Source organism: Burkholderia multivorans ATCC BAA-247, assembly GCF_000959525.1.
Classification (GTDB): Bacteria; Pseudomonadota; Gammaproteobacteria; order Burkholderiales; family Burkholderiaceae; genus Burkholderia; species Burkholderia multivorans.
On the sequence record NZ_CP009831.1, the window covers coordinates 455,806 to 683,923 of the forward strand.

Annotated in this window: 207 protein-coding genes, 4 pseudogenes and 1 riboswitch (2 of these 212 running past the window's edge); of the genes and pseudogenes, 118 read left to right on the plus strand and 93 right to left on the minus strand. The window is 68.5% G+C overall.

Translation table 11 applies throughout. The annotated features are described in order from the left end of the window. Positions 1-1,615 carry the 3' end of a hydantoinase B/oxoprolinase family protein gene (locus tag NP80_RS04325; RefSeq protein WP_006411057.1) on the plus strand. Its footprint begins 2,024 nt before the window's first position, so the window shows 1,615 of its 3,639 coding nt (coding positions 2,025-3,639); its start codon lies beyond the left edge, outside the window; it ends in the stop codon at positions 1,613-1,615. A gap of 589 nt (positions 1,616-2,204) precedes the next feature. Further along, on the plus strand, positions 2,205-4,208 hold the full coding sequence (gene pdeR, locus NP80_RS04330) for a cyclic di-GMP phosphodiesterase (RefSeq protein WP_035947579.1): 2,004 nt from the start codon (positions 2,205-2,207) through the stop codon (positions 4,206-4,208). 43 nt (positions 4,209-4,251) lie between these two features. Here pdeR and NP80_RS04335 read toward each other — a convergent pair whose 3' ends face one another. Next, a complete protein-coding gene (locus tag NP80_RS04335; RefSeq protein WP_006397815.1) occupies positions 4,252-5,115 on the minus strand; it encodes a crotonase/enoyl-CoA hydratase family protein in 864 nt (287 codons plus the stop codon). Between the two features lie 632 nt (positions 5,116-5,747). Here NP80_RS04335 and NP80_RS04340 point away from each other — a divergent pair. Beyond that, the gene (locus NP80_RS04340) at positions 5,748-6,068 is read left to right on the plus strand and encodes a DUF1840 domain-containing protein (protein ID WP_035947577.1); all 321 of its coding nucleotides are present in this window, start codon (positions 5,748-5,750) and stop codon (positions 6,066-6,068) included. A gap of 103 nt (positions 6,069-6,171) precedes the next feature. Here the strand turns inward: NP80_RS04340 and NP80_RS31365 are convergent, their stop codons facing one another. The 3 genes from NP80_RS31365 to NP80_RS04350 form a co-directional block, all read right to left on the minus strand. Next, entirely contained in the window at positions 6,172-6,321 is a 150-nt protein-coding gene (locus NP80_RS31365; protein ID WP_006397819.1) for a hypothetical protein, read from the minus strand. 44 nt (positions 6,322-6,365) lie between these two features. Then, positions 6,366-6,641: a hypothetical protein gene (locus tag NP80_RS04345; protein WP_006404394.1), complete on the minus strand. Its 276-nt coding sequence runs from the start codon at positions 6,639-6,641 to the stop codon at positions 6,366-6,368. 105 nt (positions 6,642-6,746) lie between these two features. Next, a complete protein-coding gene (locus tag NP80_RS04350; protein ID WP_006397821.1) occupies positions 6,747-6,932 on the minus strand; it encodes a hypothetical protein in 186 nt (61 codons plus the stop codon). A gap of 249 nt (positions 6,933-7,181) precedes the next feature. Between NP80_RS04350 and NP80_RS04355 the strand changes: the two genes are divergently transcribed. Together NP80_RS04355 and NP80_RS31370 are read left to right on the plus strand one after the other, a co-directional pair. Beyond that, positions 7,182-9,107 (plus strand): DUF3857 domain-containing transglutaminase family protein, encoded by a 1,926-nt coding sequence (locus tag NP80_RS04355; protein ID WP_045593110.1) that lies wholly within the window; start codon positions 7,182-7,184, stop codon positions 9,105-9,107. Positions 9,108-9,189: 82 nt separating this feature from the next. Then, a complete protein-coding gene (locus NP80_RS31370; RefSeq protein WP_006404391.1) occupies positions 9,190-9,366 on the plus strand; it encodes a hypothetical protein in 177 nt (58 codons plus the stop codon). 125 nt (positions 9,367-9,491) lie between these two features. Here NP80_RS31370 and NP80_RS04360 read toward each other — a convergent pair whose 3' ends face one another. Beyond that, a complete protein-coding gene (locus tag NP80_RS04360; protein WP_035947575.1) occupies positions 9,492-10,487 on the minus strand; it encodes an AraC family transcriptional regulator in 996 nt (331 codons plus the stop codon). A gap of 108 nt (positions 10,488-10,595) precedes the next feature. Here NP80_RS04360 and NP80_RS04365 point away from each other — a divergent pair, with 108 nt between their 5' ends. Continuing rightward, positions 10,596-11,795, plus strand: a complete 1,200-nt coding sequence (locus NP80_RS04365; RefSeq protein WP_035947573.1) for an MFS transporter — start codon at positions 10,596-10,598, stop codon at positions 11,793-11,795. A 185-nt stretch (positions 11,796-11,980) separates the two neighbouring features. On the opposite strand, the gene NP80_RS04370 is transcribed toward NP80_RS04365, so the two are convergent. Next, positions 11,981-12,742, minus strand: coding sequence for an isocitrate lyase/PEP mutase family protein (locus NP80_RS04370; RefSeq protein WP_006411070.1), 762 nt, complete (start codon positions 12,740-12,742; stop codon positions 11,981-11,983). A gap of 85 nt (positions 12,743-12,827) precedes the next feature. Then, positions 12,828-13,295 carry a MarR family winged helix-turn-helix transcriptional regulator gene (locus NP80_RS04375; protein ID WP_006411061.1) on the minus strand — a complete coding sequence of 156 codons (468 nt, stop codon included), beginning with the start codon at positions 13,293-13,295 and terminating at the stop codon, positions 12,828-12,830. 82 nt (positions 13,296-13,377) lie between these two features. On the opposite strand from NP80_RS04375, the gene NP80_RS04380 reads away from it, so the two are divergent. The 5 genes from NP80_RS04380 to NP80_RS04400 all read left to right on the plus strand — a co-directional run bounded on the left by NP80_RS04380 (position 13,378) and on the right by NP80_RS04400 (position 20,210). Beyond that, entirely contained in the window at positions 13,378-13,746 is a 369-nt protein-coding gene (locus NP80_RS04380) for a YciI family protein (RefSeq protein WP_006411044.1), read from the plus strand. A 97-nt stretch (positions 13,747-13,843) separates the two neighbouring features. Beyond that, positions 13,844-14,461, plus strand: coding sequence for a glutathione S-transferase family protein (locus tag NP80_RS04385; protein WP_006404385.1), 618 nt, complete (start codon positions 13,844-13,846; stop codon positions 14,459-14,461). A 546-nt stretch (positions 14,462-15,007) separates the two neighbouring features. Then, positions 15,008-15,610 (plus strand): DUF2760 domain-containing protein, encoded by a 603-nt coding sequence (locus tag NP80_RS04390; RefSeq protein ID WP_045593113.1) that lies wholly within the window; start codon positions 15,008-15,010, stop codon positions 15,608-15,610. Then, entirely contained in the window at positions 15,607-17,448 is a 1,842-nt protein-coding gene (locus tag NP80_RS04395; RefSeq protein ID WP_006397832.1) for an Hsp70 family protein, read from the plus strand. The genes NP80_RS04390 and NP80_RS04395 overlap by 4 nt, the downstream gene beginning before the upstream one ends. Before the next feature lie 5 nt (positions 17,449-17,453). Then, positions 17,454-20,210, plus strand: a complete 2,757-nt coding sequence (locus NP80_RS04400; protein WP_045593115.1) for an Hsp70 family protein — start codon at positions 17,454-17,456, stop codon at positions 20,208-20,210. A gap of 157 nt (positions 20,211-20,367) precedes the next feature. On the opposite strand, the gene NP80_RS04405 is transcribed toward NP80_RS04400, so the two are convergent. Beyond that, a complete protein-coding gene (locus NP80_RS04405) occupies positions 20,368-21,327 on the minus strand; it encodes an AraC family transcriptional regulator (RefSeq protein WP_226823173.1) in 960 nt (319 codons plus the stop codon). Positions 21,328-21,569: 242 nt separating this feature from the next. Between NP80_RS04405 and NP80_RS04410 the strand changes: the two genes are divergently transcribed. The 4 genes from NP80_RS04410 to NP80_RS04425 all read left to right on the plus strand — a co-directional run bounded on the left by NP80_RS04410 (position 21,570) and on the right by NP80_RS04425 (position 28,835). Further along, entirely contained in the window at positions 21,570-23,300 is a 1,731-nt protein-coding gene (locus NP80_RS04410; RefSeq protein ID WP_006408813.1) for an ABC transporter ATP-binding protein/permease, read from the plus strand. Continuing rightward, on the plus strand, positions 23,297-25,096 hold the full coding sequence (locus NP80_RS04415; protein ID WP_006408809.1) for an ABC transporter ATP-binding protein: 1,800 nt from the start codon (positions 23,297-23,299) through the stop codon (positions 25,094-25,096). Before NP80_RS04410 ends, NP80_RS04415 begins: the two co-directional genes overlap by 4 nt. A 224-nt stretch (positions 25,097-25,320) precedes the next feature. Next, positions 25,321-27,552 carry a TonB-dependent receptor gene (locus tag NP80_RS04420; RefSeq protein WP_006408810.1) on the plus strand — a complete coding sequence of 744 codons (2,232 nt, stop codon included), beginning with the start codon at positions 25,321-25,323 and terminating at the stop codon, positions 27,550-27,552. Positions 27,553-27,563: 11 nt separating this feature from the next. Beyond that, entirely contained in the window at positions 27,564-28,835 is a 1,272-nt protein-coding gene (locus tag NP80_RS04425) for an MFS transporter (RefSeq protein ID WP_006408814.1), read from the plus strand. A gap of 62 nt (positions 28,836-28,897) precedes the next feature. On the opposite strand, the gene NP80_RS04430 is transcribed toward NP80_RS04425, so the two are convergent. From NP80_RS04430 to NP80_RS04445, 4 genes are read right to left on the minus strand one after another with little or no spacing between them, the layout of a single operon-like run. Beyond that, entirely contained in the window at positions 28,898-29,488 is a 591-nt protein-coding gene (locus NP80_RS04430; protein ID WP_006408828.1) for a peroxidase-related enzyme, read from the minus strand. Beyond that, the gene (locus tag NP80_RS04435) at positions 29,485-30,015 is read right to left on the minus strand and encodes a CMD domain-containing protein (RefSeq protein ID WP_035945745.1); all 531 of its coding nucleotides are present in this window, start codon (positions 30,013-30,015) and stop codon (positions 29,485-29,487) included. The genes NP80_RS04430 and NP80_RS04435 overlap by 4 nt, the downstream gene beginning before the upstream one ends. A gap of 36 nt (positions 30,016-30,051) precedes the next feature. Beyond that, the gene (locus NP80_RS04440; protein WP_006408816.1) at positions 30,052-31,476 is read right to left on the minus strand and encodes an NAD(P)-binding domain-containing protein; all 1,425 of its coding nucleotides are present in this window, start codon (positions 31,474-31,476) and stop codon (positions 30,052-30,054) included. Between the two features lie 49 nt (positions 31,477-31,525). Then, positions 31,526-32,518, minus strand: a complete 993-nt coding sequence (locus NP80_RS04445; protein ID WP_006408825.1) for a LysR family transcriptional regulator — start codon at positions 32,516-32,518, stop codon at positions 31,526-31,528. Positions 32,519-32,873: 355 nt separating this feature from the next. Between NP80_RS04445 and NP80_RS04455 the strand changes: the two genes are divergently transcribed. Genes NP80_RS04455 through NP80_RS04470 form a run of 4 tightly spaced genes read left to right on the plus strand, consistent with a single transcriptional unit; the run spans position 32,874 to position 37,532 of the window. After that, positions 32,874-34,067, plus strand: a complete 1,194-nt coding sequence (locus tag NP80_RS04455; protein ID WP_006408818.1) for an ABC transporter substrate-binding protein — start codon at positions 32,874-32,876, stop codon at positions 34,065-34,067. A 20-nt stretch (positions 34,068-34,087) separates the two neighbouring features. Then, complete coding sequence (locus NP80_RS04460; RefSeq protein ID WP_006408811.1) at positions 34,088-35,899, plus strand: ABC transporter permease; 1,812 nt, start codon at positions 34,088-34,090, stop codon at positions 35,897-35,899. An 11-nt stretch (positions 35,900-35,910) separates the two neighbouring features. Then, positions 35,911-36,771 carry an ABC transporter ATP-binding protein gene (locus NP80_RS04465; protein WP_035945743.1) on the plus strand — a complete coding sequence of 287 codons (861 nt, stop codon included), beginning with the start codon at positions 35,911-35,913 and terminating at the stop codon, positions 36,769-36,771. Continuing rightward, positions 36,768-37,532, plus strand: a complete 765-nt coding sequence (locus NP80_RS04470; protein ID WP_006404373.1) for an ABC transporter ATP-binding protein — start codon at positions 36,768-36,770, stop codon at positions 37,530-37,532. The genes NP80_RS04465 and NP80_RS04470 overlap by 4 nt, the downstream gene beginning before the upstream one ends. Positions 37,533-37,656: 124 nt before the next feature. Here the strand turns inward: NP80_RS04470 and NP80_RS04475 are convergent, their stop codons facing one another. Next, positions 37,657-39,066, minus strand: coding sequence for a sensor histidine kinase (locus tag NP80_RS04475; RefSeq protein WP_006408820.1), 1,410 nt, complete (start codon positions 39,064-39,066; stop codon positions 37,657-37,659). Next, on the minus strand, positions 39,053-39,718 hold the full coding sequence (locus NP80_RS04480; protein WP_006404370.1) for a response regulator transcription factor: 666 nt from the start codon (positions 39,716-39,718) through the stop codon (positions 39,053-39,055). The genes NP80_RS04475 and NP80_RS04480 overlap by 14 nt, the downstream gene beginning before the upstream one ends. Before the next feature lie 205 nt (positions 39,719-39,923). Between NP80_RS04480 and NP80_RS04485 the strand changes: the two genes are divergently transcribed. The 6 genes from NP80_RS04485 to NP80_RS04510 all read left to right on the plus strand — a co-directional run bounded on the left by NP80_RS04485 (position 39,924) and on the right by NP80_RS04510 (position 47,342). After that, on the plus strand, positions 39,924-40,949 hold the full coding sequence (locus NP80_RS04485) for an ABC transporter substrate-binding protein (protein WP_006408824.1): 1,026 nt from the start codon (positions 39,924-39,926) through the stop codon (positions 40,947-40,949). 147 nt (positions 40,950-41,096) lie between these two features. Then, positions 41,097-42,356: an MFS transporter gene (locus NP80_RS04490; RefSeq protein ID WP_105774493.1), complete on the plus strand. Its 1,260-nt coding sequence runs from the start codon at positions 41,097-41,099 to the stop codon at positions 42,354-42,356. A 312-nt stretch (positions 42,357-42,668) separates the two neighbouring features. Further along, positions 42,669-43,121 (plus strand): hypothetical protein, encoded by a 453-nt coding sequence (locus NP80_RS04495; protein WP_006408819.1) that lies wholly within the window; start codon positions 42,669-42,671, stop codon positions 43,119-43,121. A gap of 111 nt (positions 43,122-43,232) precedes the next feature. Then, on the plus strand, positions 43,233-45,251 hold the full coding sequence (locus tag NP80_RS04500) for an LssY C-terminal domain-containing protein (protein ID WP_035947271.1): 2,019 nt from the start codon (positions 43,233-43,235) through the stop codon (positions 45,249-45,251). 316 nt (positions 45,252-45,567) lie between these two features. Continuing rightward, positions 45,568-46,071, plus strand: coding sequence for a GNAT family N-acetyltransferase (locus tag NP80_RS04505; protein WP_006404363.1), 504 nt, complete (start codon positions 45,568-45,570; stop codon positions 46,069-46,071). Further along, positions 46,068-47,342: a YbfB/YjiJ family MFS transporter gene (locus tag NP80_RS04510; RefSeq protein WP_006410564.1), complete on the plus strand. Its 1,275-nt coding sequence runs from the start codon at positions 46,068-46,070 to the stop codon at positions 47,340-47,342. The genes NP80_RS04505 and NP80_RS04510 overlap by 4 nt, the downstream gene beginning before the upstream one ends. Before the next feature lie 18 nt (positions 47,343-47,360). Here the strand turns inward: NP80_RS04510 and hpaC are convergent, their stop codons facing one another. After that, the gene (gene hpaC, locus NP80_RS04515) at positions 47,361-47,915 is read right to left on the minus strand and encodes a 4-hydroxyphenylacetate 3-monooxygenase, reductase component (protein ID WP_006410567.1); all 555 of its coding nucleotides are present in this window, start codon (positions 47,913-47,915) and stop codon (positions 47,361-47,363) included. 312 nt (positions 47,916-48,227) lie between these two features. Between hpaC and NP80_RS04520 the strand changes: the two genes are divergently transcribed. Beyond that, positions 48,228-48,860 (plus strand): response regulator transcription factor, encoded by a 633-nt coding sequence (locus tag NP80_RS04520; protein ID WP_006410569.1) that lies wholly within the window; start codon positions 48,228-48,230, stop codon positions 48,858-48,860. A gap of 51 nt (positions 48,861-48,911) precedes the next feature. Here NP80_RS04520 and NP80_RS04525 read toward each other — a convergent pair whose 3' ends face one another. The 5 genes from NP80_RS04525 to NP80_RS04545 are packed head-to-tail and all read right to left on the minus strand — an operon-like array spanning position 48,912 to position 53,023. Beyond that, positions 48,912-49,655: an SDR family NAD(P)-dependent oxidoreductase gene (locus NP80_RS04525; RefSeq protein ID WP_006410560.1), complete on the minus strand. Its 744-nt coding sequence runs from the start codon at positions 49,653-49,655 to the stop codon at positions 48,912-48,914. A 48-nt stretch (positions 49,656-49,703) separates the two neighbouring features. Beyond that, positions 49,704-50,828 (minus strand): amidase, encoded by a 1,125-nt coding sequence (locus tag NP80_RS04530; RefSeq protein ID WP_006410562.1) that lies wholly within the window; start codon positions 50,826-50,828, stop codon positions 49,704-49,706. 31 nt (positions 50,829-50,859) lie between these two features. Then, positions 50,860-51,393: a nuclear transport factor 2 family protein gene (locus tag NP80_RS04535; protein ID WP_006410571.1), complete on the minus strand. Its 534-nt coding sequence runs from the start codon at positions 51,391-51,393 to the stop codon at positions 50,860-50,862. Next, a complete protein-coding gene (locus NP80_RS04540) occupies positions 51,390-51,782 on the minus strand; it encodes a hypothetical protein (RefSeq protein WP_006404355.1) in 393 nt (130 codons plus the stop codon). The genes NP80_RS04535 and NP80_RS04540 overlap by 4 nt, the downstream gene beginning before the upstream one ends. A 47-nt stretch (positions 51,783-51,829) precedes the next feature. Further along, positions 51,830-53,023 (minus strand): acyl-CoA dehydrogenase family protein, encoded by a 1,194-nt coding sequence (locus NP80_RS04545; protein ID WP_006410572.1) that lies wholly within the window; start codon positions 53,021-53,023, stop codon positions 51,830-51,832. Positions 53,024-53,153: 130 nt separating this feature from the next. Between NP80_RS04545 and NP80_RS04550 the strand changes: the two genes are divergently transcribed. Continuing rightward, positions 53,154-54,707 (plus strand): sensor histidine kinase, encoded by a 1,554-nt coding sequence (locus NP80_RS04550; RefSeq protein WP_080596227.1) that lies wholly within the window; start codon positions 53,154-53,156, stop codon positions 54,705-54,707. A 44-nt stretch (positions 54,708-54,751) separates the two neighbouring features. Here NP80_RS04550 and NP80_RS04555 read toward each other — a convergent pair whose 3' ends face one another. The 3 genes from NP80_RS04555 to NP80_RS04565 all read right to left on the minus strand — a co-directional run bounded on the left by NP80_RS04555 (position 54,752) and on the right by NP80_RS04565 (position 57,027). Next, positions 54,752-55,138, minus strand: coding sequence for a tautomerase family protein (locus NP80_RS04555; RefSeq protein WP_006404352.1), 387 nt, complete (start codon positions 55,136-55,138; stop codon positions 54,752-54,754). Positions 55,139-55,243: 105 nt separating this feature from the next. Next, a complete protein-coding gene (locus tag NP80_RS04560) occupies positions 55,244-55,747 on the minus strand; it encodes an aromatic-ring-hydroxylating dioxygenase subunit beta (protein WP_006410559.1) in 504 nt (167 codons plus the stop codon). Then, entirely contained in the window at positions 55,744-57,027 is a 1,284-nt protein-coding gene (locus tag NP80_RS04565) for an aromatic ring-hydroxylating oxygenase subunit alpha (RefSeq protein ID WP_006404350.1), read from the minus strand. Before NP80_RS04565 ends, NP80_RS04560 begins: the two co-directional genes overlap by 4 nt. 322 nt (positions 57,028-57,349) lie before the next feature. Between NP80_RS04565 and NP80_RS04570 the strand changes: the two genes are divergently transcribed. From NP80_RS04570 to NP80_RS04595, 6 genes are all read left to right on the plus strand, one after another. Then, positions 57,350-58,675: an MFS transporter gene (locus NP80_RS04570; protein WP_006410568.1), complete on the plus strand. Its 1,326-nt coding sequence runs from the start codon at positions 57,350-57,352 to the stop codon at positions 58,673-58,675. A gap of 53 nt (positions 58,676-58,728) precedes the next feature. Beyond that, positions 58,729-59,931 (plus strand): acyl-CoA dehydrogenase family protein, encoded by a 1,203-nt coding sequence (locus NP80_RS04575; protein ID WP_080939074.1) that lies wholly within the window; start codon positions 58,729-58,731, stop codon positions 59,929-59,931. 38 nt (positions 59,932-59,969) lie between these two features. After that, positions 59,970-60,497: a flavin reductase gene (locus NP80_RS04580; RefSeq protein ID WP_006409639.1), complete on the plus strand. Its 528-nt coding sequence runs from the start codon at positions 59,970-59,972 to the stop codon at positions 60,495-60,497. A 3-nt stretch (positions 60,498-60,500) separates the two neighbouring features. Next, entirely contained in the window at positions 60,501-61,202 is a 702-nt protein-coding gene (locus tag NP80_RS04585; RefSeq protein WP_006409640.1) for a hypothetical protein, read from the plus strand. A 98-nt stretch (positions 61,203-61,300) separates the two neighbouring features. Beyond that, positions 61,301-62,221, plus strand: a complete 921-nt coding sequence (locus tag NP80_RS04590; protein ID WP_006409635.1) for a LysR family transcriptional regulator — start codon at positions 61,301-61,303, stop codon at positions 62,219-62,221. A gap of 99 nt (positions 62,222-62,320) precedes the next feature. Next, a complete protein-coding gene (locus NP80_RS04595) occupies positions 62,321-63,241 on the plus strand; it encodes a LysR family transcriptional regulator (RefSeq protein WP_035946375.1) in 921 nt (306 codons plus the stop codon). A gap of 22 nt (positions 63,242-63,263) precedes the next feature. On the opposite strand, the gene NP80_RS04600 is transcribed toward NP80_RS04595, so the two are convergent. Together NP80_RS04600 and NP80_RS04605 are read right to left on the minus strand one after the other, a co-directional pair. Then, complete coding sequence (locus NP80_RS04600; RefSeq protein ID WP_006409632.1) at positions 63,264-64,244, minus strand: PDR/VanB family oxidoreductase; 981 nt, start codon at positions 64,242-64,244, stop codon at positions 63,264-63,266. Positions 64,245-64,393: 149 nt separating this feature from the next. Beyond that, positions 64,394-65,806, minus strand: coding sequence for a spinster family MFS transporter (locus NP80_RS04605; RefSeq protein WP_006409642.1), 1,413 nt, complete (start codon positions 65,804-65,806; stop codon positions 64,394-64,396). Positions 65,807-66,234: 428 nt separating this feature from the next. Here NP80_RS04605 and NP80_RS04610 point away from each other — a divergent pair, with 428 nt between their 5' ends. Further along, positions 66,235-67,353: a porin gene (locus NP80_RS04610; protein WP_035946378.1), complete on the plus strand. Its 1,119-nt coding sequence runs from the start codon at positions 66,235-66,237 to the stop codon at positions 67,351-67,353. A 38-nt stretch (positions 67,354-67,391) separates the two neighbouring features. Here the strand turns inward: NP80_RS04610 and NP80_RS04615 are convergent, their stop codons facing one another. Both NP80_RS04615 and NP80_RS04620 read right to left on the minus strand, forming a co-directional pair. Continuing rightward, positions 67,392-68,405, minus strand: coding sequence for a LysR family transcriptional regulator (locus NP80_RS04615; RefSeq protein WP_006409633.1), 1,014 nt, complete (start codon positions 68,403-68,405; stop codon positions 67,392-67,394). Further along, positions 68,402-69,376, minus strand: a complete 975-nt coding sequence (locus NP80_RS04620) for an AraC family transcriptional regulator (RefSeq protein WP_006409636.1) — start codon at positions 69,374-69,376, stop codon at positions 68,402-68,404. The genes NP80_RS04615 and NP80_RS04620 overlap by 4 nt, the downstream gene beginning before the upstream one ends. Positions 69,377-69,528: 152 nt before the next feature. Between NP80_RS04620 and NP80_RS04625 the strand changes: the two genes are divergently transcribed. After that, positions 69,529-70,635, plus strand: a complete 1,107-nt coding sequence (locus tag NP80_RS04625; RefSeq protein WP_045593123.1) for an NAD/NADP-dependent octopine/nopaline dehydrogenase family protein — start codon at positions 69,529-69,531, stop codon at positions 70,633-70,635. Beyond that, on the plus strand, positions 70,632-71,648 hold the full coding sequence (locus NP80_RS04630; protein ID WP_006408993.1) for a 3-hydroxybutyryl-CoA dehydrogenase: 1,017 nt from the start codon (positions 70,632-70,634) through the stop codon (positions 71,646-71,648). Before NP80_RS04625 ends, NP80_RS04630 begins: the two co-directional genes overlap by 4 nt. 65 nt (positions 71,649-71,713) lie before the next feature. On the opposite strand, the gene NP80_RS04635 is transcribed toward NP80_RS04630, so the two are convergent. From NP80_RS04635 to NP80_RS04670, 8 genes are all read right to left on the minus strand, one after another. Further along, positions 71,714-73,051, minus strand: coding sequence for an MFS transporter (locus tag NP80_RS04635; RefSeq protein ID WP_006408994.1), 1,338 nt, complete (start codon positions 73,049-73,051; stop codon positions 71,714-71,716). A 173-nt stretch (positions 73,052-73,224) separates the two neighbouring features. Next, positions 73,225-74,277 carry an ABC transporter substrate-binding protein gene (locus tag NP80_RS04640; protein ID WP_006408991.1) on the minus strand — a complete coding sequence of 351 codons (1,053 nt, stop codon included), beginning with the start codon at positions 74,275-74,277 and terminating at the stop codon, positions 73,225-73,227. Further along, the gene (locus tag NP80_RS04645; RefSeq protein ID WP_006404333.1) at positions 74,274-75,425 is read right to left on the minus strand and encodes an NAD(P)/FAD-dependent oxidoreductase; all 1,152 of its coding nucleotides are present in this window, start codon (positions 75,423-75,425) and stop codon (positions 74,274-74,276) included. The genes NP80_RS04640 and NP80_RS04645 overlap by 4 nt, the downstream gene beginning before the upstream one ends. Beyond that, on the minus strand, positions 75,418-76,854 hold the full coding sequence (locus NP80_RS04650) for an FAD/NAD(P)-dependent oxidoreductase (RefSeq protein WP_006408989.1): 1,437 nt from the start codon (positions 76,852-76,854) through the stop codon (positions 75,418-75,420). The genes NP80_RS04645 and NP80_RS04650 overlap by 8 nt, the downstream gene beginning before the upstream one ends. Then, entirely contained in the window at positions 76,851-77,198 is a 348-nt protein-coding gene (locus NP80_RS04655; RefSeq protein WP_006408995.1) for a (2Fe-2S)-binding protein, read from the minus strand. Before NP80_RS04655 ends, NP80_RS04650 begins: the two co-directional genes overlap by 4 nt. Further along, positions 77,198-77,992 carry an ABC transporter permease gene (locus NP80_RS04660; RefSeq protein WP_006408990.1) on the minus strand — a complete coding sequence of 265 codons (795 nt, stop codon included), beginning with the start codon at positions 77,990-77,992 and terminating at the stop codon, positions 77,198-77,200. Before NP80_RS04660 ends, NP80_RS04655 begins: the two co-directional genes overlap by 1 nt. Beyond that, positions 77,989-78,966, minus strand: coding sequence for an ABC transporter permease (locus NP80_RS04665; RefSeq protein ID WP_006404329.1), 978 nt, complete (start codon positions 78,964-78,966; stop codon positions 77,989-77,991). Before NP80_RS04665 ends, NP80_RS04660 begins: the two co-directional genes overlap by 4 nt. Next, positions 78,967-80,049, minus strand: coding sequence for an ABC transporter ATP-binding protein (locus tag NP80_RS04670; protein WP_006411207.1), 1,083 nt, complete (start codon positions 80,047-80,049; stop codon positions 78,967-78,969). A 292-nt stretch (positions 80,050-80,341) separates the two neighbouring features. On the opposite strand from NP80_RS04670, the gene NP80_RS04675 reads away from it, so the two are divergent. Continuing rightward, positions 80,342-81,220 (plus strand): IclR family transcriptional regulator, encoded by an 879-nt coding sequence (locus NP80_RS04675; RefSeq protein ID WP_006404326.1) that lies wholly within the window; start codon positions 80,342-80,344, stop codon positions 81,218-81,220. Positions 81,221-81,372: 152 nt separating this feature from the next. Here the strand turns inward: NP80_RS04675 and NP80_RS04680 are convergent, their stop codons facing one another. Both NP80_RS04680 and NP80_RS04685 read right to left on the minus strand, forming a co-directional pair. After that, positions 81,373-82,752: an FAD-containing oxidoreductase gene (locus NP80_RS04680; protein WP_006411206.1), complete on the minus strand. Its 1,380-nt coding sequence runs from the start codon at positions 82,750-82,752 to the stop codon at positions 81,373-81,375. A gap of 105 nt (positions 82,753-82,857) precedes the next feature. Then, positions 82,858-83,427, minus strand: a complete 570-nt coding sequence (locus NP80_RS04685) for a hypothetical protein (protein ID WP_006411210.1) — start codon at positions 83,425-83,427, stop codon at positions 82,858-82,860. A 226-nt stretch (positions 83,428-83,653) separates the two neighbouring features. Between NP80_RS04685 and NP80_RS04690 the strand changes: the two genes are divergently transcribed. The 5 genes from NP80_RS04690 (at position 83,654) to NP80_RS04710 (ending at position 89,901) form a co-directional block, all read left to right on the plus strand. After that, complete coding sequence (locus tag NP80_RS04690) at positions 83,654-84,292, plus strand: LysE family translocator (protein ID WP_006404323.1); 639 nt, start codon at positions 83,654-83,656, stop codon at positions 84,290-84,292. Between the two features lie 504 nt (positions 84,293-84,796). Further along, positions 84,797-85,555, plus strand: a complete 759-nt coding sequence (locus NP80_RS04695) for a DUF3348 domain-containing protein (RefSeq protein WP_006397892.1) — start codon at positions 84,797-84,799, stop codon at positions 85,553-85,555. A gap of 12 nt (positions 85,556-85,567) precedes the next feature. Beyond that, a complete protein-coding gene (locus tag NP80_RS04700) occupies positions 85,568-88,615 on the plus strand; it encodes a DUF802 domain-containing protein (protein WP_045593127.1) in 3,048 nt (1,015 codons plus the stop codon). A 3-nt stretch (positions 88,616-88,618) separates the two neighbouring features. After that, positions 88,619-89,263 carry an OmpA family protein gene (locus NP80_RS04705; protein WP_006404320.1) on the plus strand — a complete coding sequence of 215 codons (645 nt, stop codon included), beginning with the start codon at positions 88,619-88,621 and terminating at the stop codon, positions 89,261-89,263. Beyond that, the gene (locus NP80_RS04710; RefSeq protein WP_045593130.1) at positions 89,260-89,901 is read left to right on the plus strand and encodes a DUF2894 domain-containing protein; all 642 of its coding nucleotides are present in this window, start codon (positions 89,260-89,262) and stop codon (positions 89,899-89,901) included. The genes NP80_RS04705 and NP80_RS04710 overlap by 4 nt, the downstream gene beginning before the upstream one ends. Here the strand turns inward: NP80_RS04710 and NP80_RS04715 are convergent. The 3 genes from NP80_RS04715 to NP80_RS28810 all read right to left on the minus strand — a co-directional run bounded on the left by NP80_RS04715 (position 89,898) and on the right by NP80_RS28810 (position 95,083). Next, on the minus strand, positions 89,898-90,527 hold the full coding sequence (locus tag NP80_RS04715) for a hypothetical protein (RefSeq protein ID WP_006408944.1): 630 nt from the start codon (positions 90,525-90,527) through the stop codon (positions 89,898-89,900). The genes NP80_RS04710 and NP80_RS04715 overlap by 4 nt on opposite strands. A 509-nt stretch (positions 90,528-91,036) precedes the next feature. Continuing rightward, a complete protein-coding gene (locus tag NP80_RS04720) occupies positions 91,037-92,320 on the minus strand; it encodes an isoprenylcysteine carboxylmethyltransferase family protein (protein WP_006404315.1) in 1,284 nt (427 codons plus the stop codon). A gap of 120 nt (positions 92,321-92,440) precedes the next feature. Next, positions 92,441-95,083: a collagen-like triple helix repeat-containing protein gene (locus NP80_RS28810; protein ID WP_080939075.1), complete on the minus strand. Its 2,643-nt coding sequence runs from the start codon at positions 95,081-95,083 to the stop codon at positions 92,441-92,443. Positions 95,084-95,435: 352 nt separating this feature from the next. On the opposite strand from NP80_RS28810, the gene NP80_RS04735 reads away from it, so the two are divergent. After that, positions 95,436-95,834, plus strand: a complete 399-nt coding sequence (locus tag NP80_RS04735) for a carboxymuconolactone decarboxylase family protein (RefSeq protein WP_006409719.1) — start codon at positions 95,436-95,438, stop codon at positions 95,832-95,834. 283 nt (positions 95,835-96,117) lie between these two features. Here NP80_RS04735 and NP80_RS04740 read toward each other — a convergent pair whose 3' ends face one another. Genes NP80_RS04740 through NP80_RS04750 form a run of 3 tightly spaced genes read right to left on the minus strand, consistent with a single transcriptional unit; the run spans position 96,118 to position 99,564 of the window. Then, on the minus strand, positions 96,118-97,095 hold the full coding sequence (locus NP80_RS04740) for an alpha/beta fold hydrolase (protein ID WP_006409715.1): 978 nt from the start codon (positions 97,093-97,095) through the stop codon (positions 96,118-96,120). Positions 97,096-97,102: 7 nt separating this feature from the next. Beyond that, positions 97,103-98,665 (minus strand): flavin-containing monooxygenase, encoded by a 1,563-nt coding sequence (locus NP80_RS04745; RefSeq protein WP_006409714.1) that lies wholly within the window; start codon positions 98,663-98,665, stop codon positions 97,103-97,105. Further along, positions 98,662-99,564 (minus strand): SDR family NAD(P)-dependent oxidoreductase, encoded by a 903-nt coding sequence (locus tag NP80_RS04750; RefSeq protein ID WP_006409717.1) that lies wholly within the window; start codon positions 99,562-99,564, stop codon positions 98,662-98,664. Before NP80_RS04750 ends, NP80_RS04745 begins: the two co-directional genes overlap by 4 nt. Positions 99,565-99,651: 87 nt before the next feature. Here NP80_RS04750 and NP80_RS04755 point away from each other — a divergent pair, with 87 nt between their 5' ends. Next, positions 99,652-100,329, plus strand: a complete 678-nt coding sequence (locus tag NP80_RS04755; RefSeq protein ID WP_035946452.1) for a TetR/AcrR family transcriptional regulator — start codon at positions 99,652-99,654, stop codon at positions 100,327-100,329. A 27-nt stretch (positions 100,330-100,356) separates the two neighbouring features. Here NP80_RS04755 and NP80_RS04760 read toward each other — a convergent pair whose 3' ends face one another. Continuing rightward, positions 100,357-101,310, minus strand: a complete 954-nt coding sequence (locus tag NP80_RS04760; protein WP_006404304.1) for a LysR family transcriptional regulator — start codon at positions 101,308-101,310, stop codon at positions 100,357-100,359. Between the two features lie 125 nt (positions 101,311-101,435). Between NP80_RS04760 and NP80_RS04765 the strand changes: the two genes are divergently transcribed. From NP80_RS04765 to NP80_RS04790, 6 genes and pseudogenes are all read left to right on the plus strand, one after another. Then, complete coding sequence (locus tag NP80_RS04765; protein ID WP_006404303.1) at positions 101,436-102,101, plus strand: glutathione S-transferase family protein; 666 nt, start codon at positions 101,436-101,438, stop codon at positions 102,099-102,101. Continuing rightward, a pseudogene (locus tag NP80_RS04770) lies at positions 102,098-103,054 on the plus strand (pyridoxamine 5'-phosphate oxidase family protein); the annotation flags it as partial. The gene NP80_RS04765 and the pseudogene NP80_RS04770, both read left to right, overlap by 4 nt. 133 nt (positions 103,055-103,187) lie before the next feature. Continuing rightward, a complete protein-coding gene (locus tag NP80_RS04775) occupies positions 103,188-103,391 on the plus strand; it encodes a DUF2970 domain-containing protein (RefSeq protein ID WP_006404301.1) in 204 nt (67 codons plus the stop codon). Between the two features lie 466 nt (positions 103,392-103,857). Then, positions 103,858-106,113 (plus strand): TonB-dependent siderophore receptor, encoded by a 2,256-nt coding sequence (locus tag NP80_RS04780; RefSeq protein WP_035948199.1) that lies wholly within the window; start codon positions 103,858-103,860, stop codon positions 106,111-106,113. A 33-nt stretch (positions 106,114-106,146) separates the two neighbouring features. After that, on the plus strand, positions 106,147-106,758 hold the full coding sequence (pnuC, locus tag NP80_RS04785) for a nicotinamide riboside transporter PnuC (protein ID WP_006411800.1): 612 nt from the start codon (positions 106,147-106,149) through the stop codon (positions 106,756-106,758). Between the two features lie 33 nt (positions 106,759-106,791). After that, positions 106,792-107,967: a phosphotransferase enzyme family protein gene (locus NP80_RS04790; protein ID WP_006404297.1), complete on the plus strand. Its 1,176-nt coding sequence runs from the start codon at positions 106,792-106,794 to the stop codon at positions 107,965-107,967. 55 nt (positions 107,968-108,022) lie between these two features. Here NP80_RS04790 and NP80_RS04795 read toward each other — a convergent pair whose 3' ends face one another. Continuing rightward, positions 108,023-109,318, minus strand: a complete 1,296-nt coding sequence (locus NP80_RS04795) for an O-acetylhomoserine aminocarboxypropyltransferase/cysteine synthase family protein (protein WP_006411803.1) — start codon at positions 109,316-109,318, stop codon at positions 108,023-108,025. Between the two features lie 133 nt (positions 109,319-109,451). Between NP80_RS04795 and NP80_RS04800 the strand changes: the two genes are divergently transcribed. After that, positions 109,452-110,120 (plus strand): O-methyltransferase, encoded by a 669-nt coding sequence (locus NP80_RS04800; protein WP_006411799.1) that lies wholly within the window; start codon positions 109,452-109,454, stop codon positions 110,118-110,120. A gap of 42 nt (positions 110,121-110,162) precedes the next feature. Here the strand turns inward: NP80_RS04800 and NP80_RS04805 are convergent, their stop codons facing one another. The 3 genes from NP80_RS04805 to NP80_RS04815 all read right to left on the minus strand — a co-directional run bounded on the left by NP80_RS04805 (position 110,163) and on the right by NP80_RS04815 (position 112,596). Continuing rightward, positions 110,163-110,930, minus strand: a complete 768-nt coding sequence (locus NP80_RS04805) for a class I SAM-dependent methyltransferase (RefSeq protein WP_006411798.1) — start codon at positions 110,928-110,930, stop codon at positions 110,163-110,165. Continuing rightward, positions 110,927-111,553, minus strand: a complete 627-nt coding sequence (locus NP80_RS04810; protein ID WP_006411794.1) for a LysE family translocator — start codon at positions 111,551-111,553, stop codon at positions 110,927-110,929. Before NP80_RS04810 ends, NP80_RS04805 begins: the two co-directional genes overlap by 4 nt. A gap of 134 nt (positions 111,554-111,687) precedes the next feature. Further along, complete coding sequence (locus tag NP80_RS04815; protein ID WP_006411795.1) at positions 111,688-112,596, minus strand: LysR family transcriptional regulator; 909 nt, start codon at positions 112,594-112,596, stop codon at positions 111,688-111,690. A 108-nt stretch (positions 112,597-112,704) separates the two neighbouring features. Here NP80_RS04815 and NP80_RS04820 point away from each other — a divergent pair, with 108 nt between their 5' ends. Further along, positions 112,705-113,787 carry a tartrate dehydrogenase gene (locus tag NP80_RS04820; RefSeq protein WP_006411801.1) on the plus strand — a complete coding sequence of 361 codons (1,083 nt, stop codon included), beginning with the start codon at positions 112,705-112,707 and terminating at the stop codon, positions 113,785-113,787. A gap of 153 nt (positions 113,788-113,940) precedes the next feature. Next, on the plus strand, positions 113,941-115,251 hold the full coding sequence (locus tag NP80_RS04825; protein WP_006404288.1) for an MFS transporter: 1,311 nt from the start codon (positions 113,941-113,943) through the stop codon (positions 115,249-115,251). Here NP80_RS04825 and NP80_RS04830 read toward each other — a convergent pair. Then, positions 115,245-115,436 (minus strand): annotated as a pseudogene (locus tag NP80_RS04830) (shikimate kinase); the annotation flags it as partial. The gene NP80_RS04825 and the pseudogene NP80_RS04830 overlap by 7 nt on opposite strands. Before the next feature lie 306 nt (positions 115,437-115,742). Between NP80_RS04830 and NP80_RS31575 the strand changes: the two are divergent. The 8 genes from NP80_RS31575 (at position 115,743) to NP80_RS04855 (ending at position 122,037) form a co-directional block, all read left to right on the plus strand. Further along, positions 115,743-115,805, plus strand: coding sequence for a hypothetical protein (locus NP80_RS31575; RefSeq protein ID WP_230938014.1), 63 nt, complete (start codon positions 115,743-115,745; stop codon positions 115,803-115,805). Between the two features lie 6 nt (positions 115,806-115,811). Continuing rightward, the gene (locus NP80_RS28820; RefSeq protein ID WP_080596270.1) at positions 115,812-116,141 is read left to right on the plus strand and encodes a colicin immunity protein; all 330 of its coding nucleotides are present in this window, start codon (positions 115,812-115,814) and stop codon (positions 116,139-116,141) included. Between the two features lie 328 nt (positions 116,142-116,469). After that, the gene (locus NP80_RS04835; RefSeq protein ID WP_226823171.1) at positions 116,470-117,624 is read left to right on the plus strand and encodes a DUF637 domain-containing protein; all 1,155 of its coding nucleotides are present in this window, start codon (positions 116,470-116,472) and stop codon (positions 117,622-117,624) included. After that, positions 117,621-117,824 (plus strand): DUF4926 domain-containing protein, encoded by a 204-nt coding sequence (locus NP80_RS28825; RefSeq protein ID WP_080559045.1) that lies wholly within the window; start codon positions 117,621-117,623, stop codon positions 117,822-117,824. Before NP80_RS04835 ends, NP80_RS28825 begins: the two co-directional genes overlap by 4 nt. A 199-nt stretch (positions 117,825-118,023) precedes the next feature. After that, positions 118,024-119,283 carry an IS256-like element IS1356 family transposase gene (locus NP80_RS04840; protein ID WP_006401211.1) on the plus strand — a complete coding sequence of 420 codons (1,260 nt, stop codon included), beginning with the start codon at positions 118,024-118,026 and terminating at the stop codon, positions 119,281-119,283. Between the two features lie 165 nt (positions 119,284-119,448). Continuing rightward, complete coding sequence (locus NP80_RS04845) at positions 119,449-119,703, plus strand: recombinase (protein ID WP_226823170.1); 255 nt, start codon at positions 119,449-119,451, stop codon at positions 119,701-119,703. Between the two features lie 528 nt (positions 119,704-120,231). Next, entirely contained in the window at positions 120,232-121,143 is a 912-nt protein-coding gene (locus NP80_RS04850; protein WP_006411530.1) for a hypothetical protein, read from the plus strand. Between the two features lie 90 nt (positions 121,144-121,233). Beyond that, positions 121,234-122,037, plus strand: a complete 804-nt coding sequence (locus tag NP80_RS04855; RefSeq protein WP_006411531.1) for a hypothetical protein — start codon at positions 121,234-121,236, stop codon at positions 122,035-122,037. Positions 122,038-122,207: 170 nt separating this feature from the next. Here the strand turns inward: NP80_RS04855 and argG are convergent, their stop codons facing one another. The 3 genes from argG to NP80_RS04870 form a co-directional block, all read right to left on the minus strand. Beyond that, positions 122,208-123,545 (minus strand): argininosuccinate synthase, encoded by a 1,338-nt coding sequence (argG, locus tag NP80_RS04860; RefSeq protein WP_006411539.1) that lies wholly within the window; start codon positions 123,543-123,545, stop codon positions 122,208-122,210. Between the two features lie 253 nt (positions 123,546-123,798). Continuing rightward, positions 123,799-124,869 carry an FUSC family protein gene (locus NP80_RS04865; protein WP_006411537.1) on the minus strand — a complete coding sequence of 357 codons (1,071 nt, stop codon included), beginning with the start codon at positions 124,867-124,869 and terminating at the stop codon, positions 123,799-123,801. Between the two features lie 107 nt (positions 124,870-124,976). After that, entirely contained in the window at positions 124,977-126,509 is a 1,533-nt protein-coding gene (locus tag NP80_RS04870; protein ID WP_006411536.1) for a GGDEF domain-containing protein, read from the minus strand. A 508-nt stretch (positions 126,510-127,017) separates the two neighbouring features. Between NP80_RS04870 and NP80_RS04875 the strand changes: the two genes are divergently transcribed. From NP80_RS04875 to NP80_RS04885, 3 genes are all read left to right on the plus strand, one after another. Then, positions 127,018-128,562: an amino acid permease gene (locus NP80_RS04875; RefSeq protein ID WP_035947990.1), complete on the plus strand. Its 1,545-nt coding sequence runs from the start codon at positions 127,018-127,020 to the stop codon at positions 128,560-128,562. Between the two features lie 203 nt (positions 128,563-128,765). Next, the gene (locus NP80_RS04880) at positions 128,766-129,011 is read left to right on the plus strand and encodes a DUF3717 domain-containing protein (RefSeq protein ID WP_006404271.1); all 246 of its coding nucleotides are present in this window, start codon (positions 128,766-128,768) and stop codon (positions 129,009-129,011) included. 184 nt (positions 129,012-129,195) lie between these two features. Next, positions 129,196-130,062: an alpha/beta fold hydrolase gene (locus tag NP80_RS04885; RefSeq protein ID WP_035947994.1), complete on the plus strand. Its 867-nt coding sequence runs from the start codon at positions 129,196-129,198 to the stop codon at positions 130,060-130,062. A gap of 28 nt (positions 130,063-130,090) precedes the next feature. Here the strand turns inward: NP80_RS04885 and NP80_RS04890 are convergent, their stop codons facing one another. Next, positions 130,091-130,444, minus strand: coding sequence for a hypothetical protein (locus tag NP80_RS04890; protein WP_006397952.1), 354 nt, complete (start codon positions 130,442-130,444; stop codon positions 130,091-130,093). Between the two features lie 182 nt (positions 130,445-130,626). Further along, positions 130,627-131,274: a TetR/AcrR family transcriptional regulator gene (locus NP80_RS04895; RefSeq protein ID WP_006404269.1), complete on the minus strand. Its 648-nt coding sequence runs from the start codon at positions 131,272-131,274 to the stop codon at positions 130,627-130,629. A 91-nt stretch (positions 131,275-131,365) separates the two neighbouring features. Between NP80_RS04895 and NP80_RS04900 the strand changes: the two genes are divergently transcribed. Continuing rightward, complete coding sequence (locus tag NP80_RS04900; RefSeq protein ID WP_006411533.1) at positions 131,366-132,589, plus strand: glycosyltransferase; 1,224 nt, start codon at positions 131,366-131,368, stop codon at positions 132,587-132,589. A gap of 25 nt (positions 132,590-132,614) precedes the next feature. Here NP80_RS04900 and hutC read toward each other — a convergent pair whose 3' ends face one another. Continuing rightward, positions 132,615-133,310 (minus strand): histidine utilization transcriptional repressor HutC, encoded by a 696-nt coding sequence (hutC, locus tag NP80_RS04905; protein ID WP_006397955.1) that lies wholly within the window; start codon positions 133,308-133,310, stop codon positions 132,615-132,617. A gap of 386 nt (positions 133,311-133,696) precedes the next feature. Between hutC and NP80_RS04910 the strand changes: the two genes are divergently transcribed. The 9 genes from NP80_RS04910 (at position 133,697) to NP80_RS04945 (ending at position 142,016) form a co-directional block, all read left to right on the plus strand. After that, entirely contained in the window at positions 133,697-134,470 is a 774-nt protein-coding gene (locus tag NP80_RS04910; protein WP_006397956.1) for an ABC transporter substrate-binding protein, read from the plus strand. A gap of 63 nt (positions 134,471-134,533) precedes the next feature. Next, the gene (locus NP80_RS04915; RefSeq protein WP_006397957.1) at positions 134,534-135,223 is read left to right on the plus strand and encodes an ABC transporter permease; all 690 of its coding nucleotides are present in this window, start codon (positions 134,534-134,536) and stop codon (positions 135,221-135,223) included. Next, the gene (locus NP80_RS04920) at positions 135,220-135,933 is read left to right on the plus strand and encodes an ABC transporter permease (RefSeq protein ID WP_006411528.1); all 714 of its coding nucleotides are present in this window, start codon (positions 135,220-135,222) and stop codon (positions 135,931-135,933) included. Before NP80_RS04915 ends, NP80_RS04920 begins: the two co-directional genes overlap by 4 nt. Before the next feature lie 31 nt (positions 135,934-135,964). Further along, positions 135,965-136,732 carry an ABC transporter ATP-binding protein gene (locus NP80_RS04925; protein WP_006397959.1) on the plus strand — a complete coding sequence of 256 codons (768 nt, stop codon included), beginning with the start codon at positions 135,965-135,967 and terminating at the stop codon, positions 136,730-136,732. A 132-nt stretch (positions 136,733-136,864) separates the two neighbouring features. Continuing rightward, on the plus strand, positions 136,865-137,005 hold the full coding sequence (locus tag NP80_RS31375) for an HHHH-motif protein (protein WP_012467807.1): 141 nt from the start codon (positions 136,865-136,867) through the stop codon (positions 137,003-137,005). 289 nt (positions 137,006-137,294) lie between these two features. After that, positions 137,295-138,536: a cyclic nucleotide-binding domain-containing protein gene (locus tag NP80_RS04930; protein ID WP_006411526.1), complete on the plus strand. Its 1,242-nt coding sequence runs from the start codon at positions 137,295-137,297 to the stop codon at positions 138,534-138,536. A gap of 26 nt (positions 138,537-138,562) precedes the next feature. Beyond that, the gene (locus NP80_RS04935) at positions 138,563-139,327 is read left to right on the plus strand and encodes a flagellar motor protein (RefSeq protein ID WP_006397961.1); all 765 of its coding nucleotides are present in this window, start codon (positions 138,563-138,565) and stop codon (positions 139,325-139,327) included. A 40-nt stretch (positions 139,328-139,367) separates the two neighbouring features. After that, positions 139,368-140,024 carry an OmpA/MotB family protein gene (locus NP80_RS04940; protein WP_035947998.1) on the plus strand — a complete coding sequence of 219 codons (657 nt, stop codon included), beginning with the start codon at positions 139,368-139,370 and terminating at the stop codon, positions 140,022-140,024. Between the two features lie 129 nt (positions 140,025-140,153). Next, positions 140,154-142,016, plus strand: a complete 1,863-nt coding sequence (locus NP80_RS04945) for a methyl-accepting chemotaxis protein (protein ID WP_006411525.1) — start codon at positions 140,154-140,156, stop codon at positions 142,014-142,016. 124 nt (positions 142,017-142,140) lie between these two features. Here the strand turns inward: NP80_RS04945 and NP80_RS31660 are convergent. From NP80_RS31660 to NP80_RS05000, 10 genes and pseudogenes are all read right to left on the minus strand, one after another. Continuing rightward, positions 142,141-142,245 (minus strand): annotated as a pseudogene (locus NP80_RS31660) (LysR family transcriptional regulator); the annotation flags it as partial. A gap of 169 nt (positions 142,246-142,414) precedes the next feature. Continuing rightward, positions 142,415-143,656: a metal-dependent hydrolase family protein gene (locus tag NP80_RS04955; protein WP_045593144.1), complete on the minus strand. Its 1,242-nt coding sequence runs from the start codon at positions 143,654-143,656 to the stop codon at positions 142,415-142,417. Positions 143,657-143,668: 12 nt separating this feature from the next. Next, positions 143,669-144,985 carry an MFS transporter gene (locus NP80_RS04960; protein ID WP_006411365.1) on the minus strand — a complete coding sequence of 439 codons (1,317 nt, stop codon included), beginning with the start codon at positions 144,983-144,985 and terminating at the stop codon, positions 143,669-143,671. A gap of 133 nt (positions 144,986-145,118) precedes the next feature. Beyond that, positions 145,119-146,030, minus strand: coding sequence for a LysR substrate-binding domain-containing protein (locus NP80_RS04965; protein WP_006404261.1), 912 nt, complete (start codon positions 146,028-146,030; stop codon positions 145,119-145,121). Positions 146,031-146,190: 160 nt separating this feature from the next. After that, entirely contained in the window at positions 146,191-147,189 is a 999-nt protein-coding gene (locus NP80_RS04970; protein WP_035947847.1) for a transketolase family protein, read from the minus strand. Then, positions 147,186-148,031, minus strand: a complete 846-nt coding sequence (locus NP80_RS04975; protein ID WP_006411360.1) for a transketolase — start codon at positions 148,029-148,031, stop codon at positions 147,186-147,188. The genes NP80_RS04970 and NP80_RS04975 overlap by 4 nt, the downstream gene beginning before the upstream one ends. Positions 148,032-148,067: 36 nt before the next feature. Beyond that, complete coding sequence (locus NP80_RS04980; protein WP_035947854.1) at positions 148,068-149,396, minus strand: MFS transporter; 1,329 nt, start codon at positions 149,394-149,396, stop codon at positions 148,068-148,070. 65 nt (positions 149,397-149,461) lie between these two features. Continuing rightward, on the minus strand, positions 149,462-150,211 hold the full coding sequence (locus tag NP80_RS04985; protein ID WP_006411368.1) for an SDR family NAD(P)-dependent oxidoreductase: 750 nt from the start codon (positions 150,209-150,211) through the stop codon (positions 149,462-149,464). A gap of 93 nt (positions 150,212-150,304) precedes the next feature. Continuing rightward, a complete protein-coding gene (locus tag NP80_RS04990) occupies positions 150,305-151,192 on the minus strand; it encodes a LysR substrate-binding domain-containing protein (protein WP_006404256.1) in 888 nt (295 codons plus the stop codon). Positions 151,193-151,351: 159 nt separating this feature from the next. Then, a complete protein-coding gene (locus tag NP80_RS05000) occupies positions 151,352-152,266 on the minus strand; it encodes a LysR family transcriptional regulator (protein WP_006404254.1) in 915 nt (304 codons plus the stop codon). 140 nt (positions 152,267-152,406) lie between these two features. On the opposite strand from NP80_RS05000, the gene NP80_RS05005 reads away from it, so the two are divergent. From NP80_RS05005 to NP80_RS05015, 3 genes are all read left to right on the plus strand, one after another. Next, entirely contained in the window at positions 152,407-153,297 is an 891-nt protein-coding gene (locus NP80_RS05005) for an NAD(P)-dependent oxidoreductase (protein ID WP_230847203.1), read from the plus strand. A gap of 29 nt (positions 153,298-153,326) precedes the next feature. Next, on the plus strand, positions 153,327-154,838 hold the full coding sequence (locus tag NP80_RS05010) for an aldehyde dehydrogenase family protein (RefSeq protein WP_006411357.1): 1,512 nt from the start codon (positions 153,327-153,329) through the stop codon (positions 154,836-154,838). A gap of 125 nt (positions 154,839-154,963) precedes the next feature. Next, positions 154,964-156,310 carry a DUF3100 domain-containing protein gene (locus tag NP80_RS05015; protein WP_006411372.1) on the plus strand — a complete coding sequence of 449 codons (1,347 nt, stop codon included), beginning with the start codon at positions 154,964-154,966 and terminating at the stop codon, positions 156,308-156,310. A 149-nt stretch (positions 156,311-156,459) separates the two neighbouring features. Here NP80_RS05015 and NP80_RS05020 read toward each other — a convergent pair whose 3' ends face one another. Beyond that, positions 156,460-156,933, minus strand: a complete 474-nt coding sequence (locus NP80_RS05020) for an RES family NAD+ phosphorylase (RefSeq protein WP_035947844.1) — start codon at positions 156,931-156,933, stop codon at positions 156,460-156,462. Beyond that, positions 156,930-157,424, minus strand: a complete 495-nt coding sequence (gene parS / locus NP80_RS05025; protein WP_226823168.1) for a type II RES/Xre toxin-antitoxin system antitoxin — start codon at positions 157,422-157,424, stop codon at positions 156,930-156,932. Before parS ends, NP80_RS05020 begins: the two co-directional genes overlap by 4 nt. A gap of 304 nt (positions 157,425-157,728) precedes the next feature. Between parS and NP80_RS05030 the strand changes: the two genes are divergently transcribed. Then, complete coding sequence (locus NP80_RS05030) at positions 157,729-158,652, plus strand: LysR family transcriptional regulator (RefSeq protein ID WP_006404245.1); 924 nt, start codon at positions 157,729-157,731, stop codon at positions 158,650-158,652. Positions 158,653-158,725: 73 nt separating this feature from the next. Here the strand turns inward: NP80_RS05030 and NP80_RS05035 are convergent, their stop codons facing one another. Together NP80_RS05035 and tcuC are read right to left on the minus strand one after the other, a co-directional pair. Then, positions 158,726-159,508 (minus strand): substrate-binding domain-containing protein, encoded by a 783-nt coding sequence (locus NP80_RS05035; protein WP_012217515.1) that lies wholly within the window; start codon positions 159,506-159,508, stop codon positions 158,726-158,728. A gap of 54 nt (positions 159,509-159,562) precedes the next feature. Further along, on the minus strand, positions 159,563-160,858 hold the full coding sequence (gene tcuC, locus NP80_RS05040; RefSeq protein ID WP_006404243.1) for an MFS transporter: 1,296 nt from the start codon (positions 160,856-160,858) through the stop codon (positions 159,563-159,565). Positions 160,859-161,081: 223 nt separating this feature from the next. Here tcuC and NP80_RS05045 point away from each other — a divergent pair, with 223 nt between their 5' ends. Both NP80_RS05045 and NP80_RS05050 read left to right on the plus strand, forming a co-directional pair. Continuing rightward, positions 161,082-161,543 (plus strand): NlpC/P60 family protein, encoded by a 462-nt coding sequence (locus NP80_RS05045; protein WP_006411376.1) that lies wholly within the window; start codon positions 161,082-161,084, stop codon positions 161,541-161,543. Positions 161,544-161,655: 112 nt separating this feature from the next. Continuing rightward, positions 161,656-162,279, plus strand: coding sequence for a LysE family transporter (locus NP80_RS05050; protein WP_006411382.1), 624 nt, complete (start codon positions 161,656-161,658; stop codon positions 162,277-162,279). A 103-nt stretch (positions 162,280-162,382) separates the two neighbouring features. Here NP80_RS05050 and NP80_RS05055 read toward each other — a convergent pair whose 3' ends face one another. From NP80_RS05055 to NP80_RS05075, 5 genes are all read right to left on the minus strand, one after another. Next, the gene (locus NP80_RS05055) at positions 162,383-163,813 is read right to left on the minus strand and encodes an efflux transporter outer membrane subunit (protein WP_006411354.1); all 1,431 of its coding nucleotides are present in this window, start codon (positions 163,811-163,813) and stop codon (positions 162,383-162,385) included. Positions 163,814-163,823: 10 nt separating this feature from the next. Next, positions 163,824-165,398 (minus strand): DHA2 family efflux MFS transporter permease subunit, encoded by a 1,575-nt coding sequence (locus NP80_RS05060; RefSeq protein WP_006404238.1) that lies wholly within the window; start codon positions 165,396-165,398, stop codon positions 163,824-163,826. Between the two features lie 13 nt (positions 165,399-165,411). After that, positions 165,412-166,503 carry an HlyD family secretion protein gene (locus NP80_RS05065; protein ID WP_006411352.1) on the minus strand — a complete coding sequence of 364 codons (1,092 nt, stop codon included), beginning with the start codon at positions 166,501-166,503 and terminating at the stop codon, positions 165,412-165,414. Between the two features lie 89 nt (positions 166,504-166,592). Continuing rightward, entirely contained in the window at positions 166,593-167,024 is a 432-nt protein-coding gene (locus NP80_RS05070; protein ID WP_006404236.1) for a MarR family winged helix-turn-helix transcriptional regulator, read from the minus strand. Positions 167,025-167,130: 106 nt separating this feature from the next. Next, a complete protein-coding gene (locus NP80_RS05075; protein ID WP_006411363.1) occupies positions 167,131-168,051 on the minus strand; it encodes a LysR family transcriptional regulator in 921 nt (306 codons plus the stop codon). Between the two features lie 104 nt (positions 168,052-168,155). Between NP80_RS05075 and NP80_RS05080 the strand changes: the two genes are divergently transcribed. From NP80_RS05080 to NP80_RS05095, 4 genes are all read left to right on the plus strand, one after another. Next, complete coding sequence (locus NP80_RS05080) at positions 168,156-168,584, plus strand: MarR family winged helix-turn-helix transcriptional regulator (RefSeq protein WP_006411373.1); 429 nt, start codon at positions 168,156-168,158, stop codon at positions 168,582-168,584. 341 nt (positions 168,585-168,925) lie between these two features. Next, on the plus strand, positions 168,926-170,173 hold the full coding sequence (locus NP80_RS05085) for an aconitase X (RefSeq protein ID WP_006404233.1): 1,248 nt from the start codon (positions 168,926-168,928) through the stop codon (positions 170,171-170,173). Then, positions 170,166-170,624 (plus strand): aconitase X swivel domain-containing protein, encoded by a 459-nt coding sequence (locus NP80_RS05090; RefSeq protein ID WP_006411362.1) that lies wholly within the window; start codon positions 170,166-170,168, stop codon positions 170,622-170,624. The genes NP80_RS05085 and NP80_RS05090 overlap by 8 nt, the downstream gene beginning before the upstream one ends. Before the next feature lie 215 nt (positions 170,625-170,839). Continuing rightward, the gene (locus tag NP80_RS05095) at positions 170,840-171,955 is read left to right on the plus strand and encodes a branched-chain amino acid ABC transporter substrate-binding protein (protein WP_006404231.1); all 1,116 of its coding nucleotides are present in this window, start codon (positions 170,840-170,842) and stop codon (positions 171,953-171,955) included. Positions 171,956-172,000: 45 nt separating this feature from the next. On the opposite strand, the gene NP80_RS05100 is transcribed toward NP80_RS05095, so the two are convergent. Both NP80_RS05100 and NP80_RS05105 read right to left on the minus strand, forming a co-directional pair. After that, positions 172,001-172,309: a hypothetical protein gene (locus NP80_RS05100; RefSeq protein WP_226823166.1), complete on the minus strand. Its 309-nt coding sequence runs from the start codon at positions 172,307-172,309 to the stop codon at positions 172,001-172,003. Between the two features lie 29 nt (positions 172,310-172,338). Continuing rightward, a complete protein-coding gene (locus NP80_RS05105; protein WP_035947841.1) occupies positions 172,339-173,421 on the minus strand; it encodes an AraC family transcriptional regulator in 1,083 nt (360 codons plus the stop codon). 75 nt (positions 173,422-173,496) lie between these two features. Between NP80_RS05105 and NP80_RS05110 the strand changes: the two genes are divergently transcribed. After that, positions 173,497-175,530: an NADPH-dependent 2,4-dienoyl-CoA reductase gene (locus NP80_RS05110; RefSeq protein WP_006411380.1), complete on the plus strand. Its 2,034-nt coding sequence runs from the start codon at positions 173,497-173,499 to the stop codon at positions 175,528-175,530. A 22-nt stretch (positions 175,531-175,552) separates the two neighbouring features. Here the strand turns inward: NP80_RS05110 and NP80_RS05115 are convergent, their stop codons facing one another. Both NP80_RS05115 and NP80_RS05120 read right to left on the minus strand, forming a co-directional pair. Next, positions 175,553-175,957 (minus strand): DUF2471 family protein, encoded by a 405-nt coding sequence (locus NP80_RS05115; protein WP_006404227.1) that lies wholly within the window; start codon positions 175,955-175,957, stop codon positions 175,553-175,555. A gap of 120 nt (positions 175,958-176,077) precedes the next feature. Further along, the gene (locus tag NP80_RS05120; RefSeq protein WP_006404226.1) at positions 176,078-176,971 is read right to left on the minus strand and encodes a LysR family transcriptional regulator; all 894 of its coding nucleotides are present in this window, start codon (positions 176,969-176,971) and stop codon (positions 176,078-176,080) included. An 87-nt stretch (positions 176,972-177,058) separates the two neighbouring features. On the opposite strand from NP80_RS05120, the gene NP80_RS05125 reads away from it, so the two are divergent. Then, entirely contained in the window at positions 177,059-177,838 is a 780-nt protein-coding gene (locus tag NP80_RS05125; RefSeq protein ID WP_006404225.1) for an NAD(P)H-dependent oxidoreductase, read from the plus strand. A 177-nt stretch (positions 177,839-178,015) separates the two neighbouring features. Here the strand turns inward: NP80_RS05125 and catC are convergent, their stop codons facing one another. Genes catC through NP80_RS05140 form a run of 3 tightly spaced genes read right to left on the minus strand, consistent with a single transcriptional unit; the run spans position 178,016 to position 180,411 of the window. Further along, on the minus strand, positions 178,016-178,306 hold the full coding sequence (catC, locus tag NP80_RS05130; protein WP_006398002.1) for a muconolactone Delta-isomerase: 291 nt from the start codon (positions 178,304-178,306) through the stop codon (positions 178,016-178,018). 37 nt (positions 178,307-178,343) lie between these two features. Then, on the minus strand, positions 178,344-179,246 hold the full coding sequence (catA, locus tag NP80_RS05135; RefSeq protein WP_006404224.1) for a catechol 1,2-dioxygenase: 903 nt from the start codon (positions 179,244-179,246) through the stop codon (positions 178,344-178,346). 31 nt (positions 179,247-179,277) lie between these two features. Further along, positions 179,278-180,411, minus strand: coding sequence for a muconate/chloromuconate family cycloisomerase (locus tag NP80_RS05140; RefSeq protein WP_006411367.1), 1,134 nt, complete (start codon positions 180,409-180,411; stop codon positions 179,278-179,280). 91 nt (positions 180,412-180,502) lie between these two features. On the opposite strand from NP80_RS05140, the gene NP80_RS05145 reads away from it, so the two are divergent. Then, positions 180,503-181,399 (plus strand): LysR family transcriptional regulator, encoded by an 897-nt coding sequence (locus NP80_RS05145; protein ID WP_006411359.1) that lies wholly within the window; start codon positions 180,503-180,505, stop codon positions 181,397-181,399. A 146-nt stretch (positions 181,400-181,545) separates the two neighbouring features. Here the strand turns inward: NP80_RS05145 and andR are convergent, their stop codons facing one another. Continuing rightward, entirely contained in the window at positions 181,546-182,505 is a 960-nt protein-coding gene (gene andR, locus NP80_RS05150; RefSeq protein ID WP_006404221.1) for an anthranilate 1,2-dioxygenase regulatory protein AndR, read from the minus strand. Positions 182,506-182,713: 208 nt separating this feature from the next. Here andR and andAc point away from each other — a divergent pair, with 208 nt between their 5' ends. The 5 genes from andAc (at position 182,714) to NP80_RS05175 (ending at position 187,443) form a co-directional block, all read left to right on the plus strand. Further along, on the plus strand, positions 182,714-183,985 hold the full coding sequence (gene andAc, locus NP80_RS05155; RefSeq protein ID WP_006411366.1) for an anthranilate 1,2-dioxygenase large subunit AndAc: 1,272 nt from the start codon (positions 182,714-182,716) through the stop codon (positions 183,983-183,985). Between the two features lie 14 nt (positions 183,986-183,999). After that, positions 184,000-184,488, plus strand: coding sequence for an anthranilate 1,2-dioxygenase small subunit AndAd (gene andAd, locus NP80_RS05160; protein WP_006398008.1), 489 nt, complete (start codon positions 184,000-184,002; stop codon positions 184,486-184,488). 17 nt (positions 184,489-184,505) lie between these two features. Continuing rightward, on the plus strand, positions 184,506-184,832 hold the full coding sequence (gene andAb / locus NP80_RS05165) for an anthranilate 1,2-dioxygenase ferredoxin subunit AndAb (protein WP_006404219.1): 327 nt from the start codon (positions 184,506-184,508) through the stop codon (positions 184,830-184,832). Continuing rightward, the gene (gene andAa, locus NP80_RS05170) at positions 184,822-186,042 is read left to right on the plus strand and encodes an anthranilate 1,2-dioxygenase system ferredoxin--NAD(+) reductase (protein WP_006411378.1); all 1,221 of its coding nucleotides are present in this window, start codon (positions 184,822-184,824) and stop codon (positions 186,040-186,042) included. The genes andAb and andAa overlap by 11 nt, the downstream gene beginning before the upstream one ends. Before the next feature lie 114 nt (positions 186,043-186,156). Further along, positions 186,157-187,443: a DUF445 domain-containing protein gene (locus NP80_RS05175; protein WP_035487943.1), complete on the plus strand. Its 1,287-nt coding sequence runs from the start codon at positions 186,157-186,159 to the stop codon at positions 187,441-187,443. A 32-nt stretch (positions 187,444-187,475) separates the two neighbouring features. On the opposite strand, the gene NP80_RS05180 is transcribed toward NP80_RS05175, so the two are convergent. Both NP80_RS05180 and NP80_RS05185 read right to left on the minus strand, forming a co-directional pair. Continuing rightward, a complete protein-coding gene (locus NP80_RS05180; protein WP_006398012.1) occupies positions 187,476-187,775 on the minus strand; it encodes an addiction module antidote protein in 300 nt (99 codons plus the stop codon). 3 nt (positions 187,776-187,778) lie between these two features. Beyond that, the gene (locus NP80_RS05185; RefSeq protein WP_012217495.1) at positions 187,779-188,096 is read right to left on the minus strand and encodes a type II toxin-antitoxin system RelE/ParE family toxin; all 318 of its coding nucleotides are present in this window, start codon (positions 188,094-188,096) and stop codon (positions 187,779-187,781) included. Positions 188,097-188,458: 362 nt separating this feature from the next. Here NP80_RS05185 and NP80_RS05190 point away from each other — a divergent pair, with 362 nt between their 5' ends. From NP80_RS05190 to NP80_RS05240, 11 genes are all read left to right on the plus strand, one after another. After that, a complete protein-coding gene (locus tag NP80_RS05190) occupies positions 188,459-190,099 on the plus strand; it encodes an acetolactate synthase large subunit (protein WP_006398015.1) in 1,641 nt (546 codons plus the stop codon). 28 nt (positions 190,100-190,127) lie between these two features. Then, entirely contained in the window at positions 190,128-191,561 is a 1,434-nt protein-coding gene (locus NP80_RS05195; RefSeq protein WP_006404214.1) for an aldehyde dehydrogenase family protein, read from the plus strand. A 200-nt stretch (positions 191,562-191,761) separates the two neighbouring features. Beyond that, on the plus strand, positions 191,762-193,345 hold the full coding sequence (locus NP80_RS05200; protein WP_006404213.1) for a Na+/H+ antiporter: 1,584 nt from the start codon (positions 191,762-191,764) through the stop codon (positions 193,343-193,345). Positions 193,346-193,765: 420 nt separating this feature from the next. Beyond that, positions 193,766-194,899, plus strand: a complete 1,134-nt coding sequence (locus NP80_RS05205) for a hybrid sensor histidine kinase/response regulator (RefSeq protein ID WP_006404211.1) — start codon at positions 193,766-193,768, stop codon at positions 194,897-194,899. A 117-nt stretch (positions 194,900-195,016) separates the two neighbouring features. Continuing rightward, on the plus strand, positions 195,017-196,693 hold the full coding sequence (locus NP80_RS05210; protein ID WP_006404210.1) for a methyl-accepting chemotaxis protein: 1,677 nt from the start codon (positions 195,017-195,019) through the stop codon (positions 196,691-196,693). Next, on the plus strand, positions 196,690-197,202 hold the full coding sequence (locus NP80_RS05215) for a chemotaxis protein CheW (RefSeq protein WP_006411379.1): 513 nt from the start codon (positions 196,690-196,692) through the stop codon (positions 197,200-197,202). The genes NP80_RS05210 and NP80_RS05215 overlap by 4 nt, the downstream gene beginning before the upstream one ends. Beyond that, the gene (locus NP80_RS05220) at positions 197,199-198,638 is read left to right on the plus strand and encodes a CheR family methyltransferase (protein ID WP_045593154.1); all 1,440 of its coding nucleotides are present in this window, start codon (positions 197,199-197,201) and stop codon (positions 198,636-198,638) included. The genes NP80_RS05215 and NP80_RS05220 overlap by 4 nt, the downstream gene beginning before the upstream one ends. A gap of 46 nt (positions 198,639-198,684) precedes the next feature. Beyond that, entirely contained in the window at positions 198,685-199,428 is a 744-nt protein-coding gene (locus tag NP80_RS05225; RefSeq protein ID WP_006411564.1) for a chemotaxis protein CheW, read from the plus strand. Beyond that, positions 199,425-201,725, plus strand: coding sequence for a hybrid sensor histidine kinase/response regulator (locus NP80_RS05230; RefSeq protein ID WP_045593157.1), 2,301 nt, complete (start codon positions 199,425-199,427; stop codon positions 201,723-201,725). Before NP80_RS05225 ends, NP80_RS05230 begins: the two co-directional genes overlap by 4 nt. After that, positions 201,722-202,747: a chemotaxis response regulator protein-glutamate methylesterase gene (cheB, locus tag NP80_RS05235; protein ID WP_045593160.1), complete on the plus strand. Its 1,026-nt coding sequence runs from the start codon at positions 201,722-201,724 to the stop codon at positions 202,745-202,747. The genes NP80_RS05230 and cheB overlap by 4 nt, the downstream gene beginning before the upstream one ends. A gap of 70 nt (positions 202,748-202,817) precedes the next feature. After that, positions 202,818-202,924, plus strand: a riboswitch (Fluoride riboswitch). 77 nt (positions 202,925-203,001) lie between these two features. Further along, positions 203,002-204,243 carry a voltage-gated chloride channel family protein gene (locus NP80_RS05240; protein WP_045593163.1) on the plus strand — a complete coding sequence of 414 codons (1,242 nt, stop codon included), beginning with the start codon at positions 203,002-203,004 and terminating at the stop codon, positions 204,241-204,243. A 119-nt stretch (positions 204,244-204,362) separates the two neighbouring features. On the opposite strand, the gene NP80_RS05245 is transcribed toward NP80_RS05240, so the two are convergent. Continuing rightward, complete coding sequence (locus NP80_RS05245; RefSeq protein WP_045593508.1) at positions 204,363-206,225, minus strand: ABC transporter ATP-binding protein; 1,863 nt, start codon at positions 206,223-206,225, stop codon at positions 204,363-204,365. Positions 206,226-206,669: 444 nt separating this feature from the next. Between NP80_RS05245 and NP80_RS05250 the strand changes: the two genes are divergently transcribed. Then, a complete protein-coding gene (locus tag NP80_RS05250) occupies positions 206,670-207,551 on the plus strand; it encodes a Dyp-type peroxidase (protein ID WP_006409224.1) in 882 nt (293 codons plus the stop codon). A gap of 93 nt (positions 207,552-207,644) precedes the next feature. Here the strand turns inward: NP80_RS05250 and NP80_RS05255 are convergent, their stop codons facing one another. After that, on the minus strand, positions 207,645-208,046 hold the full coding sequence (locus NP80_RS05255; protein ID WP_006404199.1) for an OsmC family protein: 402 nt from the start codon (positions 208,044-208,046) through the stop codon (positions 207,645-207,647). Between the two features lie 415 nt (positions 208,047-208,461). Here NP80_RS05255 and NP80_RS05260 point away from each other — a divergent pair, with 415 nt between their 5' ends. From NP80_RS05260 to NP80_RS05280, 5 genes are all read left to right on the plus strand, one after another. Further along, a complete protein-coding gene (locus tag NP80_RS05260) occupies positions 208,462-209,523 on the plus strand; it encodes a helix-turn-helix domain-containing protein (protein ID WP_006409228.1) in 1,062 nt (353 codons plus the stop codon). Then, a complete protein-coding gene (locus tag NP80_RS05265) occupies positions 209,472-210,788 on the plus strand; it encodes an Nramp family divalent metal transporter (RefSeq protein ID WP_035946025.1) in 1,317 nt (438 codons plus the stop codon). The genes NP80_RS05260 and NP80_RS05265 overlap by 52 nt, the downstream gene beginning before the upstream one ends. A gap of 80 nt (positions 210,789-210,868) precedes the next feature. Beyond that, positions 210,869-211,459, plus strand: a complete 591-nt coding sequence (locus NP80_RS05270; protein WP_006409223.1) for a phosphatase PAP2 family protein — start codon at positions 210,869-210,871, stop codon at positions 211,457-211,459. A 112-nt stretch (positions 211,460-211,571) separates the two neighbouring features. Continuing rightward, on the plus strand, positions 211,572-212,360 hold the full coding sequence (locus tag NP80_RS05275) for an SDR family oxidoreductase (protein WP_006404193.1): 789 nt from the start codon (positions 211,572-211,574) through the stop codon (positions 212,358-212,360). Positions 212,361-212,605: 245 nt separating this feature from the next. After that, a complete protein-coding gene (locus tag NP80_RS05280) occupies positions 212,606-213,037 on the plus strand; it encodes a hypothetical protein (RefSeq protein WP_006409222.1) in 432 nt (143 codons plus the stop codon). Between the two features lie 21 nt (positions 213,038-213,058). Here the strand turns inward: NP80_RS05280 and NP80_RS05285 are convergent, their stop codons facing one another. The 3 genes from NP80_RS05285 to NP80_RS05295 form a co-directional block, all read right to left on the minus strand. After that, complete coding sequence (locus tag NP80_RS05285) at positions 213,059-214,111, minus strand: AI-2E family transporter (RefSeq protein WP_006404191.1); 1,053 nt, start codon at positions 214,109-214,111, stop codon at positions 213,059-213,061. A 235-nt stretch (positions 214,112-214,346) separates the two neighbouring features. Next, positions 214,347-214,931 (minus strand): BPSL1445 family SYLF domain-containing lipoprotein, encoded by a 585-nt coding sequence (locus NP80_RS05290; protein ID WP_006398036.1) that lies wholly within the window; start codon positions 214,929-214,931, stop codon positions 214,347-214,349. Between the two features lie 52 nt (positions 214,932-214,983). After that, complete coding sequence (locus NP80_RS05295; RefSeq protein ID WP_006398038.1) at positions 214,984-215,370, minus strand: ElaB/YgaM/YqjD family protein; 387 nt, start codon at positions 215,368-215,370, stop codon at positions 214,984-214,986. Positions 215,371-215,972: 602 nt separating this feature from the next. Here NP80_RS05295 and NP80_RS05300 point away from each other — a divergent pair. The 8 genes from NP80_RS05300 (at position 215,973) to NP80_RS05335 (ending at position 222,793) form a co-directional block, all read left to right on the plus strand. Beyond that, the gene (locus tag NP80_RS05300) at positions 215,973-216,326 is read left to right on the plus strand and encodes a YciI family protein (RefSeq protein WP_006404189.1); all 354 of its coding nucleotides are present in this window, start codon (positions 215,973-215,975) and stop codon (positions 216,324-216,326) included. A 150-nt stretch (positions 216,327-216,476) separates the two neighbouring features. Next, a complete protein-coding gene (locus tag NP80_RS05305) occupies positions 216,477-216,899 on the plus strand; it encodes a YciI family protein (RefSeq protein WP_035488200.1) in 423 nt (140 codons plus the stop codon). A 24-nt stretch (positions 216,900-216,923) separates the two neighbouring features. Continuing rightward, positions 216,924-217,340: a VOC family protein gene (locus NP80_RS05310; protein WP_006409226.1), complete on the plus strand. Its 417-nt coding sequence runs from the start codon at positions 216,924-216,926 to the stop codon at positions 217,338-217,340. Further along, positions 217,337-218,605 carry an RNA polymerase sigma factor gene (locus NP80_RS05315; RefSeq protein ID WP_045593170.1) on the plus strand — a complete coding sequence of 423 codons (1,269 nt, stop codon included), beginning with the start codon at positions 217,337-217,339 and terminating at the stop codon, positions 218,603-218,605. Before NP80_RS05310 ends, NP80_RS05315 begins: the two co-directional genes overlap by 4 nt. Positions 218,606-218,792: 187 nt before the next feature. Beyond that, positions 218,793-219,215: a rubrerythrin family protein gene (locus tag NP80_RS05320; protein ID WP_006399380.1), complete on the plus strand. Its 423-nt coding sequence runs from the start codon at positions 218,793-218,795 to the stop codon at positions 219,213-219,215. 89 nt (positions 219,216-219,304) lie between these two features. Continuing rightward, a complete protein-coding gene (locus tag NP80_RS05325) occupies positions 219,305-220,642 on the plus strand; it encodes a heterodisulfide reductase-related iron-sulfur binding cluster (RefSeq protein ID WP_006399382.1) in 1,338 nt (445 codons plus the stop codon). Between the two features lie 24 nt (positions 220,643-220,666). Beyond that, entirely contained in the window at positions 220,667-221,248 is a 582-nt protein-coding gene (locus tag NP80_RS05330) for a DUF3501 family protein (protein WP_035946745.1), read from the plus strand. A 612-nt stretch (positions 221,249-221,860) separates the two neighbouring features. Continuing rightward, positions 221,861-222,793 (plus strand): transposase, encoded by a 933-nt coding sequence (locus NP80_RS05335; protein ID WP_006404182.1) that lies wholly within the window; start codon positions 221,861-221,863, stop codon positions 222,791-222,793. 100 nt (positions 222,794-222,893) lie between these two features. On the opposite strand, the gene NP80_RS31500 is transcribed toward NP80_RS05335, so the two are convergent. The 3 genes and pseudogenes from NP80_RS31500 to NP80_RS05345 form a co-directional block, all read right to left on the minus strand. After that, complete coding sequence (locus NP80_RS31500; protein WP_106918438.1) at positions 222,894-223,565, minus strand: cupin domain-containing protein; 672 nt, start codon at positions 223,563-223,565, stop codon at positions 222,894-222,896. A gap of 24 nt (positions 223,566-223,589) precedes the next feature. Next, a pseudogene (locus NP80_RS31505) lies at positions 223,590-224,804 on the minus strand (ISL3 family transposase); the annotation flags it as partial. Between the two features lie 112 nt (positions 224,805-224,916). Then, positions 224,917-226,146, minus strand: coding sequence for an MFS transporter (locus NP80_RS05345; protein ID WP_006404170.1), 1,230 nt, complete (start codon positions 226,144-226,146; stop codon positions 224,917-224,919). 154 nt (positions 226,147-226,300) lie between these two features. Between NP80_RS05345 and NP80_RS05350 the strand changes: the two genes are divergently transcribed. Continuing rightward, on the plus strand, positions 226,301-226,771 hold the full coding sequence (locus NP80_RS05350) for a winged helix-turn-helix transcriptional regulator (protein ID WP_006410397.1): 471 nt from the start codon (positions 226,301-226,303) through the stop codon (positions 226,769-226,771). A gap of 57 nt (positions 226,772-226,828) precedes the next feature. On the opposite strand, the gene NP80_RS05355 is transcribed toward NP80_RS05350, so the two are convergent. Continuing rightward, a protein-coding gene (locus NP80_RS05355; protein ID WP_035947079.1) for an MFS transporter crosses the window boundary here: on the minus strand, positions 226,829-228,118 show its 3' portion. The gene runs 144 nt beyond the window's last position; only the last 1,290 of its 1,434 coding nucleotides appear in the window; its start codon lies off the right edge, out of view; its stop codon occupies positions 226,829-226,831.

Sequence of the window (228,118 nt, forward strand, 5' to 3'; positions counted from 1 at the left end):
GCGCGCGCAGATGACGGCGCAGGGCAATCTCGTGCTGACGCGCACGACGCCGCTGCCGACGCGTCGATCGCTCGGCACAGACGCGGACCCGGTGCGGCTCGAGATCTTCAACAACCTGTTCATGTCGATAGCGGAACAGATGGGCCTGCGGCTGCAGAACACCGCGTACTCGGTCAACATCAAGGAGCGGCTCGACTTCTCGTGCGCGATCTTCGACTGCGACGGCAATCTGATCGCGAACGCGCCGCACATGCCCGTGCATCTCGGCTCGATGGGCGAAAGCATCCGCACGGTGATCGAGCGCAACCGCGGCCGCATGCGCGACGGCGACGTGTTCATGCTGAACGATCCGTATCACGGCGGCACGCACCTGCCGGACGTGACCGTCATCACGCCGGTATTCGCGGACGGCGCCGACGAACCGCTGTTCTACGTCGGCTCGCGCGGCCACCATGCGGACATCGGCGGCACGACGCCGGGTTCGATGCCGCCCGATTCGACGCATATCGAAGAGGAAGGCGTGCTGATCGACAACTGGCTGCTCGTGTCGGCCGGCACGCTGCGCGATGCCGAAACGCGCGCGCTGCTGGCGTCCGGGCGCTATCCGGCGCGCAACGTCGACCAGAACATGGCCGACTTGCGTGCGCAGATCGCGGCGAACCAGAAGGGCGTCGACGAACTGCGCCGGATGGTCGCGCAGTTCGGCCGCGAGGTCGTGCTCGCGTTCATGCAGCACGTGCAGGACAACGCCGAGGAAGCCGTGCGGCGCGTGATCGGCGCGCTGCAGGACGGCGCATACCGCTATGCGCTCGACAACGGCGCCGAGATTCGCGTCGCGATTCGCGTGAACCGTGCGGCGCGCTGCGCGCAGATCGATTTCACCGGCACGTCGGCGCAGCTCGACAACAACTTCAACGCGCCGAAGGCGGTGTGCATGGCGGCGGTGCTGTACGTGTTCCGCACGCTCGTCGGCGACGACATTCCGCTGAACGCCGGCTGCCTGAAGCCGCTGACCGTGATCGTGCCCGCGCATTCGATGCTGAATCCCGACTATCCGGCCGCGGTCGTGTCGGGCAACGTCGAGACGTCGTCGGCGATCACGAACGCGCTCTATGGCGCGCTCGGCTGCGTCGCGTCGAGCCAGGGGACGATGAACAACTTCACGTTCGGCAACGCGCAATACCAGTACTACGAGACGATCGCGGGCGGCAGCGGCGCGGGCCCCGGCTTCGCGGGCGTCGGCGCCGTGCAGACGCACATGACGAACTCGCGGCTGACCGACCCCGAAGTGCTCGAATGGCGCTATCCGGTGCGCGTCGATTCGCACCGGATCCGCACCGGCTCGGGCGGACGCGGGCGCTGGCACGGCGGCGATGGTGCGGTGCGGCGAATCCGCTTCCTCGAGCCGATGACCGCGTCGATCCTGTCGAACAACCGGATCCACGCGCCGTTCGGCGCGGCCGGCGGCGAACCGGGTGCGCTCGGCCGCAATACGATCGAGCGCGCGGACGGCGCGATCGAGACGCTCGACCACATCGCCCGCGCGCAGATGGCGCCCGGCGACGTGTTCGTCGTCGAGACGCCGGGCGGCGGCGGCTACGGCGCGGCCGGCTGAGGCCGGCGAAGGCGGGCGGCGCGATGAACGCGCGCGTCCGCCCGATAAAAAAGAAAAAATCCAAAGCGTTATTGCGCGCCGATTGAAAAAGCCGCTTAATGAAAAGCGGTTATTCGACGGAATTCGCAATGAAATCGCGCCTTACGCGACAAATCGAGCCGATTCGATGCGTGCGCACCGGTTTCATGAGCATTCCGTCCCCAAAACGCCCGGGCCTGCCGCAAACGCCCGCCGGACGGGGCGATGCACCGTTTTAGTCCACGCCGATTCTTGCCGTCGCAACCACTTCCCGAGGCCTTGCGCGAGCGAAAAAGCGCATTCCCCAATCGAGTGCCGGTTCCTTGACACCCCATTTGAAATGTGAGTGCCAATCGTCATCGTCATTTGATAAGATGGGTCCGTCATTCGCGCGGCGTGGCCGCCCGCATGATCGCGAATGCCGGGTCGCATCAGCAGGAACAAGTACCGGACGAGGATCGCTGTCACGACATCACGGCCGCCCGGCCCGCACGCGTCGCGCGTGCGCGCCCGGCGGGCGGCGTGCTCGTCTCCGTCTACACTGTGCGTTTTTTTTGGGTCGGGGCGTGTCATGGATGACGAAAACGATAGCGCAGTGCTCGAGGCGCATGTCGGAACGCGCAGCCCGTGCTGGCGGCTCGGCAGCGACAGCAATGCACTCGAACTCGCCGCCGTGCGCGGGATGACCAACGTCAGCATCGCGCTCACCGGCGAGCAGGCCGCGCGCATTCGCGCGCTGACCGGCGTCACGTCGCACCTCGTGCTCGACATCGTGCTGTTCGGCGAGCGCGTGCCGCTTCACCTCGTCGGCAGGAAGGTCAACACGACCGATTGGGCCGGCACCGCGTCGGCGTACACCGATACCGCCTCCGTGGCCGGCGATCTCGCGCACGGGCTCGCGTTTGCCGAGCAGGTCGTGTCCGAAGTGAATTCGCTCGTCGTGATCCTCGATCGCAACGGCATGGTGCAGCGCTTCAACCGGCTCTGCGAGGAAGTGACGGGCAAGCGCGAGGTCGACGTGATCGGCCGCAGCGCGTTCGAGCTGTTCATGAGCCCCGAGCAGGGCGCGCAGTCGCGCAGCAACATCACGGGCTTCTTTGCGAGCAACCGCGCGTTCTCGGTCGAGCGCTACATCAACACCGTGAACGGGCCGCGGCTGTTCCAGTTCCGCAACAAGTTCGTGCAGAGCGGCAGCGGCGCGGACGAGCAGTATCTGATCTGCTCCGGCATCGACATCACCGAGGAGCGCAACGCGCAGCAGCGGCTCACCGAGCTCGCGAACACCGACGTGCTGACGGGGCTGCCGAACCGCCATGCGATCAGCGAGCGCATCCGCACGGTGATCGCCCAGCAGACCGGCGACACGCCGGGCCAGGTCGGCATCCTGTTCCTCGATCTCGACAACTTCAAGCGCGTCAACGATCACTACGGCCATATCACCGGCGACCGGCTGCTGCAGGACGTCTCGGCGATCATCAACGGCTGCCTTCCGTCCGGCGCGACGCTCGCGCGGCTCGGCGGCGACGAGTTCCTCGTGCTGTTCGAGCAGGGCACGCGCGCGCTGCTCGAAGCGACCGCGCAGATCATTCTCGAACGGCTGCGCACGCCGATCCATCTCGGGCTGATGGAGGTCTACACGAGCTGTTCGATCGGCATCGCGATGCATCCGCAGCACGGCGATTCGCTCGAAACGCTGATCCGCAATGCCGATACGGCGATGTATGTCGCGAAGGAAGCGGGCAAGCATACGTATCGCGTGTTCTCGCTCGAGATGAACCAGCGCGTCGCGAAGTACATGTGGCTCGACACGAACCTGCGCAAGGCGCTCGAGGAAGAGCAGTTCGTGCTGCACTACCAGCCGGTCGTCGATATCGCCACCGGCGACGTGCATGCGGTCGAAGCGCTGATCCGCTGGCAGTCGCCCGATCGCGGGCTCGTCGCGCCGGTCGAGTTCATTCGTTTCGCGGAGGAGTCGGGGCTGATCGCGCCGCTCGGGCGCTGGGTGATGCGCACGGCCGCCGCGCAGGCCGCCGCGTGGAAGGCGAAGGGGCTCGGCGTGCGGATCGCGGTGAACGTGTCGGCGCGTCAGCTGCAGGACATGAACATCGTTCATCAGTTCGCATCGATCGTCGATGCGGCGGGCCTGAAGCCGGGTCTGCTCGACATCGAGCTGACCGAGAGCTGCTTCATCGACGACGAGCATGGCGCGCACGGGCTGATGAAGCAGTTTCGCCAGCTCGGCGCGAAGATTCATCTCGACGATTTCGGTACCGGCTATTCGTCGCTGTCGCAACTGTCGCGGCTGCCGCTCGATGCGATCAAGCTCGACCGCAGCTTCATCACCGGCATCGATCGCAATCCGCGTTCGCAGGCGCTCGTGCGCTCGGTCGTGCCGCTCGCGAATGCGCTGAACTTCTCCGTGATCGCGGAAGGCGTCGAGACGCACGCGGAAGCCGAGTTCCTGAAGCAGATCGATGTCGGCCACGCGCAGGGCTACTACTTCGCGCGGCCGATGCCCGCCCACGCGTTCGAGGCGTGGCTCGCGGAGACGAGAAAGCTCAGGCTGATCGCCTGAGCTTTCCCGAACCGGCTGTCGCCGAACGGCGACAGCCGTTCCATCACACCGTGCGCAGCTTCGACACGCGGCGGTTCTGCAGCATCACGAGGCGTTCCATGTAGGCGAGATCCTTCGGCTCGATCGTGAACGCCGAATGCACCCAGTCCTCGGTGATGTCCATCAGCTCGGAACGCGTGAGCTGGAACACGCGCTCGCGCGCGCGCAGCATCGCGCGGATCCCGTTCAGCTTCGGCTTCATCACGTCGATGAACGTGCGCGTCGCGAGATACGCGTCGCCGGGCTCGAACGTGTGATCGATCAGCCCGCGATCCTCGTACCACTCGGCCGCGTGTGCTTCGCCGGTCGCGATCAGCGCTTCGGCGAGACTGCGGTCCGCCTTGCGCGCGACGAGCGAATAGCCGCCCATCCCCGGAAAGAGGTTGAACGCGATTTCCGGGAAGCCGAGCTTCACGCCCTTCTGCGCGAGCACGTAGTGATGGGCGAGTGCGGCCTCGAAACCGCCGCCGAGCGCGCTGCCTTCGACCATCGCGATCGAGATCGCGCCCGTGCCGAAGCCGGTGTAGATCTCGTACACGCCGTCGATGCACGAGCGCGCGTACGCCATCAGCAGATCGCGCCGGCCGCTGCGGATCGCGTCGACGAAGAAGCTCAGATCGCCGCCGACGTTGAACAGCTCGGGCACGAGCGAGCCGGTAACCCAGAAGTCGAATCGCAGGCCCGAGTCGCGGGCGACGCGTGCGAGATGGATGATGTCGGTGACGAGTTGCTGGTTGAAGCACGGCCGCGGTTCGGATCGGAGCATCATCCACATGATGTTTCTGCCTTCCTCATAAAAAGCGGTGAGCTGCGTGAGTTCGCCGGCTTCATAGAACGGGCGGCAGGCGGGATGTGATTGGAGCTGCATGGCAATCCTCGTTGAATGTGGTTTTTGAAAGACCACGCGTGCGGCGCCGTGCGTGGCGGAGCGGCCGCGCCGGGCGCCGCACGCGAGGCATCGCCATTGTTGCGCGCGCACAAAAGTCGAAATGCGGGGAATAACGCACGAATCGGACGTCGATCGCGATTCGGCGGTCGCGGTTGTAAGGAATGACGGCGGCCGGCGTCGCGGGTGAGTGCCGGACCGCGAAAACGGGCGTCCGCTTACGCGGCGAAAGCGGTGTCGGGCCGGCAGACGGCGATGACGCGGTGCGCTTCGTGCGGTGCGTCGCTGCGGTGCGGCATGTGTGTGGGCGAGGTGACATAGGGATACGTCAGCCGGCGTATCCGCTGTTCCTTCTCTTATAAGAAAACGTTTCAACCGGCGACCGCAGGCTTGAATACATCACATCGTGATATAAAATCGAAACAGGCTTCGCGCCATCGGCACGGATGCCGCGGACCGAACCCGACCGCGTGTGGCGCGCGTTCTCGCCGGATGACCGCCCGGTTGACGAGAACCGGGCGGCGATCACGCGCGTGCGACAGGGCGAGTGGAGCCGCGCGCAAACGTATGCGCGCGCGCCGGGCCGGCTTGCGGCGGCGTAAGGGGAAACGACGATGCTGGTGACTTTTCGATCATCCGCGGCGCCCGACATCGTGATGCTGCGCGATCTGGCGCAGTATCTGCTGGGGCTCATCGGCAAGGGGCTCGACGTGCGCGGCGTGATCTCGACGGACGAATTGCCGGGCGCGATTGCGCGGCTCGAGCAGGCGATCGGTGACGATGCGGCGCAGGCGCGCGCACACGCGCATTCGACGCCGGCGCTGCACGCGGAGGCATCGCCGCACGCCGGCGGGCTCGCGCAGCGCGCCTGGCCGCTGCTCGACATGATGCGCGCGGCGCGCGATCAGGGGCGACATGTGATGTGGGGCGTGTAGACGCGCGGCGCGCGTCTTCCGCCGCAGGGCCGGACCTCCGCTGCAAGGCCGACGGTCGCGCGTCGAACGACGCGGCGGCCGTCGGCCGATTTTTGCATGCGCGTTACGGGTGGCGATGCCGCGATGTGCGTCGCGACGATCGGTGCAGCAGCCTGTCGCGCGTGCGGTCGCGGCTGCGCCGTTCGGCAAAGAACAGCACCGCGAACACGAGGATTGCGAGCAGGATGACGATCCTGACGATACCGTGGTCCATATCGCCTCCGGCAGTGAGTGGGCCGATGCGCGTGGCGGCGAACCTCAGCCTGCCGGCATGAAGGTGCCGACGAGCTTCGTGTCGATGAAGCGTTTGGCCAGCGCAATCGAGATCCTGAGCGCGTCCGTGTCGTCGCGGAACACGTGATGCTTCGGATCGAGCAGGTGGGCTTCGTGGCGCCCTTGCGCATCGCGCCAGCACACGACCGCGAGCGGTCGATACAGCGCGCCGAGTTCGAGGCCTTCTCCGGCCGCCGCGTCGACGAGCGCGCACGCGCGGATCTCACATTGACGATAGCGCAGGCAGAGCGGGGATTCCATCGTGTTCTCCTCGGACGGCGCACGTTCCGGCCCCGCGCTCACCCGCACGCGCGGAGAGGCATTTGATCGGACGAATCCGTGGCGTGGCGCGTGTGCCGGCCGCGATCACGTCAACATCGGCATCGCTTCGATCAGCGCGATGCCGATCAACGCGCCGATCGCTGCGCCGACCAGCTTCGGATGACACCGTTCGAGATGCAGGGCCGTCAGCAATGCGCCGACCAGGATCACGCCCAGCAGCGCAAATGCGACGACGAGGTAACCGATTTCGAAATCGTTGTTGATCACCATGATGCCTCCTTCTCCATGTGCGGCGCGTCGCCTCCGGCGAGGCGGCGCACGCGTACCCGCACGACTGCGCGTTTGGCGGGATGTCTGAATTATATATCACAACGTGATATATATGGCATGCTGCGCGCGGTCCGAAGCGGCAACGGCGCGATCGTGCGCGCGGCCGCGCATCGACGTGCCGCACGCCGTTCGCGCTCGGCTTGACGCTCGCGAACGCGGCGCCCACACTGGGCCGCATCACGGTCACGGATGATGCGCAAAGTGTTCGATGTGCTGCTTTTTTCTTCCCGATTCGCCGGCTGCGCGGCGCTCGCCGCCTGCGCGGTTTCGCTCGGCATCGGCGCCGCGGCGCACGCGCAGCCGGCCGACGCCGCGAGCGGCAACGAAGCGCCGGTGACGCTCGAACGCGACGTGCACGAGTTCGTGCTGCAGCACGACGGCGCGCTCGTCGAGTACGACGATTCGACGTTGCGCGCGAACGATGCGAACGGCATCGACGCGATCGCGCAGCGCTACGTGTGGTTCGACAAGCAGCTGGAGAAGGTCGAGCTGCTCGCGGCGGAGACGATCGATCGCGACGGCGTCGCGCATCCGGTCGGCCCGGACGGCATCCGCGACGTGCAGGAGCCGCGCTCCGCCGGCGCGCCGACGTTTCAGGACGGCGTGCTGCGCACCGTCGTGTTCCCGGCGGTCGCAGCCGGTACGCGCACGCGCATCGTGTTTCGCAAGACGCGCACGAAACCGGTCAACCCGGGCTACTTCGGCTACACCGTCGAGCCGTCGCGCGAGCCGGTCGACGAGCAGCGGCTGATCTTCGACGTGCCGGCCGACATGCCGCTCGTCGCCGATGCGCGCGGCTACGTCGCGCTGCCGCCCGTCACCGAGAACGGCCGCACGCGCTACACGTTTACGTATCGTCACGGGCCATACGCGCGCATCGAAAAGGGTTCGGTCGGCTATCCCGACTACGGCGACCACCTCGTCGTGTCGACGCTGCCCGACTACGCGGCGTTCGCCGCGCGTTACCGGAACGCTGCCGCCGATCCGGGCGCGAACGATCCGGCCGTCGTGCAGTTCGCACGGTCGTTGACGGCCGACGCACCCGACCCGCGCGAGAAGGCGCGCATTCTCTACGACTGGGTGCAGACGAACGTGCGCTACGTCGCGCTGTTTCTCGGCGAAACGGCGGCCGCGCCGCATCGCGTGACCGACATCCTGCGCAACCGCTACGGCGACTGCAAGGACCACGTCGCGCTGTTCGGCGCGCTGCTCGGCGCGGTCGGCATCCGCAGCGAACCGGTGCTGCTGAACCTCGGCGCGGTCTATACGCTGCCGTCCGTGCCCGGCTATGGCGCCGGCGCGATCAATCATGCGATCACGTGGCTGCCCGACTTAGGGTTGTACGCGGACACGACGACCACCGGCATCGCGTTCGGCTATCTGCCCCCGATCGTGATGGATCGCCCCGCGCTGCTCGTCGATTCGGGCGTGCTGTCGCGTACGCCTGCCACGCAGCCGCGGCGGCGCACCGCGCGGCTCGACATCGATGCCGCCGTGCGCGGCGACGCGCGTTTTCATGCGTACGTCGAGGACGACGGCTGGACCGCCGAGCTCGAGCGCTCGGTGTTCCGTCGTGCGACGCCCGATCGCATCGGGCAGCTCGCGAACGAGCGTCTGATGCAGACCGGCCTGCGCGGGCGCGCGCAGTTGACGACGAGCGATCGGCGCACGCACGCGGGGCCGTTCGACGTGACGATGTCCGGCACGCTCGATCATCCGGTCTGGCCAGACGGCACGACCGCGGTGCCTGCGCTGTCGAGCGTCGCGGGCGGCATCGCGACGCAGGTCCAGGCGTGGTTGCAGGAGCCGGTGCGCACGCAGCCGTGGGTCTGCATCGGCGGCACGTTCGACGAGACCGCGCAAATCGCGCTGCCGCCCGACGTCGCGGTGATCGATGTGCCGGCCGACAAGGCGGTGCGCGACCGCTTCGTCGATTTCACGTCGCACTACGTATTCGATCCGGTCGCGCGCGTCGTGCAGATCACGCGACGGCTGAATGCGACCTTCGATAGCCAGGTGTGTTCGCCCGAAACGTTCGCGACGCTGCGCGCATCGCTCGAGCGGATCGAGCGCGACACGCAGGCACAGATCGTCGTGCGCGCACGGCCACGTTGAGCGCCGCGCGCGATCCGCGAACGCGGACGCGGCGGCAACCGCAATCGCGTGCGCCGGCGGGCACACGCACAGGAGAGAGACGATGACGGAACGAGACTACGAAATCGCCGATCTGTCGAAGGAACTGCTCGTCAGGATCGTGCAGGGTACTGTGACGAACGGTGCGACGGTGGATCCGCAGCAGTGCGCGACGCTCGCGGTGCAGTGCGCGACCGTGCTGATCGACACGCTGGAGGCGCGCACCGGCGCGGGCGGCTGAACGGCAGCGCGCGTTCACGCAGCCGCGCGAGCCGCGCCGCGTGAAGACGGTCGACGTGCCGCACGACCGCGACTCGATCGCCGACGACGACGTGATCCGGCGGCGACCGCGGCCTGCCGACCCGGTCATGCCGCGGCGTCTGCGTCGGCGCGCACCGCGCCCGGCGGCCGCCCGACGACGCGCTTGAACGCGCGGCTGAACGCGGCGAGCGACCCGTAGCCGAGCCGATACGCGACCGTCTCGATCGCCTCGCGATCGCGCGCGATCCAGCGTGCGGCGAGCCGCATCCGCAGTTCGGTCAGGTAGCGCACGGGCGTCATCCCGGTCGCGGCAAGAAAACGTTCGGCGAACACCGAACGCGACACGCCGGCCTCGGCGGCGAGTTCGGCAACGCTCCAGTTGCGGCCGGGATCGCGATGCAGCGCGACGATCGCGCGGCCGAGCTTCGGCTCGCGCAGCGCCTGCACCCAGCCCGACGCGTCGCCGCATCCGCATTCGACCCAGCCGCGCACGATGAACGCGGCGACGACGTCCGCGAGCCGCGCGAGAATGCCCGCGAAGCCCGCGCGCTCGGCGCAGGATTCGCGCTCCATCGCGTCGAGCATCGGCCGGATCTCCGGATAGCGCGCGAGCAGCGTGCCGACGTGCATGAACTCGGGCATCGTGCCGACGAGCGGCTGCATCCCGCCGAGATCGAGTTCCATGCACGCGCTGAAGATCAGCGCATCGCCGCCAGCGGAATCGGCCGCGGCGCCGTCGGCCGCCGCGCCCGCCGATGCGACCGACGCGACCGAATCGCAAATGCGTGCGACTTCGAAGCCGCCGATCTCGCGGCACGGCACGTCGGGGTCGGACATGAGCGTATGCATGTTGCCGTGCGGCAGCAGGATCGCATCGCCGGCCTCGAGCTGCATCGTCGCGCCGGCCGCGTCGCGCAGCAGCACGGGCCCGCGCCCGACGAAATGAAACTGCGCGCGGCCGGGCACCTGCCCGAAGCTCAGGCCGAACGGCCGCGCGACCTGGATGCGGCGGTACTGGACGCCGCTCAGGCGCATCCCGAGCAGCAGCTCGCTGACGAGATCGTGCGCATCGGGCATGACGGGAGGCAGCGTGTCGGGCATCGCATTCTCGGACGTTTGATCAACAAAGGCGGATTGTATGTCATAGACCGTCCTGCCGTCGCTCCTTACGATACGCCGTCATCGACCTTTTACGATACGGAACGACGGATGAATCCCGGAATTTCCTCCACCGCCTCGCAGGCGGCTCCCCGCGAACCGGCCTGGGGCGCGGTGTTCGCGATGGCGCTCGGCGTGTTCGGCCTCGTCACGGCCGAATTCCTGCCCGCGAGCCTGCTCACGCCGATGGCCGACAGTCTCGGCGTCACCGAAGGCGTCGCCGGTCAGGCGGTCACCGCGACCGCGACGGTCGCGCTCGTGACGAGCCTGCTGATCGCCGCCGCGACGCGCACGATCGACCGCCGACGCGTGCTGCTCGCGTTCTCGCTGCTGCTGATCGCGTCGAATCTCGCGGTCGCGTTCGCGACGAACCTGACGACGGTGCTGATCGGCCGCGTCGTGCTCGGCATCGCGCTCGGCGGCTTCTGGACGATGGCGACCGCGACCGCGATGCGGCTCGTGCCGGCCGCGATGGTGCCGCGCGCGCTATCGATCATCTTCAGCGGCGTCGCCGTCGCGACGATCGCGGCCGCGCCGCTCGGCAGCTACTTCGGTCACCTGATCGGCTGGCGCAACGTGTTCCTGATCGCGGCCGCGCTCGGCGGCGTCGCGTTCCTGTCGCAGGTCGCGACGCTGCCCTCGATGCCGCCGAGCGGCACGACGCGGCTGCGCACGCTGATCGACGTCCTGCGCCGGCCGGGCGTCGGCCTCGGGATGTTCGCGACGACGCTCGTCTTCACGGGTCACTTCGCCTTCTTCACGTATCTGCGGCCGTTCCTCGAGCAGGTCGCGGGCGTCGGCGTGAACGGGCTGTCGGCGATCCTGCTCGGCTACGGCGTCGCGAACTTCGTCGGCACGTCGCTCGCGGGCCGCGTGCTCGAACACCGGCTGCGGCCGATGCTGATCGCGATGCCCGCGCTGATGGTCGTGCTCGGCGTGCTGCTGGTCGTGCTCGGCCGCGCACCGGCGATCGATGCGATCCTCGTCGCGTTGTGGGGGATGGCGTTCGGCGGCGTGCCGGTCGCATGGTCGACGTGGGTCACGCGCACGGTGCCGGACGAAGCCGAGAGCGCGGGCGGCCTCATCGTCGCGGCCGTGCAGCTCGCGATCGCGACGGGCGCGGCGGCGGGCGGCGTCGTGTTCGATGCGACCGGCGCCGGCGGCGTGTTCGTCGGCGCGGCGGTGGTGCTGGCCGTCGCGGTCGCGACGATCGTCACCGCGGTGCCGAAGCGCGTCGAAGCGGTGTCGTAACGGGTGCGGTGTGCGGTGCCGGTTCGGGCACCGCGCCGATTCGTCGACGAGTATGTCTCGTTGCGCGCGCGCCGGCCGGCGCAACGGTGGCGGTGCGCAGCAACACGCGCGCGCCGCGCGGCTGCGCTTCGATGCGATCGCGCCGACGCGCGGCGCCGGCGTCAACCTTAGCCTCAGCCTCAGCCTCAGCCGCGTGGCGGCACGAGCGCCGCAAGCGCCTTCATCGCCTGAATGTACGGATACGGCCCGTGGCTGATGCGCGACACGCCGCATGCGGCGAGTTCCGCGATCGTCGGCGTTTCGGCCACGCGCATCACGTTCACCGGCAGCGGCGATGCCGCCGTCAGCTTGCGGATCAGCGCGGGCGACTTCAGGCCCGGCACGAACAGCCCGTCCGCACCCGCTTCCGCGTAGGCGCGTGCGCGTGCGAGCACCGCGTCGATCAGCGCCTCGTCGTGCGTGTCGGCGGGGACGACGAAACAGACGTCCGTGCGCGCATTGATGAAATATCCGCTGCCGCTCTTGTCGGCCGCGCGGCGCGCTGCGGCGATGCGCGCAACCGCTTCGTCGACGCTGCGCACTTCGCCGGTCGCGGGAACGCTGTCCTCGAGATTGCAGCCGATCGCGCCGGCCTCGATGCTGAGCGCGATCGTATCGGCGACGTCGTCGGGCCGCTCGCCGTAGCCGCTTTCGAGATCGGCGCTGACCGGCAGATCGGTCGCGGCGACGATGCGGGCAAGCAGCTCGATGGCCAGCGCGCGCGGCATGTCTTCGCCGTCGGCGTAACCGTTGGCCTTCGCGATCGACCAGCTTCCGGTCGCGAGGGCGGGCGCGCCGGTGTCGGCGACGGCGCGCGCGCTGCCCGCATCCCAGACGTTGAACAGCACCAGCGGATCGCCGGCGCGATGCAGTGCGCGAAAGCGGGCATGCTTGTCAGCAGTTGTCATATGCGTGTCTCCTGGTTGGCGGATCGAGTGCCGCGATGAAGGATACGCTTTCGCGCCGCGCGCGCACGGAAAATCTCGCGACGGCTCAGTCGCGCGCGGGCGGTGCCTCGGACAGCATGCGCAACTGGCCGCGCAACGCGTCCATATCGCCCTGCGCGAACGGCTTTTCGATTTCCGCATGCGTCTGTTGCCACAGCGGAAATGCCTCGGCGAGCAGGCGCTCGCCGGCCGGCGTGAGCGCGAGCAGGCGAGTGCGCTTGTCGTGCGGATCCTGCTCGATCGCGACGAGGCCGCGTCGCTCGAGCGGCTTCAGCGCGGCCGTCAGCGTCGTGCGATCCATCGCGAGCAGCGACGCGACCGCTTTCATCGGCGCCGGCTCCGGCCGGTTCAGCGACATCAGCAGCGAGAACTGCCCGTTCGTCAGATCGAGCGGACGCAGCGCGTCGTCGAACACGCGCGCGAGATGACGCGCCGCGCGCTGCATGTGCAGGCACAGGCAGCAGTCGCGCACCATCAGCGTCGTCTCGAAAGGAAGCTTTTCTTTTCGTGCCATGTTGCAATTGTGTTGATACCAACCTATTGTGTCAAGGGCGATCAGCGGCACGGTGCCGCGCGCGCACTCGGACGGAGGACACATGAGCAGTCGACAGCAGTTGTATCTCGCGGTTTTCCTCGGCAGCAAGGATAGCCCGCGCATGCAGGCGTGGATCGCGCAGCCGGAACAGGCGCGGCGCGCGAAGGAGCAGGAAGGGATCGCCGCGTGGCGTGCGTGGGCCGACCGGCATCGCGACGCGATCGTCGAGATGGGCGGCCCGCTCGGCAAGACGAAGACCGTCAGCGCGCGCGGCATCGACGATACGTCGAACGCGCTCGGCGGCTTCACCATCGTGCGCGCCGCGTCTCACGACGACGCCGCGCGGATGTTCGAAGGCCATCCGCATTTCACGATCTTTCCGGGCGAGACGATCGACGTGATGCCCGTACTGGAGATTCCGCGCGGATGATCGCCGTCGCGGCGGCGGGCGGGCGTCGCGACGGCGCTGCGTCGCCGTCCGCGCTCGGCGGTTGTTTACGCGTTTCCGAACCGAAAGGAGCGTAACGATGAAGCTTTACGGATTTGCCGGCACGCGAACGCAGCGCGCGCTGTGGGGACTCAAGGAACTCGGCGTGGATTTCGAATTCGTGCCCGTCAACCTGCTCGAGGGCGAGCACCGCCGCCCCGATTTTCTGCGCATCAATCCGGCCGGCAAGGTGCCGGTGCTGATCGACGGCGACCTCGTGATTCCGGAGTCGGCGGCGATCGTGCTGTATCTGGCGGACAAGTATCCCGACAAGCACCTGCTGCCCGTCGATCTCGCGCAGCGTGCGCACGCGTATCGCTGGATCATGTTCGCGGTGACCGAGCTCGAGCAGCCGTTGTGGCGCATCGCGCGCCACACGATGCTGTATCCGCCCGACAAGCGGCTGCCGGCCGACATCGCGCTCGCGCGCGACGATTTCGCGTCGATGGCCGTCATTCTCGAGCGGCATCTCGACGGGCGCGCGTTCATCGTCGGCGATACGCTGACGGTGGCCGATTGCGTGACGGCCTATCTGATCGACTGGGCGGGCGAGTACGGGTTGATCGACACGTTCCCGAATCTGCGCGCGTATCTCGAGAGGATGTATGCGCGGCCGACCGCGCCGCAACGGATCGCGGAGGCGATGAAGGCCGCGTGATCGGCCGATCGCGCGAGCGTTCGGACGCCGGGTAGCCGGCCGTGTGTGCGGTCATCGCGGTCATCGCGGTCATCGCGAGCGGCGCGATCGGCGCGATCGGCGCATGGCGCGGCGAGGGCGCCCCGTCATCGGCGGCGCGGTCGCGCTCGGTTGTCGGGCGCGACATGCCGATCGCCGATCTGCGTGCCGACGCTCGATGCTGTCTCGAGGTCGCGAGTACGCGGCCGACGCGGCGCGGCGCCGCGTCGCGCTGCGGGCGCGAGTGCGCATCGCGCGCGCATGCACGGCCTGTCCGCGAATCCACCCCGGCGCGCCGTCGCCCGAGCCGTACCGCCTGTTCCCGAGACGACCGCCGCGCCCGGCATGGTCTGTCCCTCGACTTCTGTCCCGGTTCGCCCGCCACAGGGCAAAATACGGGTTTTCCGCACCCCGCGAGGGGGCCAGAATCGCGCTCCGGGCGACGGGCGCGCGCGTCGTGACGCGCGCCGCCGGCCGGGGCCAGGCAAGACGCTCGCCGTGCGGCGAGCCCACAGGAGTCCAGACCCCATGCCCGAATCCAACCTGTCCTTCTTCGGCCGGCTGTCGCTCGCCGTCGGGACCTTCTTCTCCGTGCTCGGCAATCGCGAGTTCGCCGCGAACGTGCTGCGCCTGCGCGACGGCGCCGCGGCACCGCTCGCGCCGACGCCCGCCGCAGCGCCCGCTCCGGCGGCTGCGCCGGCACCCGCGCCCGCGTCCGCGGCGAAGGCCCCCGCGCCCGAGCTGCGCGAAGCGAGCCCGCAGGCCGCCCTGCAACTGCTCGGCCTGCTGCAGCGCGATGCGCGCTTCATCGATTTCGTCGAGGAAGACATCGCCGGCTACTCGGACGCCGACATCGGCGCGGCTGCACGCCTCGTGCACGACGGCTGCCGCGCTGCGCTGCGCGAACATTTCACGATCGTGCCGGTGCGCGACGAGGCGGAAGGCAGCCGCGTGACGCTGCCGGCCGGCTTCGATGCGACGGCCGTGCGCGTGACTGGCAACGTCGTCGGGTCGGCGCCGTTTACGGGCACCGTCAGCCATCGCGGCTGGCGCGTCGCGGACGTGCGTCTGCCGAAGCTGACGGGCAGCCACGACGCGTCGGTGATTGCGCCGGCGGAGGTGGAACTGTGAGCGATCCGCGCTATTCGATCGGTATCGATCTCGGTACCACGCACTGTGCGCTGTCGTATGTCGACAGCGCGGCCAGCGACGGCGAAAAAATCGCACAGCACGTGCTGCCGATCACGCAGCTCACGGCGCCCGGCGCGCTCGAGTCGCGCGACCTGCTGCCGTCGTTTCTCTATCTGCCGCATCCGAGCGAACTCACGCAGGGCGACCTGACGCTGCCGTGGACCGCGTCGCGCGACTTCGCGGTCGGCGAGATGGCGCGCAGCCGCGGCGCCGGCACGCCGATCCGGCTCGTGTCGAGCGCGAAGAGCTGGCTGTGCCATCCCGGCGTCGATCGCCGCGCGGCGATCCTGCCGAGCGATGCGCCGCCCGAGGTCACGCGCGTGTCGCCGCTCGAAAGCTCGATCCGCTATCTGACGCATCTGCGCGAAGCGTGGGATCACGCGCATCCCGACGCGCCGTTCGTCGAGCAGGACGTGACCGTCACGATTCCCGCCTCGTTCGACCCGGCGGCGCGCGAACTGACGGCCGAGGCCGCGCGCGCGGCCGGCTATACGCGGATGACGCTGCTCGAGGAGCCGCAGGCTGCGCTCTACAGCTGGATCCAGAAGAGCGAAGGCGGCTGGCGCAAGCAGGTGAAGGTCGGCGATCTAATTCTCTGCGTCGACGTCGGCGGCGGCACGACCGACCTGTCGCTGATCGCGGTCGTCGAGCGCGACGGCAATCTCGAGCTGCATCGCGTCGCGGTCGGCGAACACATCCTGCTCGGCGGCGACAACATGGATCTCGCGCTGGCGCACGTCGTCGCGCGCAAGCTCGCGCAGCAGGGCACGCAGGCCGATCCGTGGCAACTGCGCGCGCTCACGTACGCGTGCCGCAGCGCGAAGGAAACGCTGTTGTCCGACCCGACGACCGACGCGGTGCCGCTCGTCGTGCCGAGCCGCGGCTCGAAGCTGATCGGCGGCTCGATCCGCACCGAGCTGACGCGCGCGGAACTGACGCAGACGATACTCGAAGGCTTCTTCCCGCAGGTCGATGCGGCCGCGCGCCCGATGACGCGCGCGCGCGTCGGCCTCACGCAGCTCGGCCTGCCGTATGCGCAGGACGCGGGCATCACGCGCCATCTCGCGGCGTTCCTCGGGCGGCAGGTCGCGGCGCTCGACGCGCTCGAAGGCGTGCAGCATACGCTGCCGGCCGGCGCGACGTTCCTGCATCCGACCGCCGTGCTGTTCAACGGCGGCGTATTCAAGTCGTCGCTGCTGACGCAACGCGTGCTCGACACGCTGAACGGCTGGCTCGCCGCCGAAGGCGCGCCGCCCGCACGGCTGCTCGAAGGCGCGGATCTCGATCTCGCCGTCGCGCGCGGCGCCGCGTACTACGGCTACGTGAAGCGCGGCCGCGGCGTGCGCATTCGCGGCGGTACGGCGCGTGCGTACTACGTCGCGATCGAATCGGCGATGCCGGCCGTGCCGGGGCTCGAACCGCCGGTGCAGGCGCTCTGCGTCGCGCCGTTCGGGATGGAGGAAGGCACGAGCGCCGCGCTGCCGCCGCAGGAATTCGGCCTCGTCGTCGGCGAGCCCGTGCATTTCCGCTTCTTCGGCTCGTCGGTGCGTCGTCAGGACGAAGTCGGCACGCTGCTCGATTTCTGGTCGCCCGACGAACTGCAGGAACTCGAGGAAATTCAGGCGACGCTGCCGGCCGAAGGGCGCACGGTCGGCGAGATCGTGCCCGTGAGGCTGCACGCGCGCGTGACCGAGGCCGGTACGCTGGAGCTCGAAGCGATCCCGAGCGGCACCGACGAGCGCTGGAAGGTCGAGTTCGACGTGCGCGGCACGGCCTGAGTGCGATGAAGCGCTATACGGTCGGCATCGACCTCGGCACCAGCAATACGGTCGTCGCCTACGTCGAGCCCGGCTCGGACGCGATTCGCGTGTTCGACGTCGAGCAGCTCGTCGGCGCCGGTGCGGTCGCCGCGCAGCCGCTGCTGCCGTCGGTGCGCTATCACCCGGCGCCCGGCGAACTGGCGGCGGACGCGTTGTGGCTGCCGTGGCAGGCCGCCGGCGCGCCCGCGCAGCCGGGCCGCGACGATGCGCCGGCGCCCGTGATCGGACGGTATGCGCGCACGCTCGGCGCGCAGGTGCCCGGCCGCCTCGTGACGAGCGCGAAGAGCTGGCTGTCGCACGCGTCGGTCGATCGCCTCGCGCCGATTCTGCCGTGGGGCGCTGCCGAGGGTGTCGACAAGGTGTCGCCCGTCGATGCGAGCGCGAGCTATCTCGCGCACGTGCGTGCAGCATGGGATGCGCACTTTCCCGACGCGCCGCTCGCGCAACAGCACGTCATCCTGACCGTCCCTGCGTCGTTCGACGACGGCGCCCGCGCGCTGACCGTCGAGGCCGCGCGACGCGCGGGGCTGCCTGCGCTGCGGCTGCTCGAGGAGCCGCAGGCCGCGTTCTACGACTGGCTGTACGGTCAGCGTGCGACGTTGCGCGACACGTTCGCCGCGCCGCGGCGCGTGCTGATCTGCGACGTCGGCGGCGGCACGACCGATGTCACGCTCGTCGACGTCGCGCCCGGCGACGACGGCGAGCCGATGTTTACGCGCGTCGGCGTCGGCAATCATCTGATGCTCGGCGGCGACAACATGGACCTCGCGCTCGCGCGCCTCGTCGAGACGCGCTTGACCGAGCCCGGCACGCGGCTGTCGGCCGCGAGCCTGTCGCAGCTCGTCGAACGTTGCCGCGCGGCGAAGGAGCGCCTGCTCGGCGACGACGCGCCCGAATCGGTGACCGTCACGCTGCTCGGCGCGGGCAGCCGCCTCGTCGGCGGCGCGCGTTCGGCCGAGCTGACGCGCCGCGAGGTCGAGCAGATCGTCGTCGATGGCTTTTTTCCGCAGGTCGCGGCCGACGAGCTGCCGCAGCGTGCGCGTGCGGCGATCGTCGAATTCGGCTTGCCGTACGCGAGCGATCCGGCCGTCACGCGGCACGTCGCCGCGTTCCTGAACCGTCACGCGGAAGGTCCGCTGCCCGACACGCTGCTGCTCAACGGCGGCGTGTTTCGTGCGCACGCGCTGGCGGGCCGCCTCGCTCAGACGCTCGGTGCGTGGCGCGGCGCGCCGCTCGACGTGCTGCACAACGCGCATCCGGACGTCGCGGTCGCGCGCGGTGCGGTCGCATACGGTCTCGCCCGCGCCGGGCATGCGCCGCGCATCGGCGGCGGCTCGGCGCGCAGCTATTTCCTCGTGCTCGACGACGGCGCGGCCGACGGGCGGCCGCGCGGCGTGTGCCTGCTGCCGCGCGGTGCGGAAGAGGGCCGCGAGATCCGGCTCGAGGATCGCACGTTTGCGTTGCAGCTCGGGCAGCCGGTGCGCTTTCACCTGATGTCGACAGTTGCCGATACCGCGTACCGGCCGGGCGATCTCGTCGATCTCGACGGCGGCGACTTCGTGCGGCTGCCGCCGATCGCGACCGTCGTCGACGGGCAGGCCGACGGCGGCGCGCGCGAGACGCCGGTGAAGCTGACCGCGTCGCTGACCGAAGTCGGCACGCTTGAAATGCACTGCATCGCGACCGACGATGCCGCGCGCCGCTGGCGCCTCGAATTCCAGCTGCGCGGCGACGCGCAGGCACAGCAGGACGGCGCCGCACCTGCGCGGCATCCGCGTATCGATCAGGCGCTCGAACTGATCGACCGCTCGTTCGGCAGCCGCGCGGCGAACGTGACGCCGAAGGATACGAGACGGTTGCGTGCGCAACTTGAGCAGGTGCTGGGCCCGCGCGAAGAATGGGACGTCGCGCTCGCGCGCGAGCTGTTCGACGCACTGCTCGCGCGCGCGCGCCGACGCCGGCGCTCGGCCGATCACGAACGGGCATGGCTCAATCTCGCCGGCTATTGCGTGCGGCCGGGCTTCGGTCATCCGCTCGATGCGTGGCGCATCGAACAGCTGTGGCCGCTGTTCGACGACGGCATCCAGTACGTGAACGACGCGCAGGTATGGTCCGAATGGTGGACGCTGTGGCGGCGTGCGGCCGGCGGCCTCGACGACGACGCGCAGATGCAGGTGCGCGACGCGATCGCATTTCTCGAGCCGTCGCCCGACGACAAGCGACGCAAGCTGCCGTTCGATCCCGACAAGGTGGGGCCCGCCGACATGATGCGGTTGTCTGCGTCGCTCGAACGGCTACCGATCGAACGCAAGATCGAGCTCGGCGAACGGCTGATCGCGCCTGTGCAGAAGCCGGCCGAGCGCGCGCTGCGCGCCTGGGCGCTCGGGCGCGTCGGCGCGCGGCGTCCGTTCTACGGCAGCGCACACAACGTCGTGCCGGCCGACGTCGCCTGCCGGTGGCTCGACGCGCTGTTCGCGCTCGACTGGAAACAGGTCGAGCCTGCCGCGTTCGCCGCCGCGCAGATCGCGCAGCTGACGGGCGACCGCGAACGCGATCTGCCGGACGATACGCGCGACGCGGTGATCCGGCGGCTGTCGGCCGCGAACGTGTCGCGGACGTGGATCGATCGTGTACGCGAGGTCGTCGCGTTCGATGAGGCCGATACGGTGCGGGTGTTCGGTGAGACGTTGCCGGCGGGGTTGAAGTTGTTGGGGGATTGAGGGGGCCAGGTCGCTCCGTCGCACGAGTCGCACATCGTGATCTCGTCGCACGCTCGCGGCCAGGCGTCTCGTGCTGCGCCGCGCATCAAGGGCCGGGACATCATGAAATCGGCGGGAATCTGCTCGGCGTCGATGCGCGACGATGATTCATCCTCGTCTACGTCCGGTTCGATTCGGATACCGATATATTCGCCCGAGGGGATCGGTTGCCGAGCACGGATTTCGGCGTGCGCCCGAAGAAGCGCGTGAACGCGGCGCTCAGATTGCTCGGGTGCTGATAGCCGACGCGGTAGGCTGTTTCGGCGACTTGGTGGCCGGCTTCGAGCAACTCCTGCGCACGATACATCCGCAGTTCCAGCAAGTATCGCGCGGGGCTCGTGCCGTACGCCTGCCGGAAGCACTCTTTCAGCTTGTATTCGCTGATGCCGAGCGTGGCCGACAGGTACGCGTTGTTGAGCGGCTTGTCGAGATGCGCACGCATGAACGCCTCGACGTGCGCAAGCCTGTCGAGATCGCGCGCGCCGAGCCGGCCGCAGCGCGCAGGTTCGGGCGCGATCATGCTCAGTTGATCGGCCAAGAGGCTTAGCGCGTGGATGCGCAGGCTGAGGCCGTCCTGTTGCAGCAGATCGGGGCTGCAGAAGAAGCGCAGATGAGGGTTCCCGCTGTTCGCGGTGAACGCGAGCTGTCGGAAGCCTTCGAAGTGCCCGAGCGCCGGCCCGAGCAGTTCGCGGCTGCGCGCTTCGCCGACGAAGTTTGTCAGCGCGCTTTCCGAGACGACGAGCCGCAGTTGGCGTACCAGCCGGTTTGCCCCATGGCGACGCTCGCCCCCGCCGCTGCGGAAGACCGACACCGTCGTGTGGCCGGCCGAGAACGGCAGGCGTTCGCCGCGCCGGTCACGGAATTCCGAATCGCCGTCGAGCGCGATCGCGACGATGAGCTGCCGCTCGACACCATCGTGGCTGCACGCCTCGGCCAACGTGCGCTCGGAGAGCACGCTGGAGCGCACGACTGAGAAGCCGGACTCGCAATTCAGGCGTTCGATCGCGTAGCTGCTCCCCTCTGCGCTTCCGCGTGCGACGGTCCATGTATGACTCGTGGCGACGCCCGTCGCGGACACGCCGGGTACTGTCAATGGATGCATACGCACAACTCCTGTCATCTACTTCACGGCAGTTGCGGCGATTCGGACGTGACCCACGCTCCTCGATGGCCGCAAGACTAATCGCAAATTTTTCGGGATAGAGGTGATTTCACCGGACCCGCATATGGAATTCGCCGACATTCATACGAAATGAGAATGAGTCGCATTCCCAATAAAAATATCATTGCGGATGTTGGCGGATCAAGGAGGTGAACCCTATGCAACGTCATTTATGGCGGCTCGCGGGAGTCGTCTATGCCGATATCGCGATCAGCGTCGCGATCGGCCTCGCGGTGACCGCATGTTACGCGGGACAGGCGTTATGTCTTGCGCTCGGGATCGCGGCCATATGGTCCGGCGCGTCGCTGCGCGGTCTATCCGGATGGGCGTTCGGCTTCGCTGCGTTCGCACTGGCGCGCATCGCGCTGATGTGGGCCGGCGAAGTCGCCGCGCTGCGCACCGCGAGCCGCACCAAGGCGCGGCTGCGCGCGCGGTTGCTCCCTCAGGCACTTGCACTCGGCGCGCATGGCGGTGCAGGACGCACCGCCGAATTGCAGCACGCGATCGTCGGCGGTGTCGAAGCGCTCGAGACGTACTACGGACGCTACATTCCGGCCGTGTGCGTCGCGCTTGTCGGCTGCGCTGCCGTGATCGGCGCGGTCGCGTGGATCGATCCGCTGTCGGCGAGCGTGCTGGCGGCCTGCGTGCTCGCGGTGCCCGTCATCGATCGCGTCTGGCTGCGCCTATGCCGGCCGCGGGCCTCGGGGCTGATGGCGTCGATCGGGCGTTTCGGCGCGACGATGCTCGACAGCCTGCAGGGCATCGCGACGCTGAAGGCGTTCGATGCGGCCGGCTCGCGCCGAGCGTCGCTCGTCGCGGCGGCAGCAGGGTTGCGGCGCGAGGCGATGGGCATCCTGTACGCAACACTGATGCGCAACGGCGTGACGGGCCTGTTCGGGCTCGGCTGCGTCGCGGCCGTCGCGGCGCTCAATGCTTCGCGCGCCGCCTCCGGTGTGCTGCCCGCGACGACGGCGCTGATCACGCTGTTTCTCGCACGCGAGGCATTCCGGCCGGTTGACCGGCTCGACAAGACGTTCCATATCGCGTGGGGCGCCGCGAGCGCCGCCGGGCCGATCGCCGCACTGCTCGACGCAGAACCGCCAGTGCGCGAACCCGTGTCGCCGCGCGCGCCCGGAGAGCACGCCGATGTCGTATTCGACGACGTGACCTTCACGTGGCCGGGCAGCGACCGGCCCGCGCTAAAGCACGTGTCGCTCACGATCGGGCAGCGCGAGTTCGTCGGGATCGTTGGCCCGTCCGGCGCGGGCAAGTCGACGCTCGGCGCGCTGCTGATTCGGATGGCTGACCCGCAGCACGGTTCGGTGCGGATCGGCGGCGTCGATCTGCGCGACCTGCCGCTCGCGGCGATGCGCGAGAAGGTGGGCGCCGTGTTCCAGGACATCGTGCTGTTCGACGGCAGCATCGAGGACAACCTGCGGTTCGCTCGGCCCGACGCCGATGCAGACGCGATTCGCGACGCCGCGCGCGTCGCGCATGTCCACGACTTCATCGAAGGTTTGCCGCAGGGGTATGCGACGCCCGTCGGCGAGCGTGCCGCGCAGCTGTCGGGCGGCCAGCGCCAGCGGCTCGCGATCGCCCGCGCATGGCTCAAGGGCGCGCCGATCCTTCTGCTCGACGAAGCGACCTCGAACGTCGACCCGTCGAGCGAGCAGGCGATTCAGGCGTCGATCGAGGCGTGTGCCGGACAACGTGCGCTCGTCGTGATCGCGCATCGTCTGGCGACGGTGCGACACGCGGACCGGATCGTCGTCGTCGACGACGGGCGGATCGTCGAGGAGGGCGATCACGACACGCTGAAGGCGCGCGGCGGACTATATGCGCGCCTGCTGGCCGCGCAGGCCGGCGAAACAGGGGAGGAAAGCGTATGAGCACGACGACGACTACGACGACGGCCGCGCATGGCCGAGACGGTGCGACGCACGCGCGCGACGCGGCGCTAGCCGGGCGCAGCGGCTGGGCGGACCTGCTGCAGCTCGCGCGCGGCCAGGAGCGGCTGATGCTGTTGACCATCGTCGCGACCGTGCTCGCGCAGGGCGGAATGGTTGCGACGCTCGCGATCTGCGCTTGGCTCATCGGCATCGCGATCGCTGGCGCGGCGGCCGACGCATGGCTGCCGGGCACATGGGCGCTTGTCGTGGCCGTGGCCGCCGGCGCGGGCGGGCGCTGGTGGCAGGCGCACGTCTCGCACGAATTCGCGTTCTCGCTGATCGAGACGATGCAGATTGGCATTTACGACGGCCTCGAACGCGCGGCGCCTGGCTACGTGGCCGGGCGTCGCACCGGCGAGCTCGCGGCCGTCGCGACGCGCGACGCCAACGAAATGGAGCACTTTTTTGCGCATACGCTCGCCGATGCGATCGCCGCCGGCATCGTCCCGTTGCTGGCACTCGTCGCGCTCGCGTTCGTGCAGCCGTGGCTGACGCTCGCGCTGCTGCCATTCCTGCCGCTGCTCGCTTCGGTGCCGTTCTGGCTGGGCGATCGCGCGCATCGGCAGGGGCGCGCGCTGGCTCAGGCCGCTGCGAAGCTCGACGCGGACGTGATCGAAGGCATTCAGGGAAGAAAAGAGATCGCGTCTTTCGGTCAGGCGCAGGCGTGGCTCGACCGCGTTGCTGCGCGCGTGCGCACGATGGAGCACGAGCAGCGCCGCTACGGCACGCGCGCCGGGCTCGAGCAGGCGGCCATCGAATTGCTGCAGGCCGGTGCGCTGCTTGCGGCCCTGGTGACGGGGGCCGTGCTCGTGCAGCACGGCTTGCTGGCCGTCGCATGGTTGCCGTGCGCGGTCGTGCTCGTCGGCGCCGCGCTGATTCCCCTCGCAGAAGTCGCGCAGGCCGCGCGCAAGCTGGGCGAACTGAAGGCGGGCGCCGAGCGAATTCTTGCGATTCAGCGGCAGCCCGCGCAGGTCGTCGACCGCGGCACCGCGGAGCCGGCCGATGCGACGGTGCGTTTCGAGCAGGTCGGGTTCGCCTACGACGACACGCGCGTGCCTGCATTGCGCGGCGTCGATTTCGACGTGAAGCCGGCCGAGACCGTCGCGCTCGTGGGCGCGTCGGGTGCGGGCAAGAGCACGTGCGTGAGCCTGCTGCTGCGCTTCAGGGACGTACAGGCAGGCCGCGTGATCGTCGGCAGCGTCGACGTGCGCGACATGCCGCTTGCGCGGCTGCGGCAATACGTGTCGGTGGTGCCGCAGGACGTCTATCTGTTCGACGACACCATCGCGAACAACATCCGGCTCGGCCGGCCCGAGGCGGACGACGCAGCGGTCGAGCAGGCCGCCCGCGACGCACAGGCACACGACTTCATCGTCGCGCTGCCGGACGGCTACGGCACGCGCTGCGGCGAGCGCGGCGCGCGTCTGTCGGGCGGCCAGCGCCAGCGGATCGCGATCGCGCGCGCGTTGTTGCGCGACAGCCCGGTGCTGGTGCTCGACGAGGCGTCGTCGAGTCTCGACACCGAAAGCGAGCGCGCGTTTCACGACGCGCTCGCGCGGCTGCGTCGGCACCGCACGGTGCTGATGATCGCGCACCGTCCGTCGACGATTCGGCAGGCCGACCGCATCGTCGTGCTCGACGACGGGCGCGCGGTCGAGCAGGGCACGCATGCCGAGCTCGTCGCGCGCGGCGGACGCTACGCGCGCCTGCTCGCACGTGATGCCGGGCACGCGTGAGCGCGGCCGTTCGATTTCATCGCAGTCACCATTACCACGCTTCACGAGGTTCGCGACGAGGCCGCCTGCGGCCCGCTGCGAACGGGGCACCAGCAGAGGAAGGCTTCATGAGTCGTCGTTACTGTCGTACCGCCAACGCGAACCGGGCGGCATCGCGTGCTGCGCGATCGGATCGGTCCGCCCATCAATCCGCCCTTCAAGTCGTTGTCTCATCGCGCGACGCCGTGCATGGGCGCGCCCGTCGGCCGGGGCGGCCGCTCGCGCCGCTGTCGCTCGCGCTGGCCGCGGCGCTGGCGTGGCCGCCGCTTGCCGAGGCGGCTGGCGATGACGCGTCGGCGCCGGTTCCGGCATCGACGCCGACGGCGCCTGCCGAGCCGCTCGTCGGCACGCAACTCGAAGCCGTGACCGTTACCGCACGCCGTCACAGCGAATCGCAGCAGAAGGTGCCGGTCAGCGTGACGGCCGTGAGCGGCGCCGATCTCGCAGTCGATGCCGCGCCGTCGGCCGGAAACGCGGGTCTCGCGCGCGCAGTGCCGAACCTCGCGTTCGCCGATATCGGTGCGACCTACGCGAACGTGTTCAGCATTCGCGGCGTGGGCTCGTTCATGCCGTTGGCGGCCGACGACGCATCGGTCGTGATGTACGTCAACGACGTACCGCGCGCGACCACCGGCGCGCCGCCGACCTTCATGGACATCGATCGCGTCGAGGTGCTGCGTGGCCCGCAGGGCACGCTGTTCGGCCGCAACACGCAGGGCGGCGCGATCAACGTGATCACGAAGCAGCCGACCTTCAAACGCGAGTTCACGGCGACAGCGGAAGCCGGCACGCATGGCCGCTGGCTCGGCGAAATGATCGGCAACGGCCCCGTGTCCGACGATGTGGCCGCGCGGGTCGCGGTGCGCATGTCGAACCTCGACGGTACCGTGCCGAACCTTGCGACCGGCGGCAGCGACGGGCGCGTGAAGGTGGGCGCCGCGCGCGGCACCGTGCTGTGGGTCCCGGACGATCGCACATCGGTCACCGTGTCGGGCTTCGTCGACCAGACCGAAACGACCGCGCCGCGCTTTGTCCTGATGCAGAACGGCGATTTCCCGCAGATTCGGTTGAACCCGCCCACGTACGGCCGCTGGCGCGACGCGGGCAGCAGCGTGCGGGTCGACCGCGATTTCGACCGCTTCAGACTGACGTCGCTGACGAGCTATCAGGATTCGCGCAACGTGCAACGGTTCGACCTGACCGACGGGCTCATCTATTCGGCGCTGTCGAAGCGGCCGGCGAGCCTGTTCGACGTGCCGGGCGCGGACCAGACGGAGATGCGCTTCGGCGAATCGACGTTCCAGCAGGAAGTGCGGCTGAATTCGCGCGACAACAGCCCGGTGATGTGGACGGCCGGGATCAACTATTTCCATGCGCATTTCACGAACGACACGAACGCCGTTGCATCACCGGCCGCGTTCAACTTCGTGACGACGCAGAACGGCCAGCAGCACAACCGCATCAACACGGACAGCGTGTCATGGTTCGGCGAGGCGAGCTGGCCGCTGACGACGCGGCTGAAGGCGATCACGGGGCTGCGCGCGACCTACGAACGCAAGGACGCACGCTACGCATTCGACGGCAACGGCAACCCGAAGGTCGTCACCCGGTTCCGCCAGGACGACAGTCTGAGGGACACGTTCGTCACCGGGCGCACGGGTCTGACATTCGACTGGACCGACACGCTGATGACCTATGCGACGGTGTCACGTGGCGAAGCGTCGGCCGGCTATCCGGCCGTCACCGTGAACGGACCGCAGGGCCGGCGCGAGTCGTCGTTTCCGGCGTCGACGAGCTGGACCTACGAACTCGGCTTCAAGTCGCTGTGGCTCGACCGGCGGCTCAGCGTCGACGGCTCGGTGTTCTACAACGACGTGAAGAACGGCCACCTCGTCGCATTCTTCCCGTCGAGCGGACTGTTCATGCCTGCATCGCTCGACTACCGAACCTTCGGCGCGGAACTCGAACTCGGCGCGAAGGTGTCCCGCTATCTGCGGCTGACCGCAGGGCTCGGCTATACGCAGGGCGAACTGCGGTCCGTGCCGGTCGGCGACGTGACGGGCGCGCAGTCGGGCAACCGCCTGCCGAACGTGCCGCGCATGACCGGCAATCTCGGCGCGCACGGCGAGCTGCCGGGGACGGTAGTCGGCCTGCCGGGACGCTTCAATGCGGATGCGTCGTGGCAGTACGTCGGCTCGCGCGCGGTCGACGTGCGCAACAGCTTCGATCTCGCCGCCTACAGCGTGGTCAACCTGCGCTTCGGCTGGACGTATCGGAACTGGACGCTGTACGGGTTCGCGGAGAACCTGTTCGACCGCCGCTACGTCGTTGCGGGGCAGGGCTGGGCGCCGGGCGTCGGCTCGGTGCGCGTCGGCCAGCCGCGCGTCGTCGGCATCGGTCTCACCACGCAGCTTTGAAGGAGGCGACGATGAGCGAACCGCTTCGTGTTGCCGGCGATCGAACGCCGACCGTCGCCCCGGCGCACGGCGTCGCGCGCGTGCTGACGGTTGTCGCGATCCTCTACGTGGCGATCGGCAGCGTGCTGGGCTTCGTGCAGGGCGGCCTCGCGCCGATCCTGCGCGCGCAGGGCGTGACGCTCGCGTCGCTGCAGTGGGTCTATGCGCTGTATCTGCCGTTCGGCGTCGCGTTCCTGTGGGCACCATGGCTCGATGCACGGAGGCTGCACTGGCTCGGGCATCGCACCGGCTGGATCGTCGCAGCGCAGCTCGTCGCGGTCGCGGCGACGCTTTGCATCGCGGCGCGACCGAGTGCGCCCTTTGCATGGCTGTTCGCGCTCGGCATCGTCGCCACGACGGCCGTTGCGACGATGGACCTGTCGCTCGACGCGCTGAGCGTCGAACAGACGCCGCCGTCGGGCCGCACGTTGGTTGCCGCCGCGAAGATGGGCGGGATGGCGGTCGGTTTGCTGCTCGGCGGCGGCATGCTCGTATGGGGGTATCCGTGGCTCGGCTGGCGACTTGTGTTCGTGGCGTTGGCAGCGATCCTCGCGGTCTCGGTACTCTCCGTTGCGCTGCTGGTCGAGGCCGACCGCGCGACGCCGCGCGGCGCGGGCCGGTCGCTGTCGGGCTGGCGTGAGGCGTGGAGTGACCGTGCGATGCGCGCGCGGCTGATCGCGACGATCGCGCTGACCGTCATGCTGATGATGCTCTTCAACTTCAACCGGCTGCTGCTCGTCGATCTGGGCATGACGTTGCAGCAGATCGGCGCGTTGCTCGGCACGCTCGTGCCGGCCGCGAACCTTGCGGCGTCGGTGGCGGCCGGCTGGGCTGCGCGCCGCTGGCGGCCGCCGGCGATCTGCGCGACGGGCGCGCTCGCGTGCATCGCGAGCGTCGCCGTGCTGGCGGTCGCAGCGTCGCGCGGGGATGGAACGCTGGCCGCGACGGGCGCGGTGCTGGTCGGTGCGGCCAGCGCGTGGACCTTCATCGGCATGGGCGGCGCGATTCTCGGCTGGGCAGCCGGCAGGCAGCCGGCGACCGTGTATGCGCTGTTCTACAGCAGTGGGCGTCTCGTCGGAACGTTCGGCCTGCTCGGCGTGCCGGGCCTGATTGCGGCGACGGGATGGCCGGCGTTCTATGCGGGCGCCGGCACCCTGTTCGCGGTGGCGGCGGCCGTGTTCGTCGCGATGCTGCCGAGAGGCGGTGCGGTGCCGGTGGAGTGCGGACGGCAGGGCACCGCATGAGCGTGTTCCACAGGGGCCGACGGCAAAGACAGACGACACATCCACCCGCCACATCGCCCCTGCTACCGTCCTCCCGCCTCCGCAAACACCGGTTCCCCCAGCGTCAGCATCAACCGGTTCGCCCATGCGAAGATCGCGACCGCATGCGACAGGTCGAGAATTTCCTCGTGCGTGAGCCCCTCGGCTTCCAGCGCCGCGATATCGTCCGCGCCGACCGCATCCGGCCGCTCGGTCAGCGCGATCGCATAGCGCACGATCGCGCGTTCGCGCGCGGTCGTGCCGGCCGTCGCCGGATCGTCGAACACCTGCTCGATCGCATCGGTGCGTTTCGCGAGTTGCGCGAAGCGCTGCGCATGCACGGACGCGCAGTACACGCAGCCGTTCACGCGCGACACGGCCGTGCTCGCCAGTTCGCGCTCCGCACGCGGCAGTCCGCCGGGCCCGTACATGATCGCGTTGAACACGCCCGAGCGCTGCCGCAGGATTTCGGGCAGGTGTACGAGCAGCAGATAGTAGTCGGACGTCTTGGCCTGCGGATGGCTCGCTTCGAGCACCGCGAGCTGTTCGGGCGTCGCCGTGTCGAGCGGCACGGTGTCGAGCCACGCACGCCAGCCCAGCGTGTCGAACGTGAAGCCGTGAGCATGCGTCGTCATGCGGCCTCCTTCGCGACGCGCGCCTGCACTGCCCGTGCGGCCGCAGCGACGCGCAGTTGATAGGCAACGAACGCGACGAGCTGCGACAGCGCGACGATCGCGGGCGTCGTGAGGCCGGCCGCTTTCAATGCATCGAGATCGGCTCGCTGCGCAGCGGCGGGAGACGCCGTCAGAAGCCGTGCATGCGCGAGGATTGCGGCGAGCCGCGCGGGCAGCGCGTCGAACGCATCGGCGTCCGCCCGCGCGATGTCGGCGTCGTTGCCGCCGGCGTCGATCAGTCGCGCGCGATAAAGCGACGCAAGGGCCGGCGCGTTCGACCGCTGTGCGACATATCGCGCCGCATGCAGACGCTCGACCGGCGACAGGCCGGGCAGCGCGGGATCGAACAGCGCCGCTTCGCCGAGCTGCGTATGCAGCCGTACCTTGTCGCGTGAGCGACGCAGTACGGCCGTGGCATCGTCGTCGCGCAGGCCGGCCACGCGGTCGATCGTATCCGGCGCAGCGGCCGGCGTGAGGGTATCGGTCATCGTTTCGGTATCCGTCATCGTCAATGGAACAGGCGCTTACGCATCGGCGTCGCGCCATTCGTCGCCTTGCAGCTCGGCGTTGGAGAACGCGACGAGCGCGTCGTAGTGGCGATCGCGGTCCGCGTCGAACAGCCGGCTCGCGATGCCGCGCGCCAGCCGCTCGGCGCCGGCGCTGATCGCGGGAATGTCGCCGGACAGCTTGCCGTGGCTCAGGCTCGCCGCATGGTTGAAGCAGTGGATGCGCGTCACGGCCGGGCACGCACCGGGCTCGCGCTCCTGGAACGCGAATGCGGGGCCCAGATCGGGCGACTCGGCCAGCTCGTCGAGCCAGGTGCCGGGCGCGGGACGATAGCGATCCTTCCAGCGCCGCACGTGCGCAGCGAACGCCGCGAATTCCGTGCGCGTCGTCCAGTCGGAATGGAAACCGGTCGCGAAAATCAGGAAGTCGACGACGTAGCGGCCGCGCGGCGTCGTGACTTCGAGCCCGTCCGCATGCTCGGCAAGCGTCTCGATCGGGCTGCCCGCATGAAAGAAGGCATGCGCGTGGCGCGACACGCGCAGCACGCTGTCGCGCGGCGGCGGCGTCTGGGACGTCAGCGCGTAATGCATGAAGCGCCACTTGCTGGCGTCGTCGAGGTCGGCATAGCCGTGTACGAGGCCCGGGCTGCCGATGCCGGTCAGCTTGTTGATGCGCGGAATGTCCGTGCGGCGGAAAAACAGGTCGACGCGCGCGGCACCGGCCTCGAGCGCGGTGCCCGCGTTGTCGAACGCGGACGCGCCGGCGCCGACGACGCCCACGCGCTTGCCGGCCAGCGCCGCGAAGTCGATCGGCTCCGACGAGTGCGCCCAGCGCGTGCGCGGCGCGCGTTGCGCCACGGGCGGCACGTACGGGCCGCCGAGCCCGTCGCGGCCGGTGGCGAGCACGACGTGGCGCGCGAGCAGCGTCTGCGCCTGACCGCGCGTGTCGAGATCGAGCGCGAGCAGGCCGCCGTCGCGCGGGCGCAGCGCGACGAGCATCGTGTCGTTGCGCACGTTGAGGTCGAGCACGCGCCGATACCAGCGCAGATAGTCCATCCATTGTGTGCGCGGAATCTTGTAGAGCGCGTCCCACGCGTCGCGGCCGTATTGCGCTTCGAACCAGGCGCGGAACGTCAGCGCGGGCAGCCCGAGCGCGGGGCCGGCAAGCTGCTTCGGCGAGCGCAGCGTATCCATGCGCGCGAACGTGACCCACGGGCCTTCGTAGCCGGCCGGCGCGCGATCGATCACGCACTGATTGTCGATGCCGAGCAGCCGCAGTTCGGCGCTGGCCGCGAGCCCCGCCATCCCGCCGCCGACGATCGCGACGTCGAGCACGCGCATGCCGTCGACGTCGCGCGGCGGCACCCACGACGGCGCGGGCAGGTCGAGCCAGCGCAGATCCTCGGCGAGCCGCAATTCGAGTGCGTCGAGTGAGGTCGTCATGCGAATTGCTCGTCCATCGTTTCGTTAGTCGAAAGGCTGCGGAAAGCCGTCATGCGACAACCTCCCGGCGCGTACCGCGCGCCCGCGCCCGTGTGCGCGGGCGGTCGCTGCGAAGCAGCGCATCGTGTGCGGACGCGTCGTGAAAGACCGCATCGTCGAACAACGCGCGCGTCGTGCGATGCAACGCGTTAAGCAGCGCATCGACGGCCGCCGTGCGTGTCTTGCCGGCCGGCGTCGCGACGCCGAACGCGAACGGAATGTCGACGTCGAGCGGCCGCGCGACGACGCCGTCCACCGGCAGCGCGACACCCGTCGCCGGATCGACGATGCCGATCCCGACGCCGGCGCGCGCGGCCATCACCGCGTTGAGCGACGCATTGGTCTCGATGAAGACGCGCGGCTCGACGCGCGCGGCGGCGAATGCCGCGTCGATCCGCTGGCGCAATCGATGGCGGTTCGCGACGGTCACGATGCGGCGGCGCGCGAGATCGCGCAGCGCGATGCGCGGCTTGGCCGCGAGCGCATCGCCGGCGGCCAGTACCGCAACGCAGGGCGTCTGCGCGATCCAATGCACGTCGAGCCCCGCATGCGCCATCGGCAGTGTGACGACGCCGACGTCCGCGGTGCCGGCCAGCACTTCGTGCACGACGTGCTCGGCCGATTCGCTGCGCAACTGGTAGTGCGGTGCGTGCGCGTCGTCGGGCAGCGCCGCGAGCGCGGCCGGCACGATCGTGGCCGCGAGCGCGGGCGTCGCGGCGATGCGTACGGGTTGAGCGATTTCGCTGCCGATTGCGCGGGCGCGCGCGTCGATCGCGCGCAGGCCGATCAGCGAACGCTCGACTTCCTCGTAAAGCAGGAACGCGCGCCGCGTCGGCGTGACACGCGGGCCGTGACGATCGAACAGCGCATAGCCGAGGTCGGCCTCGAGCTCCTGGATCTGCCGCGTGACGGCCGGTTGCGAGCGGCCGAGCAATTCGCCCGCGCCGGTCACGCTGCCGGCCGACATGACGGCGGAAAAAGCCTCGAGTTGATGCAGCTCCATGACGCGTTCCGATGATGCGATTTGCGCATTGTAGGAGCGTGAGCATGCGCAATTCTTATAATGATTTTTGCTATCGACAGCGCGAAAAATGCGAAGGGCACGCGCGTCGTCATCGCCGGCTATGCGCGGATGCGCGTCTCTCGTGCGCACTGCCGCACCGGAAACGGCAGTCGAATCAACACGATGCGTGCGCCTCGTCGCGGCCGCGCGATGCCGCATGCGAAGGCCGGCTTCGAAGCGCACGATGCGCTACGCGTGCGCCGCGATATCGATATGCACAAAACTTCGTTGGATCGTCCGGACCCCGATGGTTTCATGCCCTCACTCTTTTCGAATGACTGACGTTGGGGGATCCATGAAGGTTTCGGGGAACGACGCGCGCGGCGCATGGCGGCGCGTGCTGGGCACGTTGGTGGCGCTTGCGGCGGCCTGGGGCTTGTCGACGGGCGCCGCGCTCGCGGCAGGCGTCTCGGGCGAGCCGGTCGTCGTCGGCGTGAGCGGGCCGCTCACGGGGCAGGACGCGCAATACGGCGAGCAGTGGAAGCGCGGCTTCGACCTCGCACTCGACGAGATCAACGGCAGCGGCGGCATACACGGCCGGCCGCTCGCGATCGACTTCCAGGACAGCCGCAGCGATCCGCGCCAGGCGGTGGCGATCGCGCAGAAGTTCGTCGCCGATCCGCGCGTCGTGATCGAGCTCGGCGATTTTTCGAGCGCGACATCGATGGCCGCGTCGCCGATTTATCAGCGCGCGCAACTGATCCAGTTCGGCTTCACGAATTCGCACCCGGACTTCACGAAGGGCGGCGACTATCTGTGGAGCACCGCGCTGAGCCAGGCCGAGGAACAGCCGCTGCTCGCGCGCTACGCCGTGAAGGAACTCGGCTTCAAACGGATCGCGGTGCTGTATCTGAACACCGACTGGGGCCGCACGAGCAAGGACATCTTTGCGAAGGCCGCGTCGGCACTCGGCGCGCAGGTCGTCGCGGCCGAAGGCTATCAGCCGGCCGAAAAGGATTTCCGTTCGACGCTCGTGCGGATCGGCGAGTCGAAGCCCGATTCGATCGTACTGATCTCGTATTACGCGGACGGCGCGCAGATCGTGCGGCAGGCACGCACGTCGGGCATTGCGCTGCCGATCGCGGCGGTCGGCTCGGTGTATTCGCCGAAGTTCCTCGAACTGGGCGGCACGGCCGTCGACGGCGTCTACACCGAATCGAACTTCTTCCCGGCCGAACCGCGCCCCGAGGTGCAGGCGTTCGTGCAGCGCTATCGCGCGAAATTCCACGCCGATCCCGACTCGTTCGTCGCGCGCGCCTACGACGCATTGATCCTGTCGGCCGAGGTGCTGCGCCGCTACGGCACGACGCGCCAGGCGGCGCACGACGGCTTCGCGAAGATCAGCGACGTGCCGAGCGTGATCTTCGGCAAGGTGCGCTTCGATCCGCAGACGCGCCGCGTCGCGGGCGCGCGCACCGTGTATCTCGTCGTGAAGCAGGGCCGGTGGGCGCTGTGGGACGGCGCCAAGCCGCAGCTCGCGGCGCGCTGAACCGTACCGGACGCATCGCGATGGCATCCTGGCTCGACTACACGCTCAACGGCCTCATCGTCGGCAATATCTACGCGCTGCTCGCCGTCGGGCTCGCGCTGATCTTCGGCGTGTCGCATCTGATCAACTTCGCGCACGGCTCGGTCTATATGGTCGGCGCCTTCATCGGTTGGCTGTGCCTCACGCGCTTCGGGCTGCCGCTGCCGGTCGCGCTCGCGGCGGTCGTCGTCGGCTGCGGCGCGCTGGGCGTCGCGATCGAACGGATCGGACTGCGGCCGTTGCGTCATGCGACGCGCATCGCGCCGCTGCTCGCGACGATCGGCATCAGCTTCATCCTCGACCAGCTCGCGCAGCTCGCGTTCGGCGCGGACCCGCGCGCGGTGCCGACGCCGCTGCCCGACTGGCATCTGCGGCTCGGCGGCGCCACGCTCGGGTCGCTCGATCTGCTGATCGCCGGCATCGGCATCGCGGCGGCCGCACTGCTGTACGGCTTCCTGCGCTTCACGCGGCTCGGCTGGGCCGTGCGCGCGACGGCGCAGGATCGCGACGCGGCGCTGCAGATGGGCGTCGACGTCGACCGCGTGAATCAGACGGTGTTTGCGATCGCATGTGCGCTCGGCGGCGTGAGCGGGCTGCTGGTCGGCATGTACTACAACAGCATCGATCCGGCGATGGGCTTCCAGGCGACGCTGAAGGGCGTCGTCGCGCTGATGATCGGCGGCCTCGGCAACGTGCCGGGCGCGATCGCGGGGAGCCTGCTGCTCGGGCTCGTCGAAAGCTACGGCGTCGCGCTGTTCGGCACGAGCTATCGCGACCTGTTCGCGTTCGGGCTGCTGATCGTGTTCCTCGTCTGGCGGCCGAACGGCTTGTTCAGCGCGAACCGCGCGCTGCCGCCCGAGCCGATGACGGGCACCTTCCTCGCAGCCGCGAAGGCGCTGCGCGTGCCGCGCCCGGCGATCGTCGCGCTGATCGCGCTCGCGGCCGTGCTGCCCTGGCTCGGCGCATCGCCTTATGTCCTGCAGACGCTGACCAACGCGTGGCTCTACGGCCTGCTCGCGCTGAGCCTCACGCTCGTCGCCGGCACGGTCGGGCAGATCTCGCTCGGCCATGCGGCGCTGCTCGTGATCGGCGCGTATGCGTCGGCGTTGCTGTCGTCGGATCTCGGCTGGTCGCCGGCCGTGACGATTCCGTGCGCGGGCGCGATCACGGCCGTGCTCGGGACGCTGCTCGTCTATCCGGCGTTCCGGCTGCGCGGTCACTACGTGTCGATCGCGACGCTCGGCATCGGCGAAGTGGTGAGCCTCGTGATCCTGAACTGGGACGGTCTCACGCGAGGGCCGCTCGGCATCACGGGCATCGCGCCGCTACCGTGGGCATCGACCGCACAGGCCGCGTACTGGTTCACGTTGACCGTGCTGGTCGCGTTCGCACTCGTGCAGGTGCGGCTGCTGCGTTCGCACCTGGGCCGCACGCTGCGCGCGGTGCGCGAGGACGACGTCGCCGCGCGCGCGCACGGGATCGCACCGAACCGCTACAAGGCGATCGCGTTCGCGGTCGGCGGTGTCGCGGCGGGCGTGAGCGGCGGTATTGCGGCACACCTGTACAGCTACATCAATCACCAGACCTTCGATTCGCAGGTGTCGATCCTCGCGCTGACGATGGTGATCCTCGGCGGGCTCGGCAACGTGCTCGGCGGCATCGTGGGCGCGCTCGCGCTGATCGGTCTGCCCGAAATGTTCCGCTGGGCGGCCGACTACCGGATGCTGATCTATGGTCTCGTGCTGCTGCTGCTCGTCCGGTTCCGGCCGCAGGGCTTGCTCGGCACGGTGTGAGGAGGAATGCGATGACCACCACGCAACCGCCCTTGCTCGACGTGCAGGGGTTGACGCGCCGCTTCGACGGCGTCACGGCGCTCGACGGCGCGAGCCTGACGCTTGCCGAAGGCGAGCTGCTGAGCGTGATCGGACCGAACGGCGCGGGCAAGTCGACGCTGTTCAATCTGATCGCGGGCGCGGACCGGCCCGATGCCGGGAGCGTGACGTTCGACGGCCGCGACGTCACGGGCGCGGCGCCCGAACGGCTCGCCGCGCTCGGGCTCGCGCGCACGTTCCAGCATGGCCGCGTGTTCGGCAACCTCAGCGTGCTCGACAACGTCCTGATCGGCGCGCATGCACGACTGCGCGCGGCACGGCCAGGCTGGCCCGTGCTCGGCGCGGCGGCCGAGGTTGTACGCGCGCTGCTGCGCCCGGCGTCGGTGCGGCGCGAGGAAGCGGCGCTGCGCGACGAGGCGCGCGAGATCGTCGCCGGGTTCGGCGAGCGGCTCACGCCGCGCATCGATCATCCCGCGCACAGCCTGTCGTATGCGAACCGGCGGCGCGTCGAGATCGGCCGCGCGCTCGCGCTGCATCCGCGCCTGCTGCTGCTCGACGAACCGACGGCCGGAATGAACGAGACCGAGACCGCGGAGATGCTCGAGCTGATCCGCTCGCTAAAGGCGCGCGGCCTGACGATCCTGCTGATCGAGCACAAGCTCGAACTCGTGATGCGCGTGTCCGATCGCGTGATGGTGCTCGACAACGGCGTGAAGATCGCCGAAGGCGCACCGCGCGACGTGCGCCACGATCCGCGCGTGATCGAAGCCTATCTCGGCCGCCGCCACGCGGGCGGTGCACCGGCGGTTCGAGCGGCGCAGGCGGCCGCATGAGCGCGCTTTCTTCGGGATCCGATACGACCATGACCGACGCCTTGCTGAAACTCGAACATCTCGACACGTTCTATGGACCGGTGCAGGTGCATTTCGACGTGAACGTTGCGGTCGGCCGCGGGCAGATCGTCAGCCTGCTCGGCGGCAACGCGAGCGGCAAGTCGACGACGATGAAGCTGATTCTCGGACTGATGCGGCCGCGCCGCGGCGTCGTGCGCTTCGACGGCGACGACGTGACGGGCCTCGCGACGCCGCAGCGCGTGCGACGCGGCATCGCCGCGGTGCCGGAGGCGCGGCGGCTGTTCGGCGACATGAGCGTGCGCGAGAACCTGCTGATGGGCGCGTACACGCGCGGCGATCGCGCGGCGGTGGCCGACGACTACGAACGCGTGCTCGACCTGTTTCCGCGCGTGCGCGAACGGCTCGCGCAGCGCGCCGGCACGCTGTCGGGCGGCGAGCAGCAGATGCTCGCGATGGCGCGCGCGCTGATGGCGCGGCCGAAGCTGATCTGCATGGACGAGCCGACGATGGGGCTGTCGCCGCTCTACGTCGACAAGGTGCTCGAACTGATCGATACGATCAACCGGCAGGGCGTGACGGTGTTCATGGTCGAACAGAACGCGAGCCTCGCGCTGGAAATCGCGCACTACGGCTACGTGCTGCAGACCGGGCGCGTCGTACTCGAAGGCGCGGCCAGGACGCTGCTCGACGACGAGCGTGTGCGCGATGCCTATCTGGGCGGCGAGGCAGTGACGGCGTGAGCGCGGTGCGCGCCGGCGTCGACACATCGTGCCGCGTGTTCAGCGCGTTCAATGCCCGGACGTATGACGAATGGAATCGACCGGCGATGCACAACCGCGACGATCGTCGATTCGCGAGTAGACGCTAGCCCGTTCGCGCCGCCTTCGGAAACGTCAGCACGACCGCAAACCCGCCCGCATCCGGAAACGCGAACCCGACGCGCCCGCCGTGCGCCTTCATCACTTCCTGCACGATCGCGAGACCGAGCCCCGAGCCCGTGCGGCGCTCCGTCCCATCCGGCGCGATCCGCACGAACGGCTGCAATGCCGCATCCCAATGCTCGCGCGGAATGCCGCGCCCGTTGTCGGTGACGGTCAGCGTCACCGCATCGTCGGCATGGCCGGACGTCGCGACCGACACGACGATGTCGTCCGCATGGCCGTGCAGCAGCGCGTTGTGCAGCACGTTCGACAGCGCTTCCTGCAGGCTGATCGCATCGCCGTCGATCCAGGCGTGCGGCGCGTCGCTCGCGAATGCGACGGCGACGTCGCGCGCGTCGGCGAGCGGAATCGCGCGGCCGAGCACGTCCTTCGCGAGCGCGACGAGATCGACCGGCTGCAGCGGCACGGCCTCGGTGCGATGGATCACCATCGCGTGATTGAGCAGCTGCCCGGTGAGCCGGCCGACATCGGCGCAGGTCGCGCGCAACGCATCGAGCCGTGCCGCATGACGCGCGGGATCGTCGTCGCCGTCTAGCAGTTCGATCTGCGCATCGAGCCGCGCGAGCGGCGTGCGCATCTGGTGCGCGGCGTCGGCGATGAAGCGCTGCATCGCGTTGATGCGCTCGGCGAGCCGGCGCATCAGCCCGTTGATCGCGCCGATGATCGCGTCGATCTCGCTCGGCGTATCGACGGCCACCGGCCGCAAATCCGCCGGATCGCGCGCCGCGATGATCGCGCCGATCTGCGCGAGCGGGCGCAGCCCGCGTCGGATCGCCAGCCCGCTTGCGCCGATCGCGAGCACGCTCATCAGCAGGATCAGCGTCCACACCTTGATGCTCATCTCGTTCGTGAGCTGCTGCCGTGCATTGGTTGTCTGCGCAACGGTCACGAGCGCCCAGCCCGGCGTGCTTTCTTCCGGCATGTAGCGCGCGATGGTCGCCGTGCGGATCCGGTGCCCGTGATAGACGGCGTTCGTGAACGCCGGCCCCTGTTTCGCGGCCGCGAGCGTCGCGGAGCTCGCCAGATCGTTGTAGCCGGCCACGACGACGCCGCGCGAATCGACGACCTTGTAGTAGACGAGGTCGTAGCGCGACAGCGTCGACAGCGCGGCGACCGGCGGATTCAGCGCGAGCACGCCGCCCTGCACGTAAAGATTCTCCGCGACCTGGATCGACGCGCCGGCGAGCAGCTGATCGTAGGCACGCTCGGCCGCGACGCCCGCGTAGTAGCGCGCGATGGCGGCGAGCGCGAGTGCGCCGGTCGCGACGACGAGCGCGATGAACAGCAGCGTGCGCCCGAACAGCGTCTTCGGGAACCAGTCAGTGCGCGGCAATCTGATACCCCATCCCGCGCGCGGTGCGGATCTCGACCGAGCTGCCGTGCAGCTTTTTGCGCACGCGCGTCACATACTGCTCGACCGCGTTCGCGCTCGGCTCGTTGCCGAAACTGAACAGCTGATTCAGCAGTTCGTCCTTCGAGAAGATCCGCTGCGGGCGGCTCGCGAGAATCTCGAGCAGCGCGAACTCCTGGCGCGACAGCGAGAGCGGCTTGCCGTCGAGTTCCGCGAGGCGGCTGCTGCGGTCGATCACGAGGCCGCCGAGCGTCAGCACGTCGCTCGCATGGCCGCTGTTGCGGCGTAGCAGTGCCTGCACGCGCGCGTCGAGCTCGCGGTAGTCGAACGGCTTCACCAGATAGTCGTCGGCGCCGAGGCCGAGACCGCTGACGCGATCGTCGATCGCCGAACGCGCGGTGACGAGCAGCACCGGCGTCGTGCTGCCCGCCGCGCGCAGGTTGCGCAGCACCGCGAAGCCGTCGAGGCCGGGCAGGTTGGCGTCGAGTACGACGAGGTCGAAGCGCTCGACGCGCAGCAGGCTGTTCGCGGTCGAGCCGTCGGTTTCGAGATCGACGGCATGGCCGAGCCGCGCGAGGCGGCTGCGGATCGCCGCGCCGATCTCCGCATCGTCCTCCACGACGAGAATGCGCATGGTGCCGTTTGCAGGTAGGGGTTACGGGTTTTCCCGAGGCCGGGATGTCAGCATTTTCTCAGACTCGCTCGATAACCTGTGTCGAGCCGTAGCATGAAGACGGCATTAATACCAGAGGAGACGCCAACATGCAGCAGGTCACGAGCACGACGAACGCACGGCGCGGCACGCCGCCGCCTGCGGATCGCCGCGCGAGGGTGTGCGCATGACGTCGCGCCCGCGCCGCCGCGCGTTGATCGCGGCCGGCCTCGGCATGCTGGGCGCGCTCGGCGCGCCGTCGCTCGTGCGCGCGAAGCCGCGCACGGTGCGGATCTCGAAAGGCTATGGCGTGCTGTATCTGCCGCTGCTCGTGATGGAGAAGCAGCGGCTGTTCGAGCGGCACGCGGCGCGGCACGGAATGCGCGACGTCGCGGTCGACTGGGTGCTGCTCGACGGCGGCAACTCGGTCAACGACGCGATGATGGCCGGCACGCTCGATTTCGCGGGCGCCGGCGCGCCGGGTTTCATCGAGCTGTGGGCGCGCGCCCGCGGGATTCCGAACGTCGAAGTGATCGGCATCAGCGGGTTGTCGACGACGTCCCTGTCGCTGAACGCAAACCGCCCGGGCCTCACGTCGCTGCGCGACTTCACGCGGTCCGACCGGATCGCGGTGCCGGGCATCCGCACGTCGCTGTCGGCGGTCGTGCTGCAGATGGTCGCGAGCCGCCAGCTCGGCGCCGCGCATTTCGCGCAGCTCGATTCGATCACGGTGAACCTGCCGCATCCGCAGGCGATGCAGGCGCTGATCCGCCGCGAGAACGGCGTGACCGCGCACTTCACGTCGCCGCCGTTCTCGACGCTCGAGCTGCTGCAGCCGGGCATTCATCGCGTCGTGAATTCGGTCGACGTCCTGGGCCCGATGACGCTCGACGTCGTGTTCGCGCCGAAGCGGCTCGTCGACGCGGAACCGGCGCTCGCCACGGCGTTTCTCGGCGCGCTCGACGAAGCGAACCGGCTGATCGCACGGGACCCGCGTGCGGCGGCGGCGCTCTATGCGGCGGCGTCGGGCGTCGGCGTGTCGCACGACGACGTGATGCAGATGCTCGCCGCGCCGGAGACGCGCTTCTCGGTCCGCCCGAATCAGCTGATGGACTACGTCGACTTCCTCTACCTCGCCGGCACGATCAAGGCGAAGCCGCGCGCGTGGCACGAGATGTTCGCGCCGATGCTCGACGACTACCGGTCCGGCTGAGCGAAGCCGGCCATTCCCGTCATGCCGCGATCGCGCCCGTCGCGCGCGGCGCACCGCATTTCAACGATACGCAACCGTTTCACGGAGGTACCTGCAGTGAATTCCACCGCCTATCCGGACGCCGCGTCCGCTGACGAACAGCGCATCATGTCGAAGATGGCGCGGCGCCTGCTGCCCATACTCGTCGTGATGTTCCTGATCGCGTTCATCGACCGGCAGAACGTCGGTTTCGCGAAACTGCAGATGGTGCACAGCCTCGGGCTGACGGAGGCCGCGTTCGGGCTCGCGTCGTCGCTGTTCTTCATCGGCTATCTGCTGTTCGAAGTGCCGAGCACGCTCGCGCTGCATCGCTACGGCGCGCGCGTCTGGCTCGCGCGCATCATGCTGACGTGGGGGCTCATCACGGTGCTGATGGGCTTCACGACCTCGATGCCCGCGTTCTGCGCGCTGCGCTTTCTGCTCGGCATCGCCGAGGCCGGGTTCTATCCGGGCGTCATCTACTATCTGACGCTGTGGTTTCCGCAGAGCTATCGCGCGAAGGTGCTCGGCATCTTCACGCTCGGCAGCGCGCTCGCGAACATGCTCGGGTCGCTGGTCGGCGGCGTGCTGCTGAGCCTGAACGGCGTGTGGGGCCTCGCCGGCTGGCAATGGGTGTTCGTCGCGACCGGTATTCCGGCCGTGCTCGTCGCGATCGTCGTGTTCCGCGTGCTGCCGGCGTCGTTCCGCGAGGCGCGTTTCCTCGACGAACGCGAAAAGCAGATCGTCGCGGCCGCGCTCGAGCGCGAAAAACCCGCGCAGGCCGAGCATGCGCAGCCGTGGAAGGCGCTGCTCGATCCGCGCGTGATGCTGTTCGCGGCGACCTACATGCTGATGTCGACGTCGCTCTACGGCGTCACGTACTGGCTGCCGACGCTCGTGAAGTCGTTCGGCGTGTCGAGCAGCACGAACGGCTTGCTGAGCATGCTGCCGTGGGCGCTCGCGGTGCTGCTGCTGTTGTGGCTGCCGGCGAAGCTGCGCCGCGCGAAGAGCATTCTGCGCACGATCTCGATCGTCGCGGCGCTCGGCGCGCTCGGCTTCCTGCTGAGTCTCGTGCTGCCGTCGACGCCGCTGCGCTTCGTCGCGCTCGTGCTCGGCGGCGCCTGCATTCCGCTGCTGTATCCGTGCTTCTGGTCGATGCCGCCGCGCTACTTCACCGGCGCGCGCGCAGCGGCGAGCGTCGCGGCGATCAATTCGATCGGCAACCTCGGCGGTTTCTTCAGCCAGAACCTGATGCCGTTCGCCGGCAAGGTGACGGGCACCGCATTCGGCCCGATGATCGTGCCGATCGTGTGCCTCGCCGTGCTCGGCATCGGCGCGCTCGTCGCGTGGACGCGTAGCGAGCGCGCGATGGTCGCGGCCGGCGCATGAGTGCATCGCCGCACCGCCGGGCGCGATGCCTGAGCCGGTGTGCGCCGGCGCGCAAGCGGTGCGCGCAACGATCGACGCGCGTGACGGCGATGCGCTGACGAACGGCGCCGCGCGCGATGCGCAGGCTTGCCGCGCTGCGCTGCGCTGCGACACGCCGCGCGGCCGTGCCGCAGGCATTCCCCGCACATGCGCGATTGCTGCGATGCAGCGGCTTGTGCGCCGCCCTACGCATCGCGCCTGGCGCCTCGCGAACGCCCCCGATTCGGGACTACACTGGTGCAGGATACGGCCGCGCCACCAGGAGAGTTCGCGATGATCGATCTTGCCGACGTACTGTCGTCCGCGCTGCCTGACGCAATCGCATGGGCCGAAGCGCAGGCCGCGCGCGGCCTCGTGGACGGCGCGGCGCTGACGCGGCCGCAGCTCGACGATGCGCGCGCGGTGGGCGTCGCGCGGCCCGAACGGATCCGCATCGCGACGGTCGAGCGCATGCCGTTTCCCGACACGCCGGCGCTCGCGGCGCTCGCACGCGACACGGGGTTGCTGCCGCCCGGCACGATCGGCCTGACGCTCGGCCACGCGGTGTTCGTGCTGCGCGGGCACGGCACGCGGCGGCTGCTCACGCACGAGTTCCGGCACGTCCATCAGTACGAGGCGGCCGGATCGATCGGTGCGTTTCTCGCGCGCTATCTGCACGAGATCGCGACGGTCGGCTACGGCGACGCGCCGCTCGAGGCCGATGCGCGCCGGCATGAGCGCGACTGACGCGCGCGGCCCGACCGGCGGCGCGCGGGCGCGGATCCGGTTCTCCTTTCCCTTTGCCCGGCGCTGCGCGTGCGAACGGCGGCACGCCGCGTCGCGGTGCGGGAGCGCGCGATGAGCGCCGCCATTCACGCCTGGCTTGCCGAGATCGGTGCGCATCCGGCCCTCGCGCTCGCGATCGTGTTCGCAACCGCATGCGCGGAGGCGATCGCGCTGATCGGCACGGTCGTGCCGGCCGGCGCCGTGATGTTTGCGGCCGGCGCGCTCGCGGGCGCGGGCGCGCTCGATCCGTGGACGACGATCGGTGTGGCGGCCGTCGGCGCGATCGTCGGCGACGGGATCAGCTACGAACTCGGGCGGCACTACGGCGGAATGATCCGCAACGGCTGGGCGCGCTTCGGGCATGCGGCCGTCTACGCGCGCGGCGAGCAGTTCGTGCTGCGTCACGGGACGAAGAGCATCGTGCTCGCGCGTTTTCTCGCGCCGGTGCGCGCGGTCGTGCCGGTCGTGGTCGGCTGCGCGACGCTGCCGCGCCGGTCGTTCTATCCGGTCAACATCGTGTCGGCGCTGATATGGGCGCCCGTGCATATCGCGCCGGGGATGCTGTTTGGTGCGTCGGCCGCGCTTGCCGCCGCGCTCAGCGTGCGCATCGCGGCGATCCTGCTCGTCGTCGCCGCGCTCGTGCTCGGCGTCTGGTACGGCGTGCGCCTGCTGCTGCGGCGCGGCTGGCCGCTGCTGCACGCGGCGTTCGCCGCTGCGCTGCATGCGTGCGTGCGTCACTGGCCGCGGTTCGGCGCGCGGTTGCACGACAGCCTCGTGCATCTGCGCCGGCTGCCGGGCGCCGTGCCGGTGCTCGCGCTGCTGTTCGTCGCGAGCGTATGGCTGTTCGGCCGGATCGTGCAGGACGTCGTCGCGAACGCGCCGCTGATGCATGCCGACGTCGCGCTGTATGCGTTCCTGCAGAACCTGCGCACGCCGCCGGTCGACGCCGCGATGCGCGCGCTCGTCGTGCTGCACGGCCGCGACGCGGGACTCATCGTGTCGGCCGCGTTTCTCGCGTGGCTCGCGATTCACCGCTGCTGGGCGAGCGCGGCATGGTGGCTCGCGACGGTCGGTATCGCGGTCGTGCTCGTGCCCGCGTTCGGCGTCGTGCCGCCGGGGGCGACGCCGGCGGCGCTGCCGCCCGGTGCGGCGCACATGCCGCTGCCCGATGCCGACGCGGCGTTCGCGATCCTCGCGAGCAGCGGGATCGGCTGGCTGCTCGCGCGCGACCGGCCCGCGCGCTGGCGCACGCCGGTCGTGACGGCGGTCGTGCTGTGGATCGTGCTCGGCGGCTTCGCGCGGCTCTACGTCGGCGATACGTGGCTGTCGGGGCTGGTCGGCGGCTGGAGCCTCGGGCTTGCGTGGTTCGCGCTGCTGGCCGGCGCGCATGCGTACTGGCGCGTGCGCGAGCACGTGCAGCCGGTCGGCGCGACCGTCGCGCTCGCGGTCGTGCTCGCGACGGTCGGCGTGTGGCTGGTTCCGGCGCAATGGGACGCCGATCGCGCCGCGCGTCCGCATGCGGGCGACGTCGTCGCGATGACGGTCGACCAGTGGATGCGCGGCGGCTGGCAGCGCGTGCCGACGCGCCGCACCGAGATCGGGGGCGATCGCGAGGAATACTTGCCGCTGCAGTGGTGCGCGACGTCCGACATGCTGGACCGCCATCTCGCGCAGGCCGGCTGGCAGCGCGCGACGCCGTGGACGCTGCAGACGGCGCTGCGCTGGCTCATGCCGCAGGGGCCGGCCGAGTCGCTGCCGGTGCTGCCACGCTACACGCACGGCGAGAGCACGCGGCGCGTGTTCGTGCGCGCGGATCCGGCGCACGCGGATAGCCGTCTCGTGCTGCGGCTGTGGCGCTATCCGTACGCGCTGTCGGATGCGCGCGGCACGCGCGCGCTGTGGTACGGCGCGCTCTATCGCGAGGCGCTGCATCGGCCTGCCCGGCTGATGACGGTCGTGCGCTCGACGCCGATCGACGATGCGCGGACGCTCGCGCAAACGCTCGCGATCGATCCGACGATCGTGCATGCGCCGCGCGGGCTGGCGGCCGCGCCGGGCGGTGTGCTGCTCGTGTGGTCGGCCGTGCCTTGAACGTGCCTGATGGCCCGGCGGATGACGGGGCGCTCAGGTTGATGTGTGCACGGTGTCGATGGGATGCATTGTGCGGCGCGCGCGCCGTGCAAATAAAAACGAGCGGCGGCTTTTCGATGCGCGGCGATGCTGCCGCAAGCAGGCAAGCAGGCAAGCAAGCGCCCAAGGGCGTCGCCATCCGTGGCCTGCAGTCCCGAACACGGCGCACCGGCACGCGCGTGCCGCGCGCGTTTCTGGCACCATCCGGTGATGTCGGCGGCGGCGCGTAACGCGGCGTCGCCCGTTCGCCGTCCGATCCCTTCTCTCGAGGACCCGCATGATCACGCTTCGCCCGATGACCGAAGACGACTTCGCGCGTTTCTGGCCGACCTACCGCGCGGTGGTCGCCGCGCAGGAAACGTACGCGCTCGATCCCGCGCCGACGTTCGACGCCGCGCGCGCGCTCTGGCTCGACGCGCCGCTTTGCACGTGGGTCGCCGAAGAGGACGGCGTGCTGCTCGGTTCGTATTACCTGAAGGCGAACGCGGCGGGGCCCGGCAATCACGTGTGCAACTGCGGATATATGGTCGGCGAGGCCGCGCGCGGACGCGGCGTCGCGCGCCTGATGTGCGAGCACTCGCAGCAGGTCGCACGCGAGCGCGGCTTTCTCGCGATGCAGTTCAATTCGGTCGTCGCGACGAACGAAGTCGCGGTTGCGCTGTGGCAGAAGCTCGGCTTCGAAATCGTCGGGCGGCTGCCGCGCGCGTACCGCCATGCGCGGTTCGGCTTCGTCGACTGCCTCGTGATGTTCAAGTGGCTCGGCGGCGACGCGCAGGCATGAAGCCGCCGCGCCGTTCGACCACGCACGGCGACGCGCCCACGCACGCCGCTGCGCCGGCGCCCGATGCATCGGCACACGCGGCGGACCGCAGCCGCATCGCCGCGTGGCGGCTCGCGATCGGCCTGTCGCTCGGCAGCGCGATCGCGCTCGGTCTCGCGCGCTTCTCGTATGCGCTGCTGCTGCCGCCGATGAAGGCCGATCTCGGCTGGAGCTTCGCGCAGGCCGGCGCGCTGAACACCGCGAACGCGGCCGGCTATCTGTTCGGCGCGCTCGCGTTTCCGTGGCTGTCGCGCCGCTGGCGCGCCGGCACGCTGCTCGCGGCGGGGTGCGTGCTGACCGCGTGTCTGATGGCCGCGTGCGGCGTCACGGTCGGCATGCAGGCACTGCTCGTGCAGCGGCTCGCGACCGGCATCGGCAGTGCGCTGATCTTCGTCAGCGGCGGCGTGCTGGCCGCGCGTCTCGCGTCGGCGTCGCCGCGCGATGCGGGGCTGCTGCTCGGCCTCTATTACGGCGGAACGGGCTGGGGCATCGTCGCATCGTCGCTGCTCGTGCCGGCGACGCTCGCGCATCGCGTGCACGGCTGGCAGCCGGCGTGGTTCGCGCTGGCGCTCGCGTGCGTGCTCTGCGCAGCGATCGCGGTGTCGGCCGCGCGCCGCATCGAGCGCGGACATCGTCCGCCGCCCGCGCGCGTCGACGATGCAGCGGCCGCCCAGGCGAGCCCCGCGCGCTTCGCGTTGGCGCTCGGCGGCTACGGGCTGTTCGGCGTCGGCTACATCGGCTACATGACGTTCATCGTCGCGCTGCTGCGCGATGCGGGGATGAGCGGCACGGTCGTGTCCGCGTTCTACGTGATGCTCGGCGTCGCGACGATCGTCTCGGCGCGGCTGTGGTCGGGGCTGCTCGACCGCATGCGGGGCGGGCAGGCGCTCGCGGTGCTCAACGCACTGCTCGGCATCGCGACGCTGATGCCGGCGCTGATCGTGCATCCGGCCGCGGCGTTCGTGTCGGGCGTACTGTTCGGCGCGACGTTCCTGTCGGCGGTCGCGTCGACGACCGCCTTCGTGCGGCACAACCTGCCGCCGGACGGCTGGCCGAAAGGCATCAGCGCATTTACGACGATCTTCGCGTTCGGGCAGATCGCGGGTCCGGTCGCGATCGGCTGGGTGTCGGACAGCGCGGGGCTCGCGCGCGGGCTCGTGTATTCGGCGCTGACGCTGTTCGCCGGCGCGGCGCTGGCGGCGGGGCAGCGCGCGCTGCGGCGCGCCGCGTAACAAGCGCACGCGGCGCCGTCAGCGCACGCAGGCGCCGCGCGACACGCGGTGAAACGCGCGGCCGAAGTAGATGAGGCTGTCGCCGTCGTCGCGCACGCGGATCGACGTCGCCTCGATGAACATCACCGAATGCGAGCCGACCGTCTGCATCCCGGCGATCGTTCCTTGCAGGCTCGCCAGCGCGTCGCGCAGCACCGGCACGTCGTGCGCGCCGCGGTCCCAGACGGGCAGCGCGAAGCGCCGCTCCATCGGCAGCTCGGTGAGGCCCGCGAAATGCCGGGCGAGCATTTCGTGTTCGGCCGGCAGCACGTTGATGCACACATGGCGATTGCGTTCGAAGATCGCGTGCATCGCGCTCGCACGGTTCAGGCAGACGAGCACGGTCGGCGGCGTATCCGTGACCGAACAGACGGCGCTCGCGGTGATGCCGCAGCGGCCGTGCGGGCCGGCGGTCGTGATCACGTTGACGGCCGCGCCGAGATGGGCCATCGCGTGCCGGAACGCCTTCTGCGCGTCGGAAGGCTCGGCGTGCACCGCGGGGGCGGAACCGATGGTCGGGGACGTGGCGGACATGAGTGCTCCTCATCGAATGAAGTCGGCGATTCGCCGGACAGGATCGAGCGTACGTCGAGAAAAGGCGGACGGACATTCGCACGATTGACGCACGACATGGCGTTCCCGCCAACCGCGCTAAAGGTTCTACCTAGTCGCGCCGCGCAGCGTTCGAAAAAAGGTGCGACACGGCACGCACGCGCGGCACGCAGGGGTTTTCAGCGTATTTTCGGCTCGCTATGATGTGCCGCACGTGTGCTGCGCCCGACGTGCGCACGTGCGCCATCGCCGATGTACGGCGCGCAATTATCCCCAATCTTGCGAGACACCCCGATGACGTCACCCGCTCCGATCGTATATATCGTCGACGACGACGGCGGCATGCGGACCTCGCTCGCATGGCTGCTCGAATCGGTCGGCATCGCGTCGGAAGGATTCGCGAACGCGGCGGATTTTCTCGCGCGCTTCGATCCGAACCTGCCCGCGTGCCTCGTGCTCGACGTGCGGATGCCGGAAAAGAGCGGGTTCGACGTGCAGGCCGAGCTGAACGCACGCGGTGCGACGCTGCCGGTGATCTTCGTCAGCGGGCACGGCGACATTCCGATGTCGGTGCGCGCGCTGCAGAACGGCGCGATCGATTTCGTCGAGAAGCCGTACAACTCGCAGCAGATGCTCGAACGCGTGCAGCGCGCGCTGCGCCTCGCGCAGCAGCGGCATGCGGCCGACCAGCGCCACCGCGAACTGCGCGAGCGGCTCGCGGCGCTGACCGCGCGCGAGAAGGAAGTGCTGCGGGGCGTCGTCGACGGCAAGGGTAGCAAGCAGATCGCGTCGGATCTGTCGATCAGCGTGAAGACCGTCGACGTGCATCGCGCGAGCATCAAGGAGAAGCTCGGCGCGACCTCGATCGCCGCACTCGTGCGCGACGTGATGGTCGTCTGGGGCGACGAACGCGAGCGGCCGCGATAGCGGCCGACGAAACGGCTGCGGCCCGCGGCGCGGGACGCGCACCTCGTGCGCTCAGCGCATGTACAGGCCGCCGTTGATGTCCCAGCACGCGCCGTTCGCGAAATATGCGTCGCCCGACGCGAGCAGCACGGCCGCGTCGGCGACGAAGCCGGCCGAGCCAAGCCGGCCGCCCGGCAAGCCCGCGAGCACCTGACGCAGTTTTTCGGGCGCGACGCTTTCATGGACGATCGGCAGGTCGAGCGGGCCGGGCGAGATCGCATTCACGGTCACGCCGTGCGCGCCGAGGTCGCGCGCGAACACCTTGGTCAGCGTCAGCGTGCCGCCTTTCGCGGCCGCGTAGTGCGCGCCCGTCGCGGAGCCGCCGTTCTGGCCGGCGAGCGACGCGATGTTGACGATGCGGCCGGCACCGCGCGTCGCGAAATACTGACCGAATACCTGACACCCGAACAGCACGCTGCGCAGGTTCACGTCGATCACCTGATCGAACTGTTCGGCGGTGATCTCCATCGCGGGCACGACCTTCGATGCGCCCGCATTGTTGACGAGCACGTCGACCGCGCCCCAGCGCGCGACGAGCGCATCGCGCGCCGCTTCGAAGTCGCGTTTCGACGTGACGTCGAGCGGTATCGCGATCGCGCGCGTGCCTTCCGGATCGAGGTCGCGTGCGTGTGCGCGGATCGCGTCGGCCGCGATGTCGGCCAGCGCGACGCGATAGCCGGCCGCATGAAAGCGTTCGGCAATGACGGCGCCAAGCCCGCGGGCGGCGCCGGTGACGAGTACGACTCGGTCTGACATGGTGCGTGATTCCGTGGTTCGCATGCGCGTGCGCGCACGCATCGTGGTTCAGGCGGCGAGCGCCGCGGCGACATGCGCGGCGAGCGCGCACACCTGTTCGTCCGCGCCCTTGCGTCCGACGATCTGCAAGCCGGCCTTGAGCGGCGAGCCGTCGAGCGGCAGCGGCACGCTGAGCGCCGGATGGCCGCTCAGGTTGAACGGCCGGATCAGCGACGACATCGCGATCACCGACACGCCGTTGCGCGCCTCATCGAGCGTGATCGGCAGCGCGGGCAGCGTCGGCAGCACGAGTGCGTCGGCGTGTTCGAGCGCCGCGTCGATCTGCGCGGTGAAACGCACGCGCACGGCCTCGGCCGCGTCGAGCGCGGCGGCGGTCGTGGTCGCCGCCGCGCGCAGCCGCGCATCGAGATCCGCGCCGAGCCGGCCGGTCGCGACCAGATGGCCGAACGCGCGTGACGTTTCGGCGTTGATGACGACGAGCCCCGCGTCGAATGCCGCGCGCAGATCGTCGAGCACGAGCGTGTGCGTGCGCAGGCCGGCCGCATCGAGCGCCGTACGCAACGCGCGGGCGATGGCCGGCTCCGCGTCGACGACGACCTGCGCGACCGTGCATCCGGCGGCCGACGCCGCCGCGCGCACGCGGTCGAAGCCCGGCGCGATCGCGGCCATCGTGGCGCTCAGCGTATCCATGTCGCGCGCGAACGGCCCGACGCAGTCGAGCGTCGTCTCGGCAGGCGCGACGCCGCGCCGCGACACGCGGCCGAACGTCGGTTTCAGCCCGAACACGCCGCAACATGCGGCCGGCCCGCGAATCGAGCCGCCGGTGTCGGTGCCGAGCGCCGCATCGACGGCGCCGAGCCCGACAAGCGACGCGGAGCCGCTCGACGAACCGCCGGGAATGCGCGACGCATCCTGCGGATTGAGCGGCGTGCCGGTGTAGTCGTTGATGCCCGTCATGCCGAACGCGAGCTCGTGCATGTTGGCCTTGCCGGCGATCTGCCAGCCGGCGTCGAGCAGCAGACGCACGACGTCGGCGTGCTGCGTGGCGGGCGGTGCGTCGGCGAGCGCGCGGCTCGCCGCGCGGGTCGGATAGCCCGCGATGTCGATCGTGTCCTTGATGGCGATCGTCGGCCCCGGGCCGCCGAGCGTGAAGGTGTCGATGAAGCCTGTCATATGCGATGTCGCGCGAGCGCGGTGGAGAAGTTCAGGGCCGTTGCGCGGCAGCGAGCGGCCACGGGCCGTCGAGCACGCGCTCGGTGCGGAAATGCCGGATCAGCCATACGCGGCCGTTCTGCGCCGGCGCGAAATCGACGGTCAGCCGCGCGCCGATCAGCTCCGCGGCGCCGTCTGCGTAGCGCGACGCCTGCAGCATGATCCAGCGGCCGCGCGCAGCGGTGCTGTCAACCGCGACGTCGATCGTCTCCGAGGTCAGAAAGTGCAGGTTCGCGCCGAAGTGAGGATCGGGCGGCAGATAGCGGCGCAGCATCGCCACGATCTCGGCCGGCCCTTCCAGGCGGCCGAACTTCTGCGCGTACTGCGGGCCGATGCCTTCCCATACGGCGTCCGGCGTAAACAGCGCGTCGAGCGCCGGACCGTCGCCGGCCGCTTCCGGTACGTCGCACAGTGCCATGTAGCGCGCGATTGTCGCGCGCACCGCGCGCTCTGCTTCGAGCGCGGCCACGCGGCGCGCGAGCGCGTCGAGCGTATGTGCCGCAGCGCGTTCGATCGTTTCGCTCATCGTCGCGCTCCTGACGATGCCGGCCGTGCGGCAGGCGGCACGGTCAGCGCGCGACCGACGCGCGCCTCGATCTTCCCGTAGCGCCACAGGTTGTATTCGCCGACGGGCGTCGTCCGATACAGGTTGCAGACGGCGACCGCCGTATCGAAATCGGCGACGTCGGCCATGATGTAGAACGTCCACGGCGCACCGTCCGCGTGGCCGACGACGAGCCGGTCGTCATCCATGACGCCGAGCACGCGCACGCCGGGCATCGCTTCGACGGCCGCGAGCATCGCGCCGTAGGCCTGCCACACTTCGCCGATTTGTTCGCGCGGCAGGTCGAAGAAGTTTTGCGATACGCCGCAGCAGAACAGCACGCGCAGCGGCAGCGGATTCGAATCGGACATGTGAGGGTCTCCAGAAGAGTCGGTCGGGCGCCGCGACGCGGCGCGCTTTACAGATAGCCGGGAAACGGTGCGACGCCGGTGAACACGGCGCCCGCGCCGTCGAAGTTGCCTTCGGCGAGAAACGCGTGCTGCGTGACGACCATCGCATCGCGCAGCAGCCGCTGCAGCGGATGCGTGCGGTAGATCGCCGGCGTGCCGCCGAGCCGGTACGCACGTTCGACGACGCTCGCGCCTTCGCGTGAGATATGCGTGGCCGCGAGGCGCAGCAGGCTGACCTGATCGGGCGTTACCGCGTTGCCGGCGAGAATCGACTGCCATACCGTATCGGTCGCGTCGTAGAAGAACGCACGCGCCGAACGCAGCTGCGCCTCGGCTTTCGCGAGCTCGATGCGGAAGTACGCGCGGTCGGCAAGGCGCGGCGCGCCCGTCGTCGTTTGCCGGCCGCCCGACATGCGGTTCACGACGTCGAGCGCCGCGCGCGCGAGGCCGAGGTTCACGACGGCCAGCACCTGCGCCGCATAGGCGATCGTCGGATACCGGTAGAGCGGCTCGTCGACGGTCGGCTCGCCGCCGCGCACGAACGTCCACGCTTCGGCGACGAAGCGGTCGTTCACGCGCAAATCGTGGCTGCCGGTGCCCTGCATGCCGACCACGTTCCAGTTCTCGACGATCTCGACGTCGGCCGCGCGAAACACGGCCGTGCGCGGCTTGTTCGGCGCAGCGTCCTGTGCGCCGGGCACCGCGATGCCGACGCCGAGCCAGTCGGCGCCCTTGCAGCCGCTCGCGAATTTCCACGTGCCGTTGACGCGCCAGCCGCCCGTTGCGGGCTGTGCGGGCTGCACCGGAAACAGGCCGCCGGCGAACACCTGATCGGGGCCGCTCGCGTACAGCTCGGCCTGCGTGTCGAGCGGCAAGGCGGCGAGGTAGACGTTCGCGGAACCGAAGCTCGCGACCCACGCGGCCGAGCCGTCGGCCGTCGCGATCCGCTCGATCGTCTCGAGGAAGGCGCCGGGTGCGAGCGCATCGCCGCCGAAGCGGCGCGGCGTGCCCGCGCGATAGATGCCGGCCTGCTTGAACAGCGCGATCACGTCGCGCGGCACGTGCGACAACCGGTCGAATTCGTCGCGTCGCGCGGCGACGGTTTCGATCACGGCGTCGAGTGCCGAGAGCCGCGCGTCCGGCACGCAGGCGGGCGGCGCCGGGCGAGGGGCGGTGTCGATGGCAGCGGCGGCGTGTTGCATGATCGTCTCCTGGGCGGATAGCGGTTCGAAAAGGGCAGGCCTCAGTCTAGGAATGCCGAAAACACGCAGCAATTGGTGCGCTAGGCCGCGCGACTGGTGACGCTCCGTGCCGTCCTAAAGAAATCTTCAGATGCGATCGATGCGGGCCGGTGCTATGTTGAGCGTCCGCCCGTGCGATGCCGCGCGGCTCGTTCCGGACCCGACCATGCGCTTTCCCGACGAAGACGATTTCCACCGGCTGCTCGACGCGCTGACGACCTGCGTGCTGCTGCACGACGCACAGACGAAGGCGATCGTCTGGGCCAACCGTGCGGCCTGCATCGCGCTCGGCTTTTCCGTCGAGGAGCTGCTGCCGCTGAAGGCGCCGGACATGACGCGGCCGGAGCCGAAATACCGTCGCGAGATCGGCGTGGGCGCGATGGACCGCGCGATCGTCGAAGGCCCGCAGGTGTACGAGTGGTGCTACCGGTCGCGTACGGGCGTCGACATGCTGTCCGAGGCGATCGCGACCTACGTGCCGCTGCGCGGGCGCGACGTCGTGATGGTGCAGTTTCGCGACATCAGCGCCGAAGAGGCGATCCGTCAGCAACTGCGCCGCTACGAGGCGCGGCTGCGCGAGTTCATGCAGGACCTCGACGAAGGGATCGCGGTCGTGACGCCGCATGGCGGCGTGCAGTTCATCAGCGAGTCGGGGCGCCGCGTGCTCGGCCTCGCGGCCGACGAGGGGGTCGGCGACGTGCTCGACTACTGCAGCGCGGACGATCGCGCGCGGCTCGTCGCGCAGTTGCGCGATGCGCCGTCGACGTGTCCGTCGGAACCGCAACGCTACCGGTTCGTGCGGCGCGACGGCTCGACCTGCTGCCTGCGCGTCGCGTGCCGGCAGGTCGAGATCGAAGACGATCTCGACGGGCTGCTCGTGCATTTTCGCGACGTGAGCGACGAAGTCGCGATCGAGGAGGCGCGGCGTGCGGAAGCGCGGATGCTCGAGTACGCGGGCCGCTACAACGCGATGGGCGAGATGGCGACCGTGATCGCGCACGAGCTGAGCCAGCCGCTCGCGGCCGTGCGCAACTTCATCGAGGGTGCGGTGCAGCGGCTCGGCGCGCGCGGCAACGTCGACGACGCGATCTGGGGGCTGCGCAGCGCCGACCGGCAGGCCGAGCATGCGGCGCTGATCATCAAGAGCGTGCGCGAATTCATCGTGAAGCGCGAACCGGTCGTCATGCTTGCCGATCTGCGCGACATCCTCGCCGACGTCGCCTACTTCATCGAGCTGCGCGCGCGCGAAGCGGGCGTGACGGTGTCGATCGTGCAGGCGGACGTGCCGCTGCCGGTCCGCTGCGAACGCGTGCTGATCGGACAGGTGATCCTGAATCTCGCATTCAACGCGATCGAGGCCTTCGCCGGCTGCGAGCGCGCGACACCCATGCTGACGCTCGGCACCGCGCAGGTCGGCGCGCTCGCGGAGCTGCGCGCGATCGATAACGGGCCCGGTGTGGCCGACGATGCTCACGATCGGCTGTTCGACGGTTTTTCGTCGTCGAAGGCCGGCGGCAACGGCATCGGACTGTCGCTGTGCAAGAGCATCGTGACGCGTCACGGTGGCCGCATCGCCGCGCGTCGCGCCGAGGGAGGCGGCCTCGACTGCCGCGTGACGCTGCCGCTCGCCGACGCGCGCGCGTAGCGCAGGGCGCGTGTTGCAGGCGGCCGGCGGCATGCGTGGCACGATCAGCGCCCCAACGCGCGTGCGGTCTGGCCGCCGATCCCGAAGTCGGTGTTCGGGATGTCCTTGATGATCACGCGCGTCGCCTGCAGCGGTGCGTCGAGCACGTTTGCGCCGGCATCGGACAGCGCCGCGATCAGCGCGCGCTTTTGCGTGTCGGTGCGGCCGGCGATCAGGATCGCGACGATCACCGGTAGCGCGGGCGGCGCGCCGTCGGCCGCGCTGCGGCCGCCGAGGCCGATGTGCGTCGCGGGCAGTTCGGTCAGCAGCACGCGTACCGATTCGGCCGGTGCGCCGATCGCGTCGACAGTCGCGTGCGTGAGGCGCGCAATCAGTTCGGCCTTGCGTGCATCGTCGTGGCCGGCCGGCAGAAAGACTTCGAGTGTGGGCATGGTGGTTCGCGGAATCGAGGCGGGTAATTGAGGCGTGTAAGCGGATGCGCGCATTCGCGCACGGCCGGTGCACGGCGCGACTGCAGCCGCGCACCGGCATCCGCGTTACAGCAGGAAGCCGATCGCGCTCAGCGCTTCCGTCGAATCGATCAGCCGCACGACCTTTTCGGCGATCCGCAATTCGCCTTCCGCATCGACGTGCAGGCGGTGCGTGACGTCGGCCGCGAACAACGTCGTCGTGCCGCGCTTGTACGCGACGACGACCTGCGCGGACTTCAGCTCGACGGTATCGGCGCTGCTGCTTTCGAGCGTGAAGCGCGACACGGTGCGCACGGTGCGCGCCGCATCGGACGCGGACGCCGAGTAGCCCGACAGCATGCGCTGCACGCGCTTCTCGCGCATGTCGCGATCGTCGAACACGTAGTTCAGCGTCGCGGCGAAGTCGGTCGTCTGCGGATCGATCGGCACCACGTAGTGGCCGGCCGGATCCCACAGGTCGAGCCATGCGCGATAGTCGCGGCGGTCGAGCATCTCCGCTTCGCGCCATACGAACTCGACCGCGCGCGCGAAGGTCTGCTGCGAAAAAAGTGCGTTGCGGTCGTCCATCATGCTTGCTCCATCATCGTGCGCCATTGCCGATACGCTTCGCGCATGCCCGTTTCGTCGGTCGCGTGCGCGGTCTTTTCCCCGTTTGCGGCGGTGGTCTCGCGGTTCAGCCCGCGGTTCACGAGGATCGGCACGTCGGGGCCCGCGTACGCGCCGCGCTGCACGCGCTCCCACGCTTCCGCGTCGTCCGGGCTGCCGAAGCCGAACGGACCCTGAAAGTGCTCGTGGATCCGCAGCCGCTCGCGGTTCGCTTCTTCGGGGCCGCCGTCCATCGCGAGCGCGACGTGACGGATCTCGGTTTCGGTCGCAGAGATCGGCCGCAGCACGCGGAAGAACGCCATCGACAGCGCGAGATTCGGAAACAGATTCAGGTTGAAGCCGACGCCCATCAGCGAACGTACGATGCGCCGCACTTCGTCCGGCGTGTGCCGCTCGGCGAGCTTCGCGGCGAGCGGCGCAAAGCGCTCGGGCAACGGTGCGCCGTCGTCGTCGTCGAGATCGACGAGCTCCGGCATCAGTACCGCGAGGCTGTGGCCGTTGCCGAGCGAACGGCAGAACGCGGCGTCGCTCGTCATGAAGCTCGTGATCGTGGCGGCCGTCTCGTCGTCGATCGACTTCATCCACGACTTGTGCACGACCGGGAAGTGATAGAGATCGGTCGTGTTCTCGAGCTGGATCTTCCAGTTGCCCTTGAAGCGGAACTTGTGTTCGCCGTTGGCCTTGATCGGATAGCCGGCGCCCTGCTTCATGAACAGGTCGATCCACGGCTTTGCGCCGCCGAGAAAGTCCTCGAGCGGCTCGATCCCGTCGTTGAAGCTCGCGAAGATCAGCCCCTGATACACGCCGACGCGCAGCTTCACGAGCGGCAGATCGCCCTTGTCGCACACGCCTTCGTAGCCGTCGCCGTACGGCAGCGCGCGCAGCGTGCCGTCGAGTGCGTACGACCAGCTGTGATACGGGCACGTGAAGCCTTTCGCGTTGCCCTTGTGCGCTTCGCAGACGGTCGCGCCGCGATGGCGGCAGCGGTTCTGCAGCACGTTCACTTCGCCGGTCTTGTCACGCACGACGATTACCGGCTGGCGGCCGATCGTCGTCGTGATGAAGTCGCCGGGGCGCGGCAATTCGCTATCGTGCGCGACCCAGATCCAGGTGCGGTAGAAGATGCGGTCGAGCTCGGCTTCGAACAGTGCCGGGTCGTGATAGAGCGCGGGTGCGATGCGGTCGGGTTGCGCGAGACCATGCAGCGCACGCGTGTCGATCGTCTGATACGGAATGTCGTTCATCGTCGTCGTGGGGAAAGAGTGCGAGGGACCGAGACGTCGGCATACGTGCCTCGGGCGGATCACGAAGCCAGTTTCGTCGCCGCCTGCGCATCGGTCAAATCGATCTAAAAACGGCAGTCGGATAAATCCCGTGGATAACGCGATGGCGGCGTTCGCCGCGCGGCGACCATGCACGCGATTCATGACGGGCATTTTTGGCGGTAATTTGACCGCGATCGGGGGCCGCTCTTATCGTGGGTCGCACGCAGCATCGATTCGATCGCATGGCTGCCGCCGACTGCCGGTTCAGCAGGATCCCTGACATTCTTTTCGGAAACCTCCGATGAACTCATCCGCACCCACCTCGACGGTCACGCTATCCGTCTCCCGCCAAGCCGGTTCGGTTCGCCGTGCGGTCACGACCGCGGTGGTCGGACAAGCGCTCGAATGGTATGACTTCTTTCTGTACGGCACGGCCGCCGCATTGCTGTTCGGCAAGCTGTTCTTTCCGGTCGGCACCGATCCGCTGACCGGCACGATCGCCGCGTTCGGCGGCTTCACGGTCGGCTTCGTCGCGCGACCGATCGGCGGCCTGCTGTGCGGCCACATCGGCGACCGGTACGGCCGCAAGACCGTGATGATGCTGACGATGGGCGTCGCGACTGCCGGGATGGGGTTATTGCCGACCTATCGCGAGATCGGGATCGCCGCGCCGATCGCGCTCGTGCTGCTGCGCGTGCTGCAGGGGCTCGCCGCGGGCGGCGAATGGAGCGGCAGCATCCTGTTGATCCACGAGAACGCGCCCGCCGAGCGGCGCGGTGCGCTCGCCGCGTGGAGCCCGTGCGGCGCCGCGTTCGGCTTCGTGTTGTCGACCGCCGCGTTTCTGCTCGTGCAGCGCTTGCCCGTTGCCGACATCGAAAGCTGGGGCTGGCGCATCCCGTTTCTCGCGAGCATCGTGCTGGTCGGCTTCGGCCTGTGGATGCGCCGCTCGGTCGGCGAAAGTGCGGCGTTCGAGCACGTGCGTTCCGAGCAGCACGCGAGCGCGGCACCGCTCGTCGACGTGCTGCGCGAGTGCCCGCGCGCGGTCGCGACCGTGTTCGGCTTGCGCTTCGGCGAAGGCGCGGTGTCGTACCTGCTCTTCTCGTTTTCGCTCGCCTACGGCAAGTTCATCGGTCTCGACGCGTCGTGGCTGCTGAGCGGGCTCGTGATCTCGATGCTGCTGATGATTCCGGTGACGCTCGCGGCCGGGCGGCTCACCGACCGGATCGGCCGCAAGCCGGTGTACCTGTTCGGCGCAATCGCCGTCGTGCTGATCGCTTACCCGTATTTCGTGCTGCTGCAGTCGGGCCGGTTCGAGTATGTGCTCGCCGCGCTGATCCTCGCGAACAGCGTCGCGATCGGGATTCTCGAAGGCGCGCAGCCCGCGTTCATCAGCGAGCTGCTGCCGGTGCGGCTGCGGTTCTCGGGGCTCGGCATCGGACGCGAGATCGCGTCGGTGCTCGGCGGCGGCCTGTCGCCGATGATCGCGACCGCACTGCTTGCGCACTACCGCAGCGCGGCGCCGATCGTCATCTATCTGATCGTGCTCGGCGCGATCACCATCGTCGCGACCTGTATCGCGCCGGAAACCTATCCGAAGGCGGCGCGCGACGCGCACCGCGTGCGCTGAACGCCGCTTGCCTCTTCGCTTTCCCTTCGTCAATTCAGGATCAGGACATCGCCATGCAAACTTCAACCGTCGTTCGCCCATTCGAGCAGGCCGCGCCTTCCGGGCTGGCGCCGCAAACCGACGACACGTCGCCGCTGCCGCTCGATGCGGTGATTGCCGAAGTCGAGCGGCGGCGCGACGAGTTCGACCGGCTGTCGCATGTGCCGCGCGACGTGATCGCGCTGATGAAGCGCGCGGGCATCTTCCGCGCCGGCACGCCGAAGCAGTTCGGCGGCGATGCGCTGCCCCCGCATGAGTTCGTCGCGATGCTCGAGCGGATCGCCGTCGCGGACGGCTCGGCCGCGTGGGTCGCCGCGTTCGGCTCCGCGAACACGTATCTCGCGGCGCTGCCGCTCGACACGCAGCGTACGATCTATGCGAGCGGGCCGGACCAGGTGTTCGCGGGCGGCCTCTATCCGCTGCAGCCCGCGCAACGCGTGCCGGGCGGCTATCGTGTGTCGGGGCGCTGGCGTTTCGCGAGCGGCTGCAAAGGGGCCGACTGGATCGGCGTCGGCATCGGCGGTGCCGCGGGCGAAGGCGGAGGCGCGCCGGGCAAGCCGTTCACCGCGGTGTTTCCGGCCGCCGAAGTCGAGATCGTCGAGAACTGGCGCGTGGTCGGCATGCAGGGCACCGGCAGCCACGACCTCGCGCTCGACGACACGTTCGTCGCCGATGCATGGACCTTCGTGCGCGGCGGCGAGCCGACCGTCGACGAACCGTTGTACCGCTATCCGGCCGTCGCGTATCAGGCGCAGGTTCATGCGGCCGTCAACGTCGGCCTCGCGCGCGCGGCGCTCGATCTGCTGACCGCGATGTCCGGCGCGACGAAGACCACGACGGGCGCGCCGCGCCTCGGCGACCGGCCGTACTACCGCGCAGGCCTCGCGAAGGCCGAGGCCGACTGGCGCAGTGCGCGCGCCTTTTTCTACGAGACTGCGGAACAGGTGTGGGCGTCGCTCGTCGCGGGTCGGCCCGTTTCGCCGTCGCAGGCGAATCTGCTGCGCCTGAGCGCGACGCATGCGGCACAGGTCTGCGCGAAGGTCGTGATGCAGGCCTATCAGCTCGCGGGAACGGCGGCGATCTACCGCGAAAACCGCCTGCAGCAGCTGGTGCGCGATTCGATCGTCGTCACGCAGCACGCGTTTCTCGGCGAAGCGACCTACGACGGCTCGGGCGCGCTGTTCGCCGGCGTCGATCCCGTCACGCCGTATCCGTGAACGCCACCGCTATGCGTTTTGACGAACAGGAGCCATCCATGAATCATTCGACTCCCCTCGACGACGTCCGGCGAAACTTTCGCGAGGCGATGTCGCGCCTGCCGGCCGGCGTGAACGTCATCACGACCGACGGCGCGCGCGGCCGCTGGGGCATCACCGCGAGCGCGGTCTGCTCGGTGACCGATGCGCCGCCGACGATGCTCGTCTGCATCAACCGCGGCAGCCGCGCGCACGACATCATGCGCGGCAACGGGCGCGTCGCGATCAATCTGCTGCCGTCCGGGTGCGAGTCGATCGCGCAGGCGTTTGCCGGCATGACGCAAACGCCCGGCGACGCGCGCTTCGACGATACGCGCTGGGTCGACGGCGCGACCGGCGTGCCCGTGCTCGCCGACGCGAACGTCAGCCTGGAAGGGCACATCATCGACAGCAAGGCGGTCGGCTCGCATTCGGTGATGTTCGTCGAGATCGACCATATCGCGCTGCGCTCGCCCGGCGACGGACTGATCTATTTCGGCCGCGCGTTTCATCGGCTCGCGCATCCGCTTGCCGTGCACGCGGGGTGACGCATGGAGGTGTGCCTGTTCCTGATTGCCGAGCACGGCGACGACGACGCGCACGCGGCGTCGCCCGACGTCGCGCCGGCACCGGACGCGTTGCGCGGCATGCGCGGGCTCGCGCGATGGATCGTGCACCGGCCGGTCGCATTCGCGGCCGATCGCGCCGATCCGGTGCCGCGTCCGCGTTCGCCCGCATGCGTGCTGCAATGCTATTTCGACGATCTCGACGCACTCGAAGCGATGCTCGCGCCGGCCGGCGCGGCGCGCGCGTTCGTCGAACGCTGCGCCGCCGCCGGGCTGCGCGTCGCGCAGCAGGCGATGGCGGTGCGCCGCGTGCCGCTGGCCGGCACAGGCGCGGGCGCGCAATGCTGCACGTACCTCGTCAGCTACGAGGGCGAGGCCGCGGACGCCAACGCGTGGCTGTCGCACTATCTCGACCATCATCCGCCGCTGATGGCGCAACTGCCCGGCATTCGCGAGATCGAGATCTATACGCGCATCGACTATCGAAGCGCGCTGCCGGTCCCGCGCGCGCGGGCCATGCAGCGCAACAAGGTCGTGTTCGACGATGCAGGCGCGCTGGCCGACGCGCTCGCATCGCCAGTGCGCATGCTGATGCGCCGCGACTTCGAGGCCTTGCCGCCGTTTACCGGTGCGACGCCGCACTTCCCGATGGCGAGCCGCGTTTGTGAGATAACATGCGCCGAATAGCCCGCGCGCTGCGCGGCGCCGGCCGTCCGCGGTGACCTGCACGCGACACGGCGCCCGGCGCGCGGCGTCGCGCATCCTACCGGCGGTTCACGAGCGCCATGAACAAGTCCCATCCGGTCGTCACCGATCTCAATCTGCTGCGCGTGTTCCTCGCGATCTCGGAACTGCGCAGCCTGACCGCGGCCGGCGAACGGCTCGGGCTGACGCAGCCGGCCGTCAGTCACGCGCTGCGGCGGCTGCGCAATCTGTTCGACGATCCGCTGTTCGTGCGTACGCCGGCCGGCATGGCGCCGACCGATGCCGCGCGCCAGTTGCACGGGCCGCTGACGCGCGCGTTCGACATCATCGACCTCGCCGTGCAGCAGGTCGCGCATTTCGATCCGGCCACCGCGAGCCGCGTGTTCCGCATTTCGATGTCGGACATGTCGGAGTTCTACTTCCTGCCGCCGCTGCTCGCGAGGCTCGCGGAAGTCGCACCGGGCGTGCGCGTCGAGATCGCGAGCGCCGCTGTGGAAGCGGTCGGTGCCGCGATGCGCAGCGGCGAGATCGATCTCGCGCTCGGCTATGTGCCGGATCCGGGCCCAGGATGCGTGAGCGAGCCGCTCTTTACGGACGAGCACGTGTGCATGGTGCGTGCCGGGCATCCGCTGCGCAAGCGCACGCCGACGCAGGCCGACCTGGCCGCGCTGCGCTATATCTATGCGAGCAGCGACGCGACCGGGCACCGGATGGTCGAAACCTGGCTCGACGAGCTGCAGGTCGAACGCACCATCGTGCTGCGCCTGCCGCATTTCATCGTCGCGCCGGAGATCGTCCAGCATACCGATCTCGCGATCATCTTTCCGCGCAGCGTCGCGGAGCGCTTCAACCGCGGCCGCGCATTCCGGATCCTGCCGTTGCCGTTCGTGCTGCCGCCGATCGAAATCGACCTGCATACGCACGCGCAGTTTTCGGCGGATCCCGGTATCGCGTGGCTACGCGCGCTGATCGTCGACATGTTCCGCCGCCCGGTCGCGTAACCGCGCGCCGTGCGCCGGCCGCGCAGCCGTCGGTCGTCGCATCCGCTTCACTGATTTAGAATGCGTTCACGCATCAATTTGACGAATAGCGGAGGCTGCATGACGTCGGTCGATCATCTCGATCTGAACCTGCTGCGGGTGTTCCAGGCGATCGTCGAGGAACGCAACCTGACGAAGGCCGGCGAGCGGCTTGCGCTGTCGCAGCCGGCCGTCAGCTATTCGCTCGGACGGCTACGCACGCTGTTCGACGATCCGCTGTTCGTGCGCACGCGCGCGGGCATGCAGCCGACACCCGTCGCACTCGAACTCGCGGGCATCGTCGGCAAGGCGCTCGACATGGTGCGCGTCGCGCTGCGCTATGCGGAGCGCTTCGATCCGGCGACGAGCACGCGCACGTTCCGGCTGTCGCTGTCGGATGCCGGCGAGATGGCGTATCTGCCCGCGATCTGCCGCGCACTGCGCGAGCGCGCGCCGCGCGTGACGCTCAGTGTGCAGCCGATGCCGGTCGAGGCGATCGAGGAAGCGCTGCGCGCGAGCCGGCTCGATTTCGCGATCGGCAATCTGCCGGAGCTGATGCCGCGCACGCGCCATCAGCTGCTGTTCGAGGAAACCTACGTCTGCATGACGGGCCGCCGGCGCGGATTGCCGAGCGGCGCAGCACTGACGCTCGAGCAGTTCGTGCGGGCCGCGCACGTCAACGTGAAGTCGGTCGAGCACAGCCATCACGCGCTCGACGACGCGCTGCGCGCGCAGAGCGTCGGCCGCAACGTCGCGCTCGAAGTGCCGCACTTCGTCGCACTGCCGGGCGTGCTGCAGGTAACGGACCTGTATGCCACGCTGCCGAAGCGGCTCGCGCAGATCCTGAACCGCGGCAACGCGTTCCGGCTTTACGCGCTGCCGGTGCCGCTGCCGCCCGCCCCGGTGACGATGCACTGGCATGAGCATTTCCACGAGGACGAAGGCATTACGTGGATGCGTGCACTGCTTGCGGAGATCGTCGAACGCTTCGACGGCGCGTGACGCGCTCGCGGCCGCGCGCCGTTTATAGATCGAGCACGAGCACCGGCGAGCGCGCGCGCGACACGCAACAGCAGATCACCGAATTGCTCGCGCGTTCGGCCTTGCTGAGGCAGTGATCGCGGTGGTCGGGCTCGCCGTCGACGACCGGCACCATGCAGGTGCCGCACACGCCTTCGCCGCACGACGTGTCGACTTCGATGCCGATACGCGCGAGCGCGTCGACGATCGACGTGTCGGGCGCGACGCGCACGGACTGACCGCTGCGTTGTAGCCGCACCTCGAAGCCTTCGGATGCGCTTGCGCTGGCGGCGTCGCTGGCGACAACCGATTCGGCCGCGAAGCGCTCGAGATGGATCGCGTCGTCCGGCACGCGCGTCGCGGCGGCGGCAATCACCGCGTCCATGAACGGCGCAGGGCCGCAGGTGTACACGTGTGCCTGCGCGTCGACCGATTCGACGCAGCGACCGAGTTCGCGCGCAAGCGCGTCGCGCTCGACGCCGTAATGGAACGTCACGTGCGATGCGAACGGTTCGGCCGACAGTTCGTCGACGAACGCCGCATGGTCGCGGCTGCGCGCGAAATAGTGGAGCCGGTAGCGGGCGCCGCGCTGCGCGAGCGCATACGCCATCGACAGCAGCGGCGTGATGCCGATGCCGGCTGCGATCAGCACGTGTTCGCTCGCGTCGTCGGCGAGCCGGAACAGGTTGCGCGGCGTGCCGATTGACAGCTCGGTGCCGACGCGGACGTCGTCGTGCAGCGAACGCGACCCGCCGCGCGACTGCGTTTCCTTCTTCACGGCGAACAGATAACTGCCGCGCTCGTCGGGGCGGCCGCACAGCGAGTATTGGCGCGTGATGCCGGACGGCGCGGTGACGTCGATATGGGCGCCCGGTTCGTATGCGTCGAGCGGCTGGCCGTCGACGCGCGACACGCGGAAACAGCGGATGTCCTGCGCCGCGTCGATCAGCGCGTCGATCCGGACCTGGTGGCGATTGGCTTGCATGAGTCGATTCCGTGGGGATCGGGAAAGCCGGCGCGACACCCGTCGCGCCGTGATGCGATCGAGAATAGGGAGCGGCATCGCATAAATCAAATCGATTAAAAAACGATGCCCTAATCAGTTGGATGGATAACTCGTGGGTGTGAACGGGCTCAGTGCGCAGCCGAGCCGGGCGCGGCGATCGCGCCGGCCGCGCTATCCGCGGCGGGTGCGGCCGCCTGCACGTGGCCGCGCTCGCGCTCGAGGCTGCGGCGATAGTGGCGGCAGCCGGCGCCGAGCAGCAGCGCAGCGAGCGCGGCCGCCGCGACGTTGACGATCGACATCGAGTGACCGACCGCCGCCGGTGTGCCGAACACGCGGTCGGTGAACAGCGCGACGACGGTCGTGCCGATGCCGAGCGCGATCAGGTTCGAGACGAGCAGGAACAGCGCGGAGATTTGCGCGCGCATCTGGTTCGGTGCGAGCGTTTGCATCGCGGCGGTCGACGTCGGCATCGGAAACGACGCAAAGAACATCGCGATCACGAGCATGGCGAGCGACGCCGGCAGCGCATCGAGCTGCGTGAACAGCGTGGCGGGCACGATCATGCATGCGGCGCCGATCGCGCCGGCGCGCATCGGCGCATCGACGCGGCCGCGCCGCAGCAGCCAGTCGTTGAGCCAGCCGCCGCAGAATACGCCGGCCGTGTTCGCGACGAGCAACACGATGCCGAGCGTATAGCCGGCTTCGACGGCCGTCATCCCGAAACGGCGGATATAGAACGCGGGCGTCCAGCTGAGCAGGCAGTACAGCGCCATCGCATAGAACGAGAAGCCGAGATAGTGGCACGCGAACGTCGCGCGATGCGTGCCGACGAAACGCAGCGAATCGCGCATCGATACGCGCCGCACGGCGCCGGAACGATCCTGCGCGAGCCCCTTGCGCTGCGGGTCGCGCACGGTCGCGACGAACAGCAGCGCGACGAGCAGGCCGGGCAGCCCGACGATCAGGAACGTGACCTGCCACGCATGCACCTGCCCGACGATCGGCAGCGTGAACGCGCTCGCATGCTTGAGCAGCGCGATCACGTAGCCGCCGATCAGGAACGCGACGCCGCCGCCGATGAACGAGCCGAGCGAATACACGGCGATCGCGCGGCCGAGCTTCTCCTTCGGAAAGTAGTCGGCGAGCATCGAATAGGCGCCGGGCGACAGCGCGGCTTCGCCGACGCCGACGCCCATGCGCGCGACGAACATGTGCACGAAGTGCTGGCTGAGCCCGCACAGCGCGGTCGCGATGCTCCACAGCGCGATGCCGAGCGAGATGATGCGCGGGCGCGCATAGCGATCGGCGAGATAGGCGACGGGCAGCCCCATCACGGCGTAGAACAGCGAGAACGCGAAGCCGTTCAGCAGACTGAACTGCGTATCGGTCAGATGCAGGTCGCGCTTGATCGGTTCGATCATCAGCACGAGCACCTGGCGATCGACGAACGAAAAGACGTACGCAAGCATGCAGATGACGACGACGTACCACTCGTACGTATAGCGCTTGCCGTCGGCAGCGCGGGGCAGGGATGCGGACATGCGGATTCTCCAGCAGCGGGCGAGGGGAATGCGCGGCGCCGGTCCCGCTGGCGGCCGCCGTCGCGGTGCGAAAAGGTCGAAACGGTCGAAAAGGTCGGGGATCGCACAATCGGACACGCAGCGTAGTCGGCCAATTTCGGTTGCCATAGCCGGAGTGACAGCGGCGCGACACGTACATTCACCGACGCCGATAAAGAAAACACCAGGGTCGCGCGCGCGGTGCATCGCGCGCGGCACGTCGGGCGGGGCGCACGCGCATCATGCGGCGCATCTATAAGCGTTATAGAGCGCGTTGCGTCGACGTCCGAAATTGTCGTTCCTAGACTCGGGCCGGTTTTGACCGATGCCGTTCGCCAGCGACTGCGAACGCGTTTCACACGATGCGTCGCATGGCATGCGTGCGCCGCACTTTCTACGGGACGACGAAGATGACTGATTCGAACGGGCGCGCCGGCAGGCTCGCCGTACTGCTGGCCGCGCTCCTCGCCAGCGCGGCGCTGCCGGCGGCTGCGCAATCGAGCGTGACGCTGTACGGGCGCATCGACACCGCGATCGAATACGCGAATGCGGGGCCGAACCATGTGACCCGGATGGGCAGCGGCAATCTGTGGGCGTCGCAGTGGGGATTGAAGGGCGTCGAGGATCTCGGCGGCGGCTACGCCACGATCTTCAAGCTCGAAGACGGCTTCAACGCCGCCAGCGGCGCGCTGTCGAACCCGAACGCGCTGTTCGGTCGCGAAGCCTGGGTCGGCATCACGGGCCCGTTCGGCGGCGTGCAGTTCGGCGAGCTCTATACGATCCTGCACACGACGCTCGTCACGTACAGCCTGCCCGGCCTCGGCGCGGGGCTCGCATGGGGCAACGCGACGAACAACTTCGTCGGCCCGGCGTTTTTGCGCGTGCGCAACTCGCTGCGCTATACGTCGCCGCGCTACGCGGGCTTCATGCTGCGCGCGATGGCCGCACGCGGCGCGAACGGCGCGGCCGGGCAGCCGTCGACGCTTGGCGATACCTATGGCGCGGGCATCAACTACGTACGCGGCGGCCTGTCGATCGACGTCGACTACATGCAGCAGAAGTTCAGTCCGGTCGCCGCGTCGACGCTCGGTGCGACGAGTCGCGCCGCGAACGGCAACTACACGCTCGGCGCGATCTCGTACGACTTCCGCGTCGTGAAGATCGCCGCGCTCTATCTGCGGCATCGCGGCGGGTCGGACGTCGCGGCCGCGATCGATGCGCAGAGCGCGTATCCGCACAGCGACATCGTCGAACTCAGCGCGACGGTGCCGATCGGGCGCGCGTCGCTGCTGCTGAGCGCGGGCCATTACCGGAAGGTCGCGGACAGCGACGGCAATGCCGACTCGTACGGCATCCGCCTCGACTATCCGCTGTCGAAACGTACGGTGCTGTACACGGGCGCGGCGATGGTGCGCAATGGCGCGCATGCGCGCTTCGTCGTGAACGGCGCGGCGGGCGGCGGCGTCGCGGTCGCCGCAGCGGGCGCGACCGCGAGCTCGCTCGTCGCCGGCATCGTCACGTCGTTCTGAACGCATGGCGGCGCGCACGGGGGCGCAGTCCCGCGCGCTCACGCGCACGCGGGCGGCTGTGGCGCGAGCCATGCGTCGAACGGTGCGAGCGTGCCGATGCTGAACAGTTCGAGCAGCAGCGCACGCAGCCAGCGATGACCGGGATCGGCATCGAAGCGCCGGTGCCAGTACGCATTGACCGCCCATTCGCCGGCGCCGGCGACAGCGTGGAGCGTGCACGGCTGCTGCGCGGCGAACGTGAGCGCGATCGTCTCCGGCAGGATCAGCGCGTAGTCGCCGCGCTGCAGCAGCGCGGGCACCACCATGAAATCGGGCAGCGCCACGCGCACGCGCGGCATCAGACCGTGCCGGTCGAGCAGCTGCATCGATTGCGGATGCGAGGTGACGGCGACGAAGCGCAGCGTGTCGGGTGCATCGCCGTCGAGCACGAAATCGTCGGGCAGCGCGACGCGCCGCGCGGTGCGACGCGGCATCAGCAGTACGCAGCGTTCGTGCAACAGCGCGGTGCGCTGGAAATGGCTCGACGCGTCGGCGAAGTGACCGAGCGCGAAATCGATGCGGCCCGATTCGAGCGCGACGTTCAGCTGGCATTCATCGACGTGCAGCGTCTCGATCACCGCGCCCGGCGCGCGGCGCTCGAATTCGGCGAGCAGCGTCGGCAGGAAGGCGCTCGCCGCGAAGTCGCTCATGTGCAGCCGGAACACGCGCTGCGTCGTGTCGGGCGCGAAACGGCACCCTTCGTCGAGCACGTGCTGCAGGATCGCGAGCGCCTGATCGACCGATACGGCGAGCCGCTGGGCGCGCGGCGTCGGTTCGACACCGGTGCCGGTGCGCACGAACAGCGCGTCGCGGAACATCAGCCGCAGCCGGCCGAGCGCATGGCTCACGGACGGCTGCGTGACGCCGAGCTGCAGCGCCGCGCGGCCGACGTGCCGCTCCGCGTAGACGGCGCGAAACGTCTTCAGCAGATTCAGATCGAGGTCCTGCACGCGCAATCCGTCGCACGCGTCGGCATCGGTCGGCGGCGGGCGGCCGGGAACGGAAGGCGTCATCGCGGTTGCCTCGCAGTGACGGAAGGCGGATGGCCGTAACGCCGCGCATACGCCTTCGCGAAATGACCGAAACCGTGAATGCCGTGCGCGAGCAGCACGTCGGTCACGCTGCGCGCGTCGCCGCGTTGCAGCGCCGCGTGCACGGCGGCGAGCCGGCGTTCGCGTACGTACGCGGCCGGCGTGGTGTTCAGGAAGGTGCGAAACGCGTGCTGCAGCGTGCGCGGCGCGACGCCCGCGACGCGCGCCAGGGCGGCGAGCGCGAGCGGCTCGCCGAGATGCGCATCGACGTGCGCGCATGCGCGGCGCACCGGCGCGGGCAGCGGAGGCGTGCCGCGCACGAGCGCGTCGCTGTACGAATGCGGCAGATGCGTGAGCAGCAGCGACATCAGCCACGCGCTGAGATCCGCGCGGAACGTCGCCGCGGCCGCGCCGAGTGCGGGCTGCGTACCGAGCCGGCACAGATAGTCGAAGGTCGGTAGCACGAGCGCGGCGCCGGCGCGGTGGCGGCCCGCATCGACTTCGAACTGGAGCGGCCGCGCGAGCGTCGTGCCGAGCATGTCCTGCAGCTTGCGTTCGAGCGCGCGGCGTTCGAGCCGCAGCACGAGGTTGCGGCAATCGCGGCTCGTGCGCAGCCGGCTCGCGCGCGCCGGCGACGACACGGTCAGTTCGCCGGGCCCCGCGTGCACGATCGCTTGTCCCGCCTGCAGTTCGCACCTGCCCGACAACGTCAGCCGGAACAGGAAGTGGTCGGCATCGTCGCCGAAGTCGATACGCGTCTCGCGGCCGTAGCAGAGCTCGAGCAGCGCGCCATGGTGCAGCGGCACCTCGTACAGCTCCGCGTGAAATGGATCGCGGCCCTGTGCGGCCATCCGGTGCGGGCCGAGCCGGTGCGCGACCGCGCGTTCGACTTCGTCGGGTGCATGCAGCGTGCCGAGCCGGTTCGGTGCGTGTCGGGAAAGGGCGATGTCCATACGCGGGCCTCGTGTCGGGTAGGGCTGCGCAGCGGCCGGCTGCACACGTACGCGATTGCGTTGCGCGATCGGGCGCGCCGTTGCGCGTTTTGAAGCGACGCGGCACGGGCGGCCGCGTAGTCTCGGAACCACTCATTCACCGGGAGACGACGATGAAGGTTTGTGTACTGGGCGGCGGCCACGGGTGCCATGCGGCCGCGATCGATTTGTTCGAGAAGGGGCACGATGTCGCGTGGTGGCGGCGCGATCGCGCGCCGCACGCGCGACTGCGCGCGCTCGGCGCGCTGACGGTGACGGACGCGCGCGGCACGCGCACCGTGCCGGTCGACGACGCGCGCGGCGCGATTCGCGCAACCGACGATCTCGGCGCCGCGCTGCGCGGCGCACAGCTCGTCGTCGTGCCGTTGCCCGCGACATCGCACGACGCGCTGGCCGCCGACGTCGCGCCGCTGCTCGAGGACGGCCAGGTCGTGTTCCTGCCGCCCGGCACGTTCGGCAGCTTCGTCTTCGCGCGTGCGGCGGCGCGCGCGGGCAACCGTGCACGCTTCGCCTTCGCGGAGACGGGCACGCTGCCGTATCTGGTGCGCAAGCATGGCGACGGCAACGTCGTGATCAGCGCGTATGCGACGCGCCTGCCGACGGGCGTGTTTCCCGCGCGCGAGGCAAGCTGGGCGTTCGACGTGCTGCGCGCCGGCTATCCGTCGGTCGAGCCGCTCGACGACGCGCTGTCCGGCGCGCTCATGAATGCCGGGCCGGTGATCCATCCGCCGCTGATCCTGATGAACGCGGGGCCGCTCGAACACTTCGACGCATGGGACATCCACAACGAAGGCACGCAGCCGTCGATCCGCGCGGTGACGAACGCGCTCGACGCGGAGCGAATCGCGGTGCGCGAGGCGCTCGGCTATCGCGCGCCGCACTTTCCGCTCGCGGATCACTACGCGGCCGACGGCGACGAATGGATGTACGGACGCGGCGCGCACGGCAAGCTGACCGACAGCGGCGACTGGCGCGAGAAGATCGATCTGCGCGCGCATCGCTACATGCTCGAGGACACGCGGCTCGGCCTGTCCTTCCTCGTGTCGTGCGGACGCTGGGCCGGCGTGCCGACGCCCGTCGCACAGGGGCTGCTCGCGATCGCGGGCGCCGTGGCCGCGCGCGACCTGTATGCGGAGGGCCGCACGCTGGAGCGGCTCGGGCTCGCGGCGCTGTCGCGCGACGCGATGCGCACGCTGCTCGAGACGGGAGACGCCGCATGATGCCGGCCGCCGAACTGACGCGCGTGCATGTGCTCGGTGCGGGCCGCATGGGGCAGGGCATCGCGCTCGCCTTCGCGTTCGCGGGGCTCGAGGTGACGCTGATCGACTTCAAGGCGCGCGATGCGGCGGGCCGGCTTGCATTCGACCGGCGTACGCGCGACGAACTCGCACGGCCGCTGCACGCGCAGGTCGCGCTCGGCCGCATCGATGCCGCGCAGGCCGACGCCGCGCTCGCGCGGATCGCGCACGTCGCGCGCGACGGCGCGGCCGACGCGATCCGCGATGCGCAGGTCGTGTTCGAGGCGCTGCCCGAAGTGCTCGATGCGAAGGCCGACGCGTTGCGCTGGCTCGAAGCGCATGTCGATGCCGATGCGACGATTGCGTCGACGACGTCGACGTTCGTCGTCACCGAACTGCAGCGCGACGTCGCGTGGCCGGCGCGTGTGCTGAACGCGCACTGGCTGAACCCGGCGCTGCTGATGCCGCTCGTCGAGATCAGTCGCAGCGACGCGACCGCGCAGCACGTGGTCGACGAACTCGCCGCGCTGCTGGTGCGGATCGGCAAGAAGCCGGTGATCTGCGGGCCGGCGCCCGGCTATATCGTGCCGCGCATCCAGGCGCTCGCGATGAACGAAGCCGCGCGGATGGTCGAGGAAGGCGTGGCGAGCGCGGCGGACATCGATACCGCGATCCGCACCGGCTTCGGCCCGCGCTTCGCGGTGCTCGGCCTGCTCGAGTTCATCGATTGGGGCGGCTGCGACATCCTCTATTACGCGTCGACGTATCTGGCGGGCGAGATCGGGCCGCGCTTCGCTCCGGCCGACGGCGTCGTGCGCAACATGAACGCCGGCCGCGACGGCGTGCGCACGGGTGCCGGGTTTCACGACTATGCGGACGTCGACGTCGCCGCCTACATGCGGCAGCGGCTCGGCGAGTTCGCGCGGCTGCTCGAGCATCTCGGGCTGGCACCGACGTTCGACGGCGCGCGCCGTCGCGAGGATGCGAGCGCATGAGCGGCCCGCCGCGCGGTCGACGCGGCGGATACGACCGCCGCCGCGCACGACCGGCGGCCGCGCGGTCACGCGTCGCCGCCGCGCGCGTCGGCCGCCCGCACGACGTGCGTCTCGCGCATCGCGCACAGCGTCGCGACGGTCACGAGCCCGAGCGCGACGAGAAACAGCGAGACGGGCCAGGACGCCTGATAGCGCTGCAGCAAGGCGGTTGCGATCAGCGGCGACATCCCGCCCGCGAAGATCGACGCGACTTCATGACCGAGCGCGACGCCCGAGTAGCGCACTTCGGTACTGAACAGCTCGCCGACGAGCGCCGGCAGCGTGCCGATCATCGCGCCGTGGCTGACGGCCGTGCACACCGTCAGCGCGAGCCAGACGAGCGGCGTCACGCGCGTGTCGAGCAGCCAGAAGAACGGAAATGCGCAGGCGACCAGGCCGAGCGCGCCGATCAGGTAGACGGGCTTGCGGCCGATCCGGTCGGACAGCCGGCCCCACGCGAGCATCGCGCCCATCTCGACGATCATCGCGATCATCACGCCGGTCAGCATCACGCCGTTCGGGATGCCGACGTATTTGCCGTAGACGAGCGAGAACGCGAGGAAAATGTACGCGCCGCCGTTCTCGGCCACGCGCAGGCCCATCGCGAGCAGGATTTCCTTCGGATGACGGCGGATGCACTCGACGATCGGCAGATGCGTATGCGCGCCGCGCTTGCCGGCCTGCTCGTAGTCGCGGCTTTCCGGCAGGTGGCGGCGAATGTAGATGCCGATCGCGAAGATCACGATGCTCGCGAGGAACGGCAGCCGCCAGCCCCACGTCATGAACATGTCGCTCGGCAGCGTCTGCGCGGCGAGAAACGCGGCGGACGACAGCACGAATCCGCCGCCGACGCCGAGCTGGCTCCATGCCGCGTAGTAGCCGCGCTGCTCGGGCGGCGCGTTCTCGCTGATGATCAGCACGCCGCCGCCCCATTCGCCGCCGGACGCGATGCCTTGCAGCAGGCGCAGCACGACGAGCGCGGCCGGCGCCCAGATGCCGGCCTGCGCGTAGGTCGGCAGCAGCCCGATCGCGAACGTCGACGCGCCCATGATCAGCAGCGTCCAGACCAGCGACGCCTTGCGGCCGTAGCGGTCGCCGACATGGCCGAACACGATGCCGCCGAGCGGCCGCGCGACGAAGCCGAGCGCGAACGCCGCAAATGCGGCGAGGCTGCCGGCGAGCGGCGACGCGCCGGGCGGAAAGAACACGTGGCCGAACACGAGCGCCGCGGCCGTGCCGTACACGAAAAAGTCGTACCACTCCATCGCGTTGCCGGCGACGGAGGCGATGACGATCCGGCGAAGCTGCCGGTCGGCGAGCGGCCGGGCGGCGCTCGGGGACTGCACGGTGTCGGTTGAATACATGGCGGACTCGGGTGGGGAACGCGAACGCGTGCCGTCTCGGAACCGGTGCGGCACTCGCGACGAGTGTTGTCGGCGCTGCCGCTCCGGTCAAATCCGCAAAAAAAGGGGAGTGTCATCACTCCGGCAAATGATGGTCGCGCCGCACGCGGCCGGGCCCGCACGCGGCGTGTCGGTCACCGCTCGATCTGCCGGTTCCAGCGCGTATCCCACTGCGCGCGGTGCGCGTTGATCGCGGTCCAGTCGACCACCGTCACCTTGCGCACCAGATCGTCGATGTTGCCGAGGCTCTGCTGCATCGCGGCCGGCATCTTCGCGATCCGGTTGGTCGGAATCTGCTTGCCGGCCTCGGCCGCCTTCGTCTGCGCGGGCGCGGACAGCAGGAACTGCGCGAGCTTCTGCGCGAGCTGCGGGTCCGGATTGTTGGCGACGACGCAGAGGTCGACGAGCAGCAGCACCGGCCCTTCCTTCGGGTTCGCGTACGCGACCGGAATGCCCTTGTCCTGCAGATCGCCGACGCCGGTCGGCGTGAGCGGGAACAGGCCGGCTTCGCCGGTCTGCACCATCTCGGAGATCTTTGCGGAATTCGGGATGTATTCGACGACGTTCGGGCCGACCGTGCTCGCCCACTTGCTGAAGCCCGGCTCGACGTTCTGTTCGCTGCCGCCGAGCAGCCGGTTGATCGCGAGGAAGCCGTGCAGCCCGAACGTGCTGCTCGACGCCGACTGGAACACGACCTTGCCCTTGTACTTCGGGTTCGCGAAATCCATCCACGAGGTCGGCGGCGCCCAGCCCTTCTCCGCGAACAGTTTCTTGTTGTAGGCGATGCCCGTCATCCCGAGCTGCACGCCCGCGCCGACGTCGTCCTTCATGCGCGCGAACGGGTAGAGCTCCTTCAGCACCGGCGAATCGTCGAGCTTCTGGCACACGCCGAGGCTGACCGCGCGCGCCATCACGCCGTCGTCGAGGAACGCGACGTGGATCTGCGGCTTGCTGCGGTTGGCGAGCAGCTTCGCGAGCACGTCCGACGACGTGCCGGGCACGACGACGACCTTCACGTTGTTGGCCTTCTCGAAGTCGGGCAGCACCTGGCTCGTGTACGCCTTTTCCATCGGGCCGCCGTTCATGCCGACGTAGATCGTTTTGGTTTGCGCGAACGCGGGCGCGGAGGCGGCCGCGGCCGAGATGCAGAGCGCGGCGGCCGCCGCGATCGTTCCGGTCAGTTTCATCGTTGGGTCTCCTGTTGACGGCAAGGGATGGTCGGTTCGGCTTGCGGCGCGAAGCGGCCGATCGAAAACGCATCGAGCGGCGTGACGGTTTCGCCGGTCGTCACGAGATCGGCGAGCACGTCGCCGACACCGGGTGCGAGCAGAAACCCGCCGCCCGAAAAACCGAACGCGTGCAGCAGCTTCGGCGTCGTGCGGCTCGCGCCGACGATCGGGTTGTGGTCGGGCGTGCAGCCTTCGACGCCGCTCCACGTGCGGATCAGCAGCGCGTCGCGCAGTGCGGGCAGCAGCGCGCATGCGTCTCGCATCACGGCGCGCGTCGTGTCGACGGACGGCTGGCCGAACTCGCCGTCGCCGTGTCCGCGTCCGCCGCCGATCACGCAGTTGCCGCGCGCGACCTGCCGCGCATAGACGCCGCCGCCGTAGACGCCGAGGTTGTGCTCGATGAACGGCGGCAGCGGCTCGGTCACCCACATGTTCGGGTAGATGGGCTCCATCGGCACCGCTTCGCCGAAGCGTGCGGCGATCGCGTTGGCCCAGGCGCCGGCCGCATTGACGAGCCAGGTCGACGTGCAGGCGCGGCCGGGCGCGTGGATCCGAAAGCGCGTGCCGTCGTGCCGGACGTCGTCGACCGGCGTGTGCTCGAATACGTCGGCGCCGGCTGCGCGCGCCGCACGCGCGAAGGCCGGCGACACGATGCGCGGGTTCGCGTGGCCGTCGGTCTCGCAGAGCGAACCGCCGAGCGCCGCGCGGCCGAGCCAGGGATAGCGGCGGCGGAACGCGTCGCCGTGCATCACGCGCAGCGGCAGCCCGTGTTCGGCCGCGAGCGCCGCGTAGGCGTGGAGCGCCTCGAGATCGGCGTCGCTGCGCGCGAGCCGCAGGTGGCCCGACACGACGAATTCGCCGTCGATGCCGATCCGTTCCGGCAGACGATCCCAGATGCGCCGTGCGCGCAGCGCCAGCGGCAGCTGTTCGGCGGGACGGCCCTGGCAGCGCACGCCGCCGTAGTTCACGCCGCTCGCCTGCGCACCGCAGTCGCGACGCTCGAACAGCGCGACGCGCAGCCCGCGCCGCGCGAGCGCGAGCGCGGTCGATGCACCGACGAGGCCGCCGCCGACGATCGCGACGTCGTAATGACCGGTCTCACTCATCGCGCGCCTCGTCGGGAATCGCGACGACGTCGTCGCCGGCAAGTGCCGCCGCGATCGGGAACGGCTTCACGGGCGGTTGCGCGCGCAACCGGCCGACGTCCGCGAGAGGCCGGCCGGTCTCGGCCGCCAGCACGAGCGCGGCGGCATCGCCGCACATGCGGCCCTGGCAGCGCCCCATGCCGGCGCGCGTCAGCGCCTTCAGGCGGTTCAGCTCGGTCGCTTCGCCGCCGCGAATGCAGCGCCGCAGCGTGCCGGCGTCGATTTCCTCGCAGCGGCACACGATCGTGTCGTCCGGGCACTGTGCGGCCAGCGCGACGGGCGGCGCGAACGCCGTTTCGAGGCCCGCGCGGAACGCGCCGATGCGTGCCAGCGTGCGCTCGAGCGTCGCCGCATCGGGCTTGCCGGCTGCGCGGTGCGGCGGCGCGACGATCCCGGCATCGTCGAGCAAGGCGAGCGCCGCGCGTCGTCCCGACGCCTCGGCCGCGTCAGCGCCCGCGATGCCGGCACCGTCGCCTGCAACGTAGAGGCCGCGCACCGACGTGCGTCCGGCTGCGTCGCGCTCGGGCAGCCAGGCGCGATTGAGTGGGTCGAAGCGGAACCGGCAGCCGGCGAGATCGGCGAGCTGCGTTTCCGAACGCAGCCCGAAGCCGAGGCCGATCGCGTCGCAGTCGATCGTTCGCCGCGCGTCGCCGCGCGCGGCGCGCCACGCGAGCGCGGCGACGTGCCGCTCGCCGACGATGCGCTCGAGCGTGACGCCCGTTTCGATCGCGACGCCGTGCGCGCGCAGCCAGCCGATGTAATAGAGCCCCTTCGCGAACGTCGACGGCAACCGCAGCAGTGCGGGCGCGCCGGTGAGCTGGCGGCGCAGCGGGCTCGTGTCGAGCACGGCGGCGACCTGCGCGCCGGCCTTCGCGTACTGATACGCGACCAGATACAGCAGCGGCCCGGTGCCCGCGAACACGACGCGCCGGCCGATCGCGCAGCCCTGTGCCTTCAGCGCGACCTGCGCGCCGCCGAGCGTGTAGACGCCCGCGAGCGTCCAGCCGGGCACCGGCAGCATGCGGTCGGTCGCGCCGCTCGCGACGATCAGATGCGAGTACGGCACGGTCGTCTCGCGGCCGTCCTGCAGCGTGTCGACGCGGCCCGCGCCGCACGCCCACGCGAGCGTGTTCGGCCGGTAGTCGACGTGCGGCAGCAGCGCGGCCATCGTCCGGTGGACGGCGTCGGCCTTCGCGGCATCGAAGCCGTACAGCGCGCGCTTGCCGCGCACGAACGCGCCGTCCGCCGGCGGCTGCCGATAGATCTGGCCGCCCCAGCGCGCGTTCTCGTCGATCACCACAGGGCGCAGCCCCGCGTCGACGAGCGCTTCGGCCGCGCGCACGCCGGCCGGCCCCGCGCCGACGATCACCGGTCGCAGCGCGTCCGTCATCGTGCGTCTCCGGTGGCGGCCGGCGGCGCGCCGGTGACGATCCGCATGCCTTCGACGAGCGGCGTCGAGCACGCGCGCACGCGCGCGCCGGCCTCCGTGCGCACCCAGCAGTCCTGGCACGCGCCGATCAGGCAGAAGCCAGCGCGCGGCCGGCCGCCGAATTCGCTGACGCGCACGCGACGCTGCGCGACGAGGATCGCGGTGAGCACGGTGTCGCCGGCGAGCGCATGCGCGGGCCGGCCGTCGAGCGTGAACGCGATGCGCGCGCGGTCGCGTTCGGCGAGGCGCACGAACTGGGCGCCGTCGTCCGCGGCATCGGGGGAACGGGAAGCGGGAATGGACATCAGTGTTGGCCGATCAGGATGCGGTTCAGGCCGTAGACGCGATCGAGCAGCAGCATCGCGCCGGCGGTAATGAAGATGACGAGCGTCGATACCGACGCCATCATCGGATCGATCGATTCGGTCGCGTACATGTACATGCGCACCGGCAGCGTGACCGTCTGCGGCGACGTGACGAAGATCGACATCGTCAGCTCGTCGAAGCTGTTGATGAACGCGAGCAGCCAGCCGCCGGTGATGCCGGGCACGATCATCGGCAGCGTGATGCGGCGAAACGTCGTCCACGGATCGGCGCCGAGCGAGCACGCGGCCTGTTCGACGCTGCGGTCGAGGCCGGCGACCGACGCGAGCACGAGACGCATCACGAACGGCGTGATCACGATCATGTGCGCGACCACGAGCCACGCGAACGAGCCCGTCGCGCCGATCAGCGCGAAAAACCGCAGCAGCGCGATGCCGAGCACGAGGCCGGGAATCACGAGCGGCGACAGCAGCAATCCGTTCAGGAACGCGCGGCCGGGAAACGTCGCGCGGCCGATCGCGAGCCCGGCGGGCAGCGCGATCGCGAGCGACAGCGTCGCCGAGGCGAACGCGAGCTTCACGCTGTTCGCGAACGCGGTGACGAAGTCGGGGTAGTCGAGAATCGCGCGGAACCAGCGCAGCGACAGGCCGTGCGTCGGCAGCGTCAGCGTTTCGTCGGGCGTGAAGGCGACCAGCACGACGATCGCGAGCGGCGCGAGCACGAACAGGATCACGAGCGTATGGAACGCGAGCGCGAACGGGCCGTTCTTTCTCATCGGGAAGCGCCTCCGAGGCTGCGCGCGTAGCGGCGTTCTAGCACGCGGTAGTAGGTGAGCATCACGACGAGGTTCGCGACGAGCAGCAGCACCGCGATCGTCGCGCCGAGCGGCCAGTTCAGCGAGCCGAGGAATTCGTCGTAGACGGCCGTTGCCGCGACCTTGAGCCGGCGCCCGCCGAGCAGGCCGGGAATCGCGAACGCACTCGCCGACAGCCCGAACACCATCAGACTGCCCGACAGCACGCCGGGCATCAGCTGCGGCACGACGATGCGGCGCAGCGTCGTGAACGGCGACGCGCCGAGCGACAGCGCCGCGTATTCGGTTTGCGGATCGAGTCGCTGCAGCGCCGTCCAGACGGGAATCACCATGAACGGCAGCATCACGTGCACGAGCGCGATCACGATCGCGAACGTCGTGTATTCGAGCTTGTACGGGCCGAGACCGACGAGCGCGAGCGTGCGGTTCACGAGTCCGCCCGTGTTCAGCAACATGCTCCAGCCGAATGCACGCACGACGACCGATACGAGCAGCGGCGCGAGGATCGCGAGCAGGAACATCGAGCGCCACGGGTCGCGCATTTTCGACAGCACGTACGCTTCGGGCGTGCCGATCGCGACGCAGATCGCGGTGGTCAGCGCCGCGATGCCGAACGTGCGCGCGAAGATCGTATGGAAGTAGGGCGAGCCGAGCACTTCGGCGTAGTTGCCGAACTGGAACGCGGCGATCGGGCCGGTGGCCGGGTCGAAGCGGTAGAACGTCAACGCGAACGTCATCGCGAGCGGCACGAGCACGAGCGCGGCGAACAGCGCGAACGCCGGCGCGCACATCAGCCACAGCGGCGCATGCGCACGCCAGCGCGCGCGCCATGCGCGGCCGGCGGCCGCGCGCGCCGGGACGGGCTCGGCCGCGCTGCGCGGCGCGACGCCGGCCGGTGCGCCGTCGGCCTGCAGCGGGCGGGTAGGCTGTCCCATTCAGGCCTCCCGGCGCATCACGCGCACCGCGTCGCTGTGCCAGTCGATGCCGACCGGCGCGCCTTCCGCGAGCGGCTCGGCGCCTTCGTTCTGGCAGCACACGAGCACTTCGCCGAGTGCGCTGTCGACGCGATACAGCCATTGGCTGCCGAGGAAGAAGCGGCTCGTGACGGTCGCGGCCACGCGGCCTGCGCCCGGCGCGCAGAGCCGCAGCTTTTCCGGACGGATGCAGACCGAGACGGGATCGCCGACACGCACGTCGCGTTCGTGCGCGGGCAGGTGCGCGGTGCGGCCCGTCTCCGCGAGGTCGTGCCCGAGGTCGATGCGGATCGCGTCGCCGTCGTGCGCGACGATCGTGCCCGGCAGCAGGTTCGCCTTGCCGATGAACTGCGACACGAACCGGTTCTCGGGCCGTTCGTAAGCGTGGTACGGCGTGTCGATCTGCGTGATGCGGCCGGCTTCCATCACGACCACGCGATCGCTGATCGACAGCGCTTCGGACTGATCGTGCGTGACCATGATCGTCGTCGTGCCGATCTTGCGCTGGATCGCGCGCAGCTCGAACTGCATCTCCTCGCGCAGCTTCGCGTCGAGATTCGACATCGGCTCGTCGAGCAGCAGCACCGGCGGTTCGATCACGACCGCGCGCGCGATCGCGACGCGCTGCCGCTGGCCGCCGGACAGCTCGCGCGGAAAGCGATGCGCGAGCGCATCGAGGCGCACGAGCGCGAGCGCCGCGCGGATGCGCTCCGCGCGCTCGGCCTTGTCGACGCCGCGCATGTCGAGCCCGAAGCCGACATTCTCCGCGACGCTCATGTGCGGAAACAACGCGTAGCTCTGGAACACGATCCCGAGCCCGCGGCGGTTCGGTTTCATGTGCGTGATGTCCTGGCCGTCGAGCGTGATGCGTCCGCGCGTGACGTCGACGAAGCCCGCGATCATCTGCAGCGTCGTCGTCTTGCCGCAGCCGGACGGGCCGAGCAGCGACACGAATTCGCCTTGTTCGACGGAGAGGTTCACGTCGGCGACGGCGGTCAGCTCGCCGAACGATTTCGTCAGGTCCGTCAGCGTGAGAAACGACATGGGGAACTCCCGATTCGCACACCGGATGGCGGTGCGTCATTGACGCGGACTCTAGCCAGCCATATTTCGGACCGTCAATTTCGAATTCTGCTGAACGAGAGGAATTTCCGAAAAATTCCGGTCAATGGAACGAGATGACGAAGCGCGAGCAAATCGTTCCGGTGAATGAAGGCCGAGCGGCCCGCGAAAGACGCCCGTCAATCCCGTGCACACCCGGATGCCGGGCGCGTCCGCATGCGGCGACAATGGCGGCTCCGTATTCCGTTCAATGAAATCGTCGAGGAGAGCCGGCATGCACGAACCGCATTCGCCCGGAACGTCGCGCGCCGCGCCCGCCGACGGCGACGCCGCCGACACGGGCGGCGCGCCGGGCACCGGCATGCTGCAGCGGGCGTTCGCGATCCTGCGCGCGCTGGCCGGCATGCAGCAGGACGGCGTGCGCGTCACGCATCTCGCGAAGGCGGTCGGCCTCACGCAAGGCACCGCGCATCGGATCCTGCAGTCGCTGATCGCCGAAGGCATGGTCGAGCAGGACGAGCGCTCGAAGCTGTACCGGCTCAGTGTCGACTTCTTCGCGCTCGCCGCGCTGGCCGGCAATCCGAGCAGCATGCGCACGCTGTGCCGGCCCGCGCTGCTGCGGCTCTGCGCGAGCCTCGGCGAGACGATTTTCCTGCTCGTGAAGAGCGGCTTCGACGCGGTGTGCCTCGATCTCTGCGAGGGGCCGTTTCCGATCCGGTCGTTTACCGGCGACATCGGCGGGCGCGTCGCGCTCGGCGTCGGGCAGGGCAGCCTCGCGATCCTCGCGTTCCTGCCGGAAGCCGAGCGCGAGGAGGTGATCCGCTTCAACGTGCCGCGCATTCGCGGCTACGGCGTGCTCGACGAGGTCTATCTGCGCACCGAGATCGACCGCGTGCGGCAGCTCGGCTACGCGGGCCGCAACAGCGGCGTGCTCGACGGGATGGCCGGCGTCGCGGTGCCGATCCTCGATCGCACCGGCTATCCGGTCGGCGCGCTGAGCGTCGGTACGCTCGCGTCGCGCCTCGGCGACGACCGGATGCCGATGGTCGTCGAACTGCTGCGCCGCCAGGCCGAGGCGATCGGCCCGCGCACGAATCCGTTCGACGCCGCGCTGCGGCGGCCGATGCACGGGCTGTCCGGGAAAGCCGGATAGGCGCGGCAGCGTCGGGCGCTACCGCACGGCGTTAGTGCATCGGTAGCCACGGCGGGCCGTCCCATGCGTTCAACGCGTCGAGGAACGCGTTCAGCTTCGCGCATGATCGATCGCTGCGTCGGTACACGATCCGCACGCACGCGCGACTCGCATCATTCGACCGGATGCAGATCCTGCAGCAGCGTCGGCAGCAGTTCCGACACGGTCGGGTGAATATGCATCGCGCGGCTGATCGTCGTATAGGGCGCCCCGGCCGTCATCACGTCGAGCAGCGTATGCACGACCTCGTCGCCCGTCACGCCGAGGATCGATGCACCGAGAATCGCGTGGTTGTCCGCGTCGACGATCACCTTCATGAAACCCTGGCTTTCGCCCTTTTCGACCGCGCGGCCGACGCGCGTCATCGGCCGCGTGCCGACCAGCAGCTTGCGGCCGCTTCGTTTCGCTTCCGCGAGCGTCATGCCGACGCGGCCGAGCGGCGGATCGATATACATCGCATAGGCGGGGACGCGATCGGAGACCTTGCGCGGATCGTTGTCGAGCAGATTCGCCGCGACGATCTCGTAGTCGTTGTAGGCGGTATGCGTGAACGCGCCGCGGCCGTTGCAGTCGCCGAGCGCCCAGATGCCGTCGACGTTCGTGCGCAGCTGCTCGTCGACCTTGATGTAGCCGCGCTCGTCGGTATCGACGCCCGCGCGGTCGAGCCCAAGATCGTCGGTGTTCGGCACGCGGCCGACCGCGAGCAGCAGATGCGAGCCCGTCACTTCGCGGCCGCTGCCGCCGCAGTCCAGCCCGATCGCGATGCCGGCGCCGTCGGGCCGTGCGCTCAGGCAATTTGCGTCGAGCTGCACGTCGATGCCTTCGTTTTCGAGAATCTCGCGCACCGCGTCCGAGACGTCTTCGTCCTCGCGCCGGATCAGCCGCGGGCCTTTCTCGACGATCGTCACCTTCGAGCCGAAGCGGCGATACATCTGACCGAACTCGAGCCCGACGTAGCTGCCGCCGACGATCACGAGATGATCGGGCAGGAAGTCGACGTCCATCATCGACGAGTTGGTCAGATAACGCACGGTGTCGAGGCCCGGCATCGGCGGTATTTGCGCGCGTCCGCCGACATTGATGAAGATGCGGTCCGCTTCGAGCAGCGCGTCGCCGACGCGCACCGTCTTCGCGCCTTCGAAGCGCGCGTGCCCCTGGAACACGGTCGTGCGCTCGAGCCCGCGCACCCATTGCTCGACGCCGTGGTTCGAGCGGCCGGCGATCCGGTCCTTGCGCGCCTTCACGGCCTTCATGTCGACGGTGACGGCGCCGCCGACCGACACGCCGTATTCGCTTGCGCGCCGCGCGAGCTGCGCGGCGTACGCGCTCGCGATCAGCGTCTTGGTCGGAATGCAGCCGGTGTTCACGCACGTGCCGCCGAAGCGGCCGCGTTCGACGATCGCGACGGTCATGCCGGCTGCCGAGAGCCGTGCGGCGAGCGGCGGCCCGGCCTGGCCGGTGCCGATCACGATCGCGTCGAAGTGTTGCGTCATGGCGTTCTCCTGCGCTGGTGGATCGGGAAACTGCGGGCGGGCGAGCCCGCATGCGACGGCGGCGTCCGTCCGCCCGACGATGTCCGGGCGGCGCGCACGCAGTTTTCATTCCTTGCGGCGCCACTGCGCGAACGGCACCGGCCGGTGCGGATCGGCGCGCGTGACGGTGACCTGGTCCGGCTTGTCGTCGACCGGGAACGACTCGGTGTCGACTCGGTTCGCGAACAGCCAGCCGTGCGTGCGCGCGTCGTAGCGGAACGTCACGTAGTCGCTCCAGTGCTGGCCGCATGCGACCTCGTTCTGCACGGTGAAATAGCGCCCCTTGACCGCGAGCCCGTGATCCGCGACGTCCTCCCGGTCGAACGGATCGCACTGCGGCGCATCGTTCGCGCGCAGCACGACGCTGTCGTTGCGCGCGGCGAGCCGATAGCCGTGATCGGGCCGTTCCTCGTAGATCAGCAGCGGGCGCGGGGACGGCTGCGCGCGCGTGTCGACCGCCCGATGCACGACGACGAGAAAACTGCGCAGCCCGTTGCCGAGCGCAGGCCCTTCGCGCGCGATCATCGGCTCATAGCCGGGCGGCAGCTGCGCGGCGATCGCCGGCGGCAAATCGTCGGCGAGCGTGGGGCCGGACAGCGCGGCGAGAAGCGGAAGCAGCAGGCGAAGCGGTCGCATGGCGGTGGGCGGGGCAGGCCGTCGGACAACGGGAACGGACGCGGAACGCGCGCGGCGAGGCGCACGCGGGCGCGCTCGTCGCGCGGCGCGTGCCTCTACGAGCATAGCAGCGCCCGTCGGTCTTTGCGTCGCGCTTTCAGCCGCGCGCAAGGCGTGCCAGAATCGGCGGCTGGAACGCAGGAGCGCGCGGCGTCGTCGCGGCGGCGTTTCGTTCGAGGAGACTTCGATGACTGCAACGGCCGCCGTATTCGCGATTCTCGCCGCGCTGTGGCTCGGCGCCATGATTCCCGGCCCCAGTTTCGTGCTGGTGGCGCGCAATTCGATCGGCCTGTCGCGCCGCGACGGCCTCGCCACCGCGCTCGGCATGGGTGTCGGCGGCATCGCGTTCGGCGGCGTCGCGCTCGCCGGGCTCTATACGCTGCTGCAGACCGTCGAATGGCTCTATGTCGGGCTCAAGATCGCGGGCGGCGCGTATCTGATCTACATGGCGTCGAAGATCTGGCGCGGCGCGGATCGCCCGATCGCGATGGACGACTCGCGGGCCGCGCCGGCCGGCAGCGCGCGCAAGTCGTTCCTGACCGGCCTGACGACGCAGCTCAGCAACCCGAAGACGGCGATCTGGTACGGCAGCATCTTCGCGGCGCTGCTGCCGCAACATCCGCCGCTGTGGTGCTATCTCGCGCTGCCGCCGCTCGTGTTCGGCGTCGAATTCGGCTGGTACACGATCGTCGCGCTGTGCTTTTCGACGCGGCGGCCGCGCGAACTCTATCTGCGCGCGAAGAAATGGGTCGACCGCGTCGCGGCCGGCGCGATCGCGCTGCTCGGCTTGCGGCTGATTCTGAACGCGCCGAAGGTGGGGATCTGAGCGGTTTGGGTGCTGCTGGGTTGTTCGGCCGGCGGGCGCTGTGGCTGGCGGCGTCGGTCGCAGCGGCGGACGTTGTGCGGCGCGATGCACGGTGCCGCTTTTGCGCGTCGCTGCTGGCGCAGCGAGCTTGATCGTCGCCGCTTCGGCTTCCGCTCCTTGCCGCTCGCGACGCGATACGGCGTCCCGCCCGTGGCGCGTCACGGCGGGGCGCGATGTGCGACGGCTCGACCTGGCCGCGCCGTACCTCGTCCGGCGGGCGCGCGCGTACTCGTCCCGTCTCCGATTCCGCTTTCAATCCTCGTCCTTCCCGGTGGCCATACCGCATCCCGCCCATCGCGCTCCAACCCGACGCCCGATGCGCGACGACTCGACCTCGCCGCGCCATCCCTTGCCCGACGGGCGTTCGCGCGCATTCGCGACTTCGGTTCGCACGCCGCTTCCGCGATTCTCGCGGTCGACCGCGCGTCGGCGTGTAAACTGCTGCCTTTTTTGACTGTCTGCAGCATGGTGCAAGCTCCTCCACGCGCTACGCTGAGCGGTCCGACCCTCGTTCGGCTGCTTGCGCGCATCGTCGATGCCGACGTCGCGGCTTCGCCGCAGACGCTGTCGGACCGGCTGAGCCAGTGGCTCGGCTGGACCGACGCGATCACGCTGTCGTCGGCGCTGAACGCGAGCCCGCCCGGCGTCGCGGCCGGCGTACGCGGCCACGACGCGGAGCGCGACTGCGCGCGCGTGCGTCACGACCTCGCGCAGGCGATCACGGCGCTGAACCGTCCGCGCGCGCGACGCCGTCCCGGCGAACTGCCGCCGCCCGCCGCGGACACGGCCGATTTCGCGGATTTCCGGCAGCGCTATCTGCAGCTGCAGCAGGAGATGGAAACGGCGATCGGCCAGTTGCGCGGCCGGCTGCGCGTCGCGCTCGCCGCGCGCTCGTCCGGAATGGCGCGGCTCGCGACGCTCGACGCGATCATGGAGCGCGTGCTCGGCGCGCGCGAGCGCAGCCTGCTGTCGACCGTGCCCGCGCTGCTCGGCACGCGCTTCGAGCGGCTTCGCGAAGCGGAACGGCAGGCGCTCGCCGAGGCGTCCGCCGAGCCGGATGGCGACGCGCCCGCCGATGCGAGCGTCGCGGCGCAGCCGCCCGCGGCCACGCCCGGCGCATGGCTCGACACGTTCCGCGACGAGATGCAAAGCGTGCTGCTCGCCGAACTCGAAGTGCGGTTTCAAACGGTGGAAGGGCTGCTCGCGGCCCTTCGTACCTGCTAGGTCTGTCTACATATGTCCAGAATTCGTATTGATCTCGTTGTCTTCGCTGCCGGTCTGCTCGCCGTGTGCTGGATCGCCGCCGGCTATGTCGGATCGAATCCGCTCGCGTCGGCCGTCACGCTGCTGATCGGCGCATGCTACGTCGCGGGCGCGTGGGAACTGCTGCGCTACCGGCAGGCGACCGCGGCGCTGTCGCGCGCGGTCGCGGCGCTCGCCGAGCCGCCGGCGCGGCTCAACGCGTGGCTCGACACGCTGCCGGCCGGCCTGCGCGGCGCGGTGCGTGCGCGCGTCGACGGCACGCGCGTCGCGCTGCCGGGCCCGGCACTGACGCCCTATCTCGTCGGTCTGCTCGTGCTGCTCGGCATGCTCGGCACGCTGCTCGGGATGGTCGTGACGCTGAAGGGCACGGGCGCCGCGCTCGAAAGCGCGACCGATCTCGATGCGATTCGCGCCTCGCTCATTGCGCCCGTGAAGGGGCTCGGGTTCGCGTTCGGCACGTCGATCGCCGGCGTCGCGACGTCCGCGATGCTCGGGTTGCTGTCGGCGCTCGTGCGCCGCGAGCGCAGCGAGGCCGCGCAGCAGCTCGACGCGCGGATCGCGACGACGCTGCGCGTGCATACGCCCGCGCATCGGCGCGACGAATCGTTCCGCTTGCTGCAGCAGCAGGCCGACACGATGCCCGCGCTGGTCGACCGGCTGCAGACGATGATGACGACGCTCGAGGCGCGCAGCGTCGCGCTGCACGAGCGTCAGCTCGAAAGCCAGCAGGCGTTCTTCGACCGCACCGAGCAGGCGTATGCGCGTCTCGCGTCGAGCGTCGGCGCATCGCTGCAGGAAAGCGCGGCCGAAAGCGCGCGCGTGGCCGGTGCCGCGCTGCAGCCGGTCGTCGCCGCGACGATGACAGGGCTCGCGCAGGAAATGGCGGCGCTGCGCGACACGGTGTCGGGCGCGGTGCAGCGTCAGCTCGACGGCCTGACGAACGGTTTCGAGGCCGCGACCGCAAACGTGACGGCCGCGTGGCATCGCGCGCTCGACGCGCAGCGCAGTGCCGGCGATGCGGTCGCACAGCGGCTCGACACGACGCTCGGCCAGTTCGCCGACACGTTCGCGCAGCGCTCGGCGGACTTGCTCGACGGCGTCGCGACGCGCCTCGAATCGACCGAAGGCCGTCTCGCGGATGCGTGGCGCGATGCCTTGTCGCGTCAGGAGCAGGTCGGCGAAACGCTGGCCGGCCAGCATGCGCGCGCATTGAGCGACGCGGCAGCGACGTTCGAGCGCCATTCGGCGTCGACGCTCGCCGCGATGCGCGACGCGCACACGCATCTGCAGACCGAACTCTCCGCGCGCGATGCGCAGCGGCTCGCCGCATGGAACGACTCGCTCGCCGCGATGGCCGCGAAGCTCGGCGACGAATGGCAACGCGCGGGCGCGAAGAGCGCCGACCGTCAGCAGGAAATCTGCGACGCGCTCGCGCAAACGACACGCGATCTCGCTGCGCAAGCCGCCACCTTCGAACAACGCTCGAACGATCTGCTGACGACGATTCGCGACTCGCACACCGGTCTGCAGACGCAGCTCGCCGCGCGCGACGAAGAGCGTCTGTCCGCATGGAATGAATCGCTGGCCGCGATGGCGGCGAAGCTCGGTGACGAATGGCAGCGTGCGGGCGTACACAGCGCCGGCCGTCAGCAGGAAATCTGCGATGCACTCGCCCAAACGACGCGCGATCTCGCTGCACAAGCCGCGACCTTCGAACAACGTTCGAACGATCTCCTGACGACGATCCGCGACTCGCACACCGGCCTGCAAACGCAGCTTGCCGCACGCGACGAAGAACGTCTGTCCGCATGGAACGAATCGCTCGCTGCGATGGCGGCGAAGCTCGGTGACGAATGGCAGCGCGCGGGTGTACACAGCGCAGGCCGTCAACAGGAAATCTGCGACGCGCTCGCACAAACGACGCGCGATCTCGCTGCACAGGCCGCCACCTTCGAACAACGCTCGAACGATCTGCTGACGACGATTCGCGACTCGCACACCGGCCTGCAGACGCAGCTCGCCGCGCGCGACGAAGAGCGTCTGTCCGCATGGAATGAATCGCTGGCCGCGATGGCGGCGAAGCTCGGCGACGAATGGCAGCGCGCGGGCGTACACAGCGCCGGCCGTCAACAGGAAATCTGCGACGCGCTTGCACAAACGACGCGCGATCTCGCCGCACAAGCTGCCACCTTCGAACAACGCTCGAACGATCTGCTGACGACGATTCGCGACTCGCATACCGGCCTGCAAACGCAGCTTGCCGCGCGCGACGAACAACGACTGTCCGCTTGGAACGACTCGCTCGCCGCGATGGCCGCCGCGCTGCGCGACGAATGGCAGCAGGCGAGCGCACACGCAGCCGCGCGTCAGCAGGACATCTGCGATACGCTCGCGCGCACCGCGAACGACATCGCCGCGCAGGCGCAGGCACAGGCGAGCGACACGATCAACGAGATCGGGCGGCTCGTGCAGGCCGCATCGGAAGCGCCGAAGGCGGCGGCCGACGTCGTCGCCGAACTGCGTCAGCGGCTCTCGGAGAGCATGGTGCGCGACACCGCGATGCTCGAAGAACGCAGCCGTTTGCTCGCGACGCTCGAAACGCTGCTCGGCGCGGTCAACCACGCGTCGACCGAACAGCGCGCGGCGATCGACGCGCTCGTCAGCACCTCGGCCGATCTGCTCGACCGGATCGGCACGCGCTTCAACGACACGGTCGACGCGCAAAGCCGCAAGCTCGATGCAGTCGCCGCGCAGGTGACGGCCGGTGCGGTCGACGTCGCGAGCCTCGGCGATGCGTTCGGCGCGGCCGTGCAGGTATTCGGCGAGTCGAACGACAAGCTGCTCGCGCATCTGCAGCGCATCGAGGCCGCGCTCGAGAAGTCGCTCGCGCGCAGCGACGAACAGCTCGAGTACTACGTCGCGCAGGCGCGCGAGGTGATCGATCTGAGCATGATGTCGCAGAAGCAGATCGTCGAAGATTTGCAGCAGATCGCCGGGCGGCGCACTTCCGTCGGAGCGTAAGCGATGCACGAGGAAATCGACGGCGGCGCGGAAGCCGCGCCGGTCTGGCCCGCGTTCGCCGACCTGATGTCGGTGCTGCTCGGCGCGTTCGTGCTGATCCTCGTCGGCGTGATCGGCATGCAGCTGCAGCTGACGTCGAAGCTCGAGGAAGCCGTGCGTGCGCGCCAGCAGGAAGCGCAGCAGCGCAAGACGCTCGAACAGGCGCTCGCGGGGCCGCTTGCGGCCGGCCGCGTGACGCTCGTGAACGGGCGTATCGGGATCGCCGGCAACCTGCTGTTCGCGCTGAACTCCGACCAGCTGCAGCCGGACGGCCGCGAACTGCTGAAGACGCTCGCCGGCCCGCTCGCCGCGTATCTGAAGACGCGCGATCAGATCCTGATGGTCAGCGGCTTCGCGGACGATCAGCAGGTGCGCGCCGGCAACCGGATGTTTGCGGACAACTGGGAGCTGTCGGCGAAACGTGCGCTGACGGTCACGCGCGCGCTGATCGATGAGGGCGTCCCGGCGTCGTCGGTGTTCGCGGCCGCGTTCGGATCCGAGCAGCCGGTCAGCTCGAATGCCGACGACGAAGGCCGCGCGAAGAACCGCCGCGTCGAGATCGCGCCGGTCCCGCGCAAGTCCGCCTCGAACGGAGGGCCGGCGCGGTGACGATCGACGCGACGCAGGTGCGCACGATGCTCGATGCATGGCGCGAGCAGGGCGCGGCGCGGCTCGATCCGGTGCGCTTCCATCGGCTCGACGCGCTCGAACGGCGCGCGGCCGCACTCGACGGCGACGCGCGCCGGCTGCTCGACGCGCGGCTCGCCGCGCTGGCCGACGAATACGCGCAGCTCGTCGCCCGCACACCGGTGCCGGCCGAACCGGACGCGCCGCAAGCGCATGCCGCGCCCGCGCGCGCCTCGTCGCGCGGCGCGCTGGCCGGACTCGTCGAGCGGCTCTCGCGCGACGCGCAGGCGGACCGGCGTGGCATCGATCCCGAACTCGTCGACTATTTCCGCGCGACCTGGGCGAAGGTCCGCACCGAACAGCAGTATCGGCAATCGCTCGACCAGGTTCCGCGCAATGCGGGGCCGCTCAATTCGAACAGCCTCGTGCACCGGTCGCTGTCGACGATGCGCGAGCTGTCGCCCGCGTATCTGCAGCAGTTCCTCTCGTATGTCGATGCGCTCGCGTGTCTCGAGGATCTCGTCGGCGCCGGCGCGCAGCCCGACAAGGAGGCGGCGCGCACGAAGACGGCGAAGCCCGCGAAGCCGGCGAAGAAGGGCACGCGCACGCGCGTACGCTAGCGCCGCGACGGCAGCGCTAACGGCATCGCATTGCTGCTGTCCGGCGCGCCGCATACGGCATTCGTCATCGCGGTCGCGCGCGCCAGTTCGTCGAGCGTCCATCCACGGCCGAGCAAGAGGCGCCGCGTGTGCAGCGCATCGTGTACCTGCGTCGCAACGGCTTCGCCGAGATAGCGCAGCGCGCGGCCTTCGACGTCGACGAAGCCGTGCCGGTACTCGTGTGCGAGCGCGTTCCACAGCTGCGCCGCGCCGACCGACTGCCGCGCGCCGCTGATCAGGCACTGCCCTGCGTCGAGCGCCCATCGATAGAGCGCGGTCGCGAGCCCGCGGCGCTGCATCGATCCGCGCAGCCGCGTATGCGGCGCGCGCAGATGACGATCGGCGCGACGCGGGATTTCCGGCAGCCGGTTGAACACCGTGTAGCCGGCCAGTTCGCGCGCGGCCGGATTTTCCACGTAAAGAAAGTATTCGCCGTCCGCTTCGCGGTGGCGCACGATCAGGCCCGAGTCGCCGAGCGCGACGGCCGGCAGGCCGTGCAAGCGGTGGCCGCGCTCGTGCAGACGCGCGTAGAGCGCGTCGAGTTCATCGTCGATGTCGTGCTGGGCATGCTGTACGTCGATGCGCATGGCAAAAGGCGCCCGTCCCGGGCGTATCGAGAAGGTGGTTCATCGCAATAGGGAAAACGGAATGGAAGCGGCCCCCGTGCTCGACGCGCGAGCCGGGGCCGCGAATCAGCTGGGGATGTGCTGGAAACCGGCGGCGATCGCGGCGAGGCCCGCGATGCAGAGTCCGAACAGGATCACGATTTTGTGGATCACGCCTCTCTCCTCAAGAACGCGCGGCGCGCAACGGCGGTGCCGCGGAGACGGTGACGACGGGCGACGCCCGTGCGGCCATCGTACGTAGCGATGGTCGGTGTCCGCGCATCGGTTGCGCGCGGACGGTCAGCACCATACGCGACGCGACCGGCGCGGGCAACCGGCTCGACGGAGAAAGGCGACGAAAACGGCGCAAACGCGCGGTTTCGCGACGATCGGTCGCAACCGCGTGCGCCGGGAAGCGGTGTCGTGCTCGAACGAATGGGCGGGCGTCGGCGCGCGATCGCCCCGACGCCCGACGCCCGCGAGCGCGTGCGTCAGGCCGGCTGCCGCGCGCCGAATGCTTGCCTGATCCGCGCGAACAGCCCGTGCTGCGCGATCCATTCGGCGTACGCGCGATAGTCGGGGTCGCGCATCAGATGACGTTCCTCGGTCTTCGCGCGCACGTAGTAGATGAGATTCACCGCGACGAGCCCCGCGCAGTGCATCAGCCCGACCTGCCAGCCGAGCGGCTCGACGAACGGCACCGAGACCATCCAGTACGACAGGTTCTTCGTGATGTAGGCCGGATGCTTCGTGAACCGGTATGGGCCCGACGTGATGATTCCGCGGTTCGTCAGGTTCGAGAAGCGCAGCCCGAACGAGATCGTCGACAGCGCGTACGTCAGCAGCAGCAGGATGATCACGGTGCCCCAGATCACGCGCAGCGTCGGCGCGGACAGCAGCCAGTTGTCCCAGAACAGCGAGCCTTCGTAGCGGATGTAGTTGTTCGAGATCAGCGACCAGAACGGCTGGTAGCAGATCAGCGCGGCGACCCAGCCGAGCGTCGTCGGCTCGACGGTGCGCACGTGGCTGTCGAGAATGCGGAACGTGCACAGATAGCCGACCGTGCCGAACATCAGGTCCATCGTGAACGACAGGTCGTAGAGGAAGACGAACGTCGCGAGCGTCATCGGCGCGTGCAGCGCATTCGCGAGCGATGCGCTCAGATGATCGGCGTCCTTCGACAGATAGACGGTCATCAGCGGCAGGAAGAACGCCTTCACGCCCCAGCCGGCGAGCATTTCTCGCACCGATTGCCAGTTCGCAGGCTTTTCGCGGCGAAACAGGAAGCGGCCCCACAGCAGGTAGGCATCGTCGGTTTCGCGCTGATGGCGATCCATCCACGCGAAGTAGAACGGCGCAGCGACGATCACATACGGCGCGAGCGAGCGCAGCAGCGACCAGAACGGCAGATAGAACGCGCCGTGATACTCGGGCAGCAGCCAGTAGATCGCGCCGATTCCGGCGTAGATCGACGCGAGCGCGCCGAGCCGCGTCGCGACGCGCGCGATGCCGAGCGGCCGCACGGCCTGGCGCGACAGCCCCGCGCTCGGGCGCAGATAGACACGGGAAATCAGCAATTCGTACAACGCGATCGTGCCGATGATCGACAGGCTCGCGACGACCGCGCGGGTCGCCGCGTCGAGGTCGGGACGATCGCGCGTGATCCAGAGCGCGAAGAGGCCGGCCGCGATGCCAAGCAGGCCGGCGCGGAACGGGGTGGCGGAACGGGGCGGGCGGTCCTGGACCGCGGCGATGCCGTCGAGCGTGGAATTCATGATCGGATCCTCGTCAGGATGGGGGCCGGCGTCCCCGCGCGGCGGGTGACGCCGGCCGTCGGCCGGGCTTTGGAATGATGTGTGCCCGGCCATTGGCCTTTGGTTCTAGTGCGTACCGCGTTACTTCTTCGTGCCGCCCAGCAGACCGCCGAGCAGGTTCGTCACCGGCGACAGCAGGTTGCCCGTGCCGCCCGCGGCCGCCCCGCCGTTCGAACTGCCGCTCAGCCCGGCCGACACGGTGCCGCCGCCGGACGGCGTCGTCGCCGCGCCGCCGGCGCCGCCGGTTGCACCGGCGCCCGCACCGCCACCGGCGCCGGCCGTGGGCGGCGTCAGCGTGCCGGTCAGGACGCCGCCGACCGCGCCGGTCAGGCCACCGGCCGGCGTCGTGATCGTGCCCGTCAGGCTCGCGCCGAGCGGCGTCAGCGTGTTGACGAGGTTCGTCACGGGCGCGAGCAGGCCGCCGACACCGGCGCCGCTGGTTCCGCCGGTGCCGCTCGTTCCGCTCGTTCCGCCAGTGCCGCTCGAGCTGCCGATGCCGCCGATGCCGCCGAGCGTGCCGGTCACCGTGCCGAGCAGCCCCGTGATCGGGCCAAGCGGGCTGCCGCTCGTTCCGCTGGTGCCGCTGGTGCCGCTCGTTCCACCGATGCCGCCGAGCGTGCCGGTCACCGTACCGAGCAGCCCCGTGATCGGGCTGAGCGGGCCGCCGCTCGTGCCACTGGTGCCGCTGGTGCCGCTCGTTCCGCCGGTGCCGCTCGAGCCGATGCCGCCGAGCGTGCCGGTCAGCGAGCCGAGGAGCCCCGTGATCGGGCCGAGCGGGCCGCCGCTCGTTCCGCTGGTCCCGCCGGTGCCGCTCGACCCGCTGGAGCTGCCGCCGCCGATGCCGCCGAGGCCGCCGGTCAGCGAACCGAGCAGGCCCGTGAGCGGTGCGAGCGGGTTCGTGCCGCTGCTCGAGCTGCCGCCGTACAGCAGGCCGCCGACCGACGTCGTCGTGGCGCCGAGCTGACCGACGACGCCGCCGAGGGCCTGGCCGACCGGATAGTCCGTCGCGCCGCCGATCTTCGTGCCGGCGAGGCCGAGGCCGCCGCCGAGCGTGCTCAGCAGGCCGTTCAGCGGTGCACCGAGCAGCGTCGCGCTGCCGAGCGTCTGCGTGACGCCGGGCTTGTCGACGCCGCCGGTCAGCGTGTTCGTGATCGGGTTGATCACCTTGCCGAGCTGCGTCTCGAGCTGCTGGACCGGCGTGCTGTTCAGCGCGGTGTTGAGGTCCGAGGCGGTCGAGTTCACTGCGGTGCCGACCGTGTTCGCGAGGTCGCCGACCAGCGTCGTGACGGGCGACAGCGGCGACAACGGGCCCGCGCCCAGGCTCTTCACCGCGTTGCCGAGGTTGCCGACCGCGCCGCCGGTGCCGGTGAGCAGTCCGGTGGTCGACGTGAGCGTCGGGCCGAGCGGGTTCGCCGACACGCCGATCGAGCCGAGGCCGGCCGCGATCCCGTTGCCGACCGACTGCACGCCGTTGCCGAGGCTCGTGACGGCATTGCCGACGCTGGTCGCGGTCGTGGGGTTCGTGCCGGGAACCGTGACGCCGCCGATCTGTGCGCCGCCGTTCGCGACGACGGTGCCGAGCGACGTGACGAGATTGCCGGATTTCTGCAGGACGTTGCCGAGCGGGGTGACGCCGGTGCCGGACGTGCCCGAGGTGCCCGAGGTGCCCGAAGTGCCCGAAGTGCCCGAAGTGCCCGAAGTGCCCGACGTACCCGAGGTGCCGGACGTACCCGAGGTGCCGGAGGTGCCCGAAGTGCCGGAGGTGCCCGAAGTACCGGACGTACCCGAAGTGCCGGACGTACCCGAAGTGCCGGACGTACCCGAGGTACCGGAAGTGCCGGACGTACCGGAAGTGCCCGACGTGCCTGAAGTGCCGGACGTGCCCGAAGTACCGGAGGTACCCGAGGTGCCCGAAGTGCCGGACGTGCCGGACGTGCCGGACGTGCCGGACGTGCCGGAGGTGCCAGACGTACCGGAAGTGCCGGAGGTGCCCGAAGTACCCGAGGTGCCAGACGTACCGGAAGTGCCGGACGTGCCGGAGGTGCCAGACGTACCTGAGGTACCGGACGTGCCCGAAGTACCCGAGGTGCCAGACGTACCGGACGTGCCCGACGTGCCGGAGGTGCCAGACGTACCTGAGGTACCGGACGTGCCCGAAGTACCCGAGGTGCCAGACGTACCGGAAGTGCCAGACGTACCCGAAGTACCGGACGTACCGGAGGTGCCCGACGTACCCGAAGTGCCGGACGTACCCGAGGTACCGGACGTGCCCGAAGTGCCGGACGTGCCCGAGGTACCGGACGTGCCCGAGGTGCCAGACGTACCCGAGGTGCCAGACGTACCCGAGGTGCCAGACGTACCCGAGGTGCCAGACGTACCCGAGGTGCCAGACGTACCCGAAGTACCGGACGTACCCGAAGTACCGGACGTGCCCGAAGTACCGGACGTGCCCGAAGTACCCGAAGTACCCGAAGTACCAGACGTACCCGAAGTCCCGGAAGTCCCCGACGTCGCCCCCGACGTCCCTGAAGAACTACCGCCACCGGACGTCCCCGAACTACCGCCACCCGAAGTCCCCGACGTCCCGCCGCCGCCCGACGTTCCCGACGTGCTCGGCTTGACGGTCGGCGGCGTGGTCGGCCCGTCGACGGAGCCGCAGCCGTACAGCGCGAGAAGCGACGACACAGCCAGCGCGACCGTCGTCTTGTTGAAGTAATGGTGCATGTTGGCCTCGACATTGGAAGTTGTCCGAAGCCCTTATCTGCAAATTCCGCGCCATGCCAACTTCGGCGATCACGCCGGTCGTTTCGTTGCGAAAACCGGGAGTTTCGATGCGATTTAAACGCCGTAGCGCCGATTTCCCGAACGGCCGCTGCGCGACCGCCCGGCGAGTCGCCGTGATGTTCCCGTAAGCTGCCGTAACGCGGCGCGCGATGTTACGTAGCATCGCGCGACGTAACGGCCGTCACCGAGCGCCGCGTCTTTGACGAAACGCGGGCGCGCCGCGAACATGAAGCGGGCCCATCCGGCTGCGGGCCCCGATCGAAGCGGCCGCGACCCGAGACAGGATACGGACATGAGCGAACAGGACAGGGAGCGCGGCAAGGCGCGTCGGACCGAGGTGATGGGCGAGCCGTTCGTCGAGCGCGCGATGCGCGACCTCGACGGCTTTTCGCGGCCGCTGCAGGACTGGCTGAACGAGCACGCGTGGGGCAGCACATGGCAGCGCGGCGGGATCGACCTGAAGACGCGCAGCCTCTGCACGTGCGCGATGCTGGCGGCGCTTGGCCGCAGCACCGAGCTGAAGGGGCACGTGCGCGGCGCGCTGAACAACGGCGCGACGCTCGTCGAAATCCGCGAGGTGCTGCTGCACAGCGCGCTGTATGCGGGCGCGCCCGCCGCGGTCGAGGCGTTCCGCAGCGCGCGCGACGTGATTGCCGAACTCGGCCTCGAGTTGCCGGACGACGGCAGCTGATTCGACTACGGCTTCCACGGCCGCCCGCCGCGTAACGCCACGGCGCGCGTCGCTGCTGGGCACCATCGCCAACCGACGATCGAGGGAGTCGGACGCGGTCCGACGCAGTTTGACGCAAGCCAATGCAAGCCAACGCAAGCCAACGCAAGCCAACGCAAGCCGACGCAAGCCGACGCAAGCCAACGCAAGCCAACGCAAGCCGACACAGACCGACACAGGCCAACAAGGCCTACCAGGCCGCGCCCGCTGTCTGCGCCGCTCAGTGCGCCGGGCAGCGCACCGCTCAGTGCGCCGCGCGCGCCGCCGCCGTCACCGGCGCGGCGGCCACCTCGAGCAGCCAGTCGGCGGTCGCTTCCGGCATCGTCACGGGCAGCATGTGCCCGCCTTCGACGACCGTCAGCCGCACGCGCGCCGACTTCTTCGCGAGCGCGTCGCCGTGGGCGCGCCAGTCGAGGATTCGGTCCTCGCGTCCATACAGCACGTCGACCGGCACCGCGAGTGCCGCGTAGCGGCTTTCCATCGCGGGCAGATCGTCGGGCGCGCACAGCAGGTCGGTGGCGGTCGCATAGAAGCTGGCAGGCCGCAGCCCGAGCAGGCCGCCGCCCTTGACCGCGAAGTCGTGCGGCACGTCCTCGGGCGCGAACACGAGGCGCACGGCCTGGCGGCCGGTCAGGATCGTCATCGGGATCGCGAAGGTCCACGACACGAAGCGGCGCACGAGCGGCGACGGCAGCACGAGCGGCCGGAACGGCGCGGGCGGCTCGGACTGCGGATGCGACAGCGGCGCGATCAGCGCGAGCCGGCTCACGCGCTCCGGATGGTTCAGCCCGACCGCGAGCGCGATCGCGCCGCCGAGCGAATGGCCGACGAGCACGGGGCGGTCGAGCCGTAGCGCGTCGATGAACGCGGCGATCGTGCGCGCCTGCGCGAACACGTTCGCCTGCGATCCGGCGCCGCGGGTCGAGCGGCCGGCGCCCGGCCGGTCGACGAGAATCACGCGGTGATGCTGCGCGAGCCGCGCGAGCGGCAGATACGCGAAGTTGCGCAACTGGCCGGCGAGCCCGTGCACGAACACGATCGGCGTGCCGCTGCCGTATTCGACATAGTGGATGCGGTCGCCGCCGACCTCGACGACGCGCCCTTCGGGCGGAAACGCGCGCGTCACGCGGCGCACGACGTAGCCGGAAAACAGCGCGAGCGCGGCGAGCACCGCGACGATGCCGAGCAGGATGTTCAGGATCAGATGGAGCGTCGGGCTCATGGCGGCCTCAGCGGGTTTCGAGTACGGGTTCGGTCGCCGGCGTCGCCGCCGGGCCGGCTGTCGCGCGGCGTTCGAAATGCATTGCCGAGTCGGCGAGGCCGCTGAACTTCAGCGATGCGAGATCGAGCACGTAGTTCTGATGAAACTTCCACGGCTTGCGGTGGCCCTGCTTCGGCAGGATGCCGGCCGCGCGCTGGATATAGCCGGAGCTCAGGTTCACGGCCGGCACGTCGCCGAGATCGCCGGGCGCGAGGCGCGGCACGCAGGTATCGTACCCGTGCGCGCGCATGTGGTTCAGCAGCCGGCACACGTAGCGCGCGATCAGTTCGGCTTTCAGCGTCCACGACGCGTTCGTATAGCCGAACGACGACGCGAGGTTCGGCACGTCGCTGTACATCATCCCTTTATAGGACACCGTCTGCGGCAGGTCGACCGCGCGGCCGTCGACCGTCACGCGTGCGCCGCCGAGCATCTTCACCTTCAGGCCGGTCGCGGTGACGATCACGTCGGCGTCGAGCTGTGCGCCGCTTTTCAGTTTCAGCCCGGTCGGCGTGAAGCGTTCGATCTCGTCGGTGACGATCGACGCGCGGCCCGCGCGGATCGCCTTGAACAGATCGCCGTTCGGCACGAGACAGAGGCGCTGGTCCCACGGGTTGTAGCGCGGCGTCAGATGCTTCGCGACGTCGAAGTCGGGGCCGAGCTGCCGGCTCGCGGCGCGGATGATGAACTGCTTCGTGCGCTCGGGCTTGCGGCGCGACACGTTGTACAGATACATCGTCAACAGCACGTTCTTCACGCGCACGAGCCGGTGCGCGAGCCGCGACGGCAGCACGCGGCGCAGCGCATTCGCGATCTTGTCGCGCGCCGGCAGCGACACGATGTAGGTGGGCGAGCGCTGCAGCATCGTCACGTGCTGCGCGTCGGCCGCCATCGAGGGCACGAGCGTGACGGCCGTCGCGCCGCTGCCGATCACGACGACGCGCCGGTTCGCGTACGACAGATCCTTCGGCCAGCGCTGCGGATGCACGATGCGGCCCTCGAACGTGTCCATCGCGGGCCAGTCGGGCAGGTAGCCCGCATCGTAGTCGTAGTAGCCGCTGCACATATAGAGGAAGCGGCACGTGTAGACGAGCGTGTCGGTCGCGCCGTCGCGCGTGCGCTCGACGCGCACCGTCCAGCGTGCATGGTTCGAATCCCAGTCGGCGGCGACGACCTTCTGCCCGTAGCGGATCAGCTTGTCGATCCCGTACGTGCGCGCGGTGTCGCGGATGTAGTCGAGGATCGTCTGGCCGTCGGAGATCGCCTTGTCGCTGTGCCACGGGCGGAAGCTGTAGCCGAGCGTGAACATGTCGGAATCCGAACGCACGCCCGGATAGCGGAACAGATCCCACGTGCCGCCGATCGCGTCGCGCGCCTCGACGATCGCGACGCTCGCATGCGGGCAGCGCTTGTTCAGGTGATAGGCCGCGCCGATACCGGACAGGCCGGCACCGACGATCAGCACGTCGAGGTCGCGGCTGTCGCCGCAGGCGGGCGGCGCGGCGCGCCGGTCGGTCGTCGTCGAGGTCATGCGGTGTCCTTGATCGCGGTGGAGGCGTGCGCGGCCGGCGTGGCCGTGCGGGCGAGATTGCGCGCGCGGGCGCGGCGCACGTGGCGCAGCACGAGCCGCTGATAGCCGGCGCCGAGCAGGCGCGCGAGCGTGTCGAGGCGGCGCGCATCGGCGCCGACCAGCACGCGGCGCGCGTTGCGCTCGACGCCGGCGAGGATCTGCCGGGCGGCGTCGTCGGCGGTCGTCGCATTGATCAGGCGATTCGCCTGACGGCGATGGGTCGCTTCGTCCTGGCCGGTGAGCGCGTGAATGCTGGTGTCGACGCGGCTCGCATCGACGATGTTCGTCGCGACGCCGCCCGGATGCACGCAGGTCGCGCTCACAGGCGCGCCGTCGAGTTCGAGCTCCATCCGCAGCGCTTCGGTGAAGCCGCGCACCGCGAACTTCGTCGCGTTGTACGCGCTTTGCGTCGGCATCGCGATGAGCCCGAACAGGCTCGACGTATTGACCACGTGCCCGTCGCCGGACGCGCGCAAATGCGGGAGGAACGCCTGCGTGCCGTGCACGACGCCCCAGAAGTTGATGCCGACGATCCACTCGAGATCGGCGCGGCTCGCCGTCTCGGCGCTCGCGGCCAGCGACACGCCTGCGTTGTTGAAGATCAGGTTCACCTTGCCGTGTTCGGCGCGCACGAAATCGGCCCACGCGAACACGGCGTCGCGGTCGGCGACGTCGACGCGCCGCGTGCTCGTACGCACGCCGTGCTTCGCGCATGCGGCCGCCGTGCCGGCGAGCGCGACGTCGTCGACGTCGGCGAGCGCCACCTCGCAGCCGCGCCGCGCGAGCTCGACCGCAAGGCTGCGGCCCATCCCCGAACCGGCGCCCGTGATCGCGGCGACCTTGCCGGAAAAACCCTTCATCCGTCGTCCTCCCGTTCCGCTACCGTCGTGCCGGCGGCGTGTCTATTGTGGTGTTGGTCGTCACCACTTTAGTTTTCGGGTGTCCTGATGTCAAATAGCGAAATGGAGAAAGCACTCGAAACGGAAAAGCGGGGCCGCGCGTACGGCGGCGTGGCACCCGAGGTACGCGCGGCGGAGCGGCGCGACGCGCTGATCCGCGCGGCCACGCGCGTGTTCGGCACGATCGGCTTTCGCAAGGCGACCGTGCGCGCGATCTGCCAGGAGGCGAAGCTGAACGACCGCTATTTCTATGCGGCGTTCGACAGTACCGAAGATCTGCTGCGCTGCACGTACCTGCATCACGCACAGCAGTTGCACGATGCGGTCGCGCATGCGGTGGCCGAGCACGGCGGCGCGCTGCACGAGCGCATCGATGCGGGGCTCGCCGCGTTCTTCGGCTTCCTGCGCGATCCGTGCGCGGCGCGCGTGCTGCTGCTCGAAGTGATGGGCGTCAGCGCGGATACCGATGCGACCTACCAGCGGATGCTGATCGACTTCGGCAAGCTGATCATGGCGATCGGCTCGGCGCGCGAGCCGCAGACCGCCGCCGAACGCACCGAGCAGCGGCTGATCGGGCTCGCGCTCGTCGGCGCGATGACGAACGTCGGCGCGGCCTGGCTGCTGACCGGCTATCGCGATCCCGAAGCGCAGATGGTCGCGAGTTGCAGGAAGGTGCTGCTGGGGACGTTGCGGGAAGCGGGCGGCGCGGACAAGTTGCCGACGTGAACGAGACCGGCGCGCCGCGCTCGCGCTTCAGCGCGCGGTGCGCCTGCGCGTCGCGGGGCGTGCGGGCGGCGTGCGCGGCGTCGCGCCGATCGTCGCCTTCATCGCGTCGATGAACGCGCGCACCTTCGGCGACGGCAGCCGCGTCGACGGATACACCGCATGAATCCCGGCCGGCGCCGCGCGCCATGCGGGCAGCAGCCGCACGAGCGAGCCGGCCGCGACGTCGTCCGCGATCGAGAAATCCGTCAGCAGCCCGAAGCCGCCGCCCGCGAGCGCGATCGCGCGGCAGGCGGTTGCCGTGTTCGACACGACCGACGCGCTACAGCGCACCGACGCCTTGCCGCCGCGTGCGCTTTCGAGTTCGAGCGTATGCGGGCGCGCAAGCGTCGACAGCATCACGAACGGCAGCGCCGCGAGCGCGGCCGGATCGCGCGGCAGCCCGTAGCGCGCGACGAACGCCGGGCTTGCTACCAGCCACTTCTCGTACGTGCCGAGCTGCACCGCGCGATAGTTCGAATCGGCGAGCCGGCCGATGCGGACGGCGACGTCGAGGTTCTCCGCGACGAGATCGACCACGCGGTCGTTCGCGATCAGCTCGACGTCGAGCGACGGATGCGCATCGCGCAGCGCGACGACCGCCGGCGCGACGACCTGCGCGCCGTAATCGACCGGCACGCTCACGCGCAGCGTGCCGCGCAGCGGCCCGGCGTCGGACGACACGGCGTCGAGCGCCGTTTCGGCGGCCTGCACGATGTCGCGGCACGCATCGTAGAACGCGCGGCCCGCGTCGGTCACGCTGAGCCGCCGCGTCGTGCGCACGAGCAGGTTTGCGCCGACTTCCGATTCGAGACGCTGCATGTGTGTGCTGACCACCGTCTTCGCGAGGCCGAGCCGTTCGGCCGCGGCCGTCAGCGACCCCGCTTCGACGACCGCAACGAACACCGCCAGCCGGTTCAGGTTCACGTCGCGCAGATCGGCCATCGTCGATTGTCCTATGGAAGCGGATAATGTTTCCGCGATTATCCGCCTTCTGGCGAACGTCGGCGAGCGGTACGCTGAGGCCGTTCGTCGCCGCGTCCGGCGACGCGTGAATCCGGAGTTCTTACATGCCTGCTACTGCCCAGCCCGTGTCGCCGATCCGCGTCTATTCGTTTCCGCTGTCGGGGCACGCGCATCGCGTCCGGCTGTTCCTGTCGCTGCTCGGCTTGCCGTTCGAGACCGTCGACGTCGATCTCGCGGCCGGCGCGCAGCGCGCACCGGCGTTCCTCGCGCTGAATCCGCTCGGCCAGGTGCCGGTGATCGACGACAACGGCACCGTGCTCGCCGATTCGAACGCGATCCTCGTGTATCTCGCGAAGCGCTACGGCGACGCGCACTGGCTGCCCGACGATCCGCTCGGCGCGGCGGCCGTGCAGCGCTGGCTGTCGTTCGCGGCCGGGCCGATCGCGACGGGGCCGGCGGCCGCGCGGCTCGTCACCGTGTTCGGCGCGACGCTCGATCACGACGCCGCGAAGCGCACGGCCGCGAAGCTGCTGACCGCGATCGACGGCGAACTCGCCGACAAGCCGTTCGCGACCGGCGCGCAGCCGACGATCGCCGACATCGCCGCATACACGTACATCGCGCATGCGCCGGAAGGCGGCGTGTCGCTCGACCCGTATCCGCACGTGCGCGCGTGGCTCGCGCGGATCGAGGCGCTGCCGCGCTTCATTGCGATGCAGTCGACGCGCGCGGGCCTGCTGGCCGACGCCGCGCCCGGGAGCACGACGTGAACGCGCCGACCGCCGCGATACCGGGCTGGGAACTGCCGGGCTCGCCGTTTCATGCGGGCGAGCGCGCCGTGCAGCAGCGCGCCGGCGTCACCGACGCCGCCGATGCGATCGGGCTGCGCGGTATCCGCCGCTTCATGCCCGATCAGCACCGTACGTTCTTTGCGCAGCTGCCGTTCTTCGTGGTCGGCGGCGTCGATGCGGACGGTCAGCCGTGGGCGACGCTGCGCGTCGGCGAGCCGGGCTTCGTGTCGTCGCCCGACGCGCGCACGCTGACGATCGCGGGCGGCACGCTGCCGGACGATCCGCTGGCCGGTACGTGGTACGCCGGCGCGCTGCTCGGCGGACTCGGCATCGAGTTCGCGACGCGGCGGCGCAATCGCGTGAACGGCGTCGTGCAGGCGGTGGACGGCGACGCGCTGACGATCGCGGTCGAGCAGAGTTTCGGCAACTGCGCGAAGTACATCCAGGCGCGCACGCCGACCGCCGCGCCGCACGACGGGCACGCGCGGCCCGCGACGCAGCGGTCCGACCGTCTCGGCGACGACGATCGCACGCTGCTCGCGCAAGCCGATACGTTCTTCGTCGCGAGCGCGAACGCGTCGGCCGAGGCGGGCGTCGCGCGCGGCGCGGACGTGTCGCATCGCGGCGGAATGCCGGGCTTCGTGCGCGTCGAAGATGCGCGGACGCTGGCGACGCCCGATTTCAGCGGCAACCGGCTGTTCAATACGCTCGGCAACCTGCAGCACGACCCGCGCGCCGGGCTGCTGTTCGTCGACTTCGGGCGCGGCGATCTGCTGTACGTGGCCGCACGCGCCGAGATCGTCTGGGACGGGCCGCTCGTCGCGTCGTTCGACGGCGCGCAACGCGTCGTGCGCTTTCATGTGACGGACGTGCGGCGTACTGCGGCCGTGCTGCCGTTCCGCTGGTCGCCGGTCGAGCGCGCGCCGCAGTTCAAGTAGCGCGCTAGTACCCTGCGGCATGCGGCCGCAGCGCGCGTGCTGCGCAAAAATCGCGCGCAACTGCTTCTTTTTCCGCAGGCCTGTCGGACCGACGATAGCGTCAACCGATAGACGAAAGGAGCACACCATGAAGCTGTTCAGCATGATCCGCCTCGTTCTGTGGAGTTTCTTCGGCGTACGCAACAGCAAGGCGCACGCGTCCGATCTCGCGAACGTCAACTTCACGCTGCTGCCGTTCGTCGCGATCGTGCTCGCGCTGCTCGTCGGCGCGGCGATTTACGGCGTCGTGCACCTGGTCGTCGATCCGACCGTGACGACGCAGGGGTTTTGAGCGCGGCACGCTATCGCGCCGCCCGCCGCGCCCGCTGTCGCTCGCGCTCGACCGTCAGCCGTCCGTCCTCCCTCCGCCGCCGCCGATTTCCCGGCCCCGCGCCGCGCGCGCGGTAAAATGCGCGCCACGCCGCGATGCCGCGCGCCATGCGCATGCCCCGTTGCCTAAACGGCGCTTCTGCCCGCATCGCTCGCCCATCGCGGCATCGAAGCGTTCCCCGCATGCCCGACCGCGCAATTGCGCCGGCCGCCGCCCGTCCGACGAACGGATCGACGGCGGCGCCGGCGTTGCGCGTCGCGCGCATCCGATGTCCGATCCCGCGTTTTCCCGACCGAGCGGCGCGTACGCGTGCGCATCGTCCGGCTCGTCCCGCGAACGGCGCACGGAGGCGCACTCGGCGGGGCGCGCCGTGCAGCTTCGTAACGTGTTTCGACAGGATCGAATGGCGAGTGCGCCATCCATAACCATGACGGTAAGCAAAACAACCGCGCGGCGTACGCCACGGCGCCGCGCGAATGCGGGCCTCTGCGCCGGCCTCGGCATCACGCTTTTCGCGGCGCAGGCCGTCGCGGCACCGGGCGACGCGCCCGCATCGGGCGCCGAAGCGACGCCCGCAGCGGCCGCCACGGCGGCACCCGATGCGACGCTGCCGGCGATCACGGTCAGCGGCGCACGCGGCCATACCTATCGCGCGCGCGAAGCATCGGTCGCCGGCTTCGACGACGCGCCGCTGCTCGACACGCCCGCGTCGGTCAACGTCGTCACGCGCGCGCAGCTCGACGATCAGCAGGCGAAGCGCTTGAGCGACGTCGTGCGCAACGACGCGTCGGTCGTCAACGACTACGCGCCGGTCGGCTACTTTGAAGGCTTCGCGATCCGCGGCTTTCCGGTCGACCTGGCGAGCGCGATCCGGATCGACGGGCTGACGGTGTCCGGCGAGCAGAACGTGCCGCTCGAGAACAAGGAACGCGTCGAGATCCTGAAAGGGCTGGCCGGCATCGACAGCGGCGTCGTCGCGCCGGGCGGCGTGATCAACTTCGTGACCAAGCGCTCCGCGAACGTCGCGAGCGTGACGGCCGGTGTCGACAGCCGCGGCTCGACATCGGCGGCCGTGGACGTCGGCCGGCGCTTCGGGCCCGACAACCAGTTCGGCTTCCGCGTGAACGCCGCGAAGGAAAACATGCACTCGTATATCGACGGCACGAACGGACGCCGCACGTTCGGTTCGATCGCCGCCGACTGGGACATCAGCCCGCGTGCGAGCCTGCAGCTGAACGCCGAGTTCCAGCAGTGGATCCAGCGTTCCGCACCCGGCTATCAACTGCTCGGCGGCACCGTCGTACCGTCGGTTCATACGACGTCGAAGGCGCTCGGCACGCAGCCGTGGGCGAAGCCCGTCACGACCGATGCGCTGAACCTGAACGCGCGCTTCGACTATCAGTTCAACGACGACTGGAAAGCGTATATCGCCGCCGGCCGCAGCCGCACGATGATCGACGACAACAGCGCGTTCGCATACGGCTGCTACTACGCGGCGAGCTGCGCGGCCGGCACGACGTCGCCGTTCTTCTTCGGCGCGAATGGCGACTACGACGTGTACGACTTCCGCAGCCCCGGCGAATATCGCCGCAACGACGACGTGCGCGCGGTGACGACGGGCAAGTTCGCAACCGGGCCGCTGCGGCACGAGCTGACGCTTGGCGTGAGCGTGCAGCGTCGCGTCGTGCACATGGCCGAGGCCGTGTACAAAGACGTGGGCAGCGAAAACATCTATGGGCCGGACATGACGTTCTCGCCATCGCCCGATGTGCCGGGCCCGTCGTATCCCCAGCTCGACGCATGGCAGTACGGAGTGTTCGGGCTCGACCGCATCAGCATCGGCGAACACTGGCAGGTGCTCGCGGGGGGCAAGGAAGTGCTGCTGCGTCAACGCAGCTGGGACAGCATCGACGGCCCGGCCACGCGCACCGATCGTTCCGTGTTCTTGCCGCAGGTCGCGCTCGTGTACAAGCCGGTGCGTGCGTTGTCGCTCTATGCGTCGTACAGCAAGGCGCTGTCGCTCGGCGATCAGGCGCCCGTGCGCGCGACCAATGCGTATGCGTTCCTGCCGCCGGTCGAATCGCATCAGGTCGAAGTCGGCGCGAAGTACGACTGGCTCGACCGGCTGAGCCTGACGGCCGCGCTGTTCACGATCAGCAAGCCGTTCCAGTTCGCCGATCCCGATGCGTCGGGCAGCAGCTACACGTTCGTGCAGCGCGGCACGCAGCGGCATCAGGGGATCGAGCTCGGCGCGGCCGGGCGGCTCACCGAGCGTCTGTCGCTGACCGCGAGCGTGGCGGCGATTCGCGCCCGCGCGTACGATTCGGGCAGCGCCGCGTACGAGGGACACCAGATCATCAACGTGCCGGCGCTGCGCGCGTCGCTGTATGCCGACTACGCGGTGCCGGGCGTCACGGGGCTCGACGTGCTCGGCGGCGTCGAGTACAGCGCGAGCCGCAACGCGAACGAAGAAGGCACCGCGCGCGTGCCGTCGTGGTTCGTGTTCAATCTCGGCGCGCGCTATACGACGAAGATCGCCGGTCATCGCACCGTGTTGCGCGTGTCGGTGGACAATCTGTTCAACAAGTTCTACTGGCGCGATGCGGGCGAGCAGCAGGGCGACGCGTATCTGTTCCCCGGCGCGCCGCGCACCGCCCGCGTGTCGTTGACCTATGATTTCTGATCGCCGCGCAGCGGCTACCCAGGAGCCCATACGATGTCCTCCCTCGAAATCGTCGGCGTGATCGTCAGCGCGCTGGCGATCTGGCTGACCGCGAAGCGGCGGATGCTGTGCTGGCCGGTCGGACTCGCGTCGGTCGCGCTGTACGGCTGGATCTTCTTCGACGCGAAGCTGTATTCCGACATGCTGCTGCAAGGTGCGTTCGCGGTGCTGCAGGTATACGGCTGGCGCCGCTGGCTCGCGCAGCGTACGCTCGAGGCGAGCGGCCACGCGGCGCCGGCCGGCGACGTCGCGCCCGTCACCGGCGTGCGGCCGCGGCAAATGCTGCCCGACCTGATCGCGGCCGTGATCGGCAGCGCGCTGCTCGGCGGCATGATGGCGCGCTGGACCGATGCGGCGCTGCCGTTCGTCGATGCGTCGCTGACGGCGTTCAGCCTCGTCGCGCAATACTGGACCGCGCGGCGCTATATCGCGTCGTGGGGCCTGTGGATCGTCGTGAACGTCGTGTACGTCGGGATGTTCGTGTTCAAGGCGCTGTATCTGACGGCCGGGCTCTATGCGCTGTTCATCGCGCTCGCCGTCATCGGCTGGCGCGACTGGAGCCGCACCGCCGATGCGCTGCGCGCCGACGCGCGCGCGGCACACTGATCCACGCGATTCAATTACGGAGCGACGTCGTTCATGTCATTTCCCCTCGAGCCGGACGGTCCTGCCGCACGCGAGGTCGCACCGCCGCAGTTCGGCGTCGACGGCGAACAGGCCGAGCGCGACTGGCCGCTGATCACGCACGACGAAGTCGCGGCCGTGCTCGCGCGGATCGACGGCGCGGGCGTGCCCGCGCGCCTGACCTGGCACAGTCCGCGGCCGTTCTCGGCGGCGGTGCTGGTGCGCACGGACGACGAGCGCGCGTTGTTCGTCAAGCGTCACCACGCGAGCCTGCGCGACGTCGAAGGGCTCGCCGAAGAGCACCGCTTCATCGCGCATCTGCGCGCACACGGCTGCCCGGTGCCCGACGTGCTCGCCGGCCGCGACGGCGCGACCGCGTTTGCATTGGGCGACTGGACGTACGAAGTGCATGTCGTCGCGCCCGGTGTCGATGCGTATCGCGGCGTGATGTCGTGGAAGCCGTTCGCGCATCCGTCGCATGCCTATGCGGCCGGCCGCGCGCTCGCGCAACTGCATCGCGCGTCGGCCGGCTACGATGCGCCGGCGCGGCCGATTCGCACGCTGCTGTCGAGTTTTCGCGTGCTGTCGAGCGCGGATCTGGCCGGCGCGCTCGAACGCTGGGTCGAGGCGCAGCCGCTGCTCGTGCGTGCGCTCGGCACGCGCGACTGGCGCGCGGACGTCGCCGCGACGATCGGGCCGTATCACGCACGCATCGTGCCGCTGTTGCCCGCGCTGGCGCCGTTATGGACGCACGGCGACTGGCATGCGTCGAACCTGCTGTGGACCGATGCGATGCCCGGCGCGCAGGTGTGCACCGTGCTCGATTTCGGATTGTCGGACCGCACGTGCGCGGTGATGGACGTCGCGCTCGCGATCGAGCGCAACATGATCGACTGGCTCGCGCCGGCCGACGCACGGCGCGTCGAGTACGAGCAGATCGATGCGCTGCTCGACGGCTACGAGTCGCTCGATCCGCTCGGCGACGACGCCTATGCGGCGCTCGTCGCGCTGCTGCCGATCGTACATACGGAATTCGCGCTGTCGGAAGTCGCGTATTTCGGCTGCATCGTGAACGCGCCGGACATCGTCGACGTCGCGTACGACGGCTATCTGCTCGGCCACGCGCGATGGTTCGGCGGCCGCGACGGCCGGCAGCTGCTCGACTGGCTCGAGCAGCGCCGGCGCGGCTAACGCGGCCGCGCGTGATGCGCGCCGGCTGCGGCGCGTCTCGCGCGCGGCGGCCCGATCAGACCTGTGCGAGCGCCTGATCGAGATCGGCGATCAGATCGTCGATATGCTCGATGCCGATCGACAGCCGCACCGTTTCCTCCTTCACGCCGGCCTTCGCGAGTTCGGCCGGCGACAGCTGCCGATGCGTGGTCGATGCCGGATGCGTCGCGAGCGATTTCGTGTCGCCGATGTTGACGAGCCGCGTGAACAGCTTCAGCGCATCCTGGAACTTCGCGCCACCTGCGCGGCCGCCTTTCACGCCGAACGTCAGCAGGCCCGGCGCACGTCCCGACAGATAGCGCGCGACGAGCGGATGATCGGGATGGTCGGGCAGCCCCGCATAGTTGACCCACTCGACGCGTTCGTGACGCGCAAGATGCTGCGCGATCTTCAGCGCGTTGTCGCTGATGCGCTCGATGCGCAGTGCGAGCGTCTCGATCCCTTGCAGAATCTGGAACGCGTTGAACGGCGAGATCGCGGCGCCCATGTTGCGCAGCGGCACGACGCGCGCGCGGCCGATATACGCGGCCGGCCCGAACGCTTCCGTATAGACGACGCCGTGATAGCTGACGTCCGGTTCGTTGAGCCGCTTGAAGCGGTCCGCATGGTCGGCCCACGGGAACCTGCCCGAATCGACGATCGCGCCGCCGAGGCTCGTGCCGTGACCGCCGAGATACTTCGTCAGCGAATGCACGACGATGTCGGCGCCGTGCTCGAACGGGCGCAGCAGATACGGCGACGGCACCGTGTTGTCGACGATGAGCGGAATGCCGTGGCGATGCGCGATGTCGGCGAGCGCCGCGATGTCGGCGATGTTGCCGAGCGGATTGCCGACCGATTCCGCGAAGATCGCCTTCGTGTGCGCGTCGATCAGCGGTGCGAACGATGCGGGGTCGCGCGGATCGGCGAAGCGCGTCGTAATCCCGTATTGCGGCAGCGTATGCGCGAACAGGTTGTAGGTGCCGCCGTAGAGCGAACTGGCCGCGACGATGTTGTCGCCCGCTTCCGCGATCGTCTGGATTGCATACGTGACGGCTGCCTGACCCGACGCCAGCGCGAGCGCGCCGACGCCGCTCTCGAGCGCGGCGAGCCGCTGTTCGAGCACGTCGGTCGTCGGGTTCATGATGCGCGTATAGATGTTGCCCTGGACTTTCAGGTCGAACAGGTCGGCGCCGTGCTGCGTGTCGTCGAATGCATACGCGACCGTCTGGTAGATCGGTACCGCGACAGCGCGCGTCGTCGGATCGGGGCGGTAGCCGCCATGGACGGCGAGCGTTTCGAGCCGCCACTTCGAAGAGGCCTGATCGGTCATGCGTGCTCCGTCTGTTGTTGTGATGATCGGGCGATTATAGGAGCGCACCGGGCGCGAAGCTTAGAACGAATGGTGCGTTGCTTATCCGCGCAGCGCGCATAGAATGCGTTTTTCCGCAGACGAAAGGTGTGCGATGGATCAGGATCAGTGGAACCGTGTGGACGCGTATTTCTCGGCGACGCTCGTGCCGTCCGACGATGTGCTCGATGCCGCGCTGGCGGCGAGCGAGGCGGCCGGGCTGCCGGCGATCAACGTCGCGCCGAATCAGGGCAAGCTGCTGCAACTGCTCGCGACGATCCGCGGCGCGCGGCGCATTCTCGAGGTCGGCACGCTCGGCGGCTACAGCACGATCTGGCTGGCGCGCGCGTTGCCGCCCGGCGGCCGGCTCGTGACGCTCGAGCTCGATCCGGCGCACGCGGCGGTCGCGACGCAGAACATCGCGCGCGCGGGCTTCGCGGATGTCGTATCGGTCGTCGTCGGCAGCGCGAAGGACAGTCTCGCGCGGCTCATCGCCGACGGTGAGGCACCGTTCGATTTCATCTTCATCGACGCGGACAAGGACAACAACCACGTTTATCTCGATGCGGCGCTGAAGTTGTCGCGGCCGGGCACGGTGATTGTCGTGGACAACGTCGTGCGGCGCGGGCGCGTGGCCGATCCGGACAATCGCGATCCGGATGTCGTCGGCGTGCGGGAAGGGTTCGCGCGCATCGTCGCCGAGCCGAAGCTGACGACGACGGCCGTGCAGACGGTCGGGCAGAAGGGGTGGGACGGGTTTTCGATTTCGATTGTGGGCGAGTGATGCGATCGCAGCGTGCCCGCCCGGCGCGCATCGCGCGGCCGTTCACACGCGACAAATCGCGATGATCTCCGCACTCGTCGCGTCGTCGAACGGCGCGCCTTGCCAATCGCCGTACCAGTCGACCGCCGAGAAGCCGGCGGCCGCCACGCGCTCCTGCAGCTCGCGCTGCGCGATGAACCGCAATCGGCTCGCATGCGTGACGCGCGTGTCGTCGCGCACGAAACGATAGTGCGTATCGAACGAGACGATCGGCCCTTCGACCGCATGCGACACGTGCTGCAGCTCGACCGCGCCGAACGTCGGCGAATCGACGCGGCGCGCCGACTGCTGCGGCGTCCACGCGCGCCAGGGTTCGAGGCGGGGGTTGCGCGTCTCGAACAGGAAGCGCCCGTCCGGCGCAAGCACGCGGCGTACGCCGCGCAGCATGGCGTCGATCGCGTCGTCGGTCAGCAGGCACTGGAACGCGTGCCCCGTCATCGCGGCCGCATCGAACGGCGCGCCGGGCGGCAGGTCGTGCAGGTCGCAGGCGGTCCAGCGCACCGCGTCGGCGCCCGGCTGACGTCGCGCGTAGTCGATCATCGCGGGCGCCGGATCGATCGCGACGACGTCGTGCCCGGCCGCCGCGAGCCGGCGGGCAAACGTGCCGGTCCCGCAGCCGACGTCGAGGATGCGCTGCGGTGCGGCGCCGATGCGCGCGGCGTAGAACATGAAATCGTGATCGCCCGCGTTGAACAGGTCGTAGACCGCGACGAGACGCGCATCCGTGTACAGCGTTTCATCGGCGGGCGCGACGGCCGTGCGGCGCGTCACCGCTGCTGCACCGCGACGCGCAGACCGAGCGCGATGAAGATCGAGCCGATGATCTTGCCCTGCCAGCGCGTGAGCCACGTGAGCCGCTTCACGATGCGGCCGAGCGGACGGATCGAGCACGCGATCAGCGTCGTGTAGAGCGAGCTGAGCACGACGAAGATCAGCCCGAGCACCGCGAACTGCACGAACGTCGAGCCACGTTCCGGGTGCACGAACTGCGGCATGAACGCGAGAAAGAACAGCGCCGTCTTCGGGTTCAGCACTTCGGCGGGAATCGCCTGCAGATACGCCTTCAGCGGCGTGACCGGCGACACCTTCGGCAGCGACGGATCGGACGGCTTGTCGAGCAGCGCGCGCACGCCGAGATAGATCAGATACACGGCGCCGACCCATTTGACGACGTTGAAGGCCAGCGCGGACGTCATCAGCAGCGCGGACAGCCCGACCGCCGCGAACAGCGTATGCACGAAGTCGCCGCTCGCGACGCCGAGGCCCGTCATGATGCCGGTGCGGCGGCCGCCCTGCACGGTTCGGCTCAGCACGAGCAGCACCGCGGGACCGGGAATCAGGAAGAGACCGAGGACGACGGCGGTGAAGGTGGTCAGCGTGGTCAGGTCGAACATGGCGGCTCCGGGAAGGGGTGCTGCGGTGCGATTCCGCGCATTGTATTCGGTTCGGCGCGACGCTGCCGAAGCCCGGCCTGAGCCGCGCCGGCGTGGCGATGGGCGAACCGTGCGACGCGCGGACGACGATCCTGTCAGCCGCCCAGCTCTGCCGCGAGAAAATCGACGAACGCGCGGATCCGCGTCGACATCTGATGGCGCTGGGCATACACCGCATAGACGTCCGCGCTCGGCGTTTCGTAGTCCTGCAGCACGACGACGAGACGCCCGTCGGCCAGATAGTCGCGGATGTCCCACTCGGCACGCATCAGGATGCCGTGCCCGTCGAGTGCCCACTTCACTGCGATCTCGCCGTCGTTCGTCGTCAGATTGCCGTTGATTCGCACGGCTTCGGTATGACGGGCCGCGCCGCGGCCCGTCGTCAGCCGCCAGATTCCGTAGCCTTCGTCGCCTTGCCGGATGCCGATGCAGTTGTGCCGTGTCAGTTCATGCGGCGTGCCCGGTGTGCCGTGCCGTGCCAGATACGCGGGCGCCGCGCACAGCAGCCGGCGGTTCGGCGCAAGCCGCCGCGCGACGACACGCGTGTCGGGCGGCTCGCCGAAGCGGATGCAGACGTCGAATGCGTCGTCGGTGAGTGGCGGCGGCATCACCGACAGTTGCAGTTGTACCGACACCTCCGGATAGCGCGCGACGAACCGCGAGATCGCCGGACCCACATGGCTGCGCCCGAAGCCGAGCGTCGCGTTCACGCGCAGCAGCCCCTTCGGCCGCTGCTTCGCGCTGCCGAGCAGTTCGCCGAGCTCGTCCATCTGATCGAGGATGCGGCGCGCGTAGTCGAGATACACGTCGCCTTCGGGCGTCAGCATCATGCGACGCGTCGTCCGGTTGACGAGCGTGACGCCCGCGCGCCGCTCCATCTGCGTGAGCCGCTTGCTGACGGCCGCCGCCGTCAGTCCGAGTTCGCGCGCGGCCGCACTGAGGCTGCCCGACGCGGCCAGCGTCGAGAAGAAGGCGAGATCGGCCGGCTGCACGGTGTCCGTCATGACGCGATTCGTGAACTGAAGTTAAAGATGCTTTGAGTCTAGCACCGGTTCCTGCACTGCCGGTTCGGTAAAGTGGCCGCACGCTCACGATCAAATCGAGGTATTCGCATGAAGACGTACCGTATCGCGACCATTCCCGGCGACGGCATCGGGAAGGAAGTCGTGCCGGCCGGCAAGCAGGTGCTCGAGGCGCTGGCCCGCGGCGGCGACCGCTTTGCGTTCGAGTTCGAGGATTTCGACTGGGGCGCGGACTACTACCGCCGGCACGGCGCGATGATGCCGGCCGACGGCCTCGACGCGCTGCGCGGCAAGGACGCGATCCTGTTCGGCTCGGCCGGCGACCCGGATGTGCCGGACCACGTGACGCTGTGGGGGCTGCGGCTGAAGATTTGCCAGGGCTTCGATCAGTACGCGAACGTGCGGCCGACGCGCATCCTGCCCGGCATCGATGCACCGCTGAAACGCTGCGGCCCGGACGACCTGAACTGGGTGATCGTGCGGGAGAACTCGGAAGGCGAGTACGCGGGTGTCGGCGGCCGCGTGCATCAGGGCCATCCGATCGAGGCCGCGACCGACGTGTCGATCCTCACGCGTGTCGGCGTCGAGCGAATCATGCGCTTTGCGTTCCGGCTTGCGCAATCGCGTCCGCGCAAGCTGCTGACGGTCATCACGAAGAGCAACGCGCAGCGTCACGCGATGGTGATGTGGGACGAGATCGCGAAGCAGGTCGCGCAGGAGTTTCCGGACGTCACATGGGACAAGGAACTCGTCGATGCGGCGACGGCGCGGATGGTCAATCGTCCTGCCTCGCTCGACACGATCGTCGCGACGAACCTGCATGCGGACATCCTCAGCGATCTCGCGGCCGCGCTCGCCGGCAGCCTCGGCATCGCGCCGACCGGCAACATCGATCCCGAGCGCCGCTATCCGTCGATGTTCGAGCCGATCCACGGCTCCGCGTTCGACATCATGGGCAAGGGGCTCGCGAATCCGGTCGGCACGTTCTGGTCGGTCGTGATGCTGCTCGAGCATCTCGGCGAGACCGAAGCGGCCGCGCGCGTGATGCGCGCGATCGAAGCCGTGACGGCCGATCCGTCGCTGCATACGCGCGACCTCGGCGGCCATGCGACGACCGCGCAGGTGACGGCGGCTGTCTGCGAGCACGTCGCGCACGCGGCCGTGACGGCCTGACGGCGGGCGCCCTCCGCGGGCGCGCCGTTTCGTGCCAATCGACTCGATCTGCCCGCGACTCGCGCAAGCGACGCGAGCGGGGCGCCGATCCGCACCGCGGATCGGCCGGCATTCCTATCACAGAGCACGGCTCGACCTCGAAGGAGGAGACACATGCAAGCGGATCCGGAAACCCGCGTCGCGCGGAAACTGATGTGGCGCATCATTCCGTTCGTGATGCTGCTGTATTTCGTCAGCTTTCTCGATCGCGTCAACGTCGGCTTCGCCGCGATGACGATGAACAAGGCGATCGGCCTGTCGCCTACTGCGTTCGGACTCGGCGGCGGCTTGTTCTTCATCGGCTACTTCCTGTTCGAGGTGCCGTCGAACCTGATTCTTCACCGGGTCGGCGCGCGGATCTGGATCGCGCGCGTGATGATCACGTGGGGCATCGTGTCGGCCGTGTCCGCGTTCGCGGTCGGACCGACGAGCTTCTACGTGCTGCGCTTCCTGCTCGGCGTGGCGGAGGCCGGGTTTTTCCCCGGCATCATCCTGTACCTGAGCCTGTGGTTTCCGGCGCGGCAGCGCGCGGTGGCCGCCGCGTGGTTCATGGCGGCCGCGCCGATCTCGACTGCGATCGGCTCGCCGCTATCCGGCGCCATCATGCAGATGCCGCCGATGTTCGGCCTCGCGGACTGGCAGATGCTGTACATCGTCGAAGCGTTGCCGGCGATCGTGCTCGGCTTCGTCGTGCTGAAGTGCCTGACCGATGCGCCGTCGAAGGCCGCGTGGCTGCAACCGGACGAGCGCGACTGGCTGATCGCGAAGCTGAAGTCCGAAGCCGACGCGCGGCACGGGCGCAGCGGCCATGCGGCCGGCGCGTGGCAGGCGCTGCGCGACCCGCGCGTGCTCGCGCTCGCACTGATCTACTTCGGCACGTCGGCGGGGCTCTATACGCTCGGCTTGTGGGCGCCGCTGATGGTGAAGCAGTTCGGCTTCAGCGCGCTGCAGACAGGCCTGCTGACCGGCATTCCGAGCGTCGCGGCGGTCGTCGCGATGATCGTGTGGGCGCGTCATTCGGACCGCACCGGCGAGCGCACGTGGCACGTCGTGATTCCTTGCGTACTCGCGTGCATCGGTTTCGTGTTCGCCGGCGGGGCGAGCACGGCGCTGCTGACGGTGCTCGCGCTGATTGTGGTCAACGTCGGGATCAGCGCTGCGAAGGCGCCGCTGTGGGCGATGCCGAGCGCGTTTCTGTCGGGTGCCGGTGCGGCCGCGGGGATCGCGATGATCAACTCGATCGGCAATCTCGGCGGCTTCGTCGGCCCGTTCGCGATCGGCTGGCTGAAGCAGGCGACGGGCGGCTATGCGGCGGGGCTCTACGTGGTGGCGGCGACGCTCGCGGTGTCGGCGATCGTCACGCTGATGCTGAGCCGCAAGGGGGGACGTGAGCGGGTCGCGTCACGCGTGCAGCACCATCACTGAATGCGGCGGGCGATGTCGGCTGCGCATGCGGCGACCGATGCGGTCGACGTGTCGACGAAGCAGTCGCTGAACGCGCGCGACGCATAGCCTTTGCGATACATCTCGGCGACGCGCTGCCGTTCCCATTCCGTCAGCGTGCGCGCGCCGCGGTGGGACGCCGCGATCGCCTGCGGCGGCGCGAGTGTTGCGTTCCTATGCCAGTGCCAGTGCGCATGCCGCAGGAATAGTGATTGAGTCATGGGAAAGTAGCGTGGTGGCCGAAGGGCTGATGACTACAATTGATGCGGTGATTGGCGTTGCAGGGACGATCAGCATTGCGTCTGCAGCTTCGCAAGAGTCAGGGTTTTATCGTGAGCCGCGTTCGTGTCGGGGCGACGACCGACAACAGATCCGAAGCGAAAACGCCAGCCGGTTTGCCAAGAAGCGACTCTGCGTCGGTATATGGATGAAAGAGCGGTTATGTTGTGGTGAACGACCGTACCGGCGAAGTCGTGCAGGTAAGTGGTAAGAACGATCCCGGTTGGATTCCCGACAGTCGAATCAAGTGGAAATGAGGCACGATGAAATTCGATCTTCAACGGCGTTACGAATCAGCGGACGATTTCTTCGCGCTGGAAGGAAGTGTTGTGATGAAATTGTCAGCCGGCGCGGCAATTGAGATTTGCGAACGTGCAGCCGAGCAAGGTTTGGTTGTGTCTCGCGTGGAAGGCGGGATTTGGCATTTTCCTGGGTTCGAAGCCAGACTTGATTGCATTTGGGATGGAGCTGATCCGCCCGTTGATTCCACTGCAGCAAACCAGAACAATCTTGCTGCGGCGGACTTCATTCGCGCAGAGAGCAATGTGCACGATGTGTTCGTGGTTACCGCACCGCATATGGCGGGCTGGTGACTTTAAACAAACTTCCATATAGCACCGGTCGCCGCGCCCCAGGGTTCAAATCGTACGCCCATGCTCACCACAGGCATGGAGAAGTGAAATGTCAGTTAACGACACGAATGTTGTCGACGACATCGGAATCGTCCTCGACAGAAATTTGTGGTCTTGTCGGCAGCGATTGCCGGATTCACTTCGAGTGCCGCCAGCCAGTTTGTCGGTACGGGCAAGATTGCGCTCAGCAGTGCTTTTGAAGCGGCGGCCGTTGCTGCGTTCACGGCCGGTTTGACGAACGGCATTACCTACAACGCACAGTCCGGGCTTGGCTTTACGACACAGCCGATTGCGCTGGGAACCGGGGACGCAAAGCCTTGCCAGTTTGGCGGGGGTGAAGCCCGGGATCGGTAACACGGCAAGTCAGGCGATGGCGCCGACGACGACGCTCGAAGTTCGCGGTCTGGCCATGCTGGCCGACGCTGGAATTTCTGCGGGCTTGCACACGGCGATCGAAGGCGGCAGCTTTGGCTCTGCCCTCAAGAGTGGGCTAGTCAGCGACTTGGCCGCAGCTGGGGCGTTCGCCATTGGCGATCAGGCGAATCCTCTGACGCTGACGAACATCGTCGGACACATGACGCTGGGCTGTGTCGCGAGCGCAGTCAGCGGCTCTGGATGCGGTGGTGGGGCGATTGGCGGAGCCGTGTCGGCGATGACAGCGAACGGCATCGCGACGGCTGTCACGGGCGGGCAGGGCATCACCGATCAGGGACAGCTTGCGGCGATCGTGACGGCGACGTCACTGCTCGGTGGCGCAGCGGCTGGTTTGCTGGGCCAGAACGTGCAGGGCGCGATGACGGCGGCTCAGAATGAGACGCTGAACAACACGTGTGCGCCGGGCCATAACTGCGGCACGTTGACGAGCGCGATTAAAGATACGGGTCGCGCGGCATGGAATACGGCGGTTGGGACCGTTGAGGCCATTCCGAACTTCGTGAATGGAGCGCTGCCGGGCTATCCGGATTACGTGCCGTTCCTCAACGGTGCGATGCTGCCATATGACGATCCGGATTTCGGGAGTCTGGTATCGCTGGTAGGAGCAGCCGGGGCGGCTTCACTTATTGGTAGCGGCAGGTTTGCTGCCGGTAGTGACGTTGCTTCCCTTGCCACAGCAGACTCACGAAAATTCTCTGACTACATATTTGCCACGGGCGCTGATCACGGTAAGAACGCCGTCTTTGAATCATTGGGATACTCCGGCGCTGACTCTGCTTCACTGACGCAGATGTGGGAACAGCAAGCCGCGCAGAAATACGCCCAGGGTCAATATACGCTTGGTAAACTGGATCAATACGGCCAGCGCATTAACATCGAAATTGCGTTGCCTGGGAAGGGGGCGGCAGCTGGTCAAACGAGCTATCTGCGTTCAGGCTGGATGATTCAAGGTGATGGTTCCATCAAGTTGAATACGCCATTCTCTGGATTTACACGGAGCCCAAAATGACGATTCATATTTATGACAGAGTGCGGTTCGTTGGACCGAGAGGTCTAGTTTCCTCGCTGAGACCGGGGGATATCGGCTACGTCATTGAGGACTACGGCGATGGTAACTACGAGGTCGAATTCTCAAATGCAGATGGTACGACTCGAGTGCAAGAAGTGATTGCAGTCGAACATTTACAGAATGCACCGCTGACGCCCTGAGTTACGGAAGAGTGGGCGAACGCCGGTTATTGCCCGGACAGCAGCAATGAGACGAACCCGGCCTTGGCCGGGTTTGTCGTTTGTGGCGTCGACGAGTGCGACGGCGCTATCGTCCGATTTATGTCGATCGCGGGTCGTCCGCGGAGCCTATCCGAACTTTTGTGTGTGAGGCATAAACTGATGGCCAAGGAGCCACGTTATGCCACGCAAACGCAAGGAAGAAGTGCCGGTAGAACCGGGCAAGGGCTTGAACCTGGACCCGGAACTCATCAAGCAACTGGTGCCCGGAACGCTGGATCGGGCTTCGATCAACGAGCAATTCGCGGCCCTGAAGAAGGCGATATTCGAGCGCGCGCTGGGCGGCGAACTGACCCACCACCTGGGCTACGAGAAGGGCGAAGCCAAGCCGGTAGGCCGCACGAACCATCGCAACGGCACCAGCCGCAAGCGCATCGCAACCGACAATGACCTGCTCGACGTCGAGATTCCGCGCGACCGCGAAGGCACGTTCGATCCGGTGCTGATCGCCAAGGGCGAGCGACGCTTCACAGGCTTCGACGACAAGATCATCGCGATGTATGCCCGCGGCATGAGCGTGCGGGAGATTCAGGGCTTCCTGCTGGAGATGTATGGCATCGAGGTGTCGCCGGACTTCATCAGCACGGTGACTGATGCCGTGATCGACGAAGTGCGCGAATGGCAGCAGCGACCGCTCGAGCCGATGTACCCGGTCGTGTTCTTCGATGCCTTGCGAGTCAAGATCCGCGACGAAGGCGTGGTGCGCAACAAGGCGATCTACCTGGCGCTGGGCGTGCGCCGCGACGGCACGCGTGACGTGCTCGGCCTTTGGATCGAGCAGACCGAGGGCGCCAAGTTCTGGCTGCGGGTGGTGAACGACCTGAAGCTGCGCGGCGTGCAGGACATTCTGATCGCCGTGGTCGACGGCCTGAAGGGCTTCCCTGAAGCGATCAACACGGTGTTCCCGGAAACGACGGTCCAGACCTGCATCGTGCATCTGATCCGGAACTCGCTGGACTTTGCCAGCTGGAAAGACAGGAAATCGGTCGCAGCGGCGCTCAAGGAGGTCTATCGGGCACCGTCGGCCGAAGCGGCCGCCGTGGCGCTGGACGCGTTCGATACGAGCCCGTGGGGTACGAAATACCCTCCGATTGCCGCGCTCTGGCGCCGGGCCTGGGATCAGGTGATTCCGTTCTACGCCTTCGCGCCTGACATCCGGAAAATTGTATATACGACCAACGCGATCGAGTCGCTGCATATGCAGCTTCGAAAGATCATCAAGGCGCGCGGCCACTTCCCGTCGGACGAGGCCGCGCTCAAACTGATCTGGCTGGCGCTGCGCAACGTCGTGGCCAAGTGGACCGGCTCTCGGCACGATTGGAAGAGCGCGATGACCCAGTTCGCGCTGCTTTACCCGGAACGATTCAACATTGGAATCTGAATCTCAACCCGCCTCACACACGGAATTCCGGATACCTCCCGTCCGCGAGCCGACCCCGAACCGCTAGAAAATCCCCCTCGCCACCTCGCGGTGCACGTCCTTGTCGACGTGCATTTGCCGAATTCCGTCGATCGCGCGCTGGAGCCACGCATCGGCAATTGCACGATGTTCGTCGTGCGCTACATCCAGGCGATGCTGGGCCACGCGGACATCAAGACGACGCAGGTGTACACGCGGGTGAGCATCCATGCGCTGAAGGACATCCACACGGCGACGCATCCGGCGCGGCTCGCGCGCACGGTGCGGAACCCGACCGACCCGACGGGCCGCCGGCGACGGCGGCCGATCTACTGGCCGAGCTTGACGACGAGGCCGACGCCGAATCCCGCGGCCTGTAAAACGGGCGCGCCGTGCGCCTGAGCCGACAGGGCGAGAATCGATTAGAAAAATCATTCGACGATTCCGCTAAAGAACGCGAAAAACCTGCCGATATCTTTCCTCGAGATCGCCCAAAGTACCAAGACGACCGAACAACAAGACCAACCGACGAGGGGCACACGGCCGGCGAAGCCGTGTACTTGACCAGAACATGAGACGCACCGATTCCACACGGCGCGCAGGCAAGGGGGCCGGCGCGTCGCTTTCCTGTGCGCCGGCGCAGCGGCTCTGCTGCCGCCTTGCGCCGTCATCGCCGCGAGTGCCGCCTCGCGCGACCGCGCATCCACGCCTGTATGCGCCACACCGCTCACCGCGCATCAACCGCCCGCCCACCTTCGCATCCTCGATCGTCGAAATATCACAACGCCCATTCACGACCACCAAAGGAGGTCCGCCCAAAAACCCGAACAACAAGCGATTCCAACTCAACGCAACACAAACAGATCCGAATCTTAACGACCAAAAACGCATCAAAAAACGGGGGTTGAATTGAAGAAGCAGTCTCTTTGTTTGCTGGCAGCAACCGCGATCTCGGCATTCATCGTCGCGGGCTGCGGCGGTGGCGACGACTCGTCGAACGCAAGCAGCGGAGCACCGGCCAACACTGGCGGCGCCAATAACGCAGCCAGCGCACCGGCCGTTGCATCGACGCCGCTCGCGGCCGCGCCCGCAAGCGCACCGGTCGCCTCCTCGCAGCCGGCGATGGTGGGCGAGGCGTTGCCGAGCCTGACGAATCCGCAAGCCGGTTCGACCGCCGCAACGGCGAGCGGCCCGACCGGGATCTGGACGCAATCGGGCAACCTCGGCTACTCGACCATTGCCCTGGTGGACCCGAACAACAACGTCAGCACGCTGAACCTGCTCAGCTCGTTCGTGATGTCCAACGATTTCACGAGCCTGACGATCAACGGCGCGACGTGGTCGCTCAGCTCGGGCTTCAACTTCGCGGGCATGACGGGCATCGTCAAGAAGATCGACTCGGGATCGGGCGCGTACAGCGCGAAGCAGACGCTGTCCGGCACGATCAGCCGCGACGGTACGGCCTCGGACTTCACGTGGACCTACAACGCGGAAAACGCGCTGAGCGTTACGCAAGACAGCGTCACCGGCGCATGGGCGACGACGAACGCATCGTTCACGATCGCATCGGGCGGCTCGGTCACCGGCACGCTGAGCGGTTGCAACATGACCGGCACGCTGCTGCTCGCGACGCCGAACTCCAACCAGAACATGTACGACATGACGCTGACGGCCTCGACATCGTCCGGCTGCAAGCTGCCGGCCGGCGTGCCGCTGTCGGGCAGCGCCGCGATCATGTTCGTGCCGATCCGCGGCAGCAACGGCTTCCAGCGGTCGATCCTGTACGTGCTGCGCGCGGCTGATTACAGCTTCGTCGCATACGGTCAGGTCATCAAGCAATAAACGCACGGCCGTCGCACGCGGTGTCTTCACGCGCCCCGTGCGACGGCCCGACGAAAACGTTCCGTCAACAACCAAAGCCCTTTCGACTCAATGAAGAACTGCTCCGAGGTAACGCTGTTCGCGTGCGGCCTGCTCGTCACGCTGCTGTCCGGTTGCGTGACGGCGCCGAAGACCGATATGAACGCGCAAGCGCGCGAAAAGCTGCATTCGATCGCGCTCCTCGAAGTTGCCGAGCCGAGGCAGGTCGGCGTCATCAATCTGGGCGGCGCCGCCGGCGGCTTCGGCCTGATCGGCGCACTCGCGCAAGTCGCCGTCAACACAAGCCATACGAACACCTACACCGAGCGCGTGACGGCCAACAAGATCGTATTCGTACCGGACATCGTCGACGGCGTCACCGGCCGTCTTGCCGACAACGGCTATCAGATCGTGAAGCTGAACCAGAAGCCGAAGCGGGCGGCGGACGGCAAGTCGGACGACTATTCCGACATCCAGACCGACGCGGACGCGATCATGAACGTATGGTTCACGTCGTTCGGCTACATTTCGCCGCCCAGTCGGCCCGATTACATTCCTGCGGTCGTCGTCCGCGCACGCATCATCGACGCAAAGACGAAGCAGGATCTCTATTTCAAGACGTTCGCGTGCGGCTACGACATCAAGGCGAACAGCGTGCACGTCGAGAGCGACGTAGCGTACACGTACGGAAGCTTCAGCGATCTCGAGAAGAACTTCGACAAGTCGGTGGAAGGGATCAAGGCGTGCGAGAAGTCGATCGCGGAGCTGATCGGCCAGGATCTCGCGCGCACGCCGAAGACGCCGGCATCGACCGCGGTGGCGGCCGCTACGACGATGATGACCACGAGCACGACGACGGCCGCCGCGCCGAAATGACTTCCGCAGCGGGCCCAGGTTCGCCGTCGTACCGATTGCGGACCGGCACTGGCAGCGCGTGCACTGCACGGGAGGGAGCGGAAGGGGGAGGGGAAGGCGAGGGGAAACGCAGATTCGACAGGCAACCGGCCGGGCGGCTTTGCCGCCACCCGGCCGCAGGCAAGCGCGGTTTACTCCCCGCTATCGCCCTTGATCTGCGGCAGCGCCGACGCTTCACCCGGCGTCAGCAGCCCGACCTGCGTATACACGCGCAGCTTGTCGCGCGTATCGGTGATGTCGAGATTGCGCATCGTCAGCTGACCGATCCGGTCGCGCGGCGAGAACGTCGACGCGACCTTCTCCATCGACAGACGCTCCGGCTGATACGTGAGGTTCGGCGACTTCGTGCTGAGAATCGAATAGTCGTTGCCGCGGCGCAGCTCGATCTTCACTTCGCCGGTGATCGCGCGCGCGACCCAGCGCTGGGCCGTTTCGCGCAGCATGATCGCCTGCGGGTCGAACCAGCGGCCCTGATACAGCAGACGGCCGAGACGGCGGCCGTTCTCGCGGTACTGCTCGATCGTATCTTCGTTGTGGATGCCCGTCACGAGACGCTCGTAAGCGATATACAGCAGCGCGAGCCCCGGCGCTTCATAGATGCCGCGGCTCTTCGCCTCGATGATGCGGTTCTCGATCTGGTCGCTCATCCCGAGGCCGTGACGGCCGCCGATGCGGTTCGCCTCGAGCAGCAGTTCGACTTGATCCTTGAACTCGACGCCGTTCAGCGCGACCGGCTGGCCGGCTTCGAAGCGCACCGTCACTTCTTCGGCGGCGATCTTCACGTCGTCGCGCCAGAACGCGACGCCCATGATCGGGTTCACGATCTTGATCCCGCTTTCGAGGCTTTCCAGATCCTTCGCCTCGTGCGTCGCGCCGAGCAGGTTCGAGTCGGTCGAATACGCCTTCTCGGCCGACATCTTGTACGCGAAGCCCGACTGACGCATGAATTCGGACATTTCCGCGCGGCCGCCGAGTTCGTCGATGAACGTCTGGTCGAGCCACGGCTTGTAGATCTTCAGATCCGGGTTCACGAGCAAACCGTAGCGGTAGAAGCGCTCGATGTCGTTGCCCTTGTACGTGCTGCCGTCGCCCCAGATGTTGACGCCGTCTTCCTTCATCGCGGAGACGAGCATCGTGCCCGTCACGGCGCGGCCGATCGGCGTGGTGTTGAAGTACGTGACGCCGGCGGTCGTGATGTGGAACGCGCCGCTTTGCAGTGCCGCGATGCCTTCGGCGACGAGCTGCGCGCGGCAGTCGATCAGGCGGGCACCGGCCGCACCGTATTCGAGCGCACGTTTCGGGATCGCATCGTAATCGTCTTCGTCGGGCTGGCCGAGGTTCGCCGTGTACGCGTACGGGACGGCGCCCTTCAGTTTCATCCAGTGCAGCGCGGCGCTGGTGTCCAGGCCGCCGGAGAAGGCGATACCGACCTTCTGGCCGGTCGGGAGGCTTTCGAGAATCGTGCTCATAGGAATTACCGTGGATTGAAGTCCGGTGGGATCGTATTTCGCGGAATACGCGAGTATCGGCTGTCCGGGAAGTTGCGGCAAGGGCTGATTTCGTAGAAATCGGCCCGGCGGCCCGCTGCGACGGGCTTCTCGGGCCGTTTGCGGCCGCCCGCCGAACGGTCGCGCGGCCGCCTGCGGGGACGGACCGGGCCGTACACCGTCGAGTCGAAATTGTATGGAAATTGAAAGAATGTCGAGGCAACGGCCGCCGGAATCAGATATTCCACGCCTGTGCGGTATCGAGCAGTTTCTCGCGCAACTGGTCGACTTCGGCGGCGAGCATCGCGGTGATCGACACATAGCCGGACAACTGCGGCGGCGGCGCGTCGGGCGGCGTGCCGGCCGGCTGCCGCCGCGGCGACAGCCGGCTCGGCGTGCCGAACTTCAGTGCGCGGCTCGCGCCGATCAGCGTGTCGCGGATGCGCCGGTGCAGCGGCTTCATCGAGACGCGCATGTATTCGCGGGCCGCGACGTCGTCGCGCGCGGGCAACGCGCTCGACAGGATCTCGAGATAGCCGATGCAGAGCCGCAGGCTGCGCTGGATCGCCTCGAGATGTGCGACGGGAATCGCGCACTCCTTCGACACGGACGGCATCAGCGAGCGCAGCTGCACGAGCAGCGCGCTGAGGGCGGCCATTTCCTTCAGATGCGCGTCGTCGCCGACGTGGCGGTCGCCGGCGAGCCGCGCGTGCACGGCCGCGCAGGCGCGCAGCGCGTCGCCGAGCTTGTAGCGCCACGAATAGGTTGCATAGAGCGGCAGCGCGAACGAAAACGCGAGCGCGATCGCGATGCCGGTCAGCACGTTCACCGCGCGCCACAGGCCGTCGACGATCTCGTTGTCGCCGTGCCCGGCGACGATCACCATCGTGATCGCGGACAGCAGCGCGATGTAGCCGGCCTTGCCGATCGCGTAATACGCGCACAGGCCGCACGCGGCGGCCATCAGCAGATAGAACGCGAGCGGTGCACCGAGCGCGGAGTGCACGAGAATCAGCAGCAGCCCCGCGACCGCACCGATCGATGTGCCGAGCGCGCGTTCGGCCGCCTTCTTGCGGATGTTGCCGTGGTGCTGGAGCCCGCCGACGACGATCAGCACGGTAATCGTCGACCATTCGCCGTGCGGCACACGCATGCCGGTCGACAGCGCGATCGACACGAGGATCGCGAGCGCGACGCGCGTCGCATGAATCAGCTTCGCATGCCGGTAGCGGCGGTACGGGTCGAGCAGCGGGCGCAGCGCGCCGCGCAGGAAAGCGGGCAGCCGGGCAGAAGGCGTGACGGTCATCGGGCGGAAGTCGTTGGCTGGAACGCGCGGCGTTGCGCCGCACGAGCACCCGTAACGCTAGCGGAACGGGCGCAGGCTGTCCACGAAGAACGCGCGCATGCCGTGCATCATGCGCCGGCGGCGCTGCGCTCGGCGTATTCGACGCGGTTGCGGCCGCCGTATTTCGCGCGGTACAGCGCGTCGTCGGCGAGCTGCAGCAGCGTCGCCGCGTCCATCCGGCCGTATGCGTCGGTCGCGGTGCCGATGCTGGCTGTCACGTGTCCGTAAGGGCTTTTCACGTGCTCGATGCCGAGCGCCGCGATCGCGCGCCGGATCCCTTCGGCGACGGTCGCCGCGCCTTGCGCGTCGGTGTCGGGCAGTGTGACGACGAATTCCTCGCCGCCGTAGCGCGCGATATGGTCGGTCGCGCGGCGCAGGCAGCCCGACGCGCATTGGGCGACGCGGCGCAGCACGTCGTCGCCGGCCAGGTGCCCGTAATAGTCGTTGTACGCCTTGAAGTGATCGACGTCGACGAACAGCACCGACAGCGGCCGGCCGCTGCGCGCCGCGCGGCGTGCCTCCTGCGCGAGCGCCGCGTCGAACGCGCCGCGGTTGTCGAGGCCGGTCAGCGAGTCGGTGCGCGCGAGCCGGTACAGCTTCGCTTCCGCCACCTGTCGCCGCCGCAGCTCGCGCGACAGCAGCAGCGAGCCCCATGCGACGAACCCGGTAAACAGGCTCATCAGCACGATGATCGACGCCGCGCGGTGGCGCCACGGCCGGTACACGTCGGCTTCGGCCGGCGCGACGTCGACGATGAGCGGCAGCCCGGCCAGCTGCCGGTATACATAAATGCGCCGCACGCCGTCCACCGCGCCGGTGCCGGTCAGCACGCCGTCACCGGCGCGCCGCGCCTGGATGAACAGCGGCGAGTCGTGCAGATCGAGGCCGACGACGCGCGCGTCGAACGGTAGCCGGCTCACGAGCGTGCCGTTGTCCTCGACGATCGCCGCGCTGCCGTGCCGGCCGACGGCGAGGCCGTCGAGCAGCGCGCGGAAGTAGTCGATGCTCAGCGTGCCGACCACGACGCCGCCGAAGCTGCCGTCCGGGCGGTTGATGCGGCGGCTGAGCGCGATCGTCAGTGCGCCGCCGCGCAGCCGCGACGCATAAGGGCGGCTGATGTACAGCCCTTTCACCTGTGCGTCGCGATGCGCGACGAAATAATCGCGCTCGGAGAAATTGCCGGTGCGGGCGGGAATCGTGCCGGAATCGATCGTGATATTGCCGTGCGCGTCGAGCACGAAAATCGATCCGAGATAGGTGCCGGTCGCCGCGCGGTCGAACAGCACGCGATGCCGCTGCGGCGGCGGCAAGCGCATCAATTCCGGATCGGCAATGCCGTCGACGACGTTTTGCAGCGACAAATCGTAAAGCTCGATATTGCGCGCGACGTCGCGTTCGATCAGCAGCATCAGATTGCGCGCATTTTCGATGGCGTGATCGCGCGCATCGCGCCGCGCATCGATCAGCAGCGACACGGAAAGCGCCCAGCTGAACAGCAGCAGCATGATGCCGGCGACGAGCACGCCGCGTGGCGACAGCACGCGCGAGACGACGGATGCGGTATGGCGACGCAATGCTGCGAACGGCAGGAGCAAGTTCATCCTCGGTCGGGGCGAAACGTTCGCGTCGTGCGCGATTTCTGATGATGGTTATTTCAAATCGGGCCGTATTATCCCCCGAATCGGTAAACGATGCCGATCGCGGGGCAAAATGGTCGCGCAAAAAATGGCGCCAGTTCGTTTACCCGCGATTACTGACTGCGCGAAATGAACCCAAATCACGAAAACGCGCACGATTTGAATCGCGCGGATTTCGATTTATTCGTCTGAATATTGCTCCAATTGCGCCCCGCTTTCCTGAACGATTTAATCGGTGCCGGATCGATGCGCCGCGACGCGCATGCAACTCGTTGATTCCGTTAGGCGTGTGCATGACGCGGCGCTGCCGGACCCGAACTGTCCCTGCGACGAATCAGGTAGAATCCGCGCTTCGCCGCAGGCGGCCAGGCGCGACGCGCATCGGGGCCGCATCGCAGGCCGCGCATCGCACCTCCCGGTTCCGTATGCGCCGCTCCGGCTCCCGCCGGTCCGCTCAACGTTCGTCTCGTTTATGTCCGCACTTCCGAATTCCGACCGACCCGGTTCGTCCGAGAACCCACCCAAGCTTCACCGCGCGCTGAAGGCGCGCCACCTGACGATGATCGCGATCGGCGGCTCGATCGGCACGGGCCTGTTCGTCGCGTCCGGCGCGTCGATCTCGCAGGCCGGCCCCGGCGGCGCGATGATCGCCTACATGCTGATCGGGCTGATGGTGTACTTCCTGATGACGAGTCTCGGCGAGATGGCCGCGTTCATGCCGGTGTCGGGCTCGTTCGCCACGTACGGCGCGAAATACGTGGACGAAGGCTTCGGCTTCGCGCTCGGCTGGAACTACTGGTACAACTGGGCCGTGACGATCGCGGTCGAGCTGGTCGCCGCGCAGCTCGTGATGCACTACTGGTTCCCGGACGTACCGGGCGTCTGGTGGAGCGCCGCGTTCCTCGGCGTGATGTTCCTGCTGAACGCACTGACCGTGCGCGGCTTCGGCGAGGCCGAGTACTGGTTCGCGCTGATCAAGGTCGTCACCGTGGTCGCCTTCATCGGCGTCGGCCTGCTGATGATCTTCGGCATTCTGAAGGGCGCGCCGCACGGCGGCTGGAGCAACCTGACGATCGGCGACGCGCCGTTCGCGGGCGGCCTGCCGGCGATGATGGGCGTCGCGATGATCGCCGGCTTCTCGTTCCAGGGCACCGAGCTGATCGGTGTCGCGGCCGGCGAATCGGAAAACCCGCGCACGACGATTCCGCGCGCAGTGCGTCAGGTGTTCTGGCGGATCCTGCTGTTCTACGTGCTCGCGATCTTCGTGATCGGCGTGCTGATTCCGTACACCGACCCGAACCTGCTGAAGACCGACGTGACCGACATCGGCGTCAGCCCGTTCACGCTCGTGTTCCGTCACGCAGGCCTCGCATTCGCGGCCGGCGTGATGAACGCCGTGATCCTGACGGCGGTGCTGTCGGCCGGCAACTCGGGCATGTATGCGTCGACGCGCATGCTCTACAACCTCGCCACCGAAGGCCGCGCGCCGAAGCTGTTCGCGAAGCTGTCGCCGGGCGGCGTGCCGCGCAATGCGCTCTACGCGACGACGGCCGTCGGCGCGCTCTGCTTCTTCACGTCGCTCTACGGCGACAAGACCGTCTACATGTGGCTGCTCAACACGTCGGGGATGACGGGCTTCATCGCATGGCTCGGCATCGCGGTCAGCCACTACCGGTTCCGCAAGGGCTACGTGAAGCAGGGCTACCGTCTCGATCAACTGCCGTACGAGTCGAAGTGGTTCCCGTTCGGCCCGCTGTTCGCGTTCGTGCTCTGCATCGTGATCGCGCTCGGTCAGGACTATCAGGCGTTTCTCGCGAACCGGATCGACTGGGCGGGCGTCGTCGCGACCTATGTCGGCGTCCCGCTGTTCCTCGCGGTATGGCTCGGCTATCGGCTCGTGAAGAAAAGCCGTTTCGTCCGCTACGAAGACATGGAAATCGCGCCGTGGGTCGCCGCGAACCGCGACGGGCAGCGCGGCGCACAGGCGCAGCCGGTCTCGCAGCACGAAACCGCATAACGACGTGCGCGGCGCGCGGCGGCGGACGCCGTGCGGGACGACGAAACGGGAAGCGCCAGGCTTCCCGTTTTTTTTGCTCGGATTTTCTCTATGCAGGGTCAAAGCCGGTTATATTTCCGACCCTGCCGGGCCGGCGCGGCCCGGTGTCTTCATCGTTCCGTCGGGCCGCCGCGGCCCGCGGAGCGCGCAACCCAGAGGAAGTCATGAGCGCATCACCCGCCGAGCGGAAGACCGAACCCGTTTCCATCGTGCGAATCGAAGCCGCGATCAATGCGTGGCGCACCGTGTATCCGCCGGCGCCGGACGGCGAGGACGGCTACGCACTCGACGCCGGCAGCAACTGCCTGGCCGAGCTGTACGGCACGATGATCTGCTATCGGCTGCCCGACGTGCCGCTCGACTCGCTGAGCGACGCGCAGCGCGACGCGCTGTACGCGACCGAGGTCTAGCGCGAGCGTGCCGCGGTGCCGCGCGGTGCGTCGACGGGCAACGAACGGGAAGCGCTGCGCTTCCCGTTTCGTTTTGGCGCGCGCGGTGCTGCGCTTGACGCGACGGGCGCCGGCAGGCCACCATCGAACGCGATTCGATCCGGCCGCCCGCGCGCGGCCGCCTCACCCGCACATCGACCGACACATGACCGATATCGTCACCGAGGAGACTTATGTCGAGACGCCGCATGGGCGTCTGTTCGCGAAGCGCTGGCGTGCCGGGCGGGAAGAGGCTGGGTCGCCGCTCGCCGCAGGGGAGCCGGCCGCGCCTCAGCCGGCCGCACCTCAGCCGGCCACGCCTATGCCGGCCGCGCCCATCCTCCTGCTTCACGATTCGCTCGGCTGCGTCGAGCTGTGGCGCGACTTTCCCGAACGCCTCGCGGCCGCGACGCAACGCGACGTGATCGCATACGACCGTCTCGGCTTCGGCCGCTCGGACCCACACCGCGGCACGCTCGCGACGACCTTCGTGCGCGACGAGGCCCACCACGCGTTTCGCGCGGTGCTCGAGCAGTTCGGCGTCGACGCGTTCGTCGCGTTCGGACACAGCGTCGGCGGCGGGATGGCGGTCGGCTGCGCGGCCGCGTATCCGGAGCGCTGCCGCGCGCTCGTGACGGTCGCCGCGCAGGCCTTCGTCGAAACGCGCACGCTGAACGGCATTCGCGATGCGGGGCGCCAGTTCGACGAACCGGGCCAGCTCGACCGGCTCGCGCGCTATCACGGCGACAAGGCCGAATGGGTGCTGCGCGCGTGGGTCGACACGTGGCTGTCGCCGGCGTTTCGCGACTGGAGCCTCGACGAGGATCTGCCGCGCGTGCGCTGCGCGACGCTCGCGATTCACGGCGAGCAGGACGAATACGGCTCCGATGCGCACCCGAAGCGGATCGCCGCGCGCGTCGCGGGCCCGTCGTCGTACCTGATGCTCGGCGCGTGCGGGCACATGCCGCACCGCGAACGCACGGACGACGTGCTGGCCGCCGTCGCGACGCTGCTGCGCGACGCGCGCGCCTAAGCGCACGGGCGGGCGAGGCCCGCCCGAATCAGAACGCGAGCTGGATCGCGAGATCGATCGCGAGCAGCGCGATCGAGCAGCCGATCCCGAGAATCACGTTCGGTACGCGGTGTTCGAAGTCGCGATGATCCTTGCGCATCGCGGCACCGAGCAGAAAGATCGCCTCGACGACGATCTGCAGTCCGACGAACAGCAGCATCAGCAGAAACTCGTAGCCCATCTGCTTGAACGCGGCGAACTGCATCCCGTGATCGCGAATCCACTGGCCGACCCGCAGCAGTTCGTACACGAAGAGCAGCGCGGGGAACAGGTAGCTGATGAAATAGGTCGGCGCAGTGGCGTGCCGTAGTTCGAGGTGGAAATGCTGATGCGTGGTAGCCATCACGAATCCCTCCTTGCGACGCAGGATTGCGGTCGTGACGGCGGCACGAGAACGCGCGATACGGAGGGAGCCCGACGCGCGCCGTGCAGCCGTACGTCGTCAGCATACTGCGGCGCGGCGCTTTTCGCATCGGTCCTGTGTCGCGACCGATACAGCGGGCGCGCGCGGCCCGCGACGCCCGCTCATCGCGCCGGGGCGGCGCGCGAGGCGCGCGGCGCGGTCTGAGCGCCTTCCACGAACAGCCTCGCGATCGCGCGGAATTCCTGCTTCAGCGACAGCCCCGGCACCGTCAGCCAGCGCAGCATCGCGCCGAGATAGAGATGATGGAACCACGTCGCGAGCTGCTCGGCCGGTAGCGACCGGTTCAGTTCGCCTGCGCGCTGCGCGTCGGCGATCAGTCGATGCCAGACGGGCGCGATGTCGCCGCCGCCCGGATCGCCGCCTTCGGGCGCGGTCGCACCGATGCTCAGGAACCGATGGCGCAGATACGCGAGCAGATGCGCGGGATGCTGCTCGCACCAGGCGGCCGACGCATCGAGCACGCAGGCGATCCGCGACGCGAACGTCCTGCGCCGCGCGACGTCGCGCTGCAGATGCGCGAGATCGCGCGCGAGCTCGCGTTCGAGCCAGTGCGCGAGCACGGCCTCCTTCGTCGCAAAGTGGTTGTAGAGCGTGCGCTTCGCGACGTCCGCTTCGTCGGCGATCTGCTCCATCGTCACCGCGTCGTAGCCGTGCGCGTCGAACAGGCGCGCGGCGGTGTCGGCGAGATGCGCGAGCATCTGGATGCGCTTGCGTGCGCGGCGGCCGGAATCGGCGGGCGGTGGCGTCATGGCGGAGCGTTTCGCTGAAAGTGTACGAATTGCATTAGTATACGACGTGCACTTTTCTGAAACCATTCGTGCCGATGCACGAGGAGCGCCGATGAAGCTCGTGATTGCAACCTATGGCACCGAAGGCGACACGCGTCCGCTCGCGGCGCTCGGTCGCGCGCTGCTCGATGCCGGCCATGACGTGCGGCTGCTTGCCGATGCCTCGACGCTCGCGAGCGCCGAGGCGCTCGGCGTGCCCTCTGCCGCGCTGTCCGGCGACATTCGCGGCGCGTTGTCCGACGCGGTGCTCGGGCAGGGCGGATTCCGCGACACGTCGAAGGCGCTCGCAGCAATCGCGAACGCGAACACGGCTGCGTGGATGCGCGAGCTCGCGCAGGCCTCGGCCGGCTGTGATGCGATCGTCGTGTCGGGGCTTGCCGCGTTCGTCGGTCTGTCGGTTGCGGAATACCGGAACGTGCCGGCGATCGGCGCCGGAATGATCCCGATTACGCCGACCGCGGCGTTCGGCTCGCCGTTCCTGCCGCCGCGCCGCGTGCCGCGCTGGCTGAACCGTGCGAGCCACCGGCTCGTGAACGCGCTGCTGTGGCACGCGTTCCGGCGCGCGACGAACGCTGCGCGCGCAAGCGTCTGCGGGCTGCCGCCGCGCGGGCGCGTCTGGACCGACCATCCGATGCTGTACGGTGTGTCGCCGGCGCTGCTGTCCACGCCGGCGGACTGGCCCGACCATGTGCGCGCGGTCGGGCAGTGGCGCGCCGATACGCGCGAATGGACGCCGCCGCGGGCGCTCGCGTCGTTCCTCGATGCGGGCGAGCGGCCGATCTATATCGGCTTCGGCAGCATGACGGGCTTCGATCGTGCGGCGATGGCCGCTGCGCTGACGGCGGCGCTCGACGGCCGGCGTGCGCTGTTCTATCCGGGCTGGAGCGCGATCGACGCGTCGATGCTGCCGCCCAACGTTCAGGTGATAGGCGACACGCCGCACGACTGGCTGCTGCCGCGCACGTCGATGGCGATTCATCACGGCGGGTCGGGCACTACGCATTCGGCCGCGCGCGCCGGCATTCCGTCGGTCGTCGTGCCGTTCGCGGGCGATCAGTTTTTCTGGGCGGACCGGCTGCAGCGGCTCGGCGTCGCGGCCGGCGCCGTGCCGGGCGGCCGCGTGCAGGCGGCCGCACTCGCGCATGCGATCGCGTTCGCGGTGCGCGAGGACACGCGCTCGCGCGCGGCAGCGCTCGGCGCGCGCATCGCCAACGAGGACGGGCTCACCCGCGCGGTCGAGGCGATCGAACGCTGGACGCGTGCGCGCAGGCGTTGATGCCCGGCGCGCGCCGCGCGCTCGCTCAGAAATGTCCGGTGAACCGATAGCGGCTGCCCGGATGCCAGAGATTCGCGACCGACGCGACCATCCCCTGCGACCACGTGCGCCGATGCAGCATCAGGCACGGCTCGCGGTCGTCCATCGCGAGCCGGCGGCGCGTTTCCGCGCCGGGCATGGCGGCTTCGATCCGGTATTCGACGCGCTGCAGCGGCGCAACGCGCGTCAGGTACTGGTTCGGCGTGGTCGTCGTGAAGTCCTGCAGCGCGTACTCGGGCGCGCAGGCCGGATTGACCCAGCGCTCCTCGAGCTGCACGGGCGTGTCGTTCTCGAAGTGCAGCACGCGCGAGTGGAAGATCGGGCTGCCTGCGTCGAGCTGCAGTTCGTCGGCGAGCTTGGCGTCGGCGACGGCCGCGCCGACTTCGAGCACCTCGGCGCGATACGCGTGGCCGCGCGCGGCGATTTCGTCGGAGATGCTGCGGATCGCGACGAGCGTCGACTCGTATTTCGGCGACGCGACATACGTGCCGGAACCGCGCGTGCGCGTGAGCACCTGCTCGGCCGTCAGCTCGCGCAGCGCGCGGTTCACGGTCATGCGCGCGACGTTGAACTCGCGCGCGAGCTCGTTCTCCGACGGCACCTGGTCGCCCTCCGCCCATTCGCCGGCATGAATGCGCGCGAGGATGAAGTCCTTGATTTCCTGATAGATCGGTGTGGTCATTGCGTCGTTGTTCAAGAGGCGGCGGAAGGCGCTGCGCGCCGCGCCGTCAAGTATAGACAAGCTTCGAATCGCCTTGCGTACCTGAAAGGGACATAGCGGTGGGTCGGCGGTGAAACATGTCTAGACAGAAAACTCAAGCGTGCTCGATCTGCCTATTCTTCCGACAAGCGGCGGCGAGCGTGCGTCACGCATCCGTATCATTTTGAAATAAAAGGAAATTCATTCGAAAGGCGCATCTGTTCGGCGACTAGAGATAAACACGGATTGCGCGGGCGAGCCGCCAAAAGGCAAAGTTGTATGTACAACTTCGGCGCCGCGACGAACGCGCCGCGGGTTGGGGCAGATGCCGCGCGCATCTGCGGGGCTCGGCCACTTACAGGAACGCCATGAAAAAACTCGTGCTCAGTGTCGCTCTCGCGTGCATCGCCGTCGGCGCGCATGCGAAGGATTGGTCGACGATCCGCTTCGGCGTCGACGCCAGCTATCCGCCGTTCGAATCGAAGGACGCGAGCGGCAAGGTCGTCGGCTTCGACGTCGATCTCGGCAACGAAATCTGCGCGCGGCTGAAGGCGAAATGCGTGTGGGTCGAAAACGACTTCGACGGGATGATCCCCGCGCTGAAGGCGAAGAAGTTCGACGGCGTGCTGTCGTCGATGTCGATGACGCCCGCGCGTGCCGAGCAGATCGCGTTCTCCGACAAGCTGTTCAACACGCCGACGCGGCTCGTCGCGAAGAAGGGTGCCGGGCTGCAGCCGAGCGCCGAGTCGCTGAAGGGCAAGTCGGTCGGCGTCGAGCAGGGGACGATCCAGGAGACGTACGCGAAGGCGTACTGGGCGCCGAAGGGCGTGCAGGTCGTCCCGTATCAGAACCAGGACGGCGTCTATCAGGACTTGATGTCGGGCCGCCTCGACGCGGCGCTGCAGGACGCCGTGCAGGCCGATCTCGGTTTCCTGAAGACACCGCGCGGCGCGAACTTCGCGTTCGCGGGCGGCAACCTCGACGATCCGAAGACGCTCGGCAACGGCGCGGGCATCGGGCTGCGCAAGGAAGACGCCGACCTGAAAGCGAAGATCGACGCGGCGATCGCCGCGATGCTGAAGGACGGCACGTACAGGAAGCTCGAGAAGAAGTACTTCGCGTTCGACGTCTACGGCGGCTGACGCCGCGGCGGCGCGCGCGGCATACGGCCTCGCGCGCCGCATGTCTTTCCGGATGGAACCGACATGATTTTCCAGGGATTTGGCCCGCTGCTGTGGGCCGGTACGGTCGAGACCGTGAAGCTCGCGGTGCTGTCGCTCGCCGCTTCGCTGCTGCTCGGCCTCGCGGGCGCGGCCGCCAAACTGTCGACGAACCGCGTGCTGCGCGCAGTCGGCACGTTCTATACGACGCTGATCCGCGCGGTGCCCGACCTCGTGCTGATGCTGCTGCTGTTCTACGGGATCCAGATCCTGCTGAACAACGTGACCGACCTGCTCGGCTGGCAACAGATCGACATCGATCCGTTCTTCGCCGGCGTCGTGACGCTCGGCTTCATCTACGGCGCCTACTTCACCGAAACGTTCCGCGGCGCGTTCCTCGCGGTGCCGCGCGGTCAGCTCGAAGCGGGTTTCGCGTACGGAATGGGCGGCTGGCGCGTGTTTCGCCGCATCCTGTTTCCGCAGATGATGCGCTTTGCGCTGCCGGGCATCGGCAACAACTGGCAGGTGCTCGTGAAGGCGACCGCGCTCGTATCGATCATCGGCCTCGCGGACGTCGTGAAGGCGTCGCAGGACGCCGGCAAGAGCACGCTCGATTTCTTCTTCTTCACGCTCGCGGCCGGTGCGATCTACCTCGCGATCACGACGGTGTCGAACGTCGTGCTGCACCACCTCGAGAAGCGTTATTCGGTCGGCGTCCGGAGGCTTGCACTGTGATCGAACTCGTCAGCCAGTACTGGCAGAACTATCTTTATACCGACGGCTACCGCTTCAGCGGCCTTGCAATCACGCTGTGGCTGCTCGTCGTGTCGATCGTGCTCGGCTTCGCGCTCGCGGTGCCGCTCGCGATCGCCCGCGCCTCGTCGAATCGCTGGATCGCCGGGCCCGTGTGGCTCTACACCTACGTGTTCCGCGGCACGCCGCTCTACGTGCAGCTGCTGATGTGCTACACCGGGATCTACAGCCTGCAGGTCGTGCACGACCACGTGCTGCTCGATGCGTTCTTCCGCAACGCGATGAACTGCACGCTGCTCGCGTTCGTGCTGAACGAAGCCGCGTACGCGACCGAGATCTTCGCGGGCGCGATCAAGGCGACGCCGTCCGGCGAGATCGAGGCCGGCATGGCGTACGGCATGTCGCGCTTCAAGCTCTATACGCGCGTGATCCTGCCGTCCGCGCTGCGCCGTTCGCTGCCGAGCTACAGCAACGAAGTGATCCTGATGCTGCATGCGACGACGCTCGCGTTCACCGCGACCGTGCCCGACATCCTGAAAGTCACGCGCGACGTGAACTCGGCGACCTACATGTCGTTCCAGGCGTACGGGATCGCGGCCGTGATCTATGCCGTGGTCGTGTTCGCGCTGATCTGGGCATTCCGCAAGCTCGAGGCGCGCTGGCTCGCGTATCTGTCGCCGCGCAGCCATTGACACGTTCACGCATTCGAAAGGAAACACACGCATGTACAAGCTCATCGTCGAGGACCTGCACAAGAAGTTCGGCGACAACGAAGTCCTGAAGGGCGTCACGATGAAGGCGAAGGCCGGCGACGTGATCAGCATCATCGGCTCGAGCGGCTCCGGCAAGAGCACGTTTCTTCGCTGCATCAACTTTCTCGAGCAGCCGTGCTCGGGGCAGATCACGATCGGCACCGAGCCGATCCGCACCGTGCGCGACAGCAGCGGTTCGCTGCGCGTCGCCGATCCGAAGCAGCTGCAGCGCATGCGCACGAAGCTCGCGATGGTGTTCCAGCACTTCAATCTGTGGGCGCACATGACGGTGCTCGAGAACGTGATCGAAGCGCCGATCGCGGTGCTCGGGATCGCAAGGGACGAAGCGGTCGCGCGCGCCCGCAAGTATCTCGAGCAGGTCGGCCTGCCCGCGCGCGTCGAAGGCATGTACCCGTCGCATCTGTCCGGCGGCCAGCAGCAGCGCGTCGCCATTGCGCGCGCGCTCGCGATGGAGCCCGAGGTGATGCTGTTCGACGAGCCGACGTCGGCGCTCGACCCGGAGCTCGTCGGCGAAGTGCTGAAGGTGATGCAGGCGCTAGCCGAAGAAGGCCGCACGATGGTCGTCGTTACGCACGAGATGGGCTTCGCGCGCAACGTGTCGAATCACGTGATCTTCCTGCATCAGGGCAAGATCGAGGAACAGGGCGATCCGCAGCAGATTCTCGTCAACCCGAAAAGCGAACGGCTCGGGCAATTCCTGTCGGGACGTCTCAAGTAAGCGCGGCGAAAGCTTGTGTCGCCCGCCGTCGCATGGCGTCGATCGCGGGCGGCGGCGGTGCACCGACTGCACGCTTGCCGCGTTAACCGGACAGCAGCCGGATCGCCCGGCTGACTCGATCGGGAGACGACCATGAAACGCATCGCGAAGATCCTCACCGCCGCCGCAGTCGCCTGTGCCGTGCTCGCGCCGGCACTTGCCGAAGCTCACGCGCACCGCGTGTGCCATTTCGATCACCACCACCATCATCGGATGTGCCGCTGGGTGCATTGACGACGCACGGCCCGGTGCACACCGGGCCGTCGCGCGCGAGGCGCGCAGTCGCGTGACGGCGCGCGCTTTCCCTGCCGCAACCGACACCGGGCTTTCAACGTCGCGCCGCACGTTGCACGCTGCCGGCCGCGCAAACGTTTGATGTCGAGATCTCGCCGAATCGCGCGCAATTCCGCTAAAGAACGCGCGCGCCGATGACGTAAACGGGGCCACGGGGACGACTGACGATCGACGTGTCTGAACACGCGACGTGCGGCCGACAACAATCAGCGCAGCAGGGGAATCAGACTTGAATCGTCAGCAATCGTGGACGCGTACGGCCGCGCCCGGCGAAATCATTTACGCAGAGGGTTACGCCGGCGAACCCGTCATCTTCTTGATCGCCGACGGCAAGGTCGAGCTATCCACGCGCTGCGACGACCAGCGCGTCGTGCTCGCGACGCTCGGGCGCGGCGAATTCTTCGGCGAAGCCGCGCTGCTCGCGGTCGAGCCGCGCGCGCATACCGCGAAGGCGCTGTCGTTCTGCCAGCTCACCGTCGTGCCGACGAGCGTGCTCGACGAAGAGATCGAGCGCGTATCGGCGCTGCTGCGCCATATCGTGCGCACGTCGATTCGCCGCGTGAAGCGCAAGGACGATCAGCTCGCGACCTACACGCATGCCGACTTCATGCCGGGCGTGCTGTCGTATGCGCACGTGCTCGCGCTGATGGGCGACGGCACCGCGCGCGAGACGGGCGACACGTGGGCGCGCCGGCCGCTGCACGTGCAGGCGGAGCAGGCCTCGGTGCCGCTCGTCGACGTGATCCGCAAATGCCGGGCGATTGCCGGCCATTCGCGTCCGCACGTGATGGCGATGCTGCGCCGCATGGAAAAGCTGAACCTCGTGACGATCGAAGCCGCGTCCGTCGAAGCGGGCGGCGTCGCGCTCGAGCATTCGGCGTCGGCCGACGCGCGTCAGGTCGTCACGTTCGACGCGGCGCGCATCGTCGATCGCGCGCAGCAGGTCGCCGATCACGATCTCGACCTGTCGATCAACAGCGAACTGGAGCTGATCGAGCTCGCCGATCTCGAATCGCTGATCGGCGTCGACCGCAAGCTGCTGCTGAACAAGCTCGCGCACGGCGAAATCGCCGACGACGTGTTCGCGTTCCGCAAGTCGAAGGTGCTGAGCTTCGTCGAACGCAAAGGCGTCGCATATTTTTCGCGGCGCGATGCGCGGCGCTCGGCCGACGTGCGTGCACTCGAAGATCTCGTGTGGGTCGATCAGCGCACGCTGTTCGAGATCGTCAGCGCATTCGATACGTACGACCTCGCGAAGCTGATCGCGAATGTCGACGATCGCGCCGTGGCCGACCGGCTGTTTTCGGTGATGACCGAAGTGCGGCGCAACGAGGTGTCGTGGGTGATGCGCCGCGACCTGAAGGTCGATCCGGTCGAAGTCGACGACATCGAGCGGCGTCTGCTCGACGCGGTGCGCGCGGCGAAGGCGCCGGCCGCCGGCGCGGTGCCGACGCCGGAATCGGGCGCCTGACGCGCATCGGAACAGGGAGAAACGACATGGATCTGTTGACCTTGGCCGGTGTGCTGCTCGGCGGCGCGGCCATCGTATTCGGCTTCACGCTCGAAGGCGGACATCTGGCGACGCTGTTTCAGCTCGAAGCGTTCGTGATCGTACTGGGCGGCACGCTCGGCGCGGTGATGATCCAGAACACGTGGGCGCGCTTCGTCGATGCGGTGAAGCAGCTGCGGCTCGCGTTCGTGCGCGCGACGGCCGCCGATCGCAAGCATCTGTCCGATCTGCTCGAATGGGGCGACCGCGCGAAGCTCGAGGGGCTGCTCGCCTTCGAATCGATGGACGTGACCGGCATTCATCCGTTCGCGCGGCGCGGGCTCGAACTGCTCGCGAACGGCATGTCGACGGCCGTGATCGAGGATGCGCTGCAACGCGAACTCGATGCGTACGAGCGCAGCCACCTCGCGGCCGCACGCGTCTGGCAGCAGGCGGGCGGCTATGCGCCGACGTTCGGGATTCTCGGCTCGGTGCTCGGGCTCGTCCAGGTCACGGGCCACATTCTCGAACCCGCGCAGCTCGGGCCCGGCATCGCGGTCGCATTCGTCGCGACGCTGTACGGCCTGGCGTTCGCGAATCTGGTGTTTCTGCCGCTGTACGGGAAACTGCGTGCGCACGTCGACAGCGAGCTGCGGTTTCGCAAGCTGTATCTCGACGGGCTGCTCGCGATCTCGCGCAAGGAGTCGCCGCATACGATCGAAACGCGGCTGACCGGCGACGTGCGGACGCGCGCCGCGGAGTCGCTCGCATGACGCGCGCAATCGCGATGGCGTGCGCACCGGGAGCGCGGCGATGAACGCACGAACCGACGCCGAGCGCGACGACGACGACGCCGAAGGCACGCAGTCAGGACGCTGGCTGATCTCGTACGCCGATCTGATCACGACGCTGATGGTGCTGTTTCTCGCGCTGTACGTGCTGCAGCTCGCGAAAGTCAACGCGCTCGACGCGCGCGAGCGGACGCGCGCGCGGCTTGACGATGCGGTCGCGCGCACGGCCGAGCCGCAGGCGCCTGCGCGTGTGCCGGCATGGGTCGCGCAGCTCGAGGCGCTGAAGGCTGGCGGCCGCATCTCGCTCGTGCAAGCGCCGCACGGGATCGAGATCGGCATCGACGCCGGGATACTGTTTCATGTCGGCGATGCGCACCTGCTGCCGGATGCGCTGCCCGTGCTCGAGCGGATCGCGCAGGCGCTCGGTCCGCACGCGACCGGCGACATCCTCGTCGAAGGGCACACCGACAGCGTGCCGATCGCGAACGCGAAGTACGAATCGAACTGGGAATTGTCGTCCGCGCGTGCGGGGGCGGTCGTCCGCTATTTCGCCGAGCGGGGCATCGCGCCGCATCGGCTCGCGGCCGTCGGCCGCGCCGATACGCAGCCGCTCGTCGCGGGCGACGACGCGTCGTCGCGCGCACGCAATCGCCGCGTGACGATCTTCGTCGCGTACTGATGCCGGCACCGGCATGTCGACGACATAAGCGATCCGATATGACGAACATCGAAATTCAGCAATGAGGTTCGGCGCCCGCATGCCGATAACCCGAACTGGCTCATACGAGCGGTTCATCGAGGGTTTTTCATGCATTTCTGGCGCAAGCTGTCCATTCAGAACAAGCTGATTCTCAGCATGACGAGCTGCCTGCTCGTCTTCGTCGCGATCTCGAGCGGGCTCAGCATCCGTCTGATCGGCGATGCCGTGCGCGATCGCGTCGTCCATCAGGAGCTGCCGACGGCCGTCAACGGCATTCGCGCGGACGTGCAGCGGCAGCTGGCCGGGCCGATCGCGGCGTCGCGCATCCTCGCGCGCGATGCGTTCCTGCTGCAGTGGGAAGCCGACGGCGAGCCCGACGCGGGCACGCGCAACTGGATTCAGCTCGCGCGCAACGTGAAGGACGAGCAGAAGGCCGCATCGGTGCAATGGGTGTCGGTGAAGAGCGGCAACTACTACAACGAAGCCGGCCTGCAGCGCAAGGTGACCGACCAGGATCAGTGGCTCACGCGCTTCCTGCAGTCCGGCGCGCCGTTCGAAGTGCACATGGACCACGAGGTGACGGTCGGCGGCTACATGATGTTCATCAACAGCCGCATCGAACTCGACGGCACGCCGATCGGCGCCGCGTGCATGAGCCTGTCCGTCGACGCGCTCGCGAAAGGGATCGCCACGTACCGGATCGGCGAAACGGGTTTCGCGTATCTGGTGCGGCCGGACGGCGCGATCATGATGCATCGCGATACGTCGCTGATCGACGGCAAGCATTTCATGAAGGACACGCCGGGCCTGCCCGACGGCGCAGCGTCGGTACTGCTCGCCGGCAAGCCGTATGCTTACCTGAGCTACGCCGGCGACGGCGGCGAGCGATTCATCGCGACGTCGTTCGTGCCCGAGCTGAACGCGTACGTGGTCGTCGAAGTGCCGGAGGCGGAACTGCTCGGGCCCGTCACGCGCGCGATCCACAGTGCGGCGCTCGTCGCGGCCGTCGTCGGGCTCGGCGTCGCGCTCGTCGTGATCTGGTTCGTCGGCCGCGCGATCGCGGCCCCGATTCGTCGTGCGGCGACGCTGCTGTCGGAAATCGCGAGCGGCCAGGGCGACCTCACGCGCCGGATGACGGTCGAGAGCGCCGACGAGATCGGACAGCTGTCGGATGCGTTCAACCGCTTCGTGTCGTCGCTGTCGACGCTCGTGCACAGAATTCGCGCGGCATCGGCGTCGATCGCGACGGGCTCCGCGCAGATCGCGTCCGGCAACGCCGATCTCAGCGAACGGACCGAAGGACAGTCGAGCAATCTCGAACGTACGGCGTCGTCGATGGAGGAGATCACGGCCGTCGTGCGCAACAACACGGAGACGGCGACGACCGCCGCGAAGATGATCAACGGCGCATCGGAGACGGCCGCGCGCGGCGGGCAGGTCGTCGGCGAAGTGGTCAGCACGATGCAGCAGATCAGCGATGCGTCGCAGCGGATCTCCGAGATCATCGTCATGATCGACAGCATCTCGTTCCAGACCAACATTCTCGCGCTCAACGCGGCCGTCGAGGCGGCGCGCGCAGGCGAGCAGGGGCGCGGCTTCGCGGTCGTCGCGTCGGAGGTGCGCAACCTTGCACAGCGCAGCGCGCAGGCCGCGAAGGAAATCAAGGCGCTGATCGAGCACAGCGCGGGCACGGTCGACGTCGGATCGAAGCTCGTGACCGAAGCGGGCCGCGTGATGAGCGATGTCGTCGCGCAAGTGCAGGGCGTGAGCGCGATGATGAGCGAGATCGCGGAGGCGAGCCTCGAGCAGAGCGCGGGCATCGATCAGATCGGCGACGCGGTGCAGTCGCTCGATCAGATGACGCAGCAGAACGCGGCGCTGGTCGAGGAAAGTGCGGCGGCGGCCGAAAGCCTGCGGCAGCAGGCGGCGGAGCTGACGACGCTGGTTTCGGCGTTCAAGGTGGAGGAATGAGCGGCGCGCGACGGCCCGACGTCGCGCGTTTCCGGAGAGCGGCCGCCGTGGCATCACGGCGGCCGTTTTACATCACGGCGTATGAAAGCGGGCGTATTCCTGGCTGCGCGGTTCCAGCGCGATGCGCATGGCCGATCGCGGATTGACTGCGGTTGAGCCGGTCGGCGGCCGCCGTCAGCGAGCCGAGTTCGACTACGGCGGCGAGCGCCTGCAACTGGGCGAGCGTCATCTGAATCCCTTCGATCGATGCATGTGGGCCGCGCATGAGATGGCGGCACGTCATGAATTGTATTGAAGGGACGCGACGACGCGGGAAGCGACCGTAGCGCGGCGAGGGATGTCGCGTGCGTGTGCGGTTCAGGTGGCTCGAACGGCCGAATGCTGCCGCGAACGACGCATTAACGGCTGCCGTCGCGCGTCTTCACGAGCATCCCGCGCTGAAGCACGCAGGCGATATGCTCGCCTTCGCCCGCCACGACGCCGATATCGTCGAGCGGATTGCCGTCGAGTACGACGAGGTCGGCAATGGCACCGGCGGCCACGACGCCGAGTTGTCCCACCATATTGACGATCTCCGCTGCCACGGTCGTTGCCGATCTGAGCGCTTCAAGATTCCCGAGCACTTCCGCCCGAATCCGAAACTCGCCCGACTGAAACGCGTGCATTTCGCCGAGCAGGTCCGAGCCGAACCCCATTTTCACGCCGGCCTTCGCATAGATTTCGAGCGACTCGCGTCCTTTCTGCTGCACGGATGCCACCTTTGCAACGGAGTCGGCGGGCAGCCCGAACGCCGCGCCATGTTTGGCAAGCGCATCATAAGTCACGAGCGTCGGCACCACGAACGCGCCGTGCTCGTGCATGAGCTGCGCGGCCGCCTCGTCGACGAGATTCCCGTGCTCGATCGTCCGCACGCCGCATCGCACGGCACGGGCAATCGCGCGCCCCGTGTACGCATGCGCCATCACGTAAGTATTCGCGGCCTCGGCTTCGTCGACGATGGCGCGAATCTCGTCCTCGGAATATTGCGTGTTGGCGATCGGATCGGTCGGCGACGCAACGCCGCCGGAAGCCATGATCTTGATCTGTGTTGCGCCTTTCTGGATCTCTTCGCGCACGGCGAGCCGCACGCTTTCGACGCCGTCCACGACACGTGCAATCGCCCCGGTGCGAAAGCAGCAGGAACAGGGCTCGAGCAAATCGCCGCGAGGCCGAAAATCCCCGTGCCCGCCCGTCTGCGACAACGCTTTCCCCGACGGAAAAATCCTCGGTCCCGCAACGAGTCCGGTGTCGACCGCCTGCATCAATCCCCAGTCCGCGCCCCCGGCATCGCGCACGCTGGTAAACCCGCGCGACAACATCGCATCGAGAATCGGCAACGATCGAATCGCTGCGAGAATATTCGGCTGCGTCGCATTGGCGCCGAGATTCGCATTCGAAGCCAGCACGTGCACGTGGCAATCGATGAATCCCGGCATGACGGTCTTCCCGCGCACATCGATCACCTGCGCATTCGGAAAGTCCACCGCCCGATCGGTCACTTCGACGATTCGTTCGCCCTCGATCACGACATGATGATGTTCGAGCAACACGCCTCGTTCGAGGTCGAGCACGTTGCCGCCCTGAAGCACGGTAATGGTCATGGAGAAAGATCCTTATCGATTGACGAAAGCGGTTCGCTTCGTGTCCTTCACGAAGCGCGTGCCGATGAAACTGATCGCGGCCGCGACGATCACGTAGAGGGCGGGCGCCATGTTGCTGCCCGTGCGGGCGATCAGCCAGGTCATGAGAAACGGCGCGAAGCCGCCGAAGATCGTCACCGCGAAGTTGTACGCAACGGAAAGGCCGGTCGACAGCACCTTGGTCGGAAACAGCTCGGCGAACGCGGCAAGAATCGGCCCCGTATAAGCGGCGATCAGCAAACCGAACACGGCCTGAAACGCGATCAACGAGACGAACCCCGGCGCATGATTGATCCACGCGAACATCGGCCACGCGAGCGCGAGGATGGCGAGCGCCGCACCGGAGAGAAACACGCGGCGCCCCCACAGATCGGCGAGCCTGCCGACAAGCGGCGAGCAGCACATGATCATCGAGCCGCCGACCATCCCGGCCGCAAACCCTGTCGACTGCGGCAGATGTAGCGTGCGCACCGAATAGGTCGGCATATAGAACAGCAGCACATACGTACAGACGGTCCACAGGATGACCATCGCAAAACTCGCGAACGTCTCGCGCGGATAGGTCGACAGCACGGCCTTCAGCGGCGAACTCTCCTTCGCCTGCGCCTCGACCGCGCTGAAGGCAGGCGTCTCGTCGAGATGGCTGCGGATGAAATACCCGACCGGCCCGACGACGATCCCGAGCAGGAACGGCAGCCGCCAGCCCCAGCTATGGAGCGCCTGCGTATCGAGCGACGTGGTCACGAACGTGCCGGTCGCCGCGCCGAGCAAGACGGCGAAGCCGATACTCGACTGGATCCAGCTCGAGTAATACGCGCGCTTTTCCGGCGGCGCGTATTCGGTGAGGAACGCGGTAGCGCCGCCCATTTCGCCGCCGGCGGAAAACCCTTGCAGCAGGCGCGCGACGACGATCAGCATCGGCGCGGCGATGCCGGCCTGTTCGTAGGTCGGCGCGAGCCCGATCAGCGCGGTGCCGAACGCCATCAGCAGGATGGTGAGCGACAGCGCGGCCTTGCGCCCGACCTTGTCCGCGTAGACGCCCAGCACGATGCCGCCGACCGGCCGCATGAAGAACCCGACGCCGAATGTCGCGACGGTCAGCAGCACGGATGTCAGTTCATTGCCGGTCGGAAAGAACAGCTTCGCGATGATCACCGCGAAGAAGCTGTAGACGGTGAAGTCGAACCATTCGAGACCGTTGCCGATCACGGTCGCGATGATGGCGCGGCGGCGCTGCTGCACGGCCGCGTCGACGGACGGCGCGGCGCGCGGGGAAAGCGTTCCTTGCATGGTCTCTTCCTCAGTCAGAAGACGGGACGGGCGCCCCGCGTGAACCTCATGCTAAGGACAGCGCGATTTTTTTCTGAAACGAAAGATTCGCATGCACGCATGCGCTGGACGCATGCATCGCGCTCATGCCGGCTCAGGCCGCGATTTGCCGCTCCGCCTGTTCGAACAGCCAGCGCGAGAACAGGCGCGCGGCCTGGTTCTGCGCGCGGTCGTTCGGCGAGATCACGTAATAGCCGCCGCCGTGGCTCGCCGATGCGTCGGTGACGCGCACGAGCAGCCCGGCCTCGATGCAGGCGTCGATCATGTAGCGCCAGCCGAGCGACACGCCTTGACCGAGTATCGTCATCTGCACGATCTGCGGATACGAGTTGATCGTGATGTCTTGCGGCTGCGCCTTCGGCCGGTCGATGTCGTTCTGATCGAACCATTCGGACCACGACATCCACTGACGCTGACCGTCCTCGAGGCGCAGCAGCGTTTCGTTCGCGAGATCGGCCGCGTCGAGCGTGCGTCCGGCCAGATAGCGCGGTGCGCAGACGGGAAACACTTCCTCGTCGAACAGGCGGCGCGCGGTGTATTCGGCGGGCGCCTGCTGACGTACGTAGTAGACGCCCACATCGAACTCCGCCGGCGACATCGACGCGAGCCCGTCGCGCACGATCAGCCGCAGCTTGATGTTCGGATACGCGGCGCGAAAGTCGGGTAGCCGCGGCGTGAGCCACAGCAGCGCCACACCGGACGAGCAGGCGATCGTCAGCTCGAGGTCGCCGTACGGCTTCATCACGTCGTGCGTCGCTTCCGCGCATTGCGTGAGCAGGTGATGCACCTGCGCCGCGTATTGCTCGCCGGCGATCGTCAGCCGCAGCGAACGGTGTTCGCGGACGAACAGCGAGCGGCCGAGGAATTCCTCGAGCTGCTGGATCTGACGGCTGATCGCGCTTTGGGTCAGGTGCAGTTCGGCGGCCGCGCGCGTGAAGCTCGCGTGCCGCACGGCGGCTTCGAACGCGACGAGACATTGCAGGGGCGGCAGGGGCGTGATGCGCATGGCGGGCAGGGGAATCGGTGACAGTGCCGACATGATACGGGGACGATCCTCGGAGCAAACCGGCCGCGCCCCGTTCCCCCACGAGTAAGCCGCGCGTCGGGTGCGCGCTGCGGCGCAGGCGGACGGCCGCCCGGCGCCGCAACCGCGGCCCGCTGCGCGATCAGCCGAGCCAGCGCTTGATCGACGCGACCATCGTGGCGGTCGAAATGCCGTAGCGATCGTGCAGCGTCGGCAGCGCGCCCGCGTCGAGGAACGCATCGGGCAGCGCGATCTGCCGGAACGTCGGCGCGACGCCTTCGGCAAGCAGCGTGCGCGCGACCGCTTCGCCGAGCCCGCCGATTACCGTGTGGTTTTCCGCGACGACGACCATGCGGCCCGGGCGCTTCGCTTCGCGCACGATCGTCGCGGTATCGAGCGGCTTGATCGTCGGCACATGAAGCACCGCGACGCCGATGCGATCGGCCTCCAGCGCGTTCGCCACTTCGAGCGCGCGCATCGTCATGATGCCGGACGAGATCAGCAGTACGTCGTTGCCGTCGCGCAGCCGTTTCGCCTTGCCGAGCTCGAACGTGTAGTCGTATTCGTCGAGCACGACCGGCACGTTGCCGCGTAGCAGCCGCGCATACACCGGGCCATCGTGCGCCGCGATCGCGGGCACCATCTGCTCGATGTCGAGCGCGTCGCACGGATCGATCACGGTCATGTTCGGCATCGCGCGCATCAGCGCGAGATCTTCCGCCGCCTGGTGGCTCGGGCCGTAGCCCGTCGTCAGTCCCGGCAGCGCGGCGACGATCTTCACGTCGAGATTGTCCTCGGCGATCGTCTGATGGATGAAGTCGTACGCGCGGCGCGTCGCGAACACCGCATAGGTCGTCACGAACGGCTGCGCACCCTCGTGCGCGAAGCCGGCCGCGGCCCCCATCAGCAGCTGCTCGGCCATCCCCATCTGGTAGTAGCGCTCGGGAAACGCCTTCGCGAATACGTGCAGGTCCGTGTACTTGCCGAGATCCGCCGTCATGCCGATCACGTCCGGCTTCGTGCGCGCGAGCTCGACGAGCGCATGACCGAACGGTGCGGCGCGCGTCGGCTGTCCTTCGGCCGCGATCGACGCGATCATCGCGGAGGTTTTCAGACGCGGCTTCTGGGCGGCGGTACTCATGCTTGTCTCCCGGCTTCGAGTGCGTCGAGCGCGAGCTGCCACTCGTGCGCGTCGACGCGGATGAAATGGTTTTTCTCGCGTTGTTCGAGGAACGGCACGCCGCACCCCATCTTCGTATCGCAGACGATGATGCGCGGCTGCGGCCGATCGTGGCGGCGTGCGTTGTCGAACGCATGCTTGACCGCGTCGATGTCGTTGCCGTTCACGCGCTGCACGTACCAGCCGAACGCTTCGAGCTTGTCGACGAGCGGCTCGAACGCCATGATCTGCGTCGACGGGCCGTCGGCCTGCTGATTGTTCACGTCGACGATCGCGATCAGGTTGTCGAGCCGCCAGTGCGCGGCCGACATCAGTCCTTCCCAGATCGCGCCCTCGTCGAGCTCGCCGTCGGAGAACAGCGTGTACACGAAGGCGTCCGATCCCTTGCGTTTGAGGCCGAGACAGCGGCCGACGGCGATCGTCAGTCCCTGCCCGAGCGAGCCGCCCGACATCTCCATCCCGGGCGTGTAGCTCGCCATCCCGGACATCGGCAGGCGGCTGTCGTCGCTGCCGTACGTCTCGAGCTCGTCGGCGGGCAGCACGCCCGCTTCGAACAGCGCCGCGTAGAGCGCGATCGCGTAATGCCCGTTCGACAGCAGAAAGCGGTCGCGCGCTTCCCAGTCCGGGTCCTGCGGGCGGTAGCGCATCGCGCCGAAGTATGCGACGGCGAGCACGTCGGCGATGTCGAGCGCCTGGCCGATATAGCCCTGACCCTGCACTTCGCCCATCCGCAGCGCGTTTCTCCTGATCCGGTACGCGCGCTCGGCGAGCGCGACGTCTTCGGTAATGACTTCGCTATCCATCTGTTGCTCCTGTGAGGTCGAAAGTGGGCCGGCGCGTCAGCGGTTCACGGACCGGGCCGGCACGGCGAATACGAGCGCGGCGCCCAGCGTGACCGCGGCCGAGATGAAGATCAGCCCGGCGGTCGACTTGCCGGTCAGATCGTTGAGCCAGCCGACGATCGCGGGCGAGAAGAAGCCCGCGAGATTCGCGAAGCAGTTCACGGCGGCGATGCCCGCGGCGGCCGATACGCCGCCGAGCAGCGCGGTCGGCAGCGACCAGAACTGCGACGACGACGCCAGAATCCCGGCTGCCGCGATGCTCAGGCACAGGATCGACGCGGTGACGCTGCCGAGTGCGGGCAGCGCGGCAAAGCCCGCGGCGGCGACGAGCATCGGCACCGCGAGATGCAGCCGACGTTCGCGGCGTCGGTCGGCGCTCATGCCGATCAGCGGCAGCGCGACGATGGCGCACAGATACGGAATCGCGGTGAACACGCCGACCCAGAGTGGGTCCGACACGCCCGCCTTGCGGATGATCGTCGGCAGCCAGAACGTGAGCCCGTACTGACCGAGCACGACGCAGAAGTAGATCGCGGCCATCAGCCACAGCCGGCGATCGCCGACGAATGCGCGGATCGACAGGTGCGCCGTCTTGTGCGCCTCGTCGCCGGCGACGTTGCGCGCGAGCAGCGCCTTCTCCGGATCGGAGAGCCACCTGGCCTGCGCGATGCCGTCGTCGAGATAGCGGAGGATCGCGACGCCGAGCACGAGCGACGGCAAGGCTTCGAGCAGGAACAGCCATTTCCAGCCGGCCATCGACATCGCGCCGTGCAGCGTGTGCATGATCGCGCCGGATAGCGGCCCGCCGACGATGCCCGCGAGCGGAATCGCCATGAAGAACAGCGACAGCGCCTTGGCGCGACGCGCGGACGGATACCAGTAGGTCAGGTAAAGGATCACGCCGGGCGCGAAGCCGGCTTCGGCGACGCCGAGCAGAAACCGCAGCACGTAGAACGCGGCGGGCGACTTCACGAACACGAAGCTCGCCGAAATGACGGCCCACGTGAGCATGATCCGCGCGAGCCACCGCCGTGCGCCGACGCGGTGCAGGATCAGATTGCTCGGCACCTCGAACAGGAAGTAGCCGAGAAAGAAGATGCCGGCGCCCATCCCGTACACGGTTTCGCTGAAGCGCAGATCGTTGAGCATCTGCAGCTTCGCGAAGCCGACGTTGACGCGATCGAGGTACGCGCCGAGATAGCAGAGCATCAGGAACGGAATCAGCCGGCGGCTGACTTTCGCATACGTGCGCGCCTCGAAGGTCGGCGGATCGGTGAGCGGAATCGCGTCGCCGGCGAGCGGCGGCGCACTGTATCGGGATTTCATCGTCGTGTCTCCTGCCATGTCGCCCGGTCGTGTCCGGGCGTTTTGGGAACGGTCGTCGGACGCGCTCAGTGAATCAGCATGCCGCCGTTCACGTCGAGCGTGATGCCGGTCAGATAGGTCGAGAGGTCGCTGACGAGGAACAGGCATGCATTCGCGACGTCGGCGGCGTCGCCGAGCCGCCCGAGCGGGATGCCCTTGACGATGTCGGCGCGCATGTCGGGCGTCAGCTTGTCGCCGGTGATGTCGGTCTGGATCAGGCCGGGCGCGATCGCGTTGACGCGGATGCGGTCAGGGCCGAATTCGCGTGCCATCGCCTTCGCGAGGCCGAGTACGCCGGCCTTCGCGGCGCTGTAGTGCGGGCCGCCGAAGATGCCGCCGCCGCGCTGCGCGGACACCGACGACATGCAGACGATGCTGCCGCCTTGCTGTTCCTTCATCGCGGGAATCACGGCCTGCGACATGTAGAGCGTGCCGCGCAGGTTCACGTCGACGATCGCGTCGAAGTCCTTCGCGCCGATGTCGAGCGTGCGCACCGGCTGCGTGATGCCGGCGTTGTTGACGAGGCCGTCGATGCGGCCGTAGCGTTCGAGCGTCGCGCGGGCCGCGGCGACGCATGCGGCTTTGTCGGCCACGTCGCAGGCGAGCCCGAGATGGCCGCTGCCGAGATCGGCGGCGGCCGCGCGCGCGTCTTCCTCGCGCAAATCGAGGATCGCGATGCGCGCGCCCTGGGCGGCGAGCGCCTGCGCGGTGGCCTTGCCGATGCCGCGCGGCGAGGCCGCGCCCGTCACGACGATGATCCGGTTCTCGAGCAACATCGTTTGTCTCCTGGGTATCGATGAGTGCCTGTAGTGTCGGGGGACGACGCGGCACCATCAACGCGGAAACGCTCAACCATTGCTGAGAAAAATTCAGGTGGAGGCGGCCGCCTCCCGTTCGATCCATGCGAGGAAGCGCTGGATGCGCGGCAGCGCCGCATTCTGGCTCGGGTAAACCAGATGATGCGCGCCGACCTCGACGGCATAGCTGTGGTCGAAAACGGGCACGAGCAGCCCGTCGCGGATCTTCACCGACGCCAGCGTGAGGCTTTCGAGCGCGATGCCGAGGCCGAGCGCGGCTGTCTCGATCGACATGTACGAGCGGTCGAACGAGAAGTCGAAGGTCTTCTGCTTGGCCGACACGCCGGTTCGGCCGAACCATTGCTTCCACTGCACGAGCGGCGTCTCCGAATAGATCAGACGATGCGCGAGCAGATCCTCGGGCGTGCGGACCGGATGCCGCTCCAGATAGGCGGGCGACGCGAGCGGCGCGATGTATTCGCCGCGCACGGTCTTCACTTCGAGGTTGTCCCAGTTGCCGTAGCCGTGCCGGATATCGATGTCGTAGTAGCCGTTCGAGAACGACACGTTTTCATAGGAGCAGGCGAGATTAAGCTGCAGATCGCCGTTGGCCTCCTGAAACGACGACAGCCGCGGCAGCAGCCACATGAGCCCGAAACTCGGGCTCGAATGCACGCGCAGGATGTCGACGTCGGTGCGGCTCGACGCGCGTTCGGTCGCGCGGCTCAGGTCGGCGAGCGAGCCCGTCACGTCGGCCAGATAGCGTTCGCCGGTCGGTGTCAGCACGAGGCCGCGGCCCGAGCGCTGAAACAGTGGCCGGCCGATCAGCGCTTCGAGATTGCTCAACTGATGGCTGACGGCCGACGCGGTCAGCCCGAGTTCCTCCGCCGCGCGGTTCACGCTTTTGGTGCGCGCGACGCTCTCGAACGCGATGATGGATTTCAGCGGAGGGATACGCATCGTGACGTCTTTTCGGTGGCGGTTGATCGGAATCGCGTCGGGCGCGCGGCGATGTCGCGTGCATCCGGTGCAATGCGTTGCACAACGTTCGCCGCGGATCGCAACGCATTATGCGTTTTTTCGCGGCCCGCGCGCGAGCGCGGTGTCGACGCCTGCGCGCTAGCGAAACGCGCTCATCTGCGACGACATCATCTGCAGCATGCGGTTCGAGGCGACCGACAGCGTGCGGCCGACGCGCGTGACGAGATGCGCTTCGGCGTTCTGCAGAATCGGGTGTTCGATCGGAATCGCCTTCAGTTCGCCGGCTTTCAGCTCGCTGGCGACGGCGAACGCCGGTAGGACGACGATCCCGAGTTCCGAGCGCGCGAACTGCTTCATGATGTTGATCGAGTTCGTCGTGATCGCCGGTTCGAGGCTGATCTTTTCCGCGAATTCGACGGCCTGCAGCATCTGCCGCGTGCCGTACGACGGATGCGTCGCGGCGAGCGGATACGACGCGAGCTCCTGCACGGTCAGGCTCTTGCGCCGGATCGTGCGCGCCATCCGGGCGCCGACGATCGCCATCATCGGCTGCCGGTGCGCGGCGCGCGAGACGATGCGCGGCTCTCGCGGCGGGTTGTAGACGAGGCCGATTTCGCCGTCGTCCTCCGCGATTTTCGTCATCACGTCGTTGGTACTGCCGAGATCGAGATTGACGCGAATCTTCGGGTACTGCGTGCAGAACTGCTGCATCGGCCCGGACAGCAGGTCCGACACGAAGCCTTCGCCGAGCACGACGCGCACGTGCCCGGTGCGCAGCCCGCGCAGATCCTGCAGACGCGACAGCAGATCGTCGCGATGCGCGCGCTGCTCGCGGTAGTACTGGATCACGAACCTGCCCGCTTCGGTCGGTGTGACGCCGCGCGCGTGGCGTTCGATCAGCGGGGCATCGAGTTCCGCTTCGAGCAGCGCGATCTGGCGGCTCACCGCGGACGGCGCGACATCGAGCCAGTCGGCCGCCGCGCGGATCGTGCCGCAGCGCACCGCCTCGAAGAAGTACGCGATCCGGCTTTCGGTCAGGCTGCTGGTCGACATGGCGAGCGTTCGAATAAATAGAACAATCTCAATATTGGCACTTATTGGTTGAACGGGTCAAACGGGCCGAAGATCGTCGACGACGGCAGCGGAACCGGCGCGAAACGCAAGCGCGACACGGCTTCCGCGCGAACCTTCGAATGCAACGATCGGGAGCGGCAATGAAGACGGTAGGCGTGATCGGACTGGGAAACATGGGGCGCGGCATCGCGTTGTCGCTGAAGCGGGCCGGCTTCGACGTGCTGGGGTTCGACGCGAACGCAGAGAGCGTGCGGCAACTGGCTGACGAAGGCGTGCGGCCCTGCGCGTCGATTGCGGAGATTGCGTCGGCGGTCGACGTGCTGATCCTGTCGCTGCCGACCTCGGCGATCGTCGAAGCGGTCGTGCTCGGCGACGGCGGCGTCGCGTCGCATGCGAAGCGCGGGCTGATCGTGATCGACACGACGACCGCCGATCCGAACAGCACGCGCAAGGTCGCGGCCGCGCTGGATGCGCATGGCGTCGCCTTTGTCGACGGGCCCGTCAGCGGCGGCCCGAAGGGCGCGGCAACCGCGACGATGACGATGGTGCTCGGCGGCGCCGATGAGCACATCGCGGCCGTGCAGCCGGTGCTGTCGGCGATCAGCGCGAAGCAGGTGCACGTCGGCCCCGCGGGCGCGGGCCATGTGACGAAGCTGCTGAACAACCTGCTGACGGGCGTGCATCTGCTCGTCACGAGCGAAGCGGTCAGAGCCGCGGAGGCAGCGGGCGTCGACAAGGCACGGCTGATCGAAGCGCTGAGCGGCGGCTCCGGGCGCAACAGCGCGACGCTGACGAATTACCCGACGTGGATCCTGAACGAGCGTTTCGATTCGGGCTTCACGATGAAACTGATGCGCAAGGACATGCGCCTCGCGCTCGAACTGCTGCAGCGCGCACACGTGAGTGCGCCGATCGCAAGCGAAGCGGGCCGCCTGTGGGCCGCGAGCGCGGAATCGATCGGCGACGCGGAAGACTTCAACCGCATCGTCGAATTCGTCGACGCGCGCTGAGCACTGATCCATCACCACGAGGAAACGATATGGCATCCCCCATCGGACAGGCGCTGCTCGACGCATTTCGACAGTTCTTTCCCGGCGCGCAGAGCGTCGGCTCATACGTGAACGGCGAACTCGTCGAAGGGCGCGGCGATACGATCGAGCTGTTCGACGCGGCGACCGGCGAGCCGAGCCTCGCCTATCGCGACGGCGGCGCGGAGATCGTCGCGCTTGCGGCGGCGGCCGCGCAGGCCGCGCAACGGCAGTGGTGGGCGCTCACGCATGCGGCGCGCGGCCGCACGATGTTCGACGTCGCGCGCGAAGTGCGCAGTCACGCGGAAGCGCTCGCGCGCCTCGAATCGCTCGGTTCGGGCAAACCGATCCGCGATTGCCGCGGCGAGGTCGCGAAAGTCGCCGAGATGTTCGAGTACTACGGCGGCTGGGCCGACAAGTTCTACGGCGATGTGATTCCGGTGCCGACGTCGCATCTGAACTACACGCGCCGCGAGCCGGCCGGCACCGTGCTGCAGATCACGCCGTGGAACGCGCCGGTGTTTACGTGCGGCTGGCAGCTTGCGCCGGCGATCGCGATGGGCAACGCGGTGCTGCTGAAGCCGTCCGAGCTCACGCCGTTCAGTTCGCTCGCGATCGCGCGGCTTGCCGAGCGTGCGGGTGTGCCGAACGGGCTGATCAACGTGCTCGCGGGCTACGGGCACACCATCGCGCAGGCGGCGATCGCGCACAAGGCCGTGAAGAAAGTCGTGTTCGTCGGCTCGCCCGCGACCGGCGCGCGGATTGCCGAGGCGGCCGCGAAGCGCGTCCTGCCGTGCGTGCTCGAGCTGGGCGGCAAGTCCGCGAATATCGTCTTCGACGATGCGGACCTGAATCGCGCAGCGCTCACGGCGCAGGCCGCGATCTTCGCGGGCGCGGGGCAGAGCTGCGTCGCCGGCTCGCGTCTACTCGTGCAGCGCTCGATCTACGACCGCTTCGTCGCGATGGTCGCGACGGGCGCGAAGAAGATCCGCGTCGGCGCGCCGACCGACGACGCCACCGAGGTCGGCCCGATCTGCCATCGCGCGCAGTACGAGCATGTGATGAAGATGATCGCGAGCGGTGTCGAGTCCGGCGCGACGCTCGCGGCCGGCTCGACCGAGCGGAGCGCGCGCGGCTACTTCGTCGCGCCGACCGTGCTCGCGAACGTGCACAATCGGATGGACGTCGCGCGCACGGAGATCTTCGGGCCCGTCGTCGTCGCGATTCCGTTCGACACCGAGGAAGAAGCGATCGAGATCGCGAACGATACCGACTTCGGGCTGGCCGGCGCGGTATGGACAAACGACGTCGCGCGGGCGCATCGCGTGGCCGCGCAGATCGACGCCGGCACGTTCTGGGTGAACGGCTACAAGACGATCAATGTCGCGTCGCCGTTCGGCGGCTACGGGATGAGCGGTTACGGCCGCTCGAGCGGCGTCGAGGCGTTGTACGAATATACGCAGACGAAAAGCGTGTGGGTCGAAACGGCGAAGCATCCCGCGAGCGCATTCGGCTATTTGTAAGTTTGTAAGGCGGCGCGACGCGGCACGTGCGCCGCGTCATTCGGCGCACGCGTCGCGGCAGCACGGTACGAGACCAGTCGACACAACCTGATACGAGGCCGACGAGCCTTCGAGCGGAGATCAGCATGGAACATACGATGACGGCGGACGGCGCGGGAAGCGACGGTTTCAGAGGCGCGAAGCTGCTGGTCTATGCGGCGGCGATATTGCTGATCGCGCAATCGATCGGCGCGTTCACGTTCAATGTCGGGCCCGGCAAGGTCGTGCTGCTGCCGATGATCTGGGCGCTGCTGATGGGCGGCACGTTGGGGCTGCTGTCCGAGCGCTGGCGCAGCAGCATGCGGCTCGACGTGAAGACGCAGTTTCTCGCGGCGGCGGTGCTGCAGCCGGCGCTGCTGCTGTTCGTCGCGAAGCTCGGGCTGATGGTCGGCAGCGCGTTGCCGAAGCTCGCCGCGGCCGGCTGGGCGCTCGCGTTCCAGGAGCTCGGGCACTTCGTCGGCACGATCCTGCTCGGCCTGCCGCTCGCGCTGCTGCTCGGGATCAAGCGCGAAGCGATCGGCGCGACGTTCTCGGTCGGACGCGAGCCGAGTCTCGCGATCATCGGCGAGAAGTACGGGATGAATTCGGCCGAAGGGCGCGGCGTGCTCGCCGAGTATCTGACGGGTACCGTGTTCGGCGCGGTGTTCATCGCGATCTTCGCGGGCTTTGTCGCGAGCCTGAACATTTTTCATCCGCTCGCGCTCGCGATGGGCGCGGGCGTCGGCTCGGGCAGCATGATGGCGGCCGCGTCCGGCGCGATCGCCGCCGCGCAGCAGTCGCCGGAAGTCGCGAAGAACGTATTGACGTTCGCCGCCGCGAGCAACCTGATCACGACGACCATCGGCACGTATTTCACGCTGTTCATCTCGCTGCCGCTCGCGGTGTTCGGCTATCGCGTGCTCGAACCGCTGATCGGGCGCACGACGAAGGCGTCGTCCGCGTCGGCATCCGTCGAGGCTGCGCGTCCGTCGCTCGGCGACGTGCAGACCGAGGCGCCGGCGCTCAGCTACTCGGGGAAGGTCGCGGCCTGGCTGCTGACGGCCGTGTTCTCGCTCGTGTGCGACTGGATCACGCACGGCACGTCGCCGCTCTTCGGGTTACCCGGCATGGCGTTCATGGTGCTCGCAACGGTGATCGGCGATGCGCTGTCGACGGTCACGCGCCGCAAGATTCCCGCCGTGTGCTGGGTGTCGGTCGTCGCGATGTTCATGACTTCGCCGCTGTGTCCGTGGGCGCCGGCCATCGCCGCGATGAGCGCGAAGAACGATTTCCTCGGCGTCGTCACGCCGATGCTGACGTTCGCGGGCCTCTCGATCGCGAAGGACATTCCCGCGTTTCGCCGCCTCGGCTGGCGGATCGTGCTCGTGTCGTTCGTCGCGAATGCCGGCACGTTCCTCGGTGCCGCGCTGGTCGCGCAGATCTTTCATATCTGAGCGAGGGGCGGCATGCAGCGGCGCGCGGTGGCGTGCGTGCCCATATGCCGGCTGTCCGCCGTTTGCCCCTGCCCTACCGATAACGTCGCGGGATTTCGGAGTCAGGAGGTCGGCATCAAACCACTGCGCCCGTCGGGCGGCGTTGAAGTCTACCCGAAGAGCCGCGGATCCAATTTGAACGGCTCTTTGCTGATCACCTTCACCATCGCGGCGAAATCGGGGTGCAGCGGGTTCAGCAGCAAATTGAAGTCCGTGGGACAGACGACGGATGGAACCCGCATCGCGAGCCGCGCACCCTTTTCCAACCATTCCCGGCCGATCCGCGCTGTCGACGCAGGGTCTTCCGTTAGCGTCGCCCAATCGGGCGGTAGTTCTGGTTCGAACGCCCCTTCGTATACCGCATCAGGCACTTCGAGTGTCACCAAGAAAAGGCCGCCGGCCGGCAGTATCCCTGACATATGGACGAGCGCTTCGAGCAGGGACGTGGAAGCGTGACAGCACGTGTACAGCACTCGCATTCCGCGCGGATTCCAGCGGCCCCCTGCGATCGCAGCACCATTGCCGCTGAGATCGTCCGCCATGTAGTGGCCCTTTCGTTCTTTTGCGAGGCGATACAGCTTCACGCGGTGACCCCGAACAATGCACGGTTGAGAATGTCGCGCACACGGTCGTAGCCGGGCTGTACATCGAGAACTTCTATCGGCTTAAGACCATCAAGCTCGGCATTGCCGCGCGTCATCCATTCCGCTGCACGGTCCTTGTCCTCGAAAAGCTCGACCGCAAGATCGAGGACGTAGAGAACGCGCGCAATACGATCGGACTCGCTTTGCGACAGGCGATCCTCGTTCGCGATCTTTCGAAGGATTGTCGAGCTCGGCAAGCTTAGCGCGGACAGCAGCGATTGCACCGGGATTCGGAGAAGCTCGCGAGCGACACGTTCGACGATCACTGCCTTGAATCCATCGGCGATCGTACGCCGCTGCTCCAGCGGCGTCATCCTGCGGAACGTATCGAAGTCGTGCTCGTGTGCGCCGAGGCCATTCGACCCAACGGAGGCTTTCCCGGCGCTTGCGCGCTTAGCCGGCTGCCGGCTGGTTGGTGCGGGGGTACGCATGGCAAACTCCCAAATGCGTGAAGTAACAATCCCATTATAGATATATATCAAATGGGAGTCAATCATGTATCAAATGGGATTTGTGCCGGCGCAACCCAATGGTCATCGCTTTTCTGCATCTCGTTCACAGAGCTTGCCGACGTGGACAATGTCGATCGGGCAGGTCGCACAGCACGGCAACGGCGAACGCTTCGTGCCGATGCTGCGGGCCTACCGATCGACGCCCACCGTCAAACCGCCGCGCGCCCACTTGCGTCCTCCGCTTCATGCACAATACCGGGCATTGAAATGCGGAGGCTGTCCCGTGGGGATCAATTTCGACTTGACCGACTTGCAGGCGTTTCGCGCGGTGGTGGAGCTGGGCAGCTTCCGCAAGGCTGCCGACGCGCTCAGCATTTCGCAGCCCGCGTTGAGCCGCCGCATCGACAAGCTCGAGGATGCGCTCGGCGTGCGGCTGTTCGAGCGCACGACGCGCAGCGTCACGCTGACGACCGTCGGCCGCGTGTTCGCGCCGAGCGCCGAGCAACTGCTCGACGATCTCGATGCGGCGCTGCTCGGCATTCGCGACGTGTCGTCGAGCCGCCTCGGTCACGTGACGATCGCGTGCGTGCCGTCCGTCGCGTATTACTTCCTGCCGAACGTGATTGCCGAGTATCACCGCCGCTTCCCGCGCATCCGCGTGAAGCTGCTCGATTCGGGCGCGAACGAGGTGCTCGGTGCGGTGATCAGCGGCGAGGCCGATTTCGGCGTGAGCTTCCTCGGCAGCCAGGAGCCCGAGATCGACTTCAAGGTGCTGCTGCAGGAGCGCTTCGTCGCCGCGTGCCGCCGCGATCATCCGCTCGCGCGCAAGAAGCGCGTGACGTGGGACGAGTTGTACGCGCACGAGTACGTCTCGGTGGACAAGACGTCCGGCAACCGGCTGCTGCTCGACCAGGCGCTGTCGGGCGTCGCACCGCCGGTGCCGAGCGTGTGCGAGACGCGTCACGTGACGACGCTGCTCGGTCTGATCGAGGCGGGGCTCGGCGTCGCCGCGGTGCCGTCGATGGCGATGCCCGGACGCGACCATCCGATCCTCACGAGCGTGCCGCTCGTCGACCCCGTCGTGAAGCGGCGGGTCGGCATCGTAAAGCGGCGCGGACGGCAGCTGACGCCGGCCGCGCAGGCATTTCACGAGATGGTCGTCGACGCAAAGCGCGCGAGCCGCGCGTCGGGCGCGGCCGCATCGTGATACGCGGCCGGCCTGCCACGCGGCTTGCCGGCAGGCGCGCGACCGCACGCGCGCACGCGGCGGTTGGTTTGCGTCAGCGGGCCGACACGGGGTCGAGCCCGGTCGCCTTCACGTCCGGCTGCACGCCGGGCGATGCGAGATAGTCGAGGAGCGCCTTCGCTTCCTGCGGATGCCGTGCGCCGACCGGGATGCCGCCGGCGAAGCGCGTGACCGACTGCAGCGACTCCGGAATCCGGCCGACGAACGTGACGCCCGGCACCGGGAGCAGTTCGCTCACCTGCTGGAAGCCGATTTCATAGTCGCCGTTCGCGACGACGGACGCGACCGGAATGCGCGGAATCATCGTCGCCTTCGGCTTCACCTGCGCTTCGATGCCGAGCTTCCTGAACAACTCGCGCTCGATGTAGACGCCGCTCGCGCTGTCCGAGTACGCGATCGACTTCGCGTGCAGCAGCGCTTGCCGAAGCCCGTCGGCTGTGCCGATATCGGGCTTCGCGGCGCCTTCGCGCACGACCATGCCGATTCGCGAATCGGCCAGCTCGACGCGCGAGCCGGGCACGACCTTGCCTTGCCGGATCAACTCGTCGAGCGCGTAGCCGACCATGATCACGACGTCGGCAGGCTCGCCGCGCGCGAGCCGGTTCGGAATCGCTTCGGGCGACTTGCCCATCGACGGGCCGAGCGTCGTGTCGAGCGTGTTGCCGGTGTCGGCGGCGAAGCGCGGGCCGAGCGCCTTGTACGCGGCGGTGAAGCCGCCCGAGCTCATCACGTGCAGCTCGGCGGCCTGCACGGGGGCGGTGGCGACCGAGGTAGCGACGAGCGCGGTCGCGCAAAGTTTCAGCAGCAGATTTTTCATCGTCATGGTCGTGCGAACGGGAAGGTCAGGTGAGCATGGGGGACGAGCGGACCGTCAATGCGCGGGCGTCAGCGTCGCGGCCTGGCGGCGATACAGTGCGAACGTCGCGAGCAGCGCACACACGGCGGCGAAGCTCATCCAGTAGCCGGGCGCGGCCTTGTCGCCCGTCATGTGGATCAGCGCGGTCGAGATCGCCGGCGTGAAGCCGCCGAACACGGCCGTGGCGAGGCTGTACGCGAGCGAGAAGCCGGCCACGCGCACCTGCACGGGCATCACTTCGGTGAGCGCGACGATCATCGCGCCGTTGTAGAGGCCGTACATGAACGACAGCCACAGCAGCACGAGCAGCATGTTCGTGAACGTCGGCGCATGGGCGAGCAGCGACAGCGCCGGATAGGCGGTCGCGATCGCGAGCACCGTCATCGCGACGAGCAGCGGGCGGCGGCCGATGCGGTCGGACAGCGCACCGCCGATCGGCAGCCACACGAAGTTCGAGACGCCCACGCACAGCGTCACGAGCAGGCTGTCGGCGGTGCTCAGATGCAGGACGGTCTTGCCGAACGTCGGCGCATACACGGTGATCAGATAGAAGCTCGCGGTGGTCATCGCGACCAGCATCATGCCGGCCACGACGACGGCCCAGTTCTGAGCCAGCGTGCCGAATACTTCCTTCATCGTCGGACGATGGCGGCGCGCGCTGAATTCCTGCGTTTCCTCGAGCTTGCGACGCAGCATGAAGATGAACGGCACGATCATGCAGCCGACGAAGAACGGCACGCGCCAGCCCCACGCGGCGATGTCGGCCGCGCTCAGCCAGCGATTCAGCGCGAAGCCGAGCGCCGCGGCGACGACGATCGCGACCTGTTGGCTCGCGGACTGCCAGCTCGTGAAGAAGCCCTTGCGGCCCGGCGTGGCCATTTCGGCCAGATAGACGGATACGCCGCCGAGCTCCGCGCCGGCCGAGAAGCCCTGCAGCAGCCGCCCGAGCAGCACGAGCGCGGGCGCGAGCAGGCCGATCGTCGCGTAGCCGGGCACGAACGCGATCAGGATCGTGCCGCTCGCCATGATCGACAGCGTGACGATCAGGCCCTTGCGACGGCCGACGTCGTCGATATACGCGCCGAGCACGATCGCGCCGAGCGGCCGCATCAGGAAGCCGGCGCCGAACACCGCGAACGTCATCATCAGCGACGCGAACTCGCTGGCGGCGGGAAAGAACACGTTGGCGATCTGCGTGGCGTAGAAGCCGAACAGAAAGAAATCGAACTGCTCGAGAAAATTCCCGGCCGTGACGCGGAAGACCGCAGCGGCCTTCGAGCGCCCGGTCGAGAGACTGGACGAGGGATGCATCGGGATGTCTCCGGAAAATGCGGGGAGGGAGGGCGGCGATTGTTGTTTTCGCGAATGTTCGCGCGATGCCGCAGAAACGATAAGTGCAATTTTCTGAACGATTGATGTTCGCCGGTTATCAATCGATGCGCGGCCGCCTCGGCGAATGCTGTGGCGGCGCGCGGCGTTCGCGCACCTATGCGAAGATGGAGCGCTATCGCTCAGCCACTTCGACGAGGACGACGTGATCCGACCGAACGCCACCGACCATCCGCACGGCACGCTCGTGCCGTGGATGGCCGTCGCACTCGCCGAGCGCGGCGTGCGCCGGTTTCCGCCTGGCCGCGTGAATCCGCGCATCGTCGAATACAACGGGCACACGCACCTCGTCGGCTACGACGACAAGATTTCGTGGTGCTCGTCGTTCGTCAACTGGTGCATGGCGCGCGCCGGCATGCGCGGCACCGGCTCGGCGCTCGCGCGCTCGTGGCTCGAGTGGGGGCGGCCGCTCGCGCAGCCGGTGTACGGCTGCATCGCGGTGCTGACGCGTGAGGACCCGACGAGCTGGAAGGGCCATGTCGGCTTCTATCTGCGTCACGACGATGCGCACGTGCATCTGTTCGGCGGCAACCAGCTCGGCGCGGTGCGCGAGCTCGCGTATCCGGTCGCGTCGGTGATCGCCTATCGCTGGCCGCACGTCGAGTGAACGCGCCGCACGCGGGCGAGCGCGGCGTCGGCACGGCGCGGCACGTCGTGCTACAGTCGGTCGATTCGTCCGTTTTCCCTGGACATTTCGACCCGTACCGATCCGAACCGTCATGAGCTACGTTCCCCAACTTGCCGCGGTCGGCGGCGTGATGCTGCTGGCCTGCGTGAGCCCCGGCCCCGACCTCATCGCCGTGTCTTCCCATGCGCTCGGCAACCGCCGCGCCGGCTTGCTGGCCGCGCTCGGCATCGCGTCGTCGCACGCGGTATGGGCCGCGATGGCGATCTTCGGGCTCGGCCTGATCGTCGCGAAGCTCGCGTGGCTGTACGAGGCGATCCGGATCGCCGGCGCCGCGTATCTGATCTACCTCGGCATCAAGTCGTTGTCGGGGCTGCGCCAGTCGGCGCAGCCGGCCGACGCCATGCGCGCGCCTGCCGTGCGCGGCGGCGCGCATGCATACCGCAAAGGGTTGCTGGTCGGCCTGACGAATCCGAAAGCCGCCGCGTTCTTCGGCAGTCTGTTCGTCACGCTGCTGCCCGCGCATGCGCCCGCGTGGGTGCATGGTGCGACGCTGGCGGTCGTCGTCGCCGTGTCGCTGTCGTGGTTCTGCACGGTCGCGCTGCTGTTCTCGACGAACCGCGTGCAGACCGGCTACGCGAAACTGCGCAAGCCGATCGATGCGGTGATGGGCACGATCCTGCTCGGCCTCGGCGCGAAGCTCGCGCTCGATCGCTAAGCGTATCGCCGTCAGTCATGGCCGCCGCATGCGGCCATGATCGCCATGATTGCCTTCTCGCCGCTTCGGCGACGTTCTCCCACGCAGCGCATCGCGTTCGCGCTCATTGGCTCGCGACAGCCTCGGCCGCCTGCCCCGCATCGTTCCTGCTCCATCCGCCGCCGAGCGATCGATACAGCGCGATCGCCGCGAGCGCATGCTCGCGTGCGGCCTGATTCAGCGAATCGGAGTCGCGCAGATACGCCTCCTGCGCGGTCAACACGTCGAGAAAATCCGTCGCGCCGCCCTTGTACAGTCGCGTCGCGAGCGCGAGCGCACGGTCGGACGCGGCGAGCGCGCCGCCGAGCTGCTGCGACGCCGCGTCGGTCGCGACGAGGCTCGCGCGCGCATCCTCGACTTCGCGCAAGGCCTGCAGCATCGTCTGCCGCAGCGCGAGTTCGGATTCGCGCAACCGGCTTTCGCTTTGTGCGATGTCGGCCGCGATGCGGCCGGCATCGAAGATCGGGCTCGTCGCGCTCAGCGCGGCGCTGAACAGATTGTCGGTGAGCGTCGGCAGCCCGAGATACGACGCGGCGAGCACGCCGTCCGCCAGATTCAGCGAGAACTTCGGATACCGCTCGGCTTTCGCGACGCCGACTTGCGCCGCCCGCCGTTCGACCTGCGCGTAGGCGGTCAGCACGTCGGGGCGGCGCAGCAGCGCCTGCGACGGCAGCGTGACCGGTGCGCCGGCCGGCGGCGCGGGAATCGGCGCGGACTCGGCGAGCACGAGCCGATCGATCGATTCCGGCGTGCGGCCCGAATACACGGCGATCAGGTTCAGCTGATGCGCGATCTGCGCACGCGTCGGCGCGATCCGCGCTTCGAGCGCGTCGAGCTGATTCTTCGCGCGCGTGACGTCGAGCTCCGTCGACAGCCCGAACGCCTGCCGCTTGCGTGTCAGTTCGAGCGCACGCTGCCGGATCGCCGCGTTGTCCTGCAGCAGCTTCAGTTCCTGCTGCGCCCAGCGCAGATCGACGTACGCGGATGCCGCGTCGGCCGCCAGCGCGAGTCGCATCGCATCTTCCGCGTGCGTCTGCCCGACGAGTTCCGCGCGCGCGGCGAGCAGGTCGAGCCGTTCGCCGCCGAACACGTCGGGCGACCAGCTCAGTGCGAGCCCGGCGCCGGCCTGCCGCACGTAGCCGAGCGGCGGCGGAACGTTCTGGCGCGCGTCGGATGCATGCGCCGTGGCGTCGAGTTGGGGCAGCAGCGCCGCGCGCTTGCTTGCGGTCAGCGCTTGCGCCTGCTTCACGCGTTCGGCGGCGGCCTGCAGATCGAGGTTGGCGTCGAGCACGGTCGCGATCAGCCGGTCGAGCGTCGGGTCGCGGAACTGTGCCCACCACGTCGCCGCGTCGCTCGTGGCGGCTGGAACGGCGGTGTCCCACGTAGCAGGCGCGAGCGCGCCGACCGCGTCGGGCAGCGTCGCGTGCTGCGCCGGCTGTACCGCACAACCGGCGGCGAACGCGCTGACGGCGAGCGCGACAATGAGCTGTTTCATGATGACGACCTCAGTGCGCATCCGGCGGCGGCGCGTTCAGCGAGATGGGTTGAGAGAAGACGACCGCGACCAGCGCGACGACGAAACAGAGCGACAGTGCGTAGTACGCATCGGCATACGTGAGCGTCAGCGCTTCGCGGTAGATCAGCCGATGCAGGTTGGCGAGCGCGGCCTGCGCGGCATCGACCGTGTTGCCGGCGACCGACGCCCAGTACGCGGTGCGCCCGTCGAGCAGCGACGCGACCTGCGGCACGCCCGCGCTCACGTGCTCGTTGAGCCGCAGGTAATGGAAGTTCAGCCGGTCGTTGAGCATCGTCGCGCTGACCGCGATGCCGATCGCACCGCCGAGATTGCGCATCAGGTTGAACAGCCCGCTGGCGGACTTCAGCCGCGACGGCGGCAGCGAGCCGAGCGCCATCGTCACGATCGGCGGCACGCTGAACTGCTGACCGATGCCGCGCAGCGCCTGCGGCAGCAGCAGTTCCTGCCAGCCCCAGTCGTGCGTGATCGGCGTGTACAGATAGCAGCCGATGCCGAAACACACGAGTCCGAACACGAGCAGCGAGCGCAGGCTGAAGTAGCGGGCCGCGAACGCGTATGCGCAGAGCGCGAGCAGCTGGAACGCGCCGACCGACAGCAGCGCGATGCCGATCTGCAGCGAGCTGAATGCGCGCACCTGGGCGAGAAACAGCGGCGTCAGGAATACGGTCACGAAGATGCCGATGCCCGTGACGAACGAGAGCAGGCTGCCGATGCCGAAGTTGCGCACGGCAAGCGCACGCAGGTCGACGACCGGATCCTCGGCGGTCAGCGCGTGCACGACGAACAGGAAGCCGCAGATGCCGGCGATCCATGCGCATGCAACGATGACGTGATCGCCGAACCAGTTCTTGCGCGGCCCTTCCTCGAGCACGTATTCGAGGCAGCCGAGAAAGCCCGACATCAGCACGATCCCGAGATAGTCGCCGCGCTTGACGAGACCGGGATCGGGCTCGTCGATGCGCACGTAGCGCGGCACCAGCACCGCGACCAGGATCCCCGGCACGAGGTTCAGATAGAACAGCCAGTGCCACGACCATCGATCGGTGATCCAGCCGCCGATCACGGGGCCGATCGCCGGTGCGAGCGACGCGAGCGCGCCGATCGTCGTCGACGCGATCAGCCGCTGCCTGCCGGGAAACAGCACGAACGCGGTCGTGAACACGGTCGGAATCATTGCGGCGCCGAGCGCGCCCTGCAGCCCGCGAAACAGGATCATCGAATTGATGTCCCACGCGAGCCCGCACAGCATGCTCGTGATCGTGAAGCCGACGGCAGACGCGACGAACAGCCAGCGTGTCGACATCACCTTCGACAGCCAGCCCGACATCGGGATCACGATGATTTCGGCGATCAGATAGGCCGTCTGCACCCACGACAGTTCGTCCTGGCTGGCCGACAGTCCGCCGCCGATGTCGCGCAGCGACGACGCGACGATCTGGATGTCGAGCGTCGCCATGAAGAAGCCGACGCACATCAGCGCGAATGCGAACACGCGCTGCTTCGTCGGTTGCGACGCGGGGTCGCCGGAAAACGCGGTGGTCATCGTCGTCTCCCGTTCAGTGCGCGTGGTCGGTGTGCACGGTCACGACCGCGGACAGCCCCGGACGCAGCACCTGCTCGAGCCCGGGCTGCGGATCGAGATGGACGCGCACCGGCACGCGCTGCACGATCTTCGTGAAGTTGCCGGTCGCATTCTCGGGCGGCAGCACGCTGAACGTCGCGCCGGTCGCGGGCGCGACGCTGTCGACGCGCCCGTGCAGCCGCGCGCCCGACGCATCGAGCGACACGTCGACGCGATCGCCCGCGCGCATCTTGCGCAGCTGGTCCTCCTTGAAGTTCGCGTCGATCCACAAGCCGGACGCAGGGACGATCGTCAGCAGCGGCACGCCGACGTTCGCCAGCATTCCGACGCGGCCGGTGCGGTTGCCGACGTAGCCGTCGACCGGTGCACGGATCGTCGTGTATTCGACGTTCAATGCGGCAACGCGCTGCGCGGCGAGCGCCGTGTTCACGCGGGCGCGCGCATCGGCCAGCTGTGCGCCGAGCACGTCGAGCTCGCGCTTCGACGCGAGCAGCGCCGCATCGCTGCGTTCGACGGCCGCGTGCGCTTTCGCGTAATCGGCGTCGGCGCGCTCGACGAGCTGATTCGACACCGCGTCGGCCTTCACGAGTTCGCGATAGCGGACGCGATCGGCCGCGGCGCGCGTCAGCTCGGCCGAGGATGCGTTCTTGTCCGCCGCATGCTGGACGATCACCGCGTCTTGCAGCTGCTGCTTCGCTTCGAGCTCGGCCACGGCCGAGCGCGCCGCGTCGACTTCGGCGCTCGCCTGCGCGAGCTTCGCCGCGTAGTCGCGCGCGTCGAGCTGCACGAGGACGTCGCCGGCTTTCACGCGCTGGTTGTCGGTCACGAGGATTCGGTCGACGAAGCCGGCGACCTTCGGCGCAAGCACCGTCACGTCGCCGCCGACATACGCGTCGTCGGTGCTTTCCTGGAAACGCAGCACGAACAGCCAGTCGAGTGCGGCCGCGCCGACCGCGACGACGACGGCGATCAGGGCGATGCGCATCCAGCGTACGCGGCGGCGCTGCTTCGCGGGCGGTTCGGCCGTGGCCGCTTCGCGGGCGGCAGCGGTTTGAGTCGTGTCCATCGATTCACCTATGTATATGCACTAATCAAGGCGACCGACGGCGGTGCGTCGATCGGGAAAACGCCTGCGCGCGACGGATATGCAGTACGTCAGCGCGCCGGCAGGTTGTGCGCGATCCGGAACAGCTCGCCGCGCAGGTGGGCGGCCTGCCGTGCCCCGAAACGCCGCTCGAATGCCTGCTGCGCGGCGAGCCAGTGCGCATGCGCTTCGGCGATCTTCGTTTCGCCGCACGCAGTGAGCGAGAAGGTCTGCCGGCGTCCGCCCGGTTCGGTATGCCCGGCGACGAGCGCGGCGCCGACGAGCGGCCTGAGCGCGCGCAGCAGCGCGGTACGCTCGATGACCAGCTCGGCCGACAGCGCCGCCATCGTCAGGCCCGGCCGTTCGCGCAGCAGCGCCAGAATGCTGTACTGCGACGGCGTAACGCCCGCATGCGCGAGATGGCGCTCGTAGAACTGCGAGATCCGGCGTGCGGCCTGCCGGATCGCGAAACAATCGTCGTCGGTGAGCGTCGTCGTGTGCATGTGCACACTTTAAGCAGTCTGCGCGCGCGGAGCGATGACGGCCGCGCGATCAGATTGATGCGTCCTGCGTACCAATCGGCGGGCGAGCGAAGTGCGCGAACCGGCGCTATGCCGCGACGGGCGCGATCCAGCCTTCGCGGTCGCACATCGCGCTCGCATAGTCGATGAACGCCTTGACCTTCGCCGGCAGCAGCGATCGGTTCGCGTACGCCAGCTTCAGCTCGACGCACCCATCGACGAGGTCGGCATCGTCGAGCAGCTGTACGAGCGCGCCCGACGCGAGCTCGGTTTCGACCAGCGTTCTCGGCACGATGCCGATGCCGAAACCGTGCATCACCATCTCGCGGTTGAACACGGGGCTGTTCGACGAAATGTCGAAGCGCAGCGGAAGGGTCAGCACGTCGCCGTCGACGCGGAACGACAGCGCCGGGCGGCGCAGCGACGGCGACAGCGGCACGAACGGATGGTCGACGAGATCGGCCGGCGTCGTGGGCCGCCCATGCGCGCTCAGGTACGCGGGCGTCGCGACGATCACGAACGGTATCCGCGCGATGAGCCGCACGATCGTCGTGTCGGAGCTCAGCATGTAGGGCGCGACGATGCCGATGTCGTAGCCCTCGCCGACCAGATCGACGGGCCGCTCGGTCAACGTGACGTCGATACGCACTTTCGGATGCGCAGCCTTGAAGCCCGCGATCAACGGCACGAACTGATTCAGCGCGGCGGTCGTGTGCGCGACGAGCCGCAGCAGGCCGTCGGGCTCGCGCGTCTGCGTCTGCGCCTCGGCTTCGAGCGCGTCCAGCTCGTCGAGCACGGCGGCGCAGCGCTCGTAGATGCGTTCGGCCGTTTCGGTCAGCGACACCTGGCGCGTGGTCCGGTGCAGCAAGCGGCCGCCGAACCGCGCTTCGAGTTCGGCGATCGCGCGCGACACGACCGGGCGCGCGAGGCCATGCATGTCGGCCGCGCGCGTGAAGCTGCGCAGCTCGACGACCGACCGGAAGATCCGCAGCTTGTCGATGTAGTCCATGTCCGTCTCCTCGGGCGGTCGCGGGCGCCGGACGCGCGCGACCGGCGGGATGATCGGTCGAGTGTACATTGACTTTATGCATATGCACATATACATTTGCCGGCATGGACGACATCGAGACGATCGGTGCGTGCAACTGCTTCGCGCTTCGGCAGGCGACGCGATTTGTCACGCAAATTTATGAACGCCATCTGAGCGCGGCGGGCGTGACGCCCGCGCAGTTCTCGATCATCGCGATCCTGTCGCGGCGGCCCGACGTGCTGATGAGCGAGCTCGCCGATACGCTGGTGATGGACCGCACGACGCTGCTGCGCGCGCTGAAGCCGCTGCAGCGCGACGGGCTCGTCGCGTCGGCGCCGTCCGATCACGATCCGCGTGCGCACGTGCTGAATCTGACGAAGCAGGGCGTGCGTGCGTTCGGTCAGGCGAAGCGCGCGTGGCAGGCCGCGCAGCGCGAATTCGAATCCGCGTTTGGCGAGCAGCGGGCGCAGGCGCTGCGCGACGAACTGCTGCAGCTGACCGGCAAGCGCTGAGTTGCAGTCGTCCATTCCCGCACGGTGGCGGCGGCCGGCTGTCGCCGCCGCGATCCATTCCCCTTTCCTTGGCGATCGGCCCGCGATCCGCAGCGGTCCTGCGGAGCCCCGCGCGCGAAACCGGGTCGAGTACGAGCCACATCACGTCTAAGTGGTACGTAGTTGTATCCAATTGACGCGCGGAATTGGTTTTGTAGTGCCATCTCTGCAAGAAAAATGCGAAATTGGTTTCGGAATGACGGCATTCGTCGACTATCTGGACATATTTTATTTCCAGTTGTACAGTCGCTCCACGCACTTCACCGGCCGATGGCGGCCGGGCGGGTCACGAGGAGCAACCCATGTTGCAGTTGAGCGAGCGCGACGACGCGATGTTGCGCGGCGAATTCGGCGAAGGCGTCGCGCGCGCGATGCGGATCGTCGCGCGTACCGCGCAGGTGATGTCCGCGCCGCACCTGATCGACATCACGTGCGCGCATATCGACGGCTGTCTGTATCACGGGCAGACGAGTCTCGACTTCGTCGACTATTTCGTCGCGACGGGTGCGCGCGTCGCGGTGCCGACCACGCTGAACGTCGGCTCGCTCGACCTGATCCATCCCGAGCTGTACCACGGCGACCGTACGATCGAGCGCGACGCGCAGCGCCTGATGGACGCGCATCTGCAGCTCGGCTGCGAATCGAGCTTCACGTGCGCGCCGTATCAGCTGAAGCACCGCCCGGCGTTGGGCGAGCAGATTGCCTGGGCCGAATCGAACGCGATCGTGTTCGCGAACTCGGTGCTCGGCGCGCGCACGAGCCGCTACGGCGACTTTCTCGATCTGGCGGCCGCGATCACCGGGCGCGCGCCGTATGCGGGGCTGCACGTCGAAGCGAACCGTGCCGGGCAGATCGTGTTCAACGCGCCCGACTTCGGCCGTCTGCCGTCGCGGGACGTTCATTTTGCGGCGCTCGGCTTGCTGGTCGGCAAGGTCGCCGGTGCGACGGTGCCCGTGATCGTCGGATTGCCGGCCGATACGACCGAGGACGAACTGAAGGCGCTCGGTGCCGCCGCCGCGTCGAGCGGTGCGGTCGCGCTGTTCCATGCGGTCGGCGTGACGCCCGAGGCGCCGACACTCGACGCCGCGCTGCACGGCCGCGCGCCGCGGCAGACGATCGACGTGTCGATGGCCGATCTCGCCGAGATCCGGCGCACGCTGAATCATGGCGCGGAAGGCGACGCGCTCGTCGCGGTCGCGCTCGGCACGCCGCACTTTTCGCTCGCGGAATTCCGCACGCTCGACGCGCTGCTCGACCGCTTCGACGGCAAGCCGGCATGCGATATCTACGTGAACACGAGTCGCTTCATCCTGTGGGAGCTCGGCGAACTCGGCCTCGCCGACAAGTTCGCGGCGCGCGGCGTGCAGATCGTCGTCGACACGTGCACGTACATCACGCCCGTGATGAAGCAGCTGTCGGGGCTCGTGATGACGAATTCGGGGAAATGGGCATCGTATGCGCCGGCGAACATCGGCGTCACGGTCGCGTACGGCAGCATGAGCGAGTGCGTGCGATCGGCATTCGAAGGAAAGGTGCGATTCGATGACTGAGATCCATCACGCCGGCGCGGCCGGCACCGCGCTGACGGGCGACACGCTCGTGCCCGGCCGCGCGTATGCGGAGACGATCGTGCTGCCCAAGCCGCTGAGCTTCTGGGGCGGCTACGACTCGGTCGCGGGACGCATCGTCGATCGCGGGCATCCGCTCGTCGGCGCGAGCCTCGCCGGGCGGATCATGGTGATGGCGCATGCGAAAGGCTCGAGCTCGAGCAGCAGCGTGCTCGCCGAAGCGATCCGCAACGGCACGGGCCCCGTCGGCATCGTGCTGAGCGAGCGCGACCTGATCATCTCGATCGGCGCGATCGTCGCGGCGGAGCTGTATGCGATGGCCGTGCCGGTCGTCTGTGTCTCGGCGCCGGTGTACGACACGATCGCGCGTGCATCGGGACCGGTACGAATCGAAGCGAACGACGGCGACGGCGGCGCACGCATCCTGCTGTAGCCGCGCGCGCTCGTCCCGGCGAGCGCATGGGCGACAGCGTCGCGTACGCGCCAAGTCTTAATTGCGTTCCTGATATTAAGGACAACGGATAGTGCGCCGAAGAAGAGCTGCACGTCCGCCCCGGTGTCCTTCACCCGCCGGCCGCCAGACGGTTGACACCGCCGCGCCCGGCTCATCCCGGCTCGCGTATCGCGAGCCATCGTCGAGGAGACTCCATGAAGCTGAAATGCATGATTGCCGTGCTGGCGCTGGGCGGATTCACGATCGGCGCCGCACACGCGGAACGCGTCGTCACGATCGCTTTTTCCGGTCCGCTGACGGGCCCGCAAGCGGTGAGCGGGAAGGACGACGAGAACGGGCTGCGGCTCGCGGTCGAGACGCTGAACCGCACGCCGATTACGGTCGACGGACAGCCGGTCCGATTCCGGATCGTCGCCGAGGACGACCAGGCCGATCCGCGCACCGGTGTACAGGTCGCGCAGCGTCTGCTGGATCGTCAGCCGGCCGCGTTCTTCGGCCCCGAGAATTCGGGCGTCGCGATTCCGGTCGCACGGCTGACGAACGCCGCGCGCGTGCCGATGCTGACGGTCGCGTCGAACCCGCAGCTGACCGCGCTCGGCTACGACAACGTGTTTCGCACGGGCGCGAGCGATTCGGTGCTCGGCGCGTCGATGGCCGCGTTTGCGGCAGGGAAGCTCGGCGCGAAGACTGCCGCCGTGATCGACGACCGCACCGCCTACGGGCAGGGGCTCGCCGAGCAGTTCATCGCGAAGGCGAAGTCGCTCGGTCTGCAGGTCGTCGCGCGCGAGTTCACGCATTCGCAGGCGACCGATTTCCTCGCGATCCTCGCGACGATCAAGGGAAAGAACCCGGACGTGATCTTCTTCGGCGGCTATACCGCGCAGGCCGCGCCGATGGCCAAGCAGATGGTCCAGCGCGGCGTGCGCGCGCGGCTGCTCGGCGGCGACGGGATCTGCTCGGCCAACATGGGCACCGTCGCGCAGACGGCATCGCGCAACGTGTTCTGCGCGATGAGCGGCGCGGGGCTCGACAGGACCGAGGCCGGCCGGGACTACGTTGCGCGATACCGTGCGCGCTTCAAGAGCGAGCCGCAGACATACGGCATCACGTACTACGACGGCATGCTGCTGCTCGCGAAAACGATGGCATCCGCGCAGACGACCGATCCCGCGAAACTGATCGAAGCGCTGCGTTCGGCTTCGCATGAAGGCGTGGCCGGGACGTACGCGTTCACGGCGCGCGGCGAGCTGCTGAACGCGCCGACGACCGTGTTCACGTTCGAGGACGGGCAGATGGTGCCGGTGCGCTGACGCGTCAGAGGGAACGGATACGCGCTGCCTCTTCGGGCGCGAGTGTCAGCGTGGCATTTGCCGCGCGACCTCGCGCCTGCCGCCCGGCGGCTCGAGCCGGCGGATATCGGGCCACAGCGCGAACCCGAACAGCAAACGCAGGACTGTGCTGAGCCCATACAGGCCGATCGCGGCGGCTGCGCACCACGCAAACATGGCAAGCATGCCGTCGGTGCTGCGTTGTACGACCGACATGATGCCGATGACGAATGCGAACGCGATCGGCGCGCCGATCGTTACCGTGAGGTCGGTGCGCGCGCTCTGGATGCGCGCAGGGCGAACGAGATAGATGGAGCCGTCGGTCAGATTGCGCATGCGCGCATCTGCGCTGCGCATTCCGCACATCACGCGCGCCGCACATCCGCTGCCGCTTGCCGATAGGCGCTCGGCGTCTGCCCGGCCCAACGCCGGAACGCGCGCGTGAAATTCGCGGGGTCGGTGAACTGCAGCCGCTCGGCGATCGTTTTCAGGTCGAGGTCCGAGGCCGCGAGCAGTTGCTTCGCGTCGCGAAAGCGCGCTTCGTCGAGCAGTTGCCGATAGCTCGAGCCGGCCTCCTCGAGCCGGCGGCGCAGCGTGCGCGGCGAGACGAGCAGCGTGTGCGCGAGCGCCTCCGGGTCCGGATAACCGCCTGTCGTGCGCGCCAGCTCGGCGCGCACGCGTTCGACGAAATTGCCTTCGTCGTGACGCACCTGCGCATATTCGCGTTCGACCTGTACCAGCGCCTGCCGATGGGCGACTTCGTCCGCGAACGGCAGCGGCCAGTCGAGCACGTCGCGCGCGACCCACAGCGCGTTGGCCGCGCATTCGAATTCGACCGGCGGCAGCCGGTCGCGGTAGCGCGCGAAATAATCGGGCTCCGGCCATGCGAAGCGCAGCGCGATCGCCGGCGACGTGCGGCCCGCCCATTGCGCGATGTTCTGCGCGAGCCCGGTCAGCACGAACTCGAACATCACATGATGCTGCAGCACGGGGTTCGCCTGTACGCCGTGCAGCTCGAGCGTCGCGCCGCGTTCGTCTTCCGCATAGCTCAGCCGATACTGGCGGTTGCGCATCCGGAAGTAGCGCTGCGTCACGTGCAGCGCCGTGCGGATGTCCGGCGCGGTCAGCGTCGCATAGCCGAGAAAGCCGTGCACGGTCGGTTTCAGCAGCAGCCCGAACGCGAGGCCGATGCCGCGATCGCCGCCGATGTCGATCGCGTTCAGCACGAGCCGCCCCCATTGCGCCGGCGCGACGCGCGCGTCCGGCTCGGCCAGTACCGCGTCGCGCAGACCGGTGCCCGCGCGCACGGCGGCCGCGTCGATGCCGCGCGCGGCGAGCGCCTGCAGCAGCAGACGCGGATAGGCGACGGGAATCGTCGGGCGGCGCAGCCCGAGGCGATCCTTGCGGGACGGTGTGCTCATTGGATATTGGCCGGAAATGACAAGCATTATGGCTGTTTGTCCCCTCACGTTCAACGCGGCGCGCGCCTACGATGACGCTCATCGCGTATCGCTCCGACCATCATGACGACACCTTTCCCGCATCTGCTCGCACCGCTCGATCTCGGCTTCACGACGCTGAAGAATCGTGTACTGATGGGTTCGATGCATACGGGCCTCGAAGACAGCCGCAAGACGCTGCCGCGGCTCGCCGACTATTTCGCGGAGCGGGCGCGCGGCGGCGTCGGACTGATCGTGACGGGCGGCTTCGCGCCGAACGTGGCCGGCTGGACCAAGCCGTTCGGCGGCACGCTGATGACGTCGGCCGCCGCGCGGCGCCATCGCGCGATCACGCGCGCGGTCCACGCGGAGGACGGCAAGATCGCGCTGCAGATCCTGCATACGGGCCGTTACGGCTATCACCCGTTCGCGGTCGCGCCGTCGAAGATCAAGTCGCCGATCTCGCCGTTCGCGCCGCGCGAGCTGAGCGCCCGCGGCATCGAGCGGCAGATCCGCGCGTTCGTCCGCTGCGCGCAGCTCGCGCGCGAAGCGGGCTACGACGGCGTCGAGATCATGGGCTCCGAAGGCTACCTGATCAATCAGTTCATCTCGATGCATACGAACAAGCGCACCGACGCGTGGGGCGGCGCCTACGAAAACCGGATCCGGCTGCCGATCGAGATCGTCGAGCGCACGCGCGAAGCGGTCGGCCGCGATTTCATCCTGATCTACCGGCTGTCGATGCTCGACCTGATTCCGGACGGCAGCGACTGGCGCGAGACCGTGCAGCTCGCGAAGGCGGTCGAGCGCGCGGGCGCGACGATCCTCAATACGGGCATCGGCTGGCACGAGGCGCGCGTGCCGACGATCGCGACGTCGGTGCCGCGCGGCGCGTTCGCATGGGTCACGCAGAAGATGAAGGGGGAGGTCGGCATTCCGCTCGTCACGACGAACCGGATCAACCGGCCCGAAGTCGCCGAACGGATTCTCGCCGACGGCTGCGCGGACATGGTCTCGATGGCGCGCCCGCTGCTCGCGGATCCGGAATTCGTCGTCAAGGCGGCGCAAGGCCGCGCGGACGAGATCAACACGTGCATCGGCTGCAATCAGGCCTGCCTCGATCATGCGTTCAGGAACCGGATCGCCTCATGCCTGCTGAATCCGCGCGCGTGTCACGAGACCGAGCTGCAATATGCGCGCGCCACGCAGGCGAAGCGTATCGCGGTGGTCGGCGCCGGGCCGGCCGGGCTCGCCTGCGCGACCGTGCTCGCGCAGCGCGGCCATCGCGTCGACCTGTTCGACGGCGCCGCGGAGATCGGCGGGCAGTTCAATCTCGCGAAGCGGATTCCGGGCAAGGAAGAGTTTCACGAAGCGCTGCGCTATTTCGGCCGCCAGATCGAGCTGACCGGCGTCGCGCTGCATCTGAACCGGCGCGTCGAGGCGAGCGACCTGATCGCCGGCGGCTACGACGAGATCGTGCTCGCGACCGGCGTATCGCCGCGCGATCCGAAGATTCCGGGGCAGGACGGGCCGAACGTGCTCGGCTATATCGACGTGCTGACGGGCGCGCGGCCGGTCGGCCCGCGTGTCGCAGTGATCGGTGCGGGCGGGATCGGCTTCGACGTCGCGGAATTTCTCGTGCAGGACGGACCGTCGCCGGCGCTCGATCTCGACGAATGGAAAGCCGAGTGGGGCGTGACCGACCCGGCCGCGACGCGCGGCGGCATCACGCGCGCCAAGGTGTCGCCGCCGGCGCGCGACGTCACGCTGTTGCAGCGCAAGCCCGCGCCGCTCGGCAAGGGGCTCGGCAAGACGACCGGCTGGATCCACCGCGCGACGCTGAAGATGAAGCAGGTGAAGATGATCGGCGGCGTGAACTACGAACGGATCGATGCGCGCGGGCTGCACGTCTCGTACGGCGAGCAGCGCACCGGGCACGAATTGATCGAAGCCGACACGATCGTGCTCTGCACCGGCCAGGAACCGCAGCGCGCGCTGCTCGCGCCGCTGCAGGCGGCGGGGCGTTCGGTGCACGTGATCGGCGGCGCGGACCGCGCCGCCGAACTCGATGCAAAGCGCGCGATCGACCAGGGCGCGCGGCTCGCCGCGCGGCTGTAAGGCCGGCTCGCGCTTCGCACGCTCACGCCGCTTCGGCCTGCTCCGCCGCTTCCGCTTCGAGCATCGCGCGGACGATCAGATAGACGGCCGGCAGATCGTCGTCGTCGCGGCGCCAGTCGACCGGCTCGTCGATGTCGGCCGGCACGAGCCGGCTGTCGCACAGCCGGATGAACGCGTCGACGATCGCCGGATCGTTGCGGCTCACGAACCCCGCGTTCGAGAACGCGAGCGCTTCGACGTCGAGCAGCGCACGCCAGCTCATCGTGCGCTCCGCAGCGGGATGGCTGCGCCGCCGCAGGCCGAGCGCGCGCTGCGCGGGGCCGGCCACCGCGCGCTGCAGATCGGCGACCGCGCGCTGCGCGGCGCGCTCGAACTGGACAGGATTGAAGCCGGGTTGCTCGGGATCGAATGCGGATGACTGGAACATGGTCGCCTCACAAAGGTCCGTCCGTCGCGGGATGACGGAATTCGGGTCAAATGGTGCAAAAGCACTGTAAATATATACAGTGTCTCGCGCCGTTTCAAGCCCCGGACGCGATCCTGTTCGCTAGACCGCGGCGGCGATCGTTTCGCGCAGCCACCGATGCGCCGGATCGCGATGCACGCGCTCGTGCCACAGCATCGACATTTCGTAGCCGGGCACGTCGATCGGCGCGTCGACGACGCGCAGCGCAGGCGTATCGCGCACGAGCCGCTCGGGCAGCATCGCGACGAGATCGGTGCTCGCGAGCACCGACATCACGAACAGGAAATGCGGAACGGACAACACGACGCGCCGCGTCGCGCCGACCTTCGCGAGCGCCTCGTCGGTCACGCCGAAGAAGCCGCCGCCGTCCGGCGACACGATCACATGCTCGAGCGCATTGAACTGCGCGAGCGTCGGGCGACGTTTCAGTTTCGGATGACCGGCGCGGCCGACGAGCACGTAGCGCTCGACGAACAGCGGCAGCCGGCGCATGCCGGGCGGCGATCCTTCGGTCGTATGGAAGGCGAGGTCGATGTCGTTGCGCGCGGCCGCCTGCTCGATGCGCGGCGGCACGAGCTCGACGATCGCGAGCCGCGTGCCGGGCGCGGCCGTGCGCAGCGCATGCAGCGCGGGCAGCACGATCGTCGATTCGCCGTAGTCGGTCGCGGCGACGCGCCACGTGTGCGTCGCGGTCGACGGATCGAACGGCGTCGCGGGCAGCACCGCGCGTTCGACCGCCTCGAGCGCGTCGCGCAGCGGCTCGCGCAGCGCTTCCGCGCGCGCGGTCGGCCGCATGCCGCGCGGCCCCGGCAGCAGCAGCGGATCGCCGAACGTATCGCGCAGCTTCTGCAGATGCACGCTGACCGACGGCTGCGAGAGGTTGAGCTTCTCGGCCGCGCGCGTCACGTTGAGTTCGGCGAGCAGCACGTCGAGCGTCACGAGCAGGTTCAGGTCGAGTCGCTTCAAATTAGTCATGGCTATACCTGGAATATCGGAAATTCATTTCCAATATACCGGTGCGATCGGCATCCTGCAGCCAGTTCAACCGACGGAGGACCGAACATGAACGTGCTGATCGTCTATGCACACCCCGAGCCGCGTTCGCTGAACGGCGCATTGCGCGATTTTGCCGTGGCGCGTCTGGAAGCGGCCGGGCATACGGTGCAGGTGAGCGACCTGTATGCGATGAACTGGAAGCCCGCGCTCGACGCAAACGACATGATCGACCGCTCGCACGACGCGCGCTTCGATCCGGCGCTCGACTCGAAGCGCGCATACGAGACCGGCACGCAGCGCGAAGACATCGCGCGCGAGCAGGACAAGCTGAAATGGGCCGATACGGTGATCCTGCAGTTCCCGCTGTGGTGGTTCTCGATGCCGGCGATCATGAAAGGGTGGGTCGAGCGCGTGTATGCGTACGGCTTCGCATATGGCGTCGGCGAGCATTCCGACCGGCACTGGGGCGATCGCTACGGCGAAGGCTCGCTCGCCGGCAAGCGCGCGATGCTGATCGTCACGACCGGCGGATGGGAATCGCACTACAGCGCGCGCGGGATCAACGGGCCGATCGACGACGTGCTGTTTCCGATCCAGCACGGCATCCTCTATTACCCGGGCTTCGACGTGTTGCCGCCGTTCGTCATCTATCAGACGCACCGGATGGACGACGCGCGTTTCGCGGAAACGCGCGCCGCGCTCGGCAAGCGTCTGGACGAACTCGCCACGACACCGCCGATTCCGTATCGCCGGCAAAACGCGGGCGACTACGAGATCCCGGCGCTGACGCTGAAGCCGGACATCGCGCCCGGGAAGGTCGGCTTTGCCGCGCATCTGGCGGCGTAGCGCGTGCATCGCGCGCTGCACGCGTAGCGCGCCATGCGCGAGCGCGATACGCGCGCCGCACGACGCAAAAACGGCACGAACGACCCGCGCGTTTTCGCAGGCCGCCGTTGCCGTTCGCCCTTTGCCCTTTGCCGTGCCGCGTGCCGCCGTCAAACGACGGCCGCGACACGCGCGCGCTTACCGATCGTCGTCGCGCACCGACGACGGATGGCGGCACAGCGCGCGTACCTCCATCTCCATATACGGAAACAGCGGCAGCTGACTCAGCACGTCGTGCAGCTGCTGCACGCTGTCGACGTCGAAGATGCTGACGTTCGCGTACTGTCCGGCGATCCGCCACAGATGCCGCCACACGCCTTCGTTCATCAGCCGCTGACACATCGCCTTTTCCTCGGCCTTCAGCGTCGCGGCTTTGACCGGGTCCATATCCGCCGGCAGGCGGACCTTCATTTCCACATGAAACAGCATCCTGTGCTCCGTTTGTCGGTTCGCGGGACGACGCCGGTCACACGTGCGCGCGCACGCGTTCGACGTCGGTGGTCGGCACGTTGTCGCGCGCGCCGACCAGCGTGAAATCGAAGTCGATCAGCGCGAACGGGCCGTCGATCCCGTACGGCTTGCCTTCCGCGCCTTCTGCCTGGCGGATCTTCGGAATCAGGCCCTCGCGCGTCGCGAACGCGAAGTCGTCCCAGATGTGCGGATCGCCTTCGATGTTGATCTGCGTGGTCAGCTTACGGTATCCGTCCGCGGAAACGAAGAAGTGGATGTGCGCAGGACGGTGGCCGTGGCGGCCGAGCTGATCGAGCAGCTGCTCGGTCTTGCTGCCCGGCGGCACGCTGTAGCCGACCGGCAGCACGCTGCGGAAGCTGTAGCGGCCTTCCGCGTCGGTGCGGATCGAGCGACGCAGGTTGAACGGCGGCTGCGACTGATCGAAATACGAGTAGTTGCCGAGATGGTTCGCATGCCAGACCTCGACGAGCGCGTTCGCGATCGGCGCGCCGTCGCTGCCGAGCACGCGGCCGCGCATCACGAGCGTCTGGCCCGGATCGGTGCCGTCGTCGAGGCGCGCATGGCCGACCGACTCCGGCGCACCGGCGACGTACAGCGGCCCTTCGATCGTACGCGGCGTGCCGCCACGGATGCCGGCCTTCGCCTCGGCCTCGTCCATCCGCACGTCGAGGAAGCGCTCGAAGCCGAGGCCCGCGGCGATCAGGCCGAATTCGCGGCCGGCTTCGTTCAGATAGTTGAGCGCGGTCCAGAACTCGCTCGGCTGCACGTCGAAATCCTCGATCGTGTAGCACAGATCCTTGACGATGCGGTTCACGATCGCGCGCACGCGCGGATTGCCGGGCTTTTCCGCGGCGTCGTCGAAGGTCTTCAGCAGGGCGTCGATTTCTTGTCGGGTCATCTCTGTCTCCGGTTTCGGTTGTCGTATGGAATCAGCGGGCGGTGCGCCGCATCCGCTCGATGCGCGCCCAGTCGAACGCGATGCCGAGGCCCGGCGTCGCCGGCAGATGCAGCTTGAAGTCCTCGTAGCGCAGCGGTTCGACGAGGATTTCCTCGGTCAGCAGCAGCGGGCCGAACAGCTCGGTGCCCCATTTCAGCGAAGCGAACGTGCTGAACAGTTGCGCGGAGGCGATCGTGCCGGCCGCGCCTTCGAGCATCGTGCCGCCGTACAAATCGATGCCGGCGGCCGACGCGATCGCCGCGACCTGCGCGGCGCCTTGCAGCCCGCCCGACTGCGCGATCTTCACGGCGAACACGTCGGCCGCGCGTGTTTGCGCGAGCGCGAACGCGTCGATCGGGCCGTGCAGCGCCTCGTCGGCCATGATCGGCACGTGTGCGAGTTGCGCGAGCCGTTGCAGGCCCGTCCGGTTGCTCGCGGCGATCGGCTGTTCGACGAGGCTCACGCCTGCGTCCGCGAGCCGCGCGCAGGCGCGGATCGCATCGGTTTCCGTCCATGCCTGGTTCACGTCGACGCGCACGTCGCCGCGATCGCCGAGCGCGCGCTTGATCGCGATCACGTGCGCGACGTCGTCGTCGACCGCGTTCGACCCGATCTTGAGCTTGAACGCGCGGTGGCGACGCGCATCGAGCATCGCTTCGGCCTCCGCGATGTCGCGCTTCGTGTCGCCGCTCGCGAGCGTCCACGCGACGTCGACCGCATCGGTCACGCGGCCGCCGAACAACTCGGACAGCGGCACGCCGACGCGGCGTGCCTGCGCATCGAACAGCGCCGTCTCGAGCGCGCATTTCGCGAAGCGATTGCCCTGGAACAGCTTGCGGGCGCGCGCCATCGCGGCGCCCGGACGCGTCGCGTCCATCCCGCGCAGCAGCGGCGCGAAATACGTATCGATGTTGATCTTGATGCTTTCCGGGCTCTCCTCACCGTACGCGAGCCCGCCGATCGTCGTCGCTTCGCCGACGCCTTCGATACCGTCCGTGCATCGTATGCGGACCAGAACGAGCGTCTGGCAGTTCATCGTCGCGACCGAGAGTTTGTGGGGCCGGATCGTCGGTACGTCGACCAGCAGCGTCTCGACGCTTTCGATCGTGGCGGCTGTTGCTATCATGCGATTCCTCCTGTCGGTGCACATGGTAGGAATACGCGCCGGGCCGCGTCCAACACTCTTTCCGACTACTTCCATACCTTCGGAGCATGAAATGGAATTGCGCCAGCTTCGGTACTTCATGGCCGTGGCCGAGGAAATGAACATCACGCGCGCGGCCGAGCGGCTGCACATCACGCAGCCGCCGCTCAGCCGCCAGTTGCAGGCGATCGAGGAGGAACTCGGGCTGCCGCTGTTCGTGCGCGGCGCACGGCCGCTGAAGCTGACCGACGCGGGGCGCGTGTTCTACGCGCAGGCGCGACGCGTCGTCGAGCAGGCCGACGAGCTCGGGCCGCTGACGCGGCGGCTCGCGCAGCTGTCGGAACGGATCGTGATCGGCTTCGTGCCGTCGACGCTGTACGGCGCGCTGCCCGACGTGATCCGCGCGTTTCGCGAGGCGCAGCCGGACGTCGAGCTGTCGCTCGTCGAAATGTTCACGCTCGAGCAACTGGGCGCGCTGAAGGGCGGGCGGATCGACGTCGGCTTCGGGCGGCTGCGCTTCGACGACGACCAGCTCGTGCGCGAAGCGCTGATCGAGGAAAAGCTGATCGCGGCGGTGCCGGTCGGTCATCCGCTCGCCGATCCCGATCGGCCGCTGACGCTCGCGGACCTCGCGAACGAAACGCTGATCGTCTATCCGAGCACGCCGCGGCCGAGCTTCGCGGATCAGCAGTTGTCCGCGCTGCGCGACGGCGCGCTGGTGCCGGCCGCCGTGCACGAGGTGCGCGAACTGCAGACGGCGCTCGGGCTCGTCGCGGCGAAGGTCGGCGTGTCGCTGGTACCGGAGAGCGTGGAGGGCGTGCGCGTGAAGGGCGTGGTCTACCGGCGGCTGCCGGAACCGGTCGCGACGTCGCCGATCATCATGAGCCGCCGGCTGCACGGCGAAAGCGCGGCGACCGCGAAGTTCTGCGCGATCGCGCGCGAGATGATCGTGCCGGCGGGGCACGCCTAGCGGCGGTCGGTCGCTCGATCGATTGGCTCGTAGGTTCGCAACTAACGGCCTATCCCCCGTGCGTCCGCAGGGCGGCGGCGCCTGAGCGCATGAGATGCGTGAGCGCTTGAGCGCGGGCATCCCGGCGCCGGAGCGCGCACCTGCGCTTACGACCGCCCGGCAAGCGTTTCCGAAGGCGATTCGCCGAATCTTTCCCGATACGCGAGCGCGAACCGGCCGAGGTGCGTAAACCCGCAGTCGAGCGCGATGTCGGCGATCCGCCGCTCGGGCGTCGCGCCGAGCAGCAGCTCGCGCGCATGCTCGAGGCGCTTCGCGCGCAGGTATTGCATCGGGCTCGTGCCGCGAAACTGCAGGAACGCGTCGCGCAGCGTGCGCTCCGGCACGTCGGCCGCGCGTACGATGTCGGCGAGCTGCAGCGGCTGCGCGTAGTGCGCATCGACAAATTCCTGCGCGCGCCGCACGAAGCCGGGCACCGGATCGTGGCGCGCCGCCGGCAGCACGGACGGCGGGTGGCCTTCGATCAGCAGATCGATCAGCAGATGCTCGAGCTGCGACGCGACGCGCGGATTCGTCCGCGCGCGTTCGAGCAGGTCCGGCGAGCGCGCGACCAGCATCAGCTGATCGCGCCAGGCGGCGAGCGCCGCGTCGCTGACGTGCAGCACCGGATCGAGCGTCGCACGCGGATCGCCGGTCAGCGTGCGTACCGTCGCCGCGTCGATCCGCAGCACGAACTGCTCGCAATCCGCCGACAGCAGTGCATCGAAGCGTTCGCCCGGCGCGCAGAGCACGCCCGTCTGGGCATCGACGCCGAGCTGCCGCCCCATCGCACGCACGTCCGCGTGGCCGGACAGGCAGAACATCAGCAGGTAGTAGCCGTCGACCGCGTCGACCTGCACGCGCATCGCGTCGCCGAACGCGATCGTGCCGATCCCGAGCCCGCCGAGCCGCACGAAATCCATATGCGACGCGCCGCACACACGGCCGCTCGGCAGCAGTGCATGCGGCTGCATCACACGCGAGATCCGCTCGCGCGTTTCGTCGAGATCGCGGGATTCGAACAGCCGATGCGCGCGCAGCGCAAGCGGCTCGAACGGCGTTGGGGACATGGGCCGGGCCTTCGTGGGGACGTGCGCATCGGTCGGACGAATCGGTCGAGACCGCGCGCGGCATCGTGTGTGCGTCATGCTAGCGCAGAAATCCGCCGAAAGTGGATACTGCGCCGCCGCAATCGCACTTTCCGGATAGACGCCGAATATTAGCGTTTCAAAAATCCGCTCCATGGAGTCAACGACACGGATCGACAAGGAGTCCGACATGGAGCACACAGAATCGCCCGTCCGGTTCGCCGCGCGCGACGACGCCGACGACGTGGTTTTCCCGCACGACGACGGCTCGCGCGTGCCGTACAAGGTGTTCAGCTCGCGCGCGGTGTACGACCGCGAACAGGAACGCATCTTCCGCGGGCCGACCTGGAACTTCGTCGCGCTGGAAGCGGAAATCCCGAATCCAGGCGACTTCAAGAGCACGTTCGTCGGCGACACGCCGGTCGTCGTCACGCGCACGGACGACGGCACGCTGGCCGCCTGGGTGAACCGCTGTGCGCATCGCGGCGCGCAGGTCTGCCGCAAAGCGCGCGGCAACGCGAGTTCGCATACGTGCGTCTATCACCAGTGGAGCTTTGACAACCGCGGCAACCTGCTCGGCGTGCCGTTCCGGCGCGGCCAGAAGGGCATGACCGGGATGCCGGCCGATTTCGATCCGAAGCAGCACGGCCTGCGCCAGCTGCGCGTCGACAGCTATCGCGGGCTCGTGTTCGCGACGTTCAGCGACGATGTCGCGCCGCTGCCCGACTATCTCGGGGAACAGATGCGTCCGTGGATCGACCGGATCTTCCACAAGCCGATCGAGTATCTGGGCTGTACGCGCCAGTATTCGAAATCGAACTGGAAGCTCTATCTCGAGAACGTGAAGGACCCGTATCACGCGAGCATGCTGCATCTGTTCCATACGACGTTCAACATCTTCCGCGTCGGGATGAAGGCGCGTTCGATTCCGGACGCGAATCACGGGCTGCACAGCATCATCACCGTGACGAAGACGGGCGACGACACGTCGGCCGCGTACAAGCAGCAGAACATCCGGTCGTTCGACGAGGGCTTTCATCTGGAAGACGAATCGATCCTCGATCTCGTGTCCGAATACGACGAGGACTGCACGAACCACATTCAGCCGATCTTTCCGCAGCTCGTGATCCAGCAGATCCACAACACGCTCGTCGCGCGGCAGATCCTGCCGAAGGGGCCCGACAACTTCGAGCTGATCTTCCACTTCTTCGGCTACACCGACGACACGCCCGAACTGCGCGCGCTGCGCATCAAGCAGGCGAACCTCGTCGGGCCGGCCGGCTACATCTCGATGGAGGACACCGAAGCGACCGAGCTCGTGCAGCGCGGCACCGTGCGCGACGGCGATGCGACGTCGGTGATCGAGATGTCGCGCGGCAATCCCGACCAGCAGGACACGGTGATCACCGAAAGCCTGATCCGCAAGTTCTGGGTCGGCTACCAGAAGCTGATGGGCTATTGAATCGGGAGCGCGCAATGATGGACAACCTGACCGAAGACATGAACACGTGGTTCGCGATCTACATGCTGCAGAACCGCTACATCGGCCACCTCGACAACAACCGCCTCGAACAGTGGCCCGAGATGTTCACCGAGGACTGCACGTACGAGATCGTGCCGAAGGAGAACGCCGATCTCGGGCTGCCGGTCGGCATCGTGCACTGCACGAACCGGCGGATGCTGCGCGATCGCGTCGTGTCGCTGCGGCACGCGAACATTTACGAGGAGCATACGTACCGGCACATGACGTCCGGCCTCACGATCGTCGCGCAGCGCGACGGCGAGATCGACACCGAGAGCAATTACGTGGTCGTGCAGACGCGCAGCAACGGCGAATCGAACGTGTATCAGGCCGGTAAGTATTACGACACGGTCGTGCGCACGCCTGAAGGCTGGCGTTACCGCACGAAACGCGTGATCTACGACACGTCGCGCGTGCAGACGCTGCTCGCGACGCCGATCTGATCCAGCAAGGAGACGACATGACCGAAGCAACGCTCGCCGAGTGGCATCCGCTCGGCACGCTCGACGAATTTTCCGAAGACGAACCGGCCGCGCGCGTGGCGGGACAGAAGCCGATCGCGGTGTTCCGGATCGGCGACGAGCTGTTCGCGATGCACGACCTCTGCTCGCACGGCCACGCGCGGCTGTCCGAAGGCTATGTGGAGGACGGCTGCGTCGAATGCCCGCTGCATCAGGGGCTGATCGACATCCGCACCGGTGCGCCGAAGTGCGCGCCGATCACCGAGCCGGTGCGCACGTATCCGATCCGGATCGTCGACGGACAGGTGGAAGTCAATGTCGGCTGACCCGTTCGTGATCGTCGGCGCCGGACATGCGGCGCGCCGCACGGCCGAAGCGCTGCGCGCGCGCGATCCCGACGTGCGCATCGTGATGATCGGCGCGGAGCGCGAACTGCCGTACGACCGTCCCGTGCTGTCGAAGGACGCGCTGCTCGGCGACGGCGGCGAACAGCGTGCGTTCGTGCGCGATGCCGGCTGGTACGACGCACAGCGGATCGCGCTGCGGCTCGGCACGCGCGTCGACGCGATCGAGCGCGACGCGCAGCGTGTGCGGCTCGACGACGGTTCGAGCCTGCCGTACGCGCGGCTCGTGCTCGCGACCGGCTCGCGCGTCCGCCCGTTCGCGGGGCCCGTCGACGACGGCGTCGCGCTGCACTACGTGCGTACGGTCGCCGACGCGCGTGCGCTGCGCGCGCAGCTCGCGCCCGGCCGTCGCGTCGCGGTACTCGGCGGCGGCTTCATCGGCCTCGAGGTGGCGGCCGCCGCGCGGCAGCTTGGCTGCGACGTGACGGTCATCGATCCGGCTGCGCGGCTGCTGCAGCGCGCGCTGCCGGAAGTGGTCGGCACGTATGCGCGGCAGCTGCACGACGGCCGCGGCGTCGCGTTCCGGCTTGCGACGACGCCGCGCGCCGTCCGCCGCGCAGCGGGCGGCGGCGCGATCGTCGACACGGACGCCGGCGACGTGCAGTGCGATGTGGTGGTCGTCGGCATCGGCGTCGTGCCGAACGTCGAACTCGCGCATGCGGCCGGGCTCGACGTCGACAACGGCATACGCGTCGACGCCGGCTGCCGCACGGCCGATCCCGCGATCTTCGCGGCCGGCGAGGTGACGATGCATTTCAATCCGCTGCTCGGCCGCCATGTGCGGATCGAGTCGTGGCAGGTCGCGGAGAATCAGCCGGCGGTGGCGGCCGCGAATGCGCTCGGCGCCGACGACACGTACGCGGAGCTGCCGTGGCTGTGGTCCGACCAGTACGAGTGCAACCTGCAGATGCTCGGGCTGTTCGGCAGCGAGCACGCGATGGTCGTACGCGGCGATCCGGCGAGCGGCGCATTCACCGCGTTCGGGCTCGCGCACGACGGCAGGATCGTCGCGGTGGCGGCCGCGAACGCGGGGCGCGACATCGGCGCTTCGCGCAGGCTGATCGCGGCCGGCGCGACGCCGGATCCGGCGCGGCTTGCCGATCCGGCCGTCAACCTGAAAGCGTTTCTGTAACGGGCGCACGGTCGCACGCGCGCATGCGTGGCGGCATGGGCGCGTGCGGTGCATTTGGCGGCAACGGCCGACTCGGTGCATATTGGCGGCATCGCGTGCATCGCCCGTTTGCCCATGACGTCAGACAAAGCCCTTGAACTGAAACGCAGCAAGCGCCGCGCGCTGTGGCTGCTGCTTGCCGCCGTCGCGGTGTTCGTCACGACGATCTTTCTGCCGCGCGGCCCGTGGATCGATGGCGTGAAGGCCGTCGCCGAAGCCGCGATGGTCGGCGCGCTCGCGGACTGGTTCGCGGTCGTCGCGCTGTTCCGGCGCGTGCCGATCCCGTTCGTGTCGCGCCACACCGAAATCATTCCGCAGAACAAGGACAAGATCGCCGACAATCTCGCGGTGTTCGTCCGCGAGAAGTTTCTCGGCCCAGACGCGCTCGCCGCGCAGATCCGCCAGCACGATCCCGCGCAACGGCTCGGCGCGTGGCTCGGCGAGCCGGCGAACACCGAGGCGCTCGGCGGCTACGCGACGAAGCTGATGAGCTTCGCGCTCGACATGACCGATGACGCGCGCATCCAGTCGTTCGTGCACGACGCGTTCCGCGCGGCGATCGACCGGATCGACCTGTCGCAGTCGGCGGGCGCGATCCTCGATACGCTGACGAAGGACGGCCGCCACCAAGCGCTGCTCGACGACGCGATCGCGCAGATCGTCGCGGTGCTCGGCAAGGACGAGAACCGCGACGTGATCGCGGGCTTCATCGTCGAATGGCTGAAGACGCAATATCCGAAGGTCGAGAAGATCATGCCGACGCACTGGCTCGGCGAGAACGGCGCCGAGCTCGTCGCGAATGCGGTGAGCCGCGTGCTCGAAGCGGTCGCGGCCGACCCCGAGCATGAGCTGCGTCAGCGCTTCGACCGCATCGTGCACTCGCTGACGGAGCGTCTGAAGCACGATCGCGCGTTCATCGACAAGGGCGACGAAATCAAGCGCTACATCCGCGACGGCGATGCGTTCAACGCCTATCTGAAGGACCTGTGGGTGCAGTTGCGCGCATGGCTGAAGGCCGATCTCGCGCGCCCCGATTCGGCGCTGCATCGGCAGGCCGCGACGCTCGGCGGCTGGCTCGGCGCGCGGCTCGCGGAAAGCCCGGCGCTGCGCGCGTCGCTGAACGAGCACGTCGAGCGTGCCGTGCACGAGATGGCGCCCGATTTCGCGGATTTCCTGATGCGGCATATCCGCGATACGGTGCGCAACTGGGATGCGCGCGAGATGTCGCGGCAGATCGAACTGAATATCGGCAAGGATCTGCAGTACATCCGCATCAACGGCACGCTGGTCGGCGGGCTGATCGGGTTCGGCCTGTATCTGGTGTCGCTCGTGCCGCGCTGGGCCGGCGACTGGCTGCACTGACGCGGCCGCGCGCCGCACCGTGCGGGCGCGCGTCAGGCGTGCGCTTTCGCGCCGTGCAGTTGCAGGCCGAGCGCCTTGATCACTTTGAGGATCGTGCCGAAGCTCGGATTGCCGTCGTGCGACAGCGCCTTGTACAGCCCCTCGCGCGATAGCCCCGCATCGCGCGCGACTTGCGACATGCCGCGGGCGCGCGCGATCACGCCGAGCGCGTGCGCGATGAATGCCGGATCGTCGCCGCCTTCCTGGAGGCAAGCTTCGAAATACTCGGCCATGTCGTCGTCGGTCTTCAGGTGTTCGGCCGAATCCCACGGCCGCGTGCTGATCTTGCTCATCGGTTACTCCAGGTCGAGATGCTCGAGCATCGCATGGGCGGCGCGAATGTCGTCGCGCTGCGTGGATTTGTCGCCGCCGCACAGCAGGACGACCCATATCGTGCGCCGCCGCACGAAGTACACGCGATAGCCGGGGCCGTGATCGATGCGCATCTCGTAGACGGGCGACCCGACGGACTTCCAGTTGCCCAGATTGCCCATCGACAGCCGATCGATGCGCGCCTGAATGCGGCGCTTCGCGGTGCGGTCCTGCAGGCCGGCAAACCACGCGTCGAACACGGCGGTCGTCCGGATGCTGAACGTTGGAGCAAGGTAAGGCATTACAGGTAATTTGTCAACCACGGTTCACATCCTCATCGGAAGGTCGGAGCGTCACAGTACGGCCGTGCGCGCGGTCATGGCGCCGATTCGGCCGTCAGGCCGATGTGCGGGACGGTACCGCTCGCGTCGACGTCGTCGTTTCGAGATAGCGTCTACAATCGAAAACGGCTTTGCCGTCCGCGTGTCGCGCGCGGGCGGGTCCGTTCGCCTCCCATCGGGAGGCGCCGCCGCGCGCCGCGCGGCGGGCAGTGCCCGTGGTTCGTATCCGGTAGGTAATACGTTCGCGCGCCGTAGGCCGGCGCGCGCCGTCTCAAGCGTCGCGCGCCCGTAAGCCGTGCGCGCGGCATCAACCGAGAGTCCCCATGAAAGCATCGGATCTGTTCGTGAAGGCGCTGGAGGCCGAGGGCGTCGAGTACGTGTTCGGCATTCCCGGCGAAGAAAACCTCGATCTGCTCGAATCGCTGCGGCGCTCGAAGATCCGGCTCGTGCTGACGCGGCACGAACAGGCGGCCGGCTTCATGGCCGCGACCTACGGCCGCCTGACGGGCCGCACCGGCGTGTGTCTCGCGACGCTCGGCCCCGGCGCGACGAACTTCGTGACGGCCGCCGCGTATGCCCAGCTCGGCGGGATGCCGATGCTGATGATCACGGGCCAGAAGCCGATCAAGTCCAGCAAGCAGGGCCACTTCCAGATCGTCGACGTCGTCGGCATGATGCAGCCGCTGACCAAATTCACGCGGCAGATCGTGTCGATCGGCAATATTCCGTCGGCGGTACGCGAGGCGTTCCGGCGCGCGGAGGAGGAGCGGCCGGGCGCCGCGCACCTCGAGCTGCCGGAAGACATCGCGCACGAGGAAGGCGACGGCAAGCCGATCCCGCGCAGCTTCAGCCGGCGGCCGATCGCCGAGCAGAAGGCGGTCGCGCATGCCGTCGACGCGATCCAGGCCGCGCGCCATCCGCTGCTGATGATCGGCGCGGGCGGCAACCGCAAGACGACCTGCAAGATGCTGCTCGAATTCGTCGACAAGACGGGCATCCCGTTCTTTACGACGCAGATGGGCAAGGGCGTGATCGACGAGACGCATCCGCTGTGGCTCGGCAATGCGACATTGTCCGACGGCGATTTCGTGCATCGCGCGATCGAGCATGCGGACTGCATCATCAACGTCGGCCACGACGTGATCGAGAAGCCGCCGTTCTTCATGCGCGCGGACGACAAGACCGTGATTCACGTGAACTTCCTCGGCGCGCAGGTCGACCCCGTGTATTTTCCGCAGATCGAAGTCGTCGGCGACATCGCGAATGCCGTCTGGCAGATGAAGGAAGCGATCGCGCCGCAGCCGCACTGGGATTTCGAGCGCTTCGCGATGATCAAGGAACATTTCGACGCGCACCTGCAGAAGGGCCAGCACGATCCGCGCTTCCCGATGTATCCGGTGCGCATCGTCAACGATCTGTACAACGCGCTGCCGGTCGACGGTATCGTCTGTCTCGACAACGGCATGTACAAGATCTGGTTCGCGCGCTACTGGCGCGCGCACGAGCCGAACTCGCTGCTGCTCGACAACGCGCTCGCATCGATGGGCGCCGGTCTGCCGTCCGCGATCGCGACGAAGATCGTCCATCCGCAGCGCAAGGTGATCGCCGTGTGCGGCGACGGCGGCTTCATGATGAACTCGCAGGAGCTCGAAACGGCGGTGCGCCTCGGGCTCGACATCGTCGTGATGATCCTGCGCGACGACGCGTTCGGCATGATCCGCTGGAAGCAGGAAAACATGAACTTCCCCGATTTCGCGATGACGCTGAAGAATCCCGACTTCGTGTCGTATGCGCAGAGCTACGGCGCACACGGCCATCGCGTCGAATCGGCCGATGCGCTCGAGCCGCTGCTGCGCGAATGCTTCGCATCGCCGGGCGTGCACGTGATCGACGTGCCGGTCGACTATTCCGACAACGAGCGCGTGCTGAACCGCGAGATCAAGCGGCTGTCGGCGCAGCTCTGAATCCCCGTTCACCGGAAGGAGCCGTTCCATGCTGAAGGAAACCTATCCGTACTACCTGGCCAACGAGGCCGTCTACGCGAATACCGATCTCGAAGTCACCGACAAGTACAGCGGCAAGGTCGCGACGCGCGTCGCGCTCGCCGACGCGAAGGCGATCGACGCGGCGATCGGCGCGGCTGTCGACGCGACCAAGCCGATGCGCGAACTGCCTGCGTACCAGCGGCAGGCCGTGCTCGACCACTGCGTCGCGCGCTTTCGCGAGCGCTTCGACGAACTGGCGGAAGCGCTCTGCATCGAGGCCGGCAAGCCGATCAACGACGCGAAAGGCGAAGTCACGCGACTGATCGACACGTTCCGCGTCGCGTCCGAGGAAGCGGTGCGCATCGACGGCGAAGTGCTGAACCTCGAGATCTCCGCGCGCGCGCAGGGCTATACGGGCTATACGCGGCGCGTGCCGATCGGTCCGTGCTCGTTCATCTCGCCGTTCAACTTTCCGCTGAACCTGGCCGCACACAAGGTCGCGCCCGCACTCGCGGCCGGCTGCCCGTTCGTGCTGAAGCCCGCGAGCCGCACGCCGGTCGGCGCGCTGATCATCGGCGAAGTGCTCGCGGAAACCGATCTGCCGAAGGGCGCGTTTTCGGTGCTGCCCGCGCATCGCGACGGCGCGGATCTGTTCACGACCGACGACCGTTTCCGGCTGTTGTCGTTTACGGGCTCGCCGGCCGTCGGCTGGGCGCTGAAGGAGAAGGCCGGCAAGAAAAAAGTGGTGCTCGAGCTCGGCGGCAACGCGGCCGCGATCGTCGACGCGGACCAGCGCGACCGGCTCGACTATGTGGTCGAGCGTCTCGCGTTCGGCGCGTTCTATCAGTCCGGCCAGAGCTGCATCGGCGTGCAGCGGATCCTCGCGCATGCGGACATCTACGACGCGTTGCGCGACAAGCTGATCGCGAAGACGCGCGCGCTGAAGATGGGCGATCCGAAGGATCCGTCGACATTCGTCGGCCCGATGATTTCCGAGTCCGAATCGCGGCGGTTGTCCGGCTGGATGGACGCGGCCGTGGCGGCCGGCGCGAAGATCGTCGCGGGCGGCAAGGTCGACGGCGCGATGTTCGAGGCGACGCTGCTCGAAAACGTCGGCCGCGACCAGGACCTGTACCGGAAGGAGGCGTTCGGGCCGATCGCGATCCTCGAGAAGTTCGACCGCTTCGACGACGCGCTCGCGCGCGTCAACGACAGCGATTTCGGGCTGCAGGCCGGCGTGTTCACCGATTCGCTCGCGCATACGCAGCAGGCGTGGGACGAACTCGAAGTCGGCGGCGTCGTGATCAACGACGTGCCGTCGTTCCGCGTCGACAACATGCCGTACGGCGGCGTGAAGGATTCGGGGCTCGGCCGCGAAGGGATCCGCTACGCGATCGAGGACATGACCGAGCCGCGCCTGCTCGTCGTGCGGCGTCGCTGACGCACGCTGCGCGCCTCGACGACGGCACGCCGGCCGCGGGACGGGCCGCGTGCCGTTTTTCCGTGCGCGGCCGCGCCCCGCGCCCGCGGCGGGGCGAACGACCTCGACTGCGCGCGGCGGTCATGTTGTAATCGCGCGCAACGACCGCCCGGGCCAAGACACCGGCGGTTCCGCCGGTTCCTTCCTCGAGAGGTCGATTCATGTCCCCCGTGTCGGCATTCAAGCTGATTCTGTTGTCATTCCTTGCGATCGTTGCGCTCGAATACGCGGCGAAGCGGCTGCGGCTGCCGCCGGCGGCCGCGCTGCTGGTCGGCGGCATCGGCATCGCGTTCATTCCGGGCCTGCCGCCGATCAACCTCGATCCCGACCTCGTGCTCGTCGTGTTCCTGCCGCCGCTGCTGATGGACGGCGCGTACTTCTCGGTATGGCAGGAGTTCAAGCGCAATGTCGGCGGGATTCTGCTGCTCGCGATCGGCGCGGTCGCGTTCACGACGTTCGCGGTCGGCGTTGCCGTCCACTGGGCCGTGCCGTCGCTGCCGTGGGCCGCGTGTTTCGCGCTCGGCGCGATCGTCTCGCCGCCCGACGCGGTGGCGGCGAAAGCGGTGCTCGAGCGCGTCGCGCTGCCGCGCCGGCTGATGGTGCTGCTCGAAGGCGAAAGCCTGCTGAACGACGCGGCGGGGCTCGTGCTGTTCCGCTTCGCGGTGGCCGCCGCGCTGACCGGCGCGTTCAGCCTGCAGCATGCGGTGGTCGGCTTCGCGGAGCTCGGGCTCGGCGGCGTCGTGGTCGGCTTCGTGATCGGCCGGCTCGTCGTGTGGTTCCTGAAGCTGCTCGACGACGACTATCTCGTGATCACCGTCGCGGTGCTCGCCGGCTGGATCGCCTATATCGCGGGCGAAATGGTCGAGGTGTCGGGCGTGATCGCGACCGTCACGGCCGGCATGATCGTCGGCTGGCATCAGCACGAGGTGTTTTCCGCGGCGGTGCGCACGCGCGGCACGGCGTTCTGGCAGGTGATCGTGTTCCTGCTCGAGGCGCTCGTGTTCGTGCTGATCGGCCTGTCGCTGCGCGGCGCGATGCTGCGGCTCGGCGGCCTCGACCAGGTGCTCGCGACGATGCTGCCGCCGGTCGGCGCGGTACTGGCCGCGGTCGTGCTGTCGCGCTTCGTCTGGATCTATGCGGTCGAAGCGCTGAAATGGCCGGTGCGCGGCATCATGCGGCGCGGCGACGGGCCCGACTGGAAAGCGGCGACCGTGATGAGCTGGGCCGGGATGCGTGGCGTCGTCACGCTCGCGATCGCGCTGTCGTTGCCGGACGCGATGCCGGGCCGCGACGTGATTCTCGTCGCCGCCTTCGCGGTGATTCTCGTGACGGTACTGCTGCAGGGCACGACGATCGGGCCGCTGATCCGGCTGCTGCGGCTGCCGCAGCGCCACGAGCGCGCCGCGCACCACCTGAGCGAGCCGCAGGCGTGGGCACGCGTCGAGGCCGCGCAGCTCGCGGCGATCCAGCCGCTCGTGCGCGACGAGAACGGGGTCGTGATCCATCCGCGGCTGCTCGAACAGTACACGTACCGCGCGGCGCTGACCGAGCGGCTGAAGGACGAGCCCGAGTTCCCCGCCAGCGCACGCACCGCGCACTACGACGTCGTGCTGGCCGCGATCGCGGCCGGTCGCGCGGAACTGCTGCGCCTGCATCGCACGGACCGCATCCACGACGAGATGCTGCATGCGCTCGAACGCGATCTCGACCTGCAGGAAGTGGCCGCCTATCACGCGCGCGGCTGATTTGCCCTCGGACGCACGCGCCGTTGCGGCTGGACCTCGGGGCGCCCGTGCGCCGCGCCCGCCGCGTGGCGTGCCGGGCGCTCGTCGGTCGCCCGCGACGGCGGCCCGTGCGCCCAGTCGCACCGCCCGCCGCACACGCGCGCCGGCGATCCGGAAATGATCCGATTTATTCGATTCCGACTGCTTCCGCTCATTTGACAAAGCTGAATCATTCCGAGATAGATGCTGTGCTCTAATTTCATTTAGAATCAGCCGGTTATGTTTATTGAGAGAAAGTGTGCGGAGGTAATACGGGCGTCGACGGGGAAAATCGACGACCGAAAGCCCCGTCCACCAAGGCCGGCGGGCCAGGCTGGCGAAATCGGGCGGCATTTTCCGTCCGAAAAATAAGATAGCGTCCAGGTCGGATAAACAACGTATATGAAAGAATCGATTGGAGATTCGGCATTTGAAACGGTATTTATGAAAGAATCGAGCGGTGAAAGCGCGTCGGATTGTCTCCAATCCGGTTTATCGGTGCTGCTCGTCGACGATCAGCCGTTCGTCGGCGAGGTGATCCGTCGCGCGCTGCGCAGCGAACACGACATCGACCTGCATGTGTGCACCGACGCGCACCGGGCACTGACGGTCGCGCGCGACGTGAAACCCACGGTGATCCTGCAGGATCTCGTGATGCCCGAGATCGACGGGCTCGATCTCGTGCGCGCGTGGCGCGCGGACGCCGACACGGCGCGCGTGCCGATCATCGTGCTGTCGGCGAAGGAGGAGCCGATCGTCAAGCGCGAAGCGTTCATCGCCGGCGCGAACGACTATCTGGTGAAGCTGCCGGACGCGATGGAGCTGACGGCGCGGATCCGCTATCACTCGAATTCATACCTGATGTCGCGGCAGCGCGACGAGGCGCTCGACTTTCTGTCGCACGACATGCGCTCGCCGCAGACCTCGATTCTGGCGCTGCTCGACGTCTATCGCGCCGAGCACGGCGACATGCCGGCGATCATGGAACGCATTGCCGGCCATGCGCGGCGTGCGCTCGCGCTCGCCGACGGCTTCATTCATCTGACGCGTGCGCAGTCGGAACGGCGCGCGCACGAACTCGTGAGCCTCAACGAGATCGTGCTCGATGCGGCCGACCAGTTGTGGGAGAAGGCGAACGGCTTCGGCAGCCGCGTCGTCGCGCACGTGCCCGACACGGATTGCGTGACGATGGGCGATCGCATGATGCTGACGCGCGCGGTCGCGAACCTGATCGACAACGCGCTGAAATACGGTCCGGCCGGCACCGACGTGCACTGCACGCTCGCGGCCGACGACGGCGCGTGGCTGATCGGCGTCGAGGACGCCGGCCGCGGCATCGCGCCCGAGCAGCGCGCGGCCGCGACCGAGTCGTTCGTGCGGCTCGAATCTGCGCACGGCGCCGCGCGCAGCGGATTCGGGCTCGGGCTCGCGTTCGTGCGCGCGACCGCCGCGCGGCATCGCGGCCAGATCCTGATGCGCAATTCGGCGCGCGGCTTCATGGTCGCGCTGCGCCTGCCTGCGCAAGCGCAGCGGTGATGGACGGGCGCGGCCTGCCGATGCCGTGCCGACCCCGATGCGTTCCCGGCGTGCCCAGCGGCGCGCCGGCGAGCGCGGATTTTTTTCAACGCAGTTATCAGAAAGCCCATAACCAACATGGCCACCGTGACGCCCCGCGCGACCAATGAAAGCCTGCCCCCGACGATCGGCGCCGTGCGGCTGACGCTCGGCAACCGCATCCTGCTCAGCTTCGGCGTGCTGTTCGTGCTGATGCTCGTGACTGCCGGCGTGTCTTACGAGCGCCTGCGCGCGATCAACACGGAAGCCGTCAGCATCGAGCGCGACTCGCTGCCCGGCGTCTATCTCGCGGCGTCGCTGCGCGGCTCCGTCAACGAGACGTTCATGGCGCTGCAGCAGGCGACCTTCGTCGATACGGATAGCGAATCCGTGCATCGCGATCTCGCGCGCGTCGCCGACGCGACGAAGCAGATCGACACGCTGTCGGCCGACTATCAGGCCACGACGTTCCGCGACGACGATCGCGCGCGCTTCGTCACCTTCCGCGCGGCGTACGACCGTTATCTGCCGCTGCTGAACGACGCCGCGCAGAAAAGCCGGCTGTCGCGCGACGATGCGGTCGCCGCCTACGCGAAGGTGCTGCCGGCATGGACGGAGACGGTCCGCTACGCCAATACGCTCGTGCAGGAGAACCGCAAGTTCGCGGACGAATCGGCCAAGCAGATCCGCAACTCGGTGCAGGACACCGAGATCGTGCTCGCGGCCGCGCTCGGGATCGTGCTGCTGTCCGCGCTCGCGCTCGGCTACGGCCTGTACCGGACGATCACCGTGCCGATGGCGCGGCTCGTCGAGGTGCACGACGTGATGCGCACCGGCAATCTGACGCAGCGCCTGAACCTGAAGCGGCGCGACGAGTTCGGCACGCTCGAGACCGGTTTCAACCGGATGGCGGACGAGCTGACGGAGCTCGTCGCGCGCGCGCAGCAGTCGTCGCTGCAGGTGACGACGTCGGTGGCCGAGATCGCCGCGACGTCGCGCGAGCAGCAGGCGACCGCGAACGAGACGGCAGCGACCACGACCGAGATCGGCGCGACGTCGCGCGAGATCTTCGCGACGTCGCGCGATCTGCTGCGCACGATGAACGAAGTGGCCGGCGTCGCCGAGCAGTCGGCGACGCTCGCGGGCGTGAGCCAGAGCGGGCTCACGCGGATGGGCGAGACGATGCGCAGCGTGATGGACGCGGCCGGCTCGGTGAACGCGAAGCTCGCGATCCTCAACGAGAAGGCGCTCAACATCAACCAGGTCGTCGCGACGATCACCAAGGTCGCCGATCAGACGAACCTGCTGTCGCTGAACGCGGCGATCGAAGCGGAGAAGGCCGGCGAATACGGGCGCGGCTTCGCGGTCGTCGCGACCGAGATTCGGCGCCTGGCCGACCAGACCGCGGTCGCGACCTACGACATCGAGCAGACGGTGAAGGAAATCCAGTCGGCGGTGTCGGCCGGCGTGATGGGGATGGACAAGTTCTCCGAAGAAGTGCGGCGCGGGATGCTCGACGTGCAGCAGGTCGGCGGACAGCTGTCGCAGATCATCGCCGAAGTGCAGACGCTCGCGCCGCGCTTCCAGATGGTCAACGAAGGCATGCAGACGCAGGCGAACGGCGCCGAGCAGATCACGCAGGCGCTGTCGCAGCTGTCGGAGGCCGCGCAGCAGACGGCCGAGTCGCTGCGTCAGTCGTCGCAGGCGATCGACGACCTGACGCTCGTCGCAAACCAGCTGCGCACGAGCGTGTCGCGCTTCAAGGTCGACGCGTGACGCGCGCGGAATCGCAGAGCGGCGCACACGCGCTGTTCCTGATGTTCGAGCTCGACGGCGAACGCTACGCGCTCGACGCGGCCGGCATCGACGCGGTGCTGCCGCTCGCGACCGCGAAGGCCGTACCGGGCGCGCCGGACTGGATCGCCGGGCTGCTGATCCACGACGGCGAGCCGGTGCCGGTGATCGACGTGCCGATGCTCGCGCTCGGGCGGCGCGCGCATGCGCTGCGCTCGACGCGGCTCGTGATGGTCCGCTATCGCGGCGCGGCGGCCGATGGCGGGCGCCGCGTCGGGCTGATCGTCGAGCGCGCGACGCAGACGATGCGGATCGACCGCGCGGCGTTTCGCGCCAGCGGCATGGCGACGCCGCGCACGCGCTGGCTCGGCAGCGTCGCGAGCACGCGCGACGGCATCGTGCAGCTCGTGTCCGTCGCCGATCTGCTCGACGACGTCGCGCGCCTGCATCTGTTCGACGGCCTGTCGGGCCGCGAGGGGGACTCCGCATGAGAGATTTCGATTCGCGCTTTCGCGGCTGGCTGCTGCGCGAGACGGGCATCGACCCCGATTCGCTCGGCAACGACTTCCTGATCCGCGCCGTGACCGAGCGCGTGCACGCATTGCTGGCGGCGGACGGCGAACGGCTGCCGTCGTCGGTGCGGCCGCCCGTGACGCCCGAGGCGCTTGACGCGTACTGGCAGCGGCTCAACGGCTGCGCCGACGAGCGGCGCGCGCTGATCGAGCTGTTCGTCGTGCCGGAGACGTGGTTCTTCCGCGATCGCGAGGCGTTCGCGACCGTCGCGCGGCTCGCGGTGCAGCGCGTCGCCGCGTCGCCGTCGCGCGTCGTGCGCGTGTTGAGCGCGCCGTGCTCGACCGGCGAGGAACCGTATTCGGTCGCGATGGCGCTGCTCGACGCTGGCCTCGAACCCGACGACTTCGCGATCGACGCGATCGATCTGAGCGCGCGTGCGATCGAGCATGCGCGCGCCGGCAGCTATGGCCGCAACGCGTTTCGCGGCACGTCGACCGACTTCCGTGCGCGCTATTTCACGCCGGCCGCGGACGGCTGGCTGCTCGACGAGCGCGTGCGCGCGTGCGTGCAGTTTCGTCAGGCCAATCTCGTCGAGCCGTTGACGGACACCGGCATCCGCTACGACTTCGTGTTCTGCCGCAACGTGCTGATCTATTTCGATCGCGAGGTGCAGGATCGGGTGATCCGTTCGCTCGACGCGTGCATGACCGAGGACGGGATGCTGTTCGTCGGGCCTGCCGAAACGGGCGTCGCGATGCGGCACGGCATGCGTTCCGCGCGGATTCCGCTCGCGTTCGCGTTTCATCGCGAACGTTCGGGCGCCGCCGCGGACGGCTGCGCAACGCGGCGCACAATGCCGATGCCGGCGGCCGCGCCGTATCGCCGCGCGGAGCGTTTTGCACCCGCGCCGTCCGCCTGGAGCGAGCCGGCGCCGCTCGCGTTCGCGGCGCCGGCCGTACCGATCGGCGGCTTGGCGGCCGTACATGCGGTCGATGTCGACACGGCGATGGCGGACGGGCCGGCCGTCGCCCGCCCGCGCGCGGCGGACTTGCCCGCGCCGGCGCGGCCGGTTGCGGCGATGCCCGTGACCGACACGCCGGCCGACGACGCGCACACGCCGACGCTCGAGGATGCGCAGGCGCTCGCGAATGCGGGCGCGTTCGACGAGGCCGAGCGCGTGCTCGCGCAGTTTTCCGCGCGCGTCGGCCCGCATGCGGACGCGTTCTACCTGCTCGGGCTGATCGCCGACGCGCGCGGCCGCGCGGCCGACGCGAGCGACTTCTACCGGAAGGCGCTGTATCTGAGGCCGACGCATCACGAGGCGCTGACGCATCTCGCGACGCTGCTCGACGCGGGCGGCGATCGCGCCGGCGCGCAATGGCTGCTCGAGCGCGCGCGGCGCTCGGCCGGCTAAAACGAATACGGGTTCGGAGACCGATACCCGATGACCAGGGGAAACAATGAACCGCGACGCCGCTGCCACTGACGACACGACGATCGACGTCGACGATTGCTGGAACCGGATCGGCACGCTCGGCGATCGCTCGTGCGAGCGGCTCGCCGACTGCCTGCGTTGCCTGAACTGTCCGGTCTACGCGTATCACGCGGCGAAACTGCTCGAGCGTCCGCTCGGCCGCGCGGAGATGGCCGAGGCCGCGCAGCGGATGCGCGCGTCCGACGTCGCGCATGCGCCGCGCGACGGCGCCGACACGCGCGACGCGGCGCTCGCGTTTCGCGTCGCCGACGAATGGCTCGCGCTGCCGATTCGCGTGCTGCGCGAGATCGCCGGCACGCGGCCGATCCATTCGCTGCCGCACCGCCGTCATCCGGCCGTGCGCGGCGTCGTGAACGTTCGCGGCACGCTGCGCATCGCGATCTCGATCGGCGCGCTGCTCGGCCTCGATGCCGGCGGCGCCGAGCGCAGCCGCGGCGACGGCCGTACCGATGGCCGCACCGACGGCCGCACCGATGGGCGCTTTACGCGGCTGCTCGTCGCCGCGCATCACGGCGAGCCGGTCGTATTCCCGGTCGACGAAGTCGAAGGCGTGCTGCGCTTCGGCGCATCGGACTGGGTGCCCGTACCGGCGACGGTCGGCCGCGCGAGCGCGGGCCTGTCGCGCGGCGTGCTGTCGTGGCGCGGCAAGTCCGTCGGCCTGCTCGACGACGATCGGCTGTTCGACGCCGTCACGCGGAGCATGCGATGAGCAACGACGACGATCTGAGCCACCTGTCGCTGCTCGAACTCTATCGCGAGGAAACGCGCACGCAGACGCAGGCGCTGTCCGAACGCCTGCTCGCGCTCGAAGCCGGCGAGCCCGACGCGGCCGCGCTCGAGGCCTGCATGCGCGCCGCGCATTCGCTGAAGGGCGCCGCGCGTATCGTCGGCGTGCCGCTCGGCGTCGACATCGCGGGACGGATGGAAGAGTGCTTCGTCGCCGCGCAGGCCGGCACGATCACGCTGAGCGCCGCGCACGTCGACGTGCTGCTGGCCGGCGTCGATCTGCTGGTGCGCGTCGGCGATCCGCATGCGGCGCCCGTGTCGCCCGCCGAGATCGACGCATTCGCGGCAGCGCTGACCGGCGCCGACGGCGCGCACACGATGCGGATGCCCGCCGCGGCGCCGACGCCGCCCGTCGTCGCGTCGCGCGAGCACGACGCGGCCGCGAACGAGCCGGCCGGCGCGTCGATCGCGGTGCCGCCGCCGGGCGTGCCGCGCGCGGCGGCCGAGCCCGCGCAGGCGAACCGCACGGCCGGCGCCGGTGCGATGCGCCGCGTTCGCGCCGATACGCTGGACCGGCTGCTGAGCCTGTCGGGCGAGTCGCTCGTCGAATCGCGTTGGCTCAAGCCGTTCGCCGAGTCGATGCTGCGCGTGAAGCGCGCGCAGCGCGATGCCGCGCGCGCGCTGGACCTCGTGTACGAGCAGTTCGCGGACGAGCTCGACGCGGGCGTGCTCGCGTCGATGAACGAAGTGCGGCACATGCTGAACGATCTGCAGCGTTCGTTCGCCGAGCGGATGGACGAGTTCGACCGCTTCGAGCGACGCAGCACGCACATCGCGGAGCAGCTGTACGACGAGGCGCTGCAGTGCCGGATGCGGCCGTTCGGAGACGCGACGCGCGCGTATCCGCGCATCGTCCGCGATCTCGCACGCTCGCTCGGCAAGCAGGTGCGGTTCTCGATCGTCGGCGAAGCCACGCAGGTCGACCGCGACATCCTCGACCTGCTCGACGCGCCGCTCGGCCATCTGCTGCGCAATGCGATCGACCACGGCGTCGAGTCGCCCGAGGTGCGGCGCGCGCGCGGCAAGCCGGCCGAGGCGAGCGTCACGCTCGAGGCGCGCCATAGCGCGGGGTCGCTGCTCGTCAGCGTGATCGACGACGGCCCGGGCGTCGACATGGACGCGCTGCGCGCGGCCATCGTGCGCCAGCATCTGACCGACGACGAGACGGCCGCGCGGCTGTCCGACCCCGAGCTGCTCGAATTTCTGCTGCTGCCCGGCTTTTCGATGCGCGACGCGGTGACCGACGTGTCGGGCCGCGGCGTCGGCCTCGACGCCGTGCAGGAAATGGTGCGCAGCGTGCGCGGTGCGGTGCGCATCTTCAACGAGCCGGGCGCGGGCATGCGCTTCGTGCTGCAGCTGCCGCTCACGCTGTCGGTGATCCGCAGCCTGCTGGTCGAGGTCGGCGGCGAACCGTACGCGTTCCCGCTCGCACACGTGCGGCGCACGCTCGAACTCGCGCACGAGGACATCGACGTGCTCGAAGGGCAGCCGCATTTCCCCTTCGACGGCCGGCGCGCAGGGCTCGTCGCCGCGCATCAGCTGCTCGATGCGGGCGAGCCGGACGCGTCGCGCGCGAGCACGGCGGTCGTCGTGATCGGCGGCGAGCCGGAGCTGTACGGCGTCGCGGTCGACCGCTTCCTCGGCGAGCGCATGCTGGTCGTGCAGCCGCTCGATAGCCGCCTGCACAAGATCCAGAACATCGCGGCCGGCGCGCTGCTCGAGAACGGCGATCCGGTGCTGATCGTCGACGTCGAGGATCTGATTCGCTCGGTCGACAAGCTCGTGCGCGGCGGGCAGCTCGCGAAGCTCACGCGCGATCCGCAGCTCGCGTACGCGGATCGCCGCCGCCGCGTGCTGGTCGTCGACGATTCGCTGACCGTGCGCGAACTCGAGCGCAAGCTGCTCGAGAAGCGCGGCTACGACGTGACCGTCGCCGTCGACGGAATGGACGGCTGGAACGCGGTGCGCGGCGAAGCGTTCGATCTCGTCGTGACCGACGTCGACATGCCGCGGATGGACGGCATCGAGCTCGTCACGCTGATCAAGAACGATCCGCTGCTGCAGCGCGTGCCGGTCATGATCGTGTCGTACAAGGACCGCGACGAGGATCGCCGTCGCGGGCTCGACGCCGGCGCCGACTACTACCTCGCGAAGAGCAGCTTCCACGACGAGGCGCTGCTCGACGCGGTGCACGACCTGATCGGGGATGCGCGCGGATGAACATCGGCATCGTCAACGATCTGCCGCTCGCGGTCGAGGCACTGCGCCGCGTGCTCGCGCAGCGGCCCGATCATCGCGTGCTGTGGGTCGCGGCGGACGGCGACGAGGCCGTCGATTTCTGCGTCGCGCACCCGCCCGATCTCGTGCTGATGGATCTCGTGATGCCGCGGCTCGACGGCGTCGCCGCGACGCGCGCCATCATGGCGCGTGCGCCATGCGCGATCCTGATCGTCACCGCGAGCGTCAGCGCGAATACGTCGTCGGTCTACGAGGCGATGGGCGCGGGCGCGCTCGACGCCGTCGACACGCCGACGCTCGCGCTCGGGCTCTCGGCCGATGCGCCGCCGCAGCCGCTGCTCGCGAAGATCGACCAGATCGGCCGGCTGCTCGATAGCCGCGCACCGGCGTTCGTGCCGCTCCGGCCGCCGGTGGGCGCGCAGCGTCAGCCGACGCTCGTCGCGATCGGCGCGTCGGCCGGCGGCCCGACCGCGCTCGCCACGCTGCTGCGGACGCTGCCCGCCGATTTCCCGGCCGCGATCGTGATCGTCCAGCACGTCGACCAGGCGTTCGCGCTCGGCATGGCCGAATGGCTCGACGGCCACACGCGGCTGCCGGTGCGCGTCGCGCGGCACGGCTGTACGCCGCGCGCCGGCGAGGTGCTGCTCGCGGCGACCAACGATCATCTGTGTCTGTCGTCGCGCGGCGTGCTCGGCTACACGCGCGAACCGGCCGAGACGCCGTATCGGCCGTCGATCGACGTGTTCTTCGACAGCGTCGCCGAGCGCTGGCGCGGCGACGCGCTCGGCGTGCTGCTGACCGGCATGGGCCGCGACGGTGCGCTCGGGCTCAAGGCGATGCGCGCGAAGGGCTGCTATACGATCGCGCAGGACGAAGCGACGAGCGCCGTGTACGGGATGCCGAAGGCGGCCGCCGCGATCGGCGCGGCATCGGCGATCCTGCCGCTCGACCGGATTGCGCCGCAGTTGATCGCGCGCGTCGCGCGCCGCGCCGCGCGTCCGTGAGGCGGGCCGCGCGGTGCGGTCGCAGCGCGCGCAGCGCGTTGCGTGCGCGGGACGGCGTCGCGTACAATGGCCGCCTTGCGGAGATGGCATGCCTCCGTGCGGCGGTTTTCCGCGCATCGTGCGCGCCGATCCGCTGCTCAACCGCCGGTTCGTCCGGCTGATGATGCCTGCGTGTTCCTGGGTGTCAGGAGGTCGCAGGCCGTCCACGCGGTGTTCTGCCGCCCGGGTTTGATGTCCTGTCGAATCTGGAAACCATGTTTTTCTCGACTTCTGCCGATTTTTTCGCGACGGTGCGCTACGTCTGCCGCTGGCTCGCGCTGTCGATCCTGCTCGGTGCGCTCGCCGGGTCGGCTTCCGCCCTGTTCCTGATCGCGCTCGACTGGGCGACCGGTACGCGCGTCGCGCATCCGTGGCTGCTCTGGGGATTGCCCGCGGCCGGCTTCGCGACCGGCTGGGTCTACCATCGCTTCGGCCAGCCGGTGGCGCGTGGCAACAATCTGCTGATCGACGAGATTCACGATCCGAAGGCGCTCGTGCCGAAGCGGATGGCGCCGCTCGTGCTCGCCGCGACCGTCGTCACGCATCTGTTCGGCGGCTCCGCCGGCCGCGAGGGCACCGCCGTGCAGATGGGCGGCGCGCTGGCCGATCGCGTCACGCACGCGTTTCGGCTCGATCGCGAGCATCGGCGCGTGCTGCTGATGGGCGGGATCGCGGCCGGCTTTTCGTCGGTGTTCGGCACGCCGCTCGCGGGCGCGGTGTTCGGGCTCGAAGTGCTCGCGATCGGCCGGCTGCGCTACGACGCGCTGCTCGCCTGCGTCGCGTCGGCGATCGTCGCGGACGTCGTGTGCCGCGCGTGGGGCGTGCATCACACCGTCTATGCGGTGCCGTTCGTGCCGGCCGTCTCGGCGGCCGGGCTCGCTGCGACCGTCCTGGCCGGCATCGCGTTCGGCGCGGTCGGGCGGCTGTTCGCCCATGCGACGCATGCGCTCGCGGCCGGCTTCCGGCGCGCGATCCGCTATGCGCCGCTGCAGCCGGTGCTGGGCGGCGTGCTGGTGGCGGCCGCCGCGACCGCGCTGAACGTGCCGCAGTATCTGGGTCTCGGCATTCCGACGATCGAGGCCGCGTTTCGCGGCCCGCTGCCCGTGTACGACTTCGCGGGCAAGTTCGCGTTTACCGTCGTCACGCTCGCGTCGGGCTTCAAGGGCGGCGAAGTGACGCCGCTGTTCTATATCGGCGCGACGCTCGGCAACGCGCTCGGGCACGTGCTTGCGCTCCCGGTGCCGGTGCTCGCGGCGCTCGGCTTCGTCGCGGTGTTCGCGGGCGCGGCGAATACGCCGATCGCGTCGACGATCATGGCGATCGAACTGTTCGGCGCGGATATCGGCGTGTATGCGATCGTCGCCTGTGTCGTCGCGTATCTGTTTTCCGGGCATGCGGGCATCTATCGCGCGCAGCGCGTCGCGGTCGGGAAGGGGGCGCAGGCGGGACAGGAGTGACGTGGCGCGGCGGGGCGCGGCCCCGCCTGCGGTCCGACGCGATGCAGCGCGTCGCGACACGACACGACGCGATGCGATGCGATGCGACACGGTTCCCCCGCGTCGCATCGCGCATTCCATCACGCAGTCGCCCGTTGGCCGAGCGGTCCGGCTTTGTCGTCGGCGACGCGCCGCGGCGGATCGGCCAGCCCCTTCGCGAGCTCGAGCGCCTGCCGTTCGAACAGCCGACGGTAAACGCCGCCGTCGATGCGGATCAGCGCGTCGTGGCTGCCTTCCTCGATCACCTTGCCGCGATCGAGTACGAGCAGCCGGTCGAGCGCGCGCACGGTCGATAGCCGGTGCGCGACGACGAGCGTCGTGCGGCCGACCATCAGCCGCTCCATCGCCTGCTGGATCAGCACTTCGCTTTCGCTGTCGAGGCTCGACGTCGCTTCGTCGAGAATCAGGATCGGCGCGTCGGCGAGGAACGCGCGCGCGATCGCGACGCGCTGACGCTCGCCGCCCGACAGCTTGATGCCGCGTTCGCCGACGAGCGTGTCGTAGCCGTCCGGCAGCGCGGCGATGAAATCGTGCGCGCTGGCCAGCCGCGCCGCGCGCTCGATATCGGCGCGGCTCGCGTCGGGACGCGCATACGCGATGTTCTCCGCGAGCGTGCGGTGAAACAGCACCGGCTCCTGCTGGACGATCGCGATCTGGCTGCGCAGCGAATCCTGGCGCACCTGCGCGATGTCCTGTCCGTCGATCACGATGCGTCCGCCCGACACGTCATAGAGCCGCTGGATCAGCTTGATGAACGTCGTCTTGCCCGATCCCGAATGGCCGACGAGGCCCACGCGCTCGCCCGGCGCGATGCGCATCGAGAAGTCGTCGTACAGCGGCTCCGGATGATTGTCGTAGCGGAACGTCACGTGCTCGAAGCGGATCTCGCCTTCGCCGATGCGGATCGCGGGCGCGTTCGGCCGATCCTCGATGCCGAGCGGCTGACGTTCGAGCGCGACGAGCTCTTCCATGTCGTTGACCGACCGCTGCAGGTTGCGGATATGCATGCCGACATCGCGCAGATAGCCCTGCAGCATGAAGAACATCGTCAGCGCGAACGCGATGTCGCCGACGCTCGCTTCGTCGTTCGCCCACAGCCGCAGCGCGACGCCGATCATCGCGGCCTGCATCGCGACGAGCATCGCGCCCTGCAGCCCGCCGTTCAGCGTGCCGCGCACCCACGTGCGGCGCGTGCGCTGCCGCCACTTGCCGATCACGCGCGCGAGCCGCGCTTCCTCGCGCGTTTCCGCGCCGAACGCCTTGACGACGGCGTTGCAGCTGACCGCATCGGCGAGCGCACCGCCCATCCGCGTGTCCCAGAGGTTGCCGAGCCGCGCGGCCGGCGCGACGATGCCGAGCGACACGGCGACCGTCACCGTGATGTACAGCAGCGAACCCGCGCCGACGACGAGCCCCATCACCGGCCAGTGCGTGCCGAGCAGCACGGTCGCGCCGACGAGCATCGTCACCGACGGCAGCAGCGCGATCAGCACGGTGTCGTTCAGCAGGTCGAGCGCCCAGATGCCGCGCGTGATCTTGCGCACGGTCGAGCCGGCGAAGCTGTTCGCGTGCCAGTCGGTCGAGAAGCGCTGCACGCGATGGAACGACGCGGCGGCGATCTCGCTCATCATCTTCAGCGTCAGCGTGATGATGTTCAGATAGACGCCCTGGCGCAGCAGCGTCGCGCCGATGCCGAGCGCGGCGAGCGTGCCGAACGCGACGAGCGCCGCATGCCAGGCGGCCGCGCGGTCGGCGAGGCCGGCCGACAGCGCGTCGACGAGCCGGCCGGCGAACAGCGGCGTGAGCACGTCGGCGAGCGCGGCGAGCAGCGCGAACGACGCGACGACGGCGATGCGCGCCGGCTGCCGGCGCCAATAGCGGAAAGTGAAGCCGAAGACGGCCCGGAATGCGTGGCCGCCCAGATGGGTGGTTTTTCTGGTCATGTATTGTTGCCCGGCGCATCGCGCGACGGGACTTTCCGGTTCGGAGAACGTCGAAAACGCAACAGCCGGAACCGCGTGCATCGCGCGGCGAAACGGAAAACGGGGCTGTCGGGACAGTGCGCGGGCAGGCGGACTAGCGAAACATCCGGGAGCCGGCGCGGACGGCGCGCTGAATCAGCGGTGCCGTGAGACCACGTTCGGGAAGGCGGCTGGCATTCGGAACATCTGCACCTCCCTGAAGTGAACGGTTGAAAGGACGCCGAAAAGACGTAACGCGATTCTATCAGCGTTGTCCGATCCGTCGCAACGTCCGACGAATCGGCTGTTGCGACGTCGATACGGTTAATATTCGGGGTTTTGTCCCTGCTTCAGCGGATCGCGCGGCGCGCTGCGCCAACGTGGCGCGCTCCGCCCGGATTCACCCCGATTCATTCCGAGGAAACGATGAGCGACGTTCAGCACGGCATCCTGGCTCCGATCGATACGGCGGCCCGATACCTGACCTTCACGAATTCGAACGACGGCAACGTCGCGGCGGCGCTTGCCGCGCTGCGCGAATGCGTCGACGGACGCGACACGGTGGTCGGGTTCGGGCACTCGCTCGCTGCGTACATCGGCCGTCCGATTCCGGGGCTGACCGACTATCCGGCGTTCGCGGTGAACGACCGCACGCTGCCCGCGACGCCGGCCGACATCTGGGTATGGCTGCGCGGCGACGATCGCGGCGATCTCGTGCTGCGTTCGCGCGCGATCGAGCGTGCGCTCGCGCCCGCGTTCGTGCTGCAGGACGCGGTGGACGGATTCCGCTATTCGAACGACCGCGATCTGTCCGGCTACGAGGACGGCACGGAGAATCCGGTCGGCGACGCCGCACGTGCCGCCGCGATCGTGAGCGGGCAGGGCGCGGGGCTCGACGGCGGCAGCTTCGTCGCCGTTCAGCAGTGGCTGCACGACTTCGACCGGATGGAGCGCATCGCGCCGCACGACATGGACCACATTGTCGGCCGCCGCCGCTCGGACAACGAGGAACTCGACGACGCGCCCGCGTTCGCGCACGTGAAGCGCACCGCGCAGGAGAGCTTCGAGCCCGAGGCGTTCATGCTGCGCCGCTCGTCGCCGTGGTCGGACGCGCGCCGTGCCGGCCTGTACTTCGTCGCGTTCGGCCATTCGTTCCGGGCGTTCGACGTGCAGATGCGCCGGATGAGCGGCGCGGACGACGGCATCGTCGACGGGCTGTTCCGTTTCACGCGGCCGCTGACGGGCGCGTATTTCTGGTGTCCGCCGATGAAGGACGGCAAGCTCGATCTGTCGGCGTTCGGGCTGTGAGCGCGCTGCGGCGCGCAAGCGAACGGGCGGGTGCGCACGACGTGCGACCCGCCCGTTTCGTTGTGGACGCGCGATGCGCCGGACGACGCGGCTTCAGCGCAACGTCGTCTCGATCCGCGTACCGCGCTTGATGAACAGCGTGACCGGCGTCTTCTCGCAGATTTCCGCGAGACGCTGGCGCTGCGCGTCGTCGAGCGTGCCGTCGAGCGCAACGGTGCGGCGCACGTACTGCAGGCCTTCGCGATCGGCGTGCAGCTCGGTATGCACGTCGATCCGCACGGCCGGCCACTGCTTGCGCTGCATGTACATGCGCAGCGTTGCGGCCGTGCATTGCGCGAGGCCCGCGAGGACGAACTCGTACGGCGCGGGCCCGACGTTGCGGCCGCCTTCGCGTTCGCCTTCGTCGCCGGTCAGCGCATGCGAACCGGCCTGCACGCGAACGACATAGTCGGGCGCGTCGGCATCGAGCGTGGCGGCGGCGTGGATCAGCGACATGATGAATCTCCGGTAGCGATGGCGCGCGCCGCGGCGCGGCGTGCGAGCCGCCAGCATACCGCCGCTGCGGCGATCGTGCGCGTAGCGCGCGGCGCACCCCGTGCGAGACACGTGCAGGCGACGCGCCGTACACGATTCAGCAGCGGCATACCGGCCGCGTGCCGTGCCCTGTAGTAATCCGCCATCATGCTGTCCGTGTCGGCCAACTCGCGCGCAAGCGGCGACGCGTTCGGCTAAGATGCCGTCGCTTCATAAATTGAGATAACCGTCCTGTCGCCAGCATTCAAAACCACTATAAGCCGGACAGTTCGACGGGATTACAAGAAGTCGGAACGAGTCGGGGGCTTGGCACGTGGACGCAGCAGATGCAGCAGATCAGCGGTGGGTCGTTATCTATTTGAGCGCGGGATTTTCGTTGGCGCAGGCCGCGCGGCTCGGCGAGGCGTTCAATCTGGCCAATCGCCTGCATGCGTTCGGTGCGGATTATCAGCCGAAGTACGTATCGGAAAGCGGCGGGCTCGTGACGTCGTCGTCGGGCGTGCGGATCGCCGTCGATCCGCTCGGCGACGAGCATGCCCGTCGGGCGATCGCGTTCTTTCATCTGCACGGCGAGCGGGCGAGCGTGCGTCGCGATGAGGCATTGCACCGGCGCCTGAGCGAGATCCGTCGGCACGCGCGATGGATCGTCGATGCGATGGACCTGCCCGCACTCGCGGCGGCGTCCGTGCCGACGCGGCGCAATGGGTCGGCTTCGCATGCGCAGGAGGCGCCGCATGCGGTATCGGGTGCGGCCGAGCTGCAGCAAGCGGACACCGCCGTGTTCACGGCCGCGCTCGACATGTTTCGCGCCGACCTGGGCGATAGCGTAGCCGAGGAAATCGCGTCGAACCTGCTGCGCCCCGTCGAGCAGCGCTATGTGCAGTCGATGTGGGCGTTTCGCGAACTGAGCGCGAGCCCGCCGATCCGGATGTCGGCGCAGCGGCTGCGCGTGCAGAGCGTCGAGCGCGTGTCGATTGCGCAGATCGCGCGCGCGGCCGCGATGAGCGAGCGCAATTTCCTGCGGCGCTTCAAGAAGGAGATCGGCGTGACGCCGACCGAGTTCGTGCAGCACGTGCGCCTCGAGCGGGCGTGTCACATGCTCGTTCATACGATGCTGCCGGCCGACAAGGTCGCGCGCCGCACGGGCTTCGGCAGCGGCGAGCGTCTCGCGAAGCTGTTTCGTCAGCGCATGCTGATGTCGCCGACGGAATTTCGCGTCGCCGAACGCGAACGGATGCTCGCGAACGGCGCCGCCTTGCCGGCGCCCGAGATCGCGCGCGTGAACGGCGTGCCGCCGCCGCATCGGATCGTGCGCGACGACGCGCACGAAAAAACGGGCCGGATATCCGTAAAATCGCCGTATCGCGATTTCGAGCCCCGGTTTCCATGCGCTTCCTCCCCACCACCGCTACTGCGCCGTTCTGCCCGTCGGAAGTAAAGGGCAGCATCACGATCGAGGCCGGCGCGTCGCGCTGGCTGAAGCTCAAGCGTTTCTTCGGACCGGGCCTGCTCGTCGCGATCGGCTACATGGACCCCGGCAACTGGGCGACCGACATCCAGGCCGGCTCGCAGTTCGGCTATGCGCTGCTGTGGGTCGTCGCGCTGTCGAGCGTCTCCGCGATCTTCCTGCAGATGCTCGCCGCGCGGCTCGGCCTCGTCGCCGGCCGCGATCTCGCGCAGGCGAGCTACGACCGTTACGGACCGTTCGGACGCGTCGTGCAGTGGCTGACGGCCGAGGTCTCGATCATCGCCTGCGACATCGCCGAAGTGCTGGGCTGCGCGCTCGCGTTCAAGCTGCTGCTCGGCGTGCCGCTCGCGTGGGGCATCGTGCTGACCGCGCTCGACACGGTGATCGTGCTCGGTCTGCAGGGCAAGGGCGTTCGCCAGATCGAGGCGATCGTGCTGGCGCTGATCGCGACGATGGCGTTCTGCTTCGTCGCGCAGGTCGCGATCACGCCGCCCGACTGGCGCGCCGTCGCCGCCGGCCTCGTACCGGGCGCGCCGGGCCACGACCGCCACGACGCGGTCGTGCTCGCGCTCGGCATCGTCGGCGCGACGATCATGCCGCACAACCTCTATCTGCATTCGTCGGTCGTGCAGACGCGGCGCGTGATCGGCGGCGCGCGCGGCACGATCCGCGACACGCTCGCGCTGGTGCGCATCGACACCTGCGTGTCGCTGTTCGTCGCGATGCTCGTGAACGCGGCGATCCTGATCGTCGCGGCCGCCGCGTTCCATGCGACGGGTCAGACGCACGTGACCGACATCGAGCAGGCGTACAGCCTGATTACGCCGATCGCGGGCGGCGCGGCCGCGCTGCTGTTCGGCATCGCGCTGCTCGCATCGGGCCAGAGCTCGACGCTGACGGGCACGATCGCCGGCCAGGTCATCATGGACGGCTTCCTGCACATGAAGATTCCGTGCTACCAGCGCCGGCTGATCACTCGCGGGCTCGCGCTGGTGCCCGCGCTGATCGGCGTATTGTGGCTTGGCGAACATTCGGTCGGCCGACTGCTCGTATGGAGCCAGGTGCTGCTGAGCCTGCAGCTGCCGTTCGCGATGTGGCCGCTGATCCGTTCGGTCAGCGATCGCGCGACAATGGGCGAGCACACGATCGGCCGCGGCATGCAGGCGCTCGCATGGGTGCTGTTCGCGGCGATCACCGGAACGAATCTGCTGCTGATCAGCGGTGTCGCGGGCTGATACAGCCTGACACACGCTGACACAGACGCCCCGCGCGCATGCGTTAAACTGCGCGCTTTCAGCCGTCGTGCGAATGCAATATGTGGAGTCAAATCAGCAACATAGGCGATGCCGCGTTGACCTTGCCGATCGCGCTCACGTGCGCGGGGTGGCTCGCCGTGTCGAACTGGCGGCTCGCGGTGCGCTGGATCGCGCTGCTCGCGGCCGGCATGGCGCTCGTCGGTGCGACGAAGATCCTCTATGCGGGCTGCGGCGTCGCGCTGCCGGCGTTCGATTTCCGGATGATCAGCGGCCATACGATGCTGTCGACGTCGGTCTGGACCGTGGCCCTCGCCATGCTGTGGCACGCGTTCCGGCCCGGCAGCGCGCCGGGCGTCGCGGCGGGCCTCGCGATCGGCGCGGTCACGGCCGTCGCACGCGTGTTCGACGATTCGCATACCGTTCCCGAAGTGATCGCCGGCTGGCTGCTCGGTGCGCTCGTCGCGATCGTGTTCGTGCGCGCCTACGTGCGCGCGCCGAAGCGGTCGTTCTCGCCGGGCGCTGCGGCCGTGTGTCTGCTGCTGGTGTCCGGTATCGCCTACGGCCATCGCGTGCCGTTCCAGCAGATGATCGATACGCACTCGCCGCAACTCTGCGCGTTCGTGCATCCGGCGCAGGCCGGCCGGTCCTGACCATCCACTCGCGTGGCGCGCCGGGCGGCGATCCGCGGCCCGGCCGCCACGACACGCTGCGCGTCGCGGCATCGATTCGCGACGACACTTCACGACAGGAGCCGTTCCCATCATGACAGCCGTTGCGCCGCGTCTCGCCGGCAAGTGTGCGTACATCACCGGTGCCGCGGGCGGCCTCGGCCGCGCGATCGCGCGCCGGATGGTCGAGCAGGGCGCGCGTGTATTCCTGACCGACGTCGCCGACCGCGCGGCGCTCGACGCGTTCGCAGCGGAACTGAATGCGGGCCATGCGACGCCGGTCGCGTTCGCCGCCGAGCAGGACGTGCGCGACGAAGCGCGCTGGCAGACACTGCTGGCGCAGGCCAACGACGCGATGGGCGCGCTGTCGGTGCTCGTCAACAACGCGGGCGTCGGCTCGATCGCCGCGCCCGCGCAGATCGAACTCGACGAATGGCGGCGCGTGATGGCCGTAAACGTCGAAAGCATCGTGCTCGGCTGCAAGCATGCGCTGCCGTATCTGAGCGCGAGCCGCCCGGCGTCGATCGTCAACATCTCGTCGGTCGCCGCGTTCAAGGTCGAACCGGATTTCACCGCGTACAACGCGTCGAAGGCGGCGGTCGCGTCGCTGACGAAGTCGATCGCGATCGACTGCGCGCGGCGCGAACTCGACGTGCGCTGCAATTCGATTCATCCGGCGTTCATCCGCACAGGCATCATGGAGCCGCTGTTCCGCACGCTCGGCGAGCGCGATGCGACGCGCCGGCTCGCGCGCGGCATTCCGTTGCGCCGGCTCGGCGAACCGGACGACGTCGCGCATGCGGCCGTCTATCTCGCATCCGACGAGAGCCGTTTCATGACGGCCGCCGAACTCGTGCTCGACGGCGGGATGTGCGCGGTCTGACGCGCCCGGTACTGCGCGGCGGAATGGGCAAAAGTCCCGCTAAGCGCGCATCGATTTAGGAATCGTCCTATATCTCTTTCGGGTTCGCCTGTCTAAAGTGATGACCGGAAAACGACGCGGCGTGACGCATTCGTCACGCCGTTTTTATTTCGGCGCACGGCAGAAGGAGGGACGACATGCGGACGAACGGCAGGTGGCATGCGCGCGCGGCGAGGGGCCGATTGACGAGGTGCGGCGGCGCCTCAGTGTGGCAGGCGGCATTCGCTGCGTTGGGCGCCGTGCTGACGATCGCGAATGCCGCGGCCGCCCCGGCAACGGCGCCGGGCGGCATCGTGCGCTTCACCGGCGCGCTGGTCGACCGCTACGACGTGACGCTGGATCGCGCGCCGGTGGCGACGGTCGACAGCCAGCGCACCGCGGCCACGCTGCGTGTCGATGCGCAGGGCCGGCGGCTGCCCGGCGCGCAGCTGACGCTGATCGGCGCGGACGGCGCGCCGCTTGGCGAGCCCGCGCGTTCGCGCGTGCATGCGGTGTGGCGCGAGGCGGGCGGCAGTCGCGCGGTGCCCGTCGAGCGCGGCATGCAGCGTGTCGGCCCGCACGGCGGGACGTTGACGATCGCGGTGCCGGACGATGCTGGCAGGCCCGTGCCGGTGATCGTCCGGATCGCGCATCCGTGACGCGCGGCCTGCCTGCACCCGTCACGCTTCCTGTTCGGCGCGCGCGTAGATGTCCCAGCTCGCCATGAACAGCGCGGCGACGAGCGGCCCGATCACGAAGCCGTTGATGCCGAACAGCGCCATCCCGCCAAGCGTCGAGATCAGCACGACCCAGTCGGGCATTTTCGTGTCCTTGCCGACGAGGATCGGGCGCAGCAGGTTGTCGACGAGGCCGATCACGCCGACGCAGAACGCGACGAGGATCACGCACTTCCAGACCGCGCCGGTCGCGAGGAAGTAGAGCGCGGCCGGCACCCACACGAGGCTCGCGCCGATCGCGGGCAGCAGCGACAGGAACGCCATCAGCGCGCCCCACAGCACGACGCCCTGAATCCCGAGGATCCAGAAGATCAATCCGCCGAGAATGCCCTGCACGAGCGCGACCGCGATGTTGCCCTTGACGGTTGCGCGCACCACGGTCGTGAACTTCGCGAGCAGCAGGTTCTTGTGTTCTTCGTCGAGCGGCAGCGCGCGGCGCACGCGACGCCCGATCTCGCCGCCGTCGCGCAGCAGGAAGAACACCATGTAGAGCATCACGCCGAAGCTGACGATGAACTGGAACGTGTTCTGCCCGATGCTCAGCGCCTGGGCCGCCGCGAACTGGCTGATCGCCGCGGCGCCGTCGGTCAGCTTCTTCTGGATGCCGGGGATGTTGGTGAGCCCGTATTTCGCGAGCAGATGCTGGATCGACGTCGGCAGCGCGTGGATGACGTCCTGGAAGTACTTCGAATAATTCGGCTGCGCGTCCTTCAGCTCCTGGTACACGTAGGCGATTTCCTGCACGAGCGTCGCGGTGACGAACACGAGCGGCAGGATCACGATCAGGATGATCAGCGTCAGCGTCAGCAGCGCGGCCAGATTGCGGCGCTTGCCGAAGCGCGCCGCGAGCCAGCGCTGCACGGGCTGGAACAGGATCGCGAGAATGGTGCCCCAGAACACCGCGCCGAAGAACGGCGCGAGGACCCAGCATAGTCCGACGGTGACGGCGAACAGCAGGAAATAGAAGAATTTTTGATGATCGTGTCCGCTATCCATGGGTGACATGTGCAGATTGATGCTTCGTTGTAGTGAATCGCGTGACCCGGCGTGCGATCGGCTCGCGAACGTCGTGGATTCGCGGACGAGCGCGCAGGGCGGCCCGTTCGGGAGTATCCCGTAAAAAGTGCCGCCATCATAGCCGCTGTCGCGGCCGACACGAAAACGCCGCGGCCGAGGCCGCGGCGTTGCGGTGGTAGGAGCGCGGCGCGGCGCGAGCCGCGCCGTGCGCAGCTTAGATGTGCAGGCGCGTGACCTTCGTGCCGTTGACCGACACGTCGCCCATCAGGCCGGCGTTGGTCAGCACGATGACCTGAACCGGCGCGGTGGCCGTGTTCGTGTCGACGGCGCCGTTCGCCCCCGTCTTCACGAGCGCGACCGATGCGCCGGCGCCGGCCGACCAGCCGTCCGAGTTGCGGAACTCGTCGAGCGCCTGCTGCGTCATGAACAGGAACACGATCGCCTTCGACTGCGCGCCGGCCTGCAGGCCGACCGACAGCGACGACGTGTTGTAGTAGCCGACGGTGCTGCCGCCGACGCGCAGTGCGCCGTTGCCGGACTGGCCGCCGACGATGAAGCCGGCCTGCAGCACGTTCGGGAACACGAGCACGCCGCGCGCCTTGGCGACCAGGTCGCGCGAACCCGGTACGGTCGAATACAGGCGCGACAGCGTCGCGTTGACGCTCGCGTCGATCGATTCGCGCTTCGATGCGCTCGTCGAGGCGGTGTCGGACTTGTTCGGCGTGGTCGTGCAGCCGGCGAGTGCGAGACTGCCGAGCATCACGGCGGCGGCGGCTTTCATGGCGAGGGATTTCTGCATGGCGGTTCTCCTTCGTTGTCTGGTTGAGGACGGGCGGGGCGGCCGGCCCCGTTCAACGGCGGGCAAGGAGCAGGCCCGCAACGAACGCGAGGCCGGCGACGACGCCCGCGGTCTGCCACGGGTTCTCGTGCACGACCTGCGACACGCGTTCGGCCGAATCGCGCAGTCGCGCGGCTGCGGTGCCCGACGCGTAGTCGAGCGTGCTGCGCGCTTCGTCGAGGCGTGCCTGCACGCGCTTGCGCAGCGCGGCGATATCGCCGTCGCCGTCGTTCTTCAGCAGATCTTCGAGTTCGTCGACCAGCCCGCGCAGATCGTCCTGCACGTCCGCCTGCAGATCGCGGGCGGCGGAACGCGTCGTGCGGCCCACGCGCCGGCCCGTGCGCCGGACTTCGGACAAGCCGCGGTCGAGCTTGTGTTCGATCGAGTCGGTGAGCGCCATGGTGTTTATCCTCCTTTGGTCCACGCAAAAAGTTTGACGATAAGGCGAATCGCAACAACGAATGTGATTCCGATAACCGAATCAAGTTTCGAAACCCGTTTCGATTCGTTCGCCCGACGGCCCGGTCGCCCGCCGCACGCGGCCGCGCGGCCGACAAAAAATGCGCGGTTCGAACCGGGCAACGTGTGAGACGACCGTGCGAACGAAAGTGCGGTAAATATCGCGTCGGCGACGTGTCCGGTAAATAGTGCCGTTGCATGGCTTATGTTGATGCAATTGCACCATGCGCCTCTTGAGCTGGAGCAGCATCCGTGCCCGCTCGCGCCCGCCTGCGCGCGAGCCGCACGGGACGGTGCGCGGCGGGCGGTATGCCGCGGCGCACGGTGGTCGCCCGGCAGGCGCGGAATGCGCGCGACGCGCATGGTGTTGTAATCGAGCACCGATTGCGTGCGCAATCGGATGCCGGCGCGTTCTTGCGCGCGTGACAGCGGCGGCCGTCGGTACGACAATCCGGAATCCCGCCCGCGCGCCGGCCCGCATCGGCCGCATCGCCGCGCGGCGGCGCGCCGCGATGCAGCGCATTTGCACAAGGAGACACACTCATGTCGTACATGCTGTTGATCGTCGAACCGACCGATCAGCGTGCCGAGCGTACGCTCGAGGAAGGGCAGGCGCTTTACGCGCGGATGGTCGATTTCGCCGAATCGCTGAAAGCGCGCGGCGTGCTGCGCGCGGTCGAATCGCTCGAGCGCTCGGAGCGCGGCACGCGCGTGCAGGTACGCGACGGCGAGACGCGCATCGTCGACGGCCCGTTCGCCGAGGCGAAGGAGATGGTCGGCGGCTTTTTCCTCGTCGACGTCGAGACGCGCGACGAAGCGCTCGACATCGCTCGCGCGTGCCCGGCCGCGCAATGGTGCACGGTCGAGGTCCGCGCGGTCGGTCCGTGTTTTCTGTGAGGCCGCGCCGCGTCGGCGCCTGTCCGTCGTTTGACTAGGTATTTACCCTGATGCGATGCGCCGCGCGTCGATCCGGCCGCGGGCCGTTCGTCGTTCGGACAAGGCGTCGATGAATCGATGCCGTTTTCCACCGACGACAAGGAGCGAGCGATGCGATTCATGATCATGGTGCGGGCGAATGCGGTCAGCGAGTCCGGTGCGTTGCCGGACGACCGGCTGGTCGAGGCGATGACGGTCTATCACGAGGAACTCGCGAAAGCGGGCGTGCTGCTCGACGCGACGGGCCTGCAGCCCAGCGCCCAGGGCTGGCGCGTGCGCTACACGCGCGGCAAGGGCACGGTGATCGACGGGCCGTTCGCGGAAACGAAGGAACTGATCGCCGGCTACACGCTGATCCAGGTGCGCTCGCGCGAAGAAGCGCTCGAATGGACGCGCCGCTTCCCGGCACCGTTCGGCGCCGAGATGGATGCGGAGATCGAGGTGCGTCCGCTCCTGGAACTCGACGACCTGACGCCGAGCGACGCGGTCGAGCGGTTCCGCGACATCCAGACCGGCCTCGGCCACGCAGTCTGACGCTATCGTCACCGGAGCGACGCCATGCACAACGCGATCTTCGTGAATCTGCCCGTGACCGACCTGCCGCGCGCGCAGACCTTCTATCAGGCGCTCGGCTTCGCGATCGAGCCGGCCTACACGACCGAGCAGGCCGCCTGCCTGCGGATCGGCGACGCGATCTTCGCGATGCTGCTCGTGCGGCCGTTCTTCCAGACCTTCACCGACAAGACGATCGTCGAACCGGCGACGCACGTGCAGATCCTGCCGTGCCTGTCGTGCGAGAGCCGCGACGAGGTCGATCGCGTGGTGGCCGCCGCGCGCGCGGCCGGCGGCACCGTGCCGGACGCGCCGGACGAGTATCCCGGCATGTATGGCCATGCGTTCACCGATCCGGACGGCCACGCGTGGGGGCTGATCCATGTCGAACCGGGCGCGCATGCCGCGGCGGAGGCATCGTGACGCATGACGCGACGCATCGTGCCATCGAAGCCGTGTGGCGCATCGAGGCGCCGAAGATCATCGCGCGGGCCGCGCGCGTGGTACGCGACGTCGGCGTGGCCGAGGAGCTTGCGCAGGACACGCTCGTCGCCGCGCTCGAGCACTGGCCGGTCGACGGCGTGCCCGACAATCCGGCCGCGTGGCTGATGACGGCCGTGAAGCGGCGCGCGCTCGATCGGGTCCGGCAGGAAGCGCTGCATGCGGCGAAGCGGAGCCAGCTCGGCCACGAGCTCGACGCGCTCGAAGCGCACGTGGTGCCGGACATCGCCGATGCGCTCGCCGACGCGCGCGACGACGACATCGGCGACGATCTGCTGCGACTGATCTTCACGGCGTGCCATCCGGTGCTGTCGACCGATGCGCGCGTCGCGCTGACGCTGCGGCTGCTCGGCGGCCTGACGACGGGCGAGATCGCGCGCGCATTCCTGACGCCGGAGCCGACCATCGCACAGCGGATCGTGCGGGCGAAGCGCACGCTCGCGGCCGCGCGCGTGCCCTTCGAGGTGCCGGCCGCCGACGCGCGACCTGCGCGGCTCGCGTCGGTGCTCGAAGTGATCTATCTGATCTTCAACGAAGGCTATGCGGCGACGGCCGGCGACGACTGGATGCGCCCGGCGCTCTGCGACGAGGCGCTGCGGCTCGGCCGCGTGCTGGCCGGGCTCGCGCCGAACGAAAGCGAAGTGCTCGGGCTCGTCGCGCTGATGGAACTGCAGGCGTCGCGGATGCATGCGCGCACCGATGCGCAGGGCAGGCCCGTGCTGCTGCTCGATCAGGATCGCAGCCGCTGGGATCCGCTCTTGATCCGGCGCGGGCTCGCGGCGCTCGAGCGCGCGACGAAGCTCGGCGGCGTGCGCGGGCCTTACGCCCTGCAGGCGGCGCTGGCCGCGTGCCACGCGCGCGCACGCCGTGCGGCCGACACCGACTGGGCGCAGATCGTCGCGCTGTACGATGCGCTCGCCGAAGTCGCACCGTCGCCCGTCGTCGAATTGAATCGCGCGGTCGCGGTCGGCATGGCGTTCGGGCCGGCCGCCGCGCTCGAACTCGTCGACGCGCTGCGCGACGATCCGGCGCTCGCGCGCTATCACTGGCTGCCGAGCGTGCGCGGCGACCTGCTCGCGAAGCTCGGCCGCGCCGACGAAGCGAAGGCCGAGTTTCGCCGCGCGGCGGAGCTCACGCGCAACGAACGCGAAAGGGAGCTGCTGCTCAAGCGCGCGACCGACGCGTGATTCAGCCGGCGCGCTTTCGCCTGCCGCCCGCGCGCTATCGGCCGGATTGAAAAAGCCTATTGGGGGAAGCGCGCGCGAACACCTAGATTAAAGAGCACGATACGTGCCGCGCACGCATGCATCGCTCCCCACATACTTCATCGGCCCGGTCTTTCACGCGGCCGCGCCGACTCGAACGGAGGCGCAAATGGCTGAACTCAAGGGCAGCAAAACCGAAGAGAACCTGAAGGCCGCGTTTGCCGGCGAATCGCAGGCGAACCGGCGCTATCTGTATTTCGCGTCGAAGGCCGACGTCGAAGGCCAGAACGACATCGCCGCGCTGTTTCGCTCGACCGCCGAAGGCGAGACCGGTCACGCGCACGGCCACCTGGAATATCTGGAGACCGTCGGCGATCCGGCGACCGGCCTGCCGTTCGGATCGTCGCGGCTGAACCTCGAATCGGCGATCGCCGGCGAGACGCACGAATACACCGACATGTATCCGGGCATGGCGAAGACCGCGCGCGAAGAAGGCTTCGACGAGATCGCGAACTGGTTCGAGACGCTCGCGAAGGCCGAGCGCAGTCACGCGAACCGCTACACGAAGGCACTGGAAGGCCTCGTCGACTGACGCGGCCGCTCGCGCGCCACCGTTCGTCCGTCGCTGCCCGCCTCGCGCGGGCCGCGCTGGCGCGCCTGCGCGCGCCGCTGGAGCATCCCATGCCTCACAAGGAAGGCAGTCTCGAAGCGCCGACGCGGCATCCGCTCGACTGGCAGTCCGACGCGTTCTACGACCAGGCCGCCATCGATGCGGAGATGACGCGCGTGTTCGACATCTGCGCCGGATGCCGTCGCTGCGTGTCGCTGTGCGGCGCGTTTCCATCGCTGTTCGACCTCGTCGACGACACGCCGTCCGGCGACATCGACGAAGTGCCGAAGCAGGCGTTCGGCAACGTCGTCGATCAGTGCTATCTGTGCGATCTCTGCTACATGACGAAGTGTCCCTACGTGCCGCCGCACGCATGGAACGTCGACTTTCCGCATCTGATGCTGCGCGCGAAGGCCGCACGCTACAAGCGCGGCGAGGTCGCGCTGCGCGACAAGGTGCTGTCGAACACCGACGCGCTCGGCCATCTCGCCGGCATCCCGGTCGTCACGCAGACGGTGAACGCGGTGAACCGCACGCCGCCCGCGCGCCACGCGCTCGAGGCGGTGCTCGGCGTCGACCGCCGCGCCTGGCTGCCCGAGTTCGCGCCGCGCACGTTCCGGCGCGGGGCCGCGCGCTCGTCCGCACCGCCGGTGCGCGACGGCGAACGCACGCCGGGCAAGGTCGCCGTCTACGCGACCTGCTACGTGAACTTCAACGAACCGGGCATCGGCCACGACCTGCTCGCGATCCTCGCGCACAACGACATCCCGTACGAACTCGTGACGCGCGAAGCGTGCTGCGGCATGCCGATGCTCGAACAGGGCAATCTCGCCGGCGTCGCCGCGAAGAAGGCAGCGAACGTGCCGGTGCTCGAACGCTACGCGCGCGACGGCTACGCGCTGCTCGGCGCGATTCCGAGCTGCGTGCTGATGTACAAGAGCGAGCTGCCGCTGATGTTTCCCGACGACGCGGCAGTGCGCGCCGTCGCCGACGCGTTCTGGGATCCGTTCGAATACCTGATCGCGCGGCATCGCGACGGTCTGCTGAAGACCGATTTCACGCAGGCGCTCGGCACCGTGTCGTATCACGTGCCGTGCCACGCGCGCGTGCAGAACATCGGGCGCAAGACGGCCGACGCGTTGTCGCTCGTGCCCGATACGCGCGTGAAGGTGGTCGAGCGCTGCTCGGGACACGCGGGCACGTTCGGCGTGAAAAAGGCGTTCCATGCGGACGCGATGCGGATCGGCGGCCCGGTGTTTGCGGCGATGGCCGAACCGCAGCCGGACGTGATCGCGTCCGACTGCGCGCTGGCCGGCCATCACATCGCGCAGGGCATCGACGAAAAGGGGCTGCCGGCGGCGCCGCTCGCGCATCCGCTGACGCTGCTGCGACGCGCATACGGCATCTGACCGACGACGAACGAGGACATGGCGATGACGCTGACCCGCGATTCCCTGCTGACGCTCGAAGCGTACGCGAAGATCCGCAAGGCCGAACACGCACGGCTCGTCGCCTACAAGCGTCGTCGTGCGGTGTCGCTCGGCAACCATCTGCGCTTCCTGTTCGAGGACGAGACGACGATCCGCTATCAGATCCAGGAGATGCTGCACATCGAGAAGATCTTCGACCAAGCGGGCATCGAAGGCGAACTCGAAGCGTATCTGCCGCTCGTGCCGGACGGCACGAACCTGAAGGCCACGATGCAGATCGAGTACGAGCACGAGGCCGAACGGCGCGCGGCGCTCGCGCGGCTGATCGGGATCGAGGATCGCGTCTACGTGCAGGTCGACGGGCACGAGCCGGTGTATGCGATCGCCGACGAGGATCTCGAACGCGACAACGCGCAGAAGACCTCGGCCGTGCATTTCGTGCGCTTCGAACTGAGCGCGCCGATGCGTGCCGCGCTGAAGGACGGCGCGGCGCTGTCGATCGGCTGCGACCATCCCGCCTACACGTTGCCCGCGCAACCGATCGATCGCGACGTGACGACGTCGCTGGTCGGCGATCTGCGCTGATCTCGCGCACTCGCACGCTTGCATGCAGGGAAACACCGTGCGTGCCGCGTCACGTCGCTTTCATTGCTCGCAGAGAAACAATTAAAAGATTGTGCATCGGGATAATCGACGCGCGGGCGATTCGAATGATTTACCGATTCGCGTGCGTTTTGTTACGTATTTATCCAGGATTTACCGATTTCAACGGAAACGCAGCCATTTTGTTACCGGATAGGGTCGGATCACGTGCCGAGCGCTGTCGCGGCGTGCGCTTCGGCAGCCCGCAGAGCCCCGTCCGGCGGGCCTTTGCGGCCGCGCCGATAAACATCGCTTAAAAAAATCGATCGATAAACGGAATCGGCATGTTTGGCAGGTTGTTTCAGTACGTAACATTAAGTCATTGTCATATTGAGACAAACCCTAGCGGTGGTATGCTTCGTGCACAAAAATTCCCACATTGGAGTGAGACCGCGATCTGTGCGCCATTGCCGGGAATCGCGGCACCGTCGCTGTGCGGTGTCGAGCCGGCATGCACAACCGGATAACCATAATGTGCAACCTGGCCGCCGCCGCGACCTGTCGCAGCGGCGCCGCCGATCGCAGCCCCGGCCTGGCTGCGTGGAGAGATCTACTATGTTCTTCGATGAGCTTAACGATGAAGAGTGGTTTCGTCTTTCACCGCTGATCGCCGATGAACCCATCCGGCTGAACCGCCGGGGCCGGCCGCGCGCTGAGCCGCGCGTCGTCGCCAATGCGGTGCTCTGGATCCTGACCACGGGCGAGGCCTGGTCGAAATTGCCGGGACGCTATCCGTCGGGCCCTACGTGTCGTCGCCGCTATGAGGAATGGCTCGCGAACGGCACGCTGTTGCAGATGATCGACGTGCTCACGCAGTTCAGCGGCCGCACGTTCGCCTACGTGCCGCCGCCGCCCGCACCGGCCGCGCCCGCGTGCCCCGCGGAACCGGCGCCGGAAGCCGCGCGCCTGCGCGGCGTGTTCTGGCAGAACCCGGAGTCGTGGCAACTGCCGGTCGCGCAATCGCCCGCGTGGAACGGAGAAGGCGCGTCGCACGTCGCCCCGCACGACGAAGAGGAGGCGCCGCGCCGCACGTCGTTCGCGGTGCCCGGCTCGCCGCTGCGTCATGCGCGCGTGTCGTCCGCGAGCTTCGGCTCCGCCGAGCCGCAGATCGACGAGTATCGCGGCTATACGATCTACGGCATCGCGCAGCCGGTGCAGAACCTGATGTATCGCGCCTGGGCCGAGATCGTGCAGGACGACCGGCGCGTCGAACGCTCGGGGCTGATCGGCCCGCGCTTCACCGATCCGGAGGAAGCCGAGCAGTATGCGCTCGACTGGGCGCGTCAGTGGGTCGACCGACACGGTGCAAGCGACACGCCGCTGCGTGCGCCGCAAAGCGAAGTGATCGCCGGGCTGTCCGCGCTCGCGCGTGCGGAGTCGGACATCAAGCGCTTCATCGCCGAGCGTCGTTCTTCGGGCGCGCTGGCAGAGAGCCGCAACGATCCGGGGCAGGGCGATCGCCACGAATACGCGTATCGCGTCGGTTGAACGGCGCGTACGCGACACGCGCGGGCCTTGCCCGCGCGCGTTCGACGATCAGCCGTTCGATGCCGGGGTGCCGCGATGCGGCGCCCCGTTTCTTTTCGCGTTACTGACGGCCGTACGTATCGTCGAAGCGCACGATGTCGTCTTCGCCGAGATACGCGCCCGACTGCACCTCGATCAGCTCGAGCGGCATCTTGCCGGGATTCTCGAGGCGATGCGAGACGCCGAGCGGGATATAGGTCGATTCGTTCTCCGACAGCAGGAAGGTCTCGTCGCCGCGCGTGATGCGCGCGGTGCCGCGCACGACGATCCAGTGCTCGGCGCGATGATGATGCATCTGCAGCGACAGCCGCGCGCCGGGCTTCACGACGATGCGCTTGACCTGGAAGCGCTCGCCCATGTCGACCGAATCGTAATGGCCCCACGGACGATGCACCTTGCGGTGGTCGGTCGCTTCCGCGCCGTGTTCGGCCTTGATGCGCCCGACGATTTTCTTCACGTCCTGCACGCGCGACTTGTCGGCGACGAGCACGGCGTCCGGCGTTTCGACGACGACGAGATTATGCGTGCCGACGCACGCGACGAGCCGGCTTTCCGCATGCGCGAACGTCGAGTCGGCATTCTCGAACAGCACGTGGCCGCGGCCGACGTTGTCCGCATCGTCCTTCGGCAGGATCTGCCAGATCGCGTCCCACGACCCGACGTCGGACCAGCCCGCATCGAGCGGCACGACGACGCTTTCGCAGAGCGACGGCCGGTTCGCGAGCGGCTCCATCACGGCGTAGTCGATCGAGTTCGACGGCGACGCGGCGAACGCGTCGCGATCGACGCGGAAGAAGTATTCGTCGTCGCGGTACCCGTAAGCTCGACACTTGATGACCTTGATGGTGTTGTTGATGCCTTCAACGATGCTGGTATTGAGCGGATGGCGGCAGCGAGTCACGATGCCGTGCCAGTAGCCCTGCAGACGCTCGGCGAACTTTTGCAGGGCCGCGATCCCACTTTGCTGAGCCTGCTCGAACCATTGTTCCCAAGCCTTTTGCGCCCAGGCCGGCTTTCGGTAGAACCAGAGCCGCTTGAGCTCGTCGCGTAACACGTAGACGCATAACAGCGCCTGATTGGCCGCCAGCAATTCCTTCAGGTGCACGGCCTGATCCGGCTTGAGGTTGTGGCGGTTGCGCAGCAACAGCCAGCGGCTGGACTTCAGAACCTTGCGGGCTGGCTTGTCATGTCGGAGTTGATTGGCCTGATCGACCCGCACCCGATCGATCACTTCGCGGCCGTACTTGGCCACGACGTGGTACAGGTCGAAGACGATTTCCGCCTGCGGACACTGTTCCCTGATTTCGAGTTCATAGGCCGTGGTCATGTCGATCGCGACCGCTTCGATACGCTTGGCCGCGCCTTCGGGAAGCTGTTCGAAGAAGGCCCGGGCCGTCTCACGCGAGCGTCCCGGTCCGATCCAGAGTACTTGCCGGCTGATCGGGTCGACCACCACCGTGGCGTAGCGATGACCTTTATGCAGCGCGAACTCGTCCATCGCCAGATAGCGGATCGTTGACCAATCGGGCTCACTCACGCGCGCCCGCAGGCGCATCTTGTCGATCGATTTGACCGTGTGCCAGCCCAGATCGTAGAAGGCCGCCACCGCCTGCACGCTGGCCGCTTGCAGCAGTTTCTCGCAAGCCTTGGCGAAGCGCTCCGTCACTCTCTGGTAACGGCCCAGCCACGCCAGCTTCTCCAGTCGCGGGCCGCCGCAGCGTTCGCACCAGACCCGGCGACGAGGCACATGCAACACCACTCGGTATTCGAATAGCGGCAAGTCACGCACCCGACGAACCGTCGTCTCGTGGATCCGCTGGCAGCGTGCCCCACATTGCTCGCAGTACATGATCTTGCCGACCGGCTTTAAATACAGCGACAGCGTACGGCCTTCGCCTTCCGGCCATTCCACACGCTCCAGCCGGTAACCCGTCCAGCAGCCCAGTGCCTCAAGTGCCTTGCGATCGAGCAATTGCCTCTCCTGACGTCCTTAAAGTCAGGCGTCAGGTTACGCAATCGCTCTTAAACCCTCCACGGTTTCCTGCGATGAACCTTTTTTTTGTCGTCCGGCAGCGCGACGCGTGCTACGCCGGTGCCCGCTTGCGCTCGAGCGTCGCCGCCCACACGACGAGCGCCGCCGCGCTGACGGTCGCGCCGAGCACGCATACGCCGCTCCATCCCGCGTACGCATACATCGACGTCGAGGCGATCGCGCCGAGCCCGCTGCCGGCCGAATAGAACAGCATGTAGCAGCCGACGACACGCGCATGCGCATCGGGGCGTACGCCGAGAATCATGCTCTGATTGACGACGTGAACGGCCTGTCCGCCGACGTCGAGCAGCACGATCCCGACGATCAGCAGCGCGATCGACGTTTCGCCGAACGCGAGCGGCAGCCATGACGACACGAGCAGCGCGAGTGCGGCGCCGGTCGTCGCCTGACCGTATCCGCGATCGGCGAGCCGGCCCGCGCGGGCGGCCGCGGCCGCGCCGAGCGCGCCGACGAGGCCGAACGCGCCGATCTGCGTATGCGACATCGCATGCGGCGGCGCGCTGAGCGGCAGCACGAGCGCGCTCCAGAAAATGCTGAACGCCGCGAACATCAGCAGCGCGATCGCACCGCGCACGCGCAGCGTGCGTTCGTCGCGCAGCAGCGACGCCATCGAGCGCAGCAGCGCCGCATAGCCGATCCGTTCGCGCGGTGCGTCCGTGTCCGGCAGGAGCCGCGACAGCCCGACGAGCATCGCGATCGCGAGCGCCCCCGACACGAGATAGACGGCACGCCAGCCGGCGACGTCGGTCACCGCGCCCGCGACCGAACGCGCGGCCAGCAGCCCGATCACGACGCCGCCCTGCGCGGCGCCGACCACGCGGCCGCGTTCGCCGGCGCCCGCGAGTGCGGCCGAACAGGCGATCAATCCCTGCGTCATCGCGGTGCCGAGCAGGCCGACCGCGACCATGCCGACGAGCAGCGCGATGCGTGTCGACGCGGCGGCGACGCCGACGCAGGCCGCCGCGAGCAGCACGAGCTGGACGGCGAGCAGCCGCTTGCGATTCAGGCGATCGCCGAGCGGCACGACGAACAGCAGCGCGAGCGCACAGCCGAGCTGCGTGGCTGTGACGACCGCACCGATCGCGGCCGCCGGCACCGCGAAATCGCGTGCGATCGCGTCGAGAAGCGGCTGCGCGTAGTAGACGTTCGCCACGCTTGCCGCACAACATGTCGCCAGCAGCGCGACGCGCGCGGTAGAGAGGCGATCCGCGCACGGACCGGCGCCGTGCGCCGCGGCGCCGGAAGAACAGGAAGAAGTCATCGGTTTTGTCGTGCCTGATGTAGTTGCAAATTGAAACTGGCTGGAGTGTAGGAAAAGTAGTTTTAAAATGCAACTCGTTGTGCGATGGGCATGGGGCCCGGGCACGGATCGCCGGTGTCGCCGTGCAGGCGCCGGCAGGCCAGTGGAGGAGAGGATGGCGAGGCAGAAAAGTCTGGCGGATTCGCATTGCCCGGTCGCGCGCGCGACCGACATCGTCGGCGATCGCTGGGCGCTGCTGATCGTGCGCGACGCGTTCGACGGCGTGCGCCGGTTCGGCGATTTCCGCACGAGCCTCGGCGTCGCGAGCAACATTCTGTCGGACCGGTTGAGGATGCTCGTGGAGGCCGGCGTATTCGACGTCGTGCCGGCCTCGGACGGCAGCGCGTATCAGGAATACGTCCTGACGAAGAAGGGCGAGGGACTGTTTCCGGTCATCGTGATGCTGCGCCAGTGGGGCGAAGCGAACCTGTTCGCGCGCGGCGAGCCGCATTCGGTGCTGGTCGATCGCAAGACCGGCCGCGCGCTGCGCAAGCTCGCACTGCGGCAGGACGACGGTCGGCCGCTGAAGCCCGCGGACACGTTCGTGAAAAAGGTCGGTGAAGCCGGCGACGCGACGCCGCGCTGAGCGATCGGCCGCTCGTGTGCGTGCCGATCCGTATGCCCGTTGCGGCGGCCGCGCCGATCAGTCCGTCGTCTGCAACGGACGGCGGCCGCCATGCGCGTCGCGATGCGCATCGGGCCGCACGCGCGTGGCGAGCAGCGCGGCCGCGATCAGCAGCGCGACCGACACGCCGGTATCGATGCGCAGCCCGTCGACCACCGGCACCGCGCCACCGCTGCCGGCCACCGCGCCGAACGCTGCAACGCCGATGGCCCCGCCGGCCTGTCGCGCGGTATTGAGCACGGCCGACGCGATACCGGCGCGCGCCGGTTCGACCGAGGCGAGTACGGCGGTCGTCATCGCCGGCACCGCGAAACCCATCCCCGACGGAATCAGCAGGAACGGCACGAGCAGCGCGGGCAACGGCGTCGAGCCGTCGACGAAGTGCAGCGACCCGTAGCCGAACGCGGCGACGAGCGCGCCGGCGAGCATCGGCGCACGCGGCCCGTAGCGCGCGACGGCGCGGCCGCTCGCGAGATTCGCGAGCAGGAAGCCGCCGGTCAGCGGCAGGAACGCGAGTCCCGCCTGCAGCGCCGATTCGCCGCGTACGCGCTGCAGATACAGCGCGATCACGAACACGGTGCCGTAATACGTGAGGTTGACGCAGATCCCGAACAGCACGGCCGCGTTGAACGTGCGGCGGCGGAACAGCGCGAGCGGCAGCATCGGCGTCGCCGCGCGCGATTCGATCGCGATGAACGCGGCGGCGGCGAGCACCGCGAGCACGCAGCCGCCGGCGACGACCGGATGCGCGAGGCCGAGCGGCCGCCATTCGATTACCGCGCCGGTGAGCGCGGTCAGCATCGCGATCGCGACGAGCTGGCCGTGCACGTCGAGCGTACGCGCCTGCGGCGCGGGCGATGCCGCCGCACGATCGGCCGGCATCCAGGCGAACGCGGCCGCGAGCCCGGCCGCACAGAGCGGCAGATTGACGAGGAAGATGCTGCGCCAGCCGAACGCGGCGATCAGCGCGCCGCCGAGCACGGGGCCGGCCGCGATCGACACCGAACCGGCCGCCGTCCACGCGCCGACCGCTCGCGCACGCAGCGCCGGATCGTGCCGGCACGCATCGTTCAGCAGCGCGAGCGAGTTGGGCAGCATGGCGGCCGCGCCGACGCCTTGTACGGCACGCGCCGCGATCAGCATCGCGGGCGCCACGGCGGCGCCGCATGCGAGCGACGCGAGCGCGAACAGCGCGAGGCCCGCGACATAGACGCGACGCGCGCCGAAGCGGTCGCCGAGCGCGCCGGCAGACAGCATCAGGACCGCGAACGCGAGCGTGTACGCATCGACGACCCATTGCAAACCGGC

Coding starts and splice junctions, on each gene's coding strand:
- NP80_RS04975 (WP_006411360.1), bottom strand. CDS start 148,031: ATGGATAGCGAAGTCATTACCGAAGACGTCGCGCTCGCCGAGCGCGCG.
- NP80_RS04675 (WP_006404326.1), top strand. CDS start 80,342: ATGCACGAACCGCATTCGCCCGGAACGTCGCGCGCCGCGCCCGCCGAC.
- NP80_RS04740 (WP_006409715.1), bottom strand. CDS start 97,095: ATGAGCCCGACGCTCCATCTGATCCTGAACATCCTGCTCGGCATCGTC.
- NP80_RS04990 (WP_006404256.1), bottom strand. CDS start 151,192: ATGCGTATCCCTCCGCTGAAATCCATCATCGCGTTCGAGAGCGTCGCG.
- NP80_RS05210 (WP_006404210.1), top strand. CDS start 195,017: ATGGCCACCGTGACGCCCCGCGCGACCAATGAAAGCCTGCCCCCGACG.
- NP80_RS04940 (WP_035947998.1), top strand. CDS start 139,368: ATGAACGCACGAACCGACGCCGAGCGCGACGACGACGACGCCGAAGGC.
- argG (WP_006411539.1), bottom strand. CDS start 123,545: ATGAGCACGATTCTCGAAAGCCTCCCGACCGGCCAGAAGGTCGGTATC.
- NP80_RS04660 (WP_006408990.1), bottom strand. CDS start 77,992: ATGAGAAAGAACGGCCCGTTCGCGCTCGCGTTCCATACGCTCGTGATC.
- NP80_RS04525 (WP_006410560.1), bottom strand. CDS start 49,655: ATGTCAGACCGAGTCGTACTCGTCACCGGCGCCGCCCGCGGGCTTGGC.
- andAc (WP_006411366.1), top strand. CDS start 182,714: ATGGAGCACACAGAATCGCCCGTCCGGTTCGCCGCGCGCGACGACGCC.
- NP80_RS04600 (WP_006409632.1), bottom strand. CDS start 64,244: ATGCAAGCCAATCGCCACCAGGTCCGGATCGACGCGCTGATCGACGCG.
- NP80_RS04365 (WP_035947573.1), top strand. CDS start 10,596: ATGAATCCCGGAATTTCCTCCACCGCCTCGCAGGCGGCTCCCCGCGAA.
- NP80_RS04640 (WP_006408991.1), bottom strand. CDS start 74,277: ATGAAACTGACCGGAACGATCGCGGCGGCCGCCGCGCTCTGCATCTCG.
- NP80_RS04735 (WP_006409719.1), top strand. CDS start 95,436: ATGAGCGAACAGGACAGGGAGCGCGGCAAGGCGCGTCGGACCGAGGTG.
- NP80_RS04810 (WP_006411794.1), bottom strand. CDS start 111,553: ATGTTCGACCTGACCACGCTGACCACCTTCACCGCCGTCGTCCTCGGT.
- NP80_RS05335 (WP_006404182.1), top strand. CDS start 221,861: ATGTTCTTCGATGAGCTTAACGATGAAGAGTGGTTTCGTCTTTCACCG.
- NP80_RS04980 (WP_035947854.1), bottom strand. CDS start 149,396: ATGAAATCCCGATACAGTGCGCCGCCGCTCGCCGGCGACGCGATTCCG.
- NP80_RS04795 (WP_006411803.1), bottom strand. CDS start 109,318: ATGACCGATCAGGCCTCTTCGAAGTGGCGGCTCGAAACGCTCGCCGTC.
- NP80_RS04615 (WP_006409633.1), bottom strand. CDS start 68,405: ATGACGCCTTCCGTTCCCGGCCGCCCGCCGCCGACCGATGCCGACGCG.
- pnuC (WP_006411800.1), top strand. CDS start 106,147: ATGTCCTCCCTCGAAATCGTCGGCGTGATCGTCAGCGCGCTGGCGATC.
- NP80_RS04690 (WP_006404323.1), top strand. CDS start 83,654: ATGACTGCAACGGCCGCCGTATTCGCGATTCTCGCCGCGCTGTGGCTC.
- NP80_RS04750 (WP_006409717.1), bottom strand. CDS start 99,564: ATGAAGGGTTTTTCCGGCAAGGTCGCCGCGATCACGGGCGCCGGTTCG.
- NP80_RS05230 (WP_045593157.1), top strand. CDS start 199,425: ATGAGCAACGACGACGATCTGAGCCACCTGTCGCTGCTCGAACTCTAT.
- NP80_RS04510 (WP_006410564.1), top strand. CDS start 46,068: ATGAAGCCGCCGCGCCGTTCGACCACGCACGGCGACGCGCCCACGCAC.
- NP80_RS05005 (WP_230847203.1), top strand. CDS start 152,407: ATGCAACGATCGGGAGCGGCAATGAAGACGGTAGGCGTGATCGGACTG.
- NP80_RS04695 (WP_006397892.1), top strand. CDS start 84,797: ATGGTGCAAGCTCCTCCACGCGCTACGCTGAGCGGTCCGACCCTCGTT.
- NP80_RS05180 (WP_006398012.1), bottom strand. CDS start 187,775: ATGAGCAAGATCAGCACGCGGCCGTGGGATTCGGCCGAACACCTGAAG.
- NP80_RS05225 (WP_006411564.1), top strand. CDS start 198,685: ATGAACCGCGACGCCGCTGCCACTGACGACACGACGATCGACGTCGAC.
- NP80_RS04925 (WP_006397959.1), top strand. CDS start 135,965: ATGTACAAGCTCATCGTCGAGGACCTGCACAAGAAGTTCGGCGACAAC.
- NP80_RS04520 (WP_006410569.1), top strand. CDS start 48,228: ATGACGTCACCCGCTCCGATCGTATATATCGTCGACGACGACGGCGGC.
- NP80_RS05285 (WP_006404191.1), bottom strand. CDS start 214,111: ATGGATAGCGGACACGATCATCAAAAATTCTTCTATTTCCTGCTGTTC.
- NP80_RS04380 (WP_006411044.1), top strand. CDS start 13,378: ATGAGCAGTCGACAGCAGTTGTATCTCGCGGTTTTCCTCGGCAGCAAG.
- NP80_RS04815 (WP_006411795.1), bottom strand. CDS start 112,596: ATGACGGACACCGTGCAGCCGGCCGATCTCGCCTTCTTCTCGACGCTG.
- NP80_RS04900 (WP_006411533.1), top strand. CDS start 131,366: ATGAAGCTCGTGATTGCAACCTATGGCACCGAAGGCGACACGCGTCCG.
- NP80_RS04445 (WP_006408825.1), bottom strand. CDS start 32,518: ATGGAGCTGCATCAACTCGAGGCTTTTTCCGCCGTCATGTCGGCCGGC.
- NP80_RS04350 (WP_006397821.1), bottom strand. CDS start 6,932: ATGGTGATCAACAACGATTTCGAAATCGGTTACCTCGTCGTCGCATTT.
- NP80_RS05295 (WP_006398038.1), bottom strand. CDS start 215,370: ATGGCGCTCACCGACTCGATCGAACACAAGCTCGACCGCGGCTTGTCC.
- NP80_RS05325 (WP_006399382.1), top strand. CDS start 219,305: ATGCCTCACAAGGAAGGCAGTCTCGAAGCGCCGACGCGGCATCCGCTC.
- NP80_RS05270 (WP_006409223.1), top strand. CDS start 210,869: ATGTGGAGTCAAATCAGCAACATAGGCGATGCCGCGTTGACCTTGCCG.
- NP80_RS05320 (WP_006399380.1), top strand. CDS start 218,793: ATGGCTGAACTCAAGGGCAGCAAAACCGAAGAGAACCTGAAGGCCGCG.
- NP80_RS04550 (WP_080596227.1), top strand. CDS start 53,154: ATGCGATCGATGCGGGCCGGTGCTATGTTGAGCGTCCGCCCGTGCGAT.
- NP80_RS04340 (WP_035947577.1), top strand. CDS start 5,748: ATGCTGGTGACTTTTCGATCATCCGCGGCGCCCGACATCGTGATGCTG.
- NP80_RS04635 (WP_006408994.1), bottom strand. CDS start 73,051: ATGTATTCAACCGACACCGTGCAGTCCCCGAGCGCCGCCCGGCCGCTC.
- NP80_RS05245 (WP_045593508.1), bottom strand. CDS start 206,225: ATGACCAGAAAAACCACCCATCTGGGCGGCCACGCATTCCGGGCCGTC.
- andR (WP_006404221.1), bottom strand. CDS start 182,505: ATGTCCCCAACGCCGTTCGAGCCGCTTGCGCTGCGCGCGCATCGGCTG.
- NP80_RS05275 (WP_006404193.1), top strand. CDS start 211,572: ATGACAGCCGTTGCGCCGCGTCTCGCCGGCAAGTGTGCGTACATCACC.
- NP80_RS04555 (WP_006404352.1), bottom strand. CDS start 55,138: ATGCCCACACTCGAAGTCTTTCTGCCGGCCGGCCACGACGATGCACGC.
- NP80_RS04400 (WP_045593115.1), top strand. CDS start 17,454: ATGAAGCGCTATACGGTCGGCATCGACCTCGGCACCAGCAATACGGTC.
- NP80_RS04865 (WP_006411537.1), bottom strand. CDS start 124,869: ATGACCGTCACGCCTTCTGCCCGGCTGCCCGCTTTCCTGCGCGGCGCG.
- NP80_RS04875 (WP_035947990.1), top strand. CDS start 127,018: ATGTCCGCACTTCCGAATTCCGACCGACCCGGTTCGTCCGAGAACCCA.
- NP80_RS31370 (WP_006404391.1), top strand. CDS start 9,190: ATGACGGAACGAGACTACGAAATCGCCGATCTGTCGAAGGAACTGCTC.
- NP80_RS04775 (WP_006404301.1), top strand. CDS start 103,188: ATGAAGCTGTTCAGCATGATCCGCCTCGTTCTGTGGAGTTTCTTCGGC.
- NP80_RS04655 (WP_006408995.1), bottom strand. CDS start 77,198: ATGTCCATTCCCGCTTCCCGTTCCCCCGATGCCGCGGACGACGGCGCC.
- NP80_RS04355 (WP_045593110.1), top strand. CDS start 7,182: ATGATGCGCAAAGTGTTCGATGTGCTGCTTTTTTCTTCCCGATTCGCC.
- NP80_RS05095 (WP_006404231.1), top strand. CDS start 170,840: ATGAAGCTGAAATGCATGATTGCCGTGCTGGCGCTGGGCGGATTCACG.
- NP80_RS28820 (WP_080596270.1), top strand. CDS start 115,812: ATGAAATTCGATCTTCAACGGCGTTACGAATCAGCGGACGATTTCTTC.
- NP80_RS04705 (WP_006404320.1), top strand. CDS start 88,619: ATGCACGAGGAAATCGACGGCGGCGCGGAAGCCGCGCCGGTCTGGCCC.
- catC (WP_006398002.1), bottom strand. CDS start 178,306: ATGCTGTTTCATGTGGAAATGAAGGTCCGCCTGCCGGCGGATATGGAC.
- NP80_RS04415 (WP_006408809.1), top strand. CDS start 23,297: ATGAGCACGACGACGACTACGACGACGGCCGCGCATGGCCGAGACGGT.
- NP80_RS04505 (WP_006404363.1), top strand. CDS start 45,568: ATGATCACGCTTCGCCCGATGACCGAAGACGACTTCGCGCGTTTCTGG.
- NP80_RS04590 (WP_006409635.1), top strand. CDS start 61,301: ATGAACAAGTCCCATCCGGTCGTCACCGATCTCAATCTGCTGCGCGTG.
- NP80_RS05105 (WP_035947841.1), bottom strand. CDS start 173,421: ATGCTTGTCATTTCCGGCCAATATCCAATGAGCACACCGTCCCGCAAG.
- NP80_RS04425 (WP_006408814.1), top strand. CDS start 27,564: ATGAGCGAACCGCTTCGTGTTGCCGGCGATCGAACGCCGACCGTCGCC.
- NP80_RS04490 (WP_105774493.1), top strand. CDS start 41,097: ATGTCGAAGATGGCGCGGCGCCTGCTGCCCATACTCGTCGTGATGTTC.
- NP80_RS05065 (WP_006411352.1), bottom strand. CDS start 166,503: ATGGACACGACTCAAACCGCTGCCGCCCGCGAAGCGGCCACGGCCGAA.
- NP80_RS04960 (WP_006411365.1), bottom strand. CDS start 144,985: ATGCAAGGAACGCTTTCCCCGCGCGCCGCGCCGTCCGTCGACGCGGCC.
- NP80_RS05000 (WP_006404254.1), bottom strand. CDS start 152,266: ATGTCGACCAGCAGCCTGACCGAAAGCCGGATCGCGTACTTCTTCGAG.
- tcuC (WP_006404243.1), bottom strand. CDS start 160,858: ATGCATCCCTCGTCCAGTCTCTCGACCGGGCGCTCGAAGGCCGCTGCG.
- hutC (WP_006397955.1), bottom strand. CDS start 133,310: ATGACCACACCGATCTATCAGGAAATCAAGGACTTCATCCTCGCGCGC.
- NP80_RS05090 (WP_006411362.1), top strand. CDS start 170,166: ATGACTGAGATCCATCACGCCGGCGCGGCCGGCACCGCGCTGACGGGC.
- NP80_RS04540 (WP_006404355.1), bottom strand. CDS start 51,782: ATGTCCGATTCGAATCCGCTGCCGCTGCGCGTGCTGTTCTGCTGCGGC.
- NP80_RS04895 (WP_006404269.1), bottom strand. CDS start 131,274: ATGACGCCACCGCCCGCCGATTCCGGCCGCCGCGCACGCAAGCGCATC.
- NP80_RS04605 (WP_006409642.1), bottom strand. CDS start 65,806: ATGTCCGCATCCCTGCCCCGCGCTGCCGACGGCAAGCGCTATACGTAC.
- andAb (WP_006404219.1), top strand. CDS start 184,506: ATGACCGAAGCAACGCTCGCCGAGTGGCATCCGCTCGGCACGCTCGAC.
- NP80_RS04755 (WP_035946452.1), top strand. CDS start 99,652: ATGTCAAATAGCGAAATGGAGAAAGCACTCGAAACGGAAAAGCGGGGC.
- andAa (WP_006411378.1), top strand. CDS start 184,822: ATGTCGGCTGACCCGTTCGTGATCGTCGGCGCCGGACATGCGGCGCGC.
- NP80_RS28810 (WP_080939075.1), bottom strand. CDS start 95,083: ATGCACCATTACTTCAACAAGACGACGGTCGCGCTGGCTGTGTCGTCG.
- NP80_RS04720 (WP_006404315.1), bottom strand. CDS start 92,320: ATGAATTCCACGCTCGACGGCATCGCCGCGGTCCAGGACCGCCCGCCC.
- NP80_RS05075 (WP_006411363.1), bottom strand. CDS start 168,051: ATGGACTACATCGACAAGCTGCGGATCTTCCGGTCGGTCGTCGAGCTG.
- NP80_RS05110 (WP_006411380.1), top strand. CDS start 173,497: ATGACGACACCTTTCCCGCATCTGCTCGCACCGCTCGATCTCGGCTTC.
- NP80_RS04800 (WP_006411799.1), top strand. CDS start 109,452: ATGGATCAGGATCAGTGGAACCGTGTGGACGCGTATTTCTCGGCGACG.
- NP80_RS05310 (WP_006409226.1), top strand. CDS start 216,924: ATGCACAACGCGATCTTCGTGAATCTGCCCGTGACCGACCTGCCGCGC.
- NP80_RS04970 (WP_035947847.1), bottom strand. CDS start 147,189: ATGAGTACCGCCGCCCAGAAGCCGCGTCTGAAAACCTCCGCGATGATC.
- NP80_RS04880 (WP_006404271.1), top strand. CDS start 128,766: ATGAGCGCATCACCCGCCGAGCGGAAGACCGAACCCGTTTCCATCGTG.
- NP80_RS04765 (WP_006404303.1), top strand. CDS start 101,436: ATGCCTGCTACTGCCCAGCCCGTGTCGCCGATCCGCGTCTATTCGTTT.
- NP80_RS04495 (WP_006408819.1), top strand. CDS start 42,669: ATGATCGATCTTGCCGACGTACTGTCGTCCGCGCTGCCTGACGCAATC.
- cheB (WP_045593160.1), top strand. CDS start 201,722: ATGAACATCGGCATCGTCAACGATCTGCCGCTCGCGGTCGAGGCACTG.
- NP80_RS04485 (WP_006408824.1), top strand. CDS start 39,924: ATGACGTCGCGCCCGCGCCGCCGCGCGTTGATCGCGGCCGGCCTCGGC.
- pdeR (WP_035947579.1), top strand. CDS start 2,205: ATGGATGACGAAAACGATAGCGCAGTGCTCGAGGCGCATGTCGGAACG.
- NP80_RS04645 (WP_006404333.1), bottom strand. CDS start 75,425: ATGAGTGAGACCGGTCATTACGACGTCGCGATCGTCGGCGGCGGCCTC.
- NP80_RS04440 (WP_006408816.1), bottom strand. CDS start 31,476: ATGACGACCTCACTCGACGCACTCGAATTGCGGCTCGCCGAGGATCTG.
- NP80_RS04680 (WP_006411206.1), bottom strand. CDS start 82,752: ATGACGCAACACTTCGACGCGATCGTGATCGGCACCGGCCAGGCCGGG.
- NP80_RS05265 (WP_035946025.1), top strand. CDS start 209,472: ATGCGCTTCCTCCCCACCACCGCTACTGCGCCGTTCTGCCCGTCGGAA.
- NP80_RS05050 (WP_006411382.1), top strand. CDS start 161,656: ATGAGCTACGTTCCCCAACTTGCCGCGGTCGGCGGCGTGATGCTGCTG.
- NP80_RS04670 (WP_006411207.1), bottom strand. CDS start 80,049: ATGTCGTTTCTCACGCTGACGGACCTGACGAAATCGTTCGGCGAGCTG.
- NP80_RS04370 (WP_006411070.1), bottom strand. CDS start 12,742: ATGACAACTGCTGACAAGCATGCCCGCTTTCGCGCACTGCATCGCGCC.
- NP80_RS04560 (WP_006410559.1), bottom strand. CDS start 55,747: ATGATGGACGACCGCAACGCACTTTTTTCGCAGCAGACCTTCGCGCGC.
- NP80_RS04435 (WP_035945745.1), bottom strand. CDS start 30,015: ATGACCGATACCCTCACGCCGGCCGCTGCGCCGGATACGATCGACCGC.
- NP80_RS05200 (WP_006404213.1), top strand. CDS start 191,762: ATGTCCCCCGTGTCGGCATTCAAGCTGATTCTGTTGTCATTCCTTGCG.
- NP80_RS04480 (WP_006404370.1), bottom strand. CDS start 39,718: ATGCGCATTCTCGTCGTGGAGGACGATGCGGAGATCGGCGCGGCGATC.
- andAd (WP_006398008.1), top strand. CDS start 184,000: ATGATGGACAACCTGACCGAAGACATGAACACGTGGTTCGCGATCTAC.
- NP80_RS04455 (WP_006408818.1), top strand. CDS start 32,874: ATGAAGGTTTCGGGGAACGACGCGCGCGGCGCATGGCGGCGCGTGCTG.
- NP80_RS04870 (WP_006411536.1), bottom strand. CDS start 126,509: ATGAACTTGCTCCTGCCGTTCGCAGCATTGCGTCGCCATACCGCATCC.
- NP80_RS05195 (WP_006404214.1), top strand. CDS start 190,128: ATGCTGAAGGAAACCTATCCGTACTACCTGGCCAACGAGGCCGTCTAC.
- NP80_RS04745 (WP_006409714.1), bottom strand. CDS start 98,665: ATGACCTCGACGACGACCGACCGGCGCGCCGCGCCGCCCGCCTGCGGC.
- NP80_RS04760 (WP_006404304.1), bottom strand. CDS start 101,310: ATGGCCGATCTGCGCGACGTGAACCTGAACCGGCTGGCGGTGTTCGTT.
- NP80_RS05055 (WP_006411354.1), bottom strand. CDS start 163,813: ATGAAACAGCTCATTGTCGCGCTCGCCGTCAGCGCGTTCGCCGCCGGT.
- NP80_RS05015 (WP_006411372.1), top strand. CDS start 154,964: ATGGAACATACGATGACGGCGGACGGCGCGGGAAGCGACGGTTTCAGA.
- NP80_RS04915 (WP_006397957.1), top strand. CDS start 134,534: ATGATTTTCCAGGGATTTGGCCCGCTGCTGTGGGCCGGTACGGTCGAG.
- NP80_RS04955 (WP_045593144.1), bottom strand. CDS start 143,656: ATGACCATTACCGTGCTTCAGGGCGGCAACGTGCTCGACCTCGAACGA.
- NP80_RS04985 (WP_006411368.1), bottom strand. CDS start 150,211: ATGTTGCTCGAGAACCGGATCATCGTCGTGACGGGCGCGGCCTCGCCG.
- NP80_RS04685 (WP_006411210.1), bottom strand. CDS start 83,427: ATGCGACCGCTTCGCCTGCTGCTTCCGCTTCTCGCCGCGCTGTCCGGC.
- NP80_RS04935 (WP_006397961.1), top strand. CDS start 138,563: ATGGATCTGTTGACCTTGGCCGGTGTGCTGCTCGGCGGCGCGGCCATC.
- NP80_RS04625 (WP_045593123.1), top strand. CDS start 69,529: ATGAAGGTTTGTGTACTGGGCGGCGGCCACGGGTGCCATGCGGCCGCG.
- NP80_RS04535 (WP_006410571.1), bottom strand. CDS start 51,393: ATGAGCGAAACGATCGAACGCGCTGCGGCACATACGCTCGACGCGCTC.
- NP80_RS05290 (WP_006398036.1), bottom strand. CDS start 214,931: ATGCAGAAATCCCTCGCCATGAAAGCCGCCGCCGCCGTGATGCTCGGC.
- parS (WP_226823168.1), bottom strand. CDS start 157,424: ATGCGTACCCCCGCACCAACCAGCCGGCAGCCGGCTAAGCGCGCAAGC.
- NP80_RS04500 (WP_035947271.1), top strand. CDS start 43,233: ATGAGCGCCGCCATTCACGCCTGGCTTGCCGAGATCGGTGCGCATCCG.
- hpaC (WP_006410567.1), bottom strand. CDS start 47,915: ATGTCCGCCACGTCCCCGACCATCGGTTCCGCCCCCGCGGTGCACGCC.
- NP80_RS04825 (WP_006404288.1), top strand. CDS start 113,941: ATGCAAGCGGATCCGGAAACCCGCGTCGCGCGGAAACTGATGTGGCGC.
- NP80_RS05035 (WP_012217515.1), bottom strand. CDS start 159,508: ATGAAAAATCTGCTGCTGAAACTTTGCGCGACCGCGCTCGTCGCTACC.
- NP80_RS05255 (WP_006404199.1), bottom strand. CDS start 208,046: ATGTCGCTGATCCACGCCGCCGCCACGCTCGATGCCGACGCGCCCGAC.
- NP80_RS05305 (WP_035488200.1), top strand. CDS start 216,477: ATGCGATTCATGATCATGGTGCGGGCGAATGCGGTCAGCGAGTCCGGT.
- NP80_RS05070 (WP_006404236.1), bottom strand. CDS start 167,024: ATGCACACGACGACGCTCACCGACGACGATTGTTTCGCGATCCGGCAG.
- NP80_RS04545 (WP_006410572.1), bottom strand. CDS start 53,023: ATGCAACACGCCGCCGCTGCCATCGACACCGCCCCTCGCCCGGCGCCG.
- NP80_RS04840 (WP_006401211.1), top strand. CDS start 118,024: ATGCCACGCAAACGCAAGGAAGAAGTGCCGGTAGAACCGGGCAAGGGC.
- NP80_RS04335 (WP_006397815.1), bottom strand. CDS start 5,115: ATGCAGCTCCAATCACATCCCGCCTGCCGCCCGTTCTATGAAGCCGGC.
- NP80_RS04820 (WP_006411801.1), top strand. CDS start 112,705: ATGAAGACGTACCGTATCGCGACCATTCCCGGCGACGGCATCGGGAAG.
- NP80_RS04650 (WP_006408989.1), bottom strand. CDS start 76,854: ATGACGGACGCGCTGCGACCGGTGATCGTCGGCGCGGGGCCGGCCGGC.
- NP80_RS04360 (WP_035947575.1), bottom strand. CDS start 10,487: ATGCCCGACACGCTGCCTCCCGTCATGCCCGATGCGCACGATCTCGTC.
- NP80_RS05250 (WP_006409224.1), top strand. CDS start 206,670: ATGAGCGACGTTCAGCACGGCATCCTGGCTCCGATCGATACGGCGGCC.
- NP80_RS04910 (WP_006397956.1), top strand. CDS start 133,697: ATGAAAAAACTCGTGCTCAGTGTCGCTCTCGCGTGCATCGCCGTCGGC.
- NP80_RS04430 (WP_006408828.1), bottom strand. CDS start 29,488: ATGACGACGCATGCTCACGGCTTCACGTTCGACACGCTGGGCTGGCGT.
- NP80_RS04665 (WP_006404329.1), bottom strand. CDS start 78,966: ATGGGACAGCCTACCCGCCCGCTGCAGGCCGACGGCGCACCGGCCGGC.
- NP80_RS31375 (WP_012467807.1), top strand. CDS start 136,865: ATGAAACGCATCGCGAAGATCCTCACCGCCGCCGCAGTCGCCTGTGCC.
- NP80_RS31500 (WP_106918438.1), bottom strand. CDS start 223,565: ATGGAGCCGCTCGCGAACCGGCCGTCGCTCTGCGAAAGCGTCGTCGTG.
- NP80_RS04345 (WP_006404394.1), bottom strand. CDS start 6,641: ATGGAATCCCCGCTCTGCCTGCGCTATCGTCAATGTGAGATCCGCGCG.
- NP80_RS05085 (WP_006404233.1), top strand. CDS start 168,926: ATGTTGCAGTTGAGCGAGCGCGACGACGCGATGTTGCGCGGCGAATTC.
- NP80_RS04610 (WP_035946378.1), top strand. CDS start 66,235: ATGACTGATTCGAACGGGCGCGCCGGCAGGCTCGCCGTACTGCTGGCC.
- NP80_RS05220 (WP_045593154.1), top strand. CDS start 197,199: ATGAGAGATTTCGATTCGCGCTTTCGCGGCTGGCTGCTGCGCGAGACG.
- NP80_RS05205 (WP_006404211.1), top strand. CDS start 193,766: ATGAAAGAATCGATTGGAGATTCGGCATTTGAAACGGTATTTATGAAA.
- NP80_RS04845 (WP_226823170.1), top strand. CDS start 119,449: ATGTTCGTCGTGCGCTACATCCAGGCGATGCTGGGCCACGCGGACATC.
- NP80_RS04585 (WP_006409640.1), top strand. CDS start 60,501: ATGGAGGTGTGCCTGTTCCTGATTGCCGAGCACGGCGACGACGACGCG.
- NP80_RS05125 (WP_006404225.1), top strand. CDS start 177,059: ATGAACGTGCTGATCGTCTATGCACACCCCGAGCCGCGTTCGCTGAAC.
- NP80_RS05350 (WP_006410397.1), top strand. CDS start 226,301: ATGGCGAGGCAGAAAAGTCTGGCGGATTCGCATTGCCCGGTCGCGCGC.
- NP80_RS04890 (WP_006397952.1), bottom strand. CDS start 130,444: ATGGCTACCACGCATCAGCATTTCCACCTCGAACTACGGCACGCCACT.
- NP80_RS04385 (WP_006404385.1), top strand. CDS start 13,844: ATGAAGCTTTACGGATTTGCCGGCACGCGAACGCAGCGCGCGCTGTGG.
- NP80_RS04595 (WP_035946375.1), top strand. CDS start 62,321: ATGACGTCGGTCGATCATCTCGATCTGAACCTGCTGCGGGTGTTCCAG.
- NP80_RS31365 (WP_006397819.1), bottom strand. CDS start 6,321: ATGGACCACGGTATCGTCAGGATCGTCATCCTGCTCGCAATCCTCGTG.
- NP80_RS28825 (WP_080559045.1), top strand. CDS start 117,621: ATGACGATTCATATTTATGACAGAGTGCGGTTCGTTGGACCGAGAGGT.
- NP80_RS04570 (WP_006410568.1), top strand. CDS start 57,350: ATGAACTCATCCGCACCCACCTCGACGGTCACGCTATCCGTCTCCCGC.
- NP80_RS05145 (WP_006411359.1), top strand. CDS start 180,503: ATGGAATTGCGCCAGCTTCGGTACTTCATGGCCGTGGCCGAGGAAATG.
- NP80_RS05345 (WP_006404170.1), bottom strand. CDS start 226,146: ATGACTTCTTCCTGTTCTTCCGGCGCCGCGGCGCACGGCGCCGGTCCG.
- NP80_RS05115 (WP_006404227.1), bottom strand. CDS start 175,957: ATGTTCCAGTCATCCGCATTCGATCCCGAGCAACCCGGCTTCAATCCT.
- NP80_RS05190 (WP_006398015.1), top strand. CDS start 188,459: ATGAAAGCATCGGATCTGTTCGTGAAGGCGCTGGAGGCCGAGGGCGTC.
- NP80_RS05080 (WP_006411373.1), top strand. CDS start 168,156: ATGGACGACATCGAGACGATCGGTGCGTGCAACTGCTTCGCGCTTCGG.
- NP80_RS04790 (WP_006404297.1), top strand. CDS start 106,792: ATGTCATTTCCCCTCGAGCCGGACGGTCCTGCCGCACGCGAGGTCGCA.
- NP80_RS04410 (WP_006408813.1), top strand. CDS start 21,570: ATGCAACGTCATTTATGGCGGCTCGCGGGAGTCGTCTATGCCGATATC.
- NP80_RS04460 (WP_006408811.1), top strand. CDS start 34,088: ATGGCATCCTGGCTCGACTACACGCTCAACGGCCTCATCGTCGGCAAT.
- NP80_RS05330 (WP_035946745.1), top strand. CDS start 220,667: ATGACGCTGACCCGCGATTCCCTGCTGACGCTCGAAGCGTACGCGAAG.
- NP80_RS04715 (WP_006408944.1), bottom strand. CDS start 90,527: ATGCGCATCGACGTACAGCATGCCCAGCACGACATCGACGATGAACTC.
- NP80_RS04530 (WP_006410562.1), bottom strand. CDS start 50,828: ATGACAGGCTTCATCGACACCTTCACGCTCGGCGGCCCGGGGCCGACG.
- NP80_RS05120 (WP_006404226.1), bottom strand. CDS start 176,971: ATGACTAATTTGAAGCGACTCGACCTGAACCTGCTCGTGACGCTCGAC.
- NP80_RS04565 (WP_006404350.1), bottom strand. CDS start 57,027: ATGAACGACATTCCGTATCAGACGATCGACACGCGTGCGCTGCATGGT.
- NP80_RS04375 (WP_006411061.1), bottom strand. CDS start 13,295: ATGGCACGAAAAGAAAAGCTTCCTTTCGAGACGACGCTGATGGTGCGC.
- NP80_RS04470 (WP_006404373.1), top strand. CDS start 36,768: ATGAGCGCGCTTTCTTCGGGATCCGATACGACCATGACCGACGCCTTG.
- NP80_RS04855 (WP_006411531.1), top strand. CDS start 121,234: ATGAAGAACTGCTCCGAGGTAACGCTGTTCGCGTGCGGCCTGCTCGTC.
- catA (WP_006404224.1), bottom strand. CDS start 179,246: ATGACCCGACAAGAAATCGACGCCCTGCTGAAGACCTTCGACGACGCC.
- NP80_RS05140 (WP_006411367.1), bottom strand. CDS start 180,411: ATGATAGCAACAGCCGCCACGATCGAAAGCGTCGAGACGCTGCTGGTC.
- NP80_RS05010 (WP_006411357.1), top strand. CDS start 153,327: ATGGCATCCCCCATCGGACAGGCGCTGCTCGACGCATTTCGACAGTTC.
- NP80_RS05060 (WP_006404238.1), bottom strand. CDS start 165,398: ATGACCACCGCGTTTTCCGGCGACCCCGCGTCGCAACCGACGAAGCAG.
- NP80_RS04620 (WP_006409636.1), bottom strand. CDS start 69,376: ATGGACATCGCCCTTTCCCGACACGCACCGAACCGGCTCGGCACGCTG.
- NP80_RS05100 (WP_226823166.1), bottom strand. CDS start 172,309: ATGCGCAATCTGACCGACGGCTCCATCTATCTCGTTCGCCCTGCGCGC.
- NP80_RS04965 (WP_006404261.1), bottom strand. CDS start 146,030: ATGCGCATCACGCCCCTGCCGCCCCTGCAATGTCTCGTCGCGTTCGAA.
- NP80_RS04390 (WP_045593113.1), top strand. CDS start 15,008: ATGCCCGAATCCAACCTGTCCTTCTTCGGCCGGCTGTCGCTCGCCGTC.
- NP80_RS05175 (WP_035487943.1), top strand. CDS start 186,157: ATGACGTCAGACAAAGCCCTTGAACTGAAACGCAGCAAGCGCCGCGCG.
- NP80_RS04575 (WP_080939074.1), top strand. CDS start 58,729: ATGCAAACTTCAACCGTCGTTCGCCCATTCGAGCAGGCCGCGCCTTCC.
- NP80_RS04630 (WP_006408993.1), top strand. CDS start 70,632: ATGATGCCGGCCGCCGAACTGACGCGCGTGCATGTGCTCGGTGCGGGC.
- NP80_RS04945 (WP_006411525.1), top strand. CDS start 140,154: ATGCATTTCTGGCGCAAGCTGTCCATTCAGAACAAGCTGATTCTCAGC.
- NP80_RS04465 (WP_035945743.1), top strand. CDS start 35,911: ATGACCACCACGCAACCGCCCTTGCTCGACGTGCAGGGGTTGACGCGC.
- NP80_RS04885 (WP_035947994.1), top strand. CDS start 129,196: ATGACCGATATCGTCACCGAGGAGACTTATGTCGAGACGCCGCATGGG.
- NP80_RS05300 (WP_006404189.1), top strand. CDS start 215,973: ATGTCGTACATGCTGTTGATCGTCGAACCGACCGATCAGCGTGCCGAG.
- NP80_RS05240 (WP_045593163.1), top strand. CDS start 203,002: ATGTTTTTCTCGACTTCTGCCGATTTTTTCGCGACGGTGCGCTACGTC.
- NP80_RS05185 (WP_012217495.1), bottom strand. CDS start 188,096: ATGCCTTACCTTGCTCCAACGTTCAGCATCCGGACGACCGCCGTGTTC.
- NP80_RS04700 (WP_045593127.1), top strand. CDS start 85,568: ATGTCCAGAATTCGTATTGATCTCGTTGTCTTCGCTGCCGGTCTGCTC.
- NP80_RS04780 (WP_035948199.1), top strand. CDS start 103,858: ATGACGGTAAGCAAAACAACCGCGCGGCGTACGCCACGGCGCCGCGCG.
- NP80_RS04580 (WP_006409639.1), top strand. CDS start 59,970: ATGAATCATTCGACTCCCCTCGACGACGTCCGGCGAAACTTTCGCGAG.